Genomic DNA, 228,411 nt, shown 5'->3' with positions numbered 1-228,411 from the left:
GACCGCTTCTTCCTGCGACTCGCAGACCACGGCGGGACCCTCGAACGTCCAGATCGACTCGTCGACGCCCGCCGTCTTCACGACGCAGCCGTCCACCGCGAGGTTGCCCTTGAGGACCGCCAGGCCGCCGTCCTTCGAGTACGCGTGGGCCGCGTCCCTGATGCAGCCGCCCGCGGCGTCCGTGTCCAGGCTGTCCCAGCGCTTCGACTGGGAGAAGGCGGTCGCCGAGCGCTCGCAGCCGGGGGCCGCGTGCCACAGCTCGACGGCCTCGTCCGACGGCGAACCGCCGCGCACGTCCCAGGTCTCCAGCCAGTCCTTGATGGACGCGGAGTGGACCGTGTGCACGTCCTCGTTCAGGAGGCCCGCGCGGTACAGCTCGCCGAGGATCGCGGGGATGCCGCCGGCGCGGTGCACGTCCTCCATGTAGTACGTGCCGCCGGGCGCGACGTTCGGGGCGACCTTGGCCAGGCAGGGGACGCGGCGCGAGACCTCGTCCATGTCGGCGAGGTCGTAGTCGAGCTCGGCCTCCTGCGCGGCGGCGAGCAGGTGCAGGATCGTGTTCGTGGAGCCGCCCATGGAGATGTCGAGCGCCATGGCGTTGTCGAAAGCGGCGCGCGTGGCGATGTTGCGCGGCAGGACCGACTCGTCGTCGCCGTCGTAGTAGCGCTTGGTGATCTCGACGACCGTCTCGCCCGCCTTCTCGTACAGCGCCTTGCGGGCGGTGTGCGTGGCGAGGACCGAGCCGTTGCCGGGGAGCGAGAGGCCGATGGCCTCGGTCAGGCAGTTCATGGAGTTGGCCGTGAACATGCCGGAACAGCTGCCGCAGGTCGGGCAGGCGTTCTCCTCGATGCGGAGGATGTCCTCGTCCGAGACGCTCTCGTCGACCGCGTCGCTGATCGCGTTGACCAGGTCGAGTTTCCGGACCGTGCCGTCGACCAGCGTGGCCTTGCCTGCCTCCATCGGGCCGCCGGAGACGAAGACCGTCGGGATGTTGAGGCGCAGGGCCGCGTTCAGCATGCCGGGGGTGATCTTGTCGCAGTTGGAGATGCAGATCAGGGCGTCGGCGCAGTGCGCCTCCACCATGTACTCCACCGAGTCCGCGATCAGGTCGCGGGAGGGGAGGGAGTACAGCATGCCGCCGTGGCCCATCGCGATGCCGTCGTCCACGGCGATCGTGTTGAACTCGCGCGGGATGGCGCCCGCGGCGACGATCGCCTCGGAGACGATCCGGCCGACCGGCTGAAGGTGGGTGTGGCCCGGGACGAACTCGGTGAAGGAGTTGGCGACGGCGATGATCGGCTTTCGCCCGATGTCCGCGCCGGGTACACCGGAGGCACGCATAAGGGCGCGTGCGCCCGCCATGTTGCGGCCGTGGGTGACTGTGCGGGACCTGAGCTCGGGCATCGTCGCTCGCTCCTTCTGAGATCTCAGAGACATAGAAATCGACTGCTTCGAGGGTACGCCGCCCCTCCACGATCTGGACAGGCTGTCCGGATGGCGGAACGGCCGTCTCGGTGAGCGGCCCCGCGCATCCGGGCGCGGGCGGGCTCAGGGGCCGGTCAGATGCCCCTGCACCACCGGCGCGATCCGCGCGATGATCGCCTCCGGGTCCGCGGACGCGAGCGGCTCGACCTGGATCACGTACCGCAGCATCGCCGTGCCCACCAGCTGCGCGGCCGCCAGTTCCGCCCGCAGCTCCGCGTCCGGCTGGTCGACCTGGCGCGCGACCCTGCCGAGCAGCTGCGTCGCGATGAGGCGGCGGAAGACGGCCGCCGCGGTGTCGTTGTTCACCGCCGAGCGCACGATCGCGAGCAGCGGTACGCGGGTGGCGGGGTTCTCCCAGACGCCGAAGATGAAGCGGGTCAGGCGCTCGCCGATGCCGTCGAGCGGGCCGTCCTCGATCGCCGCGGGCGCTTCGAGCGCGGGCGCGAAGGCCTCCTCGATCGCCGACGCGAAGACCTGCTCCTTCGTGCCGAAGTAGTGGTGCACGAGCGCCGAGTCCACCCCGGCCGCCTTGGCGATCCCGCGCACGGACGTCTTCTCGTACCCACGGGCGGAGAACTCGGTGCGGGCCGCCTCCAGGATGCGGTCCCGCATCGCCGGGCCCTCGGCGGACTGCGTACGGGAGGGGCGTCCCCTGCGGCGCGGAGCCGCGCCGTCCGGCGCCGGGTCCGTCACGAGCGGGGCACCTTCACCGCGGACGCCAGGTGCAGCCGCGTATAGGCGAGGGCCTCGGCGAGATCGGCCTCACGTTCGGCGCTGGACATCGCGCGCCGCGTATTGACCTCGATGACCACGTGCCCGTCGAAGCCGCTCGTCGCGAGGCGCTCCAGGAGCTCGGCGCACGGCTGCGTGCCGCGGCCCGGCACCAGGTGCTCGTCCTTGGCGGAGCCCTTGCCGTCGGCGAGGTGGACGTGGCCGAGGCGGTCGCCCATGCGGTCGATCATCTCCATCGCGTCCGTGCGGGCGGTCGCGGTGTGGCTGAGGTCGACCGTGAAGTGGCGGTAGTCGTCCTTGGTGACGTCCCAGTCGGGGGCGTAGGCGAGCATCTCCCGGTCGCGGTAGCGCCACGGGTACATGTTTTCGACGGCGAATCGGACGTCCGTCTCGTCCGCCATCCGCCAGATGCCGTCGACGAAGGCGTTCGCGTACCCGCGCTGCCAGCGGAAGGGCGGATGCACGACGACGGTCGACGCGCCCAGCTTCTCGGCGGCGGCCTGCGCGCGCTGGAGCTTCACCCAGGGGTCCGTGGACCACACGCGCTGCGTGATCAGGAGACACGGGGCGTGGACAGCGAGGATGGGGATCTGGTGGTAGTCGCTGAGTCTGCGCAGGGCCTCGATGTCCTGGCTGACGGGGTCGGTCCACACCATGACCTCGACACCGTCGTAGCCCAGGCGTGCCGCTATCTCGAAGGCCGTCGCCGTCGACTCCGGATAGACCGAGGCCGTCGACAGGGCGACCTTCGCATCCGGGATGCGCACCACTGGTTCTGCCACGAGGGACAGCGTACGGGCCCCGCCTGGGCACCGGGGAGGTGGTCCAGGTGGTCTCCCGCACACCTGGGTGCGCTAGCCCGGCGGGAGGTGGTCGAGCCTGCGCAGGATCACGCCCTCGCGCAGCGCCCACGGGCAGATCTCCAGCGTCTCGACCCCGAAGAGATCCATCGCGCCCTCGGCGACGAGCGCCCCCGCGAGCAGCTGTCCGGACCGGCCTTCGGAGACTCCGGGCAGCTCGGCCCGTTCCGCCGCCGTCATCGCGGCCAGCTGCGGGACCCAGTCCTCCAGGGACTTGCGCTTCAGCTCGCGCTGTACGTAGAGGCCCTCGGCGGAGCGTGCGGCTCCCGCGAGCCTGGCGAGCTGCTTGAACGTCTTCGACGTCGCCACGACGTGGTCCGGGGCGCCGAAGCGGCTGAACTCGCCCACCGTGCGCGCGATCTGGGCGCGCGCGTGCCGCCGCAGCGCCTTCACGTCGGCGGGGTCCGGCGGGTCCTTGGCCAGCCAGGCCGAGGTCAGACGGCCCGCGCCGAGCGGCAGGCTGACCGCGGCGTCCGGCTCCTCGTCGATGCCGTACGCGATTTCGAGCGAGCCGCCGCCGATGTCGATGACCAGGAGCTTTCCCGCCGACCAGCCGAACCAGCGGCGGGCCGCGAGGAAGGTGAGGCGGGCCTCCTCGGCGCCGGTGAGGACCTGAAGGTCGACGCCGGTCTCCTCCCTGACCCGGGCGAGGACCTGATCGGCGTTGCTGGCCTCGCGGACCGCGGAGGTCGCGAACGGCAGCAGGTCCTCCACGCCCTTGTCCTCGGCGGCCTCCATCGCGTCACGGACGGTGCCGACCAGGCGGTCGACGCCTTCGGGGCCGATCGCACCGGCGTCGTCGAGGAGTTGGGCGAGGCGCAGGTCCGCCTTGTGCGAATACGCGGGCAGCGGGCGCGCGCCGGGGTGGGCGTCCACCACCAGCAGATGCACCGTGTTCGAACCTACGTCGAGGACACCGAGTCTCATATACGGAACGCTACTGCGCGTACGGCGGTCGCTGGTCCTCGGACCGGGCACAGCGCGCATACCCTGGAGACGTGCCAAAGACGAAAAAGGCGAAGACCGACAAAACGAAGTCGAAGAGTAAGTCGGGGAAGCCGGAGAAGGTGCAGAAGTCCCAGCCGGACGAGAAGGGCCTCGACTTCGCCCGTGCCTGGGTGGAGTTCCCGGATCCCGCGGACGACGAGCAGGTCTTCCGCTGCGATCTGACATGGCTGACCTCTCGGTGGAGCTGCATCTTCGGCAGTGGCTGCCAGGGCATCGCGGCGGGCCGTGCGGACGACGGCTGCTGCACGCTGGGCGCGCACTTCTCGGACGAGGACGACGAGAAGCGGGTCGCCGAGTCCGTGGCGCGGCTCACTCCGGACATCTGGCAGCACCACGACATCGGTACGGAGACCGGCTGGGTCTCGACGGACGACGACGGCGAGCGCCAGACGCGTCCGTACAACGGGTCCTGCATCTTCCAGAACCGCCCCGGTTTCGCCGGGGGCGCGGGGTGCTCGCTGCACATCCTCGCGCTGAAGGAGGGGCGTGAGCCGCTGGAGACGAAGCCGGACGTCTGCTGGCAGCTGCCGGTCCGGCGGACGTACGAGTGGATCGACCGGCCCGATGACACGCGGATCCTCCAGGTGTCCATCGGGGAGTACGACCGGCGCGGCTGGGGCCCCGGTGGCCACGATCTGCACTGGTGGTGCACGTCGGCGACGTCGGCGCACGGCGCGGGTGACCCCGTGTACGTCTCCTACCGTCCCGAGCTGACGGAACTGATGGGCAAGGCGGGCTACGACCGGCTCGCGGAGCTGTGCGAGGAGCGGCTCGCTTCTCAGCTGCCTCTGCTTGCGCCGCATCCGGCGGATCCTCAGCGGTAGAACACCGCAGGGGCTGGAATGTCCAGCCCCTGCACCATGTGAGGAGCGGAGACGGCTAGCCCTCACTGGGACTCGGGTCGCCGCTGTCGCTCGGCGGAGGTGTTGAATTCCCCGGGTCCGACGGGGTCGGTGTCGGGTCCGGTGACGTCGGGGTCGGGTCCGGGGTCGACGGTGTCGGAGTCGGGTCCGGAGTCGACGGCGTCGGGGTCGGCTTCGGTGGGGTCGGGGTCGGCCGGGGGCCCGGATGTGTCGGGCGGCCCGATCCGTTGCCGTACCCGTCGATCGAGACGATCGCCCCCGAGGGGGCGACGGAGACCCGTGCGCTCCAGTGGCCCGCCGGCTCCCGCGCATGGTCGACGTACACCCGGATCGTGAACGTCTCCCCCGGCGCGAGCGTCCCGGAGGACCGGCTGAGGTAGAGCCAGGACGCCCCCGAACTCGCCGACCAGTGGACCGGCTCGCCCCCCGACGCGGAGAGCGTGATCAGCGTCGTACCGCCGCTCGGCTGCGCCGAGACCGTCAGGCGTCCCGCGCCGGTCCCCGAGCGGGACGGCGGCGACCCGGCGCTGATGACCTCCACGGAGACGTCAGGCGAGCGGCTGCCCGCGGTGAAGCGGGGGTCGGGCGGTGTGTGGGCGTTGCCCGCGTTCTCGTAGTCCTCGCGTCTGCGGTCGCCGTTCATCCCGTCGGCCCCGGACTCGCTCGCGCTGACCGAGCGGCCGTCCTGGCCCTCACCGGTCAGCGGCGCCCCGCGATACGCCGCCCAGAGCGCGAGCACCGGGGCCGCCACCACGGTGGCGACGACCGTCGTCGTCACGGCACGCGCGCGCATCCGGTCCCGGCGCGCGGCGTGGTCCTTGGGGTCCACCGGGAATCCGCGCCGGTCGAAGCGCGGCCCTGCGCCCCGCGCACGCGGCACGTGTGCCATCGCCACGTGCACGGCGGCCCGCGGGGCCTCGATGACGGGCAGCGCGGCCGGCGATGCCGCCGTGCCGGGCCAGGCCCCTGATCCGGCGCGCTCGGCGGTGCGGCGGCAGCGCGGGCAGTCGTCGACGTGCCGGACGAGCTCGCGGCGCAGGGCCGTGCCCAGGAGGAGCTGGTTGTCGCCGGTGAGGCGGGCGACGATCGGGCAGGTGCCGGTCTCCACCACGGCGAGCGCGGCCCGGGTGCGCTCCACCTCGCAGGCGGCGGACGCGAGGAGGTCGCGGGTCTTGCCGACGTCCATGCCGACGACCGCAGCGACCTCCTGCGGGGAGAGCTGGTGGCGTACGGCAAGCTCCAGGGCCTCGCGCTGCTCGGGCGTCGTCCCCGCGGCCTCCGGCCAGGCCAGCTGGGCGAGTTCACGGCGTCGCTGCCGCTGCGTCTCGTCCGGCGGGTCGGCGGGCTCGGCGGGCTTGGGGTCGCGGGAGGCCGATCCGGAGGCGTGCGCGCCCTGCCGCTTGCGCTTGGCGTCGGCGAGGGCGCGCAGGCAGACCCAGCGCGCGAGTGCGTACAGCCAGGACTTCAGTTCGGTCTCGGATGCCGGGCCGCGTGAGCCGCGTCGCTCGGCGATGGCCAGCACGTCGCCCAGGGCCGCGGTCGCGGCGTCGTGATCGCAGAGCACGGACAGGCAGTACGTGAACAGGCCGTCCAGACAGGGCTCATAGCGTGCGGGCGGCGCCTTCGGCACCGAACGGGGCACAACGCGCTGGCGCGCGTCACGATGCGCCCGGTGTGCGCCGGTTGCTTGCGTGGGGGATTCCGGCCTGCTGCTCATCACCCGTGCGAAGTTAGGCGGATGATGCCGTGCCGTTCCTCCACCTTGAGCACATTTAATCCTTACGGGTGAACAGATCCCTCAAAAGGGGACAGGAACCCATGATTCCGTGACCCGCGCCCCGCGCGATCCGGATCGCGGGCGCCACTGTCCGTGCTTGTCAGTGGTGCCCGCTACGGTTCGGTTCATGGCCACCCGTACGAAGTCCGGCAAAGACCGGCCGTCCTATCGCTGCACCGAGTGCGGCTGGCAGACGGCCAAATGGCTCGGCCGCTGCCCCGAGTGCCAGGCCTGGGGGACGGTCGAGGAGTACGGAGCGCCCGCGGTCCGCACCACCGCCCCCGGCCGCGTCACCTCCTCCGCCCTGCCCATCGGCCAGGTCGACGGCCGCCAGGCCACCGCACGCTCCACCGGAGTGCCCGAGTTCGACCGCGTCCTGGGCGGCGGCCTCGTCCCCGGCGCCGTGGCGCTGCTCGCGGGCGAGCCGGGCGTCGGCAAGTCGACGCTGCTCCTGGACGTCGCGGCGAAGTCGGCGAGCGACGAGCACCGCACGCTCTATGTCACCGGCGAGGAGTCGGCGAGCCAGGTCCGGCTGCGCGCCGACCGCATCAAGGCGATCGACGACCACCTCTATCTGGCGGCGGAGACCGATCTCGCCGCCGTCCTCGGTCACTTGGACGCGGTGAAGCCGTCCCTCCTGATCCTCGACTCGGTCCAGACGATCGCGTCGCCGGAGATCGACGGGGCGCCCGGCGGCATGGCCCAGGTCCGTGAGGTGGCGGGCGCGCTGATCCGCGCCTCCAAGGAGCGCGCGATGTCCACGCTCCTGGTCGGCCATGTCACCAAGGACGGCGCGATCGCGGGCCCCCGCCTCCTCGAGCACCTCGTGGACGTCGTCCTGTCCTTCGAGGGCGACCGCCACGCCCGCCTCCGTCTCGTACGAGGCGTCAAGAACCGTTACGGGACGACGGACGAGGTCGGCTGCTTCGAACTGCACGACGAGGGCATCACCGGCCTCGCCGACCCCAGCGGCCTCTTCCTCACCCGCCGCACGGAGGCCGTCCCCGGCACCTGCCTGACGGTCACGCTCGAAGGCCGCCGCCCCCTGGTGGCCGAGGTCCAGGCCCTCACCGTCGACTCCCAGATCCCCTCCCCCCGCCGCACCACGTCCGGACTCGAGACCTCCCGCGTCTCGATGATGCTGGCCGTCCTTGAGCAGCGGGGCCGCATCACGGCACTCGGCAAGCGCGACATCTACAGCGCGACCGTCGGCGGCGTGAAGCTCTCCGAGCCGGCCGCCGACCTCGCGATCGCCCTCGCCCTGGCCAGCGCGGCCAGCGACACCCCGCTGCCGAAAAATCTCGTCGCGATCGGCGAAGTAGGCCTTGCGGGCGAGGTCAGACGGGTCACGGGAGTCCAGCGCAGGCTGGCCGAAGCACACCGTCTGGGCTTCACACACGCCCTCGTCCCGGCCGACCCCGGCAAGGTGCCGCCCGGTATGAAGGTCACCGAAGTCGCCGACATGGGGGACGCCCTGCGTGTCCTTCCGAGGTCGCGTCGCAGAGAGGCCCCACGGGAGGACGAAGAGCGCCGGTAGACTTTGCCCTGGTCTCGCCCATCCGTACGAAGTAGACGTACGGACCGGGGCTTGGACAACCCGCGACCCGAGGAGTGCAGTGGCAGCCAACGACCGGGCGTCAGCTCCCGGCAAGCCCGGCGGAAGCTCCGGTGCCGAAGGGCTGATGCGCGCCTCCCTGAGCGCGGTCGCGCCCGGCACGGGCCTGCGCGACGGACTCGAGCGCATCCTCCGCGGCAACACCGGAGGGCTCATCGTCCTCGGCTGGGACAAGACCGTCGAGTCGATGTGCACCGGCGGATTCATCCTGGACGTCGAGTTCACGGCGACGCGCCTGCGCGAGCTCTGCAAGCTCGACGGCGGCATCGTCGTCGACAAGGACATCACCAAGATCCTGCGGGCGGGCGTGCAGCTCGTCCCCGACCCGACGATCCCCACCGAGGAGACGGGCACCCGGCACCGCACCGCGGACCGCGTGTCCAAGCAGGTGGGCTTCCCCATCGTCTCCGTCTCGCAGTCCATGCGCCTCATCGCGCTCTACGTGGACGGGCAGCGCAAGGTCCTTGAGGACTCGGCGGCGATCCTGTCCCGCGCGAACCAGGCCCTCGCGACCCTTGAGCGCTACAAACTGCGCCTGGACGAGGTGGCGGGCACGCTGTCCGCCCTGGAGATCGAGGACTTGGTGACGGTGCGGGACGTCACCGCGGTCGCCCAGCGCCTCGAAATGGTGCGCCGCATCGCCACGGAGATCGCCGAGTACGTGGTGGAGCTGGGCACGGACGGCCGTCTCCTCGCCCTCCAGCTGGACGAGTTGATCGCGGGCGTCGAGCCCGAGCGCGAACTGGTCGTCAGGGACTACGTACCGGAGCCGACCGCCAAGCGTTCCCGCACGGTCGAGGAGGCGCTCTTCGAGCTGGACGCGCTGACCCATGCGGAGCTGCTCGAACTGCCCACCGTGGCGCGGGCGTTGGGGTACACCGGCTCCCCGGAGGCGCTGGACTCCGCGGTCTCGCCGCGGGGCTTCCGTCTCCTCGCCAAGGTGCCGCGGCTTCCCGGCGCGATCATCGACCGTCTTGTCGAGCACTTCGGGGGTCTGCAGAAGCTGCTCGCCGCGAGCGTCGATGACTTGCAGACGGTGGACGGGGTGGGTGAAGCGCGGGCCCGCAGTGTCCGGGAAGGGCTCTCCCGGCTGGCCGAATCGTCGATCTTGGAGCGGTACGTCTAGAGGATGTGCTGGGTGGGTGGTGAATTTCCCACCCACCCGATTGCCCCGGTCAGGCCTCTTCGAGCACGAACGACGTCTTCACCGAACCCAGGCCCGGGGACTTCGCCTCGACGAGGTAGGTCCCCGCCCCCGCGACTCCCGCCGAAGGCGAAGCGCACTGCGGCTCGCTCCCCCGGCCGTCCCACTGGACGGTGTGCGTGACGCGCCCGTCGGCCGGCACCCGCAGCAACAGGCTCCCGCCACCGGCGGGGCAGTCCGCCGAGGACCAGATCTCCTTGTCGCCGTCGGCCTGAGTGATCGTCAGCACCGTCTTCTTGCCGCCGAGATCCACCTTGCAGGACTTGCCCGCGCTGTTCTGGGCGATGAGCTCGAACTTGGGCTTCTCGCCGATCTCGTACGTGTTGTGGATGCTCCGCAGCTTCAACTTCACGTCTCCGCTGACGCAGTTGGGCAGGCTCGACCCCGCGGGCAGCTGTCCGCCCGCACCGCCGCCGCCCTTGGCGCCGTCGTCCGAGCCGCCGCCGGAACCACCGCCGGAACCGCCCGAGCCGCCGGATCCCTCGGAGTCACCGTCGCCGCCCGAGCCCGAGCCGCCGTCGCCCTCGTCGTCCGACTCGTCGCGCCCGCCCGGGTTTTCGCTGATGGCGGGCCCGGAGCCGGAAGGTCCTGGCGTGATGGAGGTGGCGGGGCCGGAGCCCGACGGACCGTCGGCGCCGTTCTTCTGGCCCCCACCCCCCAGGGTGAGCACCCACACGACTAGAAGCGCCATCAGCCCGATCAAGGACAGCAGAACGGCCCTCCGACGCCAGTAGATGGTGGAGGGAAGCGGCCCGACCGGATTGCGCAGAGATCCCACGGCCCAAACCTTACGAGAGATCCGCGGCTTGTCCTGCCCCACCCGCCGCCCTGAGCAACAAAGTTTGCGGATCATCATCACGGAACGGAGGACTCCGGTTCTGCACCCCTGTCTTTCGTCAGGGGTCGTAACCGGTCGATCGCCCCATGTGACGATTCGGGCCCACTACGTACCGTCCGTAATCATGGACACCATGGACGACGATCTCTATCGCGATGTCACCGACTTCGCCCACGACACCCCCACCTGGTTCCAGCACCTCGCCGAGGTGTGGACGGAGCTCGGACTGCTGCTCTTCGGCGTGCTCTTCATCGTCGCCTGGTGGCGGGCGCGGCGCGGCGACCCGCGCGCCCTCGCGATAGCTGTGCTCGCGCCCCTCGTCACGGCGGTGGCGTATGTGTGCAGCGAGTTGCTCAAGTCCGCGGTCGACGAGGAGCGCCCGTGCCGGGCCGTCGCCGGGGCGGTCACCTCGATCGTCGAGTGCCCGGCGTACGGCGACTGGTCCTTCCCCAGCAACCACTCGACGATCGCGGGTGCCGCGGCCGTCGGGCTCGCGCTCGCCTGGCCGCGGATCGCCGCCCTCACGCTGCCGATGGCCGTGCTCATGGCGTTCTCGCGGGTCTTCGTGGGTGTGCACTATCCGCATGACGTGCTGGTGGGCCTGCTCCTCGGCGCCGTGCTCGCCTTCATCCTCGTACGTCTGACGACGCGGCCCGTGGCACGGATCGTCGAGGCGATGCGGGGTTCGTCGACGGGCGTCGTCAGGTGGTTCGCGGGTCCAGGCAGTCCGACGTCGCAGGTGACGTCGCACCGGCGGCCCGCGTCGCACCGCCGCTGAGGCACCGAACGCTCTGGTGTCAGAGCCGCACGAGTCCCGCCTCATAGGCGACGATCGCCGCCTGGACGCGGTTCTTGACCCCGAGCCGGTCGAGGACCGCGCTCACGTACGCCTTGACCGTGCCCTCGACCAGATGGAGCCGGGCGGCGATCTCCGGGTTGGAGAGCCCCTCCCCGACGAGCCCGAGCACTTCGCGCTCGCGCGGGGTGAGGACCGCGGTCCTGGCGCGGGCGTCGGCGCCGCGGACCGTGCGGTGCGCGCCGTAGCCGTCGATGACGTGGCGGGCCACCTTGGGCGAGAGGAAGGCGGCGCCGCCGGCCACCGCGCGTACGCCCGCGATGAGTTCGTGCGGGTCGCCGGACTTCAGCAGGAAGCCGGTGGCTCCGCCGCTCAGCGCCCGTGCGACGTACGCGTCCTCGGAGAAGGTCGTCAGCATCGCGACCGCGGTCCCGGGCACCGTCCGTACGATCTCCTCGCCCGCGGCGAGACCGTCGAGCCCCGGCATGCGGATGTCGAGCAGCGCGACGTCCGGCCGGTGGGCCTGGGCGAGGGCGACGGCCTCCCGCCCGTCGCCCGCCTCCGCGACGACCTCGATGTCCTCGCCCGCGCCGAGGATCGCGCGGACGCCCGCGCGGATCATGGCCTCGTCGTCGGCCAGCAGTACGCGGATCACCGCACCCACTCCTTCTCGTGCTCCCGCACCTCGCCACCGGCCCCTGCCTTGGGGATCACGCTCTTCTCCACGACGACGCCGCCCTTGAAACAGACCCTGAAGTGTTCGACGGTGACGAAGAGTTCGCCGCTGGCCCGGTAGTAGCGGCAGTCCGCGCCTTCGGGGGGAGGGGTCGGGGCGCGCTCCTCGGGTGGATCGGACGCGGCTCTGTCGGGCAGCAGCCGTTCGGCTTCGGCCTGCGGCCTGCCGACCGTGAGCCGGGCGAAGTCGGCCGGTTCGAGGACGGCGTGCGACCTGGAGTACGCGTACCAGGCGAAGGCGCCACCGATGAGGAGAACCCCGGTGGCCAGGGCGGCCCCGAAGGCCAGCACGGTCAGCCGCCGTGCGTGCGCGAGGGCGGGGGCGGGCGGGGCCGGGTGCGGCTCCGGGGGCCCGTCCTCCGCGGGGAGCCGCGCCACGACCCGGAAGCCGTCGCCGTGCGGTCCGGCGTCGAACGTGCCGCCGAGGTCCTCGACCCTGGCCCGCAGGCCCAGGAGGCCCGAGCCGGCGCCTGGCCCCGAGCCCGGCTCCTTGGCGGGTCCGTTGGTGACGACGACGGCGGTCTTCGCCGTCTCGACCGTCACGGGGGCGCCGGGAGCGTGTCTGGCGGCGTTGGTCAGGGCTTCCTGGACGACCCGGTAGACGGTCCGCTCGGACTCCGTCCCGGTCGACGTCCCGGTCGACGCCCCGGTCAACGTCCCGGTCAATTCAGCAGGGTCCTCCTCACCCCCCACGACGAACTGGACCGCCAGCCCCGAATCGGCGGCGCGCTCCACCAGGGCCCGCACGCTCTCGCCCGCCGGGGCGAGCGGCGCGACCTCGTCGCCCTCTTCCCGCAGAAGCCCGATGATCTCGTGCAGCCGGTCCGTGGCGTCCGACGCGGCCACGCGCAGGTCGGCGACGGCGCCTCGGTGCCGTTCCGGCAGATCGGCGGCCACCTGGAGCGCGCCGGCCCGCACCGCGATGAGGCTCAGTTCGTGCCCGAGGGAGTCGTGCATGTCCTGGGCGATGCGGGCCCGTTCCCGCAGCCGGGCCCGGTCGGCGACGATGCGCTGCTCGCGCTCCAGCTGGGCGGCGCGGGACCAGCCGGCGGCGGCGAGTTCGCGGCCCTGGCGGAGGTAGCGGCCCGCGAGCCACGGGAAGACGGCCCCGAAGAGGAGCGTCCCCATGAGCACGAGCCACTCCACGACCGGGTCGACTCCGCGTACGACGATCTTGGCTGTCCCGACCAGGGCGACGGCCCCGAAGAGGAGCAGGGCGGGCCTGAGGCGGTCGGCCCTGCGGCCCATGAGCAGGGCGAAGACGGCGAGGGCGGGGCCGTACGAGAGGGTGAACAGGGACGGTGCCGCCGCGAGCTCCAGCCCTGCCGCTGCGGCGAAGGCGACCAGTGGCCTGCGGCGCCAGACGGCTACGGCGAGGCCGAGCACGGCGATTCCTGCGGCCTGCTGCCAGGCCGGGCGGGGCTCGTTCAGCCCCAGTCGGTCCGCCATCAGCGCGGGCAGGGCGAGTACTGCCCAGAGGAGGGCGTCCTGCCCACGTCTGCTCTTCACTCCCGCGACGCTACTTCCCGGTGGCCCGGGCCCGCCCCTGCCGATCGTCAGGTCCTCGCCCTTGAGCAGCGAACGGCCGTTACCCCGCATCCGCCCCTGCCCGAACAAGCCTTTCCCGCCGACCCGCCCGATTGCCCCGCGGTGCCAAGGGTGGGTGGGGGACGTACCGTGAGCGCCACCCGGCCAAAACCCGCACCCCCCAAGAAGCCCCGCCTGGCCCGCCCTCCGGCGCCCCCATGGCAGGATCGTCCTGCCATGACTGCGCCCACGAAGCCCATGCCAATGTCAGACAGCCCCGAGCCCGCCGGCGAGGCCCTGCACAGCCCCGTCATCGCCTGGTTCGACGCGAACGCGCGCGACCTGCCGTGGCGGCGGCCCGACGCCGGACCCTGGGGCGTGATGGTCAGCGAGTTCATGCTGCAGCAGACGCCGGTCAGCCGCGTCCTGCCGGTGTACGAGCAGTGGATCGCCCGCTGGCCCCGCCCCGCCGACCTCGCCAAAGAAGCCCCGGGCGAAGCCGTCCGCGCCTGGGGACGCCTCGGCTACCCCCGCCGCGCCCTGAGGCTGCACGGCGCGGCCGTCGCCATAACGGAACGGCACGGCGGCGACGTACCCACCAAGCACGCGCAGCTGCTCGCGCTGCCCGGCATCGGTGAGTACACGGCCGCGGCCGTCGCCTCCTTCGCGTACGGCCAGCGCCACGCCGTCCTCGACACGAACGTGCGCCGCGTCTTCGCGCGCGCCGTCACCGGCGTCCAGTACCCGCCGAACGCCACCACCGCCGCCGAGCGCAAGCTCGCCCGCGCCCTCCTGCCCGAGGACGAGCGCACGGCGTCCCGCTGGGCCGCCGCGTCCATGGAGCTCGGCGCCCTCGTCTGCACCGCCAAGAACGAGAACTGCGCCGTCTGCCCCATCGCGGAGCAGTGCGCGTGGCAGACGGCGGGCAAGCCTCCGCACCAGGGACCGGCGCGGCGCGGCCAGACGTACGCGGGAACGGACCGTCAGGTCCGCGGCAAGCTGCTCGCGGTCCTGCGCGAGGCCGTGGCCCCCGTGCCGCAGGCCGCCCTCGACCGGGTGTGGGACGAGCCCGTGCAGCGGGCCCGCGCACTGGACGGGCTCGTCTCCGACGGACTCGTCGAGCCGCTCCCCGAGGGGCTCTACCGCCTGCCCCTCACCTGACGAGCGACGGCCGAACCACAACGAATCGCCCCCGCTTTACGCCCCGCCTACTTCTGTTACACAACCGACGGAAGGCCGTGCGCCCCCCGCTGGCTGCTCCGCACAGCCTCGTGACAACGCCTCCGTAGCTTCATAGCCGTACCGCACAAGCAGCGGTGGTCGGTGAACGGAGGCGGTCAGGTATGGCGCACGGTGAGGTGCTCGAGTTCGAAGAGTACGTCCGCACTCGGCAGGACGCCCTGCTGCGCAGTGCCCGGCGCCTGGTCCCCGACCCCGTCGACGCCCAGGACCTGCTGCAGACCGCGCTCGTGCGGACGTACGGCCGCTGGGACGGCATAGCCGACAAGCGGCTCGCGGACGCCTACCTGCGCCGCGTCATGATCAACACGCGTACGGAGTGGTGGCGGGCCCGCAAGCTCGAAGAGGTCCCCACCGAGCAGCTGCCCGACGCGAGCGTGGAAGACTCCACCGAACAGCATGCGGACCGCGCCCTCCTGATGGACATCATGAAGGTGCTCGCACCCAAGCAGCGCAGCGTCGTCGTGCTGCGACACTGGGAGCAGATGTCCACAGAGGAGACGGCCGCGGCACTCGGCATGTCGGCGGGAACGGTCAAGAGCACACTGCACCGGGCGCTCGCGCGACTCCGCCAGGAGCTGGAGAGCCGGGACCACGAGGAGCCCGCCACCGGCGCGCTCGAACGTGAGGAGCGGGAGCGTTGCGCGGCCTAAGCACCCGGGCTGGCAGGACTGGCAGGACGATGAAGGCGGGGAGCACGGCCGTGGCCGCGCTCGCCGCCATCGGCCTTTTGCTCACCGCCACCGCCTGCTCGACCGGCGGCTCCGGCGCCCGCGACGAGGGCCCCGGCAACCGCGGCGAGACGGTGATGTCACCGACGCCGTCCCCGACACCCACCGCGACGTCCGCGGCCGCGCCGCCCTCCACCACCGAGGCGGTGAAACTCGTGAAGGACGACCCGAAGGTCAGCCAGACGGTCAAGCGCGCCCTGAAGCCCTGCGTCGCCGACGAGTACCCGGTGGACGTCAGTTACGGCAACCTGACCGGAGGATCCGCCTCCGACGTCGTCGTCAACATCATGACCTGCGGCGATGCGGTCGGTACCAGCACTTACGTGTATCGCACCGAGGGCAAGAAGTACGAGAATGTCTTCCAGGACGAGGAGCCACCCGTCTACGCGGAGATCGACCGGGGCGACCTGGTGGTCACCAAGCAGCTGTACGAGAAGGGTGATCCGGTGTCGTATCCGTCCGGCGAGGACGTCATCACGTACGAGTGGGCGGCGAACCACTTCAGGGAGACGGACCGCATCCGCAATCACTACAGCAGCGCGGCGGGCGGCGATGCTCCCGCTCCGACGGAGAACTGAGAGCACCCGATGGCAGAGCACACCCATGTCCTGTTCGTCGAGGACGACGACGTCATCCGCGAGGCGACGCAGCTCGCGCTCGAACGGGACGGCTTCGTCGTCACCGCGATGCCCGACGGCCTCCAGGGCCTCGAGGCGTTCCGTGCCGACCGGCCCGACATCGCGCTCCTCGACGTGATGGTGCCGGGCCTCGACGGCGTCTCGCTGTGCCGCCGGATCCGCGACGAGTCCACCGTCCCGGTGATCATGCTGTCGGCGCGCGCCGACTCCATCGACGTCGTGCTCGGCCTGGAGGCCGGGGCCGACGACTACGTGACGAAGCCCTTCGACGGCGCCGTCCTCGTGGCCAGGATCCGCGCCGTGCTGCGCCGCTTCGGCCACGCGAGCGGCCCCGACTCGGCGGCGCCCTCCGCGAACGAAGGCGGTTCGCCGGACGGCGGCGTGCTGCACTTCGGCGATCTGGAGATCGACACGGAGGGCATGGAGGTCCGCAAGGACGGCGCTCCGGTGGCGCTGACGCCGACCGAGATGCGCCTGCTGCTCGAATTCTCGTCCGCGCCCGGCACGGTCCTCTCCCGCGACAAGCTCCTCGAGCGCGTGTGGGACTACGGCTGGGGCGGTGACACCCGCGTCGTCGACGTCCATGTGCAGCGGCTGCGCACGAAGGTGGGCCAGGACCGGATCGAGACGGTCCGCGGCTTCGGCTACAAGCTCAAGGCGTGAGCCGCGACGTCATGGCTGATGGCACGGCTGACCGCATGGCCGCTGAACTGAACGTGGCGCCTGAACTGAACGTGGCGCATCTCGGGGGACCTATATGAGCAGGGGGACGGTGGCCGCGCTGCGCGCCCGCCTCCGCACGGCGTTCGGCGCGCGCCTGCGCACCGGCGTGCGCTGGAAGATCAGCGCGGCGATCGCGCTGGTCGGCGCGCTGGTCGCGGTGGCGCTGAGCCTGGTCGTGCACAACGCGGCGCGCGTCTCGATGCTCGACAACGCGCGCGACGTGCAGGACGAGCGGATCCAGTACGCCCAGCGGATCTACGAGACGTCCGGGCGCACGGGGCAGTTCGGCATGAAGGTCGACGACCCGGAGATGCCCAAGGAGCTCCTGGAGAAGGTGCTCGCCGGGCGCCGCGCGACGTACGTGGAGGACCACTCCAGCGGTGTGCCGGACATCTGGGCCGCGGTGCCGCTGAGCGACGGCCACATCCTGTCGCTGCACACCCGCTTCACCGACCGCAGCGCCACCGTCATGAAGGACCTCGACCAGGCCCTGGTCATCGGCTCCATCTCGGTCGTCTTCGGCGGCTGCGCGCTCGGGGTGCTCATCGGCGGCCAGCTCTCGCGGCGTCTGCGCAAGGCGGCGACCGCGGCGCAGGAGGTCGCGCAGGGGCAGACGGACGTCAACGTACGCGATGCCATCGGCGGCGTCGTACGCGATGAGACCGATGACCTCGCGCGGTCGGTGGACGCGATGGCGGACGCGCTCAAGCAGCGGCTCGAAGCCGAGCGGCGGGTGACGGCGGACATCGCGCACGAGCTGCGTACGCCGGTGACGGGACTGCTCACGGCGGCCGAACTGCTGCCGCCCGGCCGTCCGACCGAGCTGGTCAGGGACCGCGCGCAGGCGATGCGCACGCTCGTGGAGGACGTACTCGAAGTGGCCCGCCTGGACAGCGCGGCCGAGCGGGCCGAGCTGCAGGACCTGATGCTCGGCGAGTTCGTGACGCGGCGGATCGCGGTGCTCAACTCGGACGTGAGCGTGACGGTGGTGCACGAGTCGGAGGTCACCACCGACCCGCGCCGCCTGGAGCGCATCCTGGGCAACCTCCTCGCCAACGCCGCCAAGCACGGAAAGCCGCCGGTCGAGGTGAGCGTCGAGGGCCGCGTGGTGCGGGTCCGCGACCACGGCCCCGGTTTCCCCGCGGGTCTCCTGGAGGAGGGCCCGAGCCGCTTCCGCACCGGCAGCACGGACCGCGCGGGCGTCGGGCACGGCCTGGGCCTGACGATCGCCGCGGGCCAGGCGAGGGTGCTCGGCGCGAGGCTCACGTTCCGCAACGTGACGCCGGCGGGCGCGGGCCCGGACGACCCGGCGGAGGGCGCGGTGGCAGTCCTCTGGCTCCCGGAACACGCCCCGACGAACACGGGCAGCTTCCCGATGCTGCAGCTGCCGGACAAGTACAAGTAGCGGCAACGGCAACGGGCCCCGGCACCAGAAGGTGCCGGGGCCCGTTTCAGCCGAGGGAATCAGGACCGCAGGTCAGACGGCCTCTGCAACCGCGTCCCGCGGACCAGGTGCGGCGTCCCCAGCCGCACCCTCGGCCGGCTTGTCGGCCGGCTTCTCGGCCCCTGAGCTGGAGCCGGAGTCGGAGCCCTCGGGCCCGGAGTCCTTGGGCCCGGCCCCCCGCAGGGGAACCTCCTTGACGAAGAACGCGGCGATCAGCGCGGCGACCCCGATGACCGATCCCAGCAGGAACGCCGAGTGCGTACCGGCGGACACAGCATGCTGATACGCGTCCCGCACCGGCGCAGCCAACTGCCGCAGACTGTCCGCGTCCAGCTGCGCGGACTGCTCGGTGACCTTGCCGCCGAGCTCCCCGGCCCGCTCGGACATCGTGTCCTCGACCCGGTGGTTGAAGAGCGCGCCCATGATCGCGACGCCGAACGACGAACCGAGCGTACGGAAGAGCGTGGCCGAGGACGACGCGACGCCCATGTCCTTCATCTCGACGCTGTTCTGCGCGACCAGCATGGTGATCTGCATCAGGCAGCCCATGCCCGCACCGAGCACCGCCATGTAGAGACCCGACGTGAACCGCGAGGTGTCGGTGTCCATCTGCGACAGCAGGAACAGGCCGAGGACCATCAGCACGGTGCCGACGATCGGGAAGATCTTGTACTTGCCGGTGGAGGTGGTGAACCGGCCCGAGAAGAACGAGACGACCATCATCGAGAGCAGCATCGGAAGCAGCAGCAGACCGGAGTTGGTGGCCGAAGCGCCCTGCACCGCCTGCTGGTAGAGCGGCAGGAACAGCATCGCGCCGAACATCACGAATCCGGTGAGGAAGCCGATCACCGACATCAGGGTGAAGTTGAGGCTGCGGAAGATGTGCAGCGGCAGGATCGGCTCGGCGGCCTTCTTCTGCACGACGACGAAGCTGATGAGCGCGACGACACCGATCGCGATGAGCTCCATGATCACGGTCGAGGTCCAGGCGTACTCCGTACCGCCCCAGGTGGTGACGAGGACCAGCGAGCTGATGCCCACGGTCAGGAGCGCCGCACCGAGGTAGTCGATCCGTCCCTCTGCCTTCTTCTTCGGCAGGTGCAGCACGGCGGTCACCATGGCGAGCGCGACGGCACCGAGCGGCAGGTTGATGTAGAAGGCCCAGCGCCAGCCGAGGTGGTCGGTGATGGTGCCGCCGACGAGCGGACCGCCGATCATGGCGACCGCCATGACGCCGGTCATCATGCCCATGTACTTGCCGCGTTCCCGCGGGGTGACGAGCTCACCGATGATCGCCATGACGCCGACCATCAGACCGCCCGCGCCGAGCCCCTGGACCGCGCGGAAGCCGATCAGCTGGCCCATGTCCTGCGCCATTCCGCTGAGCACGGAACCGAGCAGGAAGATCACTATGGAGGTGAGGAAGACGCCCTTGCGGCCGTACATGTCACCGAGCTTGCCCCAGATGGGGGTCGAGGCCGCGGTCGCCAGCATGTACGCGGTGACGACCCACGACAGGTGCTCCATGCCGCCGAGGTCACCGACGATCGTCGGCATCGCGGGGCTCACGATCATGTTGTCGAGCATGGCCAGCAGAATCGTGACCATCAGCGCCAACATCACGACGCGCACGCTGCGCGGCTGTGGCGCTTCCTTCGTCCGATCCGCCGGAGGATCCGCCGACTGCCCGCCCTGCTTCGCCTGTTCCCCCGGCTTTTTCTTGATCTCCGCCATGTTCCCCACTCCCCGGTTACCCCGACTGCCTTCTGGCACTTACTTGCCGACCGGCAAGCTGACTACACTGAGGGAAACTAGACCCCTAACTAGCCGGGCGTCAAGTAAGTAAAATCGGGTCCAAGGATTCGAGTCGAGGGAGTCGAGGAGCACCGACATGGTCACGGACACAGACGCCGGCGCAGGCGCAGGTACGGGCGCGGGCGCAGGTACGAGCGCGGGCGCGGGCAAGCAGCACCGCCGCGGGGACACCCGCCAGCGCATCCAGGACGTGGCCCTCGAACTCTTCGCCGAGCAGGGCTACGAGAAGACGTCGCTGCGCGAGATCGCGGAGCGTCTGGATGTCACGAAGGCGGCGCTCTACTACCACTTCAAGACCAAGGAGGACATCCTCACCAGCATCTTCGAGGACCTGACCAGGCCCATCGACGAACTGGTGGAGTGGGGCAAGGACCAGCCGCACACGCTGGAGATCAAGCGGACGATCCTGACCCGCTACAGCGAGATCCTCACGAAGGCGTCCCCTCTCTTCCGCTTCATGCAGGAGAACCAGGCGACGATGCGGGACCTGAAGACGGGCGAGACCTTCAAGGACCGCATGTTCAGCCTGCTCGACATCCTCAGGGAGCCGGGCGCCCCCATGACGGCTCAGGTGCGCTGCTTCTCGGCGCTGTTCACGATGCACGGCGGGATGTTCGTGCTCAAGGACGCCGAAGGCGACCCCGAGGAGAAGCGCAAGGCCATCCTCGAGGTCGCCATCGATCTGGTGACACAGGCGCACGAAGGCGCCTGAGCTGCTGCCGGGTCAGACAGTCATGGTGGTACGGGTCAGACGGTGACGCCGTTGGAGCGCAGGAACGCGACCGGGTCGACCGCCGAGCCGTAGTTCGGGGTCGTACGGATCTCGAAGTGCAGGTGCGGGCCGCTGGAGTTGCCGGTGTTGCCGGAAGCGGCGATGTGCTGGCCGGTGGCGACGCTCTGGCCGACGCGCACGTCGATCTTCGACAGGTGGGCGTACTGCGAGTACGTGCCGTTGTCGTGCTTGATCACGATGGCGTTGCCGTACGCGGGACCGTCACCGGCGCCGTTGCCGCCGGCCTTGACGACGGTGCCGTTGTGCACGGCCTCGACGGAGGTGCCGATGGACACCGCGAAGTCCTGGCCGGAGTGCTTGCTGGACCACATGTTGCCGCCGAGCCCGAAGGACGCGGAGAGCGTGTACTTGTCGACCGGGTCCTGCCAGGAGACGGCCTTCTTGGCGGCGGCCTGCTGAGCCTTGGTCGCGGCCTTGGCCTGCGCGTTCGCCTGCGCCGACACGGAGTTGGCGGAGACGCCGGGCAGCGCGCCGCTCTTGGCGTCCGCAGCGGCCGCGACACCGGAACCGAGAACTGCCGATGCTCCGAGCCCGAGGCCCGCGACGGTGACGACGGCCGTCCGCGTACGGAGCGTACGGAGCAGGGACAGGCCGGAATGGTGGGACGTGGCGCGCTTCGACATGGCGGATGACCTCCGGGATGGGGAGCGTGCGGCATGCGGCGCATGCCGGGCTTCGTGTGACGTGCGGTGCACGCCGGGCTTCATGTGACGTGTGGTGCACGCCGGATTTCGGCTGGCGTGCGGTGCACGCCGGGGCTTCGTGTGTCGTGGCTCCGCGTGGTGTGCGGTGCACGACGGGCACAAAGGGACCCGGCACACGCAGCACTGCGTCCCGCCGGGTTGGCCATCCCTTGGTAACCCGCACCCCGCCCCTCGCCCAAACCCCCCATCTACTACCGAAAGCCGTAGCTCCCCGACCGACTTTCTCCTCCTTGACACCCCCAAATTCCGACAATTCCCCCTTCAGTCACTTGCCGGATTTAGACGCCGAGGTCGGGTTTAACCCCACTCCAGGAGGACCCCTCGGGCCAGCACTGGCCCCGGCCGTACCCCCGGCCCCCCGACAAGCCGAAGGTCCCGGAGGTTGCGGACCGAAGGTCCCCTCCTCCCTCCCGAACGCCGCCACTATTCCGCCTAGTACCGGACATAACGCCTGTGCGTCATGTCACCGGCCCCCGAGATCCACAACCTCCGGAATGTGACCGGCACTACGCTGCGGCGCATGGATCCCGCGGTCATAGGCGCCCGGCTCGCCTCGGGCGTCGTAGCCCCTCTGATCAAGAAACTGTTCGTACGGGAGGGACCGGGCGCGGGCCTGGTGGACAGGCCTGTGCGGCTGTCGGGGCTGGTGTCCTTCAAGGGCGAGAAGCGGGCACTGACGGAGCGGGACGTGCGCCGCCTCGCGGGCAGCCTGGTGACGGAATCCCTTGCCTCGCCCGGCGAGCGCCCCTTCCCGCCGGACGAGGCGGACGCGGTCACGGACGCCTTGGCCCGCGCGCTCCTGACGCTGGGCGACCTCGACATGGACGATGTCCAAGCGGTCCGCCTCGGCCACCAGAAGCTGGCCCGCTCGCTCATCTACAGTGCGTCGGCCTCCGGCCTTTCCACGGACGCCGCCTTCTTCCTCGACTCGATCACCGAGTGGGCCTGCCTCCACATCCTGCAGTTCTTCACGCAGCGCTCGACCTTCGTGGCCGCGACACTCGTGGCACAGAGCCGGACCCAGGACGAACTCATCGTGAAGGTCGACGAGTTGCTCGCCCGCAACCCGATCCCCGGGGCGCAGGACGTGGCCTTCGAGCGTCGCTACCTCGCATCCGTGGCGAAGAAGCACGGGAAGCTGACGATCTTCGGAATCGATCTGGCGAACTCGCCGGGGCGGTGGCCGCTGGATGCGGCGTACATGTCGCTGGAGGCCACGGGGAGCTCCTGGCTGGTCCACATGCCCGCCTGGGAGGCGGCCCACGGCCTTTCGCCGGAGGGGGACGAGCGCGAGCGGTGGGTGAACGAGGTGAAGCACATCGCCGCCGCCCCTCGCCCCGCCGATCAAGCCCTGGCCACCCACGACCGCGTCCTCCTGCGGGGCGAGGCCGGCTCCGGCAAGACCACGCTCATCCAGTGGCTGGCGGTCAGCGCCGCGCGCTCCGCACCGGACGACGACCGCATGACGTACCTCCACGACCGCATCCCCTTCGTACTCCCCCTGCGCACCCTCACCCGCCACGGCGAGCGTCTCCCCGCCCCCAAGGACTTCCTCTCCGCGGTCGACTCCCCACTGGCCGGCACGCAGCCCGGCGGATGGGAGTCCCGTGTCCTCACGGCGGGGCGCGCCCTGGTCCTGGTGGACGGCATCGACGAGATCCCCGACGCCGAGCGCTCCCGCACCCGCACCTGGCTCAGCGACCTGATCGACGCCTACCCCGGCAACCGCTGGCTGGTCACGTCCCGCCCCTCGGCCGTACGCGAGGACTGGCTCACCGAGGAGGACTTCACCGAGCTCACGCTCTCCCCGATGAGCCCCACGGACGCGGCGGCCTTCATCAGCCGCTGGCACGTGGCCGCCCGCACGGGTGCTGCGGACGAGGACGCCGCGCTCGTCTCGTACGAGAGTCAGCTCCTCGACGCGGTACACGCGAAACCCGACCTCGGCCTCCTGGCGACCAACCCCCTGATGTGCGGCCTGATCTGCGCGCTGCACCGCGACCGCAGAGGCTTCCTCCCCCTCGGCCGCAAGGATCTCTACACGGCGGCCCTGTCCATGCTCCTCGTCCGCCGCGACCGCGAGCGCCACATGGACGTACCCGACCTGCGGGAGGAGCCGCAGCTGCAGCTGCTCCAGCGCCTCGCCTACTGGCTCATCCGCAACGGCCGCCAGACGATGGACCGTTCGCGAGCAGAGACCATCATCGCGGACGCGCTCCCCTCGGTCCCGGAGGTGGCCACGCTCGGCGACGCGAAGGAGGTCTTCGCGCACTTCCTCCACCGCAGCGGTCTGCTCCGCGAACCGGCCCCGGGCACGGTCGACTTCATCCACCGCACGTTCCAGGACTTCCTGGGCGCACGGGCGGCAGTCGACGAGGGCGACTTCGGTGTGCTGGCGCGCCACGCGGCGGACGACCAGTGGGAGGACGTCATCCGCATGGCGGTGGCGCACGCACGCCCTCGCGAACGCACCGCATTCTTCCGCGAGTTGCTGGCATTCGGGGACACACGCTCTGAGGAACGGGCGCGGGTTCGAGTCCACCTGCTCGCGGCGACCTGCCTGGAGCACGCGGCCGAGCTGGATCCCGCGGTGCGGGAGCAGGTGGAGCGACGTCTGGCCGAGGTGATTCCGCCCCGAAGCCCGGAGGCCGCCCGCCAGCTCGCGGCGGTCGGCCCCATGGTCCTTGACCTGCTGCCGGGCCCGAACGGCCTTGACGACGAGGCGGCCGGTCACGTCGCGATCACCGCGACGAGCGTCCCGTCCGACGCCGCGATCCCCTTCCTCGCACGCTTCGCAAGCCACCCTGCGCTCGCCGTGCACAGCCAGCTCATGTGGGGATGGAGTCGCTACGACTGCCGCAGATACGCGGAACAGGTGATCTCTCAACTCGACAACGGGGAGACCTACTTCACGATCCGCAGCGACGACCAGGTCATGGAGCTCGAACGACTGGGGATCCGCCCCAGGCTCCTGGACATCCGGGGCACCGTCTCCCCCGCAGCCGCTTCCCGCCTGCTCACGTCCTGCGCCCCCACGTTCCTCTCGCTCAGAGTGCCGCCTGCGCAGCTCACTGCCGAGGCACTCCGGGCGCTGGGCGAACTGGATCAGCTGCGCCTCATGGAGATCATCGAGCCCTGGAGCCTGGACCTGTTCCCCGCCAAGGCCCCGCTGCGCACCCTGGCCCTCTCCGGATCCGCTCGCGTGGCGCGCGATCTGCACCGCATGGACAGATGGCCGGAGCTGGAGTGGGTCATCTTCGGCGACAAGGACGGTCCGCGCGTGCCCGCTGTCTGGGAGGGCCTCACCCGGCTCCCACGCCTCACCCGGCTGGACCTGACATCCGGCAACCTCGCCGCCGTGCCGGACGGACTTGCCCTGCCCGGCGTGACCGAGCTGTCCCTGTTGCACAGAGGCGGCGACTGGCCGGCGGCGGCGTCCCGCGTCAGCGACATCCTGCCGAGTCTCACGCACATGTCCGTGTACGGGCACACCGGCCAGGAGAGATTTACGGTCGCCCCCTTGGCGGGCCTCACCGCCCTGAGGCACCTGGCGATCTCCACCCCTCAGGTGTCAGACCTCGACGCTCTCCCCTCGCACATCGAAGTACGCGACATCCGCCCCCTCATCGATTGAGCTGAAGCCACCCCTCCTTCCCCAAATAGGCCAGCAGCCGACCTATTGGACGCCTAGCGTCGGACGCTCCCCGTTGTTCAGCTGTTCGACGAAGGCCGCAAGGAGCGAACGATGAGCCACCTCACCAGCGCCCAGCCCGACGGCACCCCCACTTGGATCGACCTCCGCGTCACCGAGTACGACCGCACCCTGGAGTTCTACGGCGGGCTCTTCGGCTGGGAGTACGCCGAGGAACCCGCCCACAGCGAGCGCAGCGCCACGTGCCTGCTGCACGGAAAGCCGGTCGCGGCCATCACTCAGGCCCCGCCCCCCACAGGCTTCGGCTGGACCATGTACATCGCCACCGCCGACTGCGACGGAACCGCGAAACGCATCACCGAGGCGGGCGGCACTCTGCTGGAGGAGCCGGTGGACGTCATGGCGGACGGCGCCCGCGTGGCCGTCGCGGAGGATTCCGTGGGCGCCCGCTTCGGCCTCTGGCAGGCCCGCACGCGCATCGGCTGCGAAATCGTGAACGAGCCGGGCTCGCTCGTCCGCAACGACCTGCTCACCCCGGCCCCCGGCCCGGCCCGAGCGTTCTACTCGGCGGTCTTCGGCTACACCCTGGACCTCAACGACGTCATGCCGGAAGCGGACTTCACCTTCCTGCGCCGCCCCGACGGCCACGAGATCGGCGGAATCTTCGGCATCCCGAAGCCCTCCACGTCCACCCCCGCATCGGCCTGGGCCACCACCTTCGAGGTGGCCGACACAGACGCGGTGGCCCAGCAAGCCACCGCATCCGGCGGCACGTCCACCACCCCGGAGGACATCCCGTACGGCCGGATCGCCACCGTCACCGACCCCGACGGCAACGAGTTCTCCGTCATCACAAGGCCCTGAACAAGGCCTTGAGCTGCACCGCAGCAGGGTTCGGCCGCCAGGAGCAGGAGGGCCGGGGAACCAAGGTCGTGGCCCGGCCGGCCACAGGCCTCAAGACGGCCTTCCCGAGCCGGCGCGGCTTCTCCCGCCGCAACCTGAAGTACGTGCACAAGCTGGTCCCCACCTGGGCGGAGCCAATGGTGCAACAGCCGGTTGCACAATCGCCCTGGAGCCACGTCGCCCTCCTCCTGGACAAGCTCAGAACCCGCCCCGAGCTGGGCTGCTACGTCAGCGTTGTCGACCAGCCGGTACTCGACCCAGAGCGCGACGACGCGACGGTCGGCTTCCTGATCGGATCTCGTCGCATGGCCCAACGCGAGCCGGAATACCCCGCACCCGACAGCGGGTTGGGCCCAGCATGACGACAGACACACGCTTCGACCCGCACGCCCTGCTCGCGCAGAGCAACCTCGGCGTACTGGCGACGATCAAGTCCGACGGCCGCCCCCAGCTCTCGCCCGTCATGCCGTCGTACGACCGCTCCGACAACGTGATCCGCGTATCGACGACCGCGAGGACGGCAAAGATCGCGAACCTCCGCCGCGACCCCCGCGCCACGCTGGAGGTGACCAGCCCCGACGGCCGCGCCTGGGCCACCGCCGAGGGCACCGCCACCCTCGTCGGCCCGGGAACGGACCCGCAGGGCCCCGAGGTCCAGGCCCTGGTGGACTACTACCGCGCGGCTGCCGGCGAGCACCCGGACTGGGACGAGTACCGCGAGGTCATGGTGTCCGACCGCCGGGTGCTGATCACGATGACGGTCGACAACATCTACGGCACCAAGCTCAACTGACAACAGCCGCAGACCGCGCCCGATGGACCGGTCATAGGCGGCAGCTGATCTCCATGCCGTCCTCGACGGGGAAGGTCACGCTCTGGTAGCCGTTGGCCTGGTCGCGGACATAGCTCAGGTAGGGGCGCAGACTGTCGAGATCGACGTCGTCGGCGATGACGAGGGTGCCTGGTGCGAGGCGAGGCTCCAGCAGTTGCAGGACCGGCAGGCAGAGGTCCTTCCAGCCGTCGAGCAGGACGAGATCGGCAGGAGTGTCGAGATCCCTGAGGGTGTGCCGAGCGTCTCCCTCGAGGACGGTGATCACGTCGTCCAGGCCGGTCTCGGCGAAGGTGCGGCGAGCCGCTGCGATTTTGGTCTTGCTCAGTTCCGTGGTGATGACGCGCCCCGCGCCGTTGTCGCGTACGCCGGCGGCCAGGTACAGCGTGGAGATCCCGAAGGACGTGCCGAACTCCACGACGGTGCTGGGGCGGACGGCTCGGACCAGGTTGTAGAGCAGTTGCCCGCCCGCGGCGGAGATCGGCATATAGATCTCCGCCGCGGCGTCGGCCTGTTCCTGTGGCGTCGTCGGGGCGAGCCCTTCGGGCAGCTTCTCCCTGGCGAGGGCCGCGGTGTCCTCGTCGTGTGCTGCGCGCGCGAACATCTGGCTGAGTGCGGCCTCGACCCGGGGGTCGGCGAGGGTGTGTGTGTAGGTCATGACTTCTAGAGTAGACGCAACGTTGCGTTTAATCTAGAGCTTCTATCCTGTACCCCAGGGAGGCGCTCATGGGACGCGCAGTACAAGGCGACGAGCCCATCGCTGGCTTGTCCGCAGGGCGGCATCACGGCAACCGGCACGGACGAAGTGCCGCGGCCAGGCAGGCGGTGCTCGAGGCGGCCGACGACCTGCTGGCCGAGAAGGGCTATGCCGGCGTCACGATCGAGGGCATCGCGGCGCGCGCCGGCGTGGCCAAGCAGACCGTGTACCGCTGGTGGAAAACGAAGACCGCAGTCCTCATGGACGCCTTCCTGCAGGACGTGACCGAGGACCTGACACCGGCCGATCTGGGTGACCTGTGCGAGGACTTGCGCACCTATCTGCGCCAACTGGCGGAATTCCTGGGCCAGTCCGACTCGGGAGCCGTCTTCCGGGCCCTGATCGCACAGGCACAGCATGACCCCGTCTTCGCCGAGGACTTCCGGGACAGGTTCCTCAACGAGCAGCGCGTGCGCGACCGTCTACCGCTGGAGCGCGCCATCCAGCGCGGAAGGCTGCCCAGCAGTGTCGACGTGACCGCCGAGACCGACCAGCTCGTGGGTCCGCTCTACTACCGCATCCTGGTCACGGGCGAGCCCATCGAGCCCGAGTTCATCGACCGACTCGTCGACGGGTTCCTGCGACGCTCGACCTGACCGGCCACCGCACCGGGACCCGCCCGCAGCAATGGCGGAGCTCAAACCGTGCCGGCTCACCGGCCGGCCGAACCGTCCATCTGCTCGCGGAGGATGTCAGCATGGCCGGCGTGCCGAGCAGTCTCCTCGATCATGTGCACCAAGACCCAGCGCATCGTCGGCGGAGGCGTCTCGCGGAGCGAACGGGCGCCGGGCCGATCCAAGTCATCGCAGGCGTGGATGATGTCATTGCACCGCCCGATCGCCTGATCGTAAGCCGCGAGCAGGCCCTCAGCAGTCTCGTCGTCGGCAGGTTGGGACTCGTCGTCCCATGGCTCGACGTCAGCGCCGGCGTAGGCCCAGGCAAACCAATTGAGCTCAACTGCGGTCAGATGCTTGATGAGGCCGAGGATGCTGGTCCCTGATGGCACCCCAGCAGTCCTGATTGCCTTGTCGGATGCACCCGACGCCTTGGCCGCGACCGCTTCCCTCAGATAGTTGAGGAAGGACAACAGCGTCGTCTTCTCATCGGCGTTGAGACTCGGCGGTCGCAGATCGCCACGCGGCGCGGTGTTCATCACCCTGGGACACTACTCATCGACGGCGCTGGACGACCAGAGATCCCGAGCCGCCGCACGCAGTGCCCCGCAGCGCCCCCGTACCAGTTAAGCCCCAACCCCCGCCGCCCCCACCCCCCTTCACCTACCCTCGACACATGGTCGAAGCCACCACGCTAGGCGCCCGCATCGCGTCCGGCGTCGTCGTGCCGCTCATCAAGAAGCTCTTCGTGGCAGACCAGCCGGGCGCGGCCCTGGTGGACAAGCCCGTCCGCATCTCCGCCCTCATCTCGTTCAGCGGCGAGAAACGCAGCGTCACGCCCAAGGACGTCGAGAAGGTCGCCGACGAGCTCGTGCGCAGGGCGCTGAAGGCCGCCGGGCCCCACGAGCAGCCCGTCGACCCGGCGGAAGCCCTCGCTGTACGCAACGCCCTCGCCCACTCCCTCGCCGCCCTCGGCACCATCACCATCGAGGACGTCGAAGCCGTATCCATGGGGCCGGAAGGCTTCGCGAACCTGCTTCGGTCCAACGCGGGCACCGTCATCATCTCCTTCGGCCTCAGCGCGAGCGGCGAACTCTTCTACGAGCGCCTCCTCCACACCGCCTGCCTCCACATCCTGAACTTCTTCACCCGGCGCTCCACCTACATCGCCCGCCAACTCACCGTCAACACACAGCAGTTGGCCCGACTCGTCCAAGCCATCGACATTCTTCTCGACCGGCTTCCCTCCCAGACCGCCGAGGACGCCGCCTTCGAGGACCGCTACGCCACCCACATCGCCCAGCGCCACGGCACCCTCACCATCTACGGCCTCGACGCCGGCACCAGCGAGTGGCCCCTCGACACCGCCTACCTCAGCCTGGAGGCGACCCGCGAGCGCACAGGACCCGGCGGCAGCGGGCTGCACGTCCCCGCCGAGCAGGTCCTCGCCCAGCACGACCAGGTCCTGCTGCGCGGCGTCGCCGGATCCGGCAAGACCACCCTCGTCCAGTGGCTCGCCGTGACAGCGGCGAGCCGGACGTACGAGCACGGACTCACGCACCTCATCGGGCGCGTGCCCTTCGTCCTGCCGATGCGGCGGATCCTGCGGCCGGGGGCCGAGCTGCCCATCCCGGGGGACTTCCTCAAGGCCGTCGCCTGCCCGGTCGCGGGCGATCAGCCCGCCGGCTGGGTCGACCGCGTCCTGCGCGCCCGGCGCGGCGTGCTCCTCGTCGACGGGATAGACGAGATCGCCGGTGAGCGGCGGGAATCCGCCCGCCGGTGGCTGCGCGAGCTGGCGCGGACCTTCCCCGGGAACCTGTGGCTCGTCACCTCGCGCCCCTCCGCCGTCCCCGAGCGGTGGCTGACCGCCGCCGGCTTCAACGAACTCACGCTCTCCCCGATGGCCCGGCACGACGTCGCCACGTTCGTACGCCGCTGGCACCACGCCGCCGGGGCCGACGAGCCCACCGGCGCGTCCCTGCTGCAGGCCGTACGGACCACCGCCGAGCTGAACCGCCTGGCCACCAACCCCCTGATGTGCGGCATGCTCTGCGCCCTGCACCGGGACCGGAACGGCTTCCTGCCCCAGGACAGGAAGTCTCTCTACGAGGCCGCCCTCTCCATGCTCCTCGAACGGCGGGACAGGGAACGGGGGTTGGACGACCCGGGTGGAGTGCGCATCCCCTATGCCACCCAGATCCAGCTCCTGCAACGCCTCGCGTGGTGGCTGATCCGCAACAGCCGCTCGGAGATGGACCGTTCGGACGCGCTGCACATCATCACGCAGGCACTGCCCTCCCTGAACCTGAGCAGCGAAGCGGAGGAGATCTACACCTCGCTCCTGCTGCGCTCCGGGCTGCTGCGCGAACCCGCCGACGGGCGCGTCGACTTCCTTCACCGCACGTTCCAGGACTATCTCGGCTCCCGGCTCGCGGTGCAGGAACTGGACTTCGATCTGCTCCTGAACAACGCGGACAAGGACGAGTGGGAGGACGTCGTCCTCCTCGCCATCGCCCACGCGCGGCCGAAGGAAGCCGGGCAGATGCTGCGGCGCCTCGTCGAACAGGGCACCCCGCGCGGCAAGCTCCTCGCCGCCGCGGGGCTTCCGTACGCGGCGGAGGTGGCGCCCGCGATCCGTTCGTTCGTGGAGGTCGGGGTGCAGCTGCTCGTACCGCCCGGATCCAGCGCCGAGGCCGAGGAGCTGGCGCGGGCCGGGGGCGAGCTCGTGCTCTCGCTGCTTCCGGCCGCGGAGGGGCTCGACGACTTCGCGGCACGTCATGTGGTGCGTACGGCAAGCGAGTTGGGAAGTGAGTCCGCGCTGCACTTCCTCACCCAGTTCCGCGAACATCCGAGCATGGACGTCCAGCGGACCCTCGCCGCGTGCTGGCCGCACTTCGAGCGCGAGCTCTACGCCGTGGAGATACTCGCGCACCTGCCCCGCCAGGCGCGGGTCACCGTGCGCGACACCGACGACCTCCGCGCCCTGCGCTCCATCGGCGGCTGGGCGGACATCCAGGTCGTCGGCGCCTACCGCGTCGAGGACCTGACCGAACTCATCGTCCGCGAGCGGCTCATCCGGCTCGGTCTGGAGGCGTCCCATCCCGTCGAAGGCCTGGCCTGGCTCTCGGCCTTCCCGAACCTCAAGAGGGTCCATGTGACCTCGGAGGTGAGCGAGGCCGTCGCGCAGCAGGCGCCGGACCAGATCGAACTCATCACCCCACCGCCGTGGCGGAGTTGACCTACCCTTGACTCTCCACGACACACGAAATCCCACCCGCAGGGACCCCCTATGTCCATGGAGCCCGTTGTCCGTATCCCCTCGCCCCTCGCCACACCCCTCGTACAACGGCTCATCGGCACGCCTCCCCCGCAGACGCCCACCACACCCGAGCTGATCGCCGCCTTCACCACCTGGCGCGGCGCGGACGCCCCCGCGACACCGGACGACGTGCACCGCACGGCCGCCGACTTCGTCCACCTCGCCGCCGAGGCGCACACCGCGCCGACGACCGAACTGGGCGCCGTGGTCGATGTGTTGACGCGCACTCTGCTCGCCATCGGGGAGCTGGACCTCACGGACGTGGACGCCGTGCGCCTGGGGCCGCAGGACTACGCGCGGCGCCTCAGGGGCGCCGTGCAGGGCGCCGACCGCTCCCTGACCCCCAGCGCCGCGTGGTTCCACGACGAGCTGCTCGTGGCCGTGTGCCTGCACGTCCTGTACCACTTCGTCCGGCGCTCCCCGCACATCCAGCGGCACATGGCCGAGCGCGCGAGCCGCATCCGCCAGCTCATCGACCTGAACGACGCGGAGGCCGCGGCCCGCCAGCCCGAACAGTCCCAGGAGGACCGGGACTTCGAGGCCGCCTACGCCGAAGAGGTCGTACGACAGCACGGCTGGCTCACCATCGTCGGCGTGGACCTGGCCAACGCGCCGGACCGCTGGCCCCTGGAGGACACCTACCTCAGCCTGGAGGCCGAGGAGAGCAGCGGCAGCGGCGTACCGGGCGAGCCGCGGACCGTGCTGCTCGCCGACCGGGCCCTGGAGGGCCACGAGCGGGTGCTGCTCCGCGGCGTCGCGGGCTCGGGCAAGACGACCCTCGTGCAGTGGCTCGCCGTGGCCGCGGCGCGCGAGGGCGCCCGCGTGCCCTTCGTCCTTCCCGTACGCCGCTTCGCCCGCGAGGGCTTCCCCGCCCCGGACGAGTTCCTGCACGCCATCCGCCACCCCCTCGCCGACCAGGCCCCGGAGGGCTGGGTCGTGCGCACGCTCCTCGCGGGCCGCGCCATGCTCCTGGTCGACGGCATCGACGAGGCCCCGGAGGCCACCCGCGGCGAGCTGCGCAACCAGCTGCGCCGCCTCCTTCGCATCTTCTCCGGCAACGGCTGCCTGGTGACGTCCCGCCCCTCCGCCGTCGAGGACGGCTGGCTCGCCCAGGAGCGCCTCGCCGAGGAGGGCTTCAAGGAGCTGTCCCTCGCGCCGATGTCACGCGACCAGGTCACCCGCTTCATCCACGACTGGCACGCGGCCGCGATGAGCGACGACCAGTGCAAGGAGCAGTCGGAGCGCGACAAGCTGAAGGAGTACGAACAGCGTCTCCTGCACTCCGTGCGCATCTACCGCGAGCTGCGCCAGCTCGCCACCAACCCCCTGATGTGCGGCCTGATATGCGCCCTCAACCGCGACCGCTCCGGCTCCCTGCCCAAAGGCCGCAAGGAGCTGTACGACGCCGCCCTGGAGATGCTCCTCCAGCGCCGCGACCCCGAACGCGACGTCCTGTACGCCGATGATGTGCGGCTCATGCAGGGCCCCCGGGAGCTGCTCCTGCGCAAGCTGGCCCACGCGATGGTGGAGGAGGGCGTGTCGGAGCTGCCGCGCGAGCGCGTCGTCGCCCTTCTGGACGGCGCCCTGCCCGCCATCCCCTCCGCGCGTGCCGAGGGCGACGGCGAGAAGATCTTCCGCCATCTGCTGCACCGCACGGGTCTGCTCCGCGAACAGGCGGGCCTCTCGGTGGACTTCATCCACCGCACCTTCCAGGACTACCTGGCCGCCAAGGAAATAGTGGCCCGCGGTCAGTTGCCCACCCTCGTCGAGCACGCGCACCAGGCCGAGTGGGAGGAGGTCATCCGGATGGCCGCCGCCCACGCACGGCCCGAGGAGTGCGCCGACTTCCTGGAGCGGCTGCTCGCCGCCGCCCCGAACCTGCGCCGCCCGCACGTGAACCACCGGCGCCTGATGGCCGCGGCCTGCCTGGAGCACGTCACCGAGCTCGACCCGGCGGTGCAGCAGCTCGTCCACGACCGCACGAAGAACCTCGTGCGCCCCACGACCGAACTGGCCGCCCGCAGCCTCGGCTGGGTCGGCCCCATCGTCCTGGAGCAGCTGCCGGACCCCGAGCAGGTGCCGAGCGACCAGCAGGCGCTCCTCCTGGCGATCACGGCGACCCGCGTCCAGGACGACGCCGCCATCGACTACCTCGCCCGCCTGCGCCACCGCTCGGCGCTGTCCATCCGGCTCGAACTCGCCCGCCCCTGGCGGCACTTCGACACGGAGCGGTACGCACGCGAGATCATCGCCCACCTCGACCCGGTCGGCCTGTACTTCCCGGTCTCCGACACCGCCGAGCTCGCGGCCCTTCGACACCTCGGCGGGCGGCCCTGGATCCAGGTCGTCGGCGTCATGCGCACCGAGGAGCTCCTCGACGGCCTGGAGCACGAGCAGCTCACCCACCTGTGGGTCACCGCCGAGCTGGCCGACACGGACATGTCCTGGCTCTCCGGCTTCCCGAACCTGAGCGTGCTCCGAGTGAACCCCCGCCTGCCGCGCGTGCGGAACGTACCGGAGGGAATCACGATCACGTCATAGCCGCGGGGAGCGCCCCAAAGGGGCGCGGGGAACTGCGCGAGCAACCACAACGCACCCGCAGCCGCACGCCAAAAGGGGCTGCCCCGGACCGAGAAACGGTCCGGGGCAGCCCCTGTGAGCCTGTGCGAGCCCGGCGGGCTACGCCTCCTTGCTCAGGTTGGGCCCGGCGCCACCAGCCGCCTGCTCGATCGGCGGGACGTCCGGAAGCGCAGCCTTCTCCTCGCCGCGGAAGGTGAACTTGGCTTCGTCGCCCTCACCCTCCGTGCCGACGACCACGATGTGGCCGGGGCGGAGCTCGCCGAAGAGGATCTTCTCCGACAGGATGTCCTCGACCTCGCGCTGGATCGTCCGGCGCAGCGGCCGGGCGCCCATCACCGGGTCGTAACCCTTCTTGGCCAGGAGCTTCTTCGCGTCACCGCTGAGCTCGATACCCATGTCGCGGTCCTTGAGACGCTCGTCCACCTTGGCGATCATGAGGTCGACGATCTGGATGATGTCTTCCTCGGTGAGCTGGTGGAAGACCACCGTGTCGTCGACACGGTTCAGGAACTCCGGGCGGAAGTGCTGCTTCAGCTCGTCGTTGACCTTGGTCTTCATGCGCTCGTAGTTCGTCTTGACGTCACCCGCGGCGGCGAATCCAAGGTTGAAGCCCTTGGAGATGTCACGCGTGCCGAGGTTGGTCGTCATGATGATGACCGTGTTCTTGAAGTCCACGACCCGGCCCTGGGAGTCGGTCAGGCGACCGTCTTCCAGGATCTGGAGGAGCGAGTTGAAGATATCCGGGTGGGCCTTCTCGACCTCGTCGAAGAGGACGACCGAGAACGGCTTGCGGCGGACCTTCTCCGTCAGCTGCCCGCCCTCTTCGTAACCGACATATCCGGGCGGCGAACCGAAGAGGCGCGAGACCGTGTGCTTCTCGCTGAACTCCGACATGTCGAGGGAGATCAGGGCGTCCTCGTCACCGAAGAGGAATTCGGCGAGCGTCTTGGAAAGCTCCGTCTTACCGACACCGGACGGGCCGGCGAAGATGAACGAGCCACCGGGACGCTTCGGGTCCTTGAGACCGGCACGCGTACGGCGAATCGCCTGCGAAAGCGCCTTGATGGCGTCCTTCTGGCCGATGACCCGCTTGTGGAGCTCGTCCTCCATGCGCAGCAGCCGCGAGGACTCCTCCTCGGTCAGCTTGAAGACCGGAATGCCCGTGGCCGTGGCGAGGACCTCGGCGATGAGCTCGCCGTCGACCTCGGCGACGACGTCCATGTCGCCGGCCTTCCACTCCTTCTCGCGCTTGGCCTTCGCCGCGAGCAGCTGCTTCTCCTTGTCGCGGAGAGAGGCGGCCTTCTCGAAGTCCTGCGAGTCGATCGCGGACTCCTTGTCGCGGCGGACACCCGCGATCTTCTCGTCGAACTCGCGGAGGTCCGGCGGCGCGGTCATCCGGCGGATGCGCATCCGGGAACCGGCCTCGTCGATCAGGTCGATCGCCTTGTCCGGCAGGAAGCGGTCCGAGATGTACCGGTCGGCCAGGGTGGCGGCCTGCACCAGCGCCTCGTCCGTGATGGAGACCCGGTGGTGAGCCTCGTAACGGTCGCGCAGACCCTTGAGGATCTCGATGGTGTGCGGCAGCGACGGCTCCGCGACCTGGATGGGCTGGAAGCGGCGCTCGAGGGCCGCATCCTTCTCCAGGTGCTTGCGGTACTCGTCCAGCGTCGTGGCACCGATGGTCTGCAGCTCGCCTCGCGCCAGCATGGGCTTGAGGATGCTCGCGGCGTCGATCGCGCCCTCGGCGGCGCCCGCACCCACCAGGGTGTGGAGCTCGTCGATGAACAGGATGATGTCGCCGCGGGTGCGGATCTCCTTGAGGACCTTCTTCAGGCGCTCCTCGAAGTCACCGCGGTAGCGGGAGCCGGCGACCAGTGCGCCGAGGTCAAGCGTGTAGAGGTGCTTGTCCTTCAGCGTCTCGGGCACCTCGCCCTTGACGATGGCCTGCGCGAGGCCCTCGACGACGGCGGTCTTGCCGACGCCGGGCTCGCCGATGAGCACGGGGTTGTTCTTCGTACGGCGGGACAGCACCTGCATGACCCGCTCGATCTCCTTCTCGCGCCCGATGACCGGGTCGAGCTTGGACTCACGAGCGGCCTGGGTGAGGTTCCGGCCGAACTGGTCGAGCACCAGGGACGTGGAAGGCGTGCCCTCCGCAGGACCGCCTGCGGTGGCGGTCTCCTTGCCCTGGTATCCGGAGAGCAGCTGGATGACCTGCTGCCGCACCCGGTTGAGATCGGCGCCCAGCTTCACGAGGACCTGGGCGGCGACGCCCTCGCCCTCGCGGATCAGGCCGAGCAGGATGTGCTCCGTGCCGATGTAGTTGTGGCCCAGCTGAAGGGCCTCGCGGAGCGAAAGCTCCAGGACCTTCTTGGCACGGGGGGTGAAGGGGATGTGGCCGGACGGGGCCTGCTGGCCCTGACCGATGATCTCCTCCACCTGCTGGCGGACCGCCTCGAGCGAAATCCCGAGGCTCTCCAGGGCCTTAGCGGCGACACCCTCGCCCTCGTGGATCAAGCCCAGGAGGATGTGCTCGGTGCCGATGTAGTTGTGGTTGAGCATCCGGGCTTCTTCCTGAGCCAGGACGACAACCCGCCGCGCGCGGTCGGTGAACCTCTCGAACATCGTTAATCGCTCCTCAGAGCGGTCAGGCAGTAAGGGGGCTGTCCCCTCCCTGTCCTTCCGCAGCTTAGTCCCGCAAGCGGGGACCGCTCATTCCAACTGCCGACACCCGGCCGAGAACAAGAGGTGCCTCCTGACCCCGAACGCCGACAACTGCTCCAACCCGATGGTGCGAGACGATGTTCCCGCAGGCCAAGCACTTACCCTCACCTCAGCTACGCCGATGGCGAACGTGAGACGGCCTGGCGCGTGTGTCGCCCCTCCCCACTAGGGATGTCTTACCCGCAACGACTGACACTCCATGCGGCGCGCGCCGGTTCCCTCCGCTACGGGCGAACACCCTTGCGCCGCCGAACACGCCCTTACGCCCTCTTTCCGGGCACTGTGCGCATTCGCGGAGACACGCTGCGTAACCCAGGAGCCTTCCGGCCGGTTGCTCCTGGCATGGCCATCACCGTTCCCCAGCCCCGTGTACCGGTCGAACAGAGCGACCCGGTGCGGCAGTGGTACGAGAACGAACTCGGCTGGGCGACCGCCGAGGACCGTCCCGGACTGCCGGTGCAGCTCCTGACGGGGCTCCGCTTCGACGTACTGCAGTTGCCCGCTGAAGCAGGCTTCGCCGCCCTGCGGCATCTCGGGCCGAAGGCTCCGGTGGCTCTGCGGGGGGAAACGATGCGGCTCTTCGTGGCCGCGGGGAGCGCCGACGAGCTTCCGGGGCTCCTGGAGTGGCTGGAGTGGGGCGGCATCCGCCTCGACCTCACGGCCATCGGTGCGGGCGGACGGATCGACGCGCCCACGCCTCCGGGGTGGTCCGGCTCGCAGGGGGCCGCCGTATGGCTGCGACCCCCAGAGCCCGGGTGCGAGGTGGAGCCGACGCTGCCGGCACTGCCTTCCCTGTCGTGCGTGGGGGGTGGCACCGTGCCCCACAGCGACCCCGCCGTGGGCTCCGGTCTCGTACGACTTGTGGACACGGCGGCAACGCAGTGCCACCGGGTCCGGTTGCGACGGACCCGTCGTCAGCCGTTGGCCTTCTCGTAGGCCTCGCGAATGGACGCGGGGACGCGGCCGCGGTCGTTGACCTCGAAACCGTTGTCCTTCGCCCAGGCACGGATCGCCGCGGTGTCCTGACCGCCGCTCGTGGCAGCGGCACGGGCTTTGCCGCGCCCGGCCGATCCACGGCCACCGGTGCGACGACCGCCCTTGAGGTACGGCTCAAGAAGACCGCGGAGCTTGTCCGCGTTCGACGTGGTGAGGTCGATCTCGTACGACTTGCCGTCCAGCGCAAACGTCACGGTCTCGTCTGCCTCGCCACCGTCGAGGTCATCGACAAGAAGGACCTGAACCTTCTGTGCCACCGGATTTCCTTTCATCGATAACTTAGGGCCGGATCGCACGGCGCGAGCCGCAGAATCGCCGCCCCCTGTTATATGCAGTACTGCAGTACGTCGGAAAGCAAACCGCTTTTGCTGGGAAAACACAAACCCCCGGGAGAGACTGAGGACCCCGAGAACCCTGGAAACGTGCGCGTTTCGGACATAGGGAACCGGGGCAGCAGGCAGCCCGGAATACCGGCGACGATCACAGATGCAGAAGCATCCGGCTGTTGCCCAAGGTGTTCGGTTTCACTCGTTCGAGGCCGAGGAACTCGGCGACGCCCTCGTCTTTGGAACGCAGGAGCTCGCTGTAGACATCTCCGTCGACAGGCGTCTCACCGATCTCCACGAAGCCGTGCTTCGCGAAGAAGTCGACTTCGAAGGTGAGACAGAAAACCCGCCGGACACCGAGCCAGCGAGCGGTCTGCAGCAACTTCCCCAACACCTGATGACCCACTCCGGCGCCCTTGACATCGGGGTTCACCGCGAGAGTGCGCACTTCCGCGAGGTCTTCCCACATCACGTGGAGGGCGCCGCAGCCGACGACCTCGGCGTTGTCGTCGCGTTCCGCCACCCAGAACTCCTGGATGGACTCGTAAAGGGCGACCGTCGCTTTGTCGAGCAGGATCCCCTGACGGGCGTAGGAGTCGAGGAGGTTGCGTACGACCGGCACATCGGCGGTGCGCGCCCGGCGTACGGAGACTGCTTTAGCGCTGAGTTCAGGGGGTTCTGCTGGCATGACCGGACGCTATCGCTCTACTTCTGGCTCCGCCGCGCCGGGGTTCTCCGGGACCGCTTGAGGTGTCTCTTGAGGTGTCTCTTGAGGATCCGCTTGAGGGATCGCTTCAGGGATCGCTTCAGGGATCGCTTGAGAGACCGGGCCCACGATGCGCATCGCGCCGCTGAGTGCTTCGCGCTGTTCCGCCGACATCATCCCGAAGAACGCGACGAGAGCGGCGGCGGGGTTGTCGCTCTGCGACCATGCTTCGTTCATCAGTGCGGCGGCGTAGGCGGCCCGAGTGGAGACCGCCTCATATCGATAGGCGCGGCCTTCCGCTTCACGGCGCACCCAGCCCTTCTGATGAAGATTGTCCAAAACGGTCATGACGGTGGTGTACGCGATGGACCGTTCCTGCTGAAGGTCTTCCAGGACTTCTCGAACGGTCACGGGGCGGTTCCACTTCCACACCCGTGTCATGACTGAGTCTTCGAGTTCTCCCAAGGGGCGAGGCACACCAGAACAATAGTGGGAGATGTCACTAATGACGTGACGGACGTGGGCGAGGCGCCATTTCCGCAACAAAAAGGGCGTACGACTCGGAATGGGAGCGAGTCGTACGCCAGGAGTGTGCGGGTGGTGACCTCGGGTCACCGGGAGTCGGGCCTGGTCAGGCCTTGGGGGCCTGCCGGGCGCCTTCGGCTCGGGCGATCACGGCGTCGACGGCCGCGTCTTCCTTGGCCTTGTTGGCGCCGCCCTGGGTCTTCACGATCGTCACGATGAGACCGCCGAAGAACACGGCCATCACTACGGGGGGCAGGAGCGCGGAGACGTATTCCATGCCCCCAGAGTAGCTAGCCCGCGGCGAGCTGGTGCGGGGGGTCCGCCGGGCGGCGCTTGGGAGGGAAGACCTCGGCCGGGGTCGGCACGGGTCGGGGCTGCTCGGGAGTGGCCGGCTTGCCGGGCGGGGCGCTCGGCGTCTTGGGCTTGGGCTCCGCCCTGTCGTCGGCCTCGCTCCTGCCGCCGGGGAGGGCGAGCAGGCGCGTGCGCGAGGCGGGGACGAGACGGCGGGGCGCCGGGGTGGACGTATGGGACCGGCCCGAGAGGCGGGCGCGTACGGCCTGTTCGGCGAGGGTCCGGCAGCGGTCGAGGAGGGCGGCCGCGACCGGGTTGCCGCGCAGGGCGCGCAGCGCGGCGAGGTCGTCGGCGCCCGGCTGGTAGCCGGAGCAGAGGACGTCCTCGAGGAGCGCGAGGTAGCCGGTCGCGGTGCCGGGCAGGGCCGCCCGGTAGCGGGCGAGGTCGGCCAGCAGGAAGGCGCGGAGCCTGGCGCCCTCGCTGACCGCCTCGTCGACGGCGTCGGCGAGACGGAGACAGTCCTGGACGTCTTCGTCGGAGACGGGGCTTGGATGCAGGGCGAGGGCCAGAGCGCGGCGGAGCACACGCAGCTCCTCCGCACCGAAGGCCATCCCGCCGCGAGATCCGTATGGCGTGGGCATGGACCGACAATACGTGCCAAACGGACAAAATCCGCTTAACGCCAATCTGTGGCGTGGCTTCCGCGGGACGTGGCGGCGCCCGCGCTCACTCCGAGCGGCGGCGGATCATCGCGAAGACGACCGCGCCGACACCGAGGGCGCCGGCCGCGACGGCCGTGATCCAGGGGAGCACGCCCGCGCCGGTGTCCGCGATGGTGCCGGGGCCTTCTTCATCGGTACCGGGCGTGCTGGAGGTGCTGGACGTGCTGGAGGTGGCGGACGGTGAGGCCGTCGTGGACAGGCCGCCGACCAAGGCCCCGGGGCCCTCGGCGGTGCCTTCCGCGCCGAAGTCCACCGCGTACGTCACCGTGTGCGCCGCACGGCCGTCCTCGAACCCGGTGGCCGCGCTCGCCGCCGTGGCCGGTCCGGCCAGACCGGCAAGCACCCCGGCGGCCACTGTCGCGACCAGACTTCCCCTACGCCCCATTTGCTCCACGCCCGCTCGAACCCGGTCACGTCCCGTCCCTGCGCAGACTCTTCTATGGGGCGCAGGGTTGTGTGCGCAAGCCCCGCTTATGAGCCGCCAGTTATGAGCCGACGGGTGCGGTCGACAGCTGCGGCGACAGCTGCGGAACGTCTCCCGGAGTGCTCAACTCCGGGAGACGTTGCGCTCGTAGACCAGGCGCAGGCCGATGAGGGTCAGCCACGGCTCGTGCTCGTCGATGACCGAGGCCTCGCCGAGCACCATGGGCGCCAGGCCGCCGGTCGCGATGACCGTCACGTCGTCGGGATCGCCGTCCGGGCCCGCCAGTTCGCGGGCCATGCGCTGCACGACGCCGTCGACCTGGCCCGCGAAGCCGTACAGAATGCCCGACTGCATGGCCTCCACGGTGTTCTTGCCGATGACGCTGCGCGGCCGGGCAAGCTCGATCTTGCGGAGCTGGGCGCCCCGCACGCCGAGCGCCTCGACGGAGATCTCGATGCCGGGGGCGATGACGCCTCCGGTGTACTCCCCGCGCGCGGAGACCGCGTCGAACGTGGTCGCCGTGCCGAAGTCGACGACGACGGCGGGGCCTCCGTAGAGCTCGACCGCCGCGACCGCGTTGATGATGCGGTCGGCGCCGACCTCCTTGGGGTTGTCCATGAGGATCGGCACGCCGGTCTTGATGCCGGGCTCCACGAGGACGGCGGGCACGTCTCCGTAGTACCGCCGTGTGACCTCGCGCAGTTCGTGCAGGACGGAGGGGACCGTCGAGCAGATGGCGATGCCGTCGATCCCGTCGCCGAGCTCCTCGCCGAGGAGCGGGTGCATGCCCATCAACCCGTTGAGGAGCACGGCCAGTTCGTCGGCGGTGCGGCGGGCCTCGGTGGAGATGCGCCAGTGCTCGACGATCTCTTCGCCGTCGAAGAGACCGAGGACGGTGTGGGTGTTTCCGACGTCGATGGTCAGCAGCATGTCGTCGTCACTCCGCCGCGCGCAGGTCGAGGCCGATGTCCAGGATCGGCGAGGAGTGGGTCAGGGCGCCCACCGCGAGGAAGTCCACGCCCGTCCGCGCGTACGCGGGTGCGTTCTCCAGGGTGAGGCGGCCGGAGGACTCCAGGATCGCGCGGCCCGCCACGATGGCCACGGCCTCCTCGGTCTCGCCCGGCGTGAAGTTGTCCAGGAGGATCAGGTCGGCGCCCGCGTCCACGACCTCGCGCAGCTGGTGGAGGGTGTCGACCTCGACCTCCACGGCCAGGTCGGGGAAGGCCGCGCGGACGGCCTTGAAGGCCTGCTCCACGCCTCCCGCGGCCACGACGTGGTTGTCCTTCACCAGCGCCGCGTCGGAGAGCGACATGCGGTGGTTCACGCCGCCGCCCATCCGCACCGCGTACTTCTCCAGGGCACGCAGGCCCGCCGTCGTCTTGCGGGTGTCGCGGACCTTGGCGCTCGTGCCCTCCAGTGCGTCGGCCCACGCGCGCGTGGCCGTCGCCACGCCGGACAGGCGGCACAGGAGGTTGAGCGCGCTGCGCTCGGCGGTGAGCAGGTCGCGGGTGCGGGTGGTGACGCTGAGCAGCTTCTGGCCCGCCTCCACCCGGTCGCCGTCCTCGACGTGCCGCTCGACCTCGAAGGTGTCCGTGCAGACGAGGGAGATGACGGCTTCGGCGACGCGCAGGCCCGCGACAATGCCGGCCTCACGCGCGGTGAAGTCGCCGGTGGCCACGGCCTCTTCGGGGATCGTGGCGACCGAGGTGACGTCCACGCCGCCGTCCAGGTCCTCCTCGATCGCCATGTGCGCGATGTCCTCGACCTGCACGGGGTCGAGCCCCGCGTCGGTCAGGAGCTGCGCGAGAGCGGGGTCGAGGCCGCACTCCAGGGGGTCGTACGCGTCGTCTCCGCCGCAGCCGCAGGCGTCGCCGCAGCCACCGCCGGTGGGGGCGAGAGGGAGGTCGTCGGGGGTGCTCACGGTCACTTCTCCTGAAGGCTGGTCGTCGGGGGGAAGTCTGCGGTCTCGGTCGTGTGCGCCGCCAGGGTCCGGTCCGCGTTCAGGCGTACGACGATGTGGCGCCGCCAGGCCTCGTCGTCGCGGTCGGGGCGGTCCTCGCGCCAGTGGCAGCCGCGGGTCTCCTCGCGGCGCTGCGCGGCGGCGACCAGGACGCGGGCGACGCACAGGAGGTTGGTGGTCTCCCAGGTGTCGACGCCGGGCTCGGCGGTCTTGCCGTCCTCGGCGAGCGCGCCCGCCGCCTCCGCGTGGATGCGGGCCAGGCGGGCCGCGGCCTCGGAGAGGGAGTCGGCGGACCTGAGCACTCCGGCGCCGTCGGTCATCACGCGCTGGATGGCGAAGCGGGCCTCGGGGGGCAGCAGGGGGTGCGCGGGGGTGTCGGGGTGGGGCACCGGCGCGGGGGCGGGCACGGGGACGGGCACCGCGGCGTAGAGGGCGGGCAGGGCCAGCTCCGCGTGCCGTTGCGCGATGTCCGCGGCGATGCGCTCGGCGTAGACCAGGCCCTCCAGAAGGGAGTTGGAGGCGAGGCGGTTGGCGCCGTGGACGCCGGTGCAGGCGACCTCGCCGCAGGCGTACAGGCCCGGGACCGTGGTGCGGCCCCGCGGGTCGGTGCGGACGCCGCCGGAGGCGTAGTGCGCGGCCGGGGCGACGGGGATGGGCTCGGTCAGCGGGTCGATGCCGTGGGCGCGGCAGGCGGCGAGGATGGTCGGGAAGCGGTTCTCCCACATGTCGGCGCCGAAGTGCCTGGCGTCCAAGTACATGTGCTCGGCGCCCTGTTCCTGCATGCGGCGCGTGATGCCCTTGGCGACGATGTCGCGGGGTGCGAGCTCGGCGAGCTCGTGCTGGCCGACCATGAAGCGCACGCCGTCCGCGTCCACCAGGTGGGCGCCCTCGCCGCGCACCGCCTCGGAGACCAGCGGCTGCTGGCCCTCCGCGTCGGCTCCCAGGAAGAGCACGGTGGGGTGGAACTGCACGAACTCCAGGTCGCTCACCTCGGCGCCCGCGCGCAGGGCGAGCGCGACGCCGTCGCCCGTCGACACGGACGGGTTCGTGGTCGCCGAGAAGACCTGGCCCATGCCGCCGGTGGCGAGGACGACCGCGGGGGCGTGGACCGCGCCCACGCCGTCGTGCTGGCCCTCTCCCATGACGTGCAGGGAGACACCGGCGGTGCGGCCGTCGGCGTCGGTGAGCAGGTCAAGGACGAGGGCGTTCTCCACGGTCGGTATGGACTGCGCGCGGACCGCTTCGACCAGGGCGCGGGAGATCTCAAGACCGGTCGCGTCGCCGCCCGCGTGCGCGATGCGGCGGCGGTGGTGGCCGCCCTCGCGGGTCAGCTCGATGGCGCCTTCGGGGCTCGTGTCGAAGTGGGCGCCGGTCTCGATGAGGCGCCGGACGGCGCCGGGGCCCTCGGTGACCAGGGTGCGCACGGCCTCCTCGTCGCACAGGCCCACGCCCGCCACGAGGGTGTCTTCCAGGTGCTGCTCGGGGGTGTCGCCCTCGCCGAGCGCCGCGGCGACGCCGCCCTGCGCCCAGCGCGTGGAGCCGTCGTCAAGGCTGGCCTTGGTGACCACGACGGTCTTCAGGCCCGCGGCCGAGCAGCGCAGGGCCGTGGTCAGTCCGGCCACTCCGGAGCCGACGACGACGACGTCGGCCTCCAGGGACCAGCCGGGGGCGGGGGCATGCAGCCGTATTCCGGTGGCACTCATGTGGTGGCTCCGAACGTGAGCGGGATGTTGTCGATCAGCCGGGTCGCGCCGACCTTGGCCGCCACGGCGAGGACCGCCTCACCGGTGTGGCCCGGCTGTACGTCCGTGAAGTCGGCCGGGTCGACGAGCGCCAGATAGTCCAGCTCCAGCGGCGGCTTGCGGCGACCTGCCTCGTCCAGGACGTGCCGGGCGGCTGCGCGGACGGCCGCGGGGCCGCCGGGCACGGACGGCGTGACGGACTGCGCGAGGGCGTGGGTGTCGGCCGCGGCGCGGGACTCCCCCAGGGCGTTCAGGGCGTCGGCGCGCGCGTGCGTGACGGGGGCCTGCGCCGCACGCGCGTGGAGGGCCTCCTGCGCGGCGTGCCGGTCGCGGCCCGCGAAGAGGGCCTGGGAGAGCGCGAGCGCGGTGCGCCGCTCGGCCGGCGAGAGATAGCGGTTGCGGCTGGAGAGGGCCAGGCCGTCGTCCTCACGGACGGTGGGCACGCCGACGATCTCGATGCCGAAGTTCAGGTCCCGCACCATGCGGCGGATGAGGGCGAGCTGCTGGGCGTCCTTCTGGCCGTACAGCGCGACGTCGGGCCGGGTGAGGTGCAGCAGCTTGGCGACGACCGTCAGCATGCCGTCGAAGTGGCCGGGGCGCGTGGCCCCTTCGAGGAGTGCGCCCATGGGGCCCGCGCTGATCCGGACCTGCGGTGCGCCGCCCGGATAGACCTCGTCGACGGACGGGGCGAACACGAAGTCCGCGCCTTCCTGTTCGGCGATCTTGACGTCGGCGTCCAGTGTCCGGGGGTAGCGGTCGAGGTCCTCGCCCGCGCCGAACTGGAGGGGGTTCACGAAGACCGTGACCACGACTTCGCCCTCGTCGCCCGCGATGCGGCGTGCGGTGCGGATCAGCGTGGCGTGGCCCTCGTGCAGGGCGCCCATGGTCATGACGACGACGCGGCGACCGGCACGCGTGCGCGTGCGCAGTGGTTCGGCGGTGTGCACGAGGCTGGTCATCGGGTGCCTCCCTCGCCGTCGCCGGTCACGCTCCCGCCGTTGGCCAGGACTCCCAGGAGGTCCTCGGCGAGCTCGGGCTTGAGCAGTCCGTGGGCGAGCGCGCGGTCGGCGGTCGCGCGGGCCATCGCCAGATACCCGGCGACGGTCTGCGGGGCGTGCTTGCGCAACTCGGCGACGTGCGCGGCGACGGTGCCCGCGTCCCCCCGTGCGACGGGTCCGGTGAGGGCGGCGTCGCCGGACCGCAGCGCGTTGTCCAGGGCGGCGCCGAGCAGCGGGCCGAGCATCCGGTCGGGAGCCTCCACGCCCGCGTCACGGAGCAGCTCCATGGACTCGGCGACCAGCGTGACCAGGTGGTTCGCGCCGAGCGCGAGCGCCGCGTGGTAGAGCGGGCGCGACTCCTCGGCGATCCATTCGGGCTCGCCGCCCATCTCGATGACCAGCGCCTCCGCTGCGAGACGCAGCTCCTCGGGAGCGGTCACGCCGAAGGAGCAGCCCGCGAGGCGCTGAACGTCGACGGGGGTGCCGGTGAACGTCATGGCGGGGTGCAGCGCGAGCGGCAGGGCACCGGCGCGCAGGGCGGGTTCGAGCACCTTGGTGCCGTACCGCCCGGAGGTGTGCACGATCAGCTGGCCGGGGCGCACGGCACCGGTCTCCGCGAGGCCTTCGACCAGGCCGGGCAGGGCGTCGTCCGGCACGGTCAGGAGGACGAGGTCGGCGCGCTCGAGGACCTGGGCGGGCGGGACGAGGGGGACGTCGGGCAGGAGGACCGCCGCGCGTCGTACGGAGGCGTCGGAGACTCCCGACGCGGCGACGGGGCGGTGCCCGGCGAGCTGGAGTGCCGCGGCGAGCGCGGGGCCGACTCGGCCCGCTCCCACGACACCCACCGTGAGCCTCGCGGGACGGTCCCGCGGGTCTGGCTGATGAGGTGCGTTCACGCGATGACGCCTTCTTCCCGTTCCAGTCCGCTCCGGGTACCGGACGATTTCTCGTCATGCTAACGCGATTGGTCCGCGCCGCGTCCTCGGCTGTCCACAGGCTGTGGCTATTGGTATGACCGGCGGCCGGTCGCACGCCATGCTCGGGGAATGACTTCACACGACGAGGAGACCGAGGTGAGCGATCAGGACCTGCTCGCCGCCCGCCGCCGGGCCGCCGCCCTCGGCGCCACCCGGTCCCTGCACCGCTGGTCCGCGCACCTGCCGCTCACCGCACGGCTCTCGGCACTCGCTGACGCGGCCGCCGAGGTCGTGGGCCCGGACGAGCCGGTCGACATCTACGGCAACGCGGTCGTCGCCCGCCTGGAGGACGAGGTCGCGCGGCTGCTCGGCAAGGAGGCGGCCGCCTTCTTCCCCAGCGGCACGATGGCCCAGCAGGTCGCCCTGCGCTGCTGGGCGGGCCGCACGGGCAACGCGACCGTGGCCCTGCACCCGAAGGCCCACCCCGAGGTCCACGAAGGGGGCGCGCTCTTTGCGGTGAGCGGCTTGCGCACCGTGCATCCGACGCGGGAGCCGCGGCTGCCCACGGCCGAGGAAGTGCGGGACTTCGAGGAGCCCTTCGGGACGCTGATGCTCGAACTGCCGCTCCGGGACGCCGGTTTCGTCCTGCCGTCCTGGGAGGAGCTCGAAGAGGTCGTGGAGGCGGCCCGCGAACGCGACGCCGTCGTGCACTTCGACGGTGCGCGCCTGTGGGAGTGCACACCGCACTTCGGCCGCTCCCTCGCGGAGATCGCCGGGCTCGCGGACACCGTGTACGTGTCGTTCTACAAGTCCCTCGACGGCCTGAGCGGCGCGGTCCTCGCGGGCCCGCGCACCCTGGTCGACGAGGCGAGGACCTGGCGGCACCGCTACGGCGGCCAGATCTTCCAGCAGTTCCCGGCCGCCGTGTCCGCCCTGCTCGGCCTGAAGAACACGCTCCCGCGGCTGCCGGACCACGTGGCGCACGCGCGCGTGGTCGCCGACGCGCTGCGCGAAGGGTTCGCGGCCGCCGGGGTGCCCTGGTCGCGCGTGCACCCCGAGCAGCCGCACACCCATCAGTTCCAGGTCTGGCTGCCGTACGACTCCGAGGTCCTGACCGAGGCGGCGCTCGGGCAGGCGGAGGAGACCAAGACCCAGCTGTTCGGCCGCTGGTTCGCCGACGGGCCGCCCGGCCTCTCGGTCACGGAGGTCACCGTGACCGAGGCGGGCCTGGAGTGGACGCCCGGCGACGTCAATGATGCGGTCGCGGAGTTCGTGCGACGGATCCCCGGCTGACGGAGCCCCGGCCGGCGGAGCCCGCGCGGGCGATCCTGGCCAGGGCGGCGCGGATCCGTCCGTGGGCGGGGCGTTCCTCGACGACGGCACGGAAGCGTCCGTAGTCGCGCACCTCGCGGATGACCTGCCAGTCCTGCTGACCGGGGGCCGGCGGGGTCCGCTCGTCGTGCTGGGCGGCGCGGTAGCTGTCGAGCAGGTACTGCTGGGTGATGCTCATGATGGGTCGCCTCTCAAGACAAATAGTACTTATCGGGCACCCCTGGGTCGACGGGAACCAGAGTCGGCGCAGGGGTTGGTCGTCGTGGTTCCGGTCCGGCGGCGACGCTGCCGTGCGGCCCGGTCTTCACGAGCCGTGTGCGGCCCGGTCACCACAGACTGCGCCCGCCGTCACGCTGCCGTCGCGCCGATTGACGCCGGTCGTCAATCGGCGGCCGGGATGTCGGTGGCGCGGTGCACGATGGGTCCATGAGCGTGCACATCGAGATCGCAGGCCTGCCGCAGGAGCGGATCTTCTTCGACCCTTCGCCCCTGGCGGAGCTGGGCGTCGCGCTGCACGCGCTGGCCGAGCCCGGACACCATCCGGGGCTGCACGGCTGGGCCACCGCGACCACCGCCTGCCTCAAGCCGGACCTCGCCGACCGGCTGTGCGAGGCGGACTTCCTGTGGCGGAACACGTTCTCGGACGTGTTCATGCCGTTCGCGGGGCTCGTCGACGGCGACGGCAGGCCGGGGGCGACGCTCGCCGATGAGCTCGACCTCCTCGACCGCCTGGACGACGAGCGATTCGTCATGGCCGCCCTGGAGTTCACCTGCGGCACGACGTACAACGAAGGCGGTCCCTCGCCGCTCACCGACCCCGTCCGCGGCGCCCGCGCCCTGGAGCTCGCCGCCACGCGCGGCACCCGGCAACTGGACTTCGCCGAGCGCCTCCTGACCGACCCGCACACCGTCCGGGCCTGGCTGCGCCGCCTCCTTGAAGACTGCGACGAGGCGTTCTTCGCCGACACCTGGCGGCGGGTGCGCGTCCAACTGGCCGCCGACGCCCGGCACAAGACGGAGATACTGCGCCGCAAGGGCCTGGCCGAGGTCCTCACCTCGGTGTCGGCGGCGCTCTCCGTGGACGCGGACAGCCGCCGCATCACCGCGGACAAGCTGGTGCCCGGCACCACGACGGCCATGGACCACACCCTGGGCGCGGGACTCACGTTCGTGCCCTCGCACTTCGCCTGGCCGCACCTGATGGTCCTGCACGCCCCGGGCTGGCGCCCGGTGATCCACTACCCCGTGTCCGCCCCGGACCTGGCCAAGCCCACCTCCGTGGAGACCCTGGAGCGGCGGCTCACGGCCCTCGCGCACCCGGTGCGCCTGCGGCTGTGCCGCGACATGGCCCGCGCGCCCTTCAGCACCGGCGAGCTGGCCCACGCGACCGGGCTCACGGCTCCGGAGGTCTCCCGGCACCTCACGCTCCTCAAGAAGGCGGGCCTGGTCACCACGGTGCGCCGCGGCCGGTACGTGATGCACCAGCTGGACGTCACCGTGGTCGCCCGCCTGGGCAGCGACTTCCTGGAGGGCATCCTGCGCTGACCCCGAGAGACAGCGCGGCCGGTCACCGAGAGGCAGCGCGGCCGTGCCCCCCGTGCGGCAGCGCGGCCGTCAGGCGCCCCCGCCGCCCGCCCGCACCAGACCCGTCTCGTACGCCAGGACCACCACCTGCACCCGGTCCCGCAGGCCGAGCTTGGTCAGGATGCGGCCCACGTGGGTCTTCACCGTGGCCTCCGACAGGACGAGCCGCGCCGCGATCTCCCCGTTCGAGAGCCCCTGGGCGACCAGGATCATGACCTCGCGCTCGCGGTCCGTGAGCCGCTCGAGCTCCTTGTGCTGCGGCTGCCCGCCCGCGTTCGGCAGCATCGGCGCGAAGCGGTCGAGAAGGCGCCGCGTCGTGGACGGCGCGACCACCGCGTCACCGCTGTGCACCGAGCGGATCGCGGCGAGCAGCTCCCCCGGGGGCACGTCCTTCAGCATGAAGCCGGACGCGCCCGCCTTCAGCCCCGAGAAGGCGTACTCGTCGAGATCGAAGGTCGTCAGGATCAGCACCTTCGGCGGGTTCTCGTCCTGGCAGATGCGCCGGGTCGTCTCCACGCCGTCCAGTTTCGGCATGCGTACGTCCATCAGCACCACGTCGACCTCGGTCGTCCGCAGCGCCTGAAGCGCCTCGACCCCGTCGCCCGCCTCGGCGACTACGTCCATGTCCGGCTGTGCGGCGAGCACCATCCGGAACCCCGTGCGCAGCAGCGCCTGGTCGTCGACGAGCATGACGCGGATCGACATCAAAGGCCCTTTCGTGGAGGTGTTCTTGAGCGACGGATGTGTTCATGAGCATCGGATGTGTTCATGAGCGTACGGATGCGGTCGTGAGCGTATGGCGCGGACGTTTCGGTGACAGGTGTCAGCTTGCGGGCTTGAGCGGGAGAAGCGCACTGATGCGGAAGCCTCCGCCCGGCCGCGGCCCCGCGTCGAGCGTGCCGCCGACCATGCCGACGCGCTCGCGCATGCCGATCAGGCCGTGCCCGCTGCCGTCGGCGCCGCCGTCCTCGTACAGCTCGTGCGGCGCGCCCTTGCCGTCGTCCTCGACAAGGAGACCCAGGCCGTCGTCGAAGTAGACGAGGCGCACGCTCGCGCCGGTGTTCTCACCGCCGTGCTTGCGGGTGTTGGTGAGCGCCTCCTGCACGATGCGGTACGCCGTGAGCTCCACGCCGCTCGGCAGCGGGCGCGGGGTGCCCTCGACCTTGAAGTCGACCGGGAGACCGGCCGTGCGCACCTGCTCGATGAGCTCGTCGAGCTGCTCGACATCGGGCTGCGGGACGTACTCGCCGCTCTCCTGGTGCTCGCCCGTGCGCAGCACGCCGAGCAGCCTGCGCATCTCGGCGAGCGCCTGGCGCCCGGTGCCCGAGATGGTCTCCAGGGCCTGCTTGGCCTGCTCGGGGGCCTGGTCGAGGACGTACGCGGCGCCGTCCGCCTGGACGACCATCACCGAGACGTTGTGCGCGACGACGTCGTGCAGCTCGCGTGCGATGCGGGCCCGCTCGGCCGCCACCGCGACCTTGGACTGCGCCGCCCGCTCCTTCTCCAGGCGGTCGGCGCGCTCCTCCAGCTGCGCGAAGTAGGCGCGGCGGGTGCGGATGGAGTCGCCGAGCACCCAGGCGAGGGCGAAGGGCACCATCTGGAAGATCGCGAAGAAGATGCTGCCGAAGGTGCTTATGCTCTCCTCCGGCCAGCGCAGCGACGACAGCGGTGCCGCGCACAGGCCGCCTGTCAGGGCGAACCGCGAGGCCCACTTGGTGCCGTCGGCCGACGCGGTGTAGATGATCACCAGCATGGCGAAGTCGGCCGGCATCGTCTTGACGTCGAAGATCAGCTGGGCGACGCCGAGGACCGCGGCGAGGACCAGCATCTTCTCGGTGTACTTGCGGCGCAGCGCCACCACGACGGACATGCCGACGACGACGACGGCGGCCGGGACCGCCGGGTCATGGCCTTCCGCGTCGGCCATGGTGACGAGGCCAATCCCGGAGACCCCGAGCAGGACGAGGGCCCAGAAGCCATCGACCCCGGTCGGGTGTCTGCGGAGGAAGTCATAGACGCGCTGCACGTAACCCAGCGTAGGCAGCGCGACGGCCCTCCGGGGTCAACCGGAGGTCCGATCCGTACCCCTCGCATGTACTCCCCAAGGTGGAGGCCCGCTTAGCCTTCTCGCGTGACGAACGAGGTCCGGGACGAGCGGCAGGACGTGCGGCGTGGCTGGCGGAAGGCCATGGAGACCGCGCTGTACGGGCCTGAGGGCTTCTATCTGCGCCCCGAAGGGCCCGCGGGGCACTTCCGGACGTCGGTGCACGCCTCGCCGCTCTTCGCGGGCGCGGTGGCCCGGCTCCTGTGCCGCGTGGACGAGGCGCTCGACCACCCGGACGAGTTGGCATTCGTCGACCTCGGCGCGGGCCGGGGCGAGTTGACCGCGGGCGTCCTGGCCGCGCTGCCCCCTGACGTGGCGGCACGCGCGCGTGCCTGTGCGGTCGAGCGGGCCGACCGGCCCGCCGGGCTCGACCCGCGCATCGAGTGGTGCGCCCGTCCGCCCGCCGGCGTCACCGGCCTGCTCTTCGCCAACGAATGGCTGGACAACGTCCCCCTGGAGATCGCCGAGGTGGCCCCCGACGGCTCGGTGCGCCGCGTTCTCGTACGCGACGACGGCACCGAATCGCTCGGCGGGACGGTCGAGGGCGCGGACGCCTCCTGGCTCGCGCGCTGGTGGCCGCTCGCCCCGGAGCCGGGCCTGCGCGCGGAGATCGGCCTCCCCAGGGACGAGGCATGGGCGGCGGCCGCGGCGACGCTGACCCGCGGCCTCGCGGTCGCGGTCGACTACGCGCACGACCGCGCGGGAAGGCCGCCCTTCGGCACGCTGACCGGCTTTCGCGCGGGCCGCGAGACGGCGCCCGTGCCGGACGGCACCTGCGACATCACGGCCCATGTGGCACTCGACGCGTGCGCGCTGCCGGGAGCCTCCCTGCTCACCCAGCGGGCGGCCCTGCACGCCCTGGGGGTGAGCGGTGGCCGCCCGCCGCTGTCCCTGGCCTCCACCGACCCGGCCGCGTACGTACGGGCCCTCGCGCAGGCGGGAGAGGCGGCGGAGCTCACCGCGGCCGGCGGGCTCGGCGACTTCGGGTGGCTCGCCCAGCCGGTCGGCATCACGGACCCGCTACTTGTCGATGTCGCCGACGACGAAGAACAGTGACCCCAGGATCGCCACCATGTCGGCGACGAGCTGGCCGGGCAGCAGTTCGGCGAGGGCCTGGATGTTGTTGTACGACGCCGAGCGGAGCTTCAGGCGGTACGGCGTCTTCTCGCCCTTGGAGACCAGGTAGTAGCCGTTGATGCCCAGGGGGTTCTCGGTCCACGCGTACGTGTGGCCCTCGGGAGCCTTGAGCACCTTCGGGAGGCGCTGGTTGACCGGCCCCTGCGGCAGCTCGGCGAGCCGCTCCAGGCAGGCGTCGGCGAGGTCGAGGGCGTTGTGGGTCTGCTCCAGGAGCACCTCGAAGCGGGCCAGGCAGTCGCCCTCCTGACGCGTGACGACCTTCAGGGTGTCCTGGAGCTCCCCGTACGCGAGGTACGGCTCGTCACGGCGCAGGTCGAAGTCGACTCCGGAGGCACGGGCGATGGGACCGCTCACTCCGTAGGCGTGCACCGCCTCCGGGGACAGCACTCCGACGCCGCGCGTACGCCCCCGGAAGATCTCGTTGCCGAGGACCAGCTTGTCGTACACGTCCATGCGGGAGCGGACCGACGCGACAGCCGCACGCGCGCGTGCGGCCCATCCCGCGGGCAGGTCCTCCTTGAGGCCGCCGACGCGGTTGAACATGTAGTGCATGCGGCCGCCGGAGATCTCCTCCATCACGTTCTGGAGCTCCTCGCGCTCCCGGAACGCGTGGAACACCGGGGTGATTCCGCCCAGTTCGAGCGGATACGAGCCGAGGAACATCAGGTGGTTGAGGACGCGGTTCAGCTCGGCGAGGAGCGTGCGCATCCAGACGGCGCGCTCGGGCACCTCCATGCCGAGCATCCGCTCCACGGCATGGACGACGCCGAGTTCGTTCGAGAACGCGGACAGCCAGTCGTGCCGGTTGGCGAGCACCACGATCTGCCGGTAGTCACGCGCCTCGAAGAGCTTCTCCGCGCCGCGGTGCATATAGCCGATGACCGGTTCCGCCTGCTGGATCCGCTCGCCGTCGAGGACGAGGCGCAGCCGCAGCACGCCGTGCGTGGACGGGTGCTGGGGGCCGATGTTGAGCACCATGTCGGTGCTCTCCGCGGCGCCGCCGATGCCGAGCGTGGTCTCCGTCGTGGGGCTCATGCGCGCATTCTCTCGTACGCGCGCTCCTACGCGACTGTCACGTCGGCTACGTACGCTTGAGGCATGGAAACGGGGACGGCACAGCCGGCACGGCCGGCGGAGCCGGGAAAGTCAGCGGCGGAGCCGGAGTGGACCGGGCTGCCACGGGACCTGCTGAGAATGCGGCGGCTGCTCCTGGTGGTGTGGCTGGTGCCGATCGCGGTGGCGCTCGGCGTGCTCCTGGGGATGTTCGCGGGCCCCGCATGGGCGTCCTTCGCGGCGCTGCTCCTCGCCCTCGTGGCGTGGGGCTGGCCGATGCTGGGGCGCAACTGGCGCTCCTGGCGGTACGCGGAGCGGGCCGACGACCTCCTGATCAGCCGGGGCGTGCTCTGGCGCGAGGAGACGATCGTCCCGTACGGCCGGATGCAGCTCGTCGAGGTGACATCGGGGCCCGTGGAGCGGCACTTCGGCCTGGCCAGCGTGCAGCTGCACACGGCGGCGGCGGCCACGGACGCCCGCATCCCCGGCCTCATCCCCGAGGAGGCCGAGCGCCTGCGCGACCGGCTCACCGAGCTGGGCGAGGCCCGCTCGGCGGGGCTGTGAGCGGCGTACGCGAGGTGACGGGGGAAGAACGCACCCCGGGCGCCGATGACGTACGAGAGCGGCGCCTGCACCCCGTCACGCCCCTGCGCCGCGCCTGGGCCCCGGTCGCGGTCCTGGTGGGCTTCGCGGTGCACGACCCGAGCGGCACGCAGCGGCGGGCCTCCGAGCTCCCCGTGACCCAACTCCTCGCCGGGATCGCCGTCGTCCTCCTGGGCGGCGCCCTCTACGGCTTCATGAGCTGGTGGTTCACGCACTTCGCCGTCACCGACACCGAACTGCGCATCCGCACCGGCCTGGTCTTCCGGCGCACCGCCCACATCCGGCTCGACCGGCTCCAGGCCGTGGACGTGACGCAGCCGCTCGCGGCCCGCATCGTGGGCGTCGCCAAGCTCAAGCTGGATGTCGTCGGGGCGGAGAAGAAGGACGAACTGGCCTATCTGGGCCAGGAGGACGCCTCCGTCCTGCGGGCCGAACTCCTCGCGCGGGCGGCCGGTTTCGCGCCTGAGACGGCCCGCGAGGTCGGTGAGGCGCCGGTCAACAACCTGGTGCACGTACAGCCGCGCATGCTCGCGATCTCCCTGGTCCTGACCGGCACGACGTGGGGCATGCTCGTCGCCACGCTCATCGTGCCGCCCTTCCTGTGGTTCGCCACGCACAACCTGTGGACGGTTCTCGCGACCGGACTTCCCATGCTGGGCGGCGCGTTCGCCAGCAGTGTGGGGCGCTTCATCGGGGAGTACGACTGGAAGGTGGGCGAGTCCCCGGACGGCCTGCGCATCGACCACGGGCTGCTCGACAAGGCGCACGAGACGGTGCCTCCGGGGCGGGTGCAGACGGTGCGCGTCGTGGAGCCGTGGCTGTGGCGGCGGCGCGGCTGGGTGCGGGTGGAGCTGGACGTGGCGGGCTCGTCCAACGGCGTCCTGGTCCCGGTCGCGCCGCGGGAGGTCGCGGAGTCCGTGATCGCGCGGATCCTGCCGGGCGTGCGGGTACCGGCCGCGGCCGAGCTGATCCGCCCTCCCGCGCGGGCGGCGTGGTGCCTTCCGGTGTGGTGGAAGGGGTACGGCCTGACGGTGACGGACACGGTGTTCGCCGCGCGGCACGGTCTGCTGCGCCGCCGCCTGTCCCTGGTGCCGCACGCGAAGGTGCAGAGCGTACGGCTCACGCAGGGGCCCTGGGAGCGGTTCAAGGGCGTGGCGGACGTACAGGTGGACACGGGGGCGAACAAGACGGTGACGGCGCGGCTGCGCCCCGCCGACGAGGCGGCCGCGCTGCTGTCCGCGCAGGCCGAGAGGTCGCGTACGGGGCGCAGGACGGCGCGGCCTGACCGGTGGATGGCGTGAGGGACCGCTGCTCGGGAGCCTTGCGTGCCGTCATCACCGGCTCCGCCGAGTTCGTCCTCGAACGCCGGACGGGCTGGACATAGCCCCGTAGGTACCGCTTACGCCCGCAGCGCCGTCCGCAGCTCAGCCACATCGATCTGCTCGGTCTCGTCATGCGCCGTCAGGTCGATGACCTGGCCCACGGCACGGTCCGAGCCCTCCGCGGGGGCCTTGAACTCCGCCTCGGCCTCGGCCTTGTGCACGGCGAGTGCCTCCTCGCCCACCACGTCCGCGAGGTCCACGTTCTGTACGGACTCCAGCGCCCCGGCGGTCGCCTCGCTCTTCGTGCCGAAGAAGTCGAAGCCTCCCTGGACGGCCTTGCGGCGCCTCAGCGCGGGCGGCGCGACGGCGACCGCGCGCTCATGCCCGCCGTACCCCTCGGCCGCCCCGGGCTTCCCCCGCGCTTCGTCCCCGTCCGCGGGCTGCCGGGAAGCCGCGCCCTCGGGGGAAGGCTTCGGTGTCAGCCGGTCGAGCGCCGCGTTCGCCCGTTCGTACATCGACGGAGGCGCGATCGACCCCGGGCGCACGACGGGAGCCGGTGCCTCGGCGCGGGCCGCGGGCTCCGGACGGACCGGGGCAGGCGGCAGTGCCCGCGCCGGAGCGGACGCCTCGATGGCAAGGAGCCGCCGCCCCTCAAGCGCGCTCGCCCGCTCGGTCTCCGCCGTCGCGTACCGCCGCAGCAGCGCCGCGTGTTCGTTCCGCAGGGCGGCAAGCTCGGCCCGCTTGGAGCGGAGCTTGGTCTCCAGGCGGCCCCGGATCTCACGGGACTCGTCGAGGTCGGACTCGCACTCGGCTATGCGTTCCTCGTAGCGCCACTCGTCGCTCTTGCGGGCGCGTCCCAGCTCGGCGACCTGTTTGCCCGCCGCGAGGTCCCAGCGGCGCATGACGACCGAGCCCACGACGGCCGCCGCGGCAGCGGCGGCGGCGAGGCCGCGGAGCACGACGGGTTCCGCGAACAGCCAGGCGCCGCCGGCGCAGACAAGAGAGAGGCCTGCGACCGTCGAGGGAGGAAGCAGCCTGTGAAGGGGTGGGGAATGGCGGTGACGTCCACGTGGCATGGCCAGAAACTTACCGCGCGTAGGCGAACTCTGGTGCCCCGCCCGCCAAAATGACATCGCCATAGTGCCGACTCCCCACCCTTCCCGCTCTTCTTCGGTCGCTCAACTCCAGTTTCGGCCGAGCGACTTCGAGGATGCCCTCCTTCTACCGCGCTACTTCTTGATCAATCCCTTCGACTCCAGATACTCCCTGGCGACATCGGCTTCCTTCTGCCGCTCCACATCGACCTTCCGGTCGAGTTCCGCGAGATCTTCCGTCGTCAGCGCCTTGGTCAGCTTCCCCAGCGCGTCGGCTATCTCCTTGTCGCCCGCATCCTTCGCGTTCACAACCGGAAGGATGTTGTCCGCATTCTGCAGCTTCTTGTCGTCCTCAAGGGCGACAAGACCGAAGCTGTCGAGCGTCGCGTCGGTGGTCGTGGTCAGCACCACCTGGTCCGTGCCGTTCTTGACGGCCTGCTTGGACTGCGTGGTGCCGACACCCTTGGGATCGATTCCCGCGACATCGATGCCGTACGTCTTCTTCAGGCCCGGAGCGCAGAACGGCCGCGACTCGCATTCGTCACTCGCGGCGATCTTGACCTTCTCGCCGGACTTACCGAGATCCGAAAGCGTCTTGAGCTTGTGCTCCTTCGCGTATTCCTTGCTCACCGCGAACGCGTTCTGGTCGACCGCATCGCCGACCGGAAGCACCTTCAGGCCCCGCGGTTCGGCGAGCTTCTTCAGCGCGGTGACCGTGGCGTCGACATCATTCGACGCGACCGGCTTCGCCTTCGGGCCGTTCTTGCCGAGGTTGAGGAACTCCGCGAGCGTGGCCGCGTATTCGGGAGCGACATCGATCGCGCCCTTCTTCAGCTCGGGTTCGTAGACCTCGCGGTTCTGGACGGTCTTGACCTCGGCGTCGTACCCGGCGTCCTCGAGGACTCCCACGTAGAGCTCGGCGAGCACCTTCTGCTCGGTGAAACGGGCCGAGCCGACGACGATCTTGCCCTTGCCGCCCGCCTTGTCCCCTTCGCCCTTGCCGTCCTTCTCCAGGCTGTCCCCGCCGCACGCGGTGAGCCCCGCGGTCAGCGCCACGACGGCCACGGCCGCCCCTGCCATCCGTCGCGCGCGACGCGTTGTGCTGTTCATCGGTGAACCACCATTTCGAAAGCCCTTGGAAACACTGGAAACTGCCGCTCCGGGAAACCGCCGCCCTAACCTCACCGCGCGACCCCCGAACGCCCTCGCATGGGATTGAAGACCTTCCCCACCACGACGAGCACCACCTCCACGAAGAGCGCGAGCAGCGCCACGAGGAGCGCCCCCGCCACCACCTGGGGCGTGTTCTGCAGGTTGAACCCGGCCGTGATGATCCGGCCGAGGCCTCCTTCGCCCGCCATCGCGGCCAGCGTCGCCGTGGCGACGACCTGGACGCCCGCGGACCGCACGCCGGTCATGATCAGCGGGTACGCGAGGGGCAGCTCGACCCGCGCGAACAGCTGGCGGCCGCTCATTCCCATCCCCCGCGCGGCCTCCACCACCGCCCGGTCGACCTCCCGCATCCCGATGTACGCGTTGGTCAGCAGCGGCGGCACCGCGAACAGCACGAGCGCGATCAGCGTCGGCACGTCCCCGTGCTCGCCGAGCGGGGTGAGCGTGAGCAGCACGAGCACCGCGAGGGTCGGCACGGCACGGCCGACGTTCGAGATGTTCACGGCGAGGGCGCCGCCCTTGCCGATGTGGCCGAGGTACAGGGCGATCGGCAGCGCGATCAGGCACGCGACGGCGAGGCACACACCGCTGAAGTAGAGGTGCTCGGCGAGCCGGTGCCACACCCCCTTCTCGCCCTGCCAGTTGGCACCCGTGGTCAGCCAGTCGTACGCGCCGGTTATCGCGTTCATGCAGGTTCAGCCACCTTGGCCGTGCGTTCCGCGCGGGCGGGACGGTTCGTGCGTATGCGGTGGACGCGCGTCCACGGCGTGAGCCACCGCTGGAGGGCGAGCAGGAGCAGGTCGGCGACGATCGCGAGGAGCACGCAGAGCGCGGACGCGGTGAGCACCTGCGCCTTGAAGGTCGTGTCGAGGCCGTCGAGGATCAGTGACCCGAGGCCTCCGTAGTCGACGATCGCTCCTACGGTCGTCAGCGCCACCGTCGACACCGTGGTGATGCGGACGCCGGCGAGCAACGCGGGAAGCGCGAGCGGCAGTTCGACCTCCCACAGCAGCCGCAGCGGGCCGTACCCCATCCCCTTGGCCGCGTCGCGCGCCTCGTCCGGCACGGCCTGAAGGCCCGCCAGGATGTTCCGCACCAGGATCGTCAGGGAGTACAGCACGAGGCCCGTGACGACCAGCGAGGCCGAGAGCCCGAAGAAAGGCAGCAGGAGCGAGAACATCGCGAGCGAGGGCACCGTGTACAGCACGGTCGTCAGGCCGAGGATCGGGCCCGCGAGGAAGCGCCAGCGCCGGGCGAGCAGCGCGAGCGGCAGCGAGACGGCGACACCGATGGCCACCGAGGCGGCGGTGATGCCCATGTGCTGCACGGTGGCGTCGATCAACTCCTGGCTGCGGGAGCGGACGTACTCCCCGCAGATCCAGTCGTTCGTCACCAGACAGTTCTGTTCGCTCATCCCGCCCCACTCCCCCCGAGTCCGTTTCCTGAGGCCGTCTGGCGAGACCCTAACGCGGAGCACCGACAATCGCCGAGACTCGTCGTACTGGCGCAACATGGGCTTTACACAACGCCCGCAACAATGGGGAATCATGATCCGGTTCGAGCACGTCACCAAGCGGTACGAGGGCGGCACCACGGCCGTCGACGACCTGTCCTTCGAGGTCGCCGAGGGCGAACTGGTCACGCTCGTCGGCCCGTCGGGCTGCGGCAAGACGACGACGATGAAGATGGTGAACCGTCTCATCGAGCCGACCGAGGGCCGGATATACGTCGAAGGTGACGACATATCCACCATCGACCCGGTCCAACTCCGGCGCCGGATCGGCTATGTCATCCAGCAGGTCGGCCTGTTCCCGCACAAAACGGTCCTGGAGAACACGGCGACCGTCCCGCACCTGCTCGGCGTGAAGCGCGGCAAGGCCCGCGAGCGCGCCGCCGAACTCCTCGACCTGGTCGGCCTCGACCCCTCGGTCTTCGGCGACCGCTACCCCGAGCAGCTCTCCGGGGGCCAGCGCCAGCGGGTGGGCGTGGCCCGCGCGCTCGCGGCCGATCCGCCCGTGCTCCTGATGGACGAGCCGTTCGGCGCCGTCGACCCGGTGGTGCGCGAGCACCTGCAGAACGAGTTCCTCCGCCTCCAGCAGGCCGTCCGCAAGACCGTCCTCTTCGTCACGCACGACATCGAGGAGGCGGTCCGCCTGGGCGACCGCATGGCTGTCTACGGAGAGGGCCGCATCGAGCAGTTCGACACCCCGTCGACGATCCTGGGCGCACCGGCCAACGGCTACGTGGCGGACTTCGTCGGCGCGGACCGCGGCCTCAAGCGCCTCTCCGTGACGCCCATCGAGGAGGGCGACCTGGAGCAGCCGCCCGTCCTGCACCTGGACGACCCGCTGCCCGCGAAGCTCGAAGCCCGCTGGGCCGTCGTCCTGGACGGCGAGAACAACCTGCACGGCTGGATCTCCGCCGAGCACGCGCACGGCGGCCCGGGGACGGTCCGGGACCACGCGCGCCGCATGGAGGCATGGCTCCCGGTGGGCGCGACCCTGAAGCAGGCGTTCTCGACGATGCTCCAGCACGACGCGGGCTGGATCGCGGTCATCGACAAGGACAGCGAGGGCCGCTTCCTGGGCGTCCTCACCCCGGCCCGGCTGCACGAGGCGCTGCGCAGGTCGACGGCCGCGGACGCGCGCGCCATCGCGCGCGAAGAGGTCGAGCTGGAGACCATCACGGCCATCGCCGGGGACTGAGGCCCTACTTGCCGTTCAAGCGGCCGCTGATCCACTCCAGCGTGGCGGGGATCTCCCTGCGCCACGTGTTGAAGTTGTGGCCGCCGCTGTCGAGCGTGATCGACGAGACCCTGGTGGGCGCCTTCACCTTGCCGATGAACTTCTCGGTGTCCCCGTAGTTGTCCTCTCCTTGTTTGCTGGTGGTGACAAGGAGGGACGTCTTGGGCGCCGGCATGTGGTCGAGGTACCACATGAGGTCGGCGCGCTGCTCCAACTCCTTGTCGCCGTGGAAGAGATCGCCCGTCGTGACGTCGATCGGCGCCTTGTAGTAAGCGGAGAGGCCCGCCCCAGCGGCGTACACATCGGGGTGGTGCATGGCGAGCTTCAGGGCGCAGTAGCCGCCCGTGGAGTCGCCGATGACGCCCCAGCTGCCCGCGGCCTTGCCCGTCCTGTAGTGCTCGGAGATGGCCCCGGGCAGGTCCTTGGCGAAGAACGTCTCGGTCTGCGGGCCGCCGGGGACGTCCACGCACTCGGTGTCCCGCGGCGGCGCCACCGTGGGCCGCATCATGACCAGGATCATCGGCTGCATCTTGCCCTTCCTGGCCTGCTCATGGGCGGTCTGCGGATAGTGCAGGCCCTTGATCAGCGCCTGGGCGGTGCCGGGGTAGCCGGTGAGGACCACGGACACGGGGAACGTGCGGTTCTTGTACCGCGGCTGGAAGTACTCGGGCGGCAGGTAGACGTACGCGGGGCTCGCTATGTCCGCCTCCTTCCCGCTGACGACGACCTTCTGGATCTGGCCGCCGGTCGAGGGCCTGCCGCCGCCGGGCACGTTCACCGGCCGGGTGCTGCGCACGTCGACGGGGGTCTCGCCCTTGGCGGGGTCGTGGTCGACGACGACACCGGGGCTCGTCTCCTGGCCGAAGAGATCTGCCCACGTGGCGTAGAAGCCGAACGCCTGGTTGGCGGCGAGGCCGACCGAGGCGAAGACCGCCAGCTGGGTGGCGATGAGCAGCCCGACACGGCCGATGATGGTCCGCCAGGACTGGCGGGCCAGGCGCGGCCAGAACCAGACCGTGCCGATGAACAGCACGACGGCGAGGAGCACCGCCAACGCGATGACCTTGTTGCTCGTCAGACCCATGGGGTGTTCTGCCTGCGCTTTCTGGCTGTTCCGTCGTTCTTTTCCAGCGGTTTTCCGGTCGGGGAGTGAACCCGAGTCCCAGAAGGACCGTCCTAGAGGGCGCAATGTCGCCGGATGCCGTTTTGGTGCCGGAATCGAGCTCTCTCGCAAAGAACCACGGGATGCGATGTCTGTCAGGATAGATGCGGAAATGTCGGGTGGGGTTCCGGACAGTGAGGGCAGTCGCCCCGAGGGTCGGCGCCGTACCGGCGGGTTCCGTGGCGGCAGACTCCGTGACAGCAGAATCGGCCGGATGTTCCGCGGCCCCCGCCCGGAGGCCGTACCCACACTCGTCGCCCGCGCCTGCACCCTCGTCGGCCTGCTGAATGTAGCCGCAGGCGTCTTCCCCCGTTTCCGGCACAGCCGCATGCACGCGATCGCCGAGGTCCTGCCCGGCGCTCTCGGCCCCTTCGCCGCCGCGCTCGCGCTCAGCTCGGGCGTCCTGTTGCTGCTGCTCGCGCACGGCCTGCGCCGCCACAAGCGGCGGGCCTGGCGGGCCGCCGTGGTGCTGCTCCCGGCCGGTGCCGTGGCGCAGTTCGCCTACCGGCACTCGGTCATCGGCGTACTGATCTCGCTCGCGCTCCTGGCGCTGCTGCTGCGCCACCGGGGTGAGTTCGCCGCGCTGCCCGACCCGCGCAGCCGCTGGCGGGCGCTCGCCAACTTCGTGCTCCTCGGGGCCGGTTCCATCGTGCTCGGCCTGGTGATCGTCAGCGTCCACCCCGGCAAGGTCATCGGGGACCCCAGCATCACGGACCGCCTCGCCCACGTCCTGTACGGCCTGTTCGGCTTCGAGGGCCCGGTCGACTACTACGGACGCACGTCCTGGACGGTCGCCTACTCCCTCGGGGCACTCGGACTGCTCACCGCGATCACCACCATCTACCTGGCCTTCCGCCCCGAACACCCGGCCGCGCGCCTCACCGAGGACGACGAGACGAAGCTGCGCGCCCTGCTCGACAAGCACGGCGCCCGCGACTCGCTCGGCCACTTCGCGCTCCGCCGCGACAAGGGCGCCGTCTTCTCCCCCAGCGGCAAGGCGGCGGTCACCTACCGCGTCGTCTCCGGAGTGATGCTCGCCAGCGGCGACCCGATCGGCGACGTGGAGGCCTGGCCCGGCGCGATCGAGCGCTTCATGGACGAGGCGAAGGCCCACTCCTGGACGCCCGCGGTCATGGGCTGCTCCGAGACGGGCGGCGAGGTCTGGACCCGCGAGACCGGCCTGGACGCCCTCGAACTGGGCGACGAGGCGGTGGTGGATGTCGTGGATTTCTCCCTGTCCGGGCGTGCGATGCGCAACGTACGCCAGATGGTCAAGCGGATCGAGCGGGGTGGCTACGAGACGCGCGTACGGCGCGTGCGTGACCTCGGGGAGCGTGAGCTGGAGCGGATACAGCGCGCCGCCGACGACTGGCGCGGCACCGACACCGAACGCGGCTTCTCCATGGCGCTCGGCCGCATCGGCGACCCGGAGGACGGCGACTGCCTGATCGCGACCGCCCACAAGGCCGATGACGAACCGGGCCCCTACGGAGACCTCAAGGCGGTCCTCCACTTCGTCCCCTGGGGCATGGACGGCGTCTCCCTGGACCTCATGCGCCGCGACCGCGCGGCCGACCCCGGCATGAACGAGCTGCTCATCGTGGCCGCCCTGCAGGCCGCACCGAAGCTCGGCATCGCCCGTGTCTCGCTCAACTTCGCGATGTTCCGCGCGGCCCTCGCACGCGGCGAGAAGATCGGCGCGGGCCCGGTCCTGCGCGCCTGGAGGGGCCTGCTCGTCTTCCTCTCCCGCTGGTTCCAGATCGAGTCCCTGTACAAGTTCAACGCGAAGTTCCGCCCCCGCTGGGAGCCCCGCTTCGTGGTCTACCGCTCCTCCAAGGACCTCCCCCGCATCGGCATCGCGGCCATGCAGGCCGAGGGCTTCGTCACCCTCGCCCTGCCCCGATTCCTGCGCCGGGGGCCCGCACAGCGCCGTCCCTGCCCGCACCGCACGGCGGAGCACGAGGTCCGGGCGGCATAGAGCCAGCCCGTACGGGCCTAGGCTGGAGGCATGAGTACGTTGCGCGGGCGGGGATCGGTCGAGGGGCTGCCGGAGTGGGGCCGCTGTGCGGTCATGGGGGTCGTGAACGTGACCCCCGACTCCTTCTCCGACGGGGGCCGCTGGTTCGACACCACGGTCGCCGTCAAGCACGGCATCGACCTGGTCGCCCAGGGCGCCGACCTGGTCGACGTGGGCGGTGAGTCGACCCGTCCCGGCGCCCCGCGCGTCGACGAGGACGAGGAGCTGCGGCGCGTCGTGCCCGTCGTGCGCGGCCTGGCGGCCGAGGGCGTCACGGTCTCCGTGGACACCATGCGGGCCACCGTCGCCGAGCAGGCGCTCGCCGCGGGCGCCGTCCTGGTGAACGACGTCAGCGGCGGCCTCGCCGACGAGCGCATGGTCCCCGCGGTCGCCGCCGCCGGTGCGCCCTTCGTGGTGATGCACTGGCGCGGCTTCCTCACCGACATGCACGCCAAGCCCGTCTACGAGGACGTGGTCTCCGAAGTCGTCGACGAGCTGCACGCGCGCGTGCAGGCCGCCATCGAGGGCGGCATCGCCCCCGAGCGCATCGTCGTCGACCCGGGCCTCGGCTTCTCCAAGGACGCCGAGCACGACCTGGCGCTCCTGGCCCGCATCGACCGTCTCCGTGAGCTCGGTCACCCGATCCTGGTCGCCGCATCCCGCAAACGTTTCCTCGGCCGCGTCCTCGCGGGCCCCGAGGGCGCGCCGCCGCCCGCCCGCGAGCGCGACGCCGCCACCGCCGCGGTCTCCGCCATCGCCGCCCACCAGGGCGCCTGGGCGGTCCGCGTGCACGAGGTGCGGGCCACCGCCGACGCCGTCCGTGTCGCGCACGCCGTGACCAGCGCGTCGGGCGGTCCACAGTGACCGGGGCCAGGACCGACGTGGAACAGGTCGAGCGCGCCAACACGGCCTTCTACGAAGCTCTGGAGCGCGGCGACTTCGACGAGCTCTCCGACCTCTGGCTGGACACGGGCACGGACGCGGCCCCGGAAGCGGATCCGGACCCCGACGGCCGGGACGACGAGGACATCGCGGACGACGGCGACGAAGCCCCGATCTCCTGCGTCCACCCCGGCTGGCCGGTCCTCACGGGCCGCGGCGAGGTCCTCAGGTCGTACGCGCTGATCATGGCGAACACCGAGTACATCCAGTTCTTCCTGACCGATGTGCACGTCGGGGTCGCCGGTGACACCGCCCTGGTGACCTGCACGGAGAACATCCTCAGCGGCGGCCCGCCGCCCGAGGCGGGCGGTGAACTCGGCCCGCTCGTCGGCCAGCTCGTGGTCGCCACCAATGTGTTCCGGCGCACGGACGACGGATGGAAGCTCTGGTCGCACCACGCCTCACCCGTACTCGCCGAATCCGACGACGAAGAGGGCGAGGACTCACCCTCCTGAGTGGGTAGGGGCGGTTCCAGGAGCCCCCGCGAGCAAGACCTGTCAGTGCTCGCAGGTAGATTCGATCGAGGCTGGTGTGCCGACCGCACTCGGTGCAGGCCTGCCGATAACGACGATTGCAGGAGTGATTCGCGTGGATCGTGTCGCGCTGCGCGGCCTCAAGGCCCGTGGGCACCACGGTGTCTTTCCTCGGGAACGCGAAGAGGGCCAGACCTTCATCGTGGACCTGGTCCTTGGCCTGGACACCCGTGCGGCCGCCGCCGACGACGACCTGGCGAAGACCGTGCACTACGGCGTCGTGGCCGAGGAGGTGGTGGCCGCCGTCGAGGGCGACCCCGTGGACCTCATCGAGACCCTCGCCGAGCGCATCGCCCAGACGTGTCTGAAGCACGAAGGAGTCCTGGAGGTCGAGGTGTGCGTCCACAAACCGGACGCCCCGATCACCGTCCCCTTCGACGACGTGACCGTCACCATCACCCGGAGCCGAGTATGACCGCGTTTTCCACGCAAGGGCAGAGCGACCCGACCGTCCAGCCGGTGCCCACCGCCGTGGTGGCACAGGTCGACGCCGCCGACACCACCCTCTCCAACCCCAAACGCGCCGTGATCTCCCTCGGCAGCAATCTCGGCAACCGCCTGGAGACGCTGCAGGGCGCCATCGACGCCCTGGAGGACACCCCCGGCCTGCGCGTCAAGGCCGTCTCTCCGGTGTACGAGACGGAGCCCTGGGGCGTCGAGCCGGACAGCCAGCCGTCGTACTTCAACGCGGTGGTCGTGGTGAAGACGACCCTGCCGCCCTCCTCGCTCCTGGAGCGGGCACACGCGGTCGAGGAAGCCTTCCACCGCGTGCGGGACGAGCGCTGGGCCGCCCGCACGATCGACGTCGACATCGTGGCGTACGCGGACGTCGTCTCGGACGACCCGGTCCTCACGCTCCCCCACCCGCGCGCGCACGAGCGTGCCTTCGTCCTGGCCCCCTGGCACGACGTGGAGCCCGAGGCGCAGCTGGCGGGACGCGGCCCGGTCGCCGAGCTGCTCTCCCAGGTCACCCGCGAGGGCGTCACGCCCCGTGTCGACCTGGAACTCCGCCTGCCCGAGTAATCGTTAGGGTCTATCGGACCCGCACGACGCCGAGAAGCGGATCCGTACGACGATGAAGCGATGAAGGGTCATCCGTGAAGCAGCTGCGCATCAGGACACTCGCCGGCCTCTTCGTGGTGGCCGGGGTGCTGTCCTGGGCGGGCGCCCGCCTGTGGGACTCCGTCGGCACACTGCCGCGGGTCCCGCTGGCCGCGCCCATCGTGCTCGCGGTGATCGCCGCGGTGCTGCTTGCCACGGCGCTCTCGCTCCGCTCCCGGCTGCGCGCCCAGCGCGAGCGCCGCCCCGGGGCGAAGGGCGTCGAGCCGATGATGGCCGCACGCGCGGTCGTCTTCGGCCAGGCGAGCGCCCTGGTCGCCGCCCTCGTCGCCGGAATGTACGGCGGCACGGGCGCCTTCCTCCTGGAGTACCTGGACGTCCCGTCCCGCCGGGACCAGGCGATCTACGCCGGTCTCTCCCTCGTGGCAGGCATCGCGGTGATAGCGGCCGCCTTCTTCCTGGAGCGGGTCTGCAAGCTCCCGGAGGACGAGGACGACCAGCACGGCGGTACGGCGGCCCCGGCCGCGTAACGCCCTGCCGCCGCACCCGGCAGTCGGCAGTCGGCCACCAGCGCCGACAGCGCCTAGCGCGCCATGATCAGGCTCATCGCCTCGTTGCGCGTCGCGGGGTCCCGCAGCTGCCCGCGCACCGCCGACGTGATCGTCTTGGCGCCCGGCTTGCGCACCCCTCGCATGGTCATGCACATGTGCTCGCACTCGACGACCACGATGACGCCGCGCGGCTCCAGGATCTCCATCAGGGAGTCCGCGACCTGCGTGGTCAGCCGCTCCTGGACCTGCGGACGGCGCGCGTAGACGTCCACGAGGCGAGCGAGCTTGGACAGGCCGGTGATCTTGCCGTCGGACGACGGGATGTAACCGACGTGCGCGACACCGTGGAAGGGCACCAGATGGTGCTCACAGGAGCTCTGCACCTCGATGTCCTTCACCAGGACCATCTCGTCGTGGCCGAGATCGAACGTCGTCGTCAGGACGTCCTCCGCCTTCAGCCACAGTCCGCCGAATATCTCCTTGTACGCGCGCGCCACGCGCCCAGGCGTCTCCCGCAGGCCCTCGCGGTCCGGGTCCTCGCCGACCGCGATCAGCAGCTCGCGCACGGCATTCTCGGCTCGCTTCTCGTCGAACTCGCCGATCGTGCCCTCGCCGTCCAGCGTCACGGGGTCGGTCATGTGTGCCTCGTTCCTAGCGTTCCACGCATCAGTGCGTCTGTGCGTACGAAAAAACTGCGCCCCCCAGGCTAGAACCAGGGGGGCGCAGCTTCCATTCCGGGCCTGTTGAGGCTGCCGGGGACGGGTCAGCTCTCGGGGCGATCCTTCTTGGTCACCTCGACGGGCGTGTCCGTCGGACCGGCGGTCACCGCGGGCGTCGTGCCGTTCGCACCGTTCGTCAGTGACAGCTCCCGGGGGGAGAGCACCGGCGGGCGGGTCGAGGGCGTGCGCCGCGAGGAACCGGTCCACGCCGGGCGGGCCGGGCGCTTCACGATGCCTGCGAAGACCTCGGCGATCTGCTCCTTGTTCAGGGTCTCCTTCTCGAGGAGCTGGAGGACCAGGTTGTCGAGAACGTCGCGGTTCTCGACGAGGATCTCCCAGGCCTCGTTGTGCGCGGTCTCGATGAGCTTCTTGACCTCTTCGTCGACCAGCGCCGCGACCTCTTCCGAGTAGTCGCGCGGATGACCCATCTCGCGGCCGAGGAACGGCTCGGTGTTGTCGCCACCGAACTTGATCGCGCCGAGCCGCTCGGTCATGCCGTACTGCGTGACCATGGCACGTGCGGTCGCCGTGGCCTTCTCGATGTCGTTCGCCGCGCCCGTCGTCGGGTCGTGGAAGACGAGCTCCTCGGCCGCGCGCCCGCCCAGCATGTACGCGAGCTGGTCGAGCATTTCGTTGCGCGTGGTCGAGTACTTGTCCTCTTCGGGCAGGACCATGGTGTAACCCAGGGCCCGTCCGCGCGACAGGATCGTGATCTTGTGGACCGGGTCCGAGTTCGGAGACGCCGCCGCGACCAGGGCGTGTCCGCCCTCGTGGTACGCGGTGATCTTCTTCTCCTTGTCGGACATGATCCGCGTCCGCTTCTGCGGACCCGCCACGACGCGGTCGATCGCCTCGTCCAGTGCGTGGTTGTCGATCAGCTTCTTGTCGCCGCGCGCCGTGAGGAGCGCCGCTTCGTTCAGCACGTTCGACAGGTCGGCACCGGTGAAGCCCGGCGTACGCCGGGAGACCGCGCCCAGGTCGACGTCCGGGGCGACCGGCTTGCCCTTCTGGTGAACCTTGAGGATCTCCAGACGGCCCTGCATGTCCGGGCGGTCGACCGCGATCTGACGGTCGAAACGGCCGGGGCGCAGGAGTGCCGGGTCGAGGATGTCGGGGCGGTTCGTGGCGGCGATCAGGATGACGCCGCCCTTCACGTCGAAGCCGTCCATCTCGACGAGCAGCTGGTTCAGCGTCTGCTCGCGCTCGTCGTGACCGCCGCCCATACCGGCACCGCGGTGCCGGCCGACGGCGTCGATCTCGTCGACGAAGACGATCGCCGGGGCGTTCGCCTTGGCCTGCTCGAAGAGGTCACGCACTCGCGAGGCACCGACACCGACGAACATCTCGACGAAGTCGGAACCGGAGATCGAGTAGAAGGGGACGCCGGCCTCACCCGCGACAGCACGCGCGAGGAGCGTCTTGCCCGTACCGGGCGGCCCGTACAGGAGCACGCCCTTGGGGATCTTGGCCCCGACGGCCTGGAACTTCGCCGGCTCCTGGAGGAACTCCTTGATCTCGTGGAGTTCCTCGACGGCCTCGTCCGAACCGGCCACATCGGAGAACGTCGTCTTCGGGGTGTCCTTGGTGATCAGCTTGGCCTTGGACTTCCCGAACTGCATGACCCGGGAGCCGCCGCCCTGCATCTGATTCATCAGGAACAGGAAGACAACGACGATGAGTACGAAGGGGAGCAGGGAGAGCAGGATGCCGACGAACGGGTTCTGCTTCGACTCCGAGACGGTGTAACCGTCCGGGATCTTCTTGTCCTCGAACTTCTCCTGCAAGGTGTTGGCGATGGCGACGCCCTGGTCGCCGATGTAGCTCGCCTGGATCTTGCTGCTGTCCTTGACCTTCTGGCCGTCCTTGAGCTCGACCTTGATGGTCCGCTCGTCACCGGTGGTGAGCTTGGCAGATTCGACCTTGTCGTCGTTGATCGCCTGCACAACCTGGCCGGTGTCCACCGTCTTGTAGCCGCCGGACGAACCGACGACCTGCATCAACACGACCACGGCAAGGACGGCCAGCACGATCCACATGACTGGCCCACGGAAGTATCGCTTCACGTCCATCCATACGGAGCGATGACGCCCCGTCCCTCCTGCCATAGTGAGTTTGATAAAGACTGTTCTTCGGACGGTACCCCAGCATTGTCACCCGAAGCCGCACGGGACGGCTGACAAACCCGTCTTCGCATGCTTCAACGCGGGGAAACGGGTGAGGGTTCCCGGCCGTCTCCGAGGAGTTGGCCGGGAGGCCGGGTCTCAGCCGCCGTAGACGTGCGGAGCGAGCGTGCCGACGAACGGCAGGTTGCGGTACTTCTCCGCGTAGTCCAGGCCGTACCCGATGACGAACTCGTTCGGGATGTCGAAGCCGACCCACTCCACGTCGATCGCGACCTTGGCCGCCTCGGGCTTGCGCAGCAGCGTGCACACCTTCAGCGACGCGGGCTCGCGCGAGCCGAGGTTGGAGAGCAGCCAGGACAGCGTCAGACCGGAGTCGATGATGTCCTCGACGATCAGGACGTGCTTGCCCTTGATGTCGGTGTCCAGGTCCTTGAGGATCCGCACGACACCGGAGGACTGGGTGCCCGCGCCGTACGACGACACGGCCATCCAGTCCATGGTGAGCGGGGTGGACAGCGCACGCGCCAGGTCCGCCATGACCATCACTGCGCCCTTGAGCACTCCGACGATCAGCAGGTCCTTGCCCGCGTACTCCGCGTCGATCTTCGCGGCCAGCTCAGCCAGCTTGGCGTCGATCTCTTCCTTGGTGATGAGCACCGACTGAAGGTCGGTGCCCATGTCTTTCGCGTCCACCCGCATCACTTTCGGTCGTCCGTCCCACCGGCTGCGCGGGGACCAGGGGCCCCTCGGTCAACAGCCTTGCCGGATCACCAGTCTGCCACCCTGGCGCTGAGCGACGACTTTGCCCGGGAGATTGATGGCCCCCTGGCCGCGCCATCCCGTGATCAGCCGGTCCACCTCTTCGAGGTGCCGGGCGAACAGCGCACCGGCCGGGGCGCCCGCCTCGATGGCGGCGCGGCGCACGATGCGGCGGCGTACGGCGGGCGGCAGGGCGTAGAGCTTGGCGCACTCCAGGAGTCCCGCGGCGTCGCGCACGGAAGCTTCCGCCTGTGCGGCCCAGTGGTCCAAGGCGTCGGCGTCATCCCGGGACAACTGGGCCGTACGGGCGAGTGCTTCCACGACGCCCTTGCCGAGCGCCTTCTCCAGGGCGGGCAGACCTTCGTGCCGCAGCCGCGAGCGTGTGTAGGCGGGGTCGGTGTTGTGCGGGTCGTCCCAGACGGGGAGCGACTGGACCATGCAGGCCTTGCGGGCGGTCTGCCGGTCGATGTGCAGGAAGGGGCGGCGGTAGCGGCGGTCGGCCCCCGGGCCGCCGGACACGGCCGCCATCCCGGACAGGGAACGGATGCCGGAGCCGCGGGCGAGTCCGAGCAGGACCGTCTCCGCCTGGTCGTCGCGGGTGTGGCCGAGCAGGATCGCGGCGGCGCCGTGGCGGTCGGCCACCGCGTCGAGCGCGCCGTATCTCGCGTCGCGGGCCGCGGCCTCGGGGCCGCCGTCCCGGCCGACGTCGACGGCGACGGACTCGATGGGGTCGAGGCCGAGGGCGGTGAGCCGCGCGACGACCTCGGCGGCGCGCAGATCGGACCCGTCCTGCAGTCCGTGGTCGACGGTGACGCCGCCGGCGCGGATGCCGAGCTTGGGGGCCTCGAAGGCGAGGGCGGAGGCGAGGGCCATGGAGTCGGCGCCGCCTGAGCACGCGACAAGGACGAGTGGCGTCGTGGCCTGCTCGCGTGGAGGGTGGGGGTGAGCGGGGCGCGGAGGGACGTGCTCGGGGCTGCGCTGTGCTTCGGGGCGCCGTAGGTCGGCGCGCTGGGCGTCGGTGCGCTGTACGTCGGTCAGTACGTCGTGGAGTACGCGGCGGACCGCCAGGCGTATCGCCGCGACCGCAGGATGGGGACCCATGTCCGGTTCCCTTCATGAAGTTCGGGGGTGAGCCTCGGACCTGTCACTGTCACTCAGGACCACCACTCGGGAGATCGGGCCTCAGTCAGACCTCACGAGGTTAGTCACTCAGAGTGTGTCGATGGTGACAGAGCCGAGCCGTTCCCCGAGCATTGCACGCCTACCCATGGCTCACGGTCCCTCGGACGGGTGATTGCGGGGGCGTTCGCCTGCCATCGGCCGCAACTCGCTCCCCTACTGCCCTCACTCTCCCTTACGGTGCACCCGCGCGACCCAGTCCGCCGGTTTGGCGATCTCCGACTTGGTGGGCAGCGTGTTCGGCGAAGTCCAGACCCGGTTGAAGCCGTCCATACCGACCTCGCCGACGACCGCGCGCACGAAACGCTCGCCGTCGCGGTATTGGCGCAATTTCGCGTCGAGGCCGAGCAGCTTGCGCAGGGCCTGGTCAAGGCGGCTCGCCCCGCGCGCCCTGCGCTGCTGGAACTTCTCCCGGATCTCGTTGACGGAAGGCACCACGTCCGGCCCGACTCCGTCCATCACGAAGTCCGCGTGGCCCTCGAGGAGCGACATGACAGCTGTCAGCCGGCCGAGGATCTCGCGCTGGGCGGGGGTCTGCACCAGCTCCACGATGGAGCGGCCCCCGTCGTCCTCCTCGCCCTCGGGGCGGCCGCCGGCGAGGGACTGGGCGGCTTCCCTGATGCGCTCGAGGACCGTCATGGGGTCGACCTCGGTCTCGGAGAGGAATGACTGGATCTCCCCCTCCAAGTGGTCCCGCAGCCAGGGCACGGCGGAGAACTGCGTGCGGTGCGTCTCCTCGTGCAGGCAGACCCAGAGCCTGAAGTCATGGGGGTCCACGTCGAGTTCGCGCTCGACGTGCACGATGTTCGGCGCCACGAGCAGGAGCCTGCCGCCGCCGTGCTCGCCCGCCGGGAGGTCGCGGGTGGCCGGGGCGAAGGTCTCGTACTGCCCGAGGACGCGGGAGGCGAGGAAGGAGAGCAGCATCCCGAGCTCGACGCCCGTGACCTTGCCGCCGACCGCGCCGAGCACGGCGCCGCCCGGGCCGCTGCGCCGGTCCTGCATCTTGTCCAGGAGGGGCTTGAGGATCTCCCGGAACCCGGCGACGTTGGCCCGGATCCACCCGGCCCGGTCGACCACGAGCACCGGGGTGTCGTGGATGTCCTCCGTGCCCATCCGGGTGAAGGAACGGACATGTTCCTCCGAGGACTTCGCATGCTTCCGGAGCTCGGCGACGATGGCCCGCGCCTCGTCCCGGCTCACTTCTGGACCCGGCCGGACGAGCCGGGTCGCGGTCGCCACCGCGAGATTCCAGTCGACCATCTCCGCACCACCGATGCTCGTCATGCGTCAACGGTACGTGGTCGACTCCGCCTACGGAGGGGGTTGAGCCCCGAGATTGCCCCACTCCGGGCCCCTAGGGGCCAACGGGAAGGAATCGCCCCCCAAAACCACCGACCGCCGCTACCGCCGGTCCGGCGGCGCGACATGACACGACACGACACGACAACGGACGAGACACCACCCCACCGGCCGGGGGTCCGGGGGTTGCCCCCGGGAAAACACAGCCAGTCGACCATCTCCGCTCCACCGATGCTCCCCAACGCACCAGCACCCGGCCGACCCCACCCGCAGAAGGCACCGAGCCCCGCGACCGCCCCACTCCGGACCCGTTAGGGCACCGCCCCGCCCGTAATCACCGGCACCCACACGTCGCCACCGCCGAAGCCATCCGGTCGAGTGCCCCCTGTGCCGCCTTGGGGTCCGTCGTGCCTGTTGTCATGAAGGCGAAGACCAGGAGGCGGCCGTCCGTGTCCACGACCGTGCCCGCGAGGGTGTTCACGCCCGTCAGGGTGCCTGTCTTGGCGCGTACTACGCCCGTGCCCGGGGAGTCCTTGGGGTAGCGGTCGACCAGTGTGCCCGTGAAGCCGGCCACCGGCAGGCCCGTCACCACCGAGCGCAGTTCGGGGTGGGCCGGGTCGGCGGCGCGGGCCAGGAGTGCGGAGAGCAGTTCGGCCGAGCTGCGGTCGGCCCGGTCCAGGCCGCTGCCGTCCGCGAACTTCGTTCCCTTGAGGGGGAGTTGGGCCTTCTTCAGTTGGGCGTTGATCGCTTTGTCCGCGCCGTCGAAGCTCACCGGCTCCTTCGAGGCGAGCGCCGTCTGGCGGGCGAGCGCCTCCGCGATGTCGTTGTCGCTGTGCGTCAGCATCCGCTCGACCAGCGCGGAAAGCGGCGCCGACTCGACCTTGGCCAGGGACTCGGCCCGGTCACTCGCCTTGGACGGGCCGGGTTCTCTCCCGTCCTTCTTGCCCTTGGCACCCGCGTCCGCGCCCGTCTCGATGCCCTGTTCCTCCAGGAGCTCCGCGAACTTCTTCGCCGCGTCGCCCGCCGGATCCCCCGAGCGCGGGGCCGGCCCGCTGGAGGAGTCGTCGAGGCGGCCCTCGTCGGCCATCAGGGCGCTGACCAGTGTGAGGTTCTCGTTCGGGCCGATGGGGTGCTGCTGCTCCCCCGTGTAGAGGGAGGTGTCGTACGACAGGTTCACCTTGTCCGTGCCGCGGTCCTTCAGGGCACGCGCGGTGTCCTCCGCCAGTTCGCGCAGGCTCGCGGCGCTGCCCGAGTACGGGCCGTCCTTGCGGGCCGTGAGCGTGGGGTCGCCGCCTCCCACCAGGACGACGTCCTTGGAGTCCGGCTCGATGACCGTCTTCGTGGTGATGCGGTGGTCCGCCCCCGCCGAGGTCAGCGCCGCGACCGCGGTGGCGATCTTGGTGGTGGACGCGGGCGTCAGGGCGTCCCCGCCGCCCTTGCCGTAGACCCGCCGCCCGGTGCCCGCGTCGATGACGACCGCCGACCGCTCGGGACCCAGCGCCTTGTCCTTCAGGAGCGGGTCGAGGACGCCCGCGAGCGCCTTGCCGTCCGGAGCCGGCGCGGAGCCGCCGTGCGCGGAGCCCACGGGTGCGCCGAGCCCTCTGAGCACGGAAGGTGCGCTCGGGGCGGCCGCCGGCGCCCGTCCGGACGTACGACCTCCGTGATCTGTGCCACCCCCGGCCTCCTGAGAGGCCGCCCAGTCCCGCTCGGCCGTACGCTGACCGGAGGAGTCCCAGGGGCCGGCCGCGGCCACCGCACCGGCCGCGACAGCGAGTCCTACGGTGGCGGCACCCGCCGTGAGCTGCCAGGTCTTGAGCTTCGCAGGAGCTCTGAGAGCGGCAGGGATCTTGGGAGCCGGAGGCTTGGGGAGCTGCCCCGCCAGCCTCCGAACCTGCTGCCAGGTCTTCTGCCAAGGCTTGAGCTCGGGCACGACGACCAGCCCCTTTCGCGATCACACATCTGCGTGAGGGACACTTAACCACCCGAAGTATGTGCTGATCATGGAGGAGCCACCCGTGGAGTTCGACGTCACCATCGAGATTCCGAAGGGTTCGCGGAACAAGTACGAGGTGGACCACGAGACCGGCCGGATCCGCTTGGACCGTCGCCTCTTCACGTCGACCAGCTACCCCGCGGACTACGGCTTCGTCGAGAACACCCTCGGCGAGGACGGTGACCCGCTGGACGCCCTCGTCATCCTGGACGAGCCGACCTTCCCGGGCTGCCTCATCAAGTGCCGCGCGATCGGCATGTTCCGGATGACCGACGAGGCGGGCGGCGACGACAAGCTGCTCTGCGTCCCGGCGTCGGACCCCCGCGTGGAGCACCTGCGCGACATCCACCACGTCTCCGAGTTCGACCGCCTGGAGATCCAGCACTTCTTCGAGGTCTACAAGGACCTGGAGCCCGGCAAGTCCGTCGAGGGCGCCGACTGGGTCGGCCGCACGGACGCCGAGGCCGAGATCGAGAAGTCGTACAAGCGCGCGGAGGCGCAGGGTCACTGAGTACCCCTCCCCCTCCTCTGACGGGCCGCGCGATCTTCACGAAGACCGCGCGGCCCGTTCGCGTATCTGTGCGCATACTGTTCGTACTGGAGGTGCGCAGGGTTCGTATGTGGGAGCGAGGCAGTAAAAGTGGCTGACCAGGAGGCCGAAGACCGAAAGCCACAGTCGGATGAGGCTCGGAGTGCGTTCACTCAGCCCACCGGTGTGATGCCGCAGCCGCCGGCGCCCGAGGACGAGTCGCAGACCACCTCGGAGTTCGCGATCCCGACCGGTCTGCCGAACCTCGCGTCGGCGTCGACGACGCAGGAGACCGAGAAGTCGGCGTTCACCACACCGAACACCTACAGCTCGCGCACCGCGCCCCCCGCCTTCACGCCCCCGCACGGCATCCCCCTGGTGAAGCTCACCAAGGAGACCCCCTGGCAGGACCAGATGCGCACGATGCTGCGCATGCCGGTTGCCGAGCGGCCCACTCCGGAGGCCTCGCAGAAGCACGAGGACGAGACCGGGCCCGCCGTGCCGCGCGTGCTCGACCTGACGCTGCGTATCGGCGAGCTGCTGCTGGCCGGCGGCGAGGGCGCCGAGGACGTGGAGGCGGCGATGTTCGCCGTCTGCCGCAGCTACGGCCTCGACCGCTGCGAGCCGACCGTGACGTTCACGCTGCTCTCGATCTCGCACCAGCCGTCCCTGGTGGACGACCCGGTGACGGCATCGAGGACCGTGCGCCGCCGGGGCACCGACTACACCCGTCTCGCGGCCGTCTTCCAGCTGGTGGACGACATCAGCGACACGGACATCGACGTCTCCCTGGAGGAGGCCTACCGCCGTCTGGCGGCGATCCGCCGTAACCGCCACCCCTACCCCGGCTGGGCGCTCACCGCGGCCAGCGGGCTGCTCGCGGGCTCGGCCTCCGTGCTCGTCGGCGGTGGCGCCCTGGTCTTCCTGGTCGCGGCCTTCGGCGCCATGCTCGGCGACCGCCTCGCCTGGCTCTGCGCGGGCCGCGGCCTTCCGGAGTTCTACCAGTTCGTGGGGGCCGCGATGCCGCCCGCCGCGATGGGCGTCACGCTCAGCCTCGTGCACTCCCAGGAGGTCAACGCGTCCGCGGTGATCACGGGTGGCCTCTTCGCCCTGATCCCGGGAAGAGCCCTGGTGGCGGGCGTCCAGGACGGCCTGACCGGCTACTACATCACCGCGGCCGCCCGCCTCCTCGAGGTCTGCTATCTCGTCGTGGGCATCGTCGTCGGCGTCCTGCTCGTGCTGTCGCTCGGCGTGATGCTGGACGCGACGAGCCTGCAGCCCGAGACGGCGTTCGTGGCGACCGACTCGCGCCCGGTGATCCAGATCCTGGCGTCGATGGCGCTGAGTCTGGCCTTCGCGATACTGCTCCAGCAGGAACGTCACACCGTGCTGATCGTGACCCTCAACGGCGGTATCGCCTGGGTCATGTTCGGCGCCCTCGCCCAGACGTCGCTGGAGCTCTCGCCGGTCGCCGCGACGGCCGTCGCGGCCGGGCTCGTGGGCCTGTTCGGGCAGCTCTTCTCGCGCTACCGCTTCGCCTCTTCACTGCCGTACGTCACTGCGGCCATCGGCCCGCTGCTGCCCGGCAGCGCGACGTACTTCGGGCTGCTGGCCCTCGCGCAGAACGACATGAACACGGGCATCAACTCGCTCACCAAGGCGGCAGCGACGGCCCTTGCCATCGCGATCGGCGTGAACCTGGGCAGCGAGGTCTCGCGCCTGATCCTCAAGATCCCGGGCGCGACCACCGCGGCGAACCGCCGCGCGGCCAAGCGGACGCGCGGCTTCTGACGCCGTACAGGCTCGTTCGGCGCCGTACGGGCTCGCTACCGCTTGGCGTGCCGGCCGCGCGGTGCCGGGGCCGCCCCGGGGGCGTCGCCCTCGGCCGCGGCCGTCTTCTTGGACTTGCTGCGCGCCCGCAGGAACTCGATGACGATCGGCACCACCGAGATCAGGACGATCAGGATGAGGATCGCCTCGATGTTCTTGTGCACGAAGTCGATGTTGCCCAGCCACGCGCCGAGCAGCGTCACGCCCGCGCCCCACAGGATGCCGCCGATGATGTTGAACGTGATGAACGAGCGGTACCGCATGCCGCTGACGCCCGCGATGATCGGCGTGAACGTACGCACGATGGGCACGAAGCGGGCCAGGACGAGGGACTTCGGGCCGTACTTCTCGAAGAAGTCGTGCGCCTTGACCACGTTCTCCTGCTTGAACAGCTTGGAGTCCGGGCGGTTGAAGAGCGAGGGGCCGACCTTCTTGCCGAAGAGATAGCCCGCCTGGTCACCGAGGATCGCGGCGATGCAGATGAGGACGACACAGAGCCAGAGCGGGAAGTCCAGCTGCTTCGTCGTGATCAGCAGACCCGTCGTGAACAGCAGCGAGTCACCCGGCAGGAAGAAGCCGATGAGCAGGCCCGACTCGGCGAAGACGATCGCGAGCAGACCCCAGACCCCGAACGTGTTCAGGAGGTAATCCGGGTCCAGCCAGCTTGGTCCGAGCGCAAGCGTCGTCACGGTTCCGTGCTCCTGAGGGTGAGAGGGCGATGCGGCGGGGACGGCCGCCCAAAGCTATCAACGCGAGGTGACGTGCCCAGGTTCCACTGCCCTTCCCAGGGTGCACTGTGCGTGATCTGAGACAAAGCTGTGTGCCATGGGTATCGAAGATTTCGGCGGTGGCACCGACCCGCACTCCGACGTACTGGTCGTGACGACGAACGACGTACCGGGGTACCGCGTACAACAGGTTATCGGTGAGGTCTTCGGCCTCACCGTGCGCTCCCGGCACCTGGGCAGCCAGATCGGCGCGGGCCTCAAGTCCATGATCGGCGGCGAGCTGAAGGGCCTCACGAAGACGCTGGTGGAGACCCGGAACCAGGCCATGGAGCGCCTCATCGAGCAGGCACGCGCGCGGGGCGCCAACGCGGTCCTGATGATGCGCTTCGACGTCACCGAGGCCGCGGACGTGGGCACGGAGGTGTGCGCGTACGGGACAGCGGTGGTGATCGTCCAGGAGAGCTGACGTAAGGGGCTTCCGCCATGGCGGAAGCCCCTTACGCGGTCATTTCGCGTCAGCCGGTCACTCGTACGTCGCGTACGCGGTCACTCGTGCCGTGCGTACGCGCTCACTCGTGCCGTGCGGCGTTGGCCCGGATCGCGTCCCTCAGGTGCTCGGCGAGACCCGGCCGCATGGAGTCGTAGAACTCCTTGAACCGCTCGTCGGACACGTACATCTCGGCGAGGCCCTGGTGGATCTCGAAGGTGCACTCGTAGAACCACTTGGTGATGTGCTGCCGGTGTTCCTCGGCCATGGCCACGGCCCGCTCGCCCGTCGCCGCCTCGCCGGCCGCCATGAGGGCGTCGTAGCGCTCTCCCCAGTCGGCGACCTCGGCCTGCATGCGTTTCCAGTCATCCTTGGTGTAGCGGGCGGCCCGCCGCTGTGACTCGGCATACGCGTCCGTGCCGCCCCAGCGCTCCTCCGCCTCCTGCGCGTGCTCCTCGGGGTCCTTGTCCCCGAAGACCTCGAACTTCTCCTCGGGTGTGAGGTTGATGCCCATCTTCCGTGCCTCCATCGCGGTCTCGACGGCGGCGGCCATCTCCTGGAGCTTGGTGATCCGGGCGGTCAGCAGCTCGTGCTGGCGGCGCAGGTGCGCGCGGGTCCGTGTCCGGGTCGTCCAGGAGTGCCGCCACCTGATCGAGGGGGAAGCCGAGCTCCCGGTAGAACAGGACCTGCTGCAGCCGGTCCAGGTCGGCGTCGCCGTAGCGCCGGTGGCCCGCGTGGCTGCGCTCGCTGGGCACGAGCAGGCCGATCTCGTCGTAGTGGTGCAGCGTGCGCACCGTCACTCCGGCGAAACCGGCGACCTGTCCCACGGAGTAGCTCATGGCTGGCTCCCGCCTCTCTCTCGGTACGCGTTTCAGCCTGAATCCTCACGCCACGTGAGGTGCAAGTGCAGAGCCCGGCCGCCGCCCATATCCTCGCCAGCAGGGACATGAAAGCCCCGGACAGGGACAGAAAACCTCAGCCCCGAGGAGACCGCCCATGCCGCTCCATCACAGCGAGGACCCGAAGGGCGACCCCAAGAAGCGCGCCCTTTCGGTGAACCCCTTCTACGGAGAGGCCAACCCGGTCAGCGGCATGACCGAGGCGCCGCCCAAGCACCGCCTCCCCGACGGGCCGCTGCCGCCCACGACGGCGTACCAGCTGGTGCACGACGAGCTGATGCTGGACGGCAACTCACGCCTCAACCTCGCGACCTTCGTCACGACGTGGATGGAACCGCAGGCGGGCGTCCTCATGGCCGAGTGCACGGACAAGAACATGATCGACAAGGACGAGTACCCGCACACCGCCGAGCTGGAGCGGCGCTGCGTGGCCATGCTCGCCGACCTGTGGCGGGCGCCGGATCCGTCGGGCGCCGTCGGCTGCTCGACGACCGGGTCCAGCGAGGCGTGCATGCTCGCCGGGATGGCGCTCAAGCGCCGCTGGGCCAAGAGGAACAGCGACCGCTACCCCTCCCCCACCGCACGCCCCAACCTCGTCATGGGCGTCAACGTCCAGGTCTGCTGGGACAAGTTCTGCAACTTCTGGGAGGTCGAGGCGCGCCAGGTCCCCATGGAGGGCGACCGGTACCACCTCGACCCGGTGGCCGCCGCCGAGCTCTGCGACGAGAACACGATCGGCGTCGTGGCGGTGCTCGGCTCCACCTTCGACGGGTCGTACGAGCCGGTGGCCGAGCTCTGCGCGGCCCTCGACGACCTCCAGGAGCGCACCGGGCTCGACATCCCCGTGCACGTCGACGGCGCGTCCGGCGCGATGGTGGCGCCCTTCATCGACGAGGACCTGGAGTGGGACTTCCGCCTCCCGAGGGTGGCGTCGATCAACACGTCGGGCCACAAGTACGGCCTGGTCTATCCGGGCGTCGGCTGGGCGCTGTGGCGGGACGCGGACTCGCTGCCGGAGGAGCTGGTGTTCCGGGTGAACTACCTCGGCGGAGACATGCCGACCTTCGCGCTGAACTTCTCCCGGCCGGGTGCGCAGGTCGTCGCGCAGTACTACACGTTCCTGCGCCTGGGCCGCGAGGGCTACCGCGCCGTCCAGCAGGCCGCCAGGGACGTCGCCCGCGGCCTCGCGGACCGCGTCGAGGCGCTCGGCGACTTCCGGCTGATCACCCGCGGCGACCAGCTGCCGGTGTTCGCCTTCACGACGCGGGACGACGTGAAGGCGTACGACGTCTTCGACGTGTCCCGGCGGCTTCGCGAGCGCGGCTGGCTGGTCCCCGCGTACACCTTCCCGGCCCACCGCGAGGATCTGGCGGTGCTCCGCGTGGTCTGCCGCAACGGCTTCACGGCCGACCTCGCGGAGCTCTTCCTGGCCGATCTGAGCAGCCTGGTGCCCGAACTGCGGGAGCAGCCGCACCCCTTCACGCGGGACAGGGACGCGGCCACCGGGTTCCACCACTAGGCCCGCAACCAGGCCCGCACGGATTCACGCTGCTACTTGCTGAGCGCCCCGAACCTGCGCACGGCGAGCGGCATGAACACCCCCACGAGCACCACGGGCCACACCACGGCCATGAGCCCCGCGTGCTCGGCGGCCCACGAAGTGCCCACCACCCCGGGGTCGTTGCCGAACAGATCACGGACCGCGGTGGCCGTCGCCGACATCGGGTTCCACTCGACCGTCGCGCCGAGCCAGCCGGGCATGTTCTGCGGGACCGTGAAGGCGTTGGAGAGGAAGCCGACCGGCCAGACCAGGATCTGCACGGCCATGACCAGCTCCGGCCTGCCCGCGACCATCGCCAGGTGGATGCCGATCCACAGCATCGCGAACCGCAGCAGGAGCAGCAGACCGACCGCGCCGAGCGCCTCGCCGATCGAGCCGTGCCAGCGCCAGCCGATGGCGAGGCCGACGCCGATCATGACGATCAGCGAGACGAGCGACTGCAGCATGTCCGCGACCGAACGGCCCACCAGGACCGCGCCGTTGGTCATCGGCATGGACCGGAAGCGGTCGATCACACCCTTGTTGAGGTCCTGCGTGACGGCGACCATGGTCGCGTCCAGGCCGAAGGTCATGGTCAGCGCGAACATGCCGGGCACCAGGAACTCGGCGTAGTCGCCCGCGATGCCCTTTCCGCCGCCGATCAGGAAGTTGAACATCAGCAGGAACATCACCGGGAAGGCCAGGCCGACGAGCACCTGCACGGGCTGCCGCACCCAGTGCGCGAGTTCGCGCCGCGTCATGGTCCAGGAGTCGACCGCGGCCCACCTGAAGGGCGCGCCGCCCGCCGCCGGAGTGCGGCTGATCGTCGTCGTGCTCACACGGCCTCCTTCGTACGTTCCTGGTGATCGGCACGGCCTGTCCGGTCCTCCGCGGGGCCCGTCAGGCGCAGGAACACCTCGTCCAGGGTCGGCCTGCGCACCGCGATGTCCTCCGCCTCGACACCGGCCTCCCGCAGGGCCTGCACGACCCCGGTGAGCGCCGCCATCCGGTCCACCACCGGCGCGCTGGCAAGGCGCCGGTCCGCGTCCAGGGTGGCGTCGCCGGGCAGCAGCCGTGCCGCGAGCTCCAGTTGGGCCGCGTCCCGCACCACCACGTCGATCCGGTCGCCGCCCGTCCTGGTCTTCAGCTCGTCCGCCGTGCCGTCCGCGATGACCCGGCCCCTGTCGATCACCGAGATGCGGTGGGCGAGCTGGTCCGCCTCTTCGAGGTACTGCGTGGTGAGCAGCACCGTCGTGCCGCCGTCGACCAGCGAGCGCACCGCGCCCCAGACCTCCGTGCGGCCCTGCGGGTCCAGGCCCGTGGTCGGCTCGTCCAGGAACAGCACCTCGGGCTCCGTGATGAGCGAGGCCGCGAGGTCGAGGCGGCGCCGCATGCCGCCGCTGTACTGCTTGACCGCCTTGCGGCCCGTGTCCCCGAGCCCGAAGCGCTCCAGGAGCTCGTCGGCCCGCACGCCCGCGCGCCGGGCGCCCAGGTGGTAGAGCCGCCCGAACATGTCCAGGTTCTGCCGGCCGCTCAACTCCTCGTCCAGGGCCGCGTGCTGGCCGAGCAGGCCGATGCGCCTGCGCACCTCGTCCGGCTGCCTGCGCACGTCGTACCCGGCGACCTCCACCCGGCCCTCGTCCGCCCGCAGCAGCGTGGCGAGCACCCGCACCGCCGTGGTCTTGCCCGCGCCGTTCGGGCCGAGCACGCCGTGCACCGTGCCGCGCCCGACCGCCAGGTCCAGGCCGTCCAGCGCCCGCTTCTCCCCGTACCGCTTCCGTGCGCCCTCGACGACGATCGCGTCCGTCATCCGTCTCCCTCCGAGCCCGTGCCACCCCGTAGTCAAACTTGACTACGAACTCAACGCGAAGGAAGGTATCCCCGAATCCGTCATTAGTCAAACTTGATCAGCGGCCACCCCCGGCACCGCTCAGCGATCGTCCTCCGCGTGCGTCTCCCCGGACGCGAACGGGTTCTCCTCGCCCTCGCCGAGGATGCCCACGAACGGCTCACCCTCCCCCGCGAACGTGTACGCCCCGCCCTCGATCCGCTCGATCAGGCCCCGCGTCCACTCCACGCCGCCGTCGGCCGTGTGGACCCAGAGGTTCATGATCTCGCCGATGTGCCCGAGCTGCTCCGGGCCGTCCTCGGGCGTGTAGTACTCCGTGACGGATCTGCGCCAGTCCTCGATGCCCCGCACCCGCTGCCTGAGCAGCTCGACCGCCTCGCCGCGGGGCAGGTCGACGATGAAGCCGAGGGCCGCCGAGAGCATGTCAGGGCGCTGGTCGTACGAGACGAGGTTGGACCGGAGCAGGTTCAGGAACTCCTCGGTGCCCGCCTCCGTGATCTCGTACTCCGTGCGCGGCGGGCCGCCCGCCGTCGACGGGGCGATCTCGTGCGCGAGCAGCAGGCCCTGCTTGGCCATCTGCTTCAGGGCGTGGTAGATCGAGCCGGGCTTGGCGTTGGACCACTCATGGGCGCCCCAGTACTCCAGGTCGTTGCGCACCTGATAGCCGTGGGCCCGCCCGTGCTGACGGACGGCGCCGAGGACCAGCAGTCGGATCGCCGACATCGGGCCACCTCCTTCTCACTTCTAATCAACTTTGATTAGAGTAGCGGCATGGCCGAGACAATGATCCCCTTGTTCCCCTGCCACGAGCTCGACGAGACCCTCGACTTCTACAAGGCCATCGGTTTCGAGGTGACCTTCCGCCAAAAGGCGCCCAATCCGTACGCAGTGGTTCGGCGCGGCGACATGGAGCTGCAGTTCTTCCAGCTCAAGGGCTACGACCCGCAGGCCTCCCACAGCACCTGCTACGTCATGACCGACCGCGTGGACACCCTCCACGACGCTTTCCGCGCCGGGCTCAAGCAGGCCCTCGGGCGGATACCGACCCGCGGTCTGCCCCGGATCGGCGCCGTGAAGGACATGAGCTACGGGGTGCGGCAGTTCCTGATGACGGACCCGGCGGGCAACTGCGTCCGCATCGGGCAGCCCATCGCCGATTCCTTCGAGCACGCGCCGGTACCCAGGGAGAGGTACGCGCGCGCCCTCCACCAGGCCACCCTCCTCGGCGAGTCCAAGGAGGACCACGCGGCAGCCGCCCGCATCATCGACAGCGCCCTCGCGGCCGACGGCACCCCCACCCCCGAACAGCTCAGGGAGCTGTACACCCTGCGGGCGGAGATGGCCGCACAGCTCGGCGATGAGGAGCAGGAGACACGGTTCCTGGAGCTGGCAGCCGGCTCTGGAGCCAGCCCCGGACCCGGATCCGGACCCGGCCCCGACCCCGAGGGCCTCTAGCCCCAGCTCTCGCCGCGCTCCTGGGCCACCAGCTCGAAGGCCGTCTTGCCGTCGAGGGTCTCGCGGATGATGTCGGCGTGGCCCGAGTGCCGGGACATCTCGGTGATCAGGCGGAGCAGCACCCACCGCATCGACACGTCCTCCTTCGGGAACCACGGCTCGTCGGGGAGCGCGAAGGTCTCGTCGAGCGTGGGCAGGGAGCGGATGAACTCCGCGGTCCGCTGGGCGACTTGACCCCAGTACGCGAGCACCGAATCGACCGTCTCGCCCTCGATCAGGCGGAAGCACTCGTCCCAGTTCGCCTCGGTGCGCTCGATCGCGGGGGCGACGCCCTTCGCCCGCGAGATCCACCCCTCCTCGACCTCCGCGACATGCTTGAGCAGCCCGGAGAGCGAGAGCTCGCTGGCGCTCGGCTTGGTGGCCGCCTGCTCGTCGGTCAGGCCGAGCAGGGCCCGCCGGATGCCGCCGCGTTCGGCGTCGAGGAAGGCGAGCAGCGCGCCGCGCTCGTCGCCGGGGGCCTCTGCGTTGACGTGGGTGACCATGGGGTCCGCCTCTCCGAGCCTGTGGAGCCTGCCGGGCTTTCCGACACCACTGACGTTACGGACCCTTGCGGTCAGGTTCTGTCCGCAAGGGTCCGTGAGTTCTTGACGTACGGGATGGAGCCCCAGAAGGGCTCAGAAGGTCAGGAAGGGCTCAGAACGGGAAACGGGAGCGTCCGTGCTGCACCGAGATCCACTGCTGCGTCGTGAACGCGTCCACCGTCGACTCGCCGTTGAGGCGCCCGACGCCCGAGTGCTTCTCGCCGCCGAAGGGCACGATCGGCTCGTCGTGCACGGTGCCGTCGTTCACGTGGAACATGCCGCTGTTGATCCGCTGCGCGAACCGCACGCCGCGCTCGACGTCGGCCGTGTGGACGGCGCCGCTGAGCCCGTACGGGGTGTCGTTGGCGATCCGTACGGCCTCTTCCTCGCCGTCGAAGGGCACGAGGAGCGCCACCGGGCCGAAGACCTCCTGGCGCAGGACCGGGGCGTCGGCCGCCAGGTCCGTGAGGACGGTGGGCGCCACCAGGTTGCCGTCCGTGCTGCCGTGCAGGAGCGCCTTGGCGCCCGCGGCCACCGCCTGGTCGACGGTCTTCGTCACCGCGTCCGCCTGCGAGGAGTTGATCAGCGGGCCGATGTGGGTCGACGGGTCCGCCGGGTCGCCGACCTTCAGGGACGCGACCTTGGCGACGAACCTCTCGGTGAACTCCGCCTCCAGGGAGCGGTCCACGAGGATGCGGTTGGCGGCCATGCAGACCTGCCCCTGGTGCACGAAGCGGCTGAAGACCGCCGCGTCCACGGCGTAGTCGATGTCCGCGTCGTCCAGGACGACCAGGGCGCTGTTGCCGCCGAGCTCAAGGATCGAGCGCTTGAAGTTCGCGGCGCAGACCGTGCCGACGTGGCGGCCCACGCGGTCCGAGCCCGTGAAGGAGATGACGCTCGGGACCGGGTGCTCGATGAACGCGTCACCGATCTCGGCGATGTCGGTGATCACCACGTTCAGGACACCGGCCGGAAGACCCGCCTCCTCGAAGAGCTTCGCGAGGAAGCTGCCGCCCATCACGGGCGTGTTCTGATGCGGCTTGAGCACCACCGCGTTGCCCAGGGCGAGCGCCGGGGCGACCGTCTTGAGGGAGAGCAGGAGCGGGAAGTTGAAGGGGCTGATGACACCGACCACGCCGACCGGGACGCGGTAGAGGCGGTTCTCCTTGGTGTCGTCCGGCGACGGCAGGATGCGGCCCTCGGGCTGCAGCGCGACGTGGACGGCCTCGCGCAGGAACTCCTTGGTGAGGTGGATCTCGAAGGCGGCCTTGAGCCGGGTGCCGCCCAGTTCGGCCACGATCGCGTCGGATATCTCTTCCTCACGGTCCTCGACGATGCGCAGGGCACGCTCGAAGACGGCGCGCCGGGCATAGGGGTTGGTCGCACCCCACGCCTTCTGGGCACGCTCGGCCGCCCGGTAGGCCTGGTCCACCTCGTCGGCCGTCGCCACGGTGATCGACGCGAGCTTCTCCCCGTTGTACGGATTGAAGTCGATGATGTCCCAGGAGCCGGAACCGGCCTTCCACTCACCGTCTATGTACTGGTGAGCCAGGTCAGTGAAGAAGGACGACATGAGACCCCTAGACGCAGACTGTGCAGTCAACTGATTTCACGTCATCCTACTGATGGGTCACGTGAGTTGGAGCAGACCACGGAGAAGGTCGCGACTATCGGCCGGATTGGGGCTGTCGCTCTGCAGCTCGCCCACCACCCGCTCGTACTGGCCGACTTCCTCCGGCTTGTCGAGGTACAAGGCTCCCGTCAGCTGCTCCACGTACACGACGTCCGAGAGGTCCGACTCCGGGAAGCGCAGCATGGTGAACGCTCCGCTCTCGCCCGAGTGCCCACCGAAACTGAACGGCATGACCTGAAGGGTGACATTCGGCCGTTCGGAAATGTCGATCAGATGCTGGATCTGACCACGCATCACTTCCCGGTCTCCGTACGGGCGTCGGAGCGCGGCCTCGTCGAGCACGCAGTGGAAGCGGGGAGCGCGCTCGGAGACGAGCAGCTTCTGGCGTTCGAGGCGGAGGGCGACGCGGCGCTCGATGTCCGCCTTGCTCGCGCCCTTCATGCCGCGCGCGACGACCGCGTGGGCGTACGCCTCGGTCTGCAACAGGCCGTTGACGAACTGGACTTCGTACACGCGGATGAGCGAAGCGGCGCCTTCGAGCCCCACGTACGTCTGGAACCAGCCCGGCAGGACATCCGAGTAACTGTGCCACCAGCCCGCGAGGTTGGCCTCTTTGGCGAGCGAGAGCAGCGCGACACGCTCGACCTCGTCGGTGACGCCGTACAGCGTCAACAGGTCCTCGACGTCCCTGGACTTGAAGCTCACCCGTCCCAACTCCATGCGGCTGATCTTCGATTCGGAGGCTCGGATCGAGTAGCCGGCCGCTTCACGGGTGATGCCGCGCGATTCCCTCAGGCGCCTCAGTTGCGAGCCAAGGAGCATGCGCCGTACGACCGAGCCGCTCGACTCCCCTGCGGTCACTTCGCTCAATCCTCCCCATCACTTGGAAGCCAGCAGTCTGCCATTAAACGCTTCAGGCCGTACTCGTTCGGTTACAGAAACGGAAAGCCTTCGGAAGTCCTCCACAAGAAGTCGTAGGAAGAAATGGGCAAGAAGTGGCACGGGAACGAGCAAGTCCGGCGCGTGCACGTGCATCTGCCCTTGCATCTGCTGTACGCATTCGGAACCATGGTCCGCGCGACACCGCTGTATATGCATCGGGCCGAGCTGTACCGATGCGTTCGCAGCGTCGTTGCACCGACCGCACCACCGCTCCATCGCTATGTACCGCGAAACCGGGGAGTGCCTCGCATGGGGACGAATGGATCGACCATGCTCGAGCCGTTACGGCAGGGGCTTCCCCCACTCGACCCCTCAGCGGTCTCGAGCGCTGCGTCCTGTTCCCTGCCCGCCCGCTACGAAGCGGTGGGCAGCGCGCGGCAGTTCACCCGCAAGACGCTGTGTCAGTGGGAACTGGAAGAGCGCTTCGACGACATCGCCCTGGTCGTGTCCGAGTTGGTCACCAACGCCCTGAGACACGCGCTGCCGTCCGACACCCCGCGCGACCACGGGCCGCCCGTGCGGCTGCACTTGATGCGCTGGACCTCGCGCCTGGTGTGCGCGGTGCGCGACCCCAGTGACGACAGCCCGGTCGCGCGCGAGACCGACGACGACTTCTCGGCCGAGTCGGGCCGCGGCCTGTTCCTTGTGGACTCGTTCAGCGACAGCTGGGGCTGGCACCCGCTCGCGGGCGCGCTGCGCGGCAAGGTCGTGTGGGCGCTGTTCCAGCTGGCATAGGGCTCAAGCAACCCAGTGGCGGGCCGACCACCCGTCCCAGCAGCGGGGCCGACCACCTATATGAGGTGGTCGAAGTCCCCGTCCTTCATCCCGAGCAGCATCGCCTCGATCTCGGCGCGCGTGTAGACGAGCGCCGGGCCGTCGGGGAACCGCGAGTTGCGTACGGCGACGTCGCCGCCCGGCAGCTTCGCGAACTCCACGCACGCGCCCTGCGAGTTGCTGCGCCTGCTCTTCTGCCAGACCACCCCGTGAAGCTCCGTGGCAGCCATGCCGTTAAACACGTGGTGCACAGTCGCTCCCCGGTGGTGCAGTGCCTGATGTGGCTCTAGATGCAGTGGTCAACTGTCCCGGATCATAGCTGTGTTCACATGCCGATGCATGGGCAGATGCACGTGCACGCGGGGTGTTCCCTTGGTTACAGCTCTGTCAGCACCTGCCCAAGACCCCGCACGGCATGCGAACGCCGTGTAATAGACGGCCTGCGAACGCCGTGTACTAGGAACAGACGCGCACCGCGCCCCAGGTGTTCCACGTTCCGTGTAATGGTCCGGTCCACGCCCGCACGACGAGAAACAGGACGTGCCCCGCGAAGTGATCGCGGGGCACGTCCTGCGGGCTTGACGCGGGGTGCTCGGGTGGGTCGTGGCGAGGATCCGCCGCGCGGCGTCGGCCCAGCTCAGCGCGGGGAGCCGTACGGCAGCAACGCCATCTCGCGGGCGTTCTTGATCGCGCGGGCCAGCAGCCGCTGCTGCTGTGCGGAGACCCGGGTGACCCGCCGGGAGCGGATCTTCCCCCGGTCCGAGATGAACTTGCGAAGCAGATCCGTGTCCTTGTAGTCGATGTACGTGATCTTCGCCTGGTCCAGGGGGTTGGGGCGGGGCTTCTGGACGCGGGCGGACGGCTTGCGGGCGGACGGCTTGCGCGGGGACGGATCGCGTGGGGACGGATCGCGTGGGGACATTCAGACCTCCAGGAGGGTGTCGAAGGCGGGGGGCAGGTGTTTCCAGGCATCGCGCCCCGCGGCGTACTCCTCGTCGGTCAACAGGCAGGACTCCAGGACCTCTTCGAGACCCTCGCGGTCCAGGCCCGGCGACGTGAACACCAGGTGCTGGCAGCAGTCGCCGTGCTCCGGATGCCAGTCGAGGGCGGCCGCGGCACGACGCACCGGCGGCACCATCTCCCACGCGGCGTCCGGCAGCGAGGCCAGCCAGGGCCCCGCACTCTCCACGCACAGCGCACCGCCCGCCGCGTCCCAGCCGAGCAGCGTGTCCGGGTGGTCGGCCAGCCAGAACCTGCCGCGGCTGCGGGCCGCCGCGCAGGTCAGGTCCTCCAGGGCCTGGTAGAGCCGCTCCGGGTGGAAGGGCCTGTCCCGGTGCCATACGAGGGTGGCGACCCCCGCCTCGTCGGCGTCGGTCGGCAGCAGCGCGCAGGACGGATGCTGGGCCGCGGCCGCCGCCTCGACGTCGAATCCGGCGAGCGCGGCACCCGCCAGGTCCCCATGACCGCTGATCGGGACCTGGCGGGCGGTCGGGTGGAGCTGGGCGAGCAGCGCGCGGTCCTCGTCGTCGGCGTCGGCGGAGTCCGCGACGGCGAGCACGGGGGCGTACTCGAGCTGGCGGGCCCAGGTGTCGGCGACCGTGCGCTGATCCGTGGCGGCCGCGGCTAGCCCGGCCTCCATGAGGTCGTCGCCGTTGCCGAGGCAGGGCAGGAGCAGGGCCGGGTCGACGGCCGTGATCACGCCGCTCAGCCGCAGCCCCTCGTGCGCGTGCGCCGTGATCACCTCGGCCATCGCCTTGGGCTCGACGGAGTCCCACAGCTCGACGACCGCGAGCCGCGTGAGACCGGAGTCCGCGAGCCGTTCGAGCTCGGGCACCAGATCCTCGCGCAGGGCGCAGCACGCGCAGTCGTTGACCAGCGGCGCCTCACCGCTGGAGAGCACTCCGGTGGCGTCGCGCACCGTACGTACGACCGTGCCGTGCACGGCCGTCGCCAGGTCGTGGTGGAGCGCCACGCTCCCCGGAACAGCGGCGAGGAGCCGCTCGACGGCCTGCTTGCGGGCGTCGGAGTGCAGGCCGCCGACGATGGCGACGTCCATGGGCAGGGGACGGGGTTGAGGGCGGGGGTCAGGGCCGGAGCGGGGGTTGGGGTCGGGGTTCATGGCGCTCATCGCGCTCGTCGCGCGCTGTAGCGGCGCTCGAAGCGCTCCACGCGGCCCGCGGTGTCCAGGACCTTGGCCGTCCCTGTGTAGAAGGGGTGGCTCGCGGAGGAGACCTCGACGTCGATGACGGGGTAGGTGCGCCCGTCCTCCCATTCGACCGTCTTCTCGCTGGTCGCCGTGATTGGGGTCTCCCCTGCTCGAGCGAAGCCGAGAGCTTGGGGAAGGGTGAGGAAGGCGAAGCCGGCGGACTTGTCGCGGAAGACGACGGGGCCGTACGGCGGATGGATGTCCTTGCGCATGGCGGTCAGCGCTCCTCTCGGAAATCGACGTGCCGCCCGACGACCGGGTCGTACTTGCGCAGCGTCATGCGGTCGGGGTCGTTACGGCGGTTCTTGCGGGTCACGTACGTGTAGCCGGTACCGGCGGTGGACCGGAGCTTGATGATCGGGCGGAGTTCGTTGCGGGCCATGGCGCTAGTGTATGAAAATGAATCCCGTTTTCAAAACGGTTCCGCAGGGGTTCTCCTCCCCATGACCGAGAGGTGCGTCACCTTGTCCGCCCACTGCCAGCTGACCGGCGCCACGCCGGGCTTCGGCAACCAGATCTCCCACTCCCACCGGCGCACGTCACGCCGGTTCGACATCAACGTCCAGCGCAAGCGCTACTGGCTGCCGAGCGAGGGCCGCCACGTACGGCTGCGGCTCAGCGCCAAGGGCATCAAGACCGTCGACGCCATCGGCATCGAGGCCGCCGTCGCCAGGATCCGTGCACGTGGGGTGAGGGTCTGATGGCCAAGAAGAGCAAGATCGCGAAGAACGAGAAGCGGCGCGAGATCGTCGCGCGGTACGCCGTGCGGCGGGCCGAGCTGAAGGAAATCGTCCGCCGCCCCGGCACGGGCGAGGCCGAACGGCGCGCCGCCCAGGAGGAGTTGGCGCGACAGCCGCGGGACGCGAGTGCGACGCGCGTACGCAACCGGGACAGCGTCGACGGCCGCCCGCGCGGATACGTGGGGAAGTTCGGCCTCTCCAGGGTGAAACTGCGTGACCAAGCGCACGCCGGATTCCTGCCCGGGGTGCGCAAGTCGTCCTGGTAGCTTGGCGCGCGATTCACTGACTTGATTCGACCGTCATGTAGTTCGACTGTCATGTAGGGGGACTTCAGTGCGGATGCACGTCCGGAACGTACGTATCGGTGCCGCGGCGGCGGGTCTTGTCGCCGCCCTTGTCCTGACCGGTTGCAGCAGTGACGGCGGCGACGGTGAGGACTCGGGCAAGGACAAGGACAAGGGATCGAGCTCGGGCTCGGACTCTGGCTCGGCGGGTTCCTCCGGCGGGTCCGATGCGCCGGACGAGGGCGGCAAGGACGGCAGCTCCGAGGGCAGCTGGGTCGCCACCGCCGACGGGAATCCGCTCGCGCTGGTCATCGCCGGGAAGCAGGCCACGCTGCTCGGGGAGAACGTCCTGTGCAGTGGGACCGCCGGTGGCGACGCGATCAAGCTCAAGTGCGTCAAGGGCGACTCGGACCGGACCGAGGGCACGGTCGAGTCGGTCAACGGCACGTCGATGACGGTCTCTTGGCAGGGCGCGGGGCAGGACCAGTTCACGAGGACCAAGGGCGGGAAGCTGCCCGAGGGCCTGCCTACGGCGGGGATTCCTCAGTCCTGAGTCTCTGATCCGATCGGCGGCTAGCGGGCCGTGGGACCTTGTTCGGGGTTCCGCGGCCCGCTGTCTTTCTGGCCTTTCTGGCCCTTCTGGTCTTTCTGGCCTTCCTGGCCTTCCTGGCCTTCCTGGTCTGTTTGTGTGGCTGTCTCTGTGCCGTCCACCAGCATGGGCGGCGGCGCCGTGTCCAGGGCGTCCGACAGTTCCTCGAGGGTCGCGAGGAGGAGGCTCGCTCCTCTGCGTACGACCCGGTCGGGTACTCCCTCGCCGTCCCACTCGTCGAGGGCCTTGCGCACGGCCTCCCACTTCGGGACGCGGCGTTCACGCACGGCCTTCGCGCCCGCCTCGGTCGACTTGCGCAGGGCCTGGGCGAGGCGGTCGGCCGCGGGGACGGGGGTCGCGTCGCGGTCCGGGAGGTGGGCCTCCATCAGCATGGCCACGCGGCCGAGTTGGGCGAGGATCTCCTCGGCGTCGGCTGCCGCGGCGCGGGAGAGGCCGCGGTGGCGCACCGGTTCGTTCTTGGCTCGGGCCGCCGCTTCCTGCCAGGCGATGCGGGCGTCGCGGGCGGCGAGGAGCGCGCCGCGGACGTCCGGGCAGTTGCTGCCCGTGGGGTCGGCGTAACGGCTGACGACGGCTGCGGCGTAGCGGCCGTCCGCGATCAGCCAGTCGGCGAGGCGGTTGCGCAGGCGCGGGGTCTCCCAGGCCGGATACACGGCGTACGCGATCATCGCGAGGACACCGCCGAGGAGCGTGAGGACGACGCGTTCCGGCACCGTCTGCGTCCACTGCTCGCCGCCCATGCCGAGCAGGAACACGACGTACGCGGCGACGCAGGCCTGGGCGGCGACCTGGCCCGTGCGCATGAGCAGGTACATCATTCCGGCGCAGAGCACGGCGAGTGCCGCGGAGAGCTCGGTGTCGGGGTCCGCCAGTTGCACCAGGCCCGTGGCCAGGGCGACGCCGACGAGGGTGCCGCCGAAGCGGGCCACCGCGCGGGAGTACGTCTGCGAGAAGTCCGGGCGCATCACCATCACGGAGGCCATGGGGGCCCAGTAGCCGTGACCGAGGGGGAGCCAGGTCCCCAGGAGGTAGCCGGCGGCTGCCACCGCGGTGACGCGGATCGCGTGGCGGGTGATCGGGGATTCGTGGCGGCGGCGGAGTTCGGTCCTTATGGCGCGGAGGGCCGCGGGGAGGAGAGCGGGGAAGGTGGGGCGTAGGAGGGGGGTGGGGGTTGGGGGTGGGGTGGGCGTTGGGGTTGGGGTTGGGGCTCCGTCGGGGGCGGGGGTGGGTGGGGGTGCCTTGTCTGGGGGTCTGCCTGCTGTTTCGACCACGTCGCGGAGCAGGGCCGCCAGGCGCTTCGCCGCTCTTTGGGCCGGGCCGGTGAGGATGGCTCCGGTGTCCGGGGTCTGGAGAGTGGCCACGGCCGCGGGCGGGATCTTGACCGGCTCGCCCTGGCGGATCGCCCTGGCCGCCGCGTCCAGGATGGCGCCCGCAGCGGCCAGGATCTCGCGTACGCGGTCGCGTTCGGGGCCCTCTTCGGGGACGCCGACCGCCGGGTCGGCCAGGGATGCGAGTACCGGGCGGATGCGTTCCGCGAGGCCGCGGGCGCCGTGGAGTTCGGCGGGGCGGGTGCGGGCCTGGCGCGGGGTGACGGTCGCCGCGTCGCGGGCCGCCATCAGGGGTTCGGGGTCGAAGTCGGCGTGGGGGTCGTGGCGGAGGCGGCGGGCGTAGTCGGCCTCGGCCGCGAGGGCGTCGGCGAGGGCGTCTCGGTGGGCGCCCCATCTGCGTACGGGGAACAGGACCACGAGCGCGGCCTGGACGGCGCCGCCCACCACCATCATCGCGGCGTGGCCGGCCGCGGCGGCGAGGGAGCCGGGGAGGGTGACCGTGACCAGCATGATCGCGACGTTGGAGGAGGCGATGATGCCGATGGTCGGGCCTGCGGCCCAGCTAAGGCCCGAGAGGAAGGTCCAGAGGGAGAGGAGGGCGAGGAAGAGGAGGGTGTGGGAGCCGGTGAGGTAGCCGAGGAAGGTGGAGATGGCGAGGCTCGTGCCGGAGGCCAGGGCCAGTTCCGGGCGGGGGCGCCAGCTGCGCTGGAAGGTGGCGATGGCTGCCTGGAAGGCACCGAAGGCGGAGCTTGCGGCTACGGCCGGGCCGAAGAGGGTGAGGCTGACGCCGATGATGATCGCGAGGCCGGCTGCGCCGCGGAGGGCGATGAGGGGTTCGAGGCGCTTCCGCTCGACGGTCAACCCCGAGCGGGTGGTCTCCTTCAGCGCCCGAAGCCAGGTCACTCTGTGATGATACGGGGCATATCGGGCTTATCTGTGGCGAGGGTGCCGTTCACGGCGCGGGGCCGTCTGCGGAGCGGGACGGGGCCGTCTGCGGAGCGGGACGGGGCCGTCTGCGGAGCGGGGCCGCGCCGGTATGTCCGTACTCGCTATCGTCCGGTGACCGCGTTGCCACTCCGGCGAGGGAGTCCGGCGAACCGTGCTCCGTGCGGACATACCGGCACGTCCCCTCAGGAGCGCTGCCGCCTGCGAGCCGTCGTTCGCACAGGAGCGGATGCGGGGCAATCGGGCGGGTGGGCGGGAAAGGCTCGTTCGGCTAGGGGCGGATGCGGGGTGCCGGGCGGGCGGGTGGGAGAGGCCCGTTCGGCAAGGGGGCGGATGCGGGGTGCCGGGCGGGTGGGTGGGAGAGGCTCGTTCGGCAAGGGGTGGATGCGGGGTGAGCGAGTGGGCAAGGGGCGGCGCCGCCCACCCTGCCGCCTAGGGGAGACCGTGCCGGCCGGGGGCCATGTGGGCCTCGTCCGCCGCCGCCGTTCCGTGGGTCCAGCCTTCGAGGTCCGTCGCACCCCGCACCCGGGTGGTGGTGGTCTCCGGGAACATCCGCTCGGTGTGGGACGTGACGGCCACGTCCCGGGCGGCCAGGACAGGCAGCAGCTCCCCCGCGTCCGGCGACTCCACGGTGACGTCCTGCGCCGCCGCGGCGAGGCGCGCACCCAGGCGGTTCGCGTAGGCCAGCAGGAACGCCTGACGGAACGTCTTCGTACGCTTCCGGCCGCCCGCCCGCTGCCCCGCCTCCGCCTTCGTCATCGCCGCCGTCCCCTGCACGAGGAGGGACGTGTGGAGGAGTTCGACCACTTCCAGGTCGGGCTCGAAGCCGACGACGGTCGAGAATCCGTACGCCTCGTTCCACACCGCACGGCAGCGGTTCGCGGTGGCCACCGCGTCCAGGAGGATCGCCTTCGCCGTCTCGTACGGGGCGTCCACGCCGATGCGGCAGGCGCCGGGAGTGTCCTTGGCGTGGGTGCGGGACGCGAGCAGGGCCTCGTCGATGGTGTGCCTGGCCATCAGCTCCTGCGCCTTGGCGGTGAGCGCCTCCGCCTCCTCGGGGAATCCGGTCGCCTCGGCCTTGGCCAGGAGGGCACGGATGCGGGTGAGGATGCGGGGCTCTTCGTGGCCGGGAGGCGGGGGCGCGTGGAGCGGGGTGCCGGGGGCGGGGCCCACCGGCTCGATCGCGGGGAGGCGCAGGAGGAGGCGGTAGAGGGCGAGGGTGGTGGTGGCCTGGGAGAAGCGGTCGGAGAAGCGGTCGGATCTGGGGCTGCCGTGGGGGGCGAGCTCGGTCAGCTGCGCCTGCCAGCGGGGCGGGAGTGTGTCGCCGTACCGCCTGGTCTCCGTGGTGATCAGCTCGGCGGCCAGCTGTGCCTGGTGGGCACGGTCGGTGCCGTGGGCGGCGTCGTCCTGGGCGCGGCCGACCATGCGCAGGATGTCCGCCGGCTGCCAGCCCCGCTCCCACGCGCGGCGCACCAGCTCCTCACCCCTGCGCCACAGCTCCGCGTCGGCCTCGGGGGCGGCCGCCAGGAGGGACGCGCCGGTGTCGAGGCCGTCGACGCCGTCCGCGTACAGCGCTGCCGCGAACGCCTTGTCGATCACCTCGGTCACCCCGGTCGCCTGATCATCCATACGTCAAGGGTATGGCTGGCCATACCCCCAGTACGCCCCCCAGTGGTCGTGCCCGGCGGGGCGGCGGGCGGTTGGGTTGAGGCATGACCTCAACTGCCGTACGGCTCACCGCCGTCCGCCGCCTCTACCGCGATGTGACCGCCCTCGACGGCGTCGACCTCGCGATACGCGCAGGGACCTTCACCGCGATCATGGGCCCTTCCGGCTCCGGCAAGTCGACGTTGCTGCAGTGCGCGGCCGGGCTCGACCGGCCGACGTCCGGGACGGTGGAGGTGGGCGGCACGGAGCTGACCGGGCTGAGCGAGCGCCGGCTGACGCTGCTGCGCAGGGATCGCATCGGCTTCGTCTTCCAGTCCTTCAACCTCCTTCCGTCGCTGACCGCGGCCCAGAACGTCGCCCTCCCGCTGCGGCTCGCGGGGCGCAGGCCCTCGCGTACGGAGGTGGCGGACGCGCTGGCCCGGGTGGGTCTCGGTGACCGTGCCCGGCATCGGCCCGGGGAGCTGTCGGGTGGTCAGCAGCAGCGGGTCGCGCTGGCGCGTGCGCTCGTCACGCGGCCTGCCGTGCTGTTCGGCGACGAGCCGACCGGTGCGCTCGACACGACGACCAGCCGTGAAGTGCTCGTGCTGTTGCGGGAGTTGGTCGACGGGGAAGGGCAGACCACCGTGATGGTCACGCATGACCCCGTGGCGGCGGCGTACGCGGACCGGGTGGTGTTCCTGGTGGACGGGCGGGTCGCCGATGAGGTGCTTGCGCCGGATGCGGGGGAGGTGGCTCGGCGGATGGCGGGGCTTGAGGTGGGGGGCTTGGAGGGTGGGCGCTTTGGGGTTGAGGGCGGTCGCGAGGCGGGCGGCTTTGGGGCGGGTTGCGGAGAGGTTGTTGCTCGATGATTCTTCTCGCTTCCCTTCGCACGCGCTGGGTCGGCCTGCTCGGCGCCTTCGTCGCCGTCGCGCTCGGCGTGGCGCTCACTGCCGCGATGGGACTGGGGCTCGCCTCGACGTTCAGTGCGCCTGAGCGGGAGCCCGTGCGGTTCGCCGGGTCCCCCGTGGTCGTTATGGGGCAGAACACCCTGACTGTCCCGGTAAAGCGAGGGCCGGACGTCGAGTTCGTGTCGAAGCCGCTCGCTCATCCACACCCTGTGGATATCGAACTTCTGCGCGAGCTTCGACGCCTCGGACCGGTGCAGCTGGATGGGGTGGCCGCATGGGATGCGGTGGGTGTGGATGCTCCTGCCGAGGAGGTGCGGGAGGCCGTCGAGGCCAGCGGCACTCGGGCTCGCGTCCTGACCGGGGGTGACCGGCGGCTCGCCGATCCGGAGCCGGGGCGGGATGCGGATGCACTGGTGGCGGTGAACTCCTTCTTGGGCACGGCGGGCGGGGTGTCAGCCTTTGTCTCGGTTTTCGTCACGGCGTCCACCTTCGCCTTTGTCGTGGCGCTGCGGCGGCGGGAGTTCGGGCTGCTGCGGATGGCCGGAGCGACGCCGGGGCAGGTGCGCAGGCTGCTGCTCGCCGAGGCGCTCGCGGTGGGGGTCGTGGCCTCCGGGGTGGGCTGTGCGCTGGGGGCGTGGGGCGCGCCGGTGCTTGCCGAGGCCTTGGTGGACGCGGAGATCGCTCCGGAGTGGTTCGGGATCGGCGGGGCGGTCTGGCCGTACCATCTCGCCTTCTGGGTCGGGGTTTCGGTGGCCTTCTCCGGGGCGTGGATCGCCTCGCGGCGGGCGGGGCGCGTGGGTCCTGTCGAGGCGCTGCGGGACGCGTCCGTCGACACCGGGGTCATGCCGTGGAGTCGGCGGATCGTGGGGGGCGCGCTGCTGGTGGCGGGGGTGGGGATGCTGGTCTTGACCCTGTGGACCGACCCGTCGGCGCTGATGAAGCGGAAGACGTATACGACCCAGCCGATGATCCTGATCACCGCACTCGCCGCGCTCACTCCCCTTCTCGTACGTCCCGTCCTGCGCGCCGTCCGCCTTCCCGGCGCGGTCGGGCTCCTGGTCCGCGAGAACTCAGCGGCGTCCGTGCGGCGCACGGCGGCCGTCGCGGCGCCGGTCCTGGTGACGGTGGCTCTCGCGGGCTCGCTGTTCGGCTCGGCGGAGACTGCGGGAGGGGCGAGGGCGGAGGAGGCGAGGGAGCGGACGGGGGCCGAACTGGTGGTGACGGGGGACGACTTGAGGCCACCGGAAGCAGGGAAGGTCGACGGGGTGAAGGTGGCTGCGTCGTCGGCGACCACGGCCGTGTTCGTACGGGAGGAAGGCACGGCGCTGATCCGCTCGGAGGCGCGGGCCGTGAGGGATCCGGCGGCGTTCGCTGCGGTGTCGCGGCTGCCGGTGGTGGCGGGGGACGTACGTGATCTCGACGACCGGTCGATCGTCGTGAACGAGGAGTGGGAGCGGCGGCGGGTGGGTGAGCGGGTCGATGTCTGGCTCGGGGACGGCAGGCCTGCGCGGCTGCGGATCGTCGCGGTGCTTGCGCGCGGGACCGGGGACGGCGGGGCGTACGTCACGTCGGCCAATGCGGGGGCGGCGGCGCGGATTGACCGTATTGACGTGGGGCTGCGGGCCGGGGCGGACCGGGACGAGGTGGCGGCGGCGCTGCGGGGCGAGGGCGGGGGTGAGAGTGGGGGCGAGGGCGGGCTTCGGGTGCGGTCGGCGGAGGAGTGGCTGGCGGACACGCACCCGGCGACGAAGCCGCAGACGCGGCTGGGGCTGCTGGTGCTGCTGGGTATCGCTCTGGTCTACACGGTCATCTCGCTGGCGGGAACGCTGCTGATGGCGACGTCGGTACGGGGCCCTGAGCTGCGGTCGCTGCGGATGGCCGGGGCGACGTGGGGGCAGGTGCGGTTGGTGATCGCCGGGGAGTCGCTCCTTGCGGTGGCGGTGGGCGCGGCACTGGGCCTGGCGGTCACGCTGCTCAACCTGGGCGCGCTGAGCGCGGGCCTTGCGCGGGTGTCGGCGCCGGCGGGGGTGGTGATGCCCTGGGGGGTGGTGGGGGTGGCTGCGGGGGTCTGCGCGGTGGTTGGTGCGGGGGTGGGGGTGCTGGGGGTGCGGAGGCGCTGAGCGCTGGGTCCGCCGGTGGGGGGTGCGGGGCCGTGCCGGTATGTCCGTCCTCGCTATCGTCCGGTGGCCGCGGGGCTACTTCGCTGCCGGAGCGCCGCGAACCGTGCTCCGGGCAGACATACCGCCACGTCCCCTCACGAGCGCTCCCGACTGCAGGGCCACGAGCGGGCGGGCGGGAAAGGCTCGTTCGGCAGGGGGCGGATGCGGGGTGAACGGGCGGGTGGGCGGGAAAGCCTGTTCGGCACGGGGCGGATGCGGGGTGAACGGGCGGGTGGGTGGGAGAGGCCTGTTCGGCAAGGGGCGGATGCGGAGTGCCGGGCGGGTGGACCGGGAGGTCCTTGCGGGGCCGCCCAGCGGGGGTGAGGGCAAGGACCGTCCAGCGAGCCGCAGGCTAGCTGTCGCCGCCCTCGTCGATGAGGCGCCGTACCTCCCGGTCCACAAGCCCGAGCCGCGCCTCCGCGACAAGAGGAACCGCACGCCGGTGCCGGCGGGCCTCATGGACGTCGATGTCGATCGTCACCAGGCCCGGCTCCCACTTCGGCGCCTGCGCCACCACCGTCCCCCGCGGGTCCACCACCCGTGAACCACCCCAGAACGAAGCCCCGTTCTCGTTCCCGACCCGGTTCACGAAGACCACCCAGCACTGGAGCATGCGGGCCGTGTAGGACAGCAGCGTGTCCCAGTACAGGCCCGTGTCCATCGCCTCGGGATCCAGGCTCGCCGCGCTGTTCGTGGGAATGACGATGACCTCGGCACCGTCCTGCACCGCCAGCCACGGCAGCACCGGCTGCCACGCGTCATTGCAGATGAGGGTCGCCGCGCGCCCGTGCCCGCCCGGCAGGTCGTACGCACGCAGGTGCTGGCCGGGGCTGACGTGCTTGCGCTCCTCCCAGGCCAGGTAGTTGGGGAGGTACAACTTCCGGTGGCCATGGAGGAGTTGGCCACTCGCGTAGTACGCGGACGTGTTGTACGCGCGCAGACTCGTGTGTTCGTGCAGGCCGACGATCACGTCGGGGCCGAACGTGGAGAGCTCCAGGAGGCGGGTGTCCGTCGCGTCGAGCGACGTGTCCCGCTTCAGGCCGCCCAGGTGGTACCCGTGCAGGCTCAGCTCGGGGAAGACGACGAGGTCGGCACCCTGCGCCGCCGCCTGGCCGATCTGGTCCCGGGCCTCCGCGAGGTTCTCGTCCACCTCGCCGAGGACACAGTCGGTCTGCGCAAGGGCCACTCTCATGCCCCCGAGCCTCGCAGCGCCGGACATCCCTCGCATGTCGGGGACACCCGGAAGATGAACCCACGGGGCAATCGGGCGGGAGAGCTCGTTCGCCAAGGAAGGGCCGCGGGGTGAACGGGCGGGTGGGTGAGAGAGCTCGCCCGGCAAGGAAGACCGCGGACCAGGAAAAGCCCCTTCGGCGCAGGCGAAGCCCCCGGAGGCCCCGCATACCGCAGAGCACCCGCGGGGCCCGGGGCCCCGCAAAGCCCTCCGCAGGATTGTCAGTGCCTGGTGACAGACTCGGCCGCATGACCGCAAGGTGGGCCCTCGCCGCCACCGAGGCCGGAGGCGCCACCCTCGCCCCCCTCGGGGAAGACGGCCTGCCCGCAGGCCCCACCCTGCACGAGCCGGACCTCGCCGGAGCCGTGCGCGACCGGCCCGACGTGAGCCGCTGGGTCTGGCGCTCCACCGCCGAGATCTATCCCGCCCTGCTCACCGCCGGGGTCCGCGTGGAGCGGTGCTATGACATCGAGGACGCCGAGCTCCTCCTCCTCGGTCACGAGGGCCGCCTCGGCGAGCCCCGCTCGGCCGCCGCCGCCTGGGCCCGGCTGCACAACGCCCCGGTGCCGGCCGACCCTCCCGCCAGAGCGGCGGCCCCCGGCGCCCAGGACTCCCTCTTCGAGCCCTCCCCCGTGACCTCCCTCCCCTTCGACGCCCTCCTGGAGGTGTATGCCGCGCAGCAGCGAAGACACGAGGCCGCCGAGCACCCCGGCAGGATGCGGCTGCTCACGGCGGCCGAGTCGGCCGGGATGCTGGTGGCCGCCGAGATGAACGTGTCGGGGCTGCCCTGGCGCGCCGACGTCCACCACGCCCTGCTCACCGAGCTCCTCGGCGAGCGGTATGCGGGAGGCGGCAGGAACGCGGGAGCGGCCGAGCCCCGCCGCCTCGCCGAGCTCGCCGACGAGATCTCCGCCGCCTTCGGCCGCCGCGTCCGCCCCGACCTGCCGAACGACGTGATCAAGGCCTTCGCGCAGGCCGGCATCAGGGTCAAGTCCACCCGGCGCTGGGAGCTGGAGGAGATCGACCACCCGGCGGTGCGCCCCCTCGTCGAGTACAAGAAGCTGTACCGGATCTGGACGGCGCACGGCTGGAGCTGGCTCCAGGGCTGGGTGCGCGACGGCCGCTTCCGGCCCGAGTACACGCCGGGCGGCACCGTCAGCGGACGCTGGACGACGAACGGCGGCGGCGCGCTGCAGATCCCGAAGATCATCCGGCGTGCGGTGGTCGCCAACCCCGGCTGGCGGCTCGTCGTCGCCGACGCCGACCAGATGGAGCCGCGCGTCCTCGCCGCGATCTCCCGCGACCGGGGCCTCATGGAGGTGGCCGGGAGCCACGAGGATCTCTACACACGCCTCTCGGACCGCGCGTTCTCCGGCGACCGCGACCACGCCAAGATCGCACTCCTCGGCGCCGTGTACGGCCAGACGTCGGGCGACGGCCTGAAGAACCTGGCGGCACTGCGCCGCAGATTCCCCGCCGCCGTCGCGTACGTCGACGACGCGGCGAAGGCGGGCGAGGAGGGCAGACTCGTACGGACCTGGCTGGGGCGGACGAGCCCGCCGGCGGCCGGCGCGGGCGACTTCGACGAGGCGGGCATCCCGCAGGAAGAACCTGCCGAACTGCCCTCCCAGGACGGCGAGTTCACTCCTGGGTACGCCTCGTCCAACACCCGCGCCCGCGGCCGCTTCACCCGCAACTTCGTCGTCCAGGGCAGCGCGGCCGACTGGGCCCTGCTGATGCTGGCCGCGCTGCGTCAGTCCATCGCCGCGGCCGGTCTCCGCGCCGAGCTGGTCTTCTTCCAGCACGACGAGGTCATCGTGCACTGCCCGCAGGAGGAGGCCGAGACGGTCACGGCGGCGATCCGCGCGGCCGGCGACCTGGCGGGGCGCATCGCGTTCGGCGAGACGCCGGTGCGCTTCCCGTTCTCCGTGGCCGTGGTGGAGTGTTACGCGGACGCGAAGTAGCCCTGGTCCAGGCCAGAGGGCTCAGCCCACCCGCGCTCCCGCTCCGCACGTTGGCAAGTCACTCAGACCGCCCGCACGCCCGCCAGCAAGTCCTTCAGCTCGCCGACGACCTCGCTGCTGTCCGTGCCGTCGAGCGCCTCGAGCGCCGCCCTCCAGTGCGCGTACGCCTCTTCGGCCCGCCCCTCCGCGTACAGCAGGAGTCCGCTCTGGTGCCGGGCCAGACCCGCCATGTGGGCGTCGGCCCGCTGCTCCGCACGCTCCAGGAGGTCGGCGCACTCGCGCGCCGCGTCCTGCGTCCGGGACACCTCGCGCAGGGCGCGGACCATGCCGAGGCGCACCTTGGACTCGTTGTGCCAGTCCTCGGCCTCGCCGTGGATGCGCAGGCTCTCCTCGAAGTGCGTGAGCGCCATGTCCGGTTGGCCGAGGAGGAGGTAGGCGCGGCCGATGTCGCAGTGGGCCTCCTGGCGGACGCCTGCGTGCGCGAGGGCCTCGCCGATCGCCAGGCTCCGCTTGTGGTGGTCGATCGCGGTGCGCGCGTCGGTGTGCTCGTAGATGTTGCCGAGGTGGCTGAGGGCGAAGGCCTCGCTCAGCGGATCGTCCAGGGCCTTGGCAAGCTCCAGGCTCTGCCGCAGCGCCTCGGCCGACTCCTCGTAGCGGCCGAGTGCTTCGAGGAGCAGGCTGCGGTTGAGGACGGCGCGGTGCACGAACGACACGCAGTCGAGCTCGCGCCACAGGACCAGGGCCTCGTCGATCAGGGCGAGCGCCGCGCCACTGCGCCCCGACACGTAGTTGAGGCCCGCGAGGTCGGTGAGGGCCTGCGCCTCGCCCGCGAGGTCGCTCCAGCGACGGGCCGCGGTCACCGCGAGACGGTTCAGGAGGTCCGCCTCGCCGAGCCTGCCGCGGCGCTTGAGATACGAGAAGAAGCAGCGGACCAGCACGGGCAGCAGGACGGATTCGCGGCCGTGGCGGTCGGCGAGGGCGATGACGTTGGTGAGTTCCGTGTCGCCCCAGGCGAAGGCGTCATCGGCGGACATCGGCGGCACGGCGGGGACCGGGGAGCCGTCGGCGGTGTGCCGGGGCGGCAGCCGGTCGTCGACTCCCCGCAGCCGGTCGTCGCGGTCCAAGCCCTCCGGCATGATCGCCATCACTGTCTGCCGCGCCGACTCCGCGTACCACTGGAGGGCCGATTCCACGACGTCCGCCGCCCCCGTGCCGTTCTGGTGAGCCGTCTCCCTCGCGAAGTCGCGTACGAGATCGTGCGGGGCATAGCGGCCGTAGGCCGTCTCGTCGAGGAGCGCGACGTCGACGAGCCGGTCGAGCGCGGCCCCCGCGCGCCACTCCTCCACGCCCAACAGCCTTGCGACGAGCGGGACTCCGTACGCCGGTAGGTCCAGCGCCCCGATCACAGCTAGGGCGGCGGCCGCGTCCCGGTCGGACTCGCGCTCCGACATGCGCAGGGCGTCCAGGGCCACGGCGAGCGAGCGCCGCACGCTCAAGTCGTCGTGCTCCAGGTGATGCAGCCGCCCGCCGCTGACGGTGAGGAGTTCGGCGAGGGCGTCCGGGGTGAGCGCGCGGCGGGCGGCGAGGCGGGCCGCGATGATGCGCAGGGCCAGCGGGAGGCGGCCCGCGAGTTCGACCAGAGGGTGCCCGGTGTCGAGCCCCGCCCGCCCGGAGACGGCGCGCAGCAGGGCGACGCTGTCCCCCTCGGAGAGCGGATCCAGCGGGAAACGTCCCGCGCCGTCGAGCGCGGTGAGCGGCGAACGGCTGGTGACGATGACCGCACAGCCGGAGCCCGCGGGCAGCAGCGGACGCACTTGCGCGGCGGTCGCCGCGTCGTCCAGGACCAGCAGGGTGCGGGTGGGCGCGAGCAGCGAGCGGAGCAACGCGGCTGCGGCGTCCGGGTGTTCGGGGCTGTGGTTCGACTCGACCCCGAGGTCCCGGAGCAGGGCGGCGAGGGCCTGGTCGGGCGTGAGGGGTGTCATGCCCGGGGTGGCCCCGCGCAGATTGACGTAGAGCTGCCCGTCGGGGAAGTGCTCGCGCAGGCGGTGCGCCACGTGCAGGGCGAGCGCGCTCTTCCCCACGCCCGCCATGCCGGACAGGACGGCGACGGGAGGAGCGGAGCCGGGCGCCCGGCCGAGCACGTCACTGCTGCCGCCCTGCCCCGTGAGGAGCGGCGCCAGGGAGCGCACCACTTCTTCGCGGCCCGTGAAGTGGGGTGGGGACGGGGGAAGTTGAGCGGGGCGGGTGGATGCGGACGGGGGGACGGAGGCGGGGGCGGAGGCTGGTGCGAGGGCTGAGGCTGGTGCGGGAGCCGGTGCAGGGACGACGGCCGCGTCGGGGCCTGGCGCGGGTAGCGCTTCGGGCTCCGGCCCGACAGGAACGCCGGACCCCAGACCGACGGGAACGCCGGATCCCGGACCGACGGGAACGCCGGACCCCGAGCCGACGGAGACGCCGGACCCCAGACCGACGGGAACGCCGGATCCCGAGCCGACGGGAACGCCGGACCCCAGACCGACGGAGACGCCGGACCCCGAGCCGACGGAGACGCCGGATCCCGGACCCACGGGCGGGCGGGCCGGACCCCCGACCTCGGACACCGGACCGGCGGGTACTTCGAGTTCCGGAGCAGCCCGCCCCGCCCCGGCGGTCACGCCGAGCCCAACCCCGGACGCCACGCCAGCCCCTGCCCCGGCGGCCACGCCAGACCCTGCCGCCCCGGCCGCCACGCCAAGCCCTGCCCCGGAGCCCACATCAAGCCCGGCCCCGGCCACCCCGCCAGACCCTGCCACCCCCGACGCCACGCCAAGCCCTGCCCCGGAGCCCACACCAAGCCCAGCCCCAGACGCCACGCCAGCCCCAGCGCCCACACCAAGCCCCACCCCAGCGGCCCCGCCAAGCCCAGCTCCAGCCGCCCCGCCAAGCCCCGCACCGGCGGCCCCACCGAGCCCCGCCCCAGCCGCCCCGCCAAGCCCAGCCCCAGCCGCCCCATCAAGCCCCGCCAAAGCCGCCCCCGCAGGCTCCTGCAGCACCTCCCGGTGCGCCTCCCGCACCGAGGCGCCCGGTTCCACTCCCAGTTCGTCCACCAGCCTGCGCCGCAGCTCGCGGTGGACGGCGAGTGCCTCCGCCTGGCGGCCCGTGCGGTGCAGCACCAGCATCAGCTGCCGGTGGAAGGTCTCCCGCAAGGGGTACTCGGCGACCAGTTCCGCCAGCTCCGGCACCAACCCTCCGCCACCGGCCCCGGTGGCCAACTCCGCGTCGTAGCGCAGTTCGAGGGCGAGGAGCCGCGCCTCCTCGAGGCGCGGTACGAGCGCGTGGCCCGCCGCGTCCGCGGGCAGCCCGCCCAGCGGAGTGCCGCGCCACAGGGAGAGCGCGCCGGACGCGGCGTCCGCGCAGCCGTCCCAGTCACGTTCCGCGTGCGCGGCGCGGGCCTGCGCGACCAGCTGCTCGAAGACCCGCACGTCCAACTCGCCGTCGGCCACCCGCAGCCGGTACCCCGGAGGCACCGCCCGCAGCCGTTCCGGATCGTCGAGGAGACGGCGCAGCCGCGTCACGTGGTTCTGCAGCGAGGCGTGCGCGGACGCGGGCGGCGCGCCGCCCCACAGTGCGTCCTTGAGGGCGTCGACGGAGACCACCCGGCCCGGTTCGAGCAGCAGCGCGGCCAGCAGGGCCCGGCCCTTGGCGCTCTGCACGGGCTGCGGCTCGCCGTCGGCGTCGTACACGGCGGGCGCGCCCAGGAGTCCGAACCGCAACCCGTCGCACCGCACGTCCACGCCATCTCCCGCCAACCGTTGGCCACATGTTAGCGATCGGTTGGCGGGCCCTGATGGAATCAACACATCGGGCCCGGCCCCGCCGGTACTCGCGCCAAGCGCGTAACTCGGGGGAGTGTCACCGTTGCGGTCGGGCCCGCTCAGTTTCTGCGATGCACCCTCAACTTCCTTACGGGGTGGGGAAGTTGAGGTGCTCGCGGAATCGGAGCAGCCGCGCCGGCGTCACCGTACCCACGCGGCGAGCACCTCCCCGCGGACCCCGGCCACACGCGCCGGCCTCCGGAATCCGGCACCAGGTGCTCACCGGTCTCCCACCATTCGCTCACGCGGATGAGGCCCGCCATGACGCCCCGCGGTGGTATCCCCCGGTAACCCCGCGGCGCCCGTCATCCCGACGGCAGCCGCACCGTGAACACCGCCCCCTCCCCCGGCGTGCTCCGTACCGTCACCGTCCCGTCGTGCCCCTCCACCAGCTGACGGACGATCGCGAGGCCGAGCCCGCTGCCGCCGGTCGCCCGCGTACGTGACTTGTCCGCGCGCCAGAAGCGGTCGAAGACGTGCGGCAGGTCATCGGGATCGATGCCGGTACCGGTGTCGGCGACCTCCACCACCACCGCGTCGAGCGTGGCCCGGCAGCTGATCGTGACGCTGCCGCCCTCCGGGGTGTGCCGGACCGCGTTGGAGACCAGGTTGCCGATCGCCTGGCGGAGCCGGAGCGGGTCGGCCGTGAAACAGGGGTCGCCGAGCGTCGTCGCACTCAGCCGTACGCCCGCCGCCTCGGCCCCGGCCTGGTGCGCCGCCGCGACCTGGTCCACGACGTCGGACGCGTGCACGGGCTCGCGGTGCAGCCGGAGCGTGCCCGCGTCGGCGGCGGCGAGATCCTGCAGGTCATTGACGATGTGCTGGAGGAGCAGGGCCTCTTCGAGGAGCGAGGTGACGAGCTCGGGATCGGTGGCGACCACGCCGTCCTCGGCCGCCTCCAGCCAGCCACGGATGTTCGAGAGCGGCGTACGCAGCTCGTGCGCGACGTCGCTCACCATGGCCTGGCGCTGGTCCTCAAGTGCCTTGCGGTGGGCGGCCATGTCGTTGAAGGCGTCGGCGAGCTGGCGGATCTCCCCCGCCGATCCCGCCGAGCGCGCCGTGACGGGTTCGGCGGCCTCGCCCGTCTTCATCCGCTGGGTCGCGGCGGTCAGCGCCCGCAGCGGTCGGGTCAGCCGGGTCGCGGCGAAGGCGGTCACGGCGACCGTCACCGCGAGGATGCCCGCCGAGAGGCCCGCGAGCCGGGTGGTGTTGGCCCCCGAGAGGCTGAACCGCGAGCTCTCGACCGCACGGGCCACCGCGGTGCGCGAACCGTCGGAGCTGGTGACGAAGAGGAGCGCGGGCTCGGAGACGTACAGCCCGAGCTGCTCGCGCCGGGCGCTGCCCACGCAGGCTGCGGTCTTGGTGTCGTACTCGTTGCCGACGCGGCTGACACCGCCCGTCGGTTCAGGGACGTACGGCGATGCCGAAGGGGTGCTCGTGGGCGTGCCGGGCTCCTTGGTCGGAACGCTCGGCTCCGGTCCGACCTGGCCACCGCCCGCCTCCACAGGCCTCTCCGTCGCCGTCTCCGCGTCCGTGGGGATGTAGCGCCCGGAATCACGGTCGAACACGCCCAGGGACTGCCACCACGTCAGATCGAGCCCGACCTTGACGGGCGGGGCGTCCCCGCGGCGCAGGCACGCGTTGGTGAGCTCGTTGAGCCGGTCGAGCGCCTTGCTCTCGGTACGGGTGGGCATGTCGAGCCGGTAGTCATGGCAGCTGGAGTCGAGGACCTGGGACGGATCGTTGGGGGCCTCGACGCGCGGACGCCCGCTGGGTCCCTGGACGACCCGGGCGGAGACCCCGAGATCCTGCATGCAGCCCACGATGCTCCCGGCCACCTTCCCCAGCTCTTTACGCTCCGTCCCCGGCAGCCGGAAGGGCCCGACCGCACGCGGATCGATGCGGTCCTGGCCCCCGGCCTCCGCGTCCGCGCTCCCCGCACCGGCGGTCAACGCCCCGTCGACGGCCAGCGGATCGACGACGGCCGATGCCTTGGACGGCAGCTCGTCACCGGAAGACCCCTTGCCGACCTTGCCGCCCTTGCCTCGCGAGTCGGCGATGACGACACGGTCCTGCGTGGTCAGTGTGATGCGCCGCCCGGTCTGCCGGGCCAGCTCCCGCACGGTCTTCTCGGCACCCTGCCACCCGGGCGCACCGGCCGCGAGGCCGAGCAGTTCGTCGTAGACACGGGCGTCGTCGGCGAGCACCTGTCCCTGTTCCTGCCGGATCGCGCCGGACGTGGTCTGGGCGGCAAGCCAGGCGGTGGCGGCGATCGAGACCAGGGAGACGAGCACGGAGACGGCGAGCAGCCGGGGCAGCAGGCTCTTGCGGAACGGTATGTCACGCGCCATGGCGCGCCGCCCCGACGGCCGCGCCGGTCAGCTTGTACCCGACGCCGAAGACGGTCACGAGATGCCGGGGCCTGCGCGGATCGACCTCGATCTTCTTGCGCAGATTCAGGATGTGCACGTCGACGGTGCGCACGGATATGTACCCGGACGACCCGTGGATACGATCGAGCAGCTGGGGCCGTGTGAACACCCGCTCCGGCTCAGCGGCCAGCGCGGCGAGCAGCTCGAACTCCCCCGGCGTGCACTCGACGAGCCGCCCGTCGACGGTCACCTCATGCCGTACGGGATCGACGGAGAGCCCGCCGACCCGCAGCACACGCGGCACGGCTTCGGCGCCCTCGACGACCGGATGGTGCGTGCCCTGGGAGCGCCGCAGCAGCGTACGGACGCGGGCCATCAGCTCGCGCGGGCTGTACGGCTTCGTCAGATAGTCGTCGGCCCCGAGATCGAGCCCGAGCAGCAGATCGTCCTCGGTCGTGCGGGCGGTCAGCATCAGAATCGGAATCCCGACGACGGAGCCGCTCCCGCCCCCGTTCCCGCCCCGCAGGACGCGCGTGACGCCGAGCCCGTCGACCCGCGGCATCATCACGTCGAGCACGAGCAGGTCCGGCGGCCTGCGCCGCACCTCGTCGATCGCGGCGCGCCCGTCGTGGACGACGGCGACCGTGTGGCCCTCGCGCTCCAGATAGCGGCGGACCAGCTCGGCCTGTTTCTCGTCATCCTCCGCGACCAGGACAAAAGCGCACATGGTCTGGAGCATAAGCGGGGCGGGCCGGGCCAAACGGAATCCGGACAGCGGCCTGACAGGATCCTCATAACTCCTCGGCCCGCCCCCGAGGACGCCGCCCTACCCCTCGTGAGGCACGACCACGACCTGGAAGTCGTCCTCATAGACGATCCGCCCGGGATCCGAGGACCGCACCACCCGGCACTCGATCCCGTGGGCGTCAAGAATCTCCAGATAGCCGGGGACGCGCTCGATGAGATGGGTGGCGGTGGCCTTGAACCAGGCCACGGCGCAGGGCGTGACGTCCTGGTCGTAGACGGTGGGGTCAACCTTCGACGGGATCGGATACGCGGCGTCGTACCAGTCGTTGTTGGCCCGCCGGAACCGCTCCTGCTCCGGCGTCAGCTTGCCTTCCCTGGCAAGCCCGTTGACGAGGACGAAGACTCCGGGAAAGTGCCCTCGCGGATGGCGCACGGGCGACTCGTAACGAACGTAAGAGGCATCACTCATCGCGGCATCCTCGCACCAACCTCCCGGGGCAACGACGTATCCCAGTCGGATCGCGCCCCACACACACCCGCGGTCGGCAGCGCTCGCGAGGGGACGTGCCGGTATGTCCGCCCGGAGCACGGTTCGCGGCACTCCCTCGCCGAAGAAGCCGTACGGCCACCGGACGATGGCGAGGACGGACATACCGGCGCGGCCCCGCACCCTCCACCGGCGGACCCCCGCACCCGGCACCAGGCGCACACCCATACGGCGCCCCCACCTCGCGCCCACTCCCCACCACCCCGAAGGTGGTCCGCATGAACCGCACCCGCACCCGCGCCCACGCCCGGACCCACTCCCGGGCCCACGCCACCCGCCTGGTCACAGCCGCAGCCGCCACCGCCCTCCTGGCCCTCAGCACCACCGCCTGCTCCGAAAGCGACGTGGACAAGGCCAAGGACAGGGCCGCCTCCGCGACAGCAAAGGCGGGCGAAGCCGTCTCGTCCGCCACGGAAGCCGCCGCCTCCAAGATGGCCGAGGTGAAGGACGGCGTGGACGCGAAGGCCGACGTAAAGGTCGACGGCCCGACCAAGTCCGAGGACAAGCGGACGGCGGCCAAGATCACGGCCACCAACAGCACGGACAAGAAGGCGGACTACACCGTCTCCGTCAATTTCCGCGACAGCGACGGCAACCTCTTGGACACGGCCGTCCTCAACATCAGCGACGTGGACCCGGCCAAGTCGAAGTCCGGCACGGCCCGCAGCAACCGATCCCTGTCCGGCACCCCGAAGGCAGAAATCGGCAAGGCACTACGCCACTGACCGCCTCAAGCACTCCCCCGCACCCACGCGCACGCCCACACCCACACTCACACCCACTCAAGGAACGAGCGAACGCCAAATCCGCTCCGGCAGAACCCGGGCGGCCTGATCCAGATCGACATCGTCGAAACCGGAGAGCCAGCGCCGCGCGGTCGCGACGACGGGCCCCAGGACCAGCCCCTCGATCAAGGGCATCGGCAGCGGAGCGACCTCACCCGAATCCACGTGCCGCTGCATCCAGGCGGTCATCGGGGACAGCCTGGCCTCCTGCGCGTCACGGAGCTGCCTGGCCTGAGCCATCCCGAGCCGGTCGGCGTACGAGGAGTGCAGGAGCCGCGCGGCGTCCGGGTTCTCCTGGATGAACTTCAGGTAGGCCCGCACGAGGGAGCGGATACCGGTCCGCGCCGTACGGGACCGCTCCACGGACGCGGACAGCTCGGCGAGGAGCCGGCCGAGCCAGCGCAGCAGCAAAGCGTTCATGAGGCCGTCGACGCTGCCGAAGTGGTGGTAGAGACTCCCGAGGCTGACACCGCTGGTCTTGGTGAGCGCGCCGACGGTGACGCCCTGCTCTCCGGACTCGGCGTAGACCTGGAGCGCGGCATCCAGGAGTCGGTCGGCGGTCTCTTCACCGCGCTGTTGCTTGGGGCTCATGGTGTCACCAGCGTAGAGCACACCACTTCTAGAGCGCTTTTCTAGAAAAACACTCCACCCAAACGGCCCGCTGAATCATACTGACCCCGTGTCTGAACCCATATCTCCGACGCCGCGCCCTGGCACCACACGCGGCTCCACACCCGGCTCGCCACCCAACTCACCGCCCGGCTCCACCGCCCGCGGCTGCCTGGCGGCACTAGGCGCCGTCGGCGCCGTACTCGTCGTCATCCTGCTCCTGAACCAGGGGGACGACGACAGCGACAGCGCCTCTCCGAGCTCCTCGACGAGCCAGGGATCGTACGACCCGTCCACCAGCACCCCGTACACGAGCGACCCCTACACGGACACCCCGTCCACGGACTCCCCGTACACCGACGACGTGCCCGCCGACGATCCGTACGACACCGGAACCGACCCCGTGGCCACCCCCACCAGCGAGGCCCCCACCCCCTTCCGGTCGGGCACCTGCCTCAACGGCACGCTGCCGGACTCCACGACCGCGCAGGAGGTCGACGACGTGGAAGAGGTGGCCTGCTCGGCGTCCGACGCCCACTACGAGGTGATCCAGACGATCCCCATGACGTCGGACATGAGCCGCTGCGACGACAACCCCAAGACGCAGTACGCCTTCTCGTACCGCTACACCCTCAACGGCTCGACCATCAACGAGTACGTCTACTGCCTGGTCGGCCTCGGCTCATACGCGCGCTGAAGGGCCCGCACGCACACCGGCCCAGACCCACGAACGATCACTCTCGCCGAGCAACAGCAGTACAACTTTCTAGAAAGATCTTCCAATCAGGTCGACCCGAGGTCCACACTGAGCCCCGTGGCCGGACCCGCGTCCGTCCGTGCGGCCGGGGGGGCGCACGAACGGCCCCGGGCTCGGCCACGGCGATGCCCGGGGCCAGGCAGGCACCGAGAGCAGACGACCACCCCTCGCCGCACCACATGGCACTACGTGGCACTGCATGGCACTGCATGGCGCAGGCTGACGCCATCCGGCGCCAAATGGCGCCACACGGTGCCACGTGGCGCCGTCCCACACGCCAGGAAGCACGCGAACACGCGAGGCGCCACACCACCCCGGGCCAATCTCCCCACATTTCCGCAGGTCAGAGCGGCCCACCCGCACTCGACCCCCCACACAACACCATCGAGGCTTGCGGGTGGCGCCACAGTGGTGCCATGATGGCGTCATGGACCTCACGCCGTATGTCGACAACCTCCGCCGCGAACTCGCGGTGGCCGCCGAAGCCGGCGGCGAAGACGCCCGCGAGCTGGCCGAGCGGCTGACCGCCCCGCTGGAGTCGGCGACCCGTCTGACCATGCTCAACGTGCTCTCTGCCGCGATGGACGAGATCACCCGCGAGCTGGCCCCCGGTTCGGTCGACGTACGACTGCGTGGCCTCGACCCCGACTTCGTGGTGGTGCTGCCGCAGCACGAGGACCAGACGGAACCGCTCGACGCACCGGCACAGGCGCAAGCTGCCCCTGCGCCCGGACCGGCCCCGGCCGACAGCGACGAAGGCGGCACCGCCCGCGTCAACCTCCGCCTGCCGGCCCACCTCAAGGCCCGCGCCGAGGAGGCCGCGAGCCGCGAGGGCCTGTCGGTCAACGCGTGGCTGATCCGTGCCGTGTCGGCCGCGGTCGACACGGGCGGCGCCGCCACCAGCCCCCGCACCCCCGCGAAGACCAGGTCCCTCGGCCAGAGCTTCACGGGCTGGGTGAGCTGACCCGAGCTGACCAACCCTCGTACCAGCCCAGCCCAGCCCAGACCAGCCCAGCCCAGCCCAGCCCAGCCCAGCCCAGCCCCGCTTCACACCACACCACACCCGCGGGGACGCCAAGAACACTCAAGAGGACCCAAGAGGACGGGACAGCCATGCCTTCTTTCGACACTCCCCAGCCGATCTCGGTCAACGCCCAGGTGGACGCGGGGTCCATCCAGTTCGCCGCGGCCGACCGCGCCGACACCGTCGTGGACGTGGCCCCCCGAGACCCGAAGAAGCGCCAGGACGTGCGGGCCGCCGAGCAGACCGAAGTCACCTACTCGGGCGGCAGGCTGCACATCAAGACGCCCAAGCAGCGCTACCTCGTCGGCCCCACCGGCACCGTCGACGTGACCGTCGAACTGCCCACGGACTCGGGCGTCGAACTGACCGGCGCGTGGACCCAGGTGCTCGGCGAGGGCCGGCTCGGCGAGGTCCGCGTGAAGACCTCGTCCGGCGACGTCCGCCTCGACACGACCGGCCCGCTGAACCTGACCGCATCCCACGGCTCGATCACCGTCGACCGCGTGGAGGGCCCCGCCGAGATCACCACCAGCTCCGGCAGCCTGCGCGTCGGCACCGTCGACGGCACCGCCGTCCTGAAGAACTCGCACGGCTCCACGAACGTCGGCACCGCCTCCGGCGACCTGCGGGTGAGCGGCGCGAACGGCGACATCAGCATCGAGCGCGCCGAGGGCTCGGTCTCCGCCACCACCGCGCACGGCACCCTGCGGGTGGCCGAAGTCGCCCGCGGGACAGTGCAGTTGGAGACGAGCTACGGAGCCATCGACATCGGCATCCGCGAGGGCACGGCCGCCTGGCTCGACGTCAGCTCCGGCCGCGGGCAGGTGCGCAACACGCTCACCTCGTCCGAGAGCCCGGAGAAGACCGGGGACACCGTCGAGGTCCGCGCCCGGACCCGCTGGGGCAACATCGACATCCGCCGAGCCCGCGCCTGAGCACCACCGCTCCACTCAACTCCAGTCACCGCGCACCACACGAGCCACACCACACGAGCCCCACCCCCACTAGCTCCACCCCTACCAGCGCCACCCACACCCCAGCCACTGTGTTCCGACCCTCGACCGGGAGGACCCCATGCCTTCATCTGTCATGCCCACGTCCAGTCAAGGTGATGGTCACCCGTCGCCCGCAGCCATCTCCGCGGCCGTCTCCGCCGTCGCCCTGCGCAAGTCGTACGGCGACAAGCTCGTCCTCGACGGGATCGACCTACGCATCCCGGCCGGCTCCGTGTTCGCCCTGCTCGGCCCGAACGGCGCGGGCAAGACCACCGCTGTGAAGATCCTCTCCACCCTCATCAGGGCAGACGGCGGCCAGGCCCAGGTGGCGGGCCACGACGTCGCCGCCTCCCCGGACGGAGTCCGCGCCGCGATCGGCGTCACCGGCCAGTTCTCCGCGGTCGACGGACTGATCACCGGCGAGGAGAACATGCTCCTCATGGCGGACCTGCACCACCTCTCCAAGCGCGAAGGGCGGCGGGTAGCAGCCGAGTTGCTGGAGCGCTTCGACCTCACCGAGGCGGCGAGGAAGCCCGCATCCACCTACTCCGGCGGCATGAAGCGCCGCCTGGACATCGCCATGACACTGGTCGGCAACCCGCGGATCATCTTCCTCGACGAGCCGACCACCGGCCTGGACCCCCGCAGCCGCCACAACATGTGGGGCATCATCCGCGAACTGGTCTCCGACGGCGTCACGGTCTTCCTCACCACGCAGTACCTGGACGAGGCAGACGAACTGGCCGACCGCATCGCGGTGTTGAACGACGGCAAGATCGCAGCGGAAGGAACAGCGGAAGAACTGAAGCGCCTGATCCCGGGCGGACACATCAGGCTCCGCTTCACCGACCCGGCGGCGTACCAGTCAGCCGCATCGGCCCTGCGCGAGGTCACCAGGGACGACGAGGCCCTGTCCCTGCAGATCCCCAGCGACGGCACCCAGCGCGAACTGCGCGGCATCCTCGACTGGCTGGACTCGGAAGGCATCGAGGCGGACCAACTAACGGTGCACACCCCCGACCTGGACGACGTCTTCTTCGCCCTGACGGGCCCGACCAACACCCCCAACAAGACCAAGGAGACCGTCCGATGAGCTCCCTCGCCCTCACGGTCCGCGACTCGTCCACGATGCTGCGCCGCAACCTCCTGCACGCAAGGCGCTACCCGTCGCTCACCCTGAACATCCTGCTCACACCGATCATGCTGCTCCTGCTCTTCGTCTACCTCTTCGGCGACGTGATGAGCGCGGGCATCGGCGGCGCGGACCGCTCCGACTACATCGCCTACATCGTCCCCGGCATCCTGCTGATGACCATCGGCGGCACGACGGTCGGCACCGCGGTCTCCGTCTCCACGGACATGACCGAGGGCATCATCGCCCGCTTCCGCACGATGGCGATCCACCGAGGCTCGGTGATCATCGGGCATGTGATCGGCAGCGTCCTGCAGTCGATCGCCAGCGTGGTCCTGGTGGGCGCGGTAGGCGTGGCCATCGGCTTCCGCTCGACGGACGCCACGGTCCTGGAGTGGCTGGCGGCATTCGCCCTGCTCGTGCTCTTCGCCACGGCGCTCACCTGGATCGCGGTCGGCATGGGCCTGGTCAGCCCGAACGCCGAGGCGGCCAGCAACAACGCGATGCCGCTGATCCTGCTGCCGCTCTTCTCCAGCGCCTTCGTCCCGGTCGACGCCATGCCGGGCTGGTTCCAACCGATCGCCGAGTACCAGCCCTTCACCCCGGCCATCGAAACCCTGCGCGGCCTGCTCCTGGGCACCGAGATCGGCAACAACGGCTGGCTCACGCTCGCTTGGAGCCTGGCGCTCTCTGCCCTCGGCTACTACTGGTCAAAAGCAGTCTTCAACCGCGACCCGAAGTAGCCAACCCCACCCACACAAAGCAGAAGCCCCAGGCCACGGCAATCGTGCCCTGGGGCTTCGACCACACAAGCAGTCCTTGCTTCGAGTGGTCTGCTCCTACGGACAACGCGCAAGCGACGGTGACGCTCTTACGTGATCTTCGTTGTCAGCCCATGAAGAAGATCGTCACTATCGCCGGACTCGCCCTCGGCACCATCGCCCTGGCCGCTCCCGCCCACGCCGACAACGACAGCAACTTCGGCGAAAGCGTGAACGCCGCGAACAACTGGAACTTCACCGCAGCGGCCGTGTGCCTGCAAGAGGTCGCCGTCGTGCCGGTACTCGGCGACTGGGTGGGCGACCACAAGAACAACTGCTCCAACGGCAACGTCATCGATCACGCAGGAAGGGCGTTGCCGCCCCTCCGCTGAGTGCCCACCACTGGCCCCGCACCCGACAGGTGCGGGGCGTTCTTCTGCCGGGAGCCTCCCCCTTGGCACGCAGAACACCGCGACCACGAAGAACATTGAGTTCCGCCCCCGCCGCATCCCGGCATGAAAAAACCCCAGGTCACGGCGAGTGAGTCCTGGGGTTAATCCGAGCCGCCTTCGGGATTCGAACCCGAGACCTACGCATTACGAGTGCGTTGCTCTGGCCATCTGAGCTAAGGCGGCACGCGTCCCGCACCTATGGTGCGATCAGCAGCGACGCCAAGTCTACACAGTTTCCGGGGGTGCTCCGCACACCCCCGGCTGACGCGGGCTCCTCGCCCGCATCACCCCTGTGAGCAGCGTTTTCCGTCCTCCGGGGCCTTGCCGTCCAGCAAGTACTCGTTGATCGCCGAGTCCACGCACTTGCTGCCGCGCCCGTACGCCGTGTGCCCGTCCCCCTCATACGTGAGCAGCTTGCCCGAGGAGAGCTGGTCGGCCAGGGACTCGGCCCAGCGGTAGGGGGTCGCCGGGTCGCGGGTGGTGCCGACCACGACGATCGGGGCCGCGCCCTTCGCCTCGATGCGGTGCGGCTCCCCCGTCGCCTTCACCGGCCAGTACGCGCAGTTCAGCGAGGCCCAGGCCAGGCCCTTGCCGAAGACCGGGGAGGCCTCCTCGAAGTCCGGGAGCGACTTCTTCACGTCGTCCGCCGTGGCGAAGGCCGGGGGCAGGTCGAGGCAGTTCACGGCGGCGTTGGCGAACATGAGGTTCGCGTACGTTCCGTCGCCGTCGCGCTCGTAGTAGCTGTCCGAGAGGGCGAGGAGGCCCGCTCCGTCCTTCTCCTTGATCGCGGCGGCCAGCGCCGTGCGCAGCTGGGGCCAGGCGGCCTCGTCGTACATCGCGGCGATCACGCCCGTCGTGGCGAGCGCCTCGCCCAGCTTGCGGCCGTCGGAGTCGCCGGTGGGGATCGGCGTGCGGTCCAGGTCGTCGAAGAGTGACGTGAGGCGTTTGCCCGCGTCCTCCTCGCTCTTCGTTCCGAGGGGGCAGTCCGACTGCCCCACGCAGTCCTTGGCGAACGACTGGAACGCCGTCTCGAAGCCCGCCGTCTGGTCCCGGTTCATGCGGCGGGCCGGCAGCGAGGGGTCCATCGCTCCGTCCAGGACGAGGCGCCCGACGCGGTCGGGGTAGAGCCCGGCGTACGTCGCCCCCAGGAACGTGCCGTACGAAGCGCCCACGTAGCTCAGCTTCTCGTCGCCGAGCGCCGCGCGCAGGATGTCCATGTCGCGGGCCGCCTCGACCGTGGAGACATGCGGAAGCACCTCACCGGAGTGCTTCTCGCAGCCCGCCGCGAACTTCTTGAAGGAGTCCGACAGTTCGGCGGTCTCGCGCTGGTCGTCCGGAGTGATGTCCGTCTGCGTGTACGCGTCCATCTGCTTGCCGTTGAGGCAGGTGACGGGCTCGCTGCGGGCCACGCCGCGCGGGTCGACCGCGGCCATGTCGTACTGGGCGCGGACCTCTTCGGGGTAACCGAGTGCCGCGTACGTCTGGAGGTAGCCGATCGCCGAGCCGCCGGGGCCGCCCGGGTTGACCAGGAGCGAGCCAAGGCGCTTACCGGGCCCTGTGGCCTTCTTCCGGGAGACGGCGAGCTTGATGGCCTCGCCATCCGGCTTCGCGTAGTCCAGCGGCGCCTTCATCGTGGAGCACTCGAAGCCGGGGACGCCGCACTCGCGCCAGTTCAGCTTCTGTCCGTAGTACGGAGACAGCCCTTCCGGAGTGGCGCGGGGCAGCGCGGCCATGGACGCGTCCGCCGTCGAGCTCCCGGCCGAGCAGCCGGAGATGAGCAGTCCGGCGGCCAAGAACACGGTCGCGGGGGTGCGGAGTCCTCTGATGCGCATCACGCGAGCCTAACGCTATGCGTTGGCGTGGTGACGCAATGTGCCCGTATGGGTGACTCCGTCAATCCTCGGGCCCCCTCGACCGGCATTCGGCACCCGTCCGCCCCTCAGCGCTCGCCCGCCGCCCGGCCGATCACCGCTCCCGGGCTGACCCGCCTAGCCCGCCCGCAGCGCCACCGCCATCGCCTCCACCGCGAGCAGCGGCGCCACATTGCGGTCCAGTGCCGTGCGGCAGGCGCCGATCGCCTCGATGCGGCGCAGCGTGGACTCCGGCGAGGTGCCGCGCGCCAGGCGCTCCAGCATGTCGAGCACCTCCGTGTTGGCCAGCGCCACGCGGGAGCCGAGCTGCAGGGTGAGCACGTCCCGATAGACGCCGGTCAGCTCGATGAGTGCGAGGTCGAGGCTGTCGCGCTGCGTACGGGTCTTGCGGCGCTTCTGCCGGTCCTCCAGCTCCTTCATGATGCCCGCAGTGCCGCGCGGCATCCGGCCGCCCTTCTCCGCGCCGAGCGCCGCCTTCAGGTCGTCGGTCTCCTTGACGTCGACCTCCTCGGCGACCTGCTTCGCGTCGTCGCCCGCCGTGTCGATCAGCTCCTGCGCGGCCTTGAGGCAGCCACCGATGTCCTCCACCCGCAGGGGCAGCTTGAGCACGGCGGCACGACGCTCGCGCGCCCGCGGGTCGGTCGCGAGGCGGCGGGCGCGACCGATGTGCCCCTGCGTGGCGCGCGCGGCGGCAGCGGCGACGTCCGGCTCGATGCCGTCACGCCGGATGAGCACGTCCGCGACGGCGTCCACCGGAGGCGTACGCAGCGTCAGATGGCGGCAGCGGGAGCGGATGGTGGGCAGCACGTCCTCGAGCGAGGGCGCGCAGAGCAGCCATACGGTGCGCGGGGCGGGCTCTTCCACGGCCTTCAGCAGGACGTTGCCCGCGCCCTCGGTGAGGCGGTCGGCGTCCTCCAGGACGATGACCTGCCAGCGGCCGCCCGCGGGCGACATCTGGGCCCGCCTGACCAGCTCGCGGGTCTCCTTGACGCCGATGGACAGCAGGTCCGTACGCACCACTTCGACGTCGGCGTGCGTGCCGACCAGGCTCGTGTGGCACCCGTCGCAGAAGCCGCAGCCGGGGGCGCCGCCGAGCGCGCGGTCCGGGCTGGTGCACTGGAGCGCGGCGCCGAAGGCGCGGGCCGCGGTGGACCGCCCGGAGCCGGGCGGTCCCGTGAACAGCCAGGCGTGCGTCATCTTCGACGCCTCGGGCCGCGGAGCGCCCGTGGCCACGGCGGTGACCAGCGTGTCGGCGTCCCGGGCGGCGGCACCGAGCTGCTCACTCACCCGATCCTGGCCCACCAGGTCGTCCCATACGGTCATCGGTCACCGCCTCCACCCTGCTCTTGCACTTGCACTTGCACTTGCTCTTGCACCTGCGCTCGCGACGCCGCGTCGTACCCAGTACCTCGCACGTCGCCCGTCGCACGTCGCACCCCGCGCTGTCGCATTCATTGTGGAGCACGCCACTGACAACGCAGGACGCCCCGCAGGATGTCCTGCGGGGCGCCCGTCCAGGGAGGCTCAGCGCCCGTTCCGGCCCCGGCCCCGCCCGCGCCCGCGGCCGCCCTCGTCGTCGTCCGGCTCGCCCAGCAACTCATCGGCCAGCGAAGGCAGATCGTCCAGCGGAGTCTCCTCCGCCCAGTCCGAGCGCGGCCGCTGCCGAGGAGCTCCCTGCTCGTCGACCTGGGGCAGCTCACGGGTCCGGTCGTTCCCGCCACCGCCGTCGGGCGCGGGAGCCGGACGCTCGTCGCGGAAGTACCCCGGCGGCACCTTGTCCTCCTGTACGGGAGGCAGTACCGCGGTTTCGTCGGCAGCCCCCGGCACCGGCGGCTGCGGCAGCACCTCGGTCTCCTCCGAGGCGGACGTGTCCCGTACCGGCGGGAGCACCGCGGTCTCGTCGGCCGCGCCCGGCGCCGGCGCACCGGGCTTCACGACGGGAGTGGGCACCGTCGTCTCGTTGTCCGGCACGGCATCCGAGGGGGACGCGGCCGGAGCCTGAGCCGGAGCCGGCTTCGAACGGGGCGCGGAAGGAGCCGGAGTCGAAGCAGCAGCCGTCGAAGCAGCCGCTGCGGCCACCGCCGAAGCCGCCGCCAAGCGCCGCGCCTCCTCGGCCCGCAGCAGGGCTTCCTCGGCCTTGCGCTGCTTCTCGATGCGACGCTCCTCGGCCTCGGCCCGAAGCCGTGCCTCTTCCTCCGCCTCCCGGCGGCGGCGCGCCTCCTCGGCGGCGCGCACCTTCTCCTCGGCGAGCAGTCGCGCCTGCTCCTCCTCGGCCCGGCGCTTCGCCTCCTCGGCGCGCTGCCTGGCCTCCTCGGCCTGGCGCTCGGCCTCGCGGCGCTGCGCCTCCTCCAGCTCGCGGCGCTTGCGCTCCTCCTCCTCGGCGCGGAGCTTGGCGAGCTGCTCCTGGCGCTCGCGCTCGACCCGCTCCTCCTCGGCCTTGCGCGCGGCCTCTTCCTCGGCCTTGCGGCGCGCCTCTTCCTCGGCCGCCTTGCGGGCCTCCTCCTGCGCCTTCACCTCGGCCTCGGAGAGCGGCAGCATCAGGTCGAGCCGGTGCCGGGCGACGGTCGTGACCGCCTCCGGCTCCTGGGCGGCGTCGATCACCAGATACCGGCCCGGGTCGGCCGCGGCGAGGGTCAGGAAACCGGACCGCACGCGCGTGTGGAACTCGGCGGGCTCCGACTCGAGTCGGTCGGGCGCCTCGGTGAACCGCTCCCTGGCCGCCTCCGGAGAAACGTCGAGCAGCACCGTCAGATTCGGCACGAGCCCGGCCGTCGCCCAGCGCGAGATGCGGGCGATCTCGGTCGGGGACAGATCGCGCCCCGCGCCCTGATACGCCACGGACGAGTCGATGTACCGGTCGGAGATGACGACCGCGCCCCGCTCAAGGGCGGGACGTACGACCGTGTCCACGTGCTCGGCACGGTCGGCGGCGTACAGAAGTGCCTCGGCGCGGTGCGAGAGACCTGCCGACGACACGTCGAGCAGGATCGACCGCAGCCGCTTGCCGACCGGAGTGGCTCCCGGCTCGCGCGTCACGACGACCTCGTGGCCCTTGGCCCTGATCCACTCGGCGAGCGCCTCGGCCTGCGTGGACTTGCCCGCGCCGTCGCCGCCCTCCAGGGCGATGAAGAAGCCCGTGGCCGCGATCCCCTGCTCCGGGTCGTCGCCGCCGCGCAGCGCGTCCCGCAGGTCGTGCCGCAGCGGCACGCCCTGCCGGTCGTCGATCTTGGCGAGCACCAGCGCGGCCACCGGCAGGAGCAGCGCGCCCACCAGCATCAGCGTGAAGGCGGCGCCTCCGTGGTCGAACACGAACTTGCCGTTGACGAAGCGGTGCGGACCGATGGCCGCCGCGACCACGGGGGCGATGAGCGCGCCGAGCGCGACGAAGAGGCGTACGACCGCCTGGAGGTGTTCCGTCGTGCGCGCCCTGCGGTAGTCCTCGACCTCCTGGTCGAGCAGCGCGTGCCCGGTGTGCGCGGCGATGCCCGCGGCCACGCCGGTGAGCACCAGGAGCAGCAGCACGGTCGTCACGTCGGGCACGAGGCCCGCGGCGAGCAGCGCGACACCGGTGAGGGCGATCGCGAGCGCGAGCAGCCGTCGGCGCGGAAGCGTGGGCAGCAGGGACGGTGCGGTGCGGATGCCGACGACGGTGCCGCCGGTGAGCGCGAGGACGATCAGGCCGTACGTGACGGGCCCGCCGTCCAGGTCCTTGGCGTGCAGCACGGCGACGGCCACGGCGGCCGCGACGGCCCCGGCGATCGCGGCGCAGGCGGCGACGAGCAGCGGGATCGCGCCGGTGCGGCCCTTGTCGGTGCCGCTGCCGGTGCGCGGCCTGCGCAGTCCTTCGAGCGGGCTACGCGCGCGTGGCGTCTGCGTGGCGGGAAGTTCGAGGAAGTAGACGATCGACAGCGAGGCGGCGAAGAGGCCCGCGGCGACGAACGAGCCGAGCCCCGCCTGGTGCACCTCGAACCAGTCGAGCCCGGTGCCCAGGAGGTTGCCGATCAGCGTGACGAAGACGAGCGCGGCGGCCGCGAGGGGCAGCGCCACGAATCCCGTACGCAGCGACAGGCGCCGCAGTGCGTCCATGTGGTCCGGCAGCGGCCGCACGGTCGCGCCCTCCAGGGGCGGCGCGGGCAGCAGCGCGGGCGCCGCGCTCTCCCGGCAGACCGTCCAGAAGCGCTCGGCGACGCCGATCACGAAGGCGGTGACGAGCAGCATCGCCAGCGCGTTGTCCGGGGTCCAGTCGATCCACAGCGGCGCGACGATCAGGAGTCCGGCCCGCAGGCCGTCCGCCACGAGCATCGTCCAGCGCCGGTCGAGCGGCCCGTCCGGTGAGGTGATCGAACTCAGCGGCCCCAGGAGAACCGCCCCGAAGAGCAGCGTCGCGAGAACGCGTGCCCCGAAGACGGCCGTGACCGCGAACGCGACTCCTCGATAGCCGCCCCCGAACGCCCCCTCGGCAATGGCCGCTTGCAGCGCGAGCACCACAAGGACAAGGAGGGCGAGGGCATCGCCGACACCGCCGACCAGCTGGGCGCTCCAGAGGCGCTTCAGCTGCGGCACGCGCAGCAAGGCGCGGACAGCACGCTCTCGGGAATCTGCGACCAGGGCGTCGTCGGGGGCCGGGTTTCCGACCGTTGGCTGCTCGGCACGCGTCATCCGTCCAGCCTATCCGGCCGGTGTGACACACCGAAGGGGCGCCCGAACAAACGGGCGCCCCTTCGGTTCACACATTCACAGCGCCGTACAGCACGACGCGTACAGACGCGTACAGACCCGTACAGCTGGCCGCTGCCTACTCGGAGTCGGACGCCTGCGCGGCCGAAGCCGCGGTCTTCTTGGCGGCCGCAGTCTTCGTAGTGGTCTTCTTCGCGGCCGTCGTCTTCTTGGCGGCCGTTTTCTTCGCAGCGGTCTTCTTGGCGGCGGTCTTCTTGGCCGGGGCCTTCTTCGCCGCCTTCTTGGCGGTCTTCTTGGCCGGACCCTTCGCCCGCTTCTCCTCGAGCAGTTCGTAGCCACGCTCGGGGGTGATGTCCTCGACGCTGTCGGCGGCCCGCAGCGTCGCGTTCGTCTCGCCGTCCGTGACGTACGCCCCGAAGCGGCCGTCCTTGACGACGACCGGCTTTCCGCTGACCGGGTCCTCGCCGAGCTCCTTCAGCGGCGGCTTGGCGGCGGCCCGCCCGCGCTGCTTGGGCTGGGCGTAGATCGCGAGGGCCTCGTCCAGCGTGATGTTGAAGAGCTGCTCCTCGGCCTCCAGGGAGCGCGAGTCCGTGCCCTTCTTCAGATACGGGCCGTAGCGGCCGTTCTGCGCGGTGATCTCGACACCCTCGGCGTCGGCGCCCACCACACGCGGCAGGGACATCAGCTTCAGGGCGTCCGCCAGAGTCACCGTGTCGAGTGACATCGACTTGAAGAGCGAGGCCGTCCGCGGCTTGACCGCGTTCTTGCCGGTCTTCGGGGTGCCCTCGGGGAGTACCTCGGTGACGTACGGGCCGTAACGGCCGTCCCTGGCGATGATCTCGTGACCCGATGTGGGGTCGGTGCCGAGCGCGAAGTCGCCGCTCGGCTTGGCGAGCAGCTCCTCGGCGTACTCGACGGTCAGCTCGTCCGGCGGCATGTCGTCGGGCACGTCGGCACGCTGATGGCCTTCCGCGTCCTTCTCACCGCGCTCGATGTACGGGCCGTAGCGGCCGACCCGCAGCACGATGCCGTCACCGACGGGGAAGGAGGAGATCTCCCGGGCGTCGATCGCGCCCAGGTCGGTCACCAGCTCCTTGAGCCCGCCGAGGTGGTCGCCGTCGCCGTTGCCCGCGCTGGACGCGGCGCCCGCGTCGTCGCCCTCGCCGAAGTAGAAGCGCCGCAGCCACGGCACGGCCTGCGCCTCGCCCCGCGCGATGCGGTCGAGGTCGTCCTCCATGCGTGCGGTGAAGTCGTAGTCGACGAGCCGCCCGAAGTGCTTCTCCAGGAGGTTGACCACGGCGAAGGACAAGAAGGAGGGCACAAGGGCCGTGCCCTTCTTGAAGACGTAGCCGCGGTCGAGGATCGTGCCGATGATCGACGCGTACGTCGACGGGCGGCCGATCTCGCGCTCTTCGAGCTCCTTGACCAGCGAGGCCTCGGTGTAGCGGGCCGGCGGCTTGGTCGCGTGGCCGTCGACCGAGATCTCGTCGGCGGACAGCGCGTCGCCCTCGCTGACCTGCGGGAGCCTGCGCTCGCGGTCGTCGAGCTCGGCGTTCGGGTCGTCCGCGCCCTCGACGTACGCCTTCATGAAGCCGTGGAAGGTGATGGTCTTGCCGGACGCGTTGAACTCGGCGTCGCGGCCGTCGGCGGCCGTGCCGCCGATCTTGACCGTGACGGAGTTGCCGACCGCGTCCTTCATCTGGGAGGCGACGGTCCGCTTCCAGATCAGCTCGTAGAGCCGGAACTGGTCGCCGGTCAGGCCGGTCTCGGCAGGCGTGCGGAAACGATCACCCGAAGGACGGATCGCCTCGTGCGCCTCCTGCGCGTTCTTGACCTTCCCGGCGTACGTGCGGGGCTTGTCCGGCAGGTAGTCGCTGCCGTACAGCTGCGTGACCTGGGCGCGAGCGGCGGTGATCGCCGTGTCGGACAGCGTCGTGGAGTCCGTACGCATGTAGGTGATGAAGCCGTTCTCGTACAGCTTCTGGGCCACCTGCATCGTGGCCTTCGCGCCGAAGCCCAGCTTGCGGCTGGCCTCCTGCTGCATCGTCGTCGTACGGAACGGCGCGTACGGAGAGCGGCGGTAGGGCTTGGACTCGACGGAGCGGACCGCGAACCGGGTGTTCTCCAGGGCCGCGGCGAGCGAGCGGGCGTTCGCCTCGTCCAGGTGCAGCGTGTCGGACTTGAGCTGCCCGATCGAGCTGAAGTCGCGGCCCTGCGCGATGCGCTTGCCGTCGACCGTGGTGAGGCGCGCGACCAGCTGCGAGGGGTCGGAGGCGTCACCGGTGCGGCCGGTGCCGAAGGTGCCCGTCAGGTCCCAGTACTCGGCGGAGCGGAAGGCGATGCGCTCGCGCTCACGCTCGACGACGAGGCGGGTCGCCACGGACTGGACGCGGCCGGCCGACAGGCGCGGCATGACCTTCTTCCACAGGACCGGCGAGACCTCGTAGCCGTAGAGACGGTCGAGGATGCGGCGGGTCTCCTGGGCGTCGACCATGCGCTTGTTGAGGTCGCGGGGGGTGGCCACGGCCTCCTGGATCGCGGCCTTGGTGATCTCGTGGAACACCATGCGCTTGACCGGGACCTTGGGCTTCAGGACCTCGAGGAGGTGCCACGCGATGGCTTCGCCCTCGCGGTCCTCATCGGTGGCGAGGAAGAGTTCGTCGGAGTCCTTCAACAGGTCCTTGAGCTTCTTGACCTGCGCCTTCTTGTCGGCGTTGACGACATAGATGGGCTCGAAGTCGTTCTCGACGTCCACGCCGAGACGGCGCACCTCGCCGGTGTACTTGTCGGGTACCTCCGCGGCGCCGTTGGGGAGGTCGCGGATGTGCCCGACGCTCGCCTCGACTACGTAGCCGGGGCCGAGGTAACCCTTGATCGTCTTCGCCTTGGCAGGCGACTCGACGATGACGAGTCGGCGGCCGCCCTTTGCGGTCTCGCTGGTCGGGGACAACTTCGCTCTTCTCTCCGGTCGGTGCTCGGTGGCCGTGCTGCGTGGCCTCGTGGCCGTGCTGCGTGGCCTCGCTCGGTGCGCTTGCGTTGCGCTGACGCTGCGGAGTGTGACGGTACATCCCGCCCCCGTGTCAAACGGGAAAAGCCCGCAACGGCCACTCGAACGGTAACCCGACTACCGCCATTCCTGCCGCCCGGAGTGGCGACCTGCCCTTTCACCACCGGCTTCACCACCGGCTCGGCTCCGGCGCCGGGCCTACGGCCCGTACGCGCCCCGCGGCCACCGGCCGCCTCCCGTCACAGCCGAGTGAAACACCACACTCCGAGCACCAGTGCGCCCGATCCGGCGAGCGCCGCGAGTGTCGCGGATGCGACAGGGTTCACACCGTGGGCGACCGGCGAGCGGTGCGCCACGCGTGCCCCGGTCCACAGCAGCAGCCCCGCTCCGAACAGCGCGAATACCGATCCCGCGAAGATCGCTGGTCCGCTCTCCATGGCATTGCCTCCCCGTACTGAGTTCCCGGCTTGGGAAACTTGCACGCCCGGGAAGCCGGGGCGCGAACCCCGGGTGAACGGAGAGCGCCCGGCCGAAATCACCGGCCGGCGCCGGGTCCAACTCGACCGGATCCGGTCGCCTCGGAACTGGTCCGCACAGTCCACCTTCTCGATGTACGTCCAGCGGTCGCCGACGCCCATCCATCCCACCCACAACGGGGGACCGATGTCCGCGAAACGTACGAGACACGCCGTACGCGTACCGCCAACGGCCCGGCGGTACGCCTCACGACGTCTCTAGGACGCGACCGGCTCCAGGAAGCCCTGCTCGACGAGGAGCCGGATCTGAGAGGGCGTACGGTCCCGCAGCAATACGGGGTCCTCCCCCACCAGTTGGGCGATCGCGTCGAGGATCCGCCCGGCGCTCAGCGTCCCGTCACACACACCGGCGAAGCCCGCACCCACCGTGTCCACCTTGGTGGCCCGCCGCATCCCGCGCTGCTGGCGCAGCACGACGTGCTCCGGGTCCTCGGCGCCGGGCAGCCCGACCTGCTCCTGCACGACCCCGTCCGCGAGCTTGAAGTGCCCCGCGAGCAGCGCGGCGTCGTCGTGCGCCCGCAGGAAGTCCTGCCGCGCGAAGAACTCCCGCACCGTCTCGCCCAGCGGCTGCTCGACGGGGTGCGGCCACTCCTCCACGGTCACGGACGGCTCGGCGGCACCAGACGCGGCACCAGCCTTGCGGAGTGTGATCCACCCGAAGCCGACCGCGCGCGTCTTGCGGGCCTCGAACTCGTCGAGCCACGCGTCGTACCGCGCCGCGTACTCCTCCGGATCCGTCCGGTGGTCCCCGGCGTCCCGCAGCCACAGCTCGGCGTACTGCGTGATGTCCTGCACCTCGCGCTGGACGATCCACGCGTCGCACCCGCGCGGCACCCAGGACCGGAGCCGCTCGGTCCACTCCTCGCCGTCCACGTGCTGCCAGTTGGCGAGGAAGTGCGCATACCCCCCTTCGTTCAACCGCTCCCCCGCCTGCTGAACGAGCGACCGGCACAGATCGTCCCCGCCCATCCCGCCGTCGCGGTAGGTGAGCCGCGCCCCGGGAGAGATCACGAAGGGCGGATTGGACACGATCAGGTCGTACTTCTCCTCGCCCACGGGTTCGAAGAGGGAGCCCTCCCGCAGGTCCGCCTCCGGAGCACCGGACAGCGCCAGGGTGAGCCGCGTGATGTGCAGCGCACGGGGGTTGAGGTCGGTCGCGGTCACCCGGGTCGCGTGCTGTGCGGCGTGCAGCGCCTGGATCCCTGAGCCGGTACCGAGGTCGAGAGCGCTGGCCACGGGCGTACGCACCGTGAGTCCGGCGAGCGTCGTCGAGGCCCCGCCGACACCGAGTACGACCCCTTCGTCATGGCTGCCGATGCCGCCGGCGCCGCCGACCGCGCACCCCAGGTCCGAGACGATGAACCAGTCCTCACCGCTCGGCCCGCCGTAGGGCCGCACGTCCACGGTCGCCTTCAGCGCGCCCTCGCCGTCCGCCGCGGAGAGCCAACCGCTCTCCTGCAGAGGGCCGACCGGCAGAACGGCCGCCACGCGCGCGTGCGGCACGGAACGCTGCAACAGGAAGAGGCGTACGAGCGTCTCCAGCGGCCCTTCGCCGCGGGTGGCCCGCAGCGCGGGCACGGTCTCGCTGCGCGCGAGCGCCGTGTAGGCAGGCGCCCCGAGCAGCTCGAGCAGCCCGTCAGCGGTGAAGTCGGCCGCCAGCAGGGCTTCCCGCAACTGGGTACAGACGTCGGCACGATCGGACGAGGGCAGGGGGGCGCTAGCAATACTCACCCCTTCATTGTGACCCGACAAGGCCACACCGGCCGTCCCCCGCTGTGGACAGGCGCTCCGCAAGACGAACCCCACCCTGGCTTTCCCAGCCGTGCCCCGAAGCTGCCGGGCGCAGCTGAACGCAACGCTGCCCCGGAGCCGGGGGGAGTCCCCCAGGCTCCGGGGCAGCGAGGCAAAGCGGAGGGGCAACCCCTAGGCGGCGGAAGGCGTAGCGCTAGCCGACTTGCAGCTGTCCTGCTTGCTCATCGCCTTGCCCACCTCACCCTCCTGAAGCTTCTCAAGCGCCTCGTTGCCGCTCTTGCTCAGCTTGTCCAGCTCGCCCGCGACAGACTTGAGGCCGTCCGCGAAGTCCGCCTGGTTCTTGGTGTCCAGGCCGTCGACCTTCTTCTTCAGGTCGCCGTACGACTTGGAGATGGCGTTCAGTTCCTTGACCGCGTCGTCGGTCTTCTTCTGACCGCCGTCGACCGGCGGGGCGCCCGCGTCCTTCACCGCGGCGCCCATCGCCTTGTAGGCGTCGGACATGTCCTGGAACGCCTTGGAGTCGGTCTTCTGGACGTCCTCCGGCGAGCTGTTGTCCGAGGTCTCCTTCTGGATCGCGGCGTTGGCGGCGGCGATCTTCTTCGACTGCGGCTGGACCGAGTCACAGACGTCCTTGGCCCAGGAGTCCAGCTTCTCGTTGCCGTCGTCGCTGCAGCCCGACAGCGCCAGTACCAGTACCGCACCGCCGGACAGTGCGGCTGCAAGCTTCTTGTTCACCGGATTGGTCCCTTCCATGGCTCTCGGCCCCGGAACTTACACGCCAACTGGGCTACAACCGCATGCCGGGGGTCCGGTACCACCCCTATTGAAGCCATTTGCACCAAGCAGAGAGCGCGAGAGAAGGCTCACGAGAGATTCACCGGGCGCACAAAGGGCGGACGCCGCGTCAAAACGCGCCGCCCGCCCGTGTGTTGGGCAGAGTCTGACCCGGTGTTACGAAACCACGGCCGGGTCAGCCGAGTTGCCTACTCGCTCCGCACCACCGTCCTCCTGGTCGCCCACGGCGATGCCCCGCCTCTTGGAGACGTACACCGCGCCGATGATGACCAGGATCGAGAGCACCGCGATCAGTGCCCGGATCCCCGCGCTCGCGTCATCCCCGTAGCTGAACTGGACGACCGCGGGCGCGATGAGCAGCGCCACCAGGTTCATCACCTTCAGGAGCGGGTTGATCGCCGGGCCCGCGGTGTCCTTGAACGGGTCACCGACGGTGTCGCCGATGACCACCGCGGCGTGGGCCTCACTGCCCTTGCCTCCGTGGTGGCCGTCCTCGACGAGCTTCTTCGCGTTGTCCCACGCGCCGCCGGAGTTGGCGAGGAAGACCGCCATCAGCGTGCCCGTGCCGATCGCGCCCGCCAGGAACGAGCCGAGTGCGCCGACGCCGAGCGAGAAGCCGACCGCGATCGGCGTGAGCACGGCGAGCAGACCTGGCGTGGCCAGCTCGCGCAGCGCGTCCTTGGTGCAGATGTCGACGACGCGCCCGTACTCCGGTTCCTCGGAGTAGTCCATGATCCCGGGGTGCTCGCGGAACTGCCGCCGCACCTCGTAGACCACCGCTCCCGCCGACCTCGACACCGCGTTGATCGCGAGCCCCGAGAAGAGGAAGACGACCGCGGCGCCCAGGATCAGGCCGACCAGGTTGTTCGGCTGCGAGATGTCCATGACCAGGTTCATCGGGGCGCCGTCGCCCATTTTCTCGCCGACGTCCTTGGCCGCGGTCGCGATGGCGTCGCGATACGAGCCGAAGAGCGCCGCGGCCGCGAGAACGGCCGTGGCGATGGCGATGCCCTTGGTGATGGCCTTGGTGGTGTTGCCGACGGCGTCCAGGTCGGTGAGCACCTGCGCGCCGGCGCCCTCGACGTCACCGGACATCTCGGCGATGCCCTGCGCGTTGTCGGAGACCGGACCGAAGGTGTCCATGGCGACGATCACGCCGACCGTGGTGAGCAGGCCGGTTCCGGCGAGCGCCACCGCGAACAGGGCGAGCATGATCGACGTACCGCCGAGCAGGAACGCCCCGTACACGCCGAGCCCGATCAGGAGCGCGGTGTAGACGGCCGATTCGAGCCCGATGGAGATGCCCGCCAGGACGACGGTGGCCGGGCCGGTGAGCGACGTCTTGCCGATGTCCTGCACCGGACGGCGGGTGGTCTCCGTGAAGTACCCGGTGAGCTGCTGGATCAGCGCGGCCATGACGATGCCGATCGCGACGGCGACGACCGCGAGAACCCGCGGATCGCCGTCGTGACCCGCGATCGCCGTGTCCGTGACGCCGTCCAGGTCTGCGTACGACGACGGCAGGTAGACGAAGACCGCCACCGCCACGAGCACCAGCGAGATGATCGCGGAGATGAAGAATCCGCGGTTGATGGCCGTCATGCCGCTCCGGTCGGAGCGCCGTGGGGCCACCGCGAAGATCCCGATCATCGCCGTCACGACGCCGATCGCCGGGACGATCAGCGGGAAGGCGAGTCCGGAGTCCCCGAACGCGACCTTGCCGAGGATCAGCGCGGCGACCAGGGTCACCGCGTAGGACTCGAAGAGGTCGGCGGCCATGCCCGCGCAGTCGCCGACGTTGTCGCCCACGTTGTCGGCGATGGTCGCGGCATTCCTCGGGTCGTCCTCCGGAATGCCCTTCTCGACCTTGCCGACCAGGTCGGCGCCGACGTCGGCGGCCTTGGTGAAGATGCCACCGCCCACACGCATGAACATCGCGATCAGCGCCGCCCCGAGGCCGAAGCCCTCGAGGACCTTCGGCGCGTCGGCCGCGTAGACCAGCACCACACTGGAGGCGCCCAGAAGGCCAAGACCCACGGTGAACATGCCGACGACGCCGCCCGTGCGGAAAGCGATCTTCATGGCCTTGTGCGAAACGGCGGTGAGATCCTTTTCGGGTTCACCTTCCGCCGGAGTGGCCTCTCGTGCGGCTGCCGCCACACGAACATTGCTGCGTACGGCGAGCCACATGCCGATATAGCCGGTGGTCGCCGAGAACACCGCACCGATCAAGAAGAAGATCGATCGGCCGGCACGCTGATTCCAGTCGTCTGCGGGCAGCAGCAGGAGCAGGAAGAACACCACGACGGCGAAAACACCGAGAGTGCGCAACTGCCTGCCGAGGTAGGCATTGGCGCCCTCCTGGATCGCTTTGGCGATCTTCTTCATGCTGTCGGTGCCCTCGTCGGCCGCGAGCACCTGGCGTACGAGCACCCAGGCGACCGCGAGAGCCGCGATCGCGACGGCCGCGATGACCATCACGATGAGGCGGTTGTCGTCGGTCAGTACTGCGGCTGCGAAGGTTGTGGGGTGGTCAAACTGATGAGGGGAAAAAAGCCCCGCCATTCGTCCTCCTTGACGCCTGGGGTGAGCTCAAGATGTGGACGGATTGTAGGGAGCGGAACCTGATCAAAACAGAGCGCCGCAAACGGAATTGGCTCGAGATTGCTTCCCAGCAAATGATCGCGACCGCAGACTGACCCCGAAAGCGGTAATGCCCCAAAAGCGTTGACGATGGTCGGCAGTCCCGAGGCAATTGACTGGGGCAATGATCCACAAAAGATCCACAAAGAAAAAAGGCCCTGCTCCCGGGTCGGGAGCAAGACCTTGGTACGGCGGTTGCCTCAGCCGCGTCGGTACTGCGGTCGCCTCAACCGCGTCGCGAAGAGGGTGCTCCGCGGGTCAGAGAAGCGGTGCCGGGGTCGTCGGCCACGTCATGCGGATCAGACCGCCGCCCTCGCCCGCGGTGACCTCCACGTCGTCCACGAGCCCGCTGATGACGGCGAGACCCATCTCGTCCTCACCCTCGGCGTCCAGATCGTCGCCCGCACCGGGCCCCGCGCCGGACGCCCGGTCGCCGGGAGTCGCGTGGGGGGCGTCGTCGCCGACCTCGATGGAGAACTGCTTCTCGTCCTCGATCAGGGCGACCCGCACCGGCGTCGCGACACCGTTGCTCTGATGCAGCCCCACGGCGCGCGTGCAGGCCTCGCCGACCGCGAGTCTGACCTCGTCGAGAACGGCCTCGTCCACTCCGGCCCTGCGCGCGACCGCCGCCGCCACGAGCCGGGCGGTCCTGACGTGCTCGGGCAGCGCGCTGAAGCGGAGTTCAACGGTGGCCATGCATCCCCCTCGGACATACGCGCGTGCTGTCAGGGGGCCGGGCCGAGGGCCCGGTCCCCTGCTGTTCTGCCACCCCCGGGCCGGACAAGCAGGCGACCCGGGGCATCCGGCTCTCAGTCGGTGGCCGCGACCGCTTCCTCGACCGAGGTGTGAATGGGGAACACCTTGGTCAGGCCGGTGATGCGGAAGATCTTCAAAATGCGCTCCTGGTTGCAGACCAGGCGCAGCGAGCCCTCATGGGCACGCACCCGCTTCAGGCCGCCGACCAGCACGCCGAGTCCGGTGGAGTCGAGGAAGTCCACGCCCTCCATGTCGACGACCAGGTGGAAACTGCCGTCGTTCACCAACTCGACCAACTGTTCGCGCAACTTGGGCGCGGTATAAACGTCGATTTCTCCACCGACCTCGACGACCGTACGATCGCCGACGGTACGGGTCGACAGGGACAGGTCCACGGATCCTCCAGCACCTTGCTATCGAGCGGTCATCCCTTGGGACACCTCGGCAGAGCCCCCGGGACGGATCGCCAGCCGCGATGGCATTCAATCACTTACCGGCAGGCGTGCACGACGCCTTGGGACCATTGTCCATCCCGCCGGTGACACACTCGGTGCCGATGGCCAACTTTTCTCCACCGGGCGGACCCTCCTCGGGCGCCCCGGTACGCACGTCTCCACGGGCGGTCCTGGACCGGCTGACCGCGGGGCCGAGCCGTGCTTCGCGCGTCACTCATACGGAGCACTTGCCCCCGCGCGAGGCACGATATGCAGTCTGGCCTGATCGCATCCGTTCGGAGGTCGTATCCGCGGTCCAGGCGGCCGGGATCGAGCACCCCTGGACCCACCAGGCGCTCGCCGCCGAGCACGCCCTGGACGGCGAGTCGGTCATCGTCGCCACCGGAACCGCTTCGGGAAAGTCGCTGGCCTACCTCACCCCCGTCCTCTCGGCCCTCCTGGACGGCTCCGAGGCCCCCAACGGCCGCGGCGCGACCGCGCTGTACCTCGCCCCCACGAAGGCCCTGGCCGCCGACCAGCGCCGCGCGGTGCGCGAACTCGCGGCGCCCCTGGGCAACGCGATCCGCCCCGCCGTGTACGACGGCGACACCCCCGTCGAAGAACGCGAATGGGTACGTCAGTACGCCAACTACGTCCTGACCAACCCCGACATGCTGCACCGCGGGATACTCCCGTCCCACCCCCGCTGGTCCTCCTTCCTGCGCGCCCTGCGCTATGTCGTCATCGACGAGTGCCACACCTACCGCGGCGTCTTCGGCTCCCACGTCGCCCAGGTCCTGCGCCGCCTGCGCCGCCTCTGCGCCCGCTACGGCTCCGATCCCGTCTTCCTCCTCGCCTCCGCCACCTCCGCCGAGCCGGCCGTCTCCGCGGAACGCCTCATCGGACTTCCCGTGAAGGAGGTCGCCGACGACGCCTCGCCCCGCGGCGAACTCGTCTTCGCCCTCTGGGAACCCCCGCTCACCGAACTCCACGGCGAGAAGGGCGCTCCCGTCCGCCGCACCGCCACCGCCGAGACGGCGGACCTGCTGACCGACCTGACCGTCCAGGGCGTGCGCTCGGTCGCCTTCGTACGCTCCCGGCGCGGCGCCGAGCTGATCGCGGTGATCGCCCAGGAACGCCTCGCCGAGGTCGACCGCTCCCTGGCCCGCCGCGTGGCCGCCTACCGTGGCGGATATCTCCCCGAGGAGCGCCGCGCCCTGGAGCGTGCCCTGCACTCCGGCGAACTCCTCGGCCTCGCGGCCACCACCGCCCTCGAACTCGGCGTCGACGTCTCCGGGTTGGACGCCGTGATCATCTCCGGCTATCCGGGGACCCGTGCCTCGCTCTGGCAGCAGGCGGGCCGCGCCGGGCGCTCCGGGCAGGGCGCGCTGGCCGTCCTGGTCGCCCGCGACGACCCGCTGGACACGTATCTCGTCCACCACCCCGAAGCGCTGTTCCAGCAGCCGGTGGAGTCGACGGTCCTGGACCCCGACAACCCGTACGTCCTCGCGCCCCACCTCTGCGCGGCCGCCGCGGAACTCCCGCTCACGGACGACGACCTGGCGCTCTTCGGCCCGCCCACCGAGGAGCTGCTCCCGCAGCTGGAGGCCGCGAAGCTGCTGCGCCGCCGCACGAAGGCCTGGCACTGGACCCGCAGGGAGCGGGCCGCCGACCTGACCGACATCCGTGGCGAGGGCGGCAAGCCCGTCCAGATCGTCGAGGAGGGCACGGGCAGGCTGCTCGGCACCGTCGATGCGTCCGCCGCGCACACCGCCGTCCACGAGGGCGCGGTCCACCTCCACCAGGGCCGTACCTATCTCGTGCGCCGGCTGGACCTGGAGGACTCGGTCGCGCTGGTCGAGGAGGCCGGTCCGCCGTACTCCACGACCGCCCGCGACACCACGGCCATCTCCATCCTGGAGACGGACACCGAGATCCCCTGGGGCTCCGGCCGCCTCTGCTACGGCTCCGTCGAAGTCACCAACCAGGTCGTCTCCTTCCTGCGCCGCAAGCTCATCACCGGCGAGGTCCTCGGCGAGACGAAGCTGGACCTGCCGCCCCGGACCCTGCGCACCCGCGCGGTCTGGTGGACCGTCACCGAGGACCAACTGGACGCCGCCCGCGTCAATCCGGAGATCCTCGGCGGCGCGCTGCACGCCGCCGAGCACGCCTCCATCGGCATGCTGCCGCTCTTCGCGACCTGCGACCGCTGGGACATCGGCGGTGTCTCCGTGCCGCTGCATCCGGACACGCTCCTGCCGACCGTCTTCGTGTACGACGGCCACCCCGGCGGCGCGGGCTTCGCCGAGCGGGCCTTCCACACGGCCCGCGAGTGGCTCACCGCCACCCGCCAGGCCATCGCCTCCTGCGAGTGCGAGGCCGGCTGCCCGTCCTGCATCCAGTCCCCGAAGTGCGGCAACGGCAACGACCCCCTGCACAAACGCGGCGCCGTCCGCCTCCTGTCCACCCTGCTCAAGGACGCACCCGCCCCCTGAGGGGCATCTGCCGACCGGCGGCACGGTGCCGTCACCTGTCCGATCCGGAGCTGAGCGCCCGGCCCGCACCTCAGGCTTCCGCCCAGCAGGCGCCACAGGGGGGCCAGGCGGCCCTCCAGGGGCTCGCGCCGCCCGCACGGCCGCCCGCCACCCGGCGTGCGTCACAGCCCCTGCTGCCGACGCCTGGACACCCGCGCGTGGCGGATCTGCCGGGCCTACCGGTGCCGCCGGGCCAGCCTGACCTGCCTGACCTGCCGGACCCGCCGGACCCGCCGGACCCGCCGGACCCGCCGGACCCGCCGGACCCGCCCGGGATCTCACCTCCGTCACGAACGGGCCGAAGTCCGCCGCCGCGGTGACGTCCGCGACCTCGCCGTGCACCGCGCACCGCACGAGTCGCGTCCCCTGGGCCTCGGCCACCCGACCGGCCTTGGCACACGCCCCAGAACGCCCCTCCGCCCAGTGGTCAGCGGCCGCAAGCGCCGCCAAGTCGGCCGCGCCGCCCGCTCGATGGCGGGCGACGATCACCTGCCCCATCGCGAGGACCGCACCGCAGACCACGCACAGCACGGCCATCACGACGACGACCCACACCGTGGCGGCTCCCCGGTCCGACGCGGCCCCCACGGTCCGGAATCCGCCCCGCCCCCTCACGCGCCCACCCCCACCGTCTCCTCCGCCAACGCCACCGCCTCCGACCGCACCCGCAGCCCCAGCCCCAGTGCTCCGGGCCCCGGCGAGTCCGCCGCGACCTCCACCCGCACCAAGTCGCCGTCCCGCCGCACGGCCACCGACGCGCCACGCGGCGCCGCCTGCCGAGCCGCCGCCACGGCCGCGCTCTCGGGGTCCTGCCGGGCCATCGCACGCGCCCCGGCCCGTGCCGCGTCCACGCACTGGATCTGCGCGGACGCGGCCAGCAACGCCCAGACCAGCGCCATCGTGAACAGCACGAGCGTGGGCAGCACCACGGCCGCCTCAGCCGTCACGAACCCCTGGTCCCCGTGGCGGCCCCGGCCGCCGCGTGCCCGCTCAGAACTGGACATCGAGCGCCTTCTCCACGACCGCCTGCAGCGCCGCCCTGACCTGCCCGCTCGTCACCACCTTGTAGAGCAGTCCGGCAAACCCCACCGCCGCGATGAGACCCATCGCGTACTCCGAAGTGACCATCCCCGCGTCCCTCCGCACCGCACGTGCCCTGCACCGCAACGCTCGCGCACACAGCTGTCCCCACATCTCAACCCCCATGGAATTTCAGTCCGTTCAGATCACAGCGGCCACGCCTCACGAAGCCACCGTCCAGCCACTCAGCCGTCGCGCCACTCGGCCGTCGGGCTCAGTCATCAAGCTCAGTCATCGAGCTCAGCCATCGACCCGCTCAGATGCCGCTCAACAACCCACCCGCCAGGCCGATGACCACAGGCAGCACCCCCACCGCGATGAACGCGGGCAAGAAGCACAGCCCCACCGGCACTGTCATCAGCACGCCGGCCCTGCGCGCCGCCGCCGTCGCCGCACGGCTCCGTTCCGCGCGGCACTCCGCGGCGAGACGTGCCACCGGTTCCGCCGCCGGAGCCCCCGACTCCCCCGCCCGCTCCAGCAGGCGGGCCAGCGCCCCCGCGCCCGGTATCGCACCCAACCTCCGCCACGCGTCGGCTGGTTCACCCCCGAGCCGCACCTCCGCGGCCCCCTGCGCGAGCCGCTCCCCGACCGGCCCCTTCAGCGCGTCACCGACAGCCTGAGCGGCCACGACAGGACCCGCGCCCGCAGCGACACACGCCGCCAACAGATCGGCTGCCAAAGGCAGTTGCCGAGCCGCCTCCGCGGTGTCGAACTCCGCGACGCGGACGTCACGCCCACGCCACCAGCGCCACACCCCGTACCCGGCCCCCAGCCCCACCAGGAACCCCGGAACACCGCCCACCAGAACCCACCCGGCACTCACGGCCCCGGCCACCGCAGGCCACCCCGACCCCATGCCCCGCCACCGCAACCACCGCCTCGACACACCACCCGGCGGCTGCTCCACCATCCCCAGCACGCTCCCCGAGCGCCCCCGCACCGCACGCTCCCGCCGCGCCGCAAGGACCGCGGACACCAGCCACAGCACGGCCGCCACACCCCACACGGCCACCCCCAGCTCGTGGACAACGACACTCATCGCTCCTCCACCCCCCGCACGATCCGCAGCGCCCACCACACGCCGACGCCCTCCAACACCCCGCCCACCGCCAGACATCCGAGCCCCGCACCCGTATGCAGCAACACCCGCAACGGCGCCGCACCGAGCGCGCTCCCCATGAGCAGCCCGAGGACCGGCAGACCCGCGAGCATCACCGCCGTCGACCGCGCACCCGCCAACTGGGCCCGCAGATCGCCGCGTTGGTCCCGCTCCACCCGCAGCGCGCCCTCCAGCCGCTCGAGCCCCGCCGCGAGCCCGGCACCGCGATCCACCGCCACCCGCCAGCACGCCGCGAGCCCCAGCAGCCCTTGCGCCCCCGGCTCCCGCGCCGCGTCCTCAAGCGCCCCCGGCACATCCCCGCCGAACCGCGCCGCCGCAAGGACCCCGGCCCGCGCCTCCCCGAGCCCGGCCCCGGCATCAGCAAGCCCGAGGCCGCCACCAGCCGCAGCCCTCAACGCCTCCCCCGGCTGCCGTCCCGCCCGCACCTCCCCCGCGAGCGCCCCGCACAAGGCGATCACCGCGGCGGCCCGTCGCTCCCCGTCGAGCCGCGCGTCCCTGGCCCGCCGCACGCGCCGTATCAGCGGCACCCCTGCCGCCCCCAGGACCAGCGGCACGATCGAGTCCCCGAGCAGCGCGACCACCGCCCCGCCTGCCAGAGCCCACCACTCGTGCCGCACCCGACCGGTGGCGCGGGCCATCGCCCGCCGCCACGCCGCATCCCCCGGCCCGGCCTCGCCGCCGCCCGCGAGCACCGCCCGCGCCCGCCGCAGCCCGCGGTCCCGACCGACCGTCAACCAAGCCGCGCTCCCTGCGCACACAGCCGCCGCCACCCCCGCCGCACTCATCCGCCACCACCCCAACCGCCGCCTGCCAGAAGCGAGTCGAGCCGCTCCCAACCCCGCTCCCGGACGAACTCCCTCTCGCCCCACCGCAGCGCCGGCACCGTCACCACAAGGCCGGTCGGATCGCGCTCCAGGACGTGCACCTCGGCGATCCGCCGCCGCCCCGTCCGGTCCCGTGCGAGATGGATCACCACCGACAGCGCGGCCGCCAACTGGCTGTGCAGTGCCGCCCGGTCGAGACCGGCCGCCGTCCCCAGCGCCTCCAGGCGGGCCGGCACGTCCCCCGCGGCGTTCGCATGGACCGTGCCGCAACCTCCCTCATGGCCTGTGTTCAGAGCGGCCAGCAGATGGACCACCTCGGCGCCCCGCACCTCGCCGACGACCAGCCGGTCGGGACGCATCCGCAGCGCCTGCCGCACCAAGTCGTCCAGGCCGACACGGCCTGCTCCTTCCTGGTTCGCGGGTCTGGCCTCGAGTCGCACCACGTGAGAGTGATCGGGGCGCAGCTCCGCCGAGTCCTCGGCGAGCACGATCCGCTCCCCCGGCCCGACGAGGCCGAGGAGCGCGCTCAGCAGCGTCGTCTTGCCCGAGCCCGTCCCGCCACTGATCAAGTACGAGAGCCTGGCGTCGAGCAGGGCCCGCAGCACCCGGTCCCCGCCCGGCGGCACCGTCCCCGCCGCGGTCAGTTCCGCGAGGGTGAAGGCCCGGGGGCGTACGACACGCAAGGAGAGGCAGGTCGAGCCGACGGCGACCGGGGGCAGCACCGCGTGGAGGCGGGTCCCGTCCGGGAGCCGGGCGTCCACCCAGGGCCTGGCGTCGTCGAGCCTGCGTCCGGCCACGGCCGCGAGCCGCTGTGCGAGCCGCCGCACCGCCGCCGCGTCCTTGAAGGACACCCCGGTCAGCTCCAGGCCCCCGCCTCGGTCCACCCACACCCGGTCGGGCGCCGAGACCAGCACATCGGTCACCGAGTCGTCCGCGAGCAGTGCCTCCAGAGGGCCCGCGCCCACCAGCTCCGAGCGCAGCTGTGCCGCCGCACCCAGGACTTCCGCGTCGCCGAGCACCCTGCCCTGGGCCCGCAACGCCTCGGCCACACGGGCCGGGGTCGGTTCCGTTCCGCTCTCCGCGAGCCACTGGCGTACCCCGTCCAGCATCTTGGCTCCGACGACGGCGCTCATGAGCCGCCTCCCGTGGCATCGACCGGAACGCGCTCCCAGAAGGCCGTGCAGAACCGGGCGAGCGGCCCCCGCGCGGCGCCGCCCGGCGGCATCCCCGCCGCCATCGCGGCCGGCAGACCCGCCTCCCGTGGCAGCTCACCGACGAGCGGCAGCCCGAGCAGTCGCGCGACCTCCTCCGCGTCGAAGCCGCCTAGGCCGTCGAGTCCGCCGACCCCGGTGCGGCCGGTACCGCCGCTGCCGACCACCACCCGCAGATCCCGCAGCACCATGCCCACCGCCGACGCGACCCGCCGGGCCCCCGCCACCGCGCGCAGCTCCGCAGGCACCACCAGGAGCCCGAGATCCACCTGGGCCAGCGCCTCGGCCACTCCTTCGTCCACGCGGCGCGGCAGATCCACGACCACCACCCCGCCCCGCCTGCGGGCGGCGGCGAGCACCGCCCGCATGGCCTCGGGCGGGATGACCACCGCATCGCCCCGGTCCCAGCTCAGGACCCGCAGGGCATGCAGCTCGGGCAGCGACTCCTCCAGCGCGCCGCCACCGACCCGGCCCCTGGACTGGGCGAAGGCGGGCCAGCGGAGCCCGTCGGCCGCCTCGCCTCCGAGCAGCACGTCGAGCCCGCCGCCCAGCGGGTCGGCGTCCACCAGCATCGTGCGCCGTCCCGCGCGGGCCGCCGTGACGGCAAGCGCGCACGCGAGCGTCGAGGCACCGGCCCCGCCACTCCCGCCGATCACTCCCACCGTGAGCGCGGGCCGCCCCACGCCCTCGGCGACATCGGCGATGCGGTCCACCAGCCATCGCTCGCCGTCGGGCAGGACCAGCACGTGATCGGCACCGATCTCCACCGCGCGCTGCCAGACCCCGGAGTCGTCCTGATCCCGCCCGACCAGCACGACCCCGCGCCTGCGCCCGGCTCCCCGCACCCGGTCCACCGCGTCGTCGCCGACAAGGACGAGCGGCGCCGCGTCCCAGCCGCCCCTGCCCTCCGGCACCCCGTGCCGCACCTCGGGCCGCGCCCCCGCGGCGGCGCACAGCCGCAGCAGATCGTCCAGCAGGTCCACATCTTCCGTGACGATCAGCGGTCCGCCCTGCCGTCCGTCGGACGACGCCGGCCCGTCACGCGTAATCACTCGAGCCACGATCCCCAGTCCCCTCTCACTGCAAGCCCGTTGAATGCCGCGTTCCACATGAGCGATGAGCCGGCCAAAGCAATCCGGCCATGAACTTCGCGTGCGGAACAAGCGGAATCAGCGTGCAGCGGTCCTGGATAACGTGTGGATCTTGGTCAATAACTGTGGACAAGGCGGGGGCTGTGAATATCCCCTTCACCCATACCAGTGACATCTCGAAGACTTCCGCAGAGCAGCCTGACGACTACGCACAGTCACGGATCTTGGGCATGCGAAAAGATCGCCGAAACGGCCGCCACGAGGCGCCAGGCGATCGAATGAGGGTCGGAAGAGGCCCGGAAAACCCATCCGGACATGCGACGACCCCCGCCGGGGGGGAGAGCGGGGGTCGTCCCCACGGTCCGACTCGGGGGGGGAGGAGCCAGACCGGGTTAGCACGGTCGCGAACGATCCGTGACTTCCATGGTGTACCCGAGAGCCTTCTCAGGCAAACCCACGCGCCTCACCTTACGCCGAATGGTGGGCGCCTATGCTCGGGCTCGTGGAAAACCACTCCTTGCCTCGCACAGCTGCCTTCTTTGACCTGGACAAGACGGTCATTGCGAAGTCGAGCACTCTCACGTTCAGCAAGTCGTTCTACCAAGGCGGCCTGATCAACCGCAGAGCGGTACTGCGAACTGCATATGCACAGTTCGTCTTCCTCGCGGGCGGAGCCGATCACGACCAGATGGAGCGGATGCGCGAGTACCTGTCCGCGCTCTGCCGCGGATGGAACGTGCAGCAGGTCAAGGAAATCGTCGCCGAGACGCTGCACGACCTGATCGACCCGATCATCTACGACGAGGCCGCGTCCCTCATCGAGGAGCACCACACCGCGGGACGGGACGTCGTCATCGTCTCCACGTCGGGCGCCGAGGTCGTCGAGCCGATCGGTGAACTCCTGGGCGCGGACCGGGTGGTGGCGACCCGGATGGTGGTCGGCGACGACGGCTGCTTCACCGGAGAGGTGGAGTACTACGCGTACGGCCCCACCAAGGCGACCGCGATCAAGGAGCTCGCGGAGTCCGAGGGGTACGACCTCGACCGCTGTTACGCCTACAGCGACTCGGCGACCGATCTCCCCATGCTCGAGTCCGTGGGGCATCCGCACGCGGTCAACCCCGATCGCGCGCTGCGCCGCGAGGCTCTCGCGCGCGGGTGGCCGATTCTCGACTTCCACCGGCCGGTCCCGCTCAAGGAACGGCGCCAGAAGCCGTCCCGGCCCGCACTTGTCGCGGTGGCGGCGGTGAGTGCCGCGGCGGCCACTGCGGGGCTCGTGTGGTTCGTGAGTCGTCGCCGGACCTCGCGCGCCCGATTCGCCCTTGTTTGAACCTAAAAGTAAAGAAGTAGTGCCAGCACTTCCGCTTACTCCAGGACAGGAGTACAAAGGAGTCAACGGCCCGCGAGACCAAGGACATCCGAGAGGATTACCTTTAAACGCAACCAAGGCCCCACGGACCGATGCATGAACACCGAGCACCCACGCGACGTCGACCCGTCGATTACGGGCCAGCCGCACCAGGTGACGGGCTAAGTTCCCGACCTGATGGGCAACCTTCGAGGACGCTTGGTAACACGGTGAACATGCCAGCGGCGGTACGAGTTCTCGTACCGCCGCAACCCTGTTCAGGGCCCCCATCGACGCCCCGCAGACGCCGAGCGAGCGCCGGGCGCCTCACGCCGCGCCGAGCGCCTCAGGCCGCGCCGCGCTGCATGGCCTCGCAGACCGCCGTCGACTCCCTGACCCCCAGTTCGACCGCGCGCCCGCAGTGGGCGATCCAGGCGGCCATCCCTTCGGGCGTCCCGGACGCGTAGCCGTCGAGCGCCCCCACGTACGCCGCCCGCCCCTGCTCCGCGTGCCCCGCCTCGGCCGGGCAGACCGACTTCGGGTCGAGCCCGCTGCCCACCAGGACGATGCGCTCGGCGGCCCGCGCGACCAGGCCGTTGTGCGAGCCGAAGGGGCGCAGGCTGAGCAGCTCGCCGTGGACCACGGCGGCCGTCACGAGGGCCGGTGCGGAACCGCCCGCGATGATCAGCCGCGAGAGGCCCTCCAGGCGGCCCGCCACCTCGTCGGAGTCCGGCACGTCCAGCTCGACCAGCGGCTCGTCGACCGGTTCGCCCGCCAGGCGCGGCCGCCCCGCCGCCTCGTCGTTCTCCGCGGCGGCGACCAGGTGGAGGCGTGCGAGGACCCTGAGCGGCGACTGCCGCCAGATGGACAGGAGTTGGCCTGCCTCCGCGGTCAGCCGCAGGGCCGCGCCGACCGTGCGGGCCTCGTCGTCGCCGCTGAAGTCGCTGCGGCGGCGCACCTCTTCGAGTGCCCATTCGGCACCGGAGAGCGCGGCCGAGCCGCGCGCCCCGCGCAGCGCCGCCTCGGAGGTGATCTCGTTGCTGCGGCGCCTCATGATCCGGTGGCCGTAGACCCGGTCCACGGCCTTGCGCACGGAGTCCACGGAGTCGGCCACGCCGGGCAGTGCGCCCAGGGCCGCGAGCGGATCGGCTGTCGTACTCATGAGTACGACCCTACGCACCCCCGGCGCTCCCCCCACGAAGGAGTGGTCTTCTTCACGCCGCATCGATACGGCAGGTGATCGTACGGCTACTCTTGGTGAACATGAAGATCGCTTTCGTAGGGAAGGGCGGCAGCGGCAAGACCACGCTGTCCTCGCTCTTCATCCGACACCTCGCCGCCACCGGAGCACCGGTCCTCGCGGTGGACGCCGACATCAACCAGCACCTGGGCCCCGCGCTCGGCCTCGACGAGGCGGTCGCCGCCGAACTGCCCGCCATGGGCGCGCGCCTGCCCCTCATCAAGGACTACCTGCGGGGATCCAATCCGCGGATCTCCTCCGCCGACACGATGATCAAGACGACGCCGCCCGGGGAGGGTTCGCGGATCCTGCGGGTGCGCGAGGACAACCCCGTGTACGACGCGTGCGCGCGGCCGGTGGAACTCGACGACGCAGCCGTGCGTTTGATGGTCACAGGGCCGTTCACCGAAGCCGACCTCGGCGTCGCCTGCTACCACTCCAAGACGGGGGCGGTGGAGCTGCTCCTGAACCACCTGGTCGACGGGCGCGACGAGTACGCGGTCGTCGACATGACCGCCGGTTCGGACTCCTTCGCGTCCGGCATGTTCACGCGCTTCGACATGACGTTCCTGGTGGCCGAGCCGACCCGGAAGGGGGTCTCCGTCTATCGCCAGTACAAGGAATACGCACGGGACTTCGACATCGACCTCAAGGTCGTCGGCAACAAGGTGCAGGGACAGGACGACATCGACTTCCTGCGCGAGCAGGTGGGCGACGACCTCCTGGTGACGGTCGGGCACTCGGACTGGGTGCGCGCCATGGAGAAGGGCCGCCCGCCCCGGTTCGAGCTCCTGGAGGACGACAACCGCCGCTCCCTGCAAGCACTTCAGGACGCCGTCGACACCGCGTACGAGCGCAGGGACTGGGACCGCTACACCCGCCAGATGGTCCACTTCCACCTGAAGAACGCGCAGAGCTGGGGCAACGAACGGACGGGTGCCGACCTGGCTGCCCAGGTCGACCCCGACTTCGTGCTCGGTGAGCGGACCGTCGCTACGGCTTGACCGCCGGGGCGCCCGGGACGCCCTTCGGGGCCGGTGCGGGCTGGGCGGAGAGGTAGGACGCCCAGCCCTCCTTCGGGGCCTTGCCGAGCGGGAGCTTGGTCAGGCGCTCCACGGTCTGCGGGTCCTGGGCGTCGAGCCAGTCGGCGAGTTGCCTGAAGGAGACGCACCGCACGTCGCGCTTGGTGCAGACCGACTCGATCGTCTCCTCGATGGCGCGCATGTACGTGCCGCCGTTCCAGGACTCGAAGTGGTTGCCGATGATCAGCGGCGCGCGGTTGCCCTTGTAGGCGCGGTCGAAGCCCTGGAGCAGGCCGTCGCGCATCTGGTCGCCCCAGTACTCGTGCTTGCTCGGGTCGCCCTGCGACGTCGTGCCCGACTGGTTCACCATGAAGTTGTAGTCCATGGTGAGCGTCTCGAACTTGCGGCCGGGGACCGGGACAAGCTGCATCGACAGGTCCCAGAGGCCTTCCTTCTTCTTGGGCCAGACCTGGTTGTTGACGCCACTGGTGTCATAGCGGAAGCCCAGTTCGCGGGCCGCCCGCATAAAGTTCTTCTGGCCTTCGAGGCAGGGCGTGCGGGCGCCGATGAGTTCCTTGTCGTAGTCGAAGGGCAGTGGCTGCGCCTTCTTCATGCCCGTGTTCGTCTTCCAGGCCTTCACGAAGGACTTGGCCTGGTTGATCTCGCTCTTCCAGTCGGCGACCGACCACTCGCCCACGCCGCGGCCCGCGCCGCAGAAGTGGCCGTTGAAGTGGGTGCCGACCTCGTTGCCCTCGAGCCAGGCGCCGCGGAGCTGCTCCACGGTGTCCTTGATTCCCTTGCGGTCGTTGAAGCCGATGTCCGAGCTGCCGGCCAGGTGCTGCGGCGGGTCGTAGAGCTTCCGCTTGGCCTCGGGGAGCATGTACACGCCGCTGAGGAAGTACGTCATCGTGGCGTTGTTCCGCTTGGCCACCTTGCGGAAGTGCGAGAACAGCTTCTGGCTGTCCTCGCCGGCACCGTCCCAGGAGAAGACCACGAACTGGGGCGGCTTCTGGCCGGGTCTCAGTCGCTCGGGCTTGGGCAGGTGCGGCTGTCGGCCGGTGAAGGCGGTGGAGCCGTCACCGATCATGCGGACCGCGCTCTTGGGCGCCGGTGCGGGGGACGCCTTCTTGGCGCCGTGCGCGCCTTCCTTGGCGCCGGTGTCGCCGTTCGAGCAACCGGCCAGTACTGCGACGGATGCCACGAGGGCGGTGATGCCCGCGGCGATCCGCTGGATCCTCTGGGTGGCGGCCATCTTCCGCCCACCTGCTTCCTTCTAGTCGGCTTCGAGTCGGGATACCGGTGGCATTACGGCGCAATTGCCCGGAAATGACCGCCGGCGCCGCCAACGTCGCACGGAGGCATGTGTAAGAAGTTCCGACAAGCCGACGAATAGCTTTATTCACCCTTCGGGGTGATCTAGTGCCCCATTTGCCCCGCTTGTCTATCCGAGACCTTTACTCTCCATTACGATTCGTTTACCGAGAGTTGAGATATCCCGCCGCTGCAACGCCGTGACCCACGGCCGCGACCCGCCCTCCGGAGACCTCCGGAGGACCCCTTGTCCCGCGACCGCGCTGCCCCGGAGGAGACGGGAAACCATGTCTGCCTGCGTCCCCACCCATGCCACCGACTCGGCCCACGCCTCACGCGACCACGAGCCCCACGCGCCGCCGCCGGGCAAGTTCCACAAGTTCCGTAAGTTCCGCATCGCCGGCGCCGACGTCTCCGCTTCGATCGCCGTCTTCCTGATCGCCCTGCCGCTGTCCCTCGGCATCGCGCTCGCCACCGGGGCACCGCTCCAGGCGGGCCTCGTCGCCGCCGCCGTCGGCGGCCTGGTCGCCGGATGGCTCGGCGGTTCGCCGCTGCAGGTCAGCGGCCCCGCCGCAGGGCTCACGGTCGTCACCGCCGACCTCATCCATCAGTACGGCTGGCGGACCACCTGCGCCATCACCGTCCTCGCCGGAATCGCCCAACTCGGCCTCGGCTGCCTGCGCGTGGCCCGCTCGGCGCTCGCCGTCAGCCCCGCCGTCGTGCACGGCATGCTGGCCGGCATCGGCGTCACCATCGCCGTCGCCCAGCTGCACATCGTGCTCGGCGGCACCCCGCAGAGCTCCGTGCTCGACAACCTCCGCGCGCTGCCCGCCCAGTTGGCCGACGCGCAGCCGTCCGCGCTGTCGATCAGCGCGCTGACCCTTGCGGTGCTGCTGCTCTGGCCACGGATCCCCGGCCGCATGGGCAAAGCCCTCCGCGTCGTGCCCGCGCCGCTCGTCTCCGTGGCCGCCGCGACGGCTGTCGCCGTGTTCGCCGGGCTGAGCGTGGCCAAGGTCGACCTGCCGTCATGGAGCAGTCACGCGCTGGCGGGTCTGCCCGAAGGGCCCGTGCTCGGGCTCATCGCCGCCGTCCTCACGACCACGCTCGTCTGCAGCGTGCAGTCACTGCTCGGCGCCGTCGCCGTGGACAAGCTCGTCTCCGGGCGGCGCGACGTGCTCTCCGGCGGCGGCCGCTCCGACCTCAACCGCGAACTGCTCGGCCAGGGCGCCGCCAACGCCGTCTCCGGAGTGCTCGGCGGGCTCCCCGTCGCCGGGGTCGCGGTGCGCAGCGTGGCCAACGTACGGGCCGGTGCCGTCAGCCGGAACTCCACGATGCTGCACGGCGTTTGGGTAGTAGTGGCCGCCCTGCTGATGGTCCCGCTGCTGGAGCTGATCCCGCTCGCCGCACTCGCCGCCCTCGTGATGGCGGTCGGCATCCAGATGGTGAGCCTGAACCACATCCGCACCATCACCCGGCACCGCGAGATCCTCGTGTACACCACGACGACGCTCGGCGTGGTCTTCCTCGGCGTGCTCGAAGGCGTGGCCATCGGTGTCGCCGTCGCCGTGGCCGTCGCCCTGCACCGCCTCGCCCGCACCCGCATCACGCACATCGAGGAGGACGGGATCCACCACGTCCGTGTGCGCGGCCAGTTGACCTTCCTCGCCGTGCCGCGCCTCAGCAGGGCGCTGCACCTCGCCCCCCAGGGGGCCGCCATCATCGTCGAGTTGGACGGATCTTTCATGGATCACGCGGCGTACGAAGCGCTGCAGTGCTGGCAGGACGCCCACACCGCGCAGGGCGGCACCGTCGAGGTGACCGGACGCGCGGGGACGCGGATCGCCGAGCCCGCGAGCGCATCACACTCGTGCTGCAGGCCCTGGACGGCCTGGCGCAACCACCACTGCGACCGCCCGCAGGAGACCCCGCAGGGCGAGGAGCGGCCCAGCGGGTATCAACTGGCAAGCGGAATCAGCGCGTTCCAGCGCAACACGGCGCCCCATGTGCGGGGCGAGCTCGCCCGGCTCGCGCGTGAGGGGCAGCAGCCCTCGCAGCTCTTCCTGACCTGCGCCGACTCCCGGCTCGTCACCTCGATGATCACGTCGAGCGGCCCCGGCGACCTCTTCGTCGTACGCAATGTCGGCAATCTGGTCCCGCTGCCGGGCGCCGAGAGCGGGGACGACTCGGTGGCCGCCGCGATCGAGTACGCGGTGGACGTACTGCAGGTGCGGTCCATCACCGTGTGCGGGCACTCCGGGTGCGGGGCGATGCAGGCCCTGCTCAACACCCCGCCCGGAGGCGCCCAGACGCCCTTGAAGCGGTGGCTGCGGCACGGGACGCCGAGCCTGGAGCGGATGGCCGCGCACAAGAAGGAAGGATGGGCGCGGCTCGCCGGGCGGGCACCGGCCGACGCGGTCGAGCAGCTCTGCCTGACGAACGTGGTCCAGCAGCTGGAGCACCTGCGCGGGCACGAGTCCGTGGCGCGGCGGATGGCCGAGGGCTCCCTCGAACTGCATGGCATGTACTTCCATGTCGGCGAGGCACAGTCCTATCTCCTGACCGAGAGTCAGGACGACGTATTCGACCAGGTGACACCGTCACCGCACGAAGGATCACCGCGTGAGGAGCCCCCCACCCGAGTAAAGGTCTAAACCAATTTTCGGCAGGCTCTTGTCACCAGGGGTATACGTCTGATGAGCTGTGGCTTTGGACACAACGGACACCCTGGGAATGGGAGATGTCGTGAGCAACGAAAGCCTGGCCAACCTTCTTAAAGAAGAGCGAAGGTTCGCGCCGCCGGCCGACCTGGCGGCCAACGCCAATGTCACCGCGGAGGCGTATGAACAGGCCAAGGCTGACCGGCTCGGCTTCTGGGCCGAGCAGGCCCGCCGGCTGACCTGGGCCACCGAGCCGACCGAGACACTGGACTGGTCGAACCCGCCGTTCGCCAAGTGGTTCGCCGACGGGAAGCTCAACGTCGCGTACAACTGCGTGGACCGTCATGTGGAGGCCGGGAACGGCGACCGCGTGGCGATCCACTTCGAGGGTGAGCCCGGCGACAGCCGGGCCATCACCTACGCCGAGCTGAAGGACGAGGTCAGCCGGGCCGCCAACGCGCTGACCGAGCTCGGGGTCCAGCAGGGCGACCGCGTCGCCGTCTATCTGCCGATGATCCCCGAGGCCGTCATCTCGATGCTGGCCTGCGCCCGCATCGGCGCCGCGCACTCCGTGGTCTTCGGCGGCTTCTCCGCCGACGCCATCGCCAAGCGCGTGGCGGACGCCGACGCCAAGGTCGTCATCACCTCCGACGGCGGCTACCGCAGGGGCAAGCCCGCCGCCCTGAAGCCCGCCGTCGACGACGCCGTCTCCCGCGAGGGCAGCTCCGTCGAGCACGTCCTGGTGGTGCGCCGCACCGGTCAGGACGTGGCGTGGACCGAGGGCCGCGACGTGTGGTGGCACGAGCTCACCGAGCGCCAGTCGGCCGAGCACACCCCTGAGGCGTTCGACGCGGAGAACCCGCTGTTCATCCTCTACACGTCGGGCACGACGGGTAAGCCCAAGGGCATCCTGCACACCTCCGGCGGCTATCTCACCCAGGCCGCCTACACCCACCACGCCGTCTTCGACCTCAAGCCGGAGACCGACGTCTACTGGTGCACGGCCGACATCGGCTGGGTCACCGGGCACTCGTACATCACGTACGGTCCGCTGGCCAACGGCGCGACGCAGGTCATGTACGAGGGCACGCCCGACACCCCGCACCAGGGGCGCTTCTGGGAGATCGTCCAGAAGTACGGCGTCACCATCCTCTACACCGCGCCGACCGCGATCCGCACGTTCATGAAGTGGGGCGACGACATCCCCGCGAAGTTCGACCTCTCCAGCCTGCGGGTCCTCGGCTCGGTCGGTGAGCCGATCAACCCCGAGGCCTGGATGTGGTACCGCAAGAACATCGGCGCCGACACGTGCCCCATCGTGGACACCTGGTGGCAGACCGAGACCGGCGCGATGATGATCTCCCCGCTGCCGGGCGTGACCGAGACCAAGCCGGGCAGCGCCCAGCGCGCCCTGCCGGGCATCTCCGCGACCGTCGTCGACGACGAGGCCCGCGAAGTGCCGGACGGCGGTGGCGGCTACCTCGTCCTGACCGAGCCGTGGCCCTCCATGCTGCGCACCATCTGGGGCGACGACCAGCGCTTCCTGGACACCTACTGGTCTCGTTTCGAGGGCAAGTACTTCGCCGGTGACGGCGCCAAGAAGGACGACGACGGCGACATCTGGCTGCTCGGCCGCGTGGACGACGTGATGCTCGTGTCCGGGCACAACATCTCCACCACCGAGGTCGAGTCCGCGCTCGTCTCGCACCCCTCGGTCGCCGAGGCGGCCGTCGTGGGCGCCGCCGACGAGACCACCGGACAGGCCATCGTCGCGTTCGTGATCCTGCGCGGCACCGCCAACGCCGACGACGAAGGCCTCGTCGCCGACCTGCGCAACCACGTCGGCACCACCCTCGGCCCGATCGCCAAGCCCAAGCGGATCCTGCCGGTCGCCGAGCTGCCCAAGACCCGCTCCGGGAAGATCATGCGCCGCCTGCTCCGGGACGTCGCCGAGAACCGCGAGCTGGGTGACGTCACCACGCTCACGGACTCCTCCGTGATGGACCTCATCCAGACCAAGCTCCCCGCCGCACCCAGCGAGGACTAGTCAGACCCGAGCCACAGAGGGGCATCCGGCACCGCGCCGGGTGCCCCTCTTGCGCATAAAGTGACGATCGCCGGATAGGTCCGGTCGCATGTTAGGTACGCTAAGGAACGCGTCAACATCGCGACAAGAGCAACGCGACAAGAAGAACTAGGTGCGCCGGGAAGTCTGGTCGGCAAGTGTTTTGTCCTGCCTACCGACCGGAGGTCGACCCCCGTGGCCGCGCCCGCACCCAGCAACAACAACCGCAAGGTCCTCGGACGACTCTCGCTGCCCGAGCGGAACTTCGTCGCGAACGCGCTGCGCACCGAGACCGTCGGCGGTGTCCTGCTCCTCGTCGCCGCCGTCACCGCACTGATCTGGGCGAACACCGCAGGCGGGTCGTACGCGTCGGTGAGCGGCTTCCACCTGGGACCCGGCGCCCTCGGCCTCGACCTCTCCCTCCAGCACTGGGCGGCCGACGGACTGCTCGCCGTCTTCTTCTTCGTCGCCGGCATCGAACTCAAGCGTGAGCTCGTCGCGGGCGATCTGCGCGACCCCAAGGCCGCCGCCCTGCCCGTCGTCGCCGCGCTCTGCGGCATGGCCGTACCCGCTCTCGTGTACGTCCTGGTCAACACCGTCGGCGGCGGCTCCATGGACGGCTGGGCGGTGCCGACCGCCACGGACATCGCCTTCGCGCTCGCCGTCCTCGCGGTCATCGGCACCTCGCTGCCGTCCGCGCTGCGCGCCTTCCTGCTCACCCTCGCCGTCGTCGACGACCTCTTCGCGATCCTGATCATCGCGGTCTTCTTCACCAGCGACCTCAACTTCGCGGCCCTCGGCGGCGCGGTCCTCGGCCTCGCCGTCTTCTGGCTGCTGCTCCGCAAGGGCGTACGCGGCTGGTACGTCTACGTTCCGCTGGCCCTGGTCATCTGGGGGCTGATGTACAACAGCGGCATCCACTCCACCATCGCCGGTGTCGCGATGGGCCTGATGCTGCGCTGCAGCCGCCGCGAGGACGAGGAGCACTCGCCGGGCGAGCACATCGAGCACCTGGTCCGGCCCCTCTCCGCTGGTCTCGCGGTGCCGCTGTTCGCGCTGTTCAGCGCCGGTGTCGTGGTGTCGGGCGGCGCGCTGGGGGACGTATTCAGCAAGCCGGAGACCCTCGGTGTGGTGCTCGGTCTCGTGGTCGGCAAGGCGGTCGGCATCTTCGGCGGCACCTGGCTCGCGGCGCGGTTCACCAAGGCCGAGCTCAACGACGAGCTCGCCTGGCCCGACGTGTTCGCGGTCGCCTCCCTTGCCGGCATCGGCTTCACCGTCTCGCTCCTGATCGGCGAACTCGCCTTCACCGAGGACCCGCTGCTCACGGACGAGATCAAGGCAGCCGTCCTGATGGGGTCTCTCATCGCGGCCGTGCTCTCCGGGATCCTGCTCAAGGTGCGCAACGCCCGCTACCGCGCGCTGTACGACGCCGAGGAGCGCGACGACGACCTCGACGGCATCCCCGATGTGTACGAACAGGACAAGCCGGAGTACCACCTGCGGATGGCCGCGATCTATGAGAAGAAGGCGGCCGAACACCGCAGGCTTGCCGAAGTGTCGGCCGGGGCACGCGCCGATGACGACGGTCCGGCATGATCTGAGCAGAGTTGACTGCGCAGACTGAGCTGGGCGGTCGTATCTGAACAGACGTATGTGAGCACGCTTACGCAGACTTACGGAGAAGGGGAGAAGCGATGAGCACACCCGACGGGCCCGTCGGCACCGAACGCAGCCTCGGCCAGCTGGTCTCCACGGCCACCAGCGAGATGTCCGCGCTGGTGCACGACGAGATCGCGCTGGCCAAGGCCCAGCTGCGGCAGGACGTCAAGCGGGGTGCGGTCGGCGGTGGCGCGTTCGCCGCGGCGGGGGCGGTGCTGCTCTTCTCGCTGCCGATGCTGAGCTTCGCCCTGGCATACGGCATCCGCACCTGGAGCGGCTGGAACATGGCGATCTGCTTCGTGCTCTCCTTCGCGGCGAACGTGCTGGTCGCCGGGGTGCTCGCGCTGATCGGCGTCGTCTTCGCGAAGAAGGCCAAGAAGGGCAAGGGGCCGCAGAAGGCCGCCGCTTCGGCCAAGCAGACGGCTGCCGTACTCCAGAACGTCAAGCCGCACCCGCGTTCGATGAGCCCCGCGGCTTCGACGGGTGCCACCCTCGACCGTGTCAGTGACAAGGCTGCGGCTGTGGCACGCTCGTCTTCATGACGGACCCTGCCACGCCCGCCCCCCATCCGGCCCAACCGACGTCACTCGTACGCATCGAAGGACCGTGGACCCACCGGGACGTCGCCGCCAACGGCGCCCGCTTCCACATCGCCGAGATGGGCGACGGGCCGCTGGTGCTGCTCCTGCACGGTTTCCCGCAGTTCTGGTGGACCTGGCGGCATCAGATGGTGGCCCTGGCCGACGCGGGCTTCCGTGCGGTCGCGATGGACCTGCGGGGCGTGGGGGGCAGCGACCGCACGCCGCGGGGTTACGACCCGGCGAACCTCGCGCTCGACATCACGGGCGTCGTCAGGTCGCTCGGTGAGCCGGACGCCGCGCTCGTCGGGCACGACCTCGGCGGGTACCTCGCGTGGACGGCGGCCGTGATGCGCCCCAAGCTGGTGCGCCGCCTCGCCGTCTCCTCGATGCCGCATCCGCGGCGCTGGCGCTCGGCGATGCTGTCGGACCGCAAGCAGACCGCCGCCGGTTCGTACGTGTGGGGCTTCCAGCGGCCATGGCTGCCGGAGCGTCAACTCGTCGCGGACGACGCGGCTCTGGTGGGGCGTCTGGTGCGGGACTGGTCGGGGCCGCGGCTTCCGGACGACGAGTCGGTGGAGACCTACCGCCGTGCGATGACGATCCCGTCGACGGCGCACTGCTCGATCGAGCCCTACCGCTGGATGGTGCGGTCGATGGCCCGCCCGGACGGCATCCAGTTCAACCGGCGCATGAAGCGCCCTGTGCGGGTTCCCACGCTGCATCTGCACGGCTCCCTGGACCCGGTGATGCGCACGCGCAGCGCGGCCGGCTCGGGCGAGTACGTCGAAGCGCCTTACCGCTGGCGGCTGTTCGACGGTCTCGGGCACTTCCCGCAGGAGGAGGACCCTGTCGCTTTCTCCACCGAGCTGGTGAACTGGCTGAAGGATCCCGAGCCGGACCGGTAGGCCGCGCGGTGCCCTGAACGGTCTCCGAACCGAGGTCATGCGAACGCTTGTTCTTCGAACGGCCAATTGCCTCCCGCATAGGCCAATTGGGGCCCGTGGGCGCGATTACCGACCTTGGGGCACGGGCACACGTCGGGGTATGGGCTGGACGCACGACTACAGTGACGCAGCACGCAACCGCCGCTCGGCCACAGCGCTGAACAGCCGTGAGAGGGGCGCTCCGCACGATCCGGGCCATGAGGGCCCCGCTCAAGGCATCGGCATTCCCCACATCCTGCGCCGCAGGGCCCGCTGGGTCTCGGCGCGGCTGAGGCATACGCGCGACTGATCCGCCTGCTCCCCCGACTGCGCCCGGCTACAGCGCGCAGCCCTGGCTGTCGACCTCTTGGTTGGCGCTGCGGCCTGCCTCGATGTCCTTGCGGACCTCGTCGGCGGTGAGTGCGTAGCCGGTGTCCGGGTCGTCCAGTGACTTCGCGAAGACCACGCCGTAGACCTTGCCGTCGGGCGTGAGCAGCGGGCCGCCGGAGTTGCCCTGACGGACGGTCGCGTAGAGCGAGTACACATCGCGGCGCACGGTGCCGCGGTGATAGATGTCCGGGCCGTTGGCCGTGATGCGACCGCGCACGCGCGCGGGGCGGACGTCGTACGGACCGTTCTCCGGGAAGCCGGCGACGATCGCGTTGTCACCGCTGACCGCGTCCTTCGACGTGAACTGCAGCGCGGGCGCCTGGAGGGTCGGCACGTCGAGTACGGCGATGTCGCGCTCCCAGTCGTAGAGCACGACCTTGGCGTCGTACGTCCGGCCGTCTCCGCCTATCTGGACCGTCGGCTCGTCCACGCCACCGACCACGTGCGCGTTCGTCATCACGCGGCGGTCGTCGAAGACGAAGCCCGTGCCCTCAAGGACCTTGCCGCAGCCGCGGGCCTCGCCCTGCACCTTCACGATGGAGCGCCTGGCCTTCGTGGCGACCTCGCTCTTGGCGAGCTTGGGGTCGGGGGCCTGCACCTCGGTGATGGGCTCGTTCGAGAACGGGCTGAAGACCTGCGGGAAGCCGTTGCGCGCGAGGACCGACGAGAAGTCCGCGAACCACGTGTCGGCCTGATTGGGCAGCGTGCGCGAGACGCCGAGCAGGATCTTGGAGTTGCGTACTTCCTTGCCGACCGTCGGCAGCGTCGTACCCGCGAGGGCGGAGCCGATCAGCCAGGCGACGAGCAGCATCGCCAGTACGTTGACCAGGGCGCCGCCCGTGGCGTCCAGGGCGCGGGCGGGCTGCCAAGTGATGTACCGGCGCAGCTTGTTGCCCAAGTGCGTGGTGAAGGCCTGGCCGATGGAGGCACACACGATCACGATGACCACGGCGACGACGGCGGCCGTCGTGCTCACCGCTCCCTCGTCGTCCGTGAGGGCGCCCCAGATGACGGGCAGCAGGTACACCGCGACGAGTCCGCCGCCCAGGAAACCGATCACCGACAGGATGCCGACGACGAATCCCTGGCGGTAACCGACGACCGCGAACCACACGGCGGCGACCACCAACAGGATGTCCAGCACGTTCACCGATTCAATCCTCGCCTCGCATCGCGGTCGCCACGTCCCCGCAACCTTGTCATGCGCGCCAGTCGAGCGGCACCTGCTTGGTGCGGTCCCAGGGGCGCTCCCAGCCTGCGAAGTGCAGGATTCTGTCGATCACTCCGGCCGTAAAACCCCAGACCAGAGCGGATTCGACGAGGAAGGCCGGGCCTTGGTGGCCGCTCGGATGAACCGTCGTCGCGCGGTTGTCGGGATCCGTGAGATCAGACACGGGGACGGTGAAGACACGGGCGGTCTCGGCCGGATCGACGACGCCGACGGGGGTGGGCGAGCGCCACCAGCCGAGCACCGGGGTCACCACGAAGTCGCTCACCGGGATGAAGAGCTTGGGCAGCACGCCGAAGAGCTGGACGCCCCGGGGGTCGAGCCCGGTCTCCTCCTCGGCCTCGCGCAGGGCGGCGCGCAGCGGACCGTCGTCAAGCGGGTCGCCGTCCTCGGGGTCGAGGGAGCCGCCGGGGAAGGAGGGCTGGCCCGCGTGCGAGCGCAGGCTGCCCGAACGCTCCATCAGGAGCAGCTCGGGGCCGCGGTCGCCCTCTCCGAAGAGGATCAGCACGGCGGACTGGCGCCCTGCGCCGCTCTCCGGGGGCAGGAAGCGGCTGAGCTGGGTCGGCCGGACGGTCTCGGCGGCGCGGGCGACGGGGTCCAGCCAGGCGGGGAGGTCCTCGGTGCTGAGGCGCGCGTGTCCGTTCGGGCTGCCCGTCAGGTGCGCGCCCGGACTGCCCGTCAGATGGCCGCCGGGGCTGCCTGAGGCGTGGCTGCCCGACGCGTGGCCGCCGAGGCTGCCTGCGTGGCCGGGGCCCTGGCCGGGTGCCCGGCCGGTCCCTTGGAAGCCGTTCCCATCGCTCATGTGCGTATCGCTCGTGTCGGTTGTCTCGCTCGTGTCGCTCGCGTGCGTCATCGGCACCCCCGTCCAACTGTGGACAACGCCTGTGGACCCTCGGTTGGTTCCTCGCTCATGCCGCGCCCAGCGGGGGCGCCGCCTTTCCCGGATAGTCCGGCGGGGGCTTGAGGCGCTGGCCGGGCAGGCCGCCCATCTCGTACTTCAGGAGCTTCTTCGCCTTCTCCGGGTCGGTCTCGCCCTCTCCGTACGACGGGCAGAGGCCGGCGATCGGGCAGGCGCCGCAGGCGGGCTTGCGGGAGTGGCAGATCCGGCGGCCGTGGAAGATCACGCGGTGCGAGAGCATCGTCCACTCGCTCTTCGGGAAGAGGTCGGCGATGGCGGCCTCGACCTTCACCGGGTCGGTCTCCTCGGTCCACTTCCAGCGCCGGACGAGCCGCCCGAAGTGGGTGTCCACGGTGATCCCGGGGACACCGAAGGCGTTCCCGAGCACGACGAACGCGGTCTTGCGTCCTACGCCGGGCAGCTTGACCAGGTCTTCTATGCGGCCGGGGACCTCGCCGCCGTGGTTGTCCCGCAGGGCTGCGGCGAGCCCCATGATCGACTTCGTCTTCGCCCGGAAGAACCCGGTCGGCCGGATCAACTCCTCGACCTCTTCGGGGTTGGCGGCGGCCAGGTCCTCCGGGGTCGGGTACGCGGCGAAGAGGCGCGGGGTCGTCTGGTTCACCCGCAGGTCGGTGGTCTGCGCGGAGAGGACCGTGGCGACGAGCAGCTCGAAGGGGTTCTCGAAGTCCAGCTCGGGGTGGGCGTACGAGTACACCTCCGCGAGCTCGCGGTTGATGCGGCGGGCCCGCCGGACGAGGGAGGCGTGGGACTCGGGCTTGGCGTTGGCCTTGGCCTTGGCCGGGGCGGTGGCTTTTTTGGCCGGGGCGGCCTGCTTCACCGCGGTGGCCTTCTTGGTCGCGGCTGTGGCTTTTTTGGCCGGGGCCGTCTTCTTTGCTGCGGTTTTCTTCGCTGTGGTGGCCTTCTTGACCGGGGTGGGTTTCGCCGCGCCCGCGGTGGCCTGATTCTTCTCCGAAGGCTTGCTCACCGGTGGCACCCTTGTCCCTTTTGTCGCATTCTCTGGTTCAGTGGAAGCGTGTTCGCCCACAGCGGAATCCGGGCGGCCTGTAACCTTCCCAGTCCCCATGGCCTGTGCTCTCACCGGCTTTTTGGACACTCGGCCAGCCTAGAGCCCGACACTGACATCCGCCCTGGACCCTATGGATCGGCCCCCAATTGGCCCCCTCCCGCACAGCATGCGACGCCAGTGCGGCAGACTTGTGACTGATCACACTGTTTGGACGGTCCGGCAAAATGGGGACCACGGTCCCCTGATGCAGGTCGACAAGGAGAGAACTCGTGGACGACGTTCTGCGGCGCGCCCCGCTCTTCGCGGCGCTCGATGACGAACAGGCCGCGGAGCTCCGCGCCTCCATGAGTGAGGTGACGCTCGCGCGCGGGGATGCGCTTTTCCATGAGGGCGACCCCGGAGACCGCCTTTATGTGGTCACCGAGGGCAAGGTGAAGCTTCACCGCACCTCACCCGACGGCCGCGAGAACATGCTCGCGGTGCTCGGCCCCGGCGAGCTCATCGGTGAGCTCTCGCTGTTCGACCCGGGTCCGCGTACGGCAACCGCCTCCGCGCTCACCGAGGTCAAGCTGCTCGGCCTCGGCCACGGCGACCTTCAGCCGTGGCTGAACGCACGGCCCGAGGTGGCCGCGGCTCTGCTGCGTGCCGTTGCCCGGCGCCTGCGCAAGACCAACGACCAGATGTCCGATCTGGTCTTCTCCGACGTGCCCGGGCGTGTGGCCCGCGCCCTTCTGGACCTGTCGCGCCGCTTCGGCGTGCAGTCCGAAGAGGGCATCCACGTCGTGCACGACCTCACGCAGGAAGAGCTGGCCCAGCTGGTCGGCGCCTCCCGCGAGACGGTCAACAAGGCACTGGCGGACTTCGCCGGGCGCGGGTGGCTTCGGCTTGAGGCTCGCGCGGTGATTTTGCTGGACGTGGAGCGGTTGGCGAAGCGGTCACGCTGACTCGCTGACGCTGTTTCGTACGCGGATGGGTCCCGCCTCTTTTTGAGGCGGGACCCATCCGTGCTTCCGCACAGGCTTTTCCCGCCCACCCACCCGATTGCCCCGCGGTGGGGGGGGTGGGTTGCCGTGGGTGGGCGGGGTCGGGATCGGGGCGTGGGTGGGTTGCCGCCTCGGTGGGTGGGCGGGGTCGGGATCGATGCGTGGCTGGGTCGCCGCCTCGGTGGGTGGGCGGGTGCGGGATCGATGCGTGGGTGGGTTGCCGCCTCGACGGGTGGGCGGGATCGGGGCCTGCGTGGGTCGCCGCCTCGACAGGCGGGATCGATGCGTGGGTGTTCTGCCCGCCGATTCCAGTTGCGGGGCAGTGGCTTGGCGTTTGGGTTAGATCAAGCCGTGTTCGCGCAAGTAGTCCAGTTGTGCCCGTACCGACAGTTCCGCTGCCGGCCACAAGGAGCGGTCCACGTCCGCGTACACGTGGGCCACCACCTGCGACGGCTCCGCGTGGCCGTTCTCGACGGCCGTCTCGACCTGGGCCAGGCGGTTCGCGCGGTGCGCCAGGTAGAACTCGACCGCGCCCTGGGCGTCCTCCAGGACCGGGCCGTGGCCCGGCAGGACCGTGTGCACGCCGTCGTCGACCGTCAGGGACCTCAGGCGCCGCAGGGAGTCCAGATAGTCCCCCAGGCGGCCGTCAGGGTGCGCCACGACGGTCGTACCGCGGCCCAGGACCGTATCTCCCGTCAGGACCGCCTGATCGGCCGGGAGATGGAAGCAGAGGGAATCCGCGGTGTGGCCCGGCGTCGGGACCACGCGCAGCTCCAGGCCGCCCGTCGTGATCACGTCACCCGCGCCCAGGCCCTCGTCGCCGAGGCGCAGGGCAGGGTCGAGGGCCCGCACCTTGGAGCCGGTCAGCTCGGCGAAGCGCGCGGCGCCCTCCGCGTGGTCCGGGTGGCCGTGGGTGAGCAGGGTGAGCGCGACCCGCTGCCCGGCCTTCTCCGCCGTGGCGATGACGTGCTGGAGGTGTACGTCGTCCAGGGGGCCCGGGTCGATGACGACCGCGAGCCCCGAGCCGGGTTCGGAGACGATCCAGGTGTTGGTTCCGTCCAGCGTCATCGCCGACGCGTTGGGCGCGAGGACGTTGACCGCGCGGGCCGTGGCGGGACCGCTGAGGACCCCGCCCCGGGGCTGGCCGGGGAGGGCTGCGGCTTCGGTCATGCGGGGGTGACTCCCGTCCGGTTCGTGGGCATGGGCCTGGGAGTGGGGGTGAGGGCGAGGGTGAGGGTGGTCATGCGGGGCGGCTCCCCGTGGGGATGTGCTTCGTGAACTCCTCGTGGCCCGGCCAGGTCAGCACCAACTCGTCGTCCTCCAGGCGCGCTTGGGCCAGGACCGGGGTCAGATCGCGCTCCGGGGCGCCGGCCAGGGCTTCGGCCGCCGACCCGTAGGGGCTCAGCTGACGCAGGGTCGCGATGGTCGGCGGCATCATCAGGAGGTCGCCCTTGTCGTACCCGGCCGTGGCCTCCCCCGGGGCGATCCACACCGTGCGGTCGGCCTCCGTGGAGGCGTTGCGGGTGCGCTGCCCCTCCGGGAGGGCCGCCACGAAGAAGAACGTGTCGTAGCGCTTCGGCTCGAACTCCGGAGTGATCCAGCGCGCCCATGCGGCAAGGAGGTCACTGCGGAGGACCAGGCCCCGGCGGTCCAGGAACTGGGCGAAGGAGAAGTCGCGGGCCACCAGGGCCTCGCGGTCCGCCTCCCAGTCGTCGCCCGTGGTGTCGCCGACGACGCTCGACGGGGTCGGCCCCGCGAGCAGCACGCCCGCTTCCTCGAACGTCTCGCGGACGGCGGCGCACACGATCGCCTGGGCGCCCGGCTCGTCCACGCCGAGGCGCTCCGCCCACGTCGCGAGCGAGGGGCCCGCCCAGCGCACGAGATGGTCGTCGTCGCGCGGGTCCACGCCACCGCCCGGATACGCGTACGCGCCTCCGGCGAAGGCCATGGAGGCGCGTCTGCGCAGCATGTGTACGGCGGGGCCCGTCACGGAGTCCCGGAGGAGCATGACCGTGGCCGCCCGGCGCGGAGTCGCGGGAATCAGTTCGCCGCTGCTCAGCGCACGGATACGGTCGGGCCACTCCGGGGGGTACCACTGCCCATTAGCCATGGGCGGAGGCTATCCCCTAGTGGGCTGATGTTCGAGAGGCAACTATCGGGTGCCAGAAGGCGGCCGACAAGGCGGCCGACAAGGCGGCCGACTCGGCAGCCGACAGGGCGGCGATCACGCCTCGGTCAGCTCCACCTGGACCTCGACCTCGACCGGCGCGTCGAGCGGCAGGACCGCCACGCCCACGGCGCTGCGGGCGTGCACGCCCTTGTCGCCGAGGACCTCGCCGAGCAGCTCGCTGGTGCCGTTGATCACGCCGGGCTGGCCCGTGAAGTCCGGGGCCGAGGCCACGAAGCCGACGACCTTCACGACGCGCTTGACGCGGTCCAGGTCACCGGCGATGGACTTCACCGCGGCGAGCGCGTTCAGGGCGCACGTGCGGGCCAGTTCCTTGGCCTCCTCGGGCGTCACCTCCGCGCCGACCTTGCCGGTCACCGGAAGCTTGCCCTCCACCATCGGGAGCTGGCCCGAGGTGTAGACGTACACACCGGACTGGACCGCCGGCTGATAGGCGGCGATCGGCGGCACGACCTCGGGCAGGGTCATGCCGAGCTCGGCGAGCTTCGCCTCGACGGCCCCGCTCATGCCTGCTTCTCCCGCTTCAGGTAGGCCACGAGCTGCTCAGGGTTGTTCGGCCCGGGGACGACCTGGACGAGCTCCCAGCCGTCCTCGCCCCAGGTGTCCAGAATCTGCTTCGTGGCATGGACGAGCAGCGGCACGGTTGCGTATTCCCACTTGGTCATATGGCCGACTGTAGCCGTTCTGAGGCACTGCTCACGGTGGCCTCCTGCTTAGCCCGGACGCCGACTGGTTAGGCTCGGAAGTGTGAGCAGGCTCCAGGTCGTCAGCGGCAAGGGCGGTACCGGCAAGACCACGGTGGCCGCCGCACTCGCGCTCGCCCTCGCGACGGAGGGCAAGCGCACCCTCCTCGTGGAGGTCGAGGGCAGACAAGGCATCGCGCAGCTCTTCGAGACCGAAGCGCTGCCGTATGAGGAGCGGAAGATCGCCGTCGCTCCCGGGGGCGGGGAGGTGTACGCCCTCGCCATCGATCCCGAACTGGCGTTGCTCGACTACCTCCAGATGTTCTACAAGCTGGGGGGCGCGGGACGCGCGCTCAAGAAACTCGGCGCCATCGACTTCGCCACCACCGTCGCGCCGGGCCTGCGGGACGTCCTGCTGACCGGCAAGGCCTGCGAAGCCGTACGCCGCAAGGAGAAGAGCGGGCGGTACACGTACGACTGCGTGGTGATGGACGCGCCGCCCACCGGCCGCATCACGCGCTTCCTGAACGTGAACGACGAGGTGGCGGGGCTCGCCAAGATCGGCCCGATACACAATCAGGCGCAGGCCGTGATGCGCGTGCTCAAGTCGCCCGAGACGGCGGTCCACTTGGTGACGCTCCTGGAAGAGATGCCCGTCCAGGAGACCGCCGACGGGATCGCCGAGCTGCGCGCCGCGAAGCTCCCCGTGGGGCGCGTCATGGTGAACATGGTGCGGCCCGCGCTGCTCGACGAGGCCGCCCTCGAACTCGGGCTCGGCGGGACCCCGCGCACCGCCATCGCCAAGTCCCTGTCCGCCGCCGGACTCGGCGGGGCCCGCCGCGGAGGTGTCGCCGAGCGTCTGGTCGACCCGCTCCTGGAGCAGGCCTCCGAGTACGCCGAGCGGTACGCCCTCGAACGCTCCCAGCGGGACGTCCTGGGCGAGCTCGGCCTCCCCCTGCACGAACTCCCGTTGCTGTCCGGGGGGATGGACCTGGCAGGGCTCTACGAACTCGCCACGGAACTGCGGAAGCAAGGGATCGCATGACCTCGGACCCGGCACGAGACCCGGACACGACACGCCCCCTGGACCCGGCCCGCACGCTCGACGTGGACGCCCTGATCGACGACCCGAAGACCCGCATCGTGGTGTGCTGCGGCTCCGGAGGCGTCGGCAAGACGACCACGGCGGCCGCGCTCGGCCTGCGCGCCGCCGAACGGGGCCGCAAGGTCGTCGTCCTGACCATCGACCCGGCGCGCCGGCTCGCCCAGTCCATGGGGATCGACTCGCTCGACAACGTCCCGCGCAAGGTCAAGGCGGTCGACGGCGAGGGCGAGCTGCACGCCATGATGCTCGACATGAAGCGCACCTTCGACGAGATCGTCGAGGCGCACGCGGACAAGGAGCGGGCGAGCGCGATCCTCGGCAACCCCTTCTACCAGTCGCTCTCGGCGGGCTTCGCGGGCACGCAGGAGTACATGGCGATGGAGAAGCTGGGGCAGCTGCGCTCCCGCGACGAGTGGGACCTGATCGTCGTCGACACGCCGCCCTCGCGTTCGGCCCTGGACTTCCTCGACGCGCCCAAGCGCCTCGGCTCCTTCCTGGACGGGAAGCTGATCCGGGTGCTCATGGCCCCGGCGAAGGTGGGCGGCCGGGCCGGGATGAAGTTCCTGAACGTCGGGATGTCGATGATGACGGGGGCCCTGGGCAAGCTGCTCGGCGGCCAACTGCTGCGTGACGTCCAGACGTTCGTGGCCGCGATGGACACCATGTTCGGCGGCTTCCGCACCCGCGCGGACGCCACGTACCGGCTGCTCCAGGCGCCGGGCACGGCGTTCCTCGTGGTGGCGTCGCCGGAGCGGGACGCGCTGCGCGAGGCGGCGTACTTCGTGGAGCGCCTGGCCGCCGACGACATGCCGCTCGCCGGTCTCGTCCTGAACCGGGTGCACAGCAGCGGCGCCGCTCAGCTCTCGGCCGAGCGGGCGCTCGCCGCCGCGGAAAATCTTGAAGAGAGCCGCATTGTGGATCAGGAGGACGGGAAGGTTGGAGTTCGTAGCTCCCACGAGGCTCCCGGCAACTCCCCCGAGGCCCCTGGCAGTTCCCGGACTCCCGCACCTTCTGACGCATCCTCGGAAGAACCTCCCGAGGAGCCCTCCGAAGCGCCTGAAGCACCTCAAGCACCTCAAGCACCTGCCGAAGCGCCTGAAGCACCTTCTGAACTCCATGACACTCATCCGCCCGTGGCACAGCTGACCGCAGGCCTGCTGCGACTGCACGCGGAGCGCATGCAGCTGCTCGCGCGCGAACAGCGCACGCGCGACCGCTTCACCGCGCTTCACCCCGAGGTTGCCGTGGCCGAAGTGACGGCGCTGCCGGGCGATGTGCACGACCTGGCAGGCCTTCGGGCCATCGGGGACCGGCTCGCGGCCGGTACTGATGGTGATCCGGCCGGAGCTGCCTGAGCAGCGGGACCGGCCCACTGCCACGCGGCCGGTGGGGACTCTCCCCCACCGCCACGCGGCGGACGGGCTGACCCGACGGGCGCTAACCCACTGCCGCGTAGCTCTCGTACGTCTCGTCGTCCTCCAAGTCCACGGGCAGCAGGCCCGCGCCACGCTCGTACTCGGAGCGCGCCGTCTCCAGCAGACGGCGCCAGGAGGTGACTGTGGGACGCCTGCGCAGCAATGCGCGGCGCTCCCGCTCAGTCATGCCACCCCACACGCCGAACTCGACGCGGTTGTCCAGCGCATCGGCAAGGCACTCCGTGCGCACCGGGCAGCCGGTGCACACCGCCTTGGCCCTGTTCTGCGCTGCTCCTTGAACGAACAGTTCATCTGGATCGGTAGTGCGGCAGGCCGCCTGCGCACTCCAGTCGGTTACCCAGCCCATACCGGCGCCGTCCTCTCCCGAATCGAGGCTCCCCCACGGCGGCAGCGGCATATTCACCGCCGCCAGTTGAGGACGTTACGGAAGGTGGGCACAGCGCAACACCCCCTTCGGGCCCAATCTTGAATGGCCCGAACGGACTATGCGTAAGCGGCAGATCACCCGACGGAGTGAGCTGGCGACATGCGTGATTAACCCGGCAAATGCGGGCACTTCAGCTGAGTCACAACGGGCATCGAATGCCGCATGAGGCGAATTCGGACACACTTTCCCTAGCCCCAAAAGAGCAGGGGGAGTCCCCATTCGGGATTCGGGACCGACGGAGGGGTTGTTGCCAAGCCGCACTGCTGTGACAGTTGAGAGCAGCTTAGGCCAAGGCATTGAGGCGTGTCCGGCGAATCAGAACGTAGGCTGCCCCCATGGGAAAGAAGCGCTCGGGCGGTGGTCTGTCACCAACTCAGCAGGCCGCGAAGTTCCTAGGTGTCAGCGTGCTCGCGGGAGCCGTACTGGCAGGTATCGCCCTGCCCGCGGCCGGCGCGCTCGGCCTCGCGGCGAAGGGCTCGGTGGAGGGATTCGACGAGATCCCCTCCAACTTGAAGCAGCCGCCGCTGAGTCAGCGCACCACGATCCTGGACAACAAGGGCGGCTCCATCGCCACGGTCTACTCACGTGACCGCACCGTGGTGCCGCTCAAGGAGATCTCGCCGTACATGCAGAAGGCGATCGTCGCGATCGAGGACTCGCGCTTCTACGAACACGGCGCGGTCGACGCGAAGGGCATCCTGCGCGCGCTGAACCAGAACGCGCAGAGCGGCGGCGTCTCCCAGGGCGCGTCCACGCTCACCCAGCAGTACGTGAAGAACGTCTTCGTCGAGGAGGCGGGCGACGACCCGACGAAGGTCGCCGAGGCCACCCAGCAGACCCTCGGGCGCAAGATCCGCGAGCTGAAGTACGCGATCCAGGTCGAGGACAAGCTGGGCAAGAAGCGCATCCTCAGCAACTACCTGAACATCACGTACTTCGGGCAGCAGGCGTACGGAGTCGAGGCCGCGGCCCAGCGCTACTTCTCCAAGCCCGCCAAGAGCCTCCAGGTCCAGGAGGCCGCGCTGCTCGCCGGCATCGTGCAGTCCCCCAGCCGGTACGACCCGGTCAACGACACCGAGGAAGCCACCAAGCGCCGCAACACGGTGCTGCAGCGGATGGCCGAGACGCACGACATCACGCAGGCGGAGGCCGCGGCGGCGAAGGAGAAGCCGCTCGGCCTCAAGGTGAGCAAGCCCAAGAACGGCTGCATCACGGCGGTCAGCGGCGCCGGGTTCTTCTGTGACTACGTACGCGAGGTCTTCCTCTCCGACCCCGTCTTCGGCAAGACCAAGGAAGACCGGGCCAAGGTCTGGAACCAGGGCGGTCTGCGGATCAAGACCACCCTCGACCCGCAGGCACAGCAGTCCGTGCAGGCCTCGATAAAGGATCACGTCAACCAGTCCGACGACGTGGCCACGGCGGCCACCATCGTCGAGCCCGGCAGCGGCAAGATCCTGGGCATGGGCCAGTCGCGGCCCTACGGCTTCAAGAAGGACGAGACCACGATCAACCTCTCCGTGGACGACTCCATGGGCGGCGGCGCGGGCTACCAGCCGGGATCGACCTTCAAGCCGATCGTCGCGGCGGCCGCCCTGGAGGGCGGCATGCCGCCGACGAAGAGCTACGGCGCTCCGTACGAGATGCCCTACCCCGACAGCGTCGCGGCGTGCGACGGCAAGAAGTGGGTGAACTCGGGCGGCGCGAAGCTCACCAACGAGAACGAGTCCGAGGTCGGCCCCTACGGCATGAAGGAAGCGACCGCGAAGTCGGTCAACACCTACTACGTGGAGATGATCGGCGACATCGGCATCTGCCCGGTGACGAAGATGGCCAAGGAGATGGGCGTCGAGCGGGCGGACGGCCGCAAGATGGACCAGGCGCCGTCGATCGCGCTCGGCACCCAGGAGATGTCGCCGCTGACGATGGCGGGCGCGTACGCGACGTTCGCCTCGCGCGGCAAGTACTGCTCGCCCGTCGCGATCGAGTCGATCGCCGCTCCGGGCGGCAAGACGCTGCCGGTGCCGAAGTCGACGTGCTCGCGCGCGATGTCGGCGAAGACGGCCGACACGATCAACACCCTCCTCAAGGGCGTGGTCGAGGACGGAACCGGCCAGCAGGCCGGCCTCGGCTCCCGCCCGAGCGCGGGCAAGACGGGTACGACCGACTACCGCTACGCCGCCTGGTTCGTGGGCTACACCCCGAACATGTCGGGCGCGGTCTGGGTCGGCGACCCGCAGCACAAGCGGCAGATGGTCGACATCACCATCGGCGGAGTCCCGTACGACAAGGTCTTCGGTGGTGAGGTCCCCGGTCCGATCTGGCGGGACGCGATGAGCGGCGCGCTGGCGGGCAAGCCCGCGCCCGGCTTCAACACCATCCACATCCCGGACGGCGACAAGGGCAAGGACAAGGACAAGCCGCACGAGGACAACAAGCCGGGTGGCGGCGGCCACGGCGGTGGCGGAAATGGCGGAGGCGGCAACGGCGGGGGCGGCGATCCCTGGCCGGACATCTCGCTGCCGCCGGACGTCATCGGCGGGAACGGCAATGGGGGCGGGATCGGTGGGGGCTGGGACCGGTGAGCGGTAACAGGTAACAGGTGAGAGGTGACAGGTAGCTCTTCCGGATCCTCCGCTTGATACGTGCTCGATACGTGGATGAGGGCGCCCCCTGCTTCAGGGGGCGCCCTCATCCGTTTCTCTCAGGTGGGTGGTCGTGCTCAGCCCGCGAGCAGCTGCTTGACCACGGCGGCGACGCGGCCGCCCTCCGCCAGGCCCGCGACCTTCGGGTTCACGATCTTCATGACCTGGCCCATGGCTCGCGGCCCCTCGGCGCCGGCGGCCTTGGCCTCCTCGACGGCCTGGGCGACGATCGCCCGGAGCTCGTCCTCGGAGAGCTGCTTCGGCAGGTACTCGGCGAGGATCTCGCCCTCCGCCTTCTCCTTCTCGGCCTGCTCGGCGCGGCCGCCGTTGGCGAAGGCCTCCGCGGCCTCGCGGCGCTTCTTCGCCTCGCGGGCGATCACCTTCTGCACCTCGTCGTCGGAGAGCTCGCGAGCCGTCTTGCCCGAGACCTCCTCCTTCGTGATGGCGGTGAGGGTCAGCCGGAGCGTCGAGGAGCGCAGCTCGTCGCGCCCCCTGATAGAGGCGGTGAGGTCTTCCTGAAGCTTCGCCTTGAGCGTGGTCATGCGGTGATTGTCGCAGGTGCGGACGGCCCGACGCCCGCTGATTTACGGGGCCTTCGGGTCTGACACGATGGGTGGATGCGCGCGCGATACGCAGTACCTCTGGGAATCACGGCGACGGCCGCCGCCGGTCTGGCCTACTCGGTGGGCATCGAAGCCCGCCTCTTCCGACTGCGACGGGTCACGGTGCCGGTCCTTCCGCCGGGGATGCGACCGCTCAGAGTCCTCCAGGTCTCGGACATCCACATGGTGTCCGGGCAACGCAAGAAGCAGCGCTGGCTGCGCTCCCTCGCGGGCCTTCGCCCCGACTTCGTGATCAACACCGGGGACAACCTCTCCGACCCGGAGGGCGTGCCGGAGACGCTGGACGCGCTCGGCCCGCTGATGCAGTTCCCCGGGGCGTACGTCTTCGGCTCGAACGACTACTACGGCCCGAAGCCGCGCAACCCCGCCCGCTACCTGCTCGAGAAGGCCCAGGGCAAGCACGGCCTGAACGGCAACCCGCCCGCCGTCGGCGTCATCCACAACCCGTGGGAGGACCTGCGCGACGGGTTCGACTCCGCGGGCTGGCTGAACCTCACCAACACCCGGGGCGCGCTGAAGATCGAGGGCTACGAGATCGGCCTCACCGGCGTGGACGACCCGCACATCAAGCGCGACCGGTACGCGCACGTGGCGGGCGGTCCCGACGCGGGCGCCGACTTCTCGATGGGCATCGTGCACGCCCCGTACCTGCGCAGCCTCGACGCCTTCACGGCCGACGGCTACCCCTTGATCCTCGCGGGCCACACGCACGGCGGCCAGGTGTGCATCCCCTTCTACGGGGCGCTGGTCACCAACTGCGACCTGGACACGGACCGCGTGAAGGGCCTGTCGACGCACGAGGCGGAGGGGCAGACGTCGTACATGCACGTCTCGGCGGGCTGCGGCGCGAACCGCTACACCCCGATGCGTTTCGCGTGCCCGCCGGAGGCGACGCTGCTTACGTTGACTGCTCGGGGCTGAGGGGCCCCTCCCGGGGGGGGGCGGGGCTGGGGCTGGGGCTGGCATTGGCTGCGCGGGACGCTGCTGCGCTGCCGCGCTGCCGCGCAGGACCGGGAGCTGCCCCCCCCGCTTCTCTTCCTCTGCCGCTTCTCTGCCGCGCTGCGGATGAGCGAGACGGTGCTTACCGTGGGGACATGATCACGCGGACCTCGTCGACCGCCCCGGCGGAGGCGGTCGTGCCGCGCCCGCGCCGCCCCGTGACCGCGACCTTCCGGGCACTGGTCGCCCTGGCCGCGGTCACCGGCATCGTGATCGACCTGGTCATCGGCAGCCCACTGCGGGTGCTCAGCTACTTCACCATCCAGAGCAATGTGCTGTTGGCGGTGGTCTTCACCTTCTCGGCCCTGCGCGCCTGGCGGGGCCACCGCGCACTGCCTCCGCTCCTGACCGGCGGCACGCTCCTCTTCATCTCGATCACGGGCCTCGTCTACCACTTCGTCCTGGCCAACGGTTCGAGCGGCTTCGCCATGACGGAAGACATCGAGACGTACTCCGGCTGGCACTCCCTCTCCAACCAACTGCTGCACACCGTGACCCCGATCGGCGCGCTCCTCGACTGGCTCCTGCTCACCCGCCCCGGCGGCCTCCGCCTGCATCACGCCGCGCAGTGGATGGTCTACCCGCTCGCCTACCTGGCCTTCGCCCTGACCCGCGGCGCGCTCATGTCCCCCGGCTCACCGGCGCGCTACCCCTACCCGTTCCTGGACGTCGAGGTGCACGGATACGCAGGGGTCCTGGCCAACGCGGTCTTCTTCGGCCTGGCCTTCTACGCGCTGGCCCTGCTCCTGGTCGGCCTGGACCGGATCCGCCCAGGTCGCCGAGGCAGGGTGCGGCCCGGAAGCCAGGGCCCGAAAACCGGATTTCGTCTCCGGGCGCCGGTCCGCTAAAGTAATCGATGTCGCCACGACCTGCGCAGCGGGCCGGTGGAGCAACGACATCGGGGTGTAGCGCAGCTTGGCAGCGCGCTTCGTTCGGGACGAAGAGGTCGTGGGTTCAAATCCCGCCACCCCGACAGCTGAAACAGCAGGTCAGGCCCGGTCTTCCAAGAAGGAAGACCGGGCCTGATTTGTGTTTCAGGGGCTCTGGGGAGTGAGCGGGGAGTGGATCAAGGAAATCCACTCCCGGGCGTCACCCTTGACGAGGCCGCATCGATGCACCGGGCTGGGGCGGTGGCAGCTTCCCGCTCAGTTGCACTCTCCGCGCCACTCCACCTCGGTAATCGTCTTCGCGCTGGAGAACGTGCCCTTGTAAGGCGTGCTCGAGCCGGAGCCATTCCAGTAGTGAATGCACTTCGGTCCACCGCCTACCCAGGACAGATCCACATGGTCCGCCCCCACCTGGGGCTCTCCATTGTTGAAGTAGGACCGGATGCCACGGAGCTCGCCGGACCAGTAGACCTTCTTCTTGTGCATAGTGCCGGTCTGGTTGGCTCCGGTGTACAAGCAGAAGTACTTGTCCGGGCATGCTTCAGCGGAGGCGTTGGGTACGACCTCCACTCCGACAGGCCCAGCCGCTGCCGGAGCCGCACTAGCGGTGGGCATCAGGGCGCCGAGCACGGCCGCTGTCGCGGCGCCGGCAAGGGCGAGGCGCTTGCTATTCACAGGCATGTCTCCTCAGAGATCCAGGGCGGGAGGCTGTGCCCGATCAAAGTGCCGCAGATCAACTCGCAGCAGCACCTCGTACACCTGAGGTTGGCAGGGATGCATCGATCTGCATGCCGCCTCTGTCCGTCGCATTGGGTGCTCCCGATAGCCTCTGGGGGTGTCGACGATGGCCATGCCCGGCGATGAACCGGGACGCTCAATCCGGGAACTCGCCGCTGCCCTGCAGCTCATCAGCAACAATCTCGCCCAGCCCATGAGGCAGGCTCAGGCCTCAGCACAGGTCTTCTCTGCCCTGATGGCGCAGCACCATGAGCTGCAGACGGCGTTCGACAAGATGCGCATGTCGACGACTGAGCTCGCCAAGATCCTCAACTCGGTTCGCCTGCCGCTGTCGCACCTGCAGGCCATGCGGAGCTGGGTATCTCTTGCCGAGCAGATGCGAGCGGGGCTCTCGGCCCTGGACCTGCCCGCCGCGACGCGGACCACCGCGACGCAGCTCCTCGACGAAATCGATGTCCTCCCGCCGCAGGTCTCGCCCCAGGAAGTCGCCGAGTCGGTCCCGACCGGCATGGTCGAGGAACTGACGGACACGGTATGGCAGTTGGACCCCGGCTTCCTCAGTGCCGCGCAGTCGCGTCACGCTGCGGCGGCCACGGCCGCGGTGATGGTGTTCAGCCTCTATCTCACGCTGGGGATGACCTATCCCGCGATCGAGGAGGTCGCGAGCGGCATGGGCGGCTTGTCCGGTGCGCTCCCCGCCGCCGTAGCGGCCTACTGGGCAACGTGGAAGGCCTGGGGCAAGTTCCATGGCGTTGAGGACGAGGCTGACGAGGAGCCGTGAAGGGACCAGCTGAGGACTCAGCCAGGGCCACCGCACCCCATCCCGTCCCGTCCCGCCCGAGGCGCACGTGCGCCCGCGCCAGGCAGACGGACAGGCAGACATGTACGGGGCCTGATCCCTCGCCTCGCAGCGCCACGCCACGCCGCGTCGTTTCGGCACCGGTCCCTCCCCTGTGGGGACCGGTGCCGAACGACGGACTGCATCGATCCGCGCCGTGTCGGCGTAACAGCGCGGATCGAGGAAAGGCGGATCCGCAGTCCACGCGACAGCGGTCCGGAGGTGAACGGTGGAAACCAGCCGAGGCGATGCAGCGTCGCGGTTCACCTCTGCGGGTCACCCCGAGCTGGTGACCTGCCCTGACGCTGCGCGGTTGGTTCGCTACCGATTCGCGATCCTGCCAGTTGGGGCCACGGAGGAGGAGGTTCCGTCATCGTCCGGACGCCTAATCCGCAGGTCAGCCGTATAAGGTGAGTTTTCCGGTCCGGATGTTCAGGTGCGGGGGAAGTTAGGGGTGGAGGCCTTGAGTTCCGACTCGGGGGCACGCACAGCCTTCGCGGAACGTCTCGCGCTGCTGTACAAGGAAGCCGGTAACCCTCCCCTCCAACGCGTGGCCGAGGCGGTCGTCCGGCAGCAGCGGGTCGACGAACGCGGGCGGACCGTGCGGGTGTCCGCCCAGCGGATCAGCGACTGGCGGCGGGCCAAGAACGTGCCTGCCCAGTTCGCCGCCCTCTCAGCCGTGCTCCATGTGCTGATACCCGAAGCGCGGCGCGAGCAGCCCGCGCCGGTGTCGACCGGTCTGTACGACATGGCCCAGTGGCAGCTCCTGTGGGAGCGCGCGGTGGCCGACCCGGTCAGCGGTCGCGCCGCCCCGGCATCCACGGAAGACGAGGACCGGCTTCAGGCCGAGGCCCCGACCGCCGTCCACGGTGTGTGTCCCTACCGAGGTCTTGCTTCGTACCGCCAGCAGGACGCCCGGTGGTTCTTCGGTCGCGAGCGGAGCACGGATGCCCTCGTCGCTCAGCTCCGCGCCGCGGAGAAGACGGGCGGCCTGGTCATGCTCGTGGGCGCCTCGGGGGCGGGAAAGTCCTCCCTGCTGAACGCGGGGCTCGTTCCCACGTTGCAGAACGGCGCGCTGAGTGGCGACAGCAGCCAGGCAGGACCCGTGCTCCAGCTCGTGCCGGGGAGTGATCCCCTCGCGGAACTCGCCCGCCAGATACCTGGTCTCGCGCACCTCATCTCTGCCGCCGAGGAACCAGCGGGGCCGGCCCTGTCGGCGGGGCCGGCCGTGCCGGAGCCTGGCAGTCCGGAATTCTCCGACGCCGTGCGGGAGGCCGTCACGGATTGGGCGCGACGCGAGACCTCGTCCTCCGGCCGGCCGGTCGTCATCGTGGATCAGTTCGAGGAGACGTTCACTCTGTCCTCCGACGAGGCGGGCACGCGCACCTTCATTCAGCTTCTTCAAGCTGCGTGCTCGCCCCGCGACGCCAGCGACTCGGGCGACGGCGGCGACCCCGCTCCCGCGCTCGTGGTCCTCGGCGTACGCGCCGACTTCTACGAGCACTGCCTCGGGTACCCCGAACTGGCCGACGCGCTGCAGCACCGGCACATGGTGCTCGGGCCGCTGACCACCACGGAGTTGCGCGACGCGGTGACCGGCCCTGCCAAGGCCGTGGGGCTTGAGCTCGAACCGGGGCTCGCGGAACTGATCGTCCGGGAAGTGAGCACGGACGGACCCCGCGGCACGCACGACGCGGGAGTGCTGCCGCTCCTCTCCCACGCCCTGCTCGCCACGTGGCAGCGGCGCAAGGCAGGAAGGCTGACGCTGGGCGGCTATCGCGCGGCGGGCGGAATCCAGGGAGCCGTCGCGGCGAGCGCCGAGCGCGCCTGGTCCGACCTCGACCCGGCGGCCCGCACGGCCGCGAGGCTGCTCCTCCTCAGGCTGGTCAGGCTCGGTGAGGACACCCAGGCCACCCGCAGGCGGGGTACGCGGCGCCAGCTGGCCGAGGAGTCGACGGATCCCGGCAAGACGGAGGAGTCGCTCGAAGCGCTGGTACGCGCCCGGTTGGTGACGCTCGACTCGGAGACCGTGGAGATCACGCATGAGGCGCTGCTCCACGCCTGGCCCCGGCTGCGCGACTGGATCGACGAGGACAGGAACGACAACCTGCTGCGCCAACGCCTCGAGGAGGACGGCAGGACCTGGGAGGACTCCGACCGCGACACGGCACTGCTCTACCGGGGTTCCCGTCTCGAGCAGGCCCGTGCCTGGCGGAAGACCGCCGGTGGCACGTTTCTGACCAGAGGAGCGGTGGAGTTCCTGGCCGCCTCGGCCAGGCTCCGCAGGCGCACGGTCCTGATCATTCGTGGTGCGGTGGCGGCTCTGGTCGTCCTTGCCGTGGTGGCCGTCGCCTCGGCGGTGGTCGCGTGGCAGCAGCGGGACGACGCGGTGTTCGAGCAGGTGGTCGCCGAGGCCGATCGCGCCCAGCACACGGATCCGTCCCTGTCCGCCCAACTCGACCTGGTGGCCCACAACCTGAGGCCGGACGACCAGGGCACGAAGAACCGCCTGCTCTCGATCGTGAACGCGCCGCTGGCCACCCCGCTCCTCGGCCACAAGGGCGCCGTCTACCTCACCTCGTTCAGCCCGAACGGACGGCTCCTGGCCACCGCCAGCTACGACAGGACCGTACGGCTGTGGGACGTGGCCGACCCGTCCCGTCCTCAGCCCATGGGCAAACCCCTCACGGGACACACGAGTTGGGTGAGCAGCGCGGTCTTCAGTCCGGACGGCGACACCCTCGCCACCGCGTCGGACGACGGCACGGTCCGGCTGTGGGACGTCCGTGATCCCGGCCACCCGCGTTCGCTGGGGCCGCCCGTCACCGGTCATGGCGGTGCGATCTATCTGGTCGCCTTCAGCCCGGACGGGCGCACTCTGGCCTCCGCCAACGACGACCACACCGTTCGGCTGTGGAACGTCGCCGACCCGAGCCGGCCGAAGGCGCTCGGCGCCCTGCCCGGCCACACCGCCGCCGTACGCTCCGTGGCCTTCAGCCCCGACGGACGGACGCTGGCGGCCGGTGGCGACAGCGGCACGGTCAGGCTGTGGAACATCGCCGAGCCGCGTCGCCCGAAGCCGGTCGGCAAGGCGCTGACCGGCCATACGGGCACGGTGCACTCCGTGGCCTTCAGTCCCGACGGGCGCACTCTCGCCAGCGGCAGCAGGGACAACACCATCCGGCTCTGGAACGTGACCGACCCGCGCCGCGCGAAATCGCTCGGCCCGCCGCTCACCGGCCACACCGGCGCCGTGTGGTCCGTGGCCTTCAACCCCGCGGGAACCATGCTCGCGGCCGCCAGCGCGGACAGCACGGCCAGTCTGTGGAACGTCCGTGATCCGGCGCACCCGTCGCAGGTCGGCGAGCCGCTCGCGGGCAGCAGCGGGGAGATGTACGCCCTCGGCTTCAGCCCCGACGGACGTACTCTCGCCACGGGGAGCGGCGACAACAAGGTCCGCCTGTGGTCGATACCGACGTCGGACATGATCGGCCAGATCGGAGCGTTCCGCCCTGACGGGAAGGTGCTCGCCACGGCCGCGCGCGACGAACAGCTTCGGCTGTGGAACGTGGAGCGTCCCAACCGGCCCGTGTCGCTGAGCAAACCGTTCAAGCCCTGGGACGGGGACGCGCGTTCGCCGGTGTTCTCCCCCGACGGCCGCACTCTCGCGGTGCTCACGGGAAACCACGCGGTGCAGCTGTGGAACGTCACCGACCCGACGCGCCCCGTCCCCCACGGGCCGCCCGTCGCCCTGCGGACACGGTTCGCGGCCGCGCTGGACTTCAGCCCGGACGGGCGCACGCTGGCGACCGCCGACACCGACCGCACCATTCAGTTGTGGGACGTCAGCGACCCCTCGCGCCTCCGCAAGCTCGGCGGGCCGCTCACGGGCCACAAGGGCTACGTCAACTCCCTCGTCTTCAGCACGGACGGACGAGCTCTCGCCAGCGCCAGCGCGGACGGCACGATCCGGCTCTGGAAGGTGTCCGACCCGCGCCATGTCACCCGGCTCGGCAAGCCTCTCAAGGGGCACCTCGGCCCCATCAACGAGCTCGCCTACAGCCCGGACGGCCGTACGCTGGCCAGCGGGAGCGACGACGGCACGGTCCGGCTCTGGAACGTCACCCACCCCGACAAGGCAGCCCAGTTGGGCTCCCCGCTCACCGGCCACACCGACGCGGTGGTCTCCCTGACGTACAGCCCGGACGGCCACACCCTGGCGAGCGGCGGCAACGACAACACGGTCCGCCTCTGGGACGTCACCCACCCCTCAAGCGCCTCCCCCATCGGTCAGTCCATGAGCCCCAACGCCAAGACCGGCAGTTTCCTGTCGTTCAGCCCGCAGGGCGAGATGCTCGGCGTTTCGAGCGGCACGGATACCGTCCGGCTCTGGAACTTGGACACCGACGAGGCGATTCGTCGCATTTGCTCGACCACTCGGGACGTTCTTACGCGGGAAAAATGGCACGAGTATCTGCCTCGCCTCTCGTACGCGCCACCCTGCGACGACTAACGGTTCACCACCCCTCCCCTACGGATCACGGTGCGTGATCCCGGTCACAACTCCCCAATTCGACGGAGTAGTTGCCTCCCTTTACCCGAGCAGCCTTGTTACGGTTGGCCACAGCCCGATCGCTGGTGCATCCCCCGTCGCCAGCGATCGGGCCCTTTCGTGATCTCAGCGCCCGATGGTTCAAATTGAGGCACGGCCGGACAGCCAATTCCGGCCCAACTGGGTGGTGGGGCCATGCTTCGCGGACAGCGGGCCTTGCATAACGCGGATCCGGGCCGCCTCGCTCGATAGCGAAGCTTGTTTGTGACCGGGCCTCGTCAAGTCCTCTTTAGGAGTCGTATGCTGAGCCCGCTTTGAACGACGGGACGGTGCACGCGGATGGCAAAGGCCTACGAGGAGATCGCGGACGGGCTCCGCGCGCAGATCCGCGCAGGCCGGCTCGGGCCCGGTGACCGGCTGCCGTCCGAGTCGGACCTCATCAAGGCCACCGGGCGCAGCGGACCGACCGTCCAGCAAGCCCTGCGCGTGCTCCAGGCAGAGGGGCTGATCGAGAAGCAGCACGGCCGCGGCACCTTCGTCCGCCGCCCGCGCACGCCGGTTCAGCGCACGAACGCACGGCACCAGTGGGAGAAGGACCGCGCCCGCGCGCCCGAGCGGCAGCGCCTGGACACGGGGGCGACCGAGCGCGACACCGGCCTTGGGGTCGGCGACCTCGTCTTTCACGCGGCGTACCGCGAGATCGGTGCGTCCAAGGAGATCGCAGCGGCTCTGGGCGTCGCTGAGGGAACGGCACTCGTCGAGCGCACCTACCGCACGCGCTACAGCGCCGAGCGGAATCCGTTCAGCCTCGTCACGTCGCTCCTGATCCGCGACCTCGTCCAGCAGAACCCCGACCTCCTGGACGAGACGAAAGAGCCCTGGCCGGGCGGGACATGGAACCAGCTGCTCACGGTGGGCATCGAGATCGACCGCGTCGAGGAACGGGTGACGGCCCGGCCCCCGACGGTGGAGGAGGCGGACGAGCTGGGCCTGCCGCCCGGCACGTCGGTTCTCGTCCTTCGCAAGACCTTGTACGACACGGACGACCGCATCGTGGAGATGTCTGACGTCACGCTGCCCGGCGACCGCACGGAAATGCTCTTCACGACTCACTTGGAAAGGTGGTGAGCCGTGAGCCGGCGCATCATCATCATCACGGCCGTCCATGCACCGTCGGCGCACTTCCTGGCTGACGCGTACAAGTCCATCCGCGAGCAGGAGTTGCCCGCCGGCTGGGAGTGGCACTGGCTGATCCAGGAGGACGGTACGACCGACCAGGTCGCGCCCCACGTCCCCGACGACGCCCGGATCACCTTCAAGCAGGGGCGTCCGGGAGGCCCGGGGGTTGCCCGGACCATCGCCCTGGCCCACGCGGACGGCGCGTACGTCAAGGTCCTGGACGCCGACGACCAGCTCGCGCCTGGTTCACTGGCCCGCGACCTCGCGGCACTCGAAGCTGACCGCACCATCGGCTGGGCGACGTCGCGTGTGCTCGATCTGCTCCCCGACGGCTCCACGGCCGGTTTCCCCGGCGACCCCGAGCACGGGCCGATCGAGCGTCAGGAGGTGCTCGACCACTGGGCCTCTCACGACTACCGCGCGCAGGTCCATCCGGCGACGCTCTTCGTCCGCCGCGACCTGCTCGTGGCCCTGGGTGGCTGGATGGCGCTGCCCGCGTCCGAGGACACGGGGCTGCTGCTCGCCCTGAACTCGACCTCCCGCGGCTGGTTCTCGTCCGAGGTCGGCCTGCTCTACCGCAAGTGGGAAGGCCAGGTGACCGGCCAGGCGGCGCACGTCGACACGGCAGAGCGCGATGCCCGTATGACGGTGGTCGAGGCCAGGGCGCGAGCGCTGGAACACTTCCAGTGGCGCTATCCCGTCAGCTCCGACTGACTTCCCGTGCAACAGTCGCTGCGCTCCGCGATCAACCCACCCCGTCAATAGGCGAACAAATCAAGCCGTTCGCTCCCGCGCGGGGAGGGTGAGCGCATTGAATCGGCATTGGATCGAAACACACAAAGGCGAAAACACCGCCCTCCCGTAGCCCTCCCACGGCCCTCCACCTCAATCAAGAGGGGTTATGCCGTAACCGGCGGAGAAACAGCGTCCGTGAAGAAAGCAGGTAAAGCCGTCATGTGCGCCGCACGCCGATACATGTGCACCGCACGCTGATACTGGCCTGAAAGCCATCCGATCTTGCCCACGCCGCGGTGGACTCGTACGGTCGCGGCTATGCCCCCCGCTTCTCTCCACCGCACGTCAGAGCTTCTGGTCACTCTCGGCCGCGGCTACGTGCGCAACGCACCCGGCTCCCTGCTCAAGGGCCCCCTCGCGGCCCGGTACCTCAACCCGCACCTGCGCGACCATCCGCGGCAGCGCGTGGTCGAGGCGGAGTTCGGGGCCCGCTTCGCCTGCGACTCCCGCGACCTCATCCAGCGGTTCATCAGCCTCTACGGCGTGTGGGAGCCGCACATGACACGGTGGCTGCAGAGCCGTCTCCGTACCGGGGACACGTTCGTCGACGTCGGCGCCAACATCGGCTATTTCGCGGTCCTTGGCTCTCGCCTCGTCGGCAGCGCGGGGCGGGTCGTGGCCATCGAGGCGTCTCCCGCCTTCCACGAGCGCGTGCTGCGGCACATCAGGCTCAACGACTGCGCCAACGTCCGCGCGGTCAACGCGGCGGTCTCCGACAGCCACGAGACGCTGACCTTCGTACTCGCCAGCTCGAACAACATGGGCGCGAACTCGATCGTCCCGTACGACGGTCCTGCCGAGTCGAGCTTCGAGATGAAGGCCCGGCCCTTGCCGGAGATCCTGGACGAGGACGAACTCACCCGGGCCCGCGTGATCAAGATCGACGTCGAGGGCGCCGAGGGCGGGGTCATGAGAGGGCTGGCTCCCGTACTGGGACAGCTCCGCCCTGACGTGGAGATCGCCGTGGAGGTCACACCGGAGCGCATGGCCCAACTGGGCGATTCCATCGAGGAGTTGATGGACACCATGGCCGAGCACGGCTTTCACACCTACCGGCTGCCCACGGACTACAGGCCCGAGAACTACCCCCGCGCCCTGCGCCGGCCCGAGGCCCCGGTGCGATGGCGGGGCCCCATCGTCGGCGAGAGCGAGCTGGTCTTCTCCCGTATCGACGCCGAGACCCTGCGCTGACCCGTCCGACCGCCTTGCCCGGTGGTGGAGCCGGCTGAGCCGGCCGCTCCCGGCCCACCACGAGCGGGCGCGCCCGCAGGCGCGTTTACAGACGCGCCCGCAGGTCCCGGTCGAACGGCAGATCCAGCATGCGAATCGCATTCCCGCGAAGCAGCTTGTACGCCACGTCCTCGGGAAGGTGGCCGACGTGGTCCTGAGCCACGGCCTTCGTGTGCGGCCATGTCGAGTCGACGTGCGGATAGTCGGTCTCGAAGGTGGCGTTGTCGACGCCCACGGTCTCGATCGACGCGACACCGTGCTTGTCCCGGAAGAAGCAGCAGAAGATCTGCCGGTAGTAGTACATCGACGGGGGCTCCGGGATCAGATCCTTGACCCCGCCCCAGGCCCGGTGCTCCTCCCATACGTCGTCGGCGCGCTCCAGGGCGTACGGGATCCATCCCATCTGCCCCTCGCTGTAGGCGAGTTTGAGGCGGGGGAACTTCACAAGGACCCCGGAGAAGAGGAAGTCCATCATCGAGGCCATCGCGTTGTTGAAGCTCAGGGACGCCTGCACGGCCGGGGGCGCGTCCGGCGACGCCGCAGGCATCTGCGAGGACGAGCCGATGTGCATGTTCACGACCGTGCCGGTCTCCTCGCAGGCCGCGAAGAACGGGTCCCAGTAGCCGGAGTGGATCGACGGGAGGCCGAGGTGCGTGGGGATCTCGCTGAAGGTCACGGCTCGCACGCCGCGGGCGGCGTTGCGCTTGATCTCGGCGACGGCGAGGTCCACGTCCCACAGCGGGATGAGGCAGAGCGGGATCAGCCTCCCGCGGCTGTCACCGCACCACTCCTCCACCATCCAGTCGTTGTACGCCCGGACGCAGGCGAGCCCGACCTCCTTGTCCTTGGCCTCGGAGAACGTCTGCCCGCAGAAGCGCGGGAACGTCGGGAAGCAGAGGGAGGCCTCGACATGGTTGATGTCCATGTCCTCCAGGCGGGCCTTCGGGTCCCAGCAGCCACGGCGCATCTGCTCGCGCGTGATGCCGTCGAGCGTCATCTCGTCCCGCGAGAATCCGACGGCGGCGATGATGCGCTTGTACGGGAAGATCTCTCCCTCGTACTCCCACCAGTCGGTGACCTGACCTTCGGGATCCGTCGTGAACTTGTACTTGCCGCCGATGTACTCGAGCTCGCCGATACCTGCGGTGAAGGGCTTGGGGCCCCGGTCGCGGTACTTGCTCGGGAGCCACTTCTCGAAGAGGTGGGCGGGTTCGATCACGTGGTCGTCCACGCTGATGATGCGGGGGAGCTCCTTGGCCCCGACCTCGTTGTTGTCCACTGCTGTGCCCCCAACTACCTGCCGGTTTCCCTTACACGCATCTGACGGTCCATCAGATTGAGGTTATGGGCTCGCTTCGGCAACGGCAACAGCCCGCCTGAAACTCGACCCCTTGCGCGATCGGTCCGGATCCGCTGAACTGACGCTCCGTCAGGTCAGGACGAAGGAGGGCGCTCGATGCAGACGATGTGGCTCAGCGGGGCCGAATGGGTCGCCGTGCTCCGGATCGGGCTCGGCCTGTGGTGGCTGGAGAGCTGGCGCCACAAGGACAAGAAGACCTGGTTCACCGGAGGGGGCATCGGCTGGGCGGTGGGCATCGCCGAGAAGCACCGCTGGCAGTTCGTACGGGCGGGCTTCGACCTCACCGTGAAACCGCGACCGCAAGTGATGGCCTACGTCGTCGCCTACGCGGAGCTGGCCCTCGGGCTCGGCCTCATCTTCGGCCTGCTCACACCGATCGCGCTCGTCGGCGGACTCGTACTCAACCTGATCTACTTCGTTTTGATGATCCACGACTGGGCCGAACAAGGTCAGAACCTGATGATGGCCCTCATGTCAGTCGTCGTTCTCTTCGCGATGGGCTGGCAAGTCTGGTCGCTGGACGACGCGTTGGGGCTCTTCCAGTAGGCGGGAGATCCTTCCCCCTCACTCGCCGCACTCGTAAGATCGTCGAGTCGTTTCGAGGAGTCGGCTGAACTGGGGGAACAGTGGGAACGGGCGAACAGCTCGTCACGGTGGCCGCTGTCCTGCTCGGCGCCCTCAGCACGCACGTGACCAACTTCCTGCTGGAACGGAGCCGGAACCGCAACCAGCTCCTGACCCGGTGGGACGACAAGAAGGTCGAGGCGTACGGCAATTACGTGGACGCGGCGAAGGTCCGCATAGCCATGGCCGTTCGGCTCTACGAGCAGCGCGAAGACCTGCGGGACCACCGTCGTACCGAGCACGAGCTGCGTGACGACCTGGCGGAGGCCGGGCGCGCCTGGGGCAGTGCCTTCGAGCGGGTCATGCTGATGGGCGGTGACGACGCCGTCGAAGCAGGCCACGACCTGAACTTCCTCGTCGCGCACATCGATTGGCAGGCGACCGGCAGGACCGAGGGGACGCTCGACGAGTGGCGCCACCGGAACCGCGAGGCGTTCCGTGCCATCAACACCTTCCACGACGCCGCTCGCAAGGATCTGGGGATCCAGGGCAGCGTCTCGGGTGAACAGCACCCGGAACGCGATCTGTTGCTGCCGCCCGCCCGGCGGGACTCGTAGCGCGAAGAGTGCTTCGTTCGCGGCCCTGGTCTTTCGTTCGCGGCTCTGGTCTGTTGTGCGGCGACGTGCCACCCTGCCCGACACATCCGCCGTCCACCGCTGTGGACGACGCCGGGGGCGGGGCGAGGGCGGGGTGGCAACGCTCCGTCGCTCCCTGCAGACAAAGGAGGCGCCGGTGAACGAGCACAACCACGAGGAGCGGGAGCCGACGGCCGCAGCCCTCAAGGCGCGGCACGCCGCGCGTGCCGAGAGCGCGGCGGCGCGGGCGGCAGCCCTCAGCCGCTACGTCGAGCAGCATGCCGCCGATGGCAACGCCGACGCCGCCTGGAAGGCCGCTCACGCGGCCCGCGTGGCAGCGCAGGCCCTCGCCGTACTCTCCGAGAGCGAGCCCGACCCGGCAGCGGATTCCCGCTGCGCCCGGAACGCGGCCTCGTCCGCCGCGCAGGCCTCCCAGATGGGTCAACTCGTCGACAGCGACGCCGAATCGTCCACGCTCGCCTGCAAGGCAGCCCTCAAGGCCTCACTCGCCGCCGGAACCGCGGCAGGGGCGAGGTCCCTGGGCGCCGACGAAGGCCTGAATACCGAGGCCGATGCGGCGGAGAAGGCCGCCGTCACAGCGGCCGAAGACGCGGGATGGATCCGGCCCGGCGAGGACATCCCCAGCGTGGCGACCGGTGTGCGGAGTCCAGAAGTGATGTCCATGTTGCATCTCTGAGCGGGTCCGTCGTCGAACGCCTGCTGTCGAACGCCTGTCGGTCGTCACGCCTTGTGACCGAACATCGGTCCGATCGAGTGGACTCGTGGGGGCGCAGACCGCAGGAGGGCCTTCCGCCGCGCTCCGGGTGGTGCCGTAGCACCCTCAGCCCCGATCCGGAAGCGGTGCCCCCGACATGCGAAGTACTTCCTCCCGGCGCCTGTTCGCAGCTTCGCTGCTGGTGGCGTCCGTGCTGGCCCCGCTGGCGGCGGCTCCTGCCACGGCCGGTCCTGTCCCTGCCGCCGGTGTGGCCGGCGCCGCGGTCCGTCTCACGGGCGACGACGGCCACGGCCAGGACGACTGCCCCTCGGGCGGCTTCAGCCGCAAGACGACCGCTCGCCTGGACAAGGCCATCGAGAAGGTCCGCCGGGAGACCGGCGTCCCCGGTGTCGCCGTCGGGCTGTGGATGCCGGGCAAGGGGTGCTACGTCCGCGCCAGCGGGGTCGCCGACAAGGCCACCGGCCAGCCGATGACCACCGATCTGTACACGCGGATCGGCAGCGAGACCAAGACCTTCACGGTCACCGCGCTGCTCAAGCTCGTCGACGACGGACTGATCCGGCTCGACGACCCGATCTCCCGCTACATCGACGGCGTACCGAAGGGCCGCCGGATCACGCTCCGCCACCTCGCCGAGATGCGCAGCGGCCTGTACCCCTACACCGCCGACGCGGACTTCCAGCACGATCTGCTGAGCGACCCGAGCCGCTCGTTCACCCCGCGGGAAGTGCTCGCGTACGGCTACAAGCACAAGAACACCTTCGCGCCGGGCAAGGAGTTCCAGTACTCCAACACCAACCTGATCCTCCTCGGTCTGGTGATCGAGAAGATCAGCGGCAAATGCGCCGCCGACTTCATCGACGAGCAGGTGCTCCGCCCGTCCCACCTCGAGCACACCCTGTTCCCCAGCGGGGCCGAGTTCCCCGAGCCGCACCCGCGCGGCTACACCAACCAGACGCTGAGCGGCAAGGTCGAGGACGCCACCGACTGGAACCCCAGCTGGGGCTGGACGGCCGGGGCGATGATCTCGAACATGCACGACCTGCGCCGCTGGGCCAAGATCGTCGCCACCGGGGAGCTGCTCAGCCCGGAGACCCAGAAGCAGCGGCTACGGACGCTGCCGACCGGCTACCCCGGCACGAGCTACGGCCTCGGCATCTTCAAGAGCGGCGGCTGGATCGGGCACAACGGCTCCATCCCGGGCTACGAGAGCGTGACGGTCTACCTTCCCTCGAAGAAGGCGACCCTGGTGGTGCAGCTCAACACCGACATCACGCAGAACGGCGTGGAGCCGTCCTCGCCGATCGCCCGAGCGATCACCGAGATCGTCACCCCGAACAACGTCTACGACCGCCCGGTACCCCCGCGCTAGAAGCTCCCAGCCCGCTCGCCGACGGCACGTGAACGCGTGGAGGGACCCGGGTGCCGTACGGCGCTCTGCACCCGGGCCGCACCGACCCGGCGTGATGTATACCCGACGCCCCGTTCCGCTCACCGTTCGGTGGTGTCACCATGCGGAGTCCAGGGGTGTCGAGGGGGCCGAGGGGTTCCCTCGGCGGGGGCGGGCGGAGGAAGAACAAATGGCAGAGGTGTTCTTGCGGCGGCTGACCCGTTGGCAGGCGGAGCAGCAGCGGGAAGCGATCGCCGACGTCTATGTCGAGGCCTACGAAGGAGTCGCCGGAGCCGAGTACCGGGACCGGCAGGGGTTCCTGCACACGTTCGAGAACACCGTGCAGCGGCCCGACTTCGACATGGTCGTCGCCGACGCGGCGGGCCTGGTCGGCTGCCTCTACGGCTACCGCGCCGCGCGCACCGGCGAGTGGTGGGAGGGGTTCCGCGGCGTCCTTCCCCCGGAGGTCGAGGAACGCACGGCATCGGGCCGGGTCTTCATCCTGACCGAGCTGATGGTCGTGCCCGCCTACCGGCGCCAGGGCGTCTCGGACCGCCTGCGCACGCTGCTGCTCATCCGGCACGCCACGGATCTGGTCGTCGCGGTCATCAAGCGGGACGACGATCTGGGGCGGGAGGTCCTGCGGTCCTGGGGCTGGACGAAACTCGGGGAGTTCGACCGGGGCAGGCCCGGATCGACGGCGCCGCCCCGCCGGGGCGAGACCGAGGCCCCGACGCCGGCCGGGCTCGTGTGGGAGGGGTGGATGCGGCCGACCGCGCGGCCTTGAGCGGTGCGGATCTGCGCATCCGCCGGGAGCGGCATCCGGCGGCTCACGTCACCGCCTTGCTCGCCTTGCTCGCCTTCAGGGAGTACATGAGGGGGATGCGCGGGCGGTCCGCAGGGAACCGGTAGGTGCCGTCGCGCAGTTCGAGGCTGCCGAAGCGCTCGAAGAGCGTCGCCTCGTGCTCGTGGAGGAAGTCGATGCGCAGACCCGCCGATGCCAGGGCCGTGACGACCTCGCCCACGGGGTGCTGCCATTCCACGCTGCGGTTGTGCACCGTGGGAGTGGTCGTGTCCGCGTACCCGCCGGAGGTCTCGTCGATCCAGGCGTCGCGGGCGAAGTAGTCGTACTCGATCCGTGAGCCCGTCGCGTCGTCGAGGATGTCCGCGAGCGGGTGGAACTCCGAGAGGTAGAGGAAGCCGCCGGGCGCGACGAGCGCGGCCGCCGTCTCCGCCCAGCGCTGGATGTCGGGGAGCCAGCACAGGGCTCCCACACCGGTGTAGACGATGTCGTACGAGGAGTCGGGCACCGCATCGGCCGCGTCGTACACGTCGGCGGCGACGAAGGACGCCTGGTCGGCGGTGAGGCCGAGCTCCTCGGCGAGATCGCGGGCCGCCTCGACGGCGGGTTCGGAGAAGTCGAGCCCGACCACGCGGGACGCGCCGTGCCGGGACCAGGAGAGGGTGTCCAGGCCGATGTGGCACTGGAGGTGGAGCAGCGAGCGCCCGGTGACGTCACCGACCTCGGTGAGCTCGAAGTCGCGCAGCGGGTCCTTGCCGGAGCGGAAGGCTTCGAGGTCGTAGTAGTCGCTGGCGAGGTGGAGGGGGACTCGCTCGTCCCAGCGTCTTCGGTTGGCCTCGCGCCAGTCGGAGGGGGTCGGTGAGTACATCCCAGAAAGTTATCCACAGGCTGGGGACCCTCGCCAGCGGATTGTCGGCCGGGGCGTGCACTATGGGGTCCATGAGCGACTTGGGTGCGGGTGCAGTGGAGACGACCGATGCGGGCGGGGGCACGGAGATGCCGGACTGGGAGAAGCGGTTCCGTGCGCCGCGGGTGTCGCTGCCCGACTGGGCGGAGGACGCCCCCGACCGGTCCCTGTTCGTGTCGAACGCGACGGGGACGTACGAGCTGTACGCATGGGACCGCGCGACCGGCGAGCAGCGCCAGGTGACGGACCGGCCGAACGGCACGACGGACGGCCTCGTCTCGCCGGACGGCGAATGGATCTGGTGGTTCAACGACACGGACGGCGACGAATTCGGCGTATGGATGCGCCAGCCCTTCGCGGGCGGCGGCAGCGACGAGCCCGCGGTGGCCGGACTCGACGCGTCATATCCGGCGGGCCTCGCCCTCGCGCGCGACGGGCGGATGGCGGTCGTCGGCCGCTCGACGGACGAAGAGGGCTCGACGATCCATGTCGTACGTTCCCCGGGCGCCGCCCCCGTCGAGATCTACCGCCACCGCGAGTCCGCCGGCGTCGGCGACCTCTCCCACGACGGCTCGCTGATCGCCGTCGAGCACACGGAGCACGGCGACGCGATGCACTCCACCCTCCGGGTGGTCAGGCCGGACGGCTCCACGGTCGCCGAGCTGGACGACACCAAGGGCGGCACGGTCGAGCTGGGCCTCGAGGTCCTCGGCTTCGCGCCGGTCGACGGGGACACGCGGCTGCTCGTCGGGCATCAGCGGCGCGGCCGCTGGGAGCCGATGGTGTGGAACGTCGCGTCGGGCGAGGAGACGGACCTGGCGCTCGACCTGCCGGGGGACGTCAGCGCCGAGTGGTATCCGGACGGCTCCGCCCTGCTCATCGCGCACAGCTTCGAGGCGCGCAGTGAGCTGTTCCGGTATGGATTCGCCTCAGGTGATCTCGTCAGGGTCGACACTCCCGCCGGGTCGGTGTCGGGAGCGACCGCGCGGCCTGACGGCAGCGTGGAGTATTTGTGGTCGTCGGCCGCCGAGCCGCCGGTGGTGCGCTCCACGGCGGGCGGCGTCGTGCTCGACCCGCCGGGCATGAAGGCCCCGGCCTCCGTGCCGGTGGAGGACGTGTGGGTGGAGGGCCCCGGCGGCCGGGTCCACGCCCTCGTGCAGAAGCCGGCCGGCGCGAGCGGCCCCCTCCCCACCGTCTTCGAGATCCACGGCGGCCCGACGTGGCACGACAGCGACGCGTTCGCCGCGGGCCCGGCGGCCTGGGTCGACCACGGGTATGCGGTGGTGCGGGTCAACTACCGCGGCTCGACGGGGTACGGCCGGGAGTGGACGGACGCGCTCAAGCACCGGGTCGGCCTGATCGAGCTCGAGGACATCGCGGCGGTCCGGGAGTGGGCGGTGACGTCGGGCCTCGCGGACCCGGCTCGCATCGTCCTGGCAGGCGGCTCCTGGGGCGGGTATCTCACGCTGCTCGGCGTCGGCACCCAGCCCGACGCATGGGCGGTGGGCCTCGCCGCGGTGCCGGTCGCGGACTACGTGACGGCGTACCACGACGAGATGGAGGCCCTGAAGGCCATGGACCGCACGCTCCTGGGCGGTACGCCCGAGGAGGTCCCCGAGCGCTTCGAGGCCTCGTCCCCGCTGACGTACGTGGACGCGGTGAAGGCTCCGGTCTACATCTCGGCGGGCGTGAACGACCCGCGCTGCCCGATCCGCCAGGTCGACAACTACGTGGACCGGCTCAAGGCACGGGACGCGGCGCACGAGGTGTATCGCTACGACGCGGGGCACGGCTCGCTCGTCGTGGACGAGCGGATCAAGCAGGTGCGGTTGGAACTGGACTTCGCCGAGCGACACCTTCGCTAGCCGGGGGCCCGCGGCGGGGCGGCGGTGGCCGTGGGGCGGGCGGCTTCGCCAACCCCGCGGCCTGTCTCCCACGGGCGCCCCCGTACCGTGGGGGTGTGTACCGGTTCCTGCTGACGCCCCGCTGGTGGGGGATCAACGTCTTCGTACTGCTGGCCATCCCCGTCTGCATCTTCATGGGGTCATGGCAGCTGGGGCGGTTCGAGGACCGCGTCGAGGCGCACGACGCCGCGCAGAAGCAGGCGGACCGGCAGGCGTCACCGACCAAGTCGGAGACGAAGCCCAAGCCGCTGGGCTCACTGCTCCCCGTGGACCAGGAGACATCCGGGGAACGGGCGTCCGCGACAGGACGGTACGGCAAGCAACTGCTGGTCCCTGACCGGGAGTTGGACGACAAGCCCGGCTACTACGTCCTGACGCTCCTGCGCACCGACAACGGCAAGGACCTGCCCGTCGTCCGGGGCTGGCTCCCCGGGAACGCGAGCGCGGCGAAGGCTCCCGCGGCGCCTTCCGGTGAGGTCACCGTGACGGGCGCGCTCCAGGCCTCCGAGAGCCCCGGGTCGAACGGGGTCAGTGCGGCCGGAGGGCTGCCTGACGGGCAGCTCGGCGCCATCAGCGCGGCCTCGCTGGTGAACCTGGTCCAGGGCAATGTGTATGACGCATGGGTCACCCTGGAGAAGGGCGACTCCGGGATGAAGGCCGTACCGGCGGCCGCGCCGGAGAACTCCGGGCTCGACCTCAAGGCCTTCCAGAACCTCGGCTACACCGGCGAGTGGTTCGTCTTCGCGGGGTTCGTCGTCTTCATGTGGTTCCGGCTGTTCCGGCGGGAGCGGGAGTTCGCGCGGGATGCCGAGCTGGGGCTCTTGCCCGAGAGTTAGACCACGCGGGGCTCAAGAACGCATACGCCGGGCGGGCTGGAAGCTTCCAGCCCGCCCGACGTGTGCGTGTGCGTGTGCGTACGTGCGTACCTGTCGGTGTCGCCTACGACGCCGACAGCATCCCCGTCTTGTAGACCGTCCCCGCACACGCGTTGGCGATCGTCGCACCCGACGCGGGCGCGCCCGCGGGCGCCGTCAGGGACACCGTCACTCCGCCGTCAAGGACGCCGCCGTCCTCGCGCACCATCTGGGGCTCGACGCCGCCCGGCGTACCGCTGTCACCGCCGCTGCCCTCCGTCGGAGTCGGGTCGGGCGAGGGATCGCCGCCGCCGTCCGTCGGACACGCCTCCGAAGGCACCCAGGCGAACTTCACCTCGTACGCGGCCCCCGGCTGGAGGACCAGCGAACTGACCGCCTGGGCCGGGTCCGGCAGACCGGTCGCCGCGTCGCCCGCCACATGGTCGGCGACGCCGATCTTCGTGGGGTCGGCCGCCCCGGTCGTCGACGTGGTCACGCTGCCCGCGGCGCTGACCGTGCAGCTGCTGGTGGAGACGTTCGAAATGCGGAAGCTGCCGTACACCTTGCCGTCGGCCTCCGCCGCGCCCGCGCTACCGCCGGCGTCGCCGAGCTGGTCCGCCGTGCAGGCAGGCGAGTCGGCGGATTCTGTGCCCGACGGGTCGGGGCCACCGGTCGCGCCGCCGCTGGACTCGCCCTTCCCCTTGCCGTCCTTCTTGTCCTTCTTGTCTTTCTTGTCCTTGGACTTGGAGGGGCCGGAGTCGCTGCCCTCGCCCTTCTCCCCGCCGTCAGGACCCTTGCCCTGACTGGAACCGCCCTGCGTCTGCTCGCTGTTGCCCGCGATCGACGGGCGGTCGTCCGAGCCGCCGCCGGAGTTCGTCACGTGCACGAGAGCGGGGATGGCGGTGCCGATGAAGAGCGCGGCTGCGGCCATGCCGACCACGGCCTGGCGCTTGCGCGCCCGCCGCGCGGGCACCGCGTGCCGCAGACGCTCCAGAGCACGGTCACCCGGCTCGATCTCCTGGACGGCCGAACGCATCATCCTGCGCAGCGCCAGCTCGTCGGGGCCGCCCTCACCACCGAAGAGGGAGTCCAAGGCGGAATCAGATGCGGAATCCGACGCGGCGCCCGATGCGGAATCCGGCGAGCCGCCGGGCGAGGCACCCGACGAAGCGTCCGGCTCGGCACCGGCCTCCCGCTCGGACCCGGTGGGCTCGTCGCCCTGACCGTGTTTCACAGTTCCGTCCCCAGCATGCTGCTCAAACTCGGCGTTCTCGGCGCCCTCAGCGCCCTCAGCGCTCTCGGCGTTCTCGGCGTTCTCATCGCGATCACGCTCACGCCCGTACTCCTGCTTGCTCATGCCGGTGCCTCCATGGCGACCCGCAGAGCCGCGATCCCGCGCGAGCCGTACGCCTTCACCGACCCGAGCGATATGCCCAGGGTCTCGGCGACCTGCGCCTCGGTCATGTCCGCGAAATACCGCAGGACCAGGACCTCGCGCTGGCGGCGCTGGAGACCGCGCATCGCCTTGATCAGTTCGTCCCGCTCAAGGAGGTCGTACGCACCCTCCTCGGCGCTCGCCATGTCCGGCATCGGCTTCGAGAGGAGCTTCAGACCGAGGATCCGGCGCCGCAGCGCGGACCGCGAGAGGTTCACGACGGTCTGCCGCAGATAGGCGAGCGTCTTCTCCGGGTCCCGGACGCGTTTGCGCGCCGAGTGCACCCGGATGAACGCCTCCTGCACGACGTCCTCGCAGGAGGCCGTGTCGTCGAGAAGCAGCGCCGCGAGGCCGAGGAGCGACCTGTAGTGGGCGCGATAGGTCTCGGTCAGGTGGTCGACTGTGGTGCCCGCGCTCATCGTCTCCTCAGCGCCCTCGCGCTGCGCCGGGATGCGGGCCGATCTCGTGGTGGGCATGGGGGCGATCACCGGCATGCCGGCGGGCGCACGGGGACGGCGAGGCGGACGCAGGGTCGCGCCCCTCGCCTGAACCGCTGTGAAATCGAGTACCTCTGCCACGCCTGTTGGACACGCTTACCCCCGTGAGGGTTGTACGCATCGCGCGGCGCGTTTGCGGCAGGCATCGTCGGTGTCGGTGACGATGCATCAAATGCCCCCATGCGTACCAGCTCTTCCCCTATGCCCAGTTTTCGCAGCGCTCAGGTCATGCCCCCGGGAGGGCGATCGCAAAGACGCGCCCCGCCCAGCTGCCGGTTGCAGTGGACGGGGACGAATAATGCGAATCTTCGAACGCGGCAATGGTCCAGTTCAAGCGATCCTGGCCACCAAGTTGGACACAGAACTTACACAGATCCCACAAACGCTTTCACCCCGGGGATCATTCAGGCCCGGTCGGGCCTGATCAGGCAGGATCAGGCCTGGTCTGGACCGATCTGCCCCACATCAGGTGGACGAATCCGCCCCACATCAGGCGGACCGATCTGCCCCATCAGGACGTGAACTCCCCCGCCACCAGCTCCGCGATCTGGGCCGTGTTCAGCGCGGCCCCCTTGCGCAGATTGTCCCCGCACACGAAGAGCTCAAGGGCCGTCGGATCGTCCAGCGCGCGCCGCACCCGGCCCACCCATGTGGGGTCGGTCCCGACCACGTCGGCGGGTGTCGGGAACTCACCGGCGGCCGGATTGTCGAAGAGCACGACGCCCGGAGCGGTGGCCAGGATCTCGCGCGCGCGGTCCACCGTGACCTCGTCCTCGAAGCGCGCGTGGACGGTCAGCGAGTGGGTGGTCACGACCGGCACGCGTACACACGTGGCGGCGACCTTCAGATCGGGCAGGCCGAGGATCTTGCGGGACTCGTCCCGCACCTTCATCTCCTCGGACGACCAGCCGTCGTCCCGCAGCGTCCCGGCCCACGGCACCACGTTCAGCGCCACGGGCTCCGGGAAGGGCCCGGTGTCGTCGCCGACAGCACGTCGTACGTCACCGGGGTGCGTGCCGAGCTCCGAGCCCGCCACCAGCGACATCTGTCGCCGCAACGTCTCCACGCCGTCGCGCCCCGCCCCGCTCACCGCTTGGTACGAGGAGACGATCAGCTCGCGCAGGCCGAACTCGGCATGCAGCGCGCCGACGGCCACGATCATCGACAGGGTCGTGCAATTGGGGTTGGCGACGATGCCGCGCGGGCGTACGCGCGCGGCATGCGGATTGACCTCAGGGACGACCAGCGGCACGTCCGGGTCCATCCGGAAAGCGGCGGAGTTGTCGACCACCACGACGCCCTTGGACGCGGCGATGGGAGCCCATTGGGCGCTGACCTCGTCGGGCACGTCGAACATGGCCACGTCGACGCCGTCGAAGACGTCCTCGCCCAGCGCGAGGACCTCGACCTCCTCACCGCGCACGGCCAGCTTCTTGCCGGCCGAGCGCGGTGAGGCCACGAGTCGGATCTCGCCCCAGATGTCGGCGTGCTGCGACAGGATCTGGAGCATGACCGCGCCGACGGCCCCGGTCGCTCCGACGACCGCGAGCGTCGGCTTTCCGGTCATCGCCCGGTGCCTCCATAGACCACGGCCTCGTCCGTGTCGGAGTCGAGGCCGAAGGCGGTGTGCACGGCGCGGACGGACTCGTTCGCGTCATCGGCGCGGGTCACGACCGAGATGCGGATCTCGGAGGTCGAGATCAGCTCGATGTTCACACCCGCGTCGCTGAGCGCCTCGAAGAAGGCGGCCGTGACGCCGGGGTTCGTCTTCATGCCCGCGCCGACCAGCGAGATCTTGGCGATCTGGTCGTCGTAGCGAAGGGAGTCGAAGCCGATCGCCGAGCGGGTCTTCTCGAGCGCGTCGATCGCCTTGCGGCCCTCGGCCTTGGGCAGCGTGAACGAGATGTCCGTGAGCCCGGTCGAGGCTGCCGACACGTTCTGCACGATCATGTCGATGTTGACCCCGGAGTCCGCGATGGCGCGGAAGATCGAGGCGGCCTCACCCGGCTTGTCCGGCACGCCGACGACCGTGATCTTGGCCTCCGAGGTGTCGTGCGCGACACCGGAGATGATGGCCTGCTCCACCTTGCGGTCCCCTTGCGGTTCGTTGCTGACCCACGTGCCCTGCAGCCCACTGAAGGACGAGCGCACGTGAATCGGGATGTTGTAGCGGCGGGCGTACTCCACACAGCGGTGGAGCAGCACCTTGGACCCGGAGCTCGCGAGCTCCAGCATGTCCTCGAACGAGATCCAGTCGATCTTCTGGGCCTTCTTCACCACACGGGGGTCGGCGGTGAAAACGCCGTCCACGTCCGTGTAGATCTCGCAGACCTCCGCGTCGAGCGCGGCCGCGAGGGCGACAGCGGTCGTGTCGGATCCACCACGACCGAGCGTGGTGATGTTCTTGCCCTCCTGGCTGACGCCCTGGAACCCGGCGACGATGGCGATGTTGCCCTCGTCGATCGAGGCCCGGATACGGCCCGGCGTGACATCGATGATCCGCGCTTTGTTGTGGACGGAGTCGGTGATGACACCGGCCTGGCTGCCCGTGAACGACTGGGCCGCGTGACCCAGGTTTTTGATCGCCATGGCAAGCAGCGCCATGGAGATCCGCTCCCCGGCGGTCAGCAGCATGTCGAATTCACGCCCGGCAGGAATCGGGGATACCTGCCCGGCAAGATCGATCAACTCATCCGTCGTGTCACCCATGGCGGACACCACGACAACGACCTGATGGCCGTTCTTCTTGGCGTCGACAATCCTCTTGGCGACCCGCTTGATGCCCTCGGCATCGGCTACGGAGGAGCCTCCGTACTTCTGCACGACAAGGCTCACGTGCGCTCCTCGCTCAGTCCGTCTCTTACCGCACTGCTGCGGTCGGCTCAGTCTAACGAGCGGCCGAAATTCGCCTCGCAGATATCACATCGTGAGATGTCCCGCCCACTAAGTGATCACCCGCCGGCATACGCACCCGCTGCTCGGGACGTACGTTTCGACCGCTCGGCTTGGCACATGCCCGCTGGGGAGTGGGGCACTCCGGAAAGTGGGGCGGGTCACAGGTTCTGCACTTTTGTGGCTGCACTTCTGCGGGAGGGGGCCCGGCCTTCTGCGGGAGGGGGCCCGGCGGCTCCCCGGGGGGGGCTGGCAGATGTCCGAGTCGTCGACTATTCTGAAAACTCAACTAGTCGGGGAGGCGGGTCAGATGCCGGACGTCAGTTCCGCGTGGCTGCGTGCGGCGCTGCCGCTGTGCCTGCTCGGGATGCTGGAGCGGGGCGAGAGCTATGGGTACGCGCTGCTCCAGGAGCTGGGCGCGGCCGGGCTGGCCAATGCCAAGGCGGCGACCCTCTATCCGGCCCTGACCAGGCTGGAAGAGGAAGGCGCCGTCGACATCCGCTGGAGCGCGGGCGAGGGCGGACCCGGGCGGAAGTACTACAGCCTCACCGACGCGGGCCGCGAGCGGCTGGCCGTCGAATATCGCGCCTGGCGCCACTTCGACGGCGTGGTGACCGGCTTGGCCGGTGGCGCCGGCGACACCGGTCGCGCCGGCGGCACTGGTGGCGCCGAGGGCTCGGCGGAAGAGCCGGGGAAGCCAGAAGGGCCGGAAGGCCGACCGACACGGACTGGGGGAACACGATGATGCGTACGGACGGCAGGGAACAGCTGCCTGACTGGCCCAGCGGCGACGACGCGCAGTGGGCCGCCGAGTTCGAGTTCGCCCTGGCCCTGGGGCACACACCGCCCGACGGGCTCGCCGAGCAGGTGCTCGAGGAAGCCCGGCTGACCACCGCGGAGGCGGGGCTCCCCGCCAGGGAGGTTCTCGGCGATCCCGCCGCGTACGCCGATGCCGTGGCCGCCGAGCGGATCGACGAGGCCCATCGCAGCTCCGTCGACGTCGAGGGCTTCGCCGCCGGTGACCGGTTCACCAGCTCGCTCCTTGTTGCCGGTGCCCAAGTCGCCCTGTTCGGCGTGGTGTTGTGGGCCAGCACCGGGCTCTGGATTCCGGTCGGCTGGCCCACGGGCGGGGCCGGGCTGCTGCTCGCCCTGCTCGTCGTCCTGGTGACCGGCGTCATCCCCGAGCTGCGTGCGGCGGGACGGCTTCGGGCCGGGCGGGCCGCCATGGGCTGTGCCGCTGTGCTCGTCGTGGCCTGCGCCGCGGGGTTCACCGCCATTCCCCGGGGGCCTCAAGTGAGCATTCCCGCACCCTCGTTGTTCGTCGTCGGCGCACTGCTCGGGGTGCTGGGATGGCGCGTTCCCGCCGAGCCCGTCGGGCGCTGGTTCCGTGGACGGGCCGTGCCTGCCGAGGCGATACGGAGTGACGACGAGGCGTGGCTGACACGGCTCTCCGCGCTGCTGCGGGGTCGGCACGGCGTGTCCGCGGGGAGTGCCCGGCGGTGCGTGGCCGAGGCGCGGGACCATCTCGCCGCCTCGGGCGGGAGCGCCGCGGGCGAGTTCGGTGACGTCGAGGTCTACGCACTGCGGCTCAGCGAAGGGCCGGGGAAGTCGCGGCGCGCGGCGCGAGCCGAGGTGCTGCCCACCGCCCTGTTCACCGTGGGCATGCTCTGGTGGGGGTTCGACCTGGTCAGTGATCCGGAGCCCGCGTCCCTCTGGTTCTGGACCAAGGTCGTCGTGCTGGTCGTCGGCGTGTGGGCCTGGGTCACCACCGCGTGGTCGCTGTGGCGGAAGTTGCGGCCGGGCGGCGCGGGCAGCTCAGGCGGCGCGGGCGACTTGGGCGCGAAGGGCTGATCCTTCACCGGCCTTGTCCGGTCCGGGCGGTTGGGCCCGGACCGGAGCCGGTGCCTGGTCGGGGTCTGGTCGGCGACTGGTCGGCGTCTGGTCGGGGTCTACTGCACCGAGCGCAGGCCCAGTGGCCCTGCGATCTCCTCTGCCATGACCTTGCCCGCTGCCTCCGCCAGTGCGTCCTCGGCCAGGTCCTCGTCCGTGTCCAGGCCGTTGAGGTCCTCAAGGGGCTGGTTCAGGCGGACGTGGGCCACCAGGGACTGGAGGGCGCGGAGGGCGCCGGATGCCGTGGAGCCCCAGTTCGAGAAGTACGAGAACTGCCACCACCACAGGGCTTCCGTGGTGCGGCCCGCGCGGTAGTGCGCAAGGCCGTGGGAGAGGTCGGCGACCACGTCTGCCAGGTCGTCCGAGATGCGGCAGGCCACCGGGGCCTTGCGGGGCTCGTACGGGTCGAAGACCTCGGAGTAGACGTCGATCGGCTCCAGCATGGCGGCCAGGCGTTCGCGCAGGTCGTCGACGTCGCGCTCCGGGCCGAGATCCGGCTCGTAGCGCTCGTCGGGGACGATGTCCTCGTGCGCGCCGAGGCGGCCTCCCGCCAGGAGGAGTTGGGAGACCTCCAGGAGGAGGAAGGGGACGGCCGAGTCCGGCTCGTCGCCCTTGGCCACCTCTGTCACCGCGACGATGAAGCTCTCGATCTGGTCCGAGATCTGCACGGCGAAGGAGTCCGGGTCCTGGGCGGACGCGTGCAGGAGGACCGTCGACTCGGCGGCGATGACCGGCTCAGGGACGACGATCGGATCGGCGGCGACGGTCGGCTCGACGGCGGCTGTCGCTTCCGGCTTTGCTGCGTTCTCTGTCTGCTTCTTAGACATCTAGGAGTCGTCTCCCCTCGAAGGCGCGGCCCAGGGTGACCTCGTCCGCGTATTCCAGATCTCCCCCGACAGGGAGCCCGCTGGCCAGGCGGGTGACCTTCAGGCCCATGGGCTTGATCATGCGCGCGAGGTACGTCGCCGTGGCCTCGCCCTCCAGGTTCGGGTCCGTGGCGAGGATCAGCTCGGTGACCGTGCCGTCCGCGAGCCGCGCGAGCAGCTCTCGTATACGCAGGTCATCCGGGCCGACCCCCTCGATGGGGCTGATCGCTCCACCCAGTACGTGGTACTTCCCCCGGAATTCGCGCGTACGCTCGATCGCCACGACGTCCTTCGGCTCCTCGACCACGCAGATGACGCTGAGGTCGCGGCGCGGGTCGCGGCAGATGTTGCAGAGCTCTTCCTGCGCGACGTTGCCACAGGTCGCGCAGAAGCGGACCTTGTCCTTCACCTCAAGGAGGGCGTGCGCGAGGCGGCGTACGTCCGTCGGCTCCGCCTGCAGGATGTGGAAGGCGATCCGCTGCGCGCTCTTGGGACCGACGCCGGGCAGCCTGCCCAACTCGTCGATGAGGTCCTGAACCACGCCTTCGTACACGGGGTGCCTTTCCTGCTTCCAGTTTTCTGCTCTTGCCGAGTATCAGGCTTTGATACGTACGGTAGTTGGCCTGCGGCCCTCTTAGAAGGGAAGGCCCGGGATACCGCCGCCGCCCAGGCCCTGCGCGAGCGGGCCCAGCTTCTGCTGCTGGAGCGCCTGCGCGTTCTCGTTCGCCGCCTGGACCGCCGCGACCACCAGGTCCGCGAGAGTCTCGGTGTCCTCCGGGTCGACCGCCTTGGGGTCGATCACGAGGCCGCGCAGCTCGCCGGAGCCGGTGACCGTCGCCTTGACGAGGCCGCCGCCCGCCTGGCCTTCGACCTCGGTGCGCGCAAGCTCCTCCTGCGCGGTCGCGAGGTCCTGCTGCATCTTCTGGGCCTGCTGGAGCAGCTGCTGCATGTTGGGCTGGCCACCACCGGGGATCACGATCAGCTCCTGTTCGTGGAGGTGTTTACGGTGGATTTTCCACCTGGAATGAGCCTACGTGGTCGAGGGTGCCCTCGCCCCAGCACTCTTTCGAGTGAGATCGGCCGTCCTCCTATACCTGATCAAGCACCTCTTCCGGGCGGAAATACCGCGAAAACGGGCTCAGGGCCACCCATTGGGCGGTAGGACTGGGGCTGCGCATGAGCAGATGACATCTGTCGCGTCAGCACCAGCTGTCACGGGGCGCGCACCGTACGGAACCGCCGCAGGGAACAGTCAGGGATCTCGTAGAGGTAGAGGGAGTGCCGGGTGAGCCAGCCGGATATGCAGCCCGAGGGGGTGCCCCATGAGGGGCAGGGTGCCGGGGCGGGTGCCGGTGCCGGTGCCGGTGCGCAGCAGAGCGCTTCTGGTGGCGCGGACGGTGCTCGGCTCGGGGATCTGACGGGACGGACCTTTCCCCTCGGCGACTGGGGTGAGCCCGCGGAACGGCTCGACGAGCTGTACCGGTGGGTGGAGCGGGGCGCGCTCAACACCGCGGAGTGGTACTTGTCCGACCGGGCGTGGAAGCGGTGCGGGGCGCGGCTCGCGCGGGCCGGGGCCGCGGTGGGGGCCGTGGGGGCGGGGGTGTTTCCGCTGCTCGATCTCGCGGGGGCGGTGGAGGGCGTCGCCACCTGGGGGTTCGTCTCGCTGCTCGCGGGGGTCGCGTGTCTCGGGTGCGACCGGTTCTTCGGGCTGACCTCCGGGTGGATGCGGGACGTGGCCACCGCGCAGGCCGTGCAGCGGCGGCTTCAGGTGCTGCAGTTCGACTGGGCGTCGGAGAGTGTGCGGGAGGTGCTCGGGCCCACCGAGGGGACGGCGAGTGAGGCTGCCGAGCGGTGTCTTGGGGTGCTTCGGCGGTTCTCGGAGGATGTGACCGAGCTGGTGCGGTCCGAGACCGCGGACTGGATGGTGGAGTTTCGGTCCGGTCCCGCGCCGTTGGCCATGCAGGCCGTGGTTCCGGCCTCCCGGGGGGAGGCAGGGGCCGTCCTCCCCATCCGGGCCGCTCTGCCGCCGGGGGCTCGGCCCAACATGCCTCGCCAGCGGCCGCCTGAGCCTCGTTGAGGGGGCGGAGCGGGGGTGGGGTGGAGTAGGTGCGGAGTGGAGTGGGTGCGGAGTGGAGTGGGTGCGGGTCAAGGCGGTCCCTGCGGGGCTCTCCCCAATCCCGCCCCTTCCCGAAACTGGGGCTTCGCCCCAGACCCCGCCGTGGCTCGGCCGATCACCGGCTCCGCCGAGTTCGTCCTCAAACGCCGGACGGGCTGAAAGATGCCACTCCCGGGTGGGGGTGGGTGGGCGGGCGGGAAAGGGGCGGGCTCTGCGGACGGGCCGGAACACCGCCGGGCGGGCCCAACGCCGGGGATGTCACCCCGGAGTGCCGGGCGGGCGGGCGGGAAAGGGGCGGGCTCTGCGGGCGGGATGGAATACCGCCGGGCGGGCCCAATGCCCGGGGGGTGTCGCTCCCGGGTGCGGGGCGGGTGGGTGGGAGGAGGGCCGGCCTGCCGGAGGCGGAAAGGTGGATTCCGGCAGGCCAAGTGCGGGCCCTGCTTCCGGGGGCCGAAGCCCCGGGTCAGCTGTAGATGATCATTGAGCCTTGCGCCAGGCTTCTGGTGGTTGCCGCGTGCAGGCCCAGCCACACGTGGCGCTCCCTCGCGAAGGGGCTGTCGTCCGGGGGAGCCGGGGCCGCCGGTTCCTCCAGGGACGTGGGCGCCTCCGGCGGAGTCGGCGGACGCGGAGGGTTCGCCGCGTCTATGCCGATGGACGGGGCCACGAACTCCAGTTCCCGCAGCAGCGCCTGCGCCGAGCCCAAAGGCCCCCCGCCCGCAAGCAGTTCGTCGTTGGACAAAGGCGCCGGGAAGTCGACGGGGACGTACGCACCCGCGTGGTCGTAGTGCCAGACCAGGTGCGACTGCTGGGCCGTCGTGTCGAACATCTCCAGCAACTGCTCGTAGTCCCCGCCCAGTTCGTCCACCGGCGTGACCTCGAGGCCGCAGACCTGGAGGAGATACGCCCGGCGCAGGAAATGCAGCGCGTCGTAGTCGAAGCCAGCGACCGGGGCCACGTCCCCGGACAGGCCCGGCATGTAGGCGAAGACGGGAACGGGGGGCAGGCCGGCCTCGTGCAGCGCCTTGTCGTACGCCGCGATCTCCTCCGCGAAGGGATTGTCGGGGCTGTGGCACAGCACGTCGACGAGCGGGACCAGCCACAGATCACAGGCCAAGGGTGCTCCTCAGGTCAGGCTCATACTCGGACGGCATTTCGGACGTCGGACGTTCCTCGCGTTCAGGCAGCGTAGTCCGGGCGGACGCCCCCTAGCTCCCCTTGTGCAGATCCCAGATCCACACCCCGTCTACCCACTTTCCGGGCCGGTCAAGGAGTTCCTCCACCGTCACCCGAAGTTCGGCGTCGTGCTCCTGCGGCACGAGGACCAGGACGCCCGCGTTCCAGTACGCCAGGTCCTCGCGGGCCGCCCTGCGCCACGCGTCCGTGATCTGCGGCGCGCGGCCCGACGCGCGGACGTCGCGCAGGAGGTTCGACGTGTTGCGGGGCGAGGCTCCGTAGATGCCGACGCGGTCCGGGCCCCAGGGGCCGTTGAAGTAGCCGCCGGGGACGCTGAAGCCCAGGTCGGCCGTGGTCTGCCAGTGCAGCGCCTCCGCGCCGGACGGATCCGGGAGCGGTACCGGTACGAGGGACTCGCCCTCCCCCACGTACTTCCGCCAGGCCCCGTCGGCGATGAACGCCGGGACCTGTGCCCGCTCCACCGCCCGCAGCGGCGCCGGCACGATCGGCAGGAGCGCGAGGGCGACCGCGGCCACGCCCGCGTACCGCGCGGCCGCCATCCGGCGCGGAGAAGCCAGGAGGCGGGCCAGCGCGAGGGCGAGGAGCATGCCGAGCGCCGGGGCGCACACCATCGCCACCCGCGACTCGATCACCGACTCGAAGAGCGGCGCGTGCGCCAGGACCGCCCACGGGCCCGGCAGCACGATGTCCGTCAGCGGGATGCGGAACTTCGAGCCCAGCGAGAGGAACGCCGCCGCGAGGACCGTGAAGGCCAGCGCCTTCACCACCGCCCGCTCCCAGAGTCGTACGACGATCGCGAAGGCAAGCGCGACCAGGGGCCAGCCGTAGAAGGCGTTCTGCTCGGTGGGGTTCGCGGAGAGGGCGGATGCCGTCTCCGCGTTGCCCGCGAGCGAGCGTTCGGCGAAGGAGAGGAGCGCGAGCGGACTGTTGCCCGCGTTGTCGCCGTGCAGCACGCTCGTGTAGCTCTGCGGCCCGAAGAACTGCCAGTGGAGCGGGAAGGCGACCAGCGGGACGGTGACCGCCACCGCCACCCCGAGGCCGCGCGCCAGGGGCCGGAACACGTCCCTCGCGACATCCCTGCGCACCAGGCCGTACGCCGCCGCGAACAGCAGCATGCCGAGCGCCGCGAGCAGCAGCGGTTCCTCGCCGAGGAAGATCTGGTACGTCGTGAAGAGCCCGAGGACGATCCCGTCGCGTACGACACTCGTGCCCTCGCCCCGGCCCCGGCCCCGGCCCTGGCCCCGCGTCTCGCAGAGCCGCAGCGCCCTGTCGATGATCAGCGGGATCATGAACAGGACCATGAAGTTCGGGTGCGCGTGGGCGTGGCTGATCATCGGTGGCGCGAAGGCGGCGAGTGCCGCGCCGACGGCCGCCGCGCCCCGGTGCCGTACGAGACGCCTGAGGATCAGCCAGTACCAGGCGACCCCGGTCGCGGCGAGGCCCAGCGTCATCGCCGCGTTCAGGGCGACCGCCGGGCCGAAGAGCCAGGTCACGGGGGCGAAGGGGACGGAGAGGCCCAGCATGACCGTGTTGGCCATGAGGTTCACGCCGTCGGGTTGGTTCTGCAGGGTCGTGAACAGGGGGTTCTGGAGGTGGCGGACGTTGTCCGCCGTCACCGCGAAGAACCACTCCCATTGGTTCTGGTCCTGGAGGGAGTCGGGGAGATAGCGGTCGCCCGGTGCGATCCAGCGGCCCGAGTAGAGGGTGATGGCCATGGCCAGGAAGAGCGCCGCGACGAGCAGGTCCTTCGGGCGGACGGTGCGGACCTTGAGCGAGGTCAGTTCGGCCAGGACCAGCACGTAGTCGACCGGGCGGACCTTCGAGCCCTCCTGGTGCGCCCAGCGCACCGGCACCTCGGCGACCGGCCAGCCGGCGCGGCGGAAGTACTGCAGTATCTCGACGTCGATCCCCCAGCCGCGCAGGCGGGACGCGGCGAAGGCCTCACGGACACGGTCGCCGTCGAAGAGCTTGAAGCCGCACTGGGTGTCGCGGACTCCGGGGACGGCGACCGTTCGTATCAGGAAGTTGCCGGTACGTCCCAGGAGTTCGCGCAGGCGGTGCTGGTGGCTCTCGATCGTCGCGCCGGGGCGGGCGCGGGAGCCGATCGCCGCCGCGTGGCCGTCGGCGAGCGCCTTGTCGAGGCACTCCAGCTCCTCGATGGGGGTGGCCAGATCCGCGTCGGTGATCAGGACGCGGTCGCCGCGCGAGGCGAGGACGCCGAGGCGCAGGGCGTGGCCCTTGCCGAGGTTGCGGTCGGAGTGGATGAGCTGGACGCGGCCGTCGGCGGCCTCGGCGTCGGCCGCGATGTCGAGGGTGCCGTCGGTCGAGCCGTCGTCCACGACGATCAGCTCCCACCGGGTGCCGCGGTCGCCCCCTTCGGGCCCGTCCTCCAGGTACGCCCGGATCGCGGCCAGCGTGGGAGCCAGGCGCCGCTCCTCGTTGTAGGCGGGGACGACGACGGTCAGATCCACGCTCATGCAGCGGCCAGCCGCTCGATGAGGGCGAGGGAGTGGGCGTTGTACTCCTCGACGATGGCGTGCGCGGCCTTGGGGTCGCGGTGCGCGAGGGCGTCGACGAGCTCGGTGTGCCGGGCCCAGAGGGTGCCGCGCAGGTCGCCGTCGCCGCGTTCGACGGCGCGGCGGAGGTAGGTGACGGCGCAGACCCAGGACTGGACGCGGATGCGGTGCAGGAAGTCCGAGAGGTAGGGGTTGCCGAAGAGGGCGCTGAGCTCGCGCCAGAAGCGCAGGTCGTAGCCGATGAGGACGTTCAGGTCGCCCGCGCAGGCGGCGCGTGCGGCTTCCTCGCCACGGCGGCGTACGGAGATGAGCGCGTCGGAGGCTTCCTTCTGGGGCTTGGGTCCCAGCGGGGTGCCGTTCTTGATGAGGTCCCGGAAGATTCCGTCGGCGACGAGGCCGCGGGCCTGGAGCATGCTGCGGTAGTCGGCGAGGGAGTGCTCGTGGACGCGGTAGCCGCGGTGCTGGTCGGCGTCGAGGAGGCCCTGCGCCGCGAGGTTCACCAGGGCCTCGCGGACCGGGGTCGCGGAGACGCCGTACTGCTCGGCGATCTCCTTGACCGTGAACTCCTGGCCGGGCTCCAGACGGCCGCCGAGGATCTCGTCGCGCAGCGCGTCGGCGATCTGCTGGCGCAGAGTGCTGCGGATGACGGCGGTGCCGTCGGTGCCGGGCATCTGGGTTCCCTCGGGAGTGTCTGGCGTGCCGGTTCTGGCGGGGGCGCCTTGGTGGTCGTCTTGCTTACGAGCACGTCAGACTACGCGGTCGGGGTTCCCGGGGGCGGGGGCCGTCTTCAGGTGCGGCGCCGTCCGTCTTCCGGTGCGGCACCGTCCGTGTTCAGGTGCGGCGCCGTTTCCGCTCGTGCCGCCGCTTCGCGGCGGATCCTTTCCCGCCCACCCACCCGATTGCCCCGTGGGGCATGGGGGGGGTGGGATGCGCCACAGGGTCATGGGTGGGCGGGTGGGAGTGATCCGCCGCGAAGCGGCGGTCCTGGGTGGTGGCGGGCCGGAGCCCCGGGGGGCCAGGGCGGCCCCGTCCTGGGAAGGGCGGGGCCGCAGGGGACACGCCGGGAGCGGCTGGCCCCGGGGTCAGGACACGTGTTCGTCCGCCACGCTCAGCGCAGCGTCCAGCGCCGCGAGGCCCTCCTTGGCCTCGGTGTCCGTGATGTTGCACGGGGGGACCACGTGGGTGCGGTTCATGTTGATGAAGGGCCACAGGCCCTGCTTCTTCGCGGCGGCGCCGAACGCGGCCATCGGGGCGTTCGCCTCGCCCGTGGCGTTGTACGGGACCAGCGGCTCGCGGGTCTCCTTGTCCTTGACCAGTTCCAGGGCCCAGAACATGCCCAGGCCGCGGACCTCGCCCACGCTCGGGTGCCGCTCGGCGAGATCCGCGAGGGCCGGCGCGATGATCTCCGTACCGACCCGGGCCGCGTTCTCGACGATGCCCTCGTCCTCCATGACGTTGATCGTCGCCACGGCGGCCGCGCAGGCCAGGGGGTGGCCGGAGTACGTGAGACCGCCCGGGTAGGGCCTGCGGGCGAACGTCTCCGCGATGGCGGAGGAGATCGCGACACCGCCGAGCGGGACGTAACCGGAGTTCACGCCCTTGGCGAAGGTGAGGAGATCGGGCACGATGCCGCCGTCGAAGTGATCGGCGGCGAACCACTTGCCGGTGCGGCCGAAGCCCGCCATGACCTCGTCGAGGATGAAGACGATGCCGTGCCGGTCGCAGATCTCGCGTACGCCGGAGAGGTAGCCGGGCGGCGGGATCATGATGCCTGCCGTGCCGGGGACGGATTCCAGGATGATCGCCGCGATCGTCTGCGGCCCCTCGAAGGCGATGGTGTCCTCGAGGTGCTGGAGGGCGCGCTCGCACTCCTGCTGCTCGTTCTCGGCGTAGAAGGGGCTGCGGTAGAGGAACGGCGCCCAGAAGTGGACGACGCCCGCCGTGCCGTTGTCGGAGGGCCAGCGGCGGGGGTCGCCGGTGAGGTTGATCGCGGCTGAGGTGGCGCCGTGGTACGAGCGGTAGGCGGAGAGCACCTTCGGGCGGCCGGTGTGCAGACGCGCCATGCGGGTCGCGTTCTCCACGGCCTCGGCGCCGCCGTTGGTGAAGAAGATCTTGTCGAGGTCGCCGGGGGTCCGCTCGGCGATGAGGCGTGCGGCCTCGGAGCGGGCTTCCACGGCGAAGGCGGGGGCGAAGGTCGTCATCGTCGCCGCCTGCTCCTGAATCGCGGCGACGACCTTCGGGTGCTGGTATCCGATGTTCGTGAAGACGAGGCCGCTGGTGAAGTCGAGGTAGCGGTTTCCGTCGTAGTCCCAGAAGTACGAGCCCTCGGCGCCGGCTACGGCGAGGGGGTCGATCAGCTCCTGTGCGGACCAGGAGTGGAACACGTGCGCGCGGTCCGCCGCCTTGACGGCGGCGCCGACCTGGGGGTTCGGCTTCGGCTGAGGGGTCATGTGGGCGAGGGTAAGTGTCCACGGTGTGGACGGGACATGGGCGTCCTGTTTCGCGGCGGCGGGGGGTACTGGACAGTGTGTCGGGGCTCTGGGCCTCGGGCTCTGCACCCCTGCGGGCACAGGCGCCTCGTTCATCGGCGCTCGGCGTCAAGGCGTATTCGTCCCCGACCCCGCCCCTTCCCGAAAACCCGCTCTGGCGCGGGGGCCTTGCGTGCCCTCATCACCGGCTCCGCCGAGTTCGTCCTCAAACGCCGGACGGGCTGAAGGGTTCGCCGGACGGGCTGAAGAACTCCCCCTCAATCATCCGCGTCCGCCACCACCCCCGCCCGCGGCTTTCCGTCCTCCCCGCAGTGGATCTCGTACGGCAGGTCCTCCTGCTCGTCGTCGTCGCTCGGTTCCGCCTCCAGGCGGGCCACCGGGCCCGGGCCCCGTTCCACGTCGTCGTCCATGTGGAAACCGTCCGCCGGGCTCCACGAGACGAGATACACCGTCCCGTCACTCCTGCACTCGACCGTCGCCGTCCCGCCGGTGAACCTCAGCGTGGAACGGTCGGACTGCTTCTGCGAGGGGGTCGCGGACGGAGAGTGAGACGGAGACGGAGAGCCGGACGGAGACGGTGAAGCGGACGGGGACGCCGACGTCGCCGCCAGAGCCCTCTCCACCGCGCCCTCGTCCAGGGGACGGCTGTGCGCCGCGCCGCCGCTGTCCGACGTGGCCAACTGCCAAGCGCCGAGCGCCCCCGCAGCCGTCCCCACACCCACCCATGCCGCGGTCACCACCGCGCTCCGCCACTTCCTCATCCGGCCACTGTGCCGCACAGTTTCCTAACGCCCGGTTAAGGGCTGCCCAAAGCACCTGACTACGGTGGATGTATGGCCCATCTTCTCGTCGTGGAGGACGATCCCCAGCTGCGCGGCGCCCTCGTGCGCGCCCTGCGCGACAAAGGGCACGCCGTCGCCACCGCGCCAAGCGGCATGGCGGGCCTGGACGCCGCGGTGACGACCCACCCCGACCTCGTCGTACTCGACCTGGGGCTCCCGGACGTCGACGGCGCCCAGATCCTGCGCATGCTCCGCGCCGTCAGCGACGTACCCGTCATCGTCGCGACCGCGCGCGACGACGAACCCGAGATGGTGGCGATCCTCGAGGACGGCGCCGACGACTACATCGTCAAGCCGTTCGGCGCCGCCCAGCTCGACGCCCGCATCAAGGCCGTCCTGCGCCGCCTCGGCGCGACCGAGGCCGCGGAAGAGCCCCTGCGCGTCGGAGGTCTGGCCATCGACCCCGGCTCCCGCGAAGTCACCCTGGACGACCGCCCCCTGGACCTCACCCCCCGCGAGTTCGACCTCCTCGCCTACCTCGCCCACCGCCCCGGCCAGGTCGTCTCCCGCCGCGAACTCCTCGCCGAGGTGTGGCAACAGCCCCTGGGCGGCGCCGACAAGACGGTCGACGTCCACCTCTCCTGGCTCCGCAGAAAACTCGGCGAGACGGCCCAGACCCCCCGCTACCTCCACACCGTCCGCACGGTGGGCGTAAAGCTCACGGCACCCGACGACGCACCGGCCCCCACGCTCCCGCAGCCGCGCGACGCACCCGAGGGGACGTGCCGGTATGTCCGCCCGGAGCACGGTTCGCAGGACTCCCCCGCCGCAGCAGCCCCGCGGTCACCGGACGACAGCGAGGACGGACATACCGGCGCGGCCCCGCCCCACAGCGGCAACGAGGCGCCCCACCTCGGGGAAGAGGAACCCACCCCCCAAGACACCCCCCAAGGCCCAGGGGCCAGCTGATGCGACGCAGCCTCCTTCTCCTCACCGCCGCCACCACCGCCCTCGTGCTGACCGCCCTCCTCGTCCCCCTCACCCTCCTCACCCGCACCCACGCCGCCGACCGCACCACCGCCGAGGCCACCGCCCGAGCCCAGTGGGTGGCGCACGCCATCGGCCCCGCCCTCGCCACCCCGGACGAGCGCGAGACCGCCGAGCAGACCGTCGAGAGCGTCAACACCCAGAACCTGCCGACCACTTCACTCATCCTCGCCGACGGCACCGCCATCGGACCGAGCCCTCGGAACAAACAGACCCCCCGCATCACGGACGCCATCCGCCTCGCCCGCACCGGCCGCGCCTTCACCTACGAACCCTCCACCGGCGGCCGTCTGGTCCTCGTCCCCGTCCAGGGCGCCGCCGACGGCACGGCAGTCGTCCAAGTCACGCTCACCGAGCGCCAGTTGTACGCGGGCACCATGACGTCCTGGCTCGTGCTCGCCGGGATCGGGGTCGGCCTCGTACTCATCGGGCTGCTCCTCGCCGACCGCCTGGGCGCGCGCCTCGTCGGCGCCACCCGGCGCCTCGCCCGCACCGCGGACCGCCTGGCCGCAGGGGACCTCACCGCACGCGCCACCCCCGAGGGCCCGCCCGAACTCCGCCTGGTCGCGGGCCAGCTGAACCACCTCGCCACCCGCATCGACGAACTCCTCACCGCCGAACGCGAGAACGCCGCCGACCTCGCCCACCGCCTCCGCACCCCCGTCGCCGCCCTCCGCCTGGACGCCGAGACCCTCCGCGACACGGAGGAGGCGAACCGCATCGCCTTGGATGTCGCCGCCCTCGAACGCAGCGTCGACGACGTGATCCGCAAGGCCCGCCGCCCACTGCGCGACGCCCCCTACGCGGACCTGGCGGCCGTGGCACGCGAACGCGCCGCGTTCTGGATGCCGTTGGCGGAGGATCAGGGGCGCACGACGGAGACATCGGCCCAAGACGAACCGAGTCCCGTCCCCGTCCCCGAGGACGACCTCACCGCGGCCATCGACGCCCTCATCGGCAACGTCCTCGACCACACCCCCCAGGGCACGCCCTTCCGCATCACCGTCCGCACCACCCCGGAGGGAAACGCCGAACTCACCGTCGCCGACGAAGGCCCCGGCCTCCCTCCGACGTACGCCGCGGAACGCGGCACCAGCGGCGGCGGCTCCACGGGCCTCGGCCTGGACATCGCCCGCAGGACCGCCGAGGACGCGGACGGCACCTTCGCCATCGCCTCCGACGCCACCCGCGGCACGCGAGTGACCCTCACCTTCCCGAAGGCACCCCCGCGGCCCGCGGAAACGCGACCCGCACCGCCCGAGCCCACCGGTTGACCCCCAACTCCGGCCGCAGCGCGGCGAACCCGCCGCAGTACTTCGTGAAGTCGGCGGCCCGCACCCCGTACCGGTGCAGCACCCGGTCCGCCTCCGTCAGATGCCCTTGCGTCTTGGTCTCCACCAGGACGAGCCCGGAGTCCGCCGCCACCGACCGCCCCGTGGCCACGTCCCGCACCACGAGCCCGGCATCACACGTGATCCGCTGCCCGTCGGCCACGAAGGTCGCCCGCTGGTACTCCGTGACGAGCGCCGTGGTCAGCCCGCCGGGCGCCTCGATGCCGTACGACCCCCTCAGCACCCCCGCGAGGAATCCCTGCCGCGCGGCATCGAGCACACAGTCGTCGCCCTCGAGGCGCTGCCGGTGCTTGACCGTCTCGCCCCGGCCGCTCTTCAGCTTGATCTCGAACTGCCGCTCGCCGCTGTCCTGGTAGACCCGCTCCCGGATGCGGTAGCGCAGCCGCCTGCCCTGCCGGTGGTGGTGGTAGGTGAGGAGTTCAGGGGTGTCGTAGTACGTCGAGTGGTAGCTGAACCAGCGCTTTCCGCCGATGCTCAGGGCCCGGAAGGGGCCCGATGCGCGGCGCGGGTCCGTGAGCAGGGCCGCCAGGTCGTCGAAGATCTCGACCGGCACGAGATAGCTGTTGTCGTAGCGGGCGAGCAGTTCGGCCCGCGCGTTGACCTCGTCGAGTGCGATGGGGTGCGCGGCGAGCGCGGCCCGTCCGATGGCGCGTACGGCGGGGTTCACACGGTCTCCTTCTGGTGGGGGACGGCAGGCGTGCGGGACCGGGTCGTGCGGCGTCGTGGTGCTGTACGTATGAACTCCCCGGCCCGCTCGGAAGGTTCCGGCTGCCGGAAGCGGACTTCCAGAACCATCAGGTCACGTACGTAGTCGACCTCCTGGACGGTCCAGCCGAGCGGCTCCCCCAGGCGCCGCGCCAGCTCGGCGCGGAGCGCGGTCTCCTCGCGGTACACGGCGTCCAGGGTGACGACCGCGCGCCGGTCACCGGCGAAGAGGCGGGGGTGGTCGGCGCCGTACATCACCAGGAGCAGCACGGCCGCGAGCCCGGCGGCGACCGGCAGGTCCAGGCCCGGAAGCCCGCAGAGGAGGCCGAGGACCAGGGTGATGAAGTAGTACGCGACCTCCTGGTGCTGCACCGCGTCCGACCGGAGCCGCACGATCGAGAGCACCCCGAAGAGCCCGAAGCCGAGCGCGAGCCCGCCGTTGCCGCCGGCGCTCGCGAGGGCGGAGACGACCGCGAAGAGCGCGACGTTCAGGGCGAGGTAGGCGGGGACCAACTCCCTTCTGCGGTGCCGTGGATAGAAGACCCCGAAGGTCAGGAGGGTCACGGCCACCAGGTCGAGGCCGAGGTGGGCGGCCATCTGTCCGAGGTTCTCTGCGCTGTCCATGACCAGGACGCTAGGGAACGGCGGGTTAAGGCCGCCCCCACCGGGAGTTAACGAGACGAGCGCACGCCCCGCCCCGCCCCGCCCCGCCCCGCTCCGCTCCGGTCCGGTCCGGTCCGGTCCGGAGCGACCTCTTGACAGCATGCTGTCCATTTGACAGCATGCTCACATAAGCAGCAGCACACCAGCACAGCGGAGCAAGCACAGCATTCAGCGGCACCCACCCAGTGGAGGCAGTCATGACCCGCAAGCCCGTGCACCTCGCCGTTTACGACACGCTCGCCGACTGGGAGACCGGATACGCCACCGCGTACCTCGCCCGCGCCGGGTACGAGATCCGCACCGTCGCCGCAGGGTCGCTCGACCCGGTCACGACCTCGGGCGGCGTCCGCATCCAGCCCGACCTGGCCCTCGCCGACCTGCGGCCCGAGGACAGCGCGCTGCTGATCCTGCCCGGCGCCGACCTGTGGGACACGGGCGACGACCTGGCCCCCTTCGGCCGCACGGCCCGCGCCTTCCTCGACGCGGACGTGCCGGTCGCCGCGATCTGCGGGGCCACCGCCGGGCTCGCCCGCGAGGGCCTGCTCGACGAGCGCGACCACACCAGCGCGGTGTCGTTCTACCTCGCGGCCACCGGATACAAGGGCGGCGAGCGGTACGTGGACGTCGACGCCGTCACGGACGGCGGGCTGACCACGGCGGGGCCGACCGAACCCGTGGCCTTCGCCCGGGAGATCCTCGGGCGGCTCGGCGCCTTCGAGGGCGCGAAGCTGGACGCCTGGTACCGGCTGTTCCACGACTCGGACGCGTCCGCGTACGAGGTGCTGGAATCGTGAGCACCGACCAGAACCGCAAGCCGGAGGACAGGGCGTCGGAGGACGGGGCGCGGCAGGACAAGGTGCGGGAGCAGCAGGACCTGTTCTCCCGCACCGCCCTCGGCGTCTTCCGGCTCAACGGCCAATTCCTCGCCGTGGCAGAGGAGTTGGCCAAGCCAGGCGGGCTCACCGCCGCCTGGTGGCAGGTGCTCGGCGCCGTCCTGCGCGAGCCCCTGCCCGTCGCGGGGATCGCCCGTGCGATGGGCATCACCCGGCAGAGCGTGCAGCGCATCGCCGACCTGCTCGTGCGGCGCGGCCTCGCGGAGTACGTGCCGAACCCCGCCCACCGCCGCGCCAAGCTCCTGCGCCCCACGGACGAGGGCCTGGCCGCCGTCCGCAGGATCAGCCCCGGCCACGCGGACGTCGCCGCCCGGCTCGCGGACGCGCTCGGCGAGGAGGAGTTCGCGCGGACCGTGCAGGTGTTGGAGCGGCTTTCCGGCGCCCTGTCCGGCATGGATACGGAACAACCCGTTACGGAGCCGTAGCAGGCAGTCCGTGCCCCGATGTCCTACCGCCCCACTATCCTCGATCTGTTGCACACCAACGGGGGAGGCGGCGCGGCGATGGAGAAGCTCGGGCCCGGGGATCCACAGCGAATAGGCGCTTATCGGCTGCTCGCGCGACTCGGCGCGGGCGGCATGGGGCACGTCTACCTCGCGCGGTCCGACCGGGGACGTACGGTCGCGGTGAAGCTGGTGCGTGAAGAGCTCGCCGAGCAGGAGGAGTTCAGGAACCGCTTCCGGCAGGAGGTGCAGGCGGCGAGGCGGGTCGGCGGCGCGTGGACGGCGCCGGTGCTCGACGCGGACACCGAGGCGACGATCCCCTGGCTGGCCACGGGATATGTCGCGGGCCCCTCCCTGCAGAGCGTCATCTCGCACGACCACGGGCCGCTGCCCGAGCGGTCCGTGAAGATACTGGCGGCCGGGCTCGCCAACGCCCTCAAGGACATTCACGCGGCGGGCCTCATCCACCGCGACCTCAAGCCGTCGAACGTGCTCGTCACGATCGACGGCCCCCGTGTCATCGACTTCGGCATCGCCCGCGCGCTCGAAACGGTGACCGACGGCGGCCTGACCCGCACCGGCGCGCTCGTCGGCTCGCCCGGGTTCATGGCACCCGAGCAGGTGCGTGGCGACCGGATCACCCCGGCGTGCGACGTGTTCTGCCTGGGCTCGGTCCTCGCGTACGCGGCTTCGGGCGCGCTGCCGTTCGGCACGGCCAACAGCGGCGTACACGCGCTGATGTTCCGTATCGCGCAGGAGGAGCCGGATCTGGAGGGGCTGCCGGAGGAGCTGGCCGAGCTGGTCGGCGACTGCCTGCGCAAGAACCCCGCGGACCGGCCCTCGCTGGAGCAGCTCCTTGAGCGGACGGGCGCGGAGGACACGCTCGGCGACGGCGGCCGGACGCGGGACCCGTGGCTTCCGGGGGCGCTCGTGGCCCAACTGGGGCGCCACGCCGTGCAGTTGCTCGACACGGAGAATCCGGACGAGGGCGGGCCGGAGGCTCCGTCCGCGAAGGGCCCCGTTCCGCCGGTGTCGCTCGCGCCGCCGAAGGGATTGGCGGCCAGGGGCAATGGCGGCCCGGCCAAGCCCGGCGAGGCCGAAGCCGGGTCCGGTTCCGGGCCCGCGGCCGTCGCCGGAGCTGGAGCCGGGGCGGGCGCAGGCGCCATGGCCGCCGCCGCGTCCGGGGCCGGGGCCGGGGGCAAGCCGGAGGCCGCCGACGGCGACACACCGCCACCGCCCGGCAGACCGGGCGAGGCCCCGCTCGACCACCTCCCCACGATGATCACCGGCCAGGCACCGCCGCCGACTCCCCCGCCGGGCTCGGCGTACGGCTACCCCCAACAGCACCCCCAGCAACACGCGCAACAGCACCCGCAGCCCGGCTACGGCTACCCCCAGCAGAACCCGTACGGACCCACACCTCCCTACGGACCCACACCTCCGTACGGCCCTCTCGTCCACCCCCAGGGCGAACCCCCGCGCCGCAGCGGGCGGTCCACCGCCGCGCTCATCGCGGTGGCCGTCATAGTGGCCATAGGAGCGGGCGGCACGGTGTACGCGGTGATGAAGGGCGAGGGCAGCACGAAGGCGGGCGGCACGAACTCCAAGTCGCCCTCCAGCAGCGCCCCCGAGACGCCGGGCACACCCTCCGAGCAGAATTCGCAGGATCCCGAGAGCCCGCCCACGACGCCCGCGTCCAAGGACAAGGGCGAGGACGGCACGATCCCGGACAAGTTCCTCGGCACCTGGAGCGGCTCCATCCAGAACAACCTGGGGAACAACTCCCGCCAGCTCGTCCTCCAGCAGGGCGAGGTCGGCGACACCGTCGTCTCGATCACGGCGGACGGCCCGACCGACACGGGAGGCACGTACCACTGCGTGTTCCAGGGCAAGTTGGAGTCGGTCAGCGGCAACACCCTGCGCATCGGACCGACGGACGTGATCGTCGGCCAGCCCGCGACCTCCTGCCGACCGGGCCAGGCGAGCACGGTCACGCTGCTCGCGAACGGCAGGCTGCACCGGGAGAACACGGGCACGGACAAGGGGCTGACCTACGACAAGGAGGGCTGAGCGCGCGGTAGTTGAACCCCGGGCGAACAGCTCCCGTCCGGACGGACAAGGGACGGACAAGGGCAGCCCGACGGCCGCCCACGGCGCTTATCGTCCCGCCCATGAACTGGTTGGGCACCGAAAACACCATCGCCGTGCTCGCCATCCTGGTCGGCATCGCCGGCGCGTTCGTCCCCGTGCTGCTCGAACGCCGCGTACCGCGCCGCAAACGCATCGGCTACCGCAAGCAGATGGACACGGCGATAGGCGACAACGTCCGTACGGGCGACGCGAACGCGCGCCTCGGTCTCTTCGACGAGGCCCCGGAGATGTCGGACGCGACCCTGGTGCTCCTGCGCGTCGAGAACGACGGCTCGCTGCCGATCGACGTCGCCGACTACACGGGCCGTTCGCCGCACGGCCTGACCGCGGTCTTCGAGACCCGCACGATCCGCGCCGTGGCGGTGACGCTGCCGCCCGAGGCCGACCACCTGATGGAGCACTTCGCGCCCGGCACGGGCCTCGGCTACGAGGACGGCAGGCTGCACATCCCGCGCGTGCCGCTCAACCGAGGTGAGTACTACAAGCTCCTCGTCCTGCTCACCGGCGGCCCCGTGGACAGCGGCTACACCGTCATCGGCGGCATCCAGGGCGGCGAGACGCACGAGAACCACAGCGCGGCCCCCGACGAGAAGCCACCGGTGTTCAGCAGGCTCTCGCAGCGGGTGGCCATCGCGCTGAGCCTGGTGATCCTCGGCCTCGCGGGCCTCATCCTGCGGCCCGACACCCAGCCGCCGCCCTCGTACTGCCAGCCGGGCAGCCTCACCCTGACCGGGTCGACCGCGTTCGAGCCGGTGGCCACCGAGCTCGCGGACAAGTACATGAAGGACTGCGAGGGCTCGGACATCGGGGTGAGCGCGCACGGAAGCCGGGGCGGCGTCAGGGAGTTGGCCGGGGCCGACGCCGGGCCCGGTGAGGGCTCACCGCCGGTGATCGCCTTCTCCGACGGGCCGCGCCCCGGCAGCTACACGCAGCTGAGCGAGACGCGGGTGGCGGTCTCCCTGTTCGCCCTCGTCCTGAACGACAGGGTGCCGGTCAAGAACCTCTCCACGAGGGACGTACGCCGCCTCTTCACCGGCGAGATCCGCAACTGGAAGGAGCTGCGCGGCGGCCCCGACCTGCCGGTGGTCCTGGTCAGCCGGGGGTCGAGCTCCGGCACGCGGGTCACCCTCCAGCAGCGGGTCCTCAAGGGTGCCCCGGAGATCCAGGAGTCCTCGAGCGACTGCCTGACCAGGGACATCGGCCCCCGGGCGCCGGTGATCCGCTGCGAACTCGACTCCACGGAACAGGTCCTGGACACGGTCGCCGCCACCCCGGGCGCGGTCGGCTACAGCGAGCTGCGCAACACGACCACCCTCAAGGGCGTGCACCGCCTGAACCTGGACGGCCACACCCCGTCCGTCGACCACATCCAGTCCAGCGGCTACCCGTACCGCGAGATCGAGTACGCCTACACCTACGGCAGCCCGCCCGCCGACTCGCTGGCGTCGAGCTTCCTCGCGTACGCGATCCGCGGGAACGGGCAGGACGTGGTCCGCACCCACGGGCACCTGCCGTGCCAGACGCCCGTGGGAATGCGGATGTGCGGGGAGAACTGAACCGCTAGATGAACGAGTTGATCTCGATCGTCTCCGTGCGGCCCGGACCCACGCCGATCGCGGAGATCGGCGCGCCCGACATCTCCTCGAGCGCCTTCACGTAACCCTGCGCGTTCTTCGGCAGGTCGGAGAAGGTCTGCGCCTTGGTGATGTCCTCGGACCAGCCGGGGAGCATCTCGTAGACGGGCTTCGCGTGGTGGAAGTCGGTCTGGTTGTACGGGAGTTCCTCGACGCGCTTGCCGTCGATCTCGTACGCGACGCAGACCGGGATCTGCTCCCAGCCCGTCAGGACGTCCAGCTTCGTGAGGAAGAAGTCCGTCAGGCCGTTCACGCGGGTCGCGTAGCGCGCGATCGGCGCGTCGAACCAGCCGCAGCGGCGGTCACGGCCGGTGGTGACGCCGCGCTCGCCGCCGATGCGGCGCAGGTCCTCGCCGTCCTGGTCGAAGAGCTCCGTCGGGAACGGGCCCGCGCCGACGCGCGTGGTGTACGCCTTCAGGATGCCGATGACGCGGCTGATCTTCGTCGGGCCGACGCCCGTACCCGTGCAGGCGCCGCCCGCGGTCGGGTTCGACGAGGTGACGAAGGGGTACGTGCCGTGGTCCACGTCCAGGAGCGTGCCCTGGCCGCCCTCGAACAGGACGACCTTGTCCTCGTCGAGCGCGTTGTTGAGGATCAGGGTGGTGTCGGCGACGTACCGCTTGATGTTCTCGCCGTGCTCAAGGAGCTGCTCGACGATCTGGCCGGTCTCGATCGCGCGCCGGTTGTACAGCTTGGTCAGAAGCTGGTTCTTGACCTCGAGGGCCGCCTCGACCTTCTGCTCCAGGATCGACTGGTCGTAGAGGTCCTGGACGCGGATGCCGGTGCGGTTGATCTTGTCGGCGTAGGTCGGGCCGATGCCGCGCCCCGTCGTACCGATCTTCCTCTTGCCGAGGAAGCGTTCCGTCACCTTGTCGACGGTCACGTTGTACGGCGTGATGATGTGCGCGTTACCGCTGATCAGCAGCTTCGACGTGTCGACGCCGCGCTCGTTCAGACCGCTCAGCTCGGAGAGCAGGACCGACGGGTCGACGACGACTCCATTGCCGATGACAGGCACGCAGTCCGGGGAGAGAATCCCGGAAGGGAGGAGATGCAGCGCGTACTTCTGGTCGCCGACGACGACCGTGTGGCCGGCATTGTTGCCGCCCTGGTAACGCACTACATAGTCCACGGAGCCACCGAGCAGGTCAGTGGCCTTTCCCTTGCCTTCGTCACCCCACTGAGCACCGAGCAGCACAAGTGCGGGCACAGGCGTACACCCCTTCCGGGCGGGGCATGTCCAAGGTCAGGGGCCGTAGCCGCCATATGGGTGTGCCTTGGATGCTGCCCCGGAATAGACGAAGCCCCTGGCGCAATAGCGCAAGGGGCTCTTGCACAAAGATGCTACCCGAGGACTCAGAAAAGGGGCGCACGTTGTCGGCTCGCGACCAGCTGCTAGTCGTCATCGACCCGGTCGCCCGGCGCACGGACGGTGAGTCGGTACGGATCGCGAAGGACGTGCTCGGCGCGGGTGCGGCCGTCCGGATCTGCCTGCCGGAAGGGCCCGAGGATTTCGCGAAAGCCCTGGCCAGAAGGGGTACGCGACGTCCTGTGGTGATCGGCGACGACCGGGCTCTGCTGCGCGCCGTGGCGGCACTCCACCGGGAGCGGGAGCTCCATTCGTGTGCGGTTTCGGTCGTTCCGGTGGGCGCGGTCCAAGTGCTTTCGCGATCTCTCGGAGTGCCCCTCGGAGCCGTCGCGGCGGCCCGTGCGGTGCTCGAAGGGGTCGAGCGGCGGCTGGATCTGCTCGTCGACGACAGCGACGGGGTGGTCCTCGGGACCCTGCGGATCCCGCCGGTCACCGCGTCGGCGTCCGAGAGCGCTGCCGGGAGCGCTGCCGGGAGCACGGCGGTGGACGGCCACCCCTGGTTGCGTACGTGCCAGTCCTTCGTACGCACCCTCGCGCCCCGCGCGAGGGTGGCGTCGGCGCCAGGGCCCGCGCCCGCGCGGCTGCGGGTGGAGGCGGACGGCGTGCTCGTGGTGGACCTGGACCAGCCGGTGGAGGGGGTCTCGGTGCGTCCGGGGGCCGACGGTTTCGCGGAGGTCGAGGTCCGGCCCACCTCGGTGGGGGCGGCGGCCCAGGCCCTGCGGGTGCGGGCGCGGACGATCACGGTGTCCGGGGCGGATTTCCGCTACCGGGCGGATGCGGTGGTCGGGGGGCCGGTGCGGACTCGGACCTGGGCGGTGCGGGCCAGTGCCTGGGGCTTGATGCTGCCTCGGTGACCCGGCCTTCGGGTGCGGCGCCGTTCTCTCCTGGGCCGCCGCTTCGCGGCGGATTCTTTCCCGCCCACCCACCCGAATCGCTGGAGCGACTCACTTGCCGAACAAGCTCTCCCTGCGCACCCGCCACCGCTCCAGCATCCCCGCGATCTCCTGCTCGACGAACTCGAAGAACGCGAGCGTCTCGGCCATGCGGCGGCCCGCCGGGGTGTCGGGGCCCAGGCTGGTGACGCCGTCGGTCAGGGCGCTCTCCCAGCGCTTGAGGACCCCGTCACGGTTGGCCAGCGCCTCGTACCACTGGTTGCTGTGCACCCGGAAGAGGTCCCGCCGTGAGCCGGGGTCGCGCTCCCTGGCCACCATGTGCTGCTGCGTGAGGTAGCGGACCGCGCCCGAGACCGCCGCGGGGCTCACCTGGAGCCGCTCCCCCAGCTCCGCCGAGGTCATCGCGCCCGAGTCCGACGCGAGGAGCGCCGAGAAGATCCTCGCGGGCATCCTCGGCATGCCCGCCTCGACCAGCTGCGCGGCGAACTGCTCCACGAAACGTGAGACGACCTCGTCGTCACGCCGCGTCTCGTCCTCCCGCCGCGCCTCTCCGTTGGACCCCTCGGACCCCTTGGGCATCTGCCGATCATCTCCCCTGCTGTGCCGGTCGCGGTCGAGTTTATACGCTTCCTTAACTTCACAACTTTGTGAAAGTAGCGTACGTTCTGAAACATGACGAAGGCAATCACCGTCTCCGGACTGCACAAGTCGTTCGGGCGGACGCACGCGCTTGACGGTCTCGACCTCGACGTCGAGACCGGCGAGGTCCACGGCTTCCTCGGCCCCAACGGCGCCGGGAAGTCCACGACCATCCGGGTCCTCCTCGGCCTGCTCCGCGCCGACTCCGGCGCCGCCCAGCTCCTCGGCAGGGACCCGTGGAACGACGCGGTCGAGCTGCACCGGCGGGTGGCGTACGTACCGGGTGACGTCACCCTGTGGCGCAACCTCTCCGGCGGCGAGGTCATCGATCTGTACGGCAAGCTGCGGGGCGGCCTCGACCAGGCCCGCAGGGCCGACCTCATCGAGCGGTACGAACTCGACCCGACCAAGAAGGGGCGTACGTACTCCAAGGGCAACCGGCAGAAGGTCGCCCTCGTCGCCGCTTTCGCCTCGGACGTCGACGTGCTGATCCTCGACGAGCCGACCTCCGGGCTCGACCCGCTCATGGAGGAGGTCTTCCAGAGCTGCGTCGAGGAGGAGCGCGACCGCGGCCGCACGATCCTGCTCTCCTCGCACATCCTCAGCGAGGTGGAGACGCTCTGCGACCGCGTCAGCATCATCAGGAAGGGGCAGACCGTCGAGACCGGCTCGCTGGCCGACCTGCGCCATCTGACGCGGACCAGCGTCACCGCGGAGCTCGCCGGACCGCCCAACGGGCTCGGGCAGCTGCCCGGCGTCCACGACATCGACGTAGCGGGAAATCGGGTCAAGCTCCAGGTCGAGACCGACAAACTGGACGCGGTCCTCCGTGCGCTCACCGAATCCGGGGTGCGGTCGCTCCTCTCCACGCCGCCCACGCTGGAGGAGCTCTTCCTGCGGCACTACCAGGACGACGTGCGGGCCGGCGGCGTCACCGAGGGAGCCGAGGGAGTGGCTGCGCGATGACCGCTGTCGCCGAGACTTCCGCGTTCACCTCTCGCACCGGTGGATCGCGCCAACTCGCGGGTACGGGAGCCCTGTTGAGGCTCGCCCTGCGCCGTGACCGGGTCATGCTGCCCGTCTGGGTCCTGATCGTCGCGGGTATCGTCCTCGCGATGCCGGGTTCCCTGGAGCAGACGTACGGCACGGGGGCCGAGCGGGCCGAGGCCATGCGGTCGATGAACGCCAACTCCTCGATGCGGGCGCTGTACTCGCCGGTGTTCGGGGACTCCATCGGCGCGCTCTCCGCCTGGCGCATCGGGGTCTACGCCGCGATCCTCGCCGCCGTGATGAGCCTGATCGTCGTCGTACGGCACACGCGCGAGGAGGAGGAGACGGGCCGCCAGGAGATGATCTCCGCCGCGATGGTGGGACGGCGTGCGCCGCTGACCGCCGCGCTGCTCGCCGCGTTCGTGGCGAACGCGGCCGTGGCGCTGCTCGTCGCCGGCGGCATGGCGGGCCAGGGCGCGGCCGGTGCGCTGGCGCTCGGGCTCGGCGTCGCGGGCACCGGCATGCTGTTCGCCACGATGGCGGCGATCGTCGCCCAGCTCACGGAGAGCGCGCGGCTCGCCAAGGGGCTGACCGCCGGGATCCTCGGGGCCGCGTACGTGCTCAAGGCCGCCGGTGACGCGGGGACCGAGGACGGCTCCTCCGTCCTGACCTGGCTCTCACCGCTCGGGTGGCTGGAGAACATCCGCGCCTACGCCGGTGAGCGGTGGTGGGTGCTGCTCCTGATCGGCGCCGCGGTCGTGGCGCAGGGCGCGGTCGCGTACAACCTGGCCGGGCGGCGCGACGTCGGCATGAGCTTCCTGCCGACCCGGCCGGGACCGGCCAAGGGCCGGATCGCCACGGCGGGGGGTCTTGCCTGGCGGCTGCAGCGGGGCAGCGTGCTCGGCTGGACGCTCGGCTTCCTGGTCTCCGGTGTCGTCTTCGGCGGGATGGCCGAGGGGGCGGCGGACATCGTCGGGGACAACGAGAACACCCGGGACATCATCGAGCGCATGGGCGGCCAGTCCGGCCTCACGGACGCCTTCCTCGCCACGATGGTCGGCATGCTGGGCATGATCGCCTCGCTGTACGTGGTCGCGTCGGTCCTGCGGCTGCACGGCGAGGAGACCTCGCAGCGGGCGGAACCTGTCCTGGCCAACGCGGTGGGGCGGCTGCGCTGGGCCGGGGGCCACCTGGTCATCGCCTTCGGCGGCGCGCTGCTGCTGATGCTGGTCGGCGGTCTCGGTCTCGCTCTCGGGTACGGGAAGGACCTCGGGCCGATCATGGGGGCGTGCCTGGTGCAGGTGGCCGCGATCTGGGCGCTCGGCGGGCTCGCCGTGCTGCTCGTGGGGGCGTTCCCCGGGGCGGCGGTGGGTGCCTGGGCGGTGGCCGGGGTCTGCCTGGCGATCGGCTGGATCGGCCCGGCGCTGGACCTTCCGCAGGTGGCGATGGACGTCTCTCCGTTCGGGCACCTTCCGAAGCTGCCCGGCGGGGGCATGGCGTGGGCGCCGGTGGCTGTTCTCGTGGCCGTCGCGGCGGCGCTGGTGGCCGCGGGCCTTGCGGGGCTGCGGCGCAGGGACCTGATCTCGTGACCCCGCATTCGCCTCCGGCCGAACGGGCCTCCCCCACCCACCCGCCGGATCACCCCGTAGTGCCCGGGCTCGGGTGGGCGGGGGAGGGCGGTGGGTCAGCGCCGCTCACCCCACGTAGTACCTGCGACGGACCCCGCAGAACCCCTCCCTGGCGGGACGACCCCCCTCCCCCGCCCCCGTACCTTCGTAAGCGTGACTGACGCGACCAAGACCGCCCCCAGCAGTAGCCGCAGCCCGGAGTACCGCCTGGCCGTGGGCGCGCTCGCAGGGCTTCGCCAGGACCTGTTCCGTGACGCCTTCGCCTACCGACCGCTGCCGACGATGCGTACGGACGGGCCGGTGAGCCGACGGCTTCCGGCCCGCATACGCCCTTACGCCGCCTGGATCCCGCATGCCATGGTCGCGCTGGCCGCCGTCCTCGTGTACTCGGTCGCCCCTGTCAGCGACAGCGGGATGGGGGCCGTACTCACCGGCATCCTGCCGGCCGCCGCCGTCCTCATGACCCTGATGAGGCCTGTCGGCGCCTGGTGGTTCTCGCTGGCGACCACCCCCTTTATCGCCGTGATCGCCCATACGTCGGACGGCTGGCCCTGGACGGACAGCTCGTTCCTCTCGCACATCACCGTCATGACGGTGGTCGCCGTGCGGACCCGCCCGCGTGCCGCCGCGTGGATGTGGGCCTGCACGGCCGCCTACGGCGTCTTCGCCGAGGTCTTCATGGGCTCGGGCGCGTACGGCAGTGACCTGCCGCAGATGCTCTTCTTCTCCGCGCTCACCCTCGTCACCGTCTCCCTCGTGCACATCCGCCGCGAGGCCAAGCACGAGGTCAGCGTCCAGCGGACCGTCACCGCGATCGAGCGCGACAAGCGCACGCTGCTCGAAGAGCGGACGACGATCGCGCGCGAGCTGCATGACGTGGTCGCGCACCACATGTCGGTGGTCGCCATCCAGGCGGAGGCCGCCCCCTACCGCGTGGAGAACCCGCCGCCCGAGCTGGAGCAGGCGTTCGTCACCATCCGCGAGAACGCCGTGGCCGCACTGACGGAGCTGCGCCGCGTCCTCGGTGTCGTACGCGCGGAGGACTACGAGGCACCGGACGCCCCGCAGCCCACGCTCGGCGACCTCGACCGCCTCATCGCGAACGTCCGCGAGACCGGCCTGGACGTCGAGAAGGTCATCACCGGCGCGGTCCGCGAACTCCCGCAGGGCGTCGAGCTCTCCGCGTACCGCATCGTCCAGGAGGCGCTGAGCAACACCCTGCGCCACGCACCCGGCGCCACCGCCCGCGTCGAGGTCGGATATGTGCTCGGCGGACTCGGTCTGCGCGTCGTCAACGGGCCCGCACAAGGCCTGGTCAAGCCCTCCCCCGGAGCCGGGCACGGCATCACCGGCATGCGCGAGCGCGTCACGATGCTGGACGGCGAGATGACGACCGAGGAGACCGCCGACGGCGGCTACGAAGTCACCGTGTTCCTGCCCGTCGCGTCCGCATCGGAGCCCACCGGAGGCCAGGAATGACGATCCGCGTACTGATCGCCGACGACCAGATGATGGTCCGCGAAGGCTTCTCCGTCCTGCTCAACGCGATGCCGGACATCGAGGTCGTCGGAGAGGCGGTCAACGGCCGCGAGGCGGTCGACCGTGTCCGCGAACTCGCCCCGGACGTCGTCCTGATGGACATCCGCATGCCCGTCATGAACGGCATCGAGGCGACCCGCGAGATCGTCGCGGCGGACGTCACCTCGAAGGTCCTTGTCCTGACCACCTTCGACCTCGACGAGTACGTCTACCAGGCGCTGCGCGCGGGCGCCTCCGGCTTCCTCCTGAAGGACGCGTCCGCGCGCCAGCTCGCCGACGGCGTCAAGGTGGTCGCGGCGGGCGAGGCCCTGCTCGCCCCCTCCGTGACGCGCCGGCTCATCACGGAGTTCTCCAAGCTGGGCGAGACGCCGCGCCTCTCGGCGACGGTCCAGGCGCAGCAGTACGGCGAGCTCACCGAGCGCGAGACGGAGGTGCTCGTCCTCATCGCCCAGGGCCTCTCCAACTCCGAGATCGCCTCGCGCCTCGTCGTCGCCGAGTCCACGATCAAGACCCACGTGAGCCGCATCCTGGTGAAACTGGGCCTGCGGGACCGCACGCAGGCGGCGGTCTTCGCGTACGAGGCGAGGCTGGTCACCCCGGGCTGACCCCTTCCTGGGCGGGCACTCGTGCGGCTAGCGTCCCTCCATGGACGCCCCCGCCCCTCCCTTCGCCCCCTGGTCGCCGGAGTTCATCGCCGACCCCTACCCGGCCTACGCACAGCTGCGGGCCGCCGGGCGGGCCCACTACTTCGAACCGACCGACCAGTGGCTGATCCCGCACCACGCCGACGTGTCGGCGCTGCTGCGGGACCGGCGGCTCGGGCGGACCTATCTGCACCGCTTCACGCACGAGGAGTTCGGGCGCCAGGCGCCGCCGCCGGGACACGAGCCGTTCCACGTCCTGAACGACAACGGCATGCTCGACCTGGAGGCGCCGACCCACACCCGGATCCGGCGCCTGGTGTCGAAGGCGTTCACGCCGCGCACCGTGGAGCAACTCCGGCCGTACGTAGAGGAGTTGGCCGACCGGCTCGTACGGGATCTGGTGGCCGACGGGGGCGGAGATCTCGCGGCGCGCGTCGCCGAGCCGCTGCCGGTGGCCGTCATCGCGCAGATGCTGGGCATCCCGGAGGCCGACCGGGACCAGCTGCGGCCCTGGTCGGCCGACATCTGCGGGATGTACGAGCTGAATCCGTCCGAGGAGACGGCGGGCCGGGCCGTCCGCGCCTCGCTCGAATTCTCGGCGTACCTGCGCGAACTCATCGCCGTGCGGCGCGAGAAGCCCGGCGACGACCTGATCTCGGGGCTCATCGCCGCCCACGAGGACGGGGCGTCCCTCAGCGAGCAGGAGATGATCTCCACCTGCGTGCTGCTGCTCAACGCGGGGCACGAGGCGACGGTCAACGCCACCGTCAACGGCTGGTACGCGCTCTTCCGCAACCCGGCGCAACTGGCCGCCCTGCGCGCGGATCCCGGGGGTCTGATCCCCACCGCGGTGGAGGAGTTGATGCGGTACGACACCCCGCTCCAGCTCTTCGAGCGGTGGGTCCTCGACGACATCGAGGTCGACGGCACCGTGATCCCGCGCGGCAGCGAGGTCGCCCTCCTCTTCGGCTCGGCCAACCACGACCCGGCGGTCTTCACCGCCCCGGCCGAACTGGACCTGGCCCGCGCCGACAACCCGCACATCTCCTTCAGCGCGGGCATCCATTACTGCATCGGCGCACCCCTGGCCCGCATCGAACTGGCGGCTTCGCTGGGCGCGCTGCTGCGCCGGGCGCCGGGCCTGGCACTGGCCGCGGAGCCGGAGCGCAGGCCGAACTTCGTGATCCGGGGGCTGCGGGAGCTCCTCGTTCAGGTCCCCTGACCCCGCTCTCAGTACGCCAGCTGCGCGATCTCCTCAGCCACCACCGCGCAGGCGTCGGCCGCCGGGTCGATCAGCGGGAAGTGCCCGACGTCCTCCAGGAGCGTCACCCCGACGACCTCGCCCGCCTTCGCCGCCGCGTCGGCGTACGCCTCGGCGACCGCCTGCGGCACGACGATGTCCGTGCGGCCCTGGACGACGGTCGTGGCGATACCGGTCGGCAGCAGGGCCGCCGGGTCGGCGTGCGGAAGGCGTTCGTCGAACTTCCCTTCACCGCCGAGGAGTTGGAGCGCGGCGTCCGAGCAGACACCCAGCTCCTGCGCCACGCGGAAGTCGGCGATGGGCGCGAGGGCGACGACGCCGCGGAAGGCGGCGGGCCGGTCGATGCGCCAGGGCGAGCCGGTGGGCAGCACGTGCCGGGATGCGGCCCAGAGCGCGAGGTGGCCGCCCGCGGAGTGGCCCGTGACGACGGTGCGGCGGACGTCGGCCGACGGCAGGAGTTCGGCGACGAGCGCGGGCAGCGCGTCGAAGGCGGCCGCGACGTCGTCGAAGGTCTCGGGCCAGCGGCCCGCGGCGGGGCCGCCCCCCTGGGCCGGGATCGAACTGCCGCGCCGGTACTCGACGTTGGCCACGGCGAAGCCCCGTCTGGCCAGGAAGTCCGCGAAGGGGGTGAGGTGCTGCCGGTCGTACGGGGCCCGCCAGGCGCCGCCGTGCAGGGCGACGACGAGGGGGGCGGGGGTCTCCGTGACGGTCCGGGGTTCGTAGAAGTCGACCACCTGGTCGGGGTGTTCGCCGTACGCGGCGGTGGCGTCGGGCGTCACCGCGGGGTGCGAGAAGGCGGAGTCGGCCTCTGCGGCATCGCGGGCCACGGCGGCGGCGTCGTCCGGCATGCGACAACCTCTCTGCGGGGAGTGGAGCTGCTGCGGGTGGGGTGTTCATTTGATCTTCCCCTACCCCGCCCCTTCCCGATACCGGGGCTGCGCCCCGAACCCCGCCCGGGAAGGGCGGGATCCGGGGGCGGAATCGCCGGAGGCCGTCAGCCGGTGGTCCCGGTCCCGGTCCCGGTCTCGGTCTCGGTCTCGCCCAGCGTCCGCGCGAGGACTCCCGCCGCCCGCTCCACATCGGCGAAGCCGACGTACAACGGCGTGAAGCCGAACCGCAGCACGTCCGGCGCCCGGAAGTCGCCGACCACGCCCTGCTCGACCAGGCGCCGCATGACGTCACCCGCGTCCTCGCAGCGCAGCGCGACCTGGCTGCCGCGTTCCTCGTGGGCGGCCGGGGTGATCACCTCGACCCGGCCCTCGGGGACGTAGGCCGCCACGCACTCGACGAAGAAGTCCGTCAGGGCAAGGGACTTGGCGCGTACGGCCTCGATGGACACCCCGTCCCAGACGTCGAGCGCCGCGTCGAGCGCCAGCATCGACAGGATGTCGGGCGTACCGACCCGGCCCCGCACGGCGCCGTCCGCCGCCTCGAATTCCGGCCGCATCCCGAAGGGCTCCGCGTGCGAGTTCCAGCCGGGCAGCGGGGAGTCGAAGCGGGCCTGCAGATCCGCCCGTACGTAGATGTAGGCAGGTGAACCCGGACCCCCGTTCAGGTACTTGTACGTGCACCCGACCGCGAGGTCGACGCCGTGCTCGTCGAGCCCGACGGGCAGTGCCCCCGCGGTGTGGCACAGGTCCCAGACCACGAGCGCGCCCGCGTCGTGCACGGCCGCCGTCAGGGCGGGCAGATCGTGCAGCCGCCCGGTGCGGTAGTCGGCGTGGTTGAGGAGCACCACCGCCGTACGCGGGCCGAGGACTCCGCGCACCTCGCCCGGCGCGACCGGCACCAGCGTGCATCCCGTCATGCGCGCCGCCGACTGCGCGATGTACCCGTCCGTGGGGAACGTCGTCGCGTCAACCACGATCTCGTCGCGCCCCTCGCCCGAGTCACGGGCCATGCGTACCGCCGCGACCAGGGCCTTGAAGACGTTCACGCTCGTCGAGTCGCCGACGACGATCTGGCCGGGGGCGGCGCCCACGAGGGGGGCTATGCGGTCGCCGATGCGCTCGGGGGCGGTCCACCAGCCGCTCTCGTCCCAGGAGCGGATGCGGAGCTGACCCCACTGGCGTGCGATGACGTCCGCGACGCGCTCCTGGACGTTCACCGGCAGGGCGCCCAGCGAGTTTCCGTCCAGGTAGACGGTGTCGTCCAGGACGAACTCCTTGCGCTTCGCGCGGAGTTCGTCCTCACTGTCCCTCTTTACGGCCTGCGCTCGGAGGGCGTCGTACGAAACCTCAGACATGGCTCCTCGCAGTCCACAGCTCGGGGAAGACGTTCTTCGTCGCTCGCTTCTCCAGCCAGGCCACGCCGGCCGAGCCGCCCGTGCCCGTCTTGGAGCCCATCGCGCGCCGCGTCGCCACCAGGTGGTCGTTGCGCCAGCGCCACACCAGCTCGCCGACGTCCGTCAACACCTCGCCGAGACGGGCGAGTTCATCGCTCTCGTCACCCGAGTAGAGGTCGGTCCACACCTTCTCGACCTCGGGCGACGGCTCGTACTTCTGCGTCAGGTCACGCTGCAGCACGGCGGCCGGTACGGCGTGGCCGCGGCGGGCGAGCAGGGCCAGGACCTCGTCGTAGAGGCTCGGCTCCTGGAGCGCCTTCTCCAGCTCCGCGTGGACGCGCGGCGCGCCCCGGTGCGGCACCAGCATGGACGCGGACTTGTCGCCGAGCAGGAACTCCATGCGGCGGTACATCGCGGACTGGAATCCGGACCCCTCGCCGAGCGCGGAACGGTAGGAGTTGAACTGCCCGGGGGTCAGCTGGGCGAGCGGGCGCCATGAGGCGTTCAGCGCCTCCAGCTCGCGCAGGCTGCGCTTGAGCGCGGCCACCGCGGTCGGGATGTCGTCGCGGCGCAGGGCGTGCGACGCGGTCTCCCACTCGTGCACGATGACCGTGAACCACAGCTCCATCACCTGGGTGGTGACCAGGAAGACCATCTCGCCGGGGTCGTCCGAGCGCAGGTGCTGGAGGTGCGTGAGGACGTCCGCCTGGACGTAGTCCTCGTAAGGGGTGGTTCCTGCGAAGTCGAGGTTCGGGGTGTCCGCCTCTTGGGACATCGCGATCTCCTTGATACGTACTCCGGGTAGCGGTCCGCCCCTGCCGTTACCGACACGGGGGCCCCGGTCCCCACCGGCATCCTCCGCAACATCCCACGAAACGGCAAGACCTGCCTGGTCACAGCGGACCAGGCAGGTCTCGTACGTCGTGCGGACGCCTTGTGGGGCTCAGCCCAGGGTGTCCGCCGCCGCCGCGGAGGAGTCCCTCAGGAAGCCCGAGCAGCGCTCGTACTCCTCCTGCTCACCGATCGACTGCGCGGCGCGCGCCAGGCCGTGCAGAGCGCGCAGGAAGCCGCGGTTCGGCTCGTGCTCCCACGGCACCGGGCCGTGGCCCTTCCAGCCCGCGCGGCGCAGCGAGTCGAGGCCGCGGTGGTAGCCGGTGCGGGCGTACGCGTACGACTCGACGACGCTGCCCCGCTCGAACGCCTCGTCGGCGAGCTGCGCCCAGGCGAGCGAGGAGGTGGGGTACTTCGCGGCGACGTCGGCGGGCGCCGCGCCGTTCGCGAGGAGCTCGCGCGGCTCCGGGTCGTCGGGCAGGTGGGTCGGGGGCGGTCCCCCGAGCAGATCCTTGTGAATGGCCATGGGTTCCAGTCTGCGCCATCGCGGAACCCGAAGGGCCCGGTACCCCGTCCTGGAACGGGGTACCGGGCCCTTCGGCGTGAGCAGCGGTGCTTACTTCAGCTTCGTGCCCGTGGAGCGCAGGTTCGCGCAGGCCTCGGTGACACGCTTGGCCATGCCCGCCTCGGCGGCCTTGCCCCAGGTGCGGGGGTCGTACGTCTTCTTCGAGCCGACCTCGCCGTCGACCTTCAGGACGCCGTCGTAGTTCTTGAACATGTGGTCCGCGACGGGACGCGTGAAGGCGTACTGCGTGTCCGTGTCGAGGTTCATCTTCACGACGCCGTTCTCCAGGGCGGTCGCGATCTCCTCGGCGGTGGAGCCGGAGCCGCCGTGGAAGACGAAGTCGAACGGCTGCGAGCCCGCGGCCTTGCCGTGCTTGGCGGCGACGCCCTCCTGGAGGTCCTTGAGGAGCTCGGGACGCAGGACGACGTTGCCCGGCTTGTAGACGCCGTGGACGTTGCCGAAGGACGCGGCCAGGAGGTAGCGGCCCTTGTCGCCCAGGCCCAGGGCCTCGGCGGTGCGCAGCGCGTCGTCGACGGTCGTGTACAGCTCGTCGTTGATCTCGTGCGTGACGCCGTCCTCCTCGCCACCGGTCGGGGTGATCTCGACCTCGAGGATGATCTTCGCGGCGGCGGCCTTCGCGAGCAGCTCCTGGCCGATGGCCAGGTTGTCGGCGAGGGTCTCGGCGGAGCCGTCCCACATGTGCGACTGGAAGAGCGGGTTGCGACCGGCCTTGACGCGCTCGGCGGAGACGTCGATCAGCGGACGGACGTACGTGTCCAGCTTGTCCTTGGGGCAGTGGTCGGTGTGCAGCGCGACGGTGATGTCGTACTTCGCGGCGACGATGTGCGCGAACTCGGCGAGGGCCACGGCGCCCGTCACCATGTCCTTGTTGTGCTGGCCGCCCAGGAACTCCGCACCACCGGTGGAGATCTGGATGATGCCGTCGCTCTCGGCCTCGGCGAAACCGCGCAGCGCAGCGTGCAGGGTCTGCGAGGAGGTCACGTTGATGGCCGGGTAGGCGAACTTGCCTGCCTTCGCCCGGTCCAGCATCTCGGCGTAGACCTCGGGGGTTGCGATGGGCATGTGTCCGCTCCTTGTGATGTGCGGGTGTGTGCTTGGCCCTGACCTAAGGGGGCGACGTCATCGTCGCCCCCATCTTTCCAGACTTGCCGGGCGGCTCGGCCCGGACGTAGGTCCTCAGTCGCTGGTCCTCAGTCGCTGAGGCCGAGGTCGTCCTTGGAGTACGCGAAGAGGTACGGCACCCCGGCGCCCTCGGTGATCTTCTCGCCCGCGCCGGTGGCGCGGTCGACGATGGTCGCGACGCCGACCACCTCGGCACCGGCCTCACGCACGGCCTCGACGGCGGTGAGCGGGGAGCCACCGGTGGTGGAGGTGTCCTCGACGACGAGTACGCGGCGGCCCTTGATGTCGGGGCCTTCCACCCGGCGCTGCATCCCGTGCGCCTTGGCGGCCTTGCGCACGACGAAGGCGTCGAGGCGCTTGCCGCGCGCGGCGGAGGCGTGCAGCATCGCGCCCGCGACGGGGTCGGCGCCCATGGTGAGGCCGCCGACGGCGTCGAAGTCGAGGTCGGCGGTGAGGTCGAGAAGCACCTGGCCGACCAGCGGGGCGGCCTCGCCGTCGAGGGTGATGCGGCGCAGGTCGATGTAGTAATCGGCTTCGAGACCCGAGGAGAGGGTCACCTTGCCGTGCACCACGGCCTTGTCCTTGATCTGCTGCAGCAGGGCGCCACGTACGTCGTCAGTCATGTCTGTCAGCTTAAAGCCGCGTCCAGCAGCTCAGAGCCGCGTCCAGGTCCAGGTCGTCGACGTCTCCAGGGGGTCGATGGGGGTGACCAGGCGGGGCAGGGTGTTGAGCCCGTCGGGCGGCCCGGTCTGCGGCTCGACGCACACGGCGGCTTCCTGCTCGTCGTACACGACGACCCACTGCTCACGGCTCTGCACCTTGAGCTCGAGCTGCTCGGGCCAGGTGAGGGTGACGTCGACGCCGTCGGGCATGCCGAAGCAGTCGTCCCAGGGGCCGGGGGTGGGGGCGATGCGGTTGCCGGTGGGGAGGTGGTCGTCGCCGCGCTCCTCCTGCCAGGCGGGGCCGAAGTCGACGCGTACGTCCTCCTGGCCCAGGCCGCGGTTGAACCACGGGTGCCAGCCCGCCTGGGCGGGGAAGGAGTCGCCGTACGTCTCGATGCCCAGGGTGAGGGTGAGGGAGTCCTCGGTGAGGGCGATGAGCTGGGTGACGCGGCCTTCGTAGGGCCAGGGGTCGGCGAGGTCGTAGGTGAAGGCGGCCTCGGTCTTCCCCGCACGGGCGGTGCGCCAGGCGGCGTCGCGGGCGAAGCCGTGGATGGCGTGGGGCGGGGAGTTGAGGGGCATCTGGTGGGTCGTGCCGCCGTTGCGGAACTTTCCCTCGCGGATGCGGCCGGCCCAGGGGACCATGGGGAAGCAGCCGTAGCGGTCGCCCTGCCGCAGCAGCTCCAGGCCGCCGACCTTGAGGCTCCCGACCCGGCAGCCGTTCCCCGGCTGCAGGGTAATTTCCGCGTCACCCGCGGTCAGTGTCACGTCTTCGTCGCTACTCACGGGGTTGACCCTACGGCCACAGATTTGTCCCCAACCCCGCCCCTTCCCGAAAACTCGCTGGCGCGAGGGCCTGACTGGGGCTCCGCCCCAGACCCCGCTCCTCAAACGCCGGAGGGGCTGAATTTTCAGCCCCTCCGGCGTTTGAGGAGGCCCCCGCGCAGCGGGTTTTCGGGAAGGGGCGGG

General features: G+C 70.7%; 202 protein-coding genes, 2 tRNA genes and 3 pseudogenes (1 of these 207 only partly in view). 92 read left to right on the top strand and 115 right to left on the bottom strand.

Annotated features, from left to right (window positions below; genetic code table 11):
• From ilvD to ABZ833_RS31405, 4 genes are all read right to left on the bottom strand, one after another.
• Positions 1-1,404 carry the 5' portion of a dihydroxy-acid dehydratase gene (ilvD, locus tag ABZ833_RS31420; protein WP_361053478.1) on the bottom strand. Its footprint begins 450 nt before the window's first position, so 1,404 of the gene's 1,854 nt are visible here — the first part of the coding sequence; its start codon is at positions 1,402-1,404; the stop codon falls past the left edge of the window.
• Positions 1,405-1,548: 144 nt separating this feature from the next.
• Positions 1,549-2,178, bottom strand: a complete 630-nt coding sequence (locus ABZ833_RS31415) for a TetR family transcriptional regulator (protein WP_249588564.1) — start codon at positions 2,176-2,178, stop codon at positions 1,549-1,551.
• Positions 2,175-2,999: a sugar phosphate isomerase/epimerase gene (locus ABZ833_RS31410; protein WP_249588565.1), complete on the bottom strand. Its 825-nt coding sequence runs from the start codon at positions 2,997-2,999 to the stop codon at positions 2,175-2,177. The genes ABZ833_RS31415 and ABZ833_RS31410 overlap by 4 nt, the downstream gene beginning before the upstream one ends.
• Positions 3,000-3,071: 72 nt before the next feature.
• A complete protein-coding gene (locus ABZ833_RS31405) occupies positions 3,072-4,004 on the bottom strand; it encodes a Ppx/GppA phosphatase family protein (RefSeq protein ID WP_361053474.1) in 933 nt (310 codons plus the stop codon).
• Between the two features lie 71 nt (positions 4,005-4,075).
• Between ABZ833_RS31405 and ABZ833_RS31400 the strand changes: the two genes are divergently transcribed.
• Positions 4,076-4,909, top strand: a complete 834-nt coding sequence (locus tag ABZ833_RS31400; RefSeq protein WP_361053471.1) for a hypothetical protein — start codon at positions 4,076-4,078, stop codon at positions 4,907-4,909.
• A 55-nt stretch (positions 4,910-4,964) separates the two neighbouring features.
• Here the strand turns inward: ABZ833_RS31400 and ABZ833_RS31395 are convergent, their stop codons facing one another.
• On the bottom strand, positions 4,965-6,668 hold the full coding sequence (locus tag ABZ833_RS31395; protein WP_361053468.1) for a hypothetical protein: 1,704 nt from the start codon (positions 6,666-6,668) through the stop codon (positions 4,965-4,967).
• A gap of 184 nt (positions 6,669-6,852) precedes the next feature.
• Here ABZ833_RS31395 and radA point away from each other — a divergent pair, with 184 nt between their 5' ends.
• The gene (gene radA, locus ABZ833_RS31390) at positions 6,853-8,262 is read left to right on the top strand and encodes a DNA repair protein RadA (protein ID WP_249588569.1); all 1,410 of its coding nucleotides are present in this window, start codon (positions 6,853-6,855) and stop codon (positions 8,260-8,262) included.
• Between the two features lie 79 nt (positions 8,263-8,341).
• The gene (gene disA / locus ABZ833_RS31385; protein ID WP_361053464.1) at positions 8,342-9,466 is read left to right on the top strand and encodes a DNA integrity scanning diadenylate cyclase DisA; all 1,125 of its coding nucleotides are present in this window, start codon (positions 8,342-8,344) and stop codon (positions 9,464-9,466) included.
• 49 nt (positions 9,467-9,515) lie between these two features.
• Here the strand turns inward: disA and ABZ833_RS31380 are convergent, their stop codons facing one another.
• Complete coding sequence (locus ABZ833_RS31380) at positions 9,516-10,322, bottom strand: hypothetical protein (protein ID WP_361053461.1); 807 nt, start codon at positions 10,320-10,322, stop codon at positions 9,516-9,518.
• Between the two features lie 184 nt (positions 10,323-10,506).
• Here ABZ833_RS31380 and ABZ833_RS31375 point away from each other — a divergent pair, with 184 nt between their 5' ends.
• Positions 10,507-11,160, top strand: a complete 654-nt coding sequence (locus ABZ833_RS31375; RefSeq protein WP_361053458.1) for a phosphatase PAP2 family protein — start codon at positions 10,507-10,509, stop codon at positions 11,158-11,160.
• Positions 11,161-11,179: 19 nt separating this feature from the next.
• Here ABZ833_RS31375 and ABZ833_RS31370 read toward each other — a convergent pair whose 3' ends face one another.
• On the bottom strand, positions 11,180-11,833 hold the full coding sequence (locus ABZ833_RS31370; protein ID WP_361053454.1) for a response regulator transcription factor: 654 nt from the start codon (positions 11,831-11,833) through the stop codon (positions 11,180-11,182).
• A complete protein-coding gene (locus ABZ833_RS31365) occupies positions 11,830-13,422 on the bottom strand; it encodes a histidine kinase (protein ID WP_361053451.1) in 1,593 nt (530 codons plus the stop codon). The genes ABZ833_RS31370 and ABZ833_RS31365 overlap by 4 nt, the downstream gene beginning before the upstream one ends.
• Positions 13,423-13,677: 255 nt before the next feature.
• On the opposite strand from ABZ833_RS31365, the gene ABZ833_RS31360 reads away from it, so the two are divergent.
• The 5 genes from ABZ833_RS31360 (at position 13,678) to cseC (ending at position 18,176) form a co-directional block, all read left to right on the top strand.
• Positions 13,678-14,601, top strand: coding sequence for an A/G-specific adenine glycosylase (locus tag ABZ833_RS31360; protein ID WP_361053448.1), 924 nt, complete (start codon positions 13,678-13,680; stop codon positions 14,599-14,601).
• A 182-nt stretch (positions 14,602-14,783) separates the two neighbouring features.
• A complete protein-coding gene (locus tag ABZ833_RS31355; protein WP_249588576.1) occupies positions 14,784-15,332 on the top strand; it encodes a SigE family RNA polymerase sigma factor in 549 nt (182 codons plus the stop codon).
• A 29-nt stretch (positions 15,333-15,361) separates the two neighbouring features.
• Positions 15,362-15,988 carry a hypothetical protein gene (locus ABZ833_RS31350; protein WP_361053445.1) on the top strand — a complete coding sequence of 209 codons (627 nt, stop codon included), beginning with the start codon at positions 15,362-15,364 and terminating at the stop codon, positions 15,986-15,988.
• Positions 15,989-15,997: 9 nt separating this feature from the next.
• Positions 15,998-16,711 carry a two-component system response regulator CseB gene (gene cseB, locus ABZ833_RS31345; protein WP_361053443.1) on the top strand — a complete coding sequence of 238 codons (714 nt, stop codon included), beginning with the start codon at positions 15,998-16,000 and terminating at the stop codon, positions 16,709-16,711.
• A gap of 94 nt (positions 16,712-16,805) precedes the next feature.
• Complete coding sequence (cseC, locus tag ABZ833_RS31340) at positions 16,806-18,176, top strand: two-component system sensor histidine kinase CseC (RefSeq protein WP_361053440.1); 1,371 nt, start codon at positions 16,806-16,808, stop codon at positions 18,174-18,176.
• Positions 18,177-18,248: 72 nt separating this feature from the next.
• On the opposite strand, the gene ABZ833_RS31335 is transcribed toward cseC, so the two are convergent.
• On the bottom strand, positions 18,249-19,949 hold the full coding sequence (locus tag ABZ833_RS31335; RefSeq protein WP_361053437.1) for an MDR family MFS transporter: 1,701 nt from the start codon (positions 19,947-19,949) through the stop codon (positions 18,249-18,251).
• Positions 19,950-20,106: 157 nt separating this feature from the next.
• Between ABZ833_RS31335 and ABZ833_RS31330 the strand changes: the two genes are divergently transcribed.
• The gene (locus ABZ833_RS31330) at positions 20,107-20,742 is read left to right on the top strand and encodes a helix-turn-helix domain-containing protein (protein WP_361053434.1); all 636 of its coding nucleotides are present in this window, start codon (positions 20,107-20,109) and stop codon (positions 20,740-20,742) included.
• A gap of 35 nt (positions 20,743-20,777) precedes the next feature.
• On the opposite strand, the gene ABZ833_RS31325 is transcribed toward ABZ833_RS31330, so the two are convergent.
• A complete protein-coding gene (locus ABZ833_RS31325) occupies positions 20,778-21,446 on the bottom strand; it encodes a M23 family metallopeptidase (protein WP_361053431.1) in 669 nt (222 codons plus the stop codon).
• A 601-nt stretch (positions 21,447-22,047) separates the two neighbouring features.
• Between ABZ833_RS31325 and ABZ833_RS31320 the strand changes: the two genes are divergently transcribed.
• From ABZ833_RS31320 to ABZ833_RS31305, 4 genes are all read left to right on the top strand, one after another.
• Positions 22,048-25,161 carry an NACHT domain-containing protein gene (locus tag ABZ833_RS31320; protein ID WP_361053538.1) on the top strand — a complete coding sequence of 1,038 codons (3,114 nt, stop codon included), beginning with the start codon at positions 22,048-22,050 and terminating at the stop codon, positions 25,159-25,161.
• 111 nt (positions 25,162-25,272) lie between these two features.
• Entirely contained in the window at positions 25,273-26,043 is a 771-nt protein-coding gene (locus tag ABZ833_RS31315; protein WP_361053429.1) for a VOC family protein, read from the top strand.
• An 8-nt stretch (positions 26,044-26,051) separates the two neighbouring features.
• Entirely contained in the window at positions 26,052-26,444 is a 393-nt protein-coding gene (locus ABZ833_RS31310) for a DUF1016 N-terminal domain-containing protein (RefSeq protein WP_361053426.1), read from the top strand.
• Positions 26,441-26,875, top strand: coding sequence for a PPOX class F420-dependent oxidoreductase (locus tag ABZ833_RS31305; protein ID WP_361053423.1), 435 nt, complete (start codon positions 26,441-26,443; stop codon positions 26,873-26,875). The genes ABZ833_RS31310 and ABZ833_RS31305 overlap by 4 nt, the downstream gene beginning before the upstream one ends.
• 31 nt (positions 26,876-26,906) lie before the next feature.
• Here ABZ833_RS31305 and ABZ833_RS31300 read toward each other — a convergent pair whose 3' ends face one another.
• On the bottom strand, positions 26,907-27,569 hold the full coding sequence (locus tag ABZ833_RS31300; RefSeq protein ID WP_361053420.1) for a class I SAM-dependent methyltransferase: 663 nt from the start codon (positions 27,567-27,569) through the stop codon (positions 26,907-26,909).
• A gap of 68 nt (positions 27,570-27,637) precedes the next feature.
• Here ABZ833_RS31300 and ABZ833_RS31295 point away from each other — a divergent pair, with 68 nt between their 5' ends.
• Positions 27,638-28,264, top strand: a complete 627-nt coding sequence (locus ABZ833_RS31295; protein ID WP_361053417.1) for a TetR/AcrR family transcriptional regulator — start codon at positions 27,638-27,640, stop codon at positions 28,262-28,264.
• A gap of 56 nt (positions 28,265-28,320) precedes the next feature.
• On the opposite strand, the gene ABZ833_RS31290 is transcribed toward ABZ833_RS31295, so the two are convergent.
• Positions 28,321-28,821, bottom strand: a complete 501-nt coding sequence (locus ABZ833_RS31290) for a DinB family protein (protein ID WP_361053535.1) — start codon at positions 28,819-28,821, stop codon at positions 28,321-28,323.
• A 137-nt stretch (positions 28,822-28,958) separates the two neighbouring features.
• On the opposite strand from ABZ833_RS31290, the gene ABZ833_RS31285 reads away from it, so the two are divergent.
• Entirely contained in the window at positions 28,959-31,520 is a 2,562-nt protein-coding gene (locus ABZ833_RS31285) for an NACHT domain-containing protein (RefSeq protein ID WP_361053414.1), read from the top strand.
• Between the two features lie 57 nt (positions 31,521-31,577).
• Positions 31,578-34,142, top strand: coding sequence for an NACHT domain-containing protein (locus ABZ833_RS31280; RefSeq protein WP_361053411.1), 2,565 nt, complete (start codon positions 31,578-31,580; stop codon positions 34,140-34,142).
• 138 nt (positions 34,143-34,280) lie between these two features.
• On the opposite strand, the gene ABZ833_RS31275 is transcribed toward ABZ833_RS31280, so the two are convergent.
• Positions 34,281-36,806 (bottom strand): ATP-dependent Clp protease ATP-binding subunit, encoded by a 2,526-nt coding sequence (locus tag ABZ833_RS31275; RefSeq protein WP_249588590.1) that lies wholly within the window; start codon positions 36,804-36,806, stop codon positions 34,281-34,283.
• Positions 36,807-37,247: 441 nt separating this feature from the next.
• Here ABZ833_RS31275 and ABZ833_RS31270 point away from each other — a divergent pair, with 441 nt between their 5' ends.
• Complete coding sequence (locus ABZ833_RS31270; RefSeq protein ID WP_361053408.1) at positions 37,248-37,841, top strand: SCO3374 family protein; 594 nt, start codon at positions 37,248-37,250, stop codon at positions 37,839-37,841.
• On the opposite strand, the gene ABZ833_RS31265 is transcribed toward ABZ833_RS31270, so the two are convergent.
• The 11 genes from ABZ833_RS31265 to ABZ833_RS31215 all read right to left on the bottom strand — a co-directional run bounded on the left by ABZ833_RS31265 (position 37,820) and on the right by ABZ833_RS31215 (position 46,491).
• A complete protein-coding gene (locus ABZ833_RS31265) occupies positions 37,820-38,158 on the bottom strand; it encodes an Lsr2 family protein (protein WP_249588592.1) in 339 nt (112 codons plus the stop codon). The two genes, ABZ833_RS31270 and ABZ833_RS31265, sit on opposite strands and share 22 nt — an antisense overlap.
• 223 nt (positions 38,159-38,381) lie before the next feature.
• Positions 38,382-38,915, bottom strand: coding sequence for an amino-acid N-acetyltransferase (locus tag ABZ833_RS31260; protein ID WP_160506416.1), 534 nt, complete (start codon positions 38,913-38,915; stop codon positions 38,382-38,384).
• 9 nt (positions 38,916-38,924) lie between these two features.
• A complete protein-coding gene (locus ABZ833_RS31255) occupies positions 38,925-39,410 on the bottom strand; it encodes a BlaI/MecI/CopY family transcriptional regulator (RefSeq protein WP_361053404.1) in 486 nt (161 codons plus the stop codon).
• Between the two features lie 154 nt (positions 39,411-39,564).
• Entirely contained in the window at positions 39,565-39,735 is a 171-nt protein-coding gene (locus ABZ833_RS31250) for a hypothetical protein (protein WP_249588594.1), read from the bottom strand.
• A gap of 13 nt (positions 39,736-39,748) precedes the next feature.
• Complete coding sequence (locus tag ABZ833_RS31245) at positions 39,749-40,360, bottom strand: hypothetical protein (RefSeq protein ID WP_361053533.1); 612 nt, start codon at positions 40,358-40,360, stop codon at positions 39,749-39,751.
• A gap of 115 nt (positions 40,361-40,475) precedes the next feature.
• Positions 40,476-40,856, bottom strand: a complete 381-nt coding sequence (locus ABZ833_RS31240) for a hypothetical protein (protein WP_361053401.1) — start codon at positions 40,854-40,856, stop codon at positions 40,476-40,478.
• Positions 40,857-41,018: 162 nt separating this feature from the next.
• Positions 41,019-41,825 (bottom strand): type III pantothenate kinase, encoded by an 807-nt coding sequence (locus tag ABZ833_RS31235; RefSeq protein ID WP_249588596.1) that lies wholly within the window; start codon positions 41,823-41,825, stop codon positions 41,019-41,021.
• A gap of 7 nt (positions 41,826-41,832) precedes the next feature.
• On the bottom strand, positions 41,833-42,816 hold the full coding sequence (gene nadC, locus ABZ833_RS31230) for a carboxylating nicotinate-nucleotide diphosphorylase (RefSeq protein WP_361053397.1): 984 nt from the start codon (positions 42,814-42,816) through the stop codon (positions 41,833-41,835).
• Positions 42,817-42,818: 2 nt separating this feature from the next.
• Entirely contained in the window at positions 42,819-44,558 is a 1,740-nt protein-coding gene (locus ABZ833_RS31225; RefSeq protein WP_361053394.1) for an L-aspartate oxidase, read from the bottom strand.
• On the bottom strand, positions 44,555-45,556 hold the full coding sequence (panC, locus tag ABZ833_RS31220) for a pantoate--beta-alanine ligase (RefSeq protein ID WP_361053392.1): 1,002 nt from the start codon (positions 45,554-45,556) through the stop codon (positions 44,555-44,557). The genes ABZ833_RS31225 and panC overlap by 4 nt, the downstream gene beginning before the upstream one ends.
• Positions 45,553-46,491 (bottom strand): DUF2520 domain-containing protein, encoded by a 939-nt coding sequence (locus ABZ833_RS31215; protein ID WP_249588600.1) that lies wholly within the window; start codon positions 46,489-46,491, stop codon positions 45,553-45,555. The genes panC and ABZ833_RS31215 overlap by 4 nt, the downstream gene beginning before the upstream one ends.
• Positions 46,492-46,641: 150 nt before the next feature.
• On the opposite strand from ABZ833_RS31215, the gene ABZ833_RS31210 reads away from it, so the two are divergent.
• Positions 46,642-47,805 (top strand): beta-eliminating lyase-related protein, encoded by a 1,164-nt coding sequence (locus ABZ833_RS31210; RefSeq protein ID WP_361053388.1) that lies wholly within the window; start codon positions 46,642-46,644, stop codon positions 47,803-47,805.
• Here the strand turns inward: ABZ833_RS31210 and ABZ833_RS31205 are convergent.
• Positions 47,762-48,022 (bottom strand): hypothetical protein, encoded by a 261-nt coding sequence (locus ABZ833_RS31205; protein ID WP_361053385.1) that lies wholly within the window; start codon positions 48,020-48,022, stop codon positions 47,762-47,764. The two genes, ABZ833_RS31210 and ABZ833_RS31205, sit on opposite strands and share 44 nt — an antisense overlap.
• A 254-nt stretch (positions 48,023-48,276) precedes the next feature.
• On the opposite strand from ABZ833_RS31205, the gene ABZ833_RS31200 reads away from it, so the two are divergent.
• Positions 48,277-49,389, top strand: a complete 1,113-nt coding sequence (locus tag ABZ833_RS31200) for a DUF5937 family protein (RefSeq protein ID WP_361053530.1) — start codon at positions 48,277-48,279, stop codon at positions 49,387-49,389.
• 69 nt (positions 49,390-49,458) lie between these two features.
• Here ABZ833_RS31200 and ABZ833_RS31195 read toward each other — a convergent pair whose 3' ends face one another.
• Positions 49,459-50,133 carry a response regulator transcription factor gene (locus ABZ833_RS31195; protein WP_361053382.1) on the bottom strand — a complete coding sequence of 225 codons (675 nt, stop codon included), beginning with the start codon at positions 50,131-50,133 and terminating at the stop codon, positions 49,459-49,461.
• A gap of 118 nt (positions 50,134-50,251) precedes the next feature.
• Positions 50,252-51,454, bottom strand: a complete 1,203-nt coding sequence (locus tag ABZ833_RS31190; protein ID WP_361053379.1) for a sensor histidine kinase — start codon at positions 51,452-51,454, stop codon at positions 50,252-50,254.
• A gap of 162 nt (positions 51,455-51,616) precedes the next feature.
• On the opposite strand from ABZ833_RS31190, the gene ABZ833_RS31185 reads away from it, so the two are divergent.
• On the top strand, positions 51,617-52,588 hold the full coding sequence (locus ABZ833_RS31185; RefSeq protein WP_361053527.1) for an SAM-dependent methyltransferase: 972 nt from the start codon (positions 51,617-51,619) through the stop codon (positions 52,586-52,588).
• Here ABZ833_RS31185 and ABZ833_RS31180 read toward each other — a convergent pair.
• Positions 52,553-53,704, bottom strand: coding sequence for an NADH-quinone oxidoreductase subunit D (locus tag ABZ833_RS31180; RefSeq protein WP_361053376.1), 1,152 nt, complete (start codon positions 53,702-53,704; stop codon positions 52,553-52,555). The genes ABZ833_RS31185 and ABZ833_RS31180 overlap by 36 nt on opposite strands.
• 63 nt (positions 53,705-53,767) lie before the next feature.
• On the opposite strand from ABZ833_RS31180, the gene ABZ833_RS31175 reads away from it, so the two are divergent.
• Positions 53,768-54,286, top strand: a complete 519-nt coding sequence (locus tag ABZ833_RS31175; RefSeq protein WP_361053373.1) for a PH domain-containing protein — start codon at positions 53,768-53,770, stop codon at positions 54,284-54,286.
• Positions 54,283-55,626 (top strand): PH domain-containing protein, encoded by a 1,344-nt coding sequence (locus ABZ833_RS31170; RefSeq protein ID WP_361053370.1) that lies wholly within the window; start codon positions 54,283-54,285, stop codon positions 55,624-55,626. The genes ABZ833_RS31175 and ABZ833_RS31170 overlap by 4 nt, the downstream gene beginning before the upstream one ends.
• Positions 55,627-55,724: 98 nt before the next feature.
• Here the strand turns inward: ABZ833_RS31170 and ABZ833_RS31165 are convergent, their stop codons facing one another.
• The 4 genes from ABZ833_RS31165 to ABZ833_RS31150 all read right to left on the bottom strand — a co-directional run bounded on the left by ABZ833_RS31165 (position 55,725) and on the right by ABZ833_RS31150 (position 59,328).
• Positions 55,725-56,723 (bottom strand): hypothetical protein, encoded by a 999-nt coding sequence (locus ABZ833_RS31165; RefSeq protein ID WP_361053367.1) that lies wholly within the window; start codon positions 56,721-56,723, stop codon positions 55,725-55,727.
• 153 nt (positions 56,724-56,876) lie between these two features.
• Entirely contained in the window at positions 56,877-57,851 is a 975-nt protein-coding gene (locus ABZ833_RS31160; protein WP_249588609.1) for an ABC transporter substrate-binding protein, read from the bottom strand.
• Between the two features lie 71 nt (positions 57,852-57,922).
• Entirely contained in the window at positions 57,923-58,603 is a 681-nt protein-coding gene (locus tag ABZ833_RS31155) for an ABC transporter permease (RefSeq protein WP_249588610.1), read from the bottom strand.
• Entirely contained in the window at positions 58,600-59,328 is a 729-nt protein-coding gene (locus ABZ833_RS31150) for an ABC transporter permease (RefSeq protein WP_361053363.1), read from the bottom strand. Before ABZ833_RS31150 ends, ABZ833_RS31155 begins: the two co-directional genes overlap by 4 nt.
• A gap of 133 nt (positions 59,329-59,461) precedes the next feature.
• On the opposite strand from ABZ833_RS31150, the gene ABZ833_RS31145 reads away from it, so the two are divergent.
• A complete protein-coding gene (locus ABZ833_RS31145) occupies positions 59,462-60,619 on the top strand; it encodes a betaine/proline/choline family ABC transporter ATP-binding protein (RefSeq protein ID WP_361053360.1) in 1,158 nt (385 codons plus the stop codon).
• A 4-nt stretch (positions 60,620-60,623) separates the two neighbouring features.
• On the opposite strand, the gene ABZ833_RS31140 is transcribed toward ABZ833_RS31145, so the two are convergent.
• Positions 60,624-61,742, bottom strand: a complete 1,119-nt coding sequence (locus tag ABZ833_RS31140) for an alpha/beta hydrolase-fold protein (RefSeq protein WP_361053357.1) — start codon at positions 61,740-61,742, stop codon at positions 60,624-60,626.
• A gap of 292 nt (positions 61,743-62,034) precedes the next feature.
• Between ABZ833_RS31140 and ABZ833_RS31135 the strand changes: the two genes are divergently transcribed.
• From ABZ833_RS31135 to ABZ833_RS31110, 6 genes are all read left to right on the top strand, one after another.
• Positions 62,035-63,798: a phosphatidylglycerol lysyltransferase domain-containing protein gene (locus tag ABZ833_RS31135; protein ID WP_361053354.1), complete on the top strand. Its 1,764-nt coding sequence runs from the start codon at positions 62,035-62,037 to the stop codon at positions 63,796-63,798.
• Positions 63,799-63,828: 30 nt separating this feature from the next.
• Entirely contained in the window at positions 63,829-64,701 is an 873-nt protein-coding gene (gene folP / locus ABZ833_RS31130) for a dihydropteroate synthase (protein WP_361053351.1), read from the top strand.
• Entirely contained in the window at positions 64,698-65,234 is a 537-nt protein-coding gene (locus tag ABZ833_RS31125; RefSeq protein WP_361053348.1) for a nuclear transport factor 2 family protein, read from the top strand. Before folP ends, ABZ833_RS31125 begins: the two co-directional genes overlap by 4 nt.
• Positions 65,235-65,367: 133 nt before the next feature.
• Complete coding sequence (folB, locus tag ABZ833_RS31120; RefSeq protein ID WP_160506392.1) at positions 65,368-65,727, top strand: dihydroneopterin aldolase; 360 nt, start codon at positions 65,368-65,370, stop codon at positions 65,725-65,727.
• Positions 65,724-66,335 (top strand): 2-amino-4-hydroxy-6-hydroxymethyldihydropteridine diphosphokinase, encoded by a 612-nt coding sequence (folK, locus tag ABZ833_RS31115; protein WP_361053344.1) that lies wholly within the window; start codon positions 65,724-65,726, stop codon positions 66,333-66,335. Before folB ends, folK begins: the two co-directional genes overlap by 4 nt.
• A 74-nt stretch (positions 66,336-66,409) precedes the next feature.
• On the top strand, positions 66,410-66,901 hold the full coding sequence (locus tag ABZ833_RS31110) for a DUF3180 domain-containing protein (RefSeq protein ID WP_249588618.1): 492 nt from the start codon (positions 66,410-66,412) through the stop codon (positions 66,899-66,901).
• Positions 66,902-66,954: 53 nt separating this feature from the next.
• Here ABZ833_RS31110 and folE read toward each other — a convergent pair whose 3' ends face one another.
• The 6 genes from folE to dacB form a co-directional block, all read right to left on the bottom strand.
• Complete coding sequence (gene folE / locus ABZ833_RS31105; protein ID WP_249588619.1) at positions 66,955-67,560, bottom strand: GTP cyclohydrolase I FolE; 606 nt, start codon at positions 67,558-67,560, stop codon at positions 66,955-66,957.
• A gap of 125 nt (positions 67,561-67,685) precedes the next feature.
• A complete protein-coding gene (gene ftsH / locus ABZ833_RS31100) occupies positions 67,686-69,710 on the bottom strand; it encodes an ATP-dependent zinc metalloprotease FtsH (RefSeq protein WP_249588620.1) in 2,025 nt (674 codons plus the stop codon).
• Positions 69,711-69,902: 192 nt separating this feature from the next.
• A complete protein-coding gene (gene hpt / locus ABZ833_RS31095) occupies positions 69,903-70,463 on the bottom strand; it encodes a hypoxanthine phosphoribosyltransferase (RefSeq protein WP_135330538.1) in 561 nt (186 codons plus the stop codon).
• 51 nt (positions 70,464-70,514) lie between these two features.
• Complete coding sequence (gene tilS, locus ABZ833_RS31090; RefSeq protein WP_361053339.1) at positions 70,515-71,624, bottom strand: tRNA lysidine(34) synthetase TilS; 1,110 nt, start codon at positions 71,622-71,624, stop codon at positions 70,515-70,517.
• Between the two features lie 243 nt (positions 71,625-71,867).
• Positions 71,868-72,986: a zinc-dependent metalloprotease gene (locus ABZ833_RS31085; protein ID WP_249588623.1), complete on the bottom strand. Its 1,119-nt coding sequence runs from the start codon at positions 72,984-72,986 to the stop codon at positions 71,868-71,870.
• Between the two features lie 349 nt (positions 72,987-73,335).
• The gene (dacB, locus tag ABZ833_RS31080) at positions 73,336-74,931 is read right to left on the bottom strand and encodes a D-alanyl-D-alanine carboxypeptidase/D-alanyl-D-alanine-endopeptidase (protein ID WP_361053336.1); all 1,596 of its coding nucleotides are present in this window, start codon (positions 74,929-74,931) and stop codon (positions 73,336-73,338) included.
• Positions 74,932-75,016: 85 nt separating this feature from the next.
• On the opposite strand from dacB, the gene ABZ833_RS31075 reads away from it, so the two are divergent.
• Both ABZ833_RS31075 and ABZ833_RS31070 read left to right on the top strand, forming a co-directional pair.
• Positions 75,017-75,505 (top strand): inorganic diphosphatase, encoded by a 489-nt coding sequence (locus tag ABZ833_RS31075; protein ID WP_351172006.1) that lies wholly within the window; start codon positions 75,017-75,019, stop codon positions 75,503-75,505.
• Positions 75,506-75,712: 207 nt separating this feature from the next.
• Complete coding sequence (locus tag ABZ833_RS31070; protein WP_361053333.1) at positions 75,713-77,314, top strand: threonine/serine exporter family protein; 1,602 nt, start codon at positions 75,713-75,715, stop codon at positions 77,312-77,314.
• A 35-nt stretch (positions 77,315-77,349) separates the two neighbouring features.
• Here the strand turns inward: ABZ833_RS31070 and ABZ833_RS31065 are convergent, their stop codons facing one another.
• Positions 77,350-78,042, bottom strand: coding sequence for a VTT domain-containing protein (locus tag ABZ833_RS31065; protein WP_361053330.1), 693 nt, complete (start codon positions 78,040-78,042; stop codon positions 77,350-77,352).
• A gap of 136 nt (positions 78,043-78,178) precedes the next feature.
• Here ABZ833_RS31065 and ABZ833_RS31060 point away from each other — a divergent pair, with 136 nt between their 5' ends.
• Positions 78,179-78,547 carry a YbjQ family protein gene (locus ABZ833_RS31060; protein WP_361053327.1) on the top strand — a complete coding sequence of 123 codons (369 nt, stop codon included), beginning with the start codon at positions 78,179-78,181 and terminating at the stop codon, positions 78,545-78,547.
• A 103-nt stretch (positions 78,548-78,650) separates the two neighbouring features.
• Here ABZ833_RS31060 and ABZ833_RS31055 read toward each other — a convergent pair.
• A pseudogene (locus ABZ833_RS31055) lies at positions 78,651-79,407 on the bottom strand (MerR family transcriptional regulator).
• Positions 79,408-79,564: 157 nt separating this feature from the next.
• On the opposite strand from ABZ833_RS31055, the gene ABZ833_RS31050 reads away from it, so the two are divergent.
• Positions 79,565-80,986: a glutamate decarboxylase gene (locus ABZ833_RS31050; protein WP_361053324.1), complete on the top strand. Its 1,422-nt coding sequence runs from the start codon at positions 79,565-79,567 to the stop codon at positions 80,984-80,986.
• A gap of 32 nt (positions 80,987-81,018) precedes the next feature.
• Here the strand turns inward: ABZ833_RS31050 and ABZ833_RS31045 are convergent, their stop codons facing one another.
• The 3 genes from ABZ833_RS31045 to ABZ833_RS31035 form a co-directional block, all read right to left on the bottom strand.
• Entirely contained in the window at positions 81,019-81,768 is a 750-nt protein-coding gene (locus tag ABZ833_RS31045) for an ABC transporter permease (RefSeq protein WP_361053523.1), read from the bottom strand.
• 74 nt (positions 81,769-81,842) lie between these two features.
• A complete protein-coding gene (locus ABZ833_RS31040; protein WP_361053322.1) occupies positions 81,843-82,817 on the bottom strand; it encodes an ATP-binding cassette domain-containing protein in 975 nt (324 codons plus the stop codon).
• Positions 82,818-82,937: 120 nt separating this feature from the next.
• Entirely contained in the window at positions 82,938-83,579 is a 642-nt protein-coding gene (locus ABZ833_RS31035) for a PadR family transcriptional regulator (protein WP_361053319.1), read from the bottom strand.
• Positions 83,580-83,627: 48 nt separating this feature from the next.
• On the opposite strand from ABZ833_RS31035, the gene ABZ833_RS31030 reads away from it, so the two are divergent.
• A complete protein-coding gene (locus ABZ833_RS31030; RefSeq protein ID WP_361053316.1) occupies positions 83,628-84,311 on the top strand; it encodes a VOC family protein in 684 nt (227 codons plus the stop codon).
• Here the strand turns inward: ABZ833_RS31030 and ABZ833_RS31025 are convergent.
• The 3 genes from ABZ833_RS31025 to ABZ833_RS31015 all read right to left on the bottom strand — a co-directional run bounded on the left by ABZ833_RS31025 (position 84,308) and on the right by ABZ833_RS31015 (position 87,386).
• Positions 84,308-84,853, bottom strand: a complete 546-nt coding sequence (locus ABZ833_RS31025) for a DinB family protein (protein ID WP_361053313.1) — start codon at positions 84,851-84,853, stop codon at positions 84,308-84,310. The genes ABZ833_RS31030 and ABZ833_RS31025 overlap by 4 nt on opposite strands.
• A gap of 151 nt (positions 84,854-85,004) precedes the next feature.
• Positions 85,005-86,465 carry an aldehyde dehydrogenase family protein gene (locus ABZ833_RS31020; RefSeq protein WP_249588631.1) on the bottom strand — a complete coding sequence of 487 codons (1,461 nt, stop codon included), beginning with the start codon at positions 86,463-86,465 and terminating at the stop codon, positions 85,005-85,007.
• Positions 86,466-86,522: 57 nt separating this feature from the next.
• Positions 86,523-87,386: a helix-turn-helix transcriptional regulator gene (locus tag ABZ833_RS31015; RefSeq protein WP_361053310.1), complete on the bottom strand. Its 864-nt coding sequence runs from the start codon at positions 87,384-87,386 to the stop codon at positions 86,523-86,525.
• A 330-nt stretch (positions 87,387-87,716) separates the two neighbouring features.
• On the opposite strand from ABZ833_RS31015, the gene ABZ833_RS31010 reads away from it, so the two are divergent.
• The gene (locus tag ABZ833_RS31010; RefSeq protein WP_160506374.1) at positions 87,717-88,202 is read left to right on the top strand and encodes an ATP-binding protein; all 486 of its coding nucleotides are present in this window, start codon (positions 87,717-87,719) and stop codon (positions 88,200-88,202) included.
• 56 nt (positions 88,203-88,258) lie between these two features.
• Here the strand turns inward: ABZ833_RS31010 and ABZ833_RS31005 are convergent, their stop codons facing one another.
• The 5 genes from ABZ833_RS31005 to rpmG form a co-directional block, all read right to left on the bottom strand.
• Positions 88,259-88,492 (bottom strand): DUF397 domain-containing protein, encoded by a 234-nt coding sequence (locus tag ABZ833_RS31005; protein WP_361053307.1) that lies wholly within the window; start codon positions 88,490-88,492, stop codon positions 88,259-88,261.
• A 386-nt stretch (positions 88,493-88,878) separates the two neighbouring features.
• Positions 88,879-89,163 (bottom strand): 30S ribosomal protein S18, encoded by a 285-nt coding sequence (gene rpsR, locus ABZ833_RS31000; protein ID WP_361053304.1) that lies wholly within the window; start codon positions 89,161-89,163, stop codon positions 88,879-88,881.
• Entirely contained in the window at positions 89,164-90,297 is a 1,134-nt protein-coding gene (locus ABZ833_RS30995) for a GTP-binding protein (RefSeq protein ID WP_361053520.1), read from the bottom strand.
• Positions 90,298-90,365: 68 nt separating this feature from the next.
• Positions 90,366-90,659, bottom strand: coding sequence for a 50S ribosomal protein L31 (gene rpmE, locus ABZ833_RS30990; RefSeq protein ID WP_361053301.1), 294 nt, complete (start codon positions 90,657-90,659; stop codon positions 90,366-90,368).
• A gap of 5 nt (positions 90,660-90,664) precedes the next feature.
• The gene (rpmG, locus tag ABZ833_RS30985) at positions 90,665-90,829 is read right to left on the bottom strand and encodes a 50S ribosomal protein L33 (RefSeq protein ID WP_009719228.1); all 165 of its coding nucleotides are present in this window, start codon (positions 90,827-90,829) and stop codon (positions 90,665-90,667) included.
• 82 nt (positions 90,830-90,911) lie between these two features.
• Here rpmG and rpmB point away from each other — a divergent pair, with 82 nt between their 5' ends.
• The 3 genes from rpmB (at position 90,912) to ABZ833_RS30970 (ending at position 92,024) form a co-directional block, all read left to right on the top strand.
• Positions 90,912-91,148: a 50S ribosomal protein L28 gene (gene rpmB / locus ABZ833_RS30980; protein ID WP_361053517.1), complete on the top strand. Its 237-nt coding sequence runs from the start codon at positions 90,912-90,914 to the stop codon at positions 91,146-91,148.
• Positions 91,148-91,453 carry a 30S ribosomal protein S14 gene (gene rpsN / locus ABZ833_RS30975; protein WP_361053297.1) on the top strand — a complete coding sequence of 102 codons (306 nt, stop codon included), beginning with the start codon at positions 91,148-91,150 and terminating at the stop codon, positions 91,451-91,453. The genes rpmB and rpsN overlap by 1 nt, the downstream gene beginning before the upstream one ends.
• Positions 91,454-91,526: 73 nt before the next feature.
• Positions 91,527-92,024 carry a hypothetical protein gene (locus tag ABZ833_RS30970; RefSeq protein ID WP_361053294.1) on the top strand — a complete coding sequence of 166 codons (498 nt, stop codon included), beginning with the start codon at positions 91,527-91,529 and terminating at the stop codon, positions 92,022-92,024.
• Positions 92,025-92,044: 20 nt separating this feature from the next.
• On the opposite strand, the gene ABZ833_RS30965 is transcribed toward ABZ833_RS30970, so the two are convergent.
• Positions 92,045-94,309: an FUSC family protein gene (locus tag ABZ833_RS30965; protein WP_361053291.1), complete on the bottom strand. Its 2,265-nt coding sequence runs from the start codon at positions 94,307-94,309 to the stop codon at positions 92,045-92,047.
• 474 nt (positions 94,310-94,783) lie between these two features.
• On the bottom strand, positions 94,784-95,959 hold the full coding sequence (locus ABZ833_RS30960; RefSeq protein ID WP_361053514.1) for a DUF2786 domain-containing protein: 1,176 nt from the start codon (positions 95,957-95,959) through the stop codon (positions 94,784-94,786).
• 104 nt (positions 95,960-96,063) lie between these two features.
• On the opposite strand from ABZ833_RS30960, the gene ABZ833_RS30955 reads away from it, so the two are divergent.
• Together ABZ833_RS30955 and ABZ833_RS30950 are read left to right on the top strand one after the other, a co-directional pair.
• Entirely contained in the window at positions 96,064-96,867 is an 804-nt protein-coding gene (locus ABZ833_RS30955; RefSeq protein ID WP_361053288.1) for an ABC transporter ATP-binding protein, read from the top strand.
• Entirely contained in the window at positions 96,864-99,026 is a 2,163-nt protein-coding gene (locus tag ABZ833_RS30950) for an ABC transporter permease (protein WP_361053285.1), read from the top strand. Before ABZ833_RS30955 ends, ABZ833_RS30950 begins: the two co-directional genes overlap by 4 nt.
• Before the next feature lie 391 nt (positions 99,027-99,417).
• Here ABZ833_RS30950 and ABZ833_RS30945 read toward each other — a convergent pair whose 3' ends face one another.
• Positions 99,418-100,257 (bottom strand): nitrilase-related carbon-nitrogen hydrolase, encoded by an 840-nt coding sequence (locus tag ABZ833_RS30945; RefSeq protein ID WP_361053282.1) that lies wholly within the window; start codon positions 100,255-100,257, stop codon positions 99,418-99,420.
• 287 nt (positions 100,258-100,544) lie between these two features.
• On the opposite strand from ABZ833_RS30945, the gene ABZ833_RS30940 reads away from it, so the two are divergent.
• Positions 100,545-102,260: a bifunctional 3'-5' exonuclease/DNA polymerase gene (locus ABZ833_RS30940; protein ID WP_361053279.1), complete on the top strand. Its 1,716-nt coding sequence runs from the start codon at positions 100,545-100,547 to the stop codon at positions 102,258-102,260.
• A gap of 62 nt (positions 102,261-102,322) precedes the next feature.
• Here ABZ833_RS30940 and ABZ833_RS30935 read toward each other — a convergent pair whose 3' ends face one another.
• The 4 genes from ABZ833_RS30935 to ABZ833_RS30920 all read right to left on the bottom strand — a co-directional run bounded on the left by ABZ833_RS30935 (position 102,323) and on the right by ABZ833_RS30920 (position 109,702).
• Positions 102,323-106,027: a BTAD domain-containing putative transcriptional regulator gene (locus ABZ833_RS30935; protein WP_361053511.1), complete on the bottom strand. Its 3,705-nt coding sequence runs from the start codon at positions 106,025-106,027 to the stop codon at positions 102,323-102,325.
• A gap of 392 nt (positions 106,028-106,419) precedes the next feature.
• Entirely contained in the window at positions 106,420-108,465 is a 2,046-nt protein-coding gene (locus ABZ833_RS30930) for a HAMP domain-containing sensor histidine kinase (protein WP_361053276.1), read from the bottom strand.
• A complete protein-coding gene (locus ABZ833_RS30925; RefSeq protein WP_361053273.1) occupies positions 108,455-109,213 on the bottom strand; it encodes a response regulator transcription factor in 759 nt (252 codons plus the stop codon). Before ABZ833_RS30925 ends, ABZ833_RS30930 begins: the two co-directional genes overlap by 11 nt.
• Positions 109,214-109,312: 99 nt before the next feature.
• Positions 109,313-109,702 carry a hypothetical protein gene (locus ABZ833_RS30920; RefSeq protein ID WP_361053270.1) on the bottom strand — a complete coding sequence of 130 codons (390 nt, stop codon included), beginning with the start codon at positions 109,700-109,702 and terminating at the stop codon, positions 109,313-109,315.
• 296 nt (positions 109,703-109,998) lie between these two features.
• Between ABZ833_RS30920 and ABZ833_RS30915 the strand changes: the two genes are divergently transcribed.
• A complete protein-coding gene (locus tag ABZ833_RS30915; RefSeq protein WP_361053267.1) occupies positions 109,999-110,505 on the top strand; it encodes an FxLYD domain-containing protein in 507 nt (168 codons plus the stop codon).
• Between the two features lie 57 nt (positions 110,506-110,562).
• Here ABZ833_RS30915 and ABZ833_RS30910 read toward each other — a convergent pair whose 3' ends face one another.
• Positions 110,563-111,156, bottom strand: coding sequence for a TetR/AcrR family transcriptional regulator (locus ABZ833_RS30910; RefSeq protein WP_361053264.1), 594 nt, complete (start codon positions 111,154-111,156; stop codon positions 110,563-110,565).
• Positions 111,157-111,244: 88 nt separating this feature from the next.
• On the opposite strand from ABZ833_RS30910, the gene ABZ833_RS30905 reads away from it, so the two are divergent.
• The 6 genes from ABZ833_RS30905 to ABZ833_RS30880 all read left to right on the top strand — a co-directional run bounded on the left by ABZ833_RS30905 (position 111,245) and on the right by ABZ833_RS30880 (position 116,235).
• Positions 111,245-111,871 (top strand): hypothetical protein, encoded by a 627-nt coding sequence (locus tag ABZ833_RS30905; protein ID WP_361053261.1) that lies wholly within the window; start codon positions 111,245-111,247, stop codon positions 111,869-111,871.
• Positions 111,872-112,358: 487 nt separating this feature from the next.
• Positions 112,359-112,895 (top strand): toxin-antitoxin system HicB family antitoxin, encoded by a 537-nt coding sequence (locus tag ABZ833_RS30900; RefSeq protein WP_361053258.1) that lies wholly within the window; start codon positions 112,359-112,361, stop codon positions 112,893-112,895.
• 149 nt (positions 112,896-113,044) lie between these two features.
• Positions 113,045-113,890, top strand: a complete 846-nt coding sequence (locus ABZ833_RS30895; protein ID WP_361053255.1) for a DUF4097 family beta strand repeat-containing protein — start codon at positions 113,045-113,047, stop codon at positions 113,888-113,890.
• A gap of 154 nt (positions 113,891-114,044) precedes the next feature.
• Positions 114,045-115,043 carry an ATP-binding cassette domain-containing protein gene (locus tag ABZ833_RS30890; RefSeq protein WP_361053508.1) on the top strand — a complete coding sequence of 333 codons (999 nt, stop codon included), beginning with the start codon at positions 114,045-114,047 and terminating at the stop codon, positions 115,041-115,043.
• Positions 115,040-115,825 (top strand): ABC transporter permease, encoded by a 786-nt coding sequence (locus ABZ833_RS30885; RefSeq protein WP_361053253.1) that lies wholly within the window; start codon positions 115,040-115,042, stop codon positions 115,823-115,825. The genes ABZ833_RS30890 and ABZ833_RS30885 overlap by 4 nt, the downstream gene beginning before the upstream one ends.
• 152 nt (positions 115,826-115,977) lie before the next feature.
• Positions 115,978-116,235, top strand: a complete 258-nt coding sequence (locus ABZ833_RS30880) for a hypothetical protein (protein ID WP_361053251.1) — start codon at positions 115,978-115,980, stop codon at positions 116,233-116,235.
• 169 nt (positions 116,236-116,404) lie between these two features.
• On the opposite strand, the gene ABZ833_RS30875 is transcribed toward ABZ833_RS30880, so the two are convergent.
• From ABZ833_RS30875 to bldG, 11 genes are all read right to left on the bottom strand, one after another.
• A tRNA-Thr gene (locus ABZ833_RS30875) sits at positions 116,405-116,478 on the bottom strand.
• Between the two features lie 101 nt (positions 116,479-116,579).
• Positions 116,580-118,127, bottom strand: coding sequence for an alpha/beta hydrolase (locus ABZ833_RS30870; RefSeq protein ID WP_361053249.1), 1,548 nt, complete (start codon positions 118,125-118,127; stop codon positions 116,580-116,582).
• A gap of 156 nt (positions 118,128-118,283) precedes the next feature.
• Positions 118,284-119,489: a DNA polymerase III subunit delta' gene (locus tag ABZ833_RS30865; protein WP_249588658.1), complete on the bottom strand. Its 1,206-nt coding sequence runs from the start codon at positions 119,487-119,489 to the stop codon at positions 118,284-118,286.
• A gap of 201 nt (positions 119,490-119,690) precedes the next feature.
• Entirely contained in the window at positions 119,691-122,825 is a 3,135-nt protein-coding gene (gene tmk, locus ABZ833_RS30860) for a dTMP kinase (RefSeq protein WP_361053245.1), read from the bottom strand.
• Positions 122,826-122,961: 136 nt separating this feature from the next.
• Entirely contained in the window at positions 122,962-125,793 is a 2,832-nt protein-coding gene (gene topA, locus ABZ833_RS30855) for a type I DNA topoisomerase (RefSeq protein ID WP_361053241.1), read from the bottom strand.
• A gap of 296 nt (positions 125,794-126,089) precedes the next feature.
• Entirely contained in the window at positions 126,090-126,287 is a 198-nt protein-coding gene (locus ABZ833_RS30850; protein WP_249588661.1) for a hypothetical protein, read from the bottom strand.
• Between the two features lie 297 nt (positions 126,288-126,584).
• On the bottom strand, positions 126,585-128,117 hold the full coding sequence (locus ABZ833_RS30845; RefSeq protein WP_361053238.1) for a class I SAM-dependent methyltransferase: 1,533 nt from the start codon (positions 128,115-128,117) through the stop codon (positions 126,585-126,587).
• 192 nt (positions 128,118-128,309) lie between these two features.
• Positions 128,310-128,891: a small secreted protein gene (locus tag ABZ833_RS30840; protein WP_249588663.1), complete on the bottom strand. Its 582-nt coding sequence runs from the start codon at positions 128,889-128,891 to the stop codon at positions 128,310-128,312.
• Positions 128,892-129,089: 198 nt separating this feature from the next.
• A complete protein-coding gene (locus ABZ833_RS30835; protein WP_361053235.1) occupies positions 129,090-131,498 on the bottom strand; it encodes a sodium-translocating pyrophosphatase in 2,409 nt (802 codons plus the stop codon).
• 336 nt (positions 131,499-131,834) lie between these two features.
• Positions 131,835-132,272: an ATP-binding protein gene (locus ABZ833_RS30830; protein WP_361053232.1), complete on the bottom strand. Its 438-nt coding sequence runs from the start codon at positions 132,270-132,272 to the stop codon at positions 131,835-131,837.
• A 113-nt stretch (positions 132,273-132,385) separates the two neighbouring features.
• Entirely contained in the window at positions 132,386-132,727 is a 342-nt protein-coding gene (bldG, locus tag ABZ833_RS30825; protein ID WP_003975386.1) for an anti-sigma factor antagonist BldG, read from the bottom strand.
• An 80-nt stretch (positions 132,728-132,807) separates the two neighbouring features.
• On the opposite strand from bldG, the gene ABZ833_RS30820 reads away from it, so the two are divergent.
• Complete coding sequence (locus ABZ833_RS30820; RefSeq protein WP_361053229.1) at positions 132,808-135,261, top strand: DEAD/DEAH box helicase; 2,454 nt, start codon at positions 132,808-132,810, stop codon at positions 135,259-135,261.
• 282 nt (positions 135,262-135,543) lie between these two features.
• Here the strand turns inward: ABZ833_RS30820 and ABZ833_RS30815 are convergent.
• The 7 genes and pseudogenes from ABZ833_RS30815 to ssd form a co-directional block, all read right to left on the bottom strand.
• Positions 135,544-135,888 (bottom strand): annotated as a pseudogene (locus tag ABZ833_RS30815) (Rv3654c family TadE-like protein); the annotation flags it as partial.
• A gap of 23 nt (positions 135,889-135,911) precedes the next feature.
• Positions 135,912-136,304, bottom strand: coding sequence for a TadE family type IV pilus minor pilin (locus ABZ833_RS30810; RefSeq protein ID WP_361053226.1), 393 nt, complete (start codon positions 136,302-136,304; stop codon positions 135,912-135,914).
• On the bottom strand, positions 136,291-136,506 hold the full coding sequence (locus tag ABZ833_RS30805; RefSeq protein ID WP_361053223.1) for a DUF4244 domain-containing protein: 216 nt from the start codon (positions 136,504-136,506) through the stop codon (positions 136,291-136,293). The genes ABZ833_RS30810 and ABZ833_RS30805 overlap by 14 nt, the downstream gene beginning before the upstream one ends.
• Before the next feature lie 130 nt (positions 136,507-136,636).
• Positions 136,637-137,419: a type II secretion system F family protein gene (locus ABZ833_RS30800; protein ID WP_361053221.1), complete on the bottom strand. Its 783-nt coding sequence runs from the start codon at positions 137,417-137,419 to the stop codon at positions 136,637-136,639.
• The gene (locus tag ABZ833_RS30795; protein ID WP_361053218.1) at positions 137,416-138,285 is read right to left on the bottom strand and encodes a type II secretion system F family protein; all 870 of its coding nucleotides are present in this window, start codon (positions 138,283-138,285) and stop codon (positions 137,416-137,418) included. Before ABZ833_RS30795 ends, ABZ833_RS30800 begins: the two co-directional genes overlap by 4 nt.
• Complete coding sequence (locus ABZ833_RS30790; RefSeq protein ID WP_361053215.1) at positions 138,282-139,457, bottom strand: TadA family conjugal transfer-associated ATPase; 1,176 nt, start codon at positions 139,455-139,457, stop codon at positions 138,282-138,284. The genes ABZ833_RS30795 and ABZ833_RS30790 overlap by 4 nt, the downstream gene beginning before the upstream one ends.
• Positions 139,454-140,596, bottom strand: coding sequence for a septum site-determining protein Ssd (gene ssd, locus ABZ833_RS30785; protein WP_361053212.1), 1,143 nt, complete (start codon positions 140,594-140,596; stop codon positions 139,454-139,456). Before ssd ends, ABZ833_RS30790 begins: the two co-directional genes overlap by 4 nt.
• 520 nt (positions 140,597-141,116) lie before the next feature.
• Here ssd and ABZ833_RS30780 point away from each other — a divergent pair.
• Positions 141,117-141,956: an HAD-IB family hydrolase gene (locus ABZ833_RS30780; RefSeq protein WP_361053209.1), complete on the top strand. Its 840-nt coding sequence runs from the start codon at positions 141,117-141,119 to the stop codon at positions 141,954-141,956.
• 364 nt (positions 141,957-142,320) lie between these two features.
• On the opposite strand, the gene ABZ833_RS30775 is transcribed toward ABZ833_RS30780, so the two are convergent.
• On the bottom strand, positions 142,321-143,136 hold the full coding sequence (locus tag ABZ833_RS30775; protein WP_361053207.1) for an oxidoreductase: 816 nt from the start codon (positions 143,134-143,136) through the stop codon (positions 142,321-142,323).
• Between the two features lie 101 nt (positions 143,137-143,237).
• Between ABZ833_RS30775 and ABZ833_RS30770 the strand changes: the two genes are divergently transcribed.
• Complete coding sequence (locus tag ABZ833_RS30770; RefSeq protein WP_361053204.1) at positions 143,238-144,218, top strand: ATP-binding protein; 981 nt, start codon at positions 143,238-143,240, stop codon at positions 144,216-144,218.
• Here ABZ833_RS30770 and ABZ833_RS30765 read toward each other — a convergent pair.
• The gene (locus ABZ833_RS30765) at positions 144,208-145,488 is read right to left on the bottom strand and encodes a hypothetical protein (RefSeq protein WP_361053201.1); all 1,281 of its coding nucleotides are present in this window, start codon (positions 145,486-145,488) and stop codon (positions 144,208-144,210) included. The two genes, ABZ833_RS30770 and ABZ833_RS30765, sit on opposite strands and share 11 nt — an antisense overlap.
• 346 nt (positions 145,489-145,834) lie before the next feature.
• Here ABZ833_RS30765 and ABZ833_RS30760 point away from each other — a divergent pair, with 346 nt between their 5' ends.
• The 6 genes from ABZ833_RS30760 to ABZ833_RS30735 all read left to right on the top strand — a co-directional run bounded on the left by ABZ833_RS30760 (position 145,835) and on the right by ABZ833_RS30735 (position 153,742).
• On the top strand, positions 145,835-148,198 hold the full coding sequence (locus ABZ833_RS30760; protein WP_361053198.1) for a SulP family inorganic anion transporter: 2,364 nt from the start codon (positions 145,835-145,837) through the stop codon (positions 148,196-148,198).
• A 49-nt stretch (positions 148,199-148,247) separates the two neighbouring features.
• Positions 148,248-150,251 (top strand): acetate--CoA ligase, encoded by a 2,004-nt coding sequence (acs, locus tag ABZ833_RS30755; protein ID WP_249588678.1) that lies wholly within the window; start codon positions 148,248-148,250, stop codon positions 150,249-150,251.
• Positions 150,252-150,464: 213 nt separating this feature from the next.
• Entirely contained in the window at positions 150,465-151,865 is a 1,401-nt protein-coding gene (nhaA, locus tag ABZ833_RS30750; protein ID WP_361053194.1) for a Na+/H+ antiporter NhaA, read from the top strand.
• 98 nt (positions 151,866-151,963) lie between these two features.
• Positions 151,964-152,470: a phage holin family protein gene (locus ABZ833_RS30745; RefSeq protein ID WP_249588680.1), complete on the top strand. Its 507-nt coding sequence runs from the start codon at positions 151,964-151,966 to the stop codon at positions 152,468-152,470.
• Entirely contained in the window at positions 152,467-153,414 is a 948-nt protein-coding gene (locus tag ABZ833_RS30740) for an alpha/beta hydrolase (RefSeq protein ID WP_361053190.1), read from the top strand. The genes ABZ833_RS30745 and ABZ833_RS30740 overlap by 4 nt, the downstream gene beginning before the upstream one ends.
• 139 nt (positions 153,415-153,553) lie before the next feature.
• A complete protein-coding gene (locus ABZ833_RS30735; protein WP_249588682.1) occupies positions 153,554-153,742 on the top strand; it encodes a hypothetical protein in 189 nt (62 codons plus the stop codon).
• A gap of 27 nt (positions 153,743-153,769) precedes the next feature.
• Here ABZ833_RS30735 and ABZ833_RS30730 read toward each other — a convergent pair whose 3' ends face one another.
• The 3 genes from ABZ833_RS30730 to nth form a co-directional block, all read right to left on the bottom strand.
• Positions 153,770-154,972, bottom strand: coding sequence for a MarP family serine protease (locus ABZ833_RS30730; RefSeq protein ID WP_361053187.1), 1,203 nt, complete (start codon positions 154,970-154,972; stop codon positions 153,770-153,772).
• Between the two features lie 49 nt (positions 154,973-155,021).
• Positions 155,022-155,708, bottom strand: coding sequence for a CoA pyrophosphatase (locus ABZ833_RS30725; protein ID WP_361053505.1), 687 nt, complete (start codon positions 155,706-155,708; stop codon positions 155,022-155,024).
• Positions 155,709-155,958: 250 nt separating this feature from the next.
• Positions 155,959-156,933 carry an endonuclease III gene (gene nth / locus ABZ833_RS30720; RefSeq protein ID WP_361053184.1) on the bottom strand — a complete coding sequence of 325 codons (975 nt, stop codon included), beginning with the start codon at positions 156,931-156,933 and terminating at the stop codon, positions 155,959-155,961.
• Positions 156,934-157,244: 311 nt separating this feature from the next.
• On the opposite strand from nth, the gene ABZ833_RS30715 reads away from it, so the two are divergent.
• Positions 157,245-157,919: a Crp/Fnr family transcriptional regulator gene (locus ABZ833_RS30715; RefSeq protein WP_016642758.1), complete on the top strand. Its 675-nt coding sequence runs from the start codon at positions 157,245-157,247 to the stop codon at positions 157,917-157,919.
• Between the two features lie 378 nt (positions 157,920-158,297).
• Here the strand turns inward: ABZ833_RS30715 and ABZ833_RS30710 are convergent, their stop codons facing one another.
• The 4 genes from ABZ833_RS30710 to ABZ833_RS30695 form a co-directional block, all read right to left on the bottom strand.
• On the bottom strand, positions 158,298-159,128 hold the full coding sequence (locus tag ABZ833_RS30710) for an MBL fold metallo-hydrolase (protein ID WP_361053180.1): 831 nt from the start codon (positions 159,126-159,128) through the stop codon (positions 158,298-158,300).
• Positions 159,129-159,198: 70 nt separating this feature from the next.
• Positions 159,199-160,068: an NUDIX hydrolase gene (locus ABZ833_RS30705; protein ID WP_249588687.1), complete on the bottom strand. Its 870-nt coding sequence runs from the start codon at positions 160,066-160,068 to the stop codon at positions 159,199-159,201.
• 114 nt (positions 160,069-160,182) lie between these two features.
• On the bottom strand, positions 160,183-160,653 hold the full coding sequence (locus ABZ833_RS30700) for a RidA family protein (protein ID WP_361053177.1): 471 nt from the start codon (positions 160,651-160,653) through the stop codon (positions 160,183-160,185).
• Positions 160,650-160,811, bottom strand: coding sequence for a DUF4177 domain-containing protein (locus ABZ833_RS30695; RefSeq protein WP_003975360.1), 162 nt, complete (start codon positions 160,809-160,811; stop codon positions 160,650-160,652). Before ABZ833_RS30695 ends, ABZ833_RS30700 begins: the two co-directional genes overlap by 4 nt.
• Positions 160,812-160,893: 82 nt before the next feature.
• Here ABZ833_RS30695 and ABZ833_RS30690 point away from each other — a divergent pair, with 82 nt between their 5' ends.
• Together ABZ833_RS30690 and ABZ833_RS30685 are read left to right on the top strand one after the other, a co-directional pair.
• The gene (locus ABZ833_RS30690) at positions 160,894-161,874 is read left to right on the top strand and encodes an ArsA-related P-loop ATPase (RefSeq protein WP_361053174.1); all 981 of its coding nucleotides are present in this window, start codon (positions 160,894-160,896) and stop codon (positions 161,872-161,874) included.
• Entirely contained in the window at positions 161,871-163,289 is a 1,419-nt protein-coding gene (locus ABZ833_RS30685) for an ArsA family ATPase (protein ID WP_361053171.1), read from the top strand. Before ABZ833_RS30690 ends, ABZ833_RS30685 begins: the two co-directional genes overlap by 4 nt.
• A gap of 82 nt (positions 163,290-163,371) precedes the next feature.
• On the opposite strand, the gene ABZ833_RS30680 is transcribed toward ABZ833_RS30685, so the two are convergent.
• Complete coding sequence (locus ABZ833_RS30680) at positions 163,372-163,716, bottom strand: WhiB family transcriptional regulator (protein ID WP_167828965.1); 345 nt, start codon at positions 163,714-163,716, stop codon at positions 163,372-163,374.
• Positions 163,717-164,132: 416 nt separating this feature from the next.
• Here ABZ833_RS30680 and ABZ833_RS30675 point away from each other — a divergent pair, with 416 nt between their 5' ends.
• Complete coding sequence (locus ABZ833_RS30675; protein ID WP_361053168.1) at positions 164,133-166,379, top strand: transglycosylase domain-containing protein; 2,247 nt, start codon at positions 164,133-164,135, stop codon at positions 166,377-166,379.
• Between the two features lie 137 nt (positions 166,380-166,516).
• Here the strand turns inward: ABZ833_RS30675 and ABZ833_RS30670 are convergent, their stop codons facing one another.
• Positions 166,517-166,981: a GatB/YqeY domain-containing protein gene (locus tag ABZ833_RS30670; RefSeq protein WP_361053165.1), complete on the bottom strand. Its 465-nt coding sequence runs from the start codon at positions 166,979-166,981 to the stop codon at positions 166,517-166,519.
• 75 nt (positions 166,982-167,056) lie between these two features.
• On the opposite strand from ABZ833_RS30670, the gene ABZ833_RS30665 reads away from it, so the two are divergent.
• From ABZ833_RS30665 to ABZ833_RS30655, 3 genes are all read left to right on the top strand, one after another.
• Positions 167,057-167,983, top strand: coding sequence for a metallophosphoesterase (locus tag ABZ833_RS30665; protein ID WP_361053162.1), 927 nt, complete (start codon positions 167,057-167,059; stop codon positions 167,981-167,983).
• Between the two features lie 173 nt (positions 167,984-168,156).
• Positions 168,157-168,909 (top strand): Pr6Pr family membrane protein, encoded by a 753-nt coding sequence (locus ABZ833_RS30660; RefSeq protein WP_361053159.1) that lies wholly within the window; start codon positions 168,157-168,159, stop codon positions 168,907-168,909.
• Between the two features lie 51 nt (positions 168,910-168,960).
• Positions 168,961-169,034 (top strand) — tRNA-Pro (locus ABZ833_RS30655).
• Positions 169,035-169,206: 172 nt separating this feature from the next.
• Here ABZ833_RS30655 and ABZ833_RS30650 read toward each other — a convergent pair.
• Complete coding sequence (locus ABZ833_RS30650; protein WP_361053156.1) at positions 169,207-169,629, bottom strand: peptidase inhibitor family I36 protein; 423 nt, start codon at positions 169,627-169,629, stop codon at positions 169,207-169,209.
• A gap of 154 nt (positions 169,630-169,783) precedes the next feature.
• Between ABZ833_RS30650 and ABZ833_RS30645 the strand changes: the two genes are divergently transcribed.
• The 5 genes from ABZ833_RS30645 (at position 169,784) to ABZ833_RS30625 (ending at position 178,241) form a co-directional block, all read left to right on the top strand.
• On the top strand, positions 169,784-170,467 hold the full coding sequence (locus ABZ833_RS30645; protein WP_361053154.1) for a hypothetical protein: 684 nt from the start codon (positions 169,784-169,786) through the stop codon (positions 170,465-170,467).
• A gap of 511 nt (positions 170,468-170,978) precedes the next feature.
• On the top strand, positions 170,979-175,037 hold the full coding sequence (locus ABZ833_RS30640; protein WP_361053151.1) for an AAA family ATPase: 4,059 nt from the start codon (positions 170,979-170,981) through the stop codon (positions 175,035-175,037).
• 378 nt (positions 175,038-175,415) lie between these two features.
• Positions 175,416-176,204, top strand: a complete 789-nt coding sequence (locus ABZ833_RS30635; RefSeq protein WP_361053148.1) for a GntR family transcriptional regulator — start codon at positions 175,416-175,418, stop codon at positions 176,202-176,204.
• A gap of 3 nt (positions 176,205-176,207) precedes the next feature.
• Positions 176,208-176,969 carry a glycosyltransferase gene (locus tag ABZ833_RS30630; RefSeq protein ID WP_361053145.1) on the top strand — a complete coding sequence of 254 codons (762 nt, stop codon included), beginning with the start codon at positions 176,208-176,210 and terminating at the stop codon, positions 176,967-176,969.
• A gap of 339 nt (positions 176,970-177,308) precedes the next feature.
• Positions 177,309-178,241 carry an FkbM family methyltransferase gene (locus tag ABZ833_RS30625; RefSeq protein WP_361053141.1) on the top strand — a complete coding sequence of 311 codons (933 nt, stop codon included), beginning with the start codon at positions 177,309-177,311 and terminating at the stop codon, positions 178,239-178,241.
• A gap of 85 nt (positions 178,242-178,326) precedes the next feature.
• On the opposite strand, the gene ABZ833_RS30620 is transcribed toward ABZ833_RS30625, so the two are convergent.
• Entirely contained in the window at positions 178,327-179,559 is a 1,233-nt protein-coding gene (locus ABZ833_RS30620; protein WP_361053138.1) for an amidohydrolase family protein, read from the bottom strand.
• Positions 179,560-179,736: 177 nt separating this feature from the next.
• Between ABZ833_RS30620 and ABZ833_RS30615 the strand changes: the two genes are divergently transcribed.
• The 5 genes from ABZ833_RS30615 to ABZ833_RS30595 all read left to right on the top strand — a co-directional run bounded on the left by ABZ833_RS30615 (position 179,737) and on the right by ABZ833_RS30595 (position 183,752).
• Positions 179,737-180,186: a DoxX family membrane protein gene (locus tag ABZ833_RS30615; RefSeq protein ID WP_361053136.1), complete on the top strand. Its 450-nt coding sequence runs from the start codon at positions 179,737-179,739 to the stop codon at positions 180,184-180,186.
• A gap of 80 nt (positions 180,187-180,266) precedes the next feature.
• Entirely contained in the window at positions 180,267-180,821 is a 555-nt protein-coding gene (locus tag ABZ833_RS30610; protein ID WP_361053133.1) for a hypothetical protein, read from the top strand.
• Positions 180,822-180,996: 175 nt separating this feature from the next.
• Positions 180,997-181,536: a hypothetical protein gene (locus ABZ833_RS30605; RefSeq protein WP_361053130.1), complete on the top strand. Its 540-nt coding sequence runs from the start codon at positions 180,997-180,999 to the stop codon at positions 181,534-181,536.
• A 175-nt stretch (positions 181,537-181,711) separates the two neighbouring features.
• Entirely contained in the window at positions 181,712-182,947 is a 1,236-nt protein-coding gene (locus ABZ833_RS30600) for a serine hydrolase domain-containing protein (RefSeq protein WP_361053128.1), read from the top strand.
• 208 nt (positions 182,948-183,155) lie between these two features.
• Positions 183,156-183,752, top strand: a complete 597-nt coding sequence (locus ABZ833_RS30595; RefSeq protein ID WP_361053125.1) for a hypothetical protein — start codon at positions 183,156-183,158, stop codon at positions 183,750-183,752.
• 43 nt (positions 183,753-183,795) lie between these two features.
• Here ABZ833_RS30595 and ABZ833_RS30590 read toward each other — a convergent pair whose 3' ends face one another.
• Positions 183,796-184,635, bottom strand: coding sequence for a class I SAM-dependent methyltransferase (locus ABZ833_RS30590; RefSeq protein ID WP_361053122.1), 840 nt, complete (start codon positions 184,633-184,635; stop codon positions 183,796-183,798).
• Between the two features lie 71 nt (positions 184,636-184,706).
• Here ABZ833_RS30590 and ABZ833_RS30585 point away from each other — a divergent pair, with 71 nt between their 5' ends.
• Complete coding sequence (locus tag ABZ833_RS30585) at positions 184,707-186,539, top strand: prolyl oligopeptidase family serine peptidase (RefSeq protein WP_361053119.1); 1,833 nt, start codon at positions 184,707-184,709, stop codon at positions 186,537-186,539.
• 95 nt (positions 186,540-186,634) lie between these two features.
• Positions 186,635-187,414, top strand: coding sequence for an SURF1 family protein (locus ABZ833_RS30580; RefSeq protein ID WP_361053116.1), 780 nt, complete (start codon positions 186,635-186,637; stop codon positions 187,412-187,414).
• Positions 187,415-187,517: 103 nt separating this feature from the next.
• On the opposite strand, the gene ABZ833_RS30575 is transcribed toward ABZ833_RS30580, so the two are convergent.
• The 4 genes from ABZ833_RS30575 to ABZ833_RS30560 form a co-directional block, all read right to left on the bottom strand.
• Positions 187,518-188,789 (bottom strand): hypothetical protein, encoded by a 1,272-nt coding sequence (locus ABZ833_RS30575; protein ID WP_361053114.1) that lies wholly within the window; start codon positions 188,787-188,789, stop codon positions 187,518-187,520.
• Positions 188,786-189,445, bottom strand: coding sequence for a SigE family RNA polymerase sigma factor (locus ABZ833_RS30570; protein ID WP_361053111.1), 660 nt, complete (start codon positions 189,443-189,445; stop codon positions 188,786-188,788). The genes ABZ833_RS30575 and ABZ833_RS30570 overlap by 4 nt, the downstream gene beginning before the upstream one ends.
• Before the next feature lie 430 nt (positions 189,446-189,875).
• Positions 189,876-190,931 carry an aspartate-semialdehyde dehydrogenase gene (locus ABZ833_RS30565; RefSeq protein WP_361053108.1) on the bottom strand — a complete coding sequence of 352 codons (1,056 nt, stop codon included), beginning with the start codon at positions 190,929-190,931 and terminating at the stop codon, positions 189,876-189,878.
• On the bottom strand, positions 190,928-192,199 hold the full coding sequence (locus ABZ833_RS30560) for an aspartate kinase (RefSeq protein ID WP_249588720.1): 1,272 nt from the start codon (positions 192,197-192,199) through the stop codon (positions 190,928-190,930). Before ABZ833_RS30560 ends, ABZ833_RS30565 begins: the two co-directional genes overlap by 4 nt.
• Positions 192,200-192,566: 367 nt before the next feature.
• Here ABZ833_RS30560 and ABZ833_RS30555 point away from each other — a divergent pair, with 367 nt between their 5' ends.
• Both ABZ833_RS30555 and ABZ833_RS30550 read left to right on the top strand, forming a co-directional pair.
• Positions 192,567-193,001, top strand: coding sequence for a PadR family transcriptional regulator (locus tag ABZ833_RS30555; RefSeq protein ID WP_361053104.1), 435 nt, complete (start codon positions 192,567-192,569; stop codon positions 192,999-193,001).
• A complete protein-coding gene (locus tag ABZ833_RS30550; RefSeq protein WP_361053101.1) occupies positions 192,998-194,107 on the top strand; it encodes a hypothetical protein in 1,110 nt (369 codons plus the stop codon). The genes ABZ833_RS30555 and ABZ833_RS30550 overlap by 4 nt, the downstream gene beginning before the upstream one ends.
• Before the next feature lie 98 nt (positions 194,108-194,205).
• Here ABZ833_RS30550 and ABZ833_RS30545 read toward each other — a convergent pair whose 3' ends face one another.
• From ABZ833_RS30545 to ABZ833_RS30535, 3 genes are all read right to left on the bottom strand, one after another.
• On the bottom strand, positions 194,206-194,973 hold the full coding sequence (locus ABZ833_RS30545) for a DUF5063 domain-containing protein (RefSeq protein WP_361053098.1): 768 nt from the start codon (positions 194,971-194,973) through the stop codon (positions 194,206-194,208).
• Positions 194,966-195,565: a recombination mediator RecR gene (gene recR / locus ABZ833_RS30540; protein WP_030781910.1), complete on the bottom strand. Its 600-nt coding sequence runs from the start codon at positions 195,563-195,565 to the stop codon at positions 194,966-194,968. The genes ABZ833_RS30545 and recR overlap by 8 nt, the downstream gene beginning before the upstream one ends.
• 81 nt (positions 195,566-195,646) lie before the next feature.
• A complete protein-coding gene (locus ABZ833_RS30535; protein ID WP_160506267.1) occupies positions 195,647-195,988 on the bottom strand; it encodes a YbaB/EbfC family nucleoid-associated protein in 342 nt (113 codons plus the stop codon).
• 309 nt (positions 195,989-196,297) lie between these two features.
• Here ABZ833_RS30535 and ABZ833_RS30530 point away from each other — a divergent pair, with 309 nt between their 5' ends.
• Complete coding sequence (locus ABZ833_RS30530; protein ID WP_361053094.1) at positions 196,298-197,089, top strand: SLATT domain-containing protein; 792 nt, start codon at positions 196,298-196,300, stop codon at positions 197,087-197,089.
• Between the two features lie 502 nt (positions 197,090-197,591).
• Here ABZ833_RS30530 and ABZ833_RS30525 read toward each other — a convergent pair.
• From ABZ833_RS30525 to ABZ833_RS30505, 5 genes are all read right to left on the bottom strand, one after another.
• A complete protein-coding gene (locus ABZ833_RS30525) occupies positions 197,592-198,242 on the bottom strand; it encodes a hypothetical protein (RefSeq protein ID WP_249588725.1) in 651 nt (216 codons plus the stop codon).
• A gap of 91 nt (positions 198,243-198,333) precedes the next feature.
• Positions 198,334-200,799, bottom strand: a complete 2,466-nt coding sequence (locus tag ABZ833_RS30520; protein ID WP_361053091.1) for a dolichyl-phosphate beta-glucosyltransferase — start codon at positions 200,797-200,799, stop codon at positions 198,334-198,336.
• Positions 200,796-201,509, bottom strand: a complete 714-nt coding sequence (locus ABZ833_RS30515) for a GntR family transcriptional regulator (RefSeq protein WP_361053088.1) — start codon at positions 201,507-201,509, stop codon at positions 200,796-200,798. The genes ABZ833_RS30520 and ABZ833_RS30515 overlap by 4 nt, the downstream gene beginning before the upstream one ends.
• 411 nt (positions 201,510-201,920) lie before the next feature.
• The gene (locus tag ABZ833_RS30510; protein ID WP_361053086.1) at positions 201,921-203,288 is read right to left on the bottom strand and encodes an aspartate aminotransferase family protein; all 1,368 of its coding nucleotides are present in this window, start codon (positions 203,286-203,288) and stop codon (positions 201,921-201,923) included.
• 296 nt (positions 203,289-203,584) lie between these two features.
• Complete coding sequence (locus ABZ833_RS30505) at positions 203,585-204,088, bottom strand: hypothetical protein (protein WP_361053083.1); 504 nt, start codon at positions 204,086-204,088, stop codon at positions 203,585-203,587.
• A gap of 72 nt (positions 204,089-204,160) precedes the next feature.
• On the opposite strand from ABZ833_RS30505, the pseudogene ABZ833_RS30500 reads away from it, so the two are divergent.
• Positions 204,161-204,838, top strand: a pseudogene (locus ABZ833_RS30500) (response regulator transcription factor); the annotation flags it as partial.
• A 239-nt stretch (positions 204,839-205,077) separates the two neighbouring features.
• Positions 205,078-206,430, top strand: a complete 1,353-nt coding sequence (locus ABZ833_RS30495) for a HAMP domain-containing sensor histidine kinase (RefSeq protein ID WP_361053080.1) — start codon at positions 205,078-205,080, stop codon at positions 206,428-206,430.
• Here the strand turns inward: ABZ833_RS30495 and ABZ833_RS30490 are convergent.
• Complete coding sequence (locus tag ABZ833_RS30490; RefSeq protein ID WP_361053077.1) at positions 206,363-207,175, bottom strand: VTC domain-containing protein; 813 nt, start codon at positions 207,173-207,175, stop codon at positions 206,363-206,365. The genes ABZ833_RS30495 and ABZ833_RS30490 overlap by 68 nt on opposite strands.
• Positions 207,172-207,837: a DUF4956 domain-containing protein gene (locus ABZ833_RS30485; RefSeq protein ID WP_249588731.1), complete on the bottom strand. Its 666-nt coding sequence runs from the start codon at positions 207,835-207,837 to the stop codon at positions 207,172-207,174. Before ABZ833_RS30485 ends, ABZ833_RS30490 begins: the two co-directional genes overlap by 4 nt.
• Positions 207,838-208,073: 236 nt before the next feature.
• Here ABZ833_RS30485 and ABZ833_RS30480 point away from each other — a divergent pair, with 236 nt between their 5' ends.
• The 4 genes from ABZ833_RS30480 to ABZ833_RS30465 all read left to right on the top strand — a co-directional run bounded on the left by ABZ833_RS30480 (position 208,074) and on the right by ABZ833_RS30465 (position 212,919).
• The gene (locus ABZ833_RS30480) at positions 208,074-208,670 is read left to right on the top strand and encodes a DJ-1/PfpI family protein (RefSeq protein WP_361053074.1); all 597 of its coding nucleotides are present in this window, start codon (positions 208,074-208,076) and stop codon (positions 208,668-208,670) included.
• 62 nt (positions 208,671-208,732) lie between these two features.
• The gene (locus tag ABZ833_RS30475) at positions 208,733-209,194 is read left to right on the top strand and encodes a helix-turn-helix domain-containing protein (RefSeq protein WP_361053502.1); all 462 of its coding nucleotides are present in this window, start codon (positions 208,733-208,735) and stop codon (positions 209,192-209,194) included.
• Between the two features lie 78 nt (positions 209,195-209,272).
• On the top strand, positions 209,273-211,282 hold the full coding sequence (locus ABZ833_RS30470) for a serine/threonine-protein kinase (RefSeq protein ID WP_361053499.1): 2,010 nt from the start codon (positions 209,273-209,275) through the stop codon (positions 211,280-211,282).
• Between the two features lie 101 nt (positions 211,283-211,383).
• Positions 211,384-212,919 (top strand): substrate-binding domain-containing protein, encoded by a 1,536-nt coding sequence (locus ABZ833_RS30465; RefSeq protein ID WP_361053071.1) that lies wholly within the window; start codon positions 211,384-211,386, stop codon positions 212,917-212,919.
• Positions 212,920-212,923: 4 nt separating this feature from the next.
• On the opposite strand, the gene ABZ833_RS30460 is transcribed toward ABZ833_RS30465, so the two are convergent.
• Positions 212,924-214,207, bottom strand: a complete 1,284-nt coding sequence (locus ABZ833_RS30460) for an adenylosuccinate synthase (RefSeq protein WP_361053069.1) — start codon at positions 214,205-214,207, stop codon at positions 212,924-212,926.
• A gap of 164 nt (positions 214,208-214,371) precedes the next feature.
• On the opposite strand from ABZ833_RS30460, the gene ABZ833_RS30455 reads away from it, so the two are divergent.
• Positions 214,372-215,220 (top strand): diacylglycerol kinase family protein, encoded by an 849-nt coding sequence (locus ABZ833_RS30455; protein WP_361053066.1) that lies wholly within the window; start codon positions 214,372-214,374, stop codon positions 215,218-215,220.
• A 90-nt stretch (positions 215,221-215,310) separates the two neighbouring features.
• Here ABZ833_RS30455 and ABZ833_RS30450 read toward each other — a convergent pair whose 3' ends face one another.
• Entirely contained in the window at positions 215,311-215,838 is a 528-nt protein-coding gene (locus tag ABZ833_RS30450) for a MarR family transcriptional regulator (protein ID WP_361053063.1), read from the bottom strand.
• A 93-nt stretch (positions 215,839-215,931) separates the two neighbouring features.
• On the opposite strand from ABZ833_RS30450, the gene ABZ833_RS30445 reads away from it, so the two are divergent.
• From ABZ833_RS30445 to ABZ833_RS30425, 5 genes are all read left to right on the top strand, one after another.
• Positions 215,932-216,864: an ABC transporter ATP-binding protein gene (locus ABZ833_RS30445; RefSeq protein ID WP_361053060.1), complete on the top strand. Its 933-nt coding sequence runs from the start codon at positions 215,932-215,934 to the stop codon at positions 216,862-216,864.
• Positions 216,861-218,477 carry an ABC transporter permease gene (locus ABZ833_RS30440; protein WP_361053057.1) on the top strand — a complete coding sequence of 539 codons (1,617 nt, stop codon included), beginning with the start codon at positions 216,861-216,863 and terminating at the stop codon, positions 218,475-218,477. Before ABZ833_RS30445 ends, ABZ833_RS30440 begins: the two co-directional genes overlap by 4 nt.
• A gap of 192 nt (positions 218,478-218,669) precedes the next feature.
• A complete protein-coding gene (locus ABZ833_RS30435) occupies positions 218,670-219,995 on the top strand; it encodes a histidine kinase (protein WP_361053054.1) in 1,326 nt (441 codons plus the stop codon).
• Positions 219,992-220,660: a response regulator transcription factor gene (locus tag ABZ833_RS30430; protein ID WP_361053051.1), complete on the top strand. Its 669-nt coding sequence runs from the start codon at positions 219,992-219,994 to the stop codon at positions 220,658-220,660. Before ABZ833_RS30435 ends, ABZ833_RS30430 begins: the two co-directional genes overlap by 4 nt.
• A gap of 40 nt (positions 220,661-220,700) precedes the next feature.
• Positions 220,701-221,921, top strand: coding sequence for a cytochrome P450 (locus ABZ833_RS30425; protein ID WP_361053048.1), 1,221 nt, complete (start codon positions 220,701-220,703; stop codon positions 221,919-221,921).
• Between the two features lie 8 nt (positions 221,922-221,929).
• On the opposite strand, the gene ABZ833_RS30420 is transcribed toward ABZ833_RS30425, so the two are convergent.
• The 7 genes from ABZ833_RS30420 to ABZ833_RS30390 form a co-directional block, all read right to left on the bottom strand.
• The gene (locus ABZ833_RS30420) at positions 221,930-222,808 is read right to left on the bottom strand and encodes an alpha/beta hydrolase (protein WP_361053046.1); all 879 of its coding nucleotides are present in this window, start codon (positions 222,806-222,808) and stop codon (positions 221,930-221,932) included.
• Between the two features lie 146 nt (positions 222,809-222,954).
• A complete protein-coding gene (kynU, locus tag ABZ833_RS30415; RefSeq protein ID WP_361053044.1) occupies positions 222,955-224,205 on the bottom strand; it encodes a kynureninase in 1,251 nt (416 codons plus the stop codon).
• Positions 224,198-225,019: a tryptophan 2,3-dioxygenase family protein gene (locus ABZ833_RS30410; protein WP_361053041.1), complete on the bottom strand. Its 822-nt coding sequence runs from the start codon at positions 225,017-225,019 to the stop codon at positions 224,198-224,200. Before ABZ833_RS30410 ends, kynU begins: the two co-directional genes overlap by 8 nt.
• A gap of 168 nt (positions 225,020-225,187) precedes the next feature.
• Positions 225,188-225,601, bottom strand: a complete 414-nt coding sequence (locus tag ABZ833_RS30405) for a DUF3151 domain-containing protein (RefSeq protein ID WP_249588746.1) — start codon at positions 225,599-225,601, stop codon at positions 225,188-225,190.
• A 90-nt stretch (positions 225,602-225,691) separates the two neighbouring features.
• A complete protein-coding gene (gene fbaA / locus ABZ833_RS30400; RefSeq protein ID WP_249588747.1) occupies positions 225,692-226,723 on the bottom strand; it encodes a class II fructose-bisphosphate aldolase in 1,032 nt (343 codons plus the stop codon).
• Between the two features lie 128 nt (positions 226,724-226,851).
• Positions 226,852-227,406: an orotate phosphoribosyltransferase gene (gene pyrE / locus ABZ833_RS30395; RefSeq protein WP_249588748.1), complete on the bottom strand. Its 555-nt coding sequence runs from the start codon at positions 227,404-227,406 to the stop codon at positions 226,852-226,854.
• A 30-nt stretch (positions 227,407-227,436) separates the two neighbouring features.
• Positions 227,437-228,228, bottom strand: coding sequence for an aldose 1-epimerase (locus ABZ833_RS30390; RefSeq protein ID WP_361053036.1), 792 nt, complete (start codon positions 228,226-228,228; stop codon positions 227,437-227,439).
• Positions 228,229-228,411 lie beyond the last annotated feature (183 nt).

It is taken from the genome of Streptomyces sp. NPDC047525, from assembly GCF_040643025.1.
Classification (GTDB): Bacteria; Actinomycetota; Actinomycetes; order Streptomycetales; family Streptomycetaceae; genus Streptomyces; species Streptomyces durmitorensis.
The sequence above is the reverse complement of the archived record's forward strand: the minus strand, read 5'-3'. Positions and strand labels throughout refer to the sequence as shown.

Bases quoted from the DNA above. Each gene is read 5' to 3' on its own strand.
- ABZ833_RS31405 (WP_361053474.1), bottom strand. From the start codon at position 4,004: ATGAGACTCGGTGTCCTCGACGTAGGTTCGAACACGGTGCATCTGCTG.
- radA (WP_249588569.1), top strand. From the start codon at position 6,853: ATGGCCACCCGTACGAAGTCCGGCAAAGACCGGCCGTCCTATCGCTGC.
- ABZ833_RS31375 (WP_361053458.1), top strand. From the start codon at position 10,507: ATGGACACCATGGACGACGATCTCTATCGCGATGTCACCGACTTCGCC.
- ABZ833_RS31360 (WP_361053448.1), top strand. From the start codon at position 13,678: ATGACTGCGCCCACGAAGCCCATGCCAATGTCAGACAGCCCCGAGCCC.
- ABZ833_RS31355 (WP_249588576.1), top strand. From the start codon at position 14,784: ATGGCGCACGGTGAGGTGCTCGAGTTCGAAGAGTACGTCCGCACTCGG.
- ABZ833_RS31350 (WP_361053445.1), top strand. From the start codon at position 15,362: ATGAAGGCGGGGAGCACGGCCGTGGCCGCGCTCGCCGCCATCGGCCTT.
- cseB (WP_361053443.1), top strand. From the start codon at position 15,998: ATGGCAGAGCACACCCATGTCCTGTTCGTCGAGGACGACGACGTCATC.
- cseC (WP_361053440.1), top strand. From the start codon at position 16,806: ATGAGCAGGGGGACGGTGGCCGCGCTGCGCGCCCGCCTCCGCACGGCG.
- ABZ833_RS31335 (WP_361053437.1), bottom strand. From the start codon at position 19,949: ATGGCGGAGATCAAGAAAAAGCCGGGGGAACAGGCGAAGCAGGGCGGG.
- ABZ833_RS31330 (WP_361053434.1), top strand. From the start codon at position 20,107: ATGGTCACGGACACAGACGCCGGCGCAGGCGCAGGTACGGGCGCGGGC.
- ABZ833_RS31325 (WP_361053431.1), bottom strand. From the start codon at position 21,446: ATGTCGAAGCGCGCCACGTCCCACCATTCCGGCCTGTCCCTGCTCCGT.
- ABZ833_RS31320 (WP_361053538.1), top strand. From the start codon at position 22,048: ATGGATCCCGCGGTCATAGGCGCCCGGCTCGCCTCGGGCGTCGTAGCC.
- ABZ833_RS31315 (WP_361053429.1), top strand. From the start codon at position 25,273: ATGAGCCACCTCACCAGCGCCCAGCCCGACGGCACCCCCACTTGGATC.
- ABZ833_RS31305 (WP_361053423.1), top strand. From the start codon at position 26,441: ATGACGACAGACACACGCTTCGACCCGCACGCCCTGCTCGCGCAGAGC.
- ABZ833_RS31300 (WP_361053420.1), bottom strand. From the start codon at position 27,569: ATGACCTACACACACACCCTCGCCGACCCCCGGGTCGAGGCCGCACTC.
- ABZ833_RS31295 (WP_361053417.1), top strand. From the start codon at position 27,638: ATGGGACGCGCAGTACAAGGCGACGAGCCCATCGCTGGCTTGTCCGCA.
- ABZ833_RS31290 (WP_361053535.1), bottom strand. From the start codon at position 28,821: ATGAACACCGCGCCGCGTGGCGATCTGCGACCGCCGAGTCTCAACGCC.
- ABZ833_RS31285 (WP_361053414.1), top strand. From the start codon at position 28,959: ATGGTCGAAGCCACCACGCTAGGCGCCCGCATCGCGTCCGGCGTCGTC.
- ABZ833_RS31280 (WP_361053411.1), top strand. From the start codon at position 31,578: ATGGAGCCCGTTGTCCGTATCCCCTCGCCCCTCGCCACACCCCTCGTA.
- ABZ833_RS31275 (WP_249588590.1), bottom strand. From the start codon at position 36,806: ATGTTCGAGAGGTTCACCGACCGCGCGCGGCGGGTTGTCGTCCTGGCT.
- ABZ833_RS31270 (WP_361053408.1), top strand. From the start codon at position 37,248: ATGGCCATCACCGTTCCCCAGCCCCGTGTACCGGTCGAACAGAGCGAC.
- ABZ833_RS31260 (WP_160506416.1), bottom strand. From the start codon at position 38,915: ATGCCAGCAGAACCCCCTGAACTCAGCGCTAAAGCAGTCTCCGTACGC.
- ABZ833_RS31250 (WP_249588594.1), bottom strand. From the start codon at position 39,735: ATGGAATACGTCTCCGCGCTCCTGCCCCCCGTAGTGATGGCCGTGTTC.
- ABZ833_RS31245 (WP_361053533.1), bottom strand. From the start codon at position 40,360: ATGGCCTTCGGTGCGGAGGAGCTGCGTGTGCTCCGCCGCGCTCTGGCC.
- ABZ833_RS31240 (WP_361053401.1), bottom strand. From the start codon at position 40,856: ATGGGGCGTAGGGGAAGTCTGGTCGCGACAGTGGCCGCCGGGGTGCTT.
- ABZ833_RS31235 (WP_249588596.1), bottom strand. From the start codon at position 41,825: ATGCTGCTGACCATCGACGTCGGAAACACCCACACCGTCCTCGGTCTC.
- ABZ833_RS31225 (WP_361053394.1), bottom strand. From the start codon at position 44,558: ATGAGTGCCACCGGAATACGGCTGCATGCCCCCGCCCCCGGCTGGTCC.
- panC (WP_361053392.1), bottom strand. From the start codon at position 45,556: ATGACCAGCCTCGTGCACACCGCCGAACCACTGCGCACGCGCACGCGT.
- ABZ833_RS31210 (WP_361053388.1), top strand. From the start codon at position 46,642: ATGACTTCACACGACGAGGAGACCGAGGTGAGCGATCAGGACCTGCTC.
- ABZ833_RS31205 (WP_361053385.1), bottom strand. From the start codon at position 48,022: ATGAGCATCACCCAGCAGTACCTGCTCGACAGCTACCGCGCCGCCCAG.
- ABZ833_RS31195 (WP_361053382.1), bottom strand. From the start codon at position 50,133: ATGTCGATCCGCGTCATGCTCGTCGACGACCAGGCGCTGCTGCGCACG.
- ABZ833_RS31185 (WP_361053527.1), top strand. From the start codon at position 51,617: ATGGAGACCGCGCTGTACGGGCCTGAGGGCTTCTATCTGCGCCCCGAA.
- ABZ833_RS31180 (WP_361053376.1), bottom strand. From the start codon at position 53,704: ATGAGCCCCACGACGGAGACCACGCTCGGCATCGGCGGCGCCGCGGAG.
- ABZ833_RS31175 (WP_361053373.1), top strand. From the start codon at position 53,768: ATGGAAACGGGGACGGCACAGCCGGCACGGCCGGCGGAGCCGGGAAAG.
- ABZ833_RS31165 (WP_361053367.1), bottom strand. From the start codon at position 56,723: ATGCCACGTGGACGTCACCGCCATTCCCCACCCCTTCACAGGCTGCTT.
- ABZ833_RS31160 (WP_249588609.1), bottom strand. From the start codon at position 57,851: ATGAACAGCACAACGCGTCGCGCGCGACGGATGGCAGGGGCGGCCGTG.
- ABZ833_RS31155 (WP_249588610.1), bottom strand. From the start codon at position 58,603: ATGAACGCGATAACCGGCGCGTACGACTGGCTGACCACGGGTGCCAAC.
- ABZ833_RS31150 (WP_361053363.1), bottom strand. From the start codon at position 59,328: ATGAGCGAACAGAACTGTCTGGTGACGAACGACTGGATCTGCGGGGAG.
- ABZ833_RS31145 (WP_361053360.1), top strand. From the start codon at position 59,462: ATGATCCGGTTCGAGCACGTCACCAAGCGGTACGAGGGCGGCACCACG.
- ABZ833_RS31140 (WP_361053357.1), bottom strand. From the start codon at position 61,742: ATGGGTCTGACGAGCAACAAGGTCATCGCGTTGGCGGTGCTCCTCGCC.
- ABZ833_RS31135 (WP_361053354.1), top strand. From the start codon at position 62,035: ATGTTCCGCGGCCCCCGCCCGGAGGCCGTACCCACACTCGTCGCCCGC.
- folP (WP_361053351.1), top strand. From the start codon at position 63,829: ATGAGTACGTTGCGCGGGCGGGGATCGGTCGAGGGGCTGCCGGAGTGG.
- folK (WP_361053344.1), top strand. From the start codon at position 65,724: ATGACCGCGTTTTCCACGCAAGGGCAGAGCGACCCGACCGTCCAGCCG.
- folE (WP_249588619.1), bottom strand. From the start codon at position 67,560: ATGACCGACCCCGTGACGCTGGACGGCGAGGGCACGATCGGCGAGTTC.
- ftsH (WP_249588620.1), bottom strand. From the start codon at position 69,710: ATGGACGTGAAGCGATACTTCCGTGGGCCAGTCATGTGGATCGTGCTG.
- hpt (WP_135330538.1), bottom strand. From the start codon at position 70,463: ATGCGGGTGGACGCGAAAGACATGGGCACCGACCTTCAGTCGGTGCTC.
- tilS (WP_361053339.1), bottom strand. From the start codon at position 71,624: ATGGGTCCCCATCCTGCGGTCGCGGCGATACGCCTGGCGGTCCGCCGC.
- ABZ833_RS31085 (WP_249588623.1), bottom strand. From the start codon at position 72,986: ATGACGAGCATCGGTGGTGCGGAGATGGTCGACTGGAATCTCGCGGTG.
- ABZ833_RS31070 (WP_361053333.1), top strand. From the start codon at position 75,713: ATGCCGCAGCCGCCGGCGCCCGAGGACGAGTCGCAGACCACCTCGGAG.
- ABZ833_RS31060 (WP_361053327.1), top strand. From the start codon at position 78,179: ATGGGTATCGAAGATTTCGGCGGTGGCACCGACCCGCACTCCGACGTA.
- ABZ833_RS31050 (WP_361053324.1), top strand. From the start codon at position 79,565: ATGCCGCTCCATCACAGCGAGGACCCGAAGGGCGACCCCAAGAAGCGC.
- ABZ833_RS31045 (WP_361053523.1), bottom strand. From the start codon at position 81,768: ATGACGCGGCGCGAACTCGCGCACTGGGTGCGGCAGCCCGTGCAGGTG.
- ABZ833_RS31040 (WP_361053322.1), bottom strand. From the start codon at position 82,817: ATGACGGACGCGATCGTCGTCGAGGGCGCACGGAAGCGGTACGGGGAG.
- ABZ833_RS31035 (WP_361053319.1), bottom strand. From the start codon at position 83,579: ATGTCGGCGATCCGACTGCTGGTCCTCGGCGCCGTCCGTCAGCACGGG.
- ABZ833_RS31030 (WP_361053316.1), top strand. From the start codon at position 83,628: ATGGCCGAGACAATGATCCCCTTGTTCCCCTGCCACGAGCTCGACGAG.
- ABZ833_RS31025 (WP_361053313.1), bottom strand. From the start codon at position 84,853: ATGGTCACCCACGTCAACGCAGAGGCCCCCGGCGACGAGCGCGGCGCG.
- ABZ833_RS31020 (WP_249588631.1), bottom strand. From the start codon at position 86,465: ATGTCGTCCTTCTTCACTGACCTGGCTCACCAGTACATAGACGGTGAG.
- ABZ833_RS31010 (WP_160506374.1), top strand. From the start codon at position 87,717: ATGGGGACGAATGGATCGACCATGCTCGAGCCGTTACGGCAGGGGCTT.
- rpsR (WP_361053304.1), bottom strand. From the start codon at position 89,163: ATGTCCCCACGCGATCCGTCCCCACGCGATCCGTCCCCGCGCAAGCCG.
- ABZ833_RS30995 (WP_361053520.1), bottom strand. From the start codon at position 90,297: ATGGACGTCGCCATCGTCGGCGGCCTGCACTCCGACGCCCGCAAGCAG.
- rpmE (WP_361053301.1), bottom strand. From the start codon at position 90,659: ATGCGCAAGGACATCCATCCGCCGTACGGCCCCGTCGTCTTCCGCGAC.
- rpmG (WP_009719228.1), bottom strand. From the start codon at position 90,829: ATGGCCCGCAACGAACTCCGCCCGATCATCAAGCTCCGGTCCACCGCC.
- rpsN (WP_361053297.1), top strand. From the start codon at position 91,148: ATGGCCAAGAAGAGCAAGATCGCGAAGAACGAGAAGCGGCGCGAGATC.
- ABZ833_RS30970 (WP_361053294.1), top strand. From the start codon at position 91,527: ATGCACGTCCGGAACGTACGTATCGGTGCCGCGGCGGCGGGTCTTGTC.
- ABZ833_RS30955 (WP_361053288.1), top strand. From the start codon at position 96,064: ATGACCTCAACTGCCGTACGGCTCACCGCCGTCCGCCGCCTCTACCGC.
- ABZ833_RS30950 (WP_361053285.1), top strand. From the start codon at position 96,864: ATGATTCTTCTCGCTTCCCTTCGCACGCGCTGGGTCGGCCTGCTCGGC.
- ABZ833_RS30945 (WP_361053282.1), bottom strand. From the start codon at position 100,257: ATGAGAGTGGCCCTTGCGCAGACCGACTGTGTCCTCGGCGAGGTGGAC.
- ABZ833_RS30940 (WP_361053279.1), top strand. From the start codon at position 100,545: ATGACCGCAAGGTGGGCCCTCGCCGCCACCGAGGCCGGAGGCGCCACC.
- ABZ833_RS30930 (WP_361053276.1), bottom strand. From the start codon at position 108,465: ATGGCGCGTGACATACCGTTCCGCAAGAGCCTGCTGCCCCGGCTGCTC.
- ABZ833_RS30925 (WP_361053273.1), bottom strand. From the start codon at position 109,213: ATGTGCGCTTTTGTCCTGGTCGCGGAGGATGACGAGAAACAGGCCGAG.
- ABZ833_RS30920 (WP_361053270.1), bottom strand. From the start codon at position 109,702: ATGAGTGATGCCTCTTACGTTCGTTACGAGTCGCCCGTGCGCCATCCG.
- ABZ833_RS30915 (WP_361053267.1), top strand. From the start codon at position 109,999: ATGAACCGCACCCGCACCCGCGCCCACGCCCGGACCCACTCCCGGGCC.
- ABZ833_RS30910 (WP_361053264.1), bottom strand. From the start codon at position 111,156: ATGAGCCCCAAGCAACAGCGCGGTGAAGAGACCGCCGACCGACTCCTG.
- ABZ833_RS30900 (WP_361053258.1), top strand. From the start codon at position 112,359: ATGGACCTCACGCCGTATGTCGACAACCTCCGCCGCGAACTCGCGGTG.
- ABZ833_RS30895 (WP_361053255.1), top strand. From the start codon at position 113,045: ATGCCTTCTTTCGACACTCCCCAGCCGATCTCGGTCAACGCCCAGGTG.
- ABZ833_RS30890 (WP_361053508.1), top strand. From the start codon at position 114,045: ATGCCCACGTCCAGTCAAGGTGATGGTCACCCGTCGCCCGCAGCCATC.
- ABZ833_RS30885 (WP_361053253.1), top strand. From the start codon at position 115,040: ATGAGCTCCCTCGCCCTCACGGTCCGCGACTCGTCCACGATGCTGCGC.
- ABZ833_RS30880 (WP_361053251.1), top strand. From the start codon at position 115,978: ATGAAGAAGATCGTCACTATCGCCGGACTCGCCCTCGGCACCATCGCC.
- ABZ833_RS30870 (WP_361053249.1), bottom strand. From the start codon at position 118,127: ATGCGCATCAGAGGACTCCGCACCCCCGCGACCGTGTTCTTGGCCGCC.
- ABZ833_RS30865 (WP_249588658.1), bottom strand. From the start codon at position 119,489: ATGACCGTATGGGACGACCTGGTGGGCCAGGATCGGGTGAGTGAGCAG.
- tmk (WP_361053245.1), bottom strand. From the start codon at position 122,825: ATGACGCGTGCCGAGCAGCCAACGGTCGGAAACCCGGCCCCCGACGAC.
- ABZ833_RS30850 (WP_249588661.1), bottom strand. From the start codon at position 126,287: ATGGAGAGCGGACCAGCGATCTTCGCGGGATCGGTATTCGCGCTGTTC.
- ABZ833_RS30840 (WP_249588663.1), bottom strand. From the start codon at position 128,891: ATGGAAGGGACCAATCCGGTGAACAAGAAGCTTGCAGCCGCACTGTCC.
- ABZ833_RS30835 (WP_361053235.1), bottom strand. From the start codon at position 131,498: ATGGCGGGGCTTTTTTCCCCTCATCAGTTTGACCACCCCACAACCTTC.
- ABZ833_RS30830 (WP_361053232.1), bottom strand. From the start codon at position 132,272: ATGGCCACCGTTGAACTCCGCTTCAGCGCGCTGCCCGAGCACGTCAGG.
- ABZ833_RS30820 (WP_361053229.1), top strand. From the start codon at position 132,808: ATGGCATTCAATCACTTACCGGCAGGCGTGCACGACGCCTTGGGACCA.
- ABZ833_RS30810 (WP_361053226.1), bottom strand. From the start codon at position 136,304: ATGTCCAGTTCTGAGCGGGCACGCGGCGGCCGGGGCCGCCACGGGGAC.
- ABZ833_RS30805 (WP_361053223.1), bottom strand. From the start codon at position 136,506: ATGGGGGTTGAGATGTGGGGACAGCTGTGTGCGCGAGCGTTGCGGTGC.
- ABZ833_RS30800 (WP_361053221.1), bottom strand. From the start codon at position 137,419: ATGAGTGTCGTTGTCCACGAGCTGGGGGTGGCCGTGTGGGGTGTGGCG.
- ABZ833_RS30795 (WP_361053218.1), bottom strand. From the start codon at position 138,285: ATGAGTGCGGCGGGGGTGGCGGCGGCTGTGTGCGCAGGGAGCGCGGCT.
- ABZ833_RS30790 (WP_361053215.1), bottom strand. From the start codon at position 139,457: ATGAGCGCCGTCGTCGGAGCCAAGATGCTGGACGGGGTACGCCAGTGG.
- ABZ833_RS30780 (WP_361053209.1), top strand. From the start codon at position 141,117: ATGCTCGGGCTCGTGGAAAACCACTCCTTGCCTCGCACAGCTGCCTTC.
- ABZ833_RS30775 (WP_361053207.1), bottom strand. From the start codon at position 143,136: ATGAGTACGACAGCCGATCCGCTCGCGGCCCTGGGCGCACTGCCCGGC.
- ABZ833_RS30770 (WP_361053204.1), top strand. From the start codon at position 143,238: ATGAAGATCGCTTTCGTAGGGAAGGGCGGCAGCGGCAAGACCACGCTG.
- ABZ833_RS30765 (WP_361053201.1), bottom strand. From the start codon at position 145,488: ATGGCCGCCACCCAGAGGATCCAGCGGATCGCCGCGGGCATCACCGCC.
- ABZ833_RS30760 (WP_361053198.1), top strand. From the start codon at position 145,835: ATGTCTGCCTGCGTCCCCACCCATGCCACCGACTCGGCCCACGCCTCA.
- ABZ833_RS30745 (WP_249588680.1), top strand. From the start codon at position 151,964: ATGAGCACACCCGACGGGCCCGTCGGCACCGAACGCAGCCTCGGCCAG.
- ABZ833_RS30740 (WP_361053190.1), top strand. From the start codon at position 152,467: ATGACGGACCCTGCCACGCCCGCCCCCCATCCGGCCCAACCGACGTCA.
- ABZ833_RS30735 (WP_249588682.1), top strand. From the start codon at position 153,554: ATGGGCTGGACGCACGACTACAGTGACGCAGCACGCAACCGCCGCTCG.
- ABZ833_RS30710 (WP_361053180.1), bottom strand. From the start codon at position 159,128: ATGACCGAAGCCGCAGCCCTCCCCGGCCAGCCCCGGGGCGGGGTCCTC.
- ABZ833_RS30705 (WP_249588687.1), bottom strand. From the start codon at position 160,068: ATGGCTAATGGGCAGTGGTACCCCCCGGAGTGGCCCGACCGTATCCGT.
- ABZ833_RS30700 (WP_361053177.1), bottom strand. From the start codon at position 160,653: ATGAGCGGGGCCGTCGAGGCGAAGCTCGCCGAGCTCGGCATGACCCTG.
- ABZ833_RS30695 (WP_003975360.1), bottom strand. From the start codon at position 160,811: ATGACCAAGTGGGAATACGCAACCGTGCCGCTGCTCGTCCATGCCACG.
- ABZ833_RS30685 (WP_361053171.1), top strand. From the start codon at position 161,871: ATGACCTCGGACCCGGCACGAGACCCGGACACGACACGCCCCCTGGAC.
- ABZ833_RS30680 (WP_167828965.1), bottom strand. From the start codon at position 163,716: ATGGGCTGGGTAACCGACTGGAGTGCGCAGGCGGCCTGCCGCACTACC.
- ABZ833_RS30675 (WP_361053168.1), top strand. From the start codon at position 164,133: ATGGGAAAGAAGCGCTCGGGCGGTGGTCTGTCACCAACTCAGCAGGCC.
- ABZ833_RS30670 (WP_361053165.1), bottom strand. From the start codon at position 166,981: ATGACCACGCTCAAGGCGAAGCTTCAGGAAGACCTCACCGCCTCTATC.
- ABZ833_RS30665 (WP_361053162.1), top strand. From the start codon at position 167,057: ATGCGCGCGCGATACGCAGTACCTCTGGGAATCACGGCGACGGCCGCC.
- ABZ833_RS30660 (WP_361053159.1), top strand. From the start codon at position 168,157: ATGATCACGCGGACCTCGTCGACCGCCCCGGCGGAGGCGGTCGTGCCG.
- ABZ833_RS30650 (WP_361053156.1), bottom strand. From the start codon at position 169,629: ATGCCTGTGAATAGCAAGCGCCTCGCCCTTGCCGGCGCCGCGACAGCG.
- ABZ833_RS30635 (WP_361053148.1), top strand. From the start codon at position 175,416: ATGGCAAAGGCCTACGAGGAGATCGCGGACGGGCTCCGCGCGCAGATC.
- ABZ833_RS30625 (WP_361053141.1), top strand. From the start codon at position 177,309: ATGCCCCCCGCTTCTCTCCACCGCACGTCAGAGCTTCTGGTCACTCTC.
- ABZ833_RS30615 (WP_361053136.1), top strand. From the start codon at position 179,737: ATGCAGACGATGTGGCTCAGCGGGGCCGAATGGGTCGCCGTGCTCCGG.
- ABZ833_RS30600 (WP_361053128.1), top strand. From the start codon at position 181,712: ATGCGAAGTACTTCCTCCCGGCGCCTGTTCGCAGCTTCGCTGCTGGTG.
- ABZ833_RS30595 (WP_361053125.1), top strand. From the start codon at position 183,156: ATGGCAGAGGTGTTCTTGCGGCGGCTGACCCGTTGGCAGGCGGAGCAG.
- ABZ833_RS30590 (WP_361053122.1), bottom strand. From the start codon at position 184,635: ATGTACTCACCGACCCCCTCCGACTGGCGCGAGGCCAACCGAAGACGC.
- ABZ833_RS30585 (WP_361053119.1), top strand. From the start codon at position 184,707: ATGAGCGACTTGGGTGCGGGTGCAGTGGAGACGACCGATGCGGGCGGG.
- ABZ833_RS30575 (WP_361053114.1), bottom strand. From the start codon at position 188,789: ATGAGCAAGCAGGAGTACGGGCGTGAGCGTGATCGCGATGAGAACGCC.
- ABZ833_RS30565 (WP_361053108.1), bottom strand. From the start codon at position 190,931: ATGACCGGAAAGCCGACGCTCGCGGTCGTCGGAGCGACCGGGGCCGTC.
- ABZ833_RS30555 (WP_361053104.1), top strand. From the start codon at position 192,567: ATGCCGGACGTCAGTTCCGCGTGGCTGCGTGCGGCGCTGCCGCTGTGC.
- ABZ833_RS30550 (WP_361053101.1), top strand. From the start codon at position 192,998: ATGATGCGTACGGACGGCAGGGAACAGCTGCCTGACTGGCCCAGCGGC.
- ABZ833_RS30545 (WP_361053098.1), bottom strand. From the start codon at position 194,973: ATGTCTAAGAAGCAGACAGAGAACGCAGCAAAGCCGGAAGCGACAGCC.
- ABZ833_RS30520 (WP_361053091.1), bottom strand. From the start codon at position 200,799: ATGAGCGTGGATCTGACCGTCGTCGTCCCCGCCTACAACGAGGAGCGG.
- ABZ833_RS30515 (WP_361053088.1), bottom strand. From the start codon at position 201,509: ATGCCCGGCACCGACGGCACCGCCGTCATCCGCAGCACTCTGCGCCAG.
- ABZ833_RS30510 (WP_361053086.1), bottom strand. From the start codon at position 203,288: ATGACCCCTCAGCCGAAGCCGAACCCCCAGGTCGGCGCCGCCGTCAAG.
- ABZ833_RS30505 (WP_361053083.1), bottom strand. From the start codon at position 204,088: ATGAGGAAGTGGCGGAGCGCGGTGGTGACCGCGGCATGGGTGGGTGTG.
- ABZ833_RS30495 (WP_361053080.1), top strand. From the start codon at position 205,078: ATGCGACGCAGCCTCCTTCTCCTCACCGCCGCCACCACCGCCCTCGTG.
- ABZ833_RS30485 (WP_249588731.1), bottom strand. From the start codon at position 207,837: ATGGACAGCGCAGAGAACCTCGGACAGATGGCCGCCCACCTCGGCCTC.
- ABZ833_RS30480 (WP_361053074.1), top strand. From the start codon at position 208,074: ATGACCCGCAAGCCCGTGCACCTCGCCGTTTACGACACGCTCGCCGAC.
- ABZ833_RS30470 (WP_361053499.1), top strand. From the start codon at position 209,273: ATGGAGAAGCTCGGGCCCGGGGATCCACAGCGAATAGGCGCTTATCGG.
- ABZ833_RS30465 (WP_361053071.1), top strand. From the start codon at position 211,384: ATGAACTGGTTGGGCACCGAAAACACCATCGCCGTGCTCGCCATCCTG.
- ABZ833_RS30450 (WP_361053063.1), bottom strand. From the start codon at position 215,838: ATGCCCAAGGGGTCCGAGGGGTCCAACGGAGAGGCGCGGCGGGAGGAC.
- ABZ833_RS30445 (WP_361053060.1), top strand. From the start codon at position 215,932: ATGACGAAGGCAATCACCGTCTCCGGACTGCACAAGTCGTTCGGGCGG.
- ABZ833_RS30440 (WP_361053057.1), top strand. From the start codon at position 216,861: ATGACCGCTGTCGCCGAGACTTCCGCGTTCACCTCTCGCACCGGTGGA.
- ABZ833_RS30430 (WP_361053051.1), top strand. From the start codon at position 219,992: ATGACGATCCGCGTACTGATCGCCGACGACCAGATGATGGTCCGCGAA.
- ABZ833_RS30425 (WP_361053048.1), top strand. From the start codon at position 220,701: ATGGACGCCCCCGCCCCTCCCTTCGCCCCCTGGTCGCCGGAGTTCATC.
- ABZ833_RS30420 (WP_361053046.1), bottom strand. From the start codon at position 222,808: ATGCCGGACGACGCCGCCGCCGTGGCCCGCGATGCCGCAGAGGCCGAC.
- kynU (WP_361053044.1), bottom strand. From the start codon at position 224,205: ATGTCTGAGGTTTCGTACGACGCCCTCCGAGCGCAGGCCGTAAAGAGG.
- ABZ833_RS30410 (WP_361053041.1), bottom strand. From the start codon at position 225,019: ATGTCCCAAGAGGCGGACACCCCGAACCTCGACTTCGCAGGAACCACC.
- ABZ833_RS30405 (WP_249588746.1), bottom strand. From the start codon at position 225,601: ATGGCCATTCACAAGGATCTGCTCGGGGGACCGCCCCCGACCCACCTG.
- fbaA (WP_249588747.1), bottom strand. From the start codon at position 226,723: ATGCCCATCGCAACCCCCGAGGTCTACGCCGAGATGCTGGACCGGGCG.
- pyrE (WP_249588748.1), bottom strand. From the start codon at position 227,406: ATGACTGACGACGTACGTGGCGCCCTGCTGCAGCAGATCAAGGACAAG.